Origin of the sequence: Thalassospira sp. MCCC 1A02898 (genome assembly GCF_001618185.1) — a bacterium.
Classification (GTDB): domain Bacteria; phylum Pseudomonadota; class Alphaproteobacteria; order Rhodospirillales; family Thalassospiraceae; genus Thalassospira; species Thalassospira tepidiphila.
Genome location: NZ_LPXK01000011.1, coordinates 517,665 through 748,350, shown reverse-complemented (window position 1 = coordinate 748,350; position 230,686 = coordinate 517,665). Strand labels below are relative to the sequence as shown.

Sequence of the window (230,686 nt, the reverse complement as noted above, 5' to 3'; positions counted from 1 at the left end):
GCCGCCGCCGGGGTACCCGAAACCTTTTTCACGGTCTGGCACAACGTCTTTGACAAAGCTGATCTGAAGGCGGGCGAGACATTTCTGGTGCATGGTGGCACATCGGGGATTGGGACCACCGCCATCCAGCTTGCCAAGGCATTTGGTGCCAAAGTCATTGCCACCGCCGGATCAGACGAAAAATGTCAGGCCTGCCGTGACCTTGGCGCGGATGTCGCGATCAACTACAAGACCCAGGACTTTGTCGAAGAGGTCAAAGCCGCAACCGATGGCAAAGGCGCAGATGTTATTCTGGATATGGTCGCAGGCGACTATGTCAGCCGGAATTTCAAGGCAGCTGCCTTTGAAGCGCGCATTCTGATCATCGCCTTTTTGCGCGGACCCAAGGCGGAAACCAACTTTACCCCGCTGTTGCTCAAACGTCTGACGCTGATGGGATCAACCCTGCGTGCGCAGCCGGTTGCCAACAAAGGTGCAATTGCTACTTCGTTGCGCGAAAAAGTCTGGCCGCTTCTGGAATCCGGTCAAGCTGCGCCCGTAATTTACAAGACCTTCCCTCTTGAACAGGCATCGGAGGCACATGCCACATTGAAGGGTGGCGCACACATCGGAAAAGTGATACTGGAAGTCGACTGATCGCGTATGGACGAAGGTCTGATAAGTTTTATCTGACCGATCCAAGGCAACATTGCTATGCTTGCGGTCCTGAAAGAAATATTCTTTTCAGAACACCGCAACAGATTGTTGCATTTACCCGCACATTGATCGAAAAGAACGCAATGGCGGATCCGATGATGCGCAGCAACCCCCGCGGTTGACCTTGCTGCATTGCCGGACCACCTAAAGAGATTATATTCTGGGGCAGACATTCCCGCGCTTTTTGGGCCTTATACCCATCGCCGGTCTCCAGAGAGAAAGAAGGAAACAGGAGGAAATATGGCACAGCCCCTCATGCCCAAAGCAACCGCCGTATGGCTTATCGACAATACCGGCTTGTCGTTCCGGCAGATTGCTGCCTTTACCGAACTCCATGAGCTTGAAATTCAGGCCATCGCAGACGGTGACGTCGGCCAGGGTATCGTTGGCCTCGATCCGGTTGCCAATGGTCAGCTGACCAAAGAAGAAATCGCGCGTTGCGAAAAAGACCCGCGCGAATTCCTGAAAATGGCGAAATCCGACCTGCCGCGCCCGCGCGCGCAGTCGAAGGGTGCACGCTATACCCCGGTTTCCAAACGTCAGGATCGCCCGAATGCGATTGCATGGCTTCTCAAACACCATCCGGAACTTTCCGATGCGCAGGTTTGCAAGCTGATCGGCACCACCAAGGACACCATTGGCAAGATCCGTGATCGTTCGCACTGGAACTCGGCCAACCTGACGCCGCGCAACCCGGTCACCATGGGCCTTTGCACCGAGCTTGACCTTGAAAAACAGGTCGTGATTGCCCGTTCGAAGAACCCGGAAAAGATCGCCAAGGATGTCGAGCCGGATCCGCTGCCCGAAGAACTGCAGATCAATCCGGAACCGGATTATCCCGGCAAGAAAAAGGACGAGAAGAAAGACGAGCCGAAAACTTCCGATTACATGGAAGCGGCCGAAAACCTCTTCAAATCCTGATCGAATTTCAAAGGCCGCCCACCGGGCGGCCTTTTTCGTTGGGGTTTAAGCCCTGCTTGCGTAAGGTTTGTTTCACAGTAATGCAGCGAAACGGTAACGCAACCGACATGGTGGCGACATACCATTCGGCTGCTTTTCAAATGAACAACACCAAAGACACGTTTCCATGCAAAAACGCCCAACCGAACGCCAGGCAGGCATTGTCGAACTTGTCCGTGCTGATGGCTTTCGCACCATCGAACAACTTGCAGAACGCTTTGAAGTCACCCCGCAAACCATTCGGCGCGACGTGAATGCGCTGTGCGATGAGGGCTTGCTCCGCCGTCGCCACGGCGGTGTTGAACCCGCCCTTGAGCATGAAAACATCGCCTATCGGGCGCGCAAGGTCCTGAATGTCAATGACAAGCGCAAGATCGCGGCCCTGGTGGCGCGCGAAATTCCCAACGGGGCGTCGCTGTTCTTTTCGATTGGCACCACCCCGGAACTTGTCGCCAATGCGTTGTTGCAACATCGCGACCTTCGGATTTTCACCAATAACCTCAATGTCGCCTATGTCGCTGCCACCAATGACAGCTTTGAGGTGACCCTGATTGGCGGCCGCCTGCGCAATCGTGACCGGGATGTCCTTGGTCCTGAGGTCGAGGCGTTCTTTAACAGCTACAAGGTTGATTACGGCATCTTTGGCGTTGGCGGGATTGATCCGGATGGCAGCCTGCTTGATTTCGATGAACAGGAAGTCCGCGCCCGATCTGCCATCCTGAAAAATGCCCGGAAATCCTATCTGGTTGCCGATCACACAAAGTTTGGACGCAACGCCGTTGTCCGCGGCGGTTCCATCCGCGATGTCAGCGCGTTCTTCACCGATTGCCCGCCGCCGGATCATATCGCCGAAATGATCACGACGGCTGGTGTGGCGCTTCACGCGCCGGAGCCGGATGCGGATTTTCCAACCTTCTTCATTTCTGAGGAAGACTGACCGGTTTACCGATCAGTTTTGCGCCTGTCAGCGGCTGCTTTCAGGCTATTGCAGACGGCCTGTAGTCCCGGTGTGAGAGTCTTGTCGCGACGCATGATGAGAGCAAGTTCGCGCACGAGTGGCGGTGACAACGGGCGGGTCTTGATGGGAAACTGGGTTCGATCTGGTCTTGCACCCATTTCAGGCAGGATCGTCGCACCGATGCCTGCCCCGACAAGTTCCCTGATCGCCTCCACACTGCCAAGCTCCATCACCGAACGACCATTAACCCCGGATTTGCGCAACCAATCATCGACCAATGTGCGCGTCAATCCACCGCGTTCATAAAGCACCAATGGCATCGCTTCCAGATCGACAGGGCGAATAACATCCCCGACATCGGCATCTGCGTGAAAGATTGCGACAAACGGATCGGTCATGATCGGCGTTACCGAAAGGCTCCGCCCACTGCATGGCATGGTCACAAGGCCGATATCGAGCTTGTTATCCTCAATCGCACGAACGATATCGCCAGCATTGCCAGTACGAACCATGATTTCGAGTTTTGGGAAGCTGCGTTGAAGCCTTTCCAGAATTGCCGGCAGGAAATAGATACAGGCTGTTGCCCCGGTTCCGATCCGCACGCGACCGGCTGCACCACTTGAAAATCCTGCCACGGCATCCTCGGCCGCGCGCACAGATGCATCAATGTCGCTGATATGGGCCAAAAGGGCCAAGCCCGCCGGTGTGGCTTCGGCACGTTTGCCAACGCGTTCAATCAATTTGACACCCATGCGGGTTTCAAGCTGCCGCACCTGTTGGCTGATGGCAGGCTGACTGAGATTAAGCTTATCGGCTGCGGCCGAAAAACTTCCCAGTGCGACAACATCGGCAAAGGCATGAAGCTGATCAAGGTTAAGTGCACGCATACCAAATTTTTCCTTATGCTGTGCATAATTTATCAAAGCTAAACTTATGCTGCATTTAGGCGTAATGTCAGCTCAAACATCATCATGCCGGATAAAAAACATGCCTTCGAACGCCGCGACTAAAGACGTTGCCCCAGCCCTGTCACCAAACATCACCATCCGCGACGCCGGACTTGAAGACATCCCGGCCATCACGGCAATTTATCGCCACCATGTTCTGCATGGCACGGCATCGTTTGAGGAAACGGCACCTGACGACGCCGAAATTTCCAATCGGTTCGCCGCCATTCGCGATAAAGGCCTGCCCTATCTTGTTGCGGTCCGCAGCAATACTATTGTGGGTTATTGTTACGCTGGCACCTATCGACCGCGCACGGCCTATCGCCATTCGGTCGAAAATTCGATCTATGTGGCCCATGACTGCGTCGGAAAAGGGGTTGGCAGCCTTCTGATGGCGGCTCTGATTAAACGGTGTGAAGAGGGCCCGTGGCGCCAAATGGTTGCCGTGATCGGGGATAGTGCGAACAAGGCATCGATCAGCCTGCATCAACGCCACGGCTTTGAAATGGTCGGTACGTTTAAAAAGGTCGGCTACAAGTTTGACCGCTGGCTTGATTCGGTCCTGATGCAACGGCCGCTTGGCGACGATAGCCCGATCATTCCCAAAACTTGATCCTAAAAAAGCACCCGCTTTTGAAAGCAAAAGCGGGTGCAAGGATGCTCCGTTAAGTTGGGAGCGGGAGTTTGCATCTGTGATGGACGGGTCTATCTATTTTGCATAACCGATTTCTTTGAGGACCTCGGCGATTTCGGGAAGGATTGCCGGATCATCAATTGTTGCCGGGGTGTTATAGCTTTCACCATCGGCGATAGAACGCATGGTCTTGCGCAGGATCTTGCCCGATCGGGTCTTGGGCAGGCGTTCGACCACAGTCGCCTTCTTGAATGCCGCCACCGGGCCAATCTGATCGCGGACCATGGCAACGACCTCGGCCAAGATCGCGTCATGCGGGCGGGTGACCCCGGACTTCAACACGATAAAGCCCAGCGGCAATTGCCCCTTAAGATCATCATGCACACCAATGACCGCGCATTCGGCAACATCGGGATGGCTTGAAAGGACTTCTTCCATCCCCCCGGTCGACAGGCGATGCCCGGCAACGTTGATGATGTCGTCAGTGCGCGACATGACGTAGATGTAGCCATCTTCGTCAATAAAGCCGGCATCCCCCGTGGCATAAAAGCCCGGGAATTCTTCAAGATAGGATGACTTGAACCGGTCATCATTCTGCCAAAGGGTCGGAAGCGTCCCCGGTGGCAGCGGCAATTTGGCGGCAAGCGCGCCGATCTGACCGCGTTCAAGCGGCTTTCCGGCCTCGTCCAGAACCTGCACATCCCAACCACAAGCCGCCACCGTTGGCGAGCCATACTTGATCGGAAGCAATTCAATACCGCGCGGATTGGCACAGATCGACCAGCCGGTTTCAGTCTGCCACCAGTGGTCAATCACCGGCACGCCAAGGCTGTTTTCCGCCCATTGCAGGGTATCGGGATCAGAACGTTCACCCGCCAGATACAGCGCCTTTAGGCTGCCAAGGTCGTAATTGGCCATATGGGCAGCCTTGGGATCATCGCGTTTGATCGCACGGAACGCAGTTGGTGCGGTAAACAGCACCTTGACCTTGTGCTGGGAAATGACCCGCCAGAACGCACCGGCATCCGGCGTTCCGACCGGTTTGCCTTCATACATGACCGTCGTGCACCCGGCCAGAAGCGGCGCGTAAACGATATAGGAATGGCCAACCACCCAGCCAACGTCGGACGCCGCCCAGTAAACGTCACCGGCATCAACATCATAGATGTTCTTCATCGACCAGTTGAGGGCCACCATATGCCCGCCATTGTCTCGGACAACGCCCTTGGGCTGACCGGTCGTGCCGGACGTGTAAAGGATATAAAGCGGATCGGTGGCATCAACCGGGACACAGTCAGACGGTGCGGCCTTGGCACATTCGACTTCCCAGTCGTAATCACGGCCATCCATCAGCAAAGCATCGCTTTGCGGCCGCTGGAACAGAATGACGCTTTCGGGTTTGTGATCCGCCATGGCGATGGCTTTATCGAGCAGCGGTTTGTATTCAATGACGCGCGATCCTTCGATGCCGCAGCTTGCGGTCAGGATCAGTTTTGGTTTGGCGTCATTGATACGGGTCGCCAGTTCGTTGGATGCAAAACCGCCAAAGACAACAGAATGGATCGCGCCGATCCGCGCACAGGCCAGCATCGCCATCGCCGCCTGGGGGATCATCGGCATATAGATGATCACCCGATCGCCCTTGGTCACCCCGCGCGCATGCAGTGCCCCGGCAAGGCGGGCGACGTCGTCGCGCAGATGAGAATAGGTAAATGTCTGAACCGTGTTAGTGACCGGGCTGTCATAAATCAGGGCCGCCTGATCACCCCGGCCATTTTCAATGTGACGATCCAGTGCGTTATAGCAGGTATTGACCTTGCCACCGACAAACCAGCGGTAAAACGGCGCGTTACTGTCATCAAGAACGCGATCCCATTTCTTGTACCAGGAAATGTTTTCAGCAGCTTCTGCCCAAAAGCCTTCCTTGTCGGCGATCGAACGTTCGTAGATTTCCTGATAGCGACCGGTCATTGGTGAAATACCCTCCCGCGGCGTTTGGTCTGGCGTCGAATTCGGACGCATGCGGAGCCATAAGCTCGTAAATCGGCATCATAATACCGATTTAATTCGCACATACCCCTTAGACATTGGTAGCGCCCTGTAATCCTTGGTTTCTGCGGATTACAATTACTCAAAACAGACACGCGATTGATCCCCTCAGTCAGGGGTTTCGTATCTGTTTGCAGCGATATGATGAATGTGGGAAGTTGCCCGTGATTTTGAAGTGCAGACATAAAGTTGCCGCCTCAAGCGTGGGCGTTAAGATGAGGCGGCAAAAGCAAGAGTTAGGAAATCTTTGAGGTCGTCAAACCGTTCGCATGGGGGATCGCGTGTTCTTGATCACGCGTTTGGCCATGCCACAACGGCTAATGGGTTATTCGGTTTATCTCGTCCTTGATTTCAAGCTTGCGGCGTTTAATGTCTGCAACAACGGAATCGTTGGGCGCCGGGCGGCGCGTCTCGAGGTGGAGTTCCTGCTCTAGTGCAGCATGTTTGGCAGTTAGAGCTTCGATATGGCTTTGAACGCTCATTCGCCTACTCCTTATATCTGACATTGCCCACAACAAGATGGTATTAATTTCGTAACATGATTTCCAGTGTTTCGATCAGAAACGTGAACAAGAACACAGCCCGGCAAGGATTGGCATGACGCAAAAAGATCGACTTATCATTGGCATAACCGGCGCATCGGGTGTGATTTACGGCATACGTTTTTTACAGTTGCTGAAAAATACGCCAATCGAGACTCATCTGGTTCTTTCCAAAGCAGCCGAGCGCACCATCGCCTATGAGACCGATTTTAAAATTCGCGAAATCAAGGAGATGGCTGACGTTGTCCATGACAATGCCGACATCGGTGCATCGATTGCATCCGGTTCTTTTCGCGCCCGCGGTATGATCATTGCCCCCTGTTCGATGAAGTCTCTGGCCGAGGTCGCAAGCGGAGTCGCAGATAATCTGATCGCGCGTGCCGCCGATGTGATCCTTAAAGAGCGTAAGCGTCTTGTCCTGATGGCGCGCGAAACACCGCTTCATGCCGGCCATATCCGCAACATGGCGCTGGCAACGGAAAACGGCGCGATCATTGCCCCGCCGGTCCCGGCATTCTATGCCCGGCCGCAATCCCTTGATGAAATGGTGACACAAAGCTGCGGACGCATTCTTGATCTGTTTGAGATTGATCTGCCCGAAACCGCCCGCTGGGGCGATACCGAGGCCGCCAACCCAATCCCGGTCACCGGCAAACCGAAAACACGCGCATAGAATAACCGGGCGTTAGGCGATCCCCATCATCCGGGTCAGGTCGCCAAGCGCCTTGTCACAGGCCTGCTGATCCAACGCAAACCGGTTGGGGGACAAATAGGCGTGGGCGGCGGCTATCCGATCATCACTCGGCACGGTTTCCACCGCGTCGCACAGAATGTGCTGCTCAATCCGTTCGGCCTGCAATTCGTCTGATTTGACCTTCTGGCGCAGTTCCTGTGCACTGATGCGCGGATCATCGCGCAGGTGTCGCCGTGTCTGGCGCAGTGGCTTGATCACGTTTTCGCGCCAGTCGCGTACAGATGCCTCAAGTGCTGAAATGCTTAGTGGTGCCAATCCCTTCTGGCCCAGAAAGAACATGAAAAGCAGCATGTTCACATCAAGGTCACAGCGTTCCTGAAGATCAAGGCACAGCTTGGCGACGCCATCGCGACCGTACATCGCGACCGTAAAGGCCCAGACTTCTTCCTGATCCATTCCCAACCTGCTGTGTTTTTATTGGATATCAAACGGTTTTGGCCGTTCTGGCGACTTTCGGCGGATGCCCCATATAGGCACCGAGCCCCTTGGCGGTCGAGACCATCGTGCCTTGGGTATCCACAAGCCGCGGGCCGACAATAACATCTTCCATCGCAACATCGACGACTTTGCGTTGCTGCCAAGCGCAGACACGATCAAATTTCTTTTCTGCGATCAAATCCACCGCATGCACCCCAAAGGCCGATGCAATCACACGGTCACGCGGCGATGGTGTGCCACCGCGCTGAACATGCCCCAACACGGTCACTCGGGTTTCGCAGCCGGTTCGCGCGCCAAGCTCATCGGCGAGCCAATGGCCGATGCCGCCATAACGGACTTTCTGGCCGTCATCGCCAAGGGTTACCGCCGATCCATCATCACGTTTGACCGCCTCGGCAACGATCACCAGCGCATGGTTGCGGCCGCTTTTGCGGATATTGAGGCAATGCTGGCTAAGCTCATCAAGATCATAATCCATTTCCGGGATCAGGATGACATCCGCCCCGCCCGCAACCCCGGCAAACAGGGCGATATGCCCGGCATCTCGGCCCATGACCTCAAGGATCATGATCCGTTCATGGGATGCCGCGGTTGGCTGCAAACGATCAAGGGCGTCTGTTGCGACATTCACCGCCGTGGTAAAGCCAATGGAATATTCCGTCTGGGCAAGGTCGTTATCAACCGTCTTGGGAATACCTACCAGATTGATCCCGCCCATCTTGGCCAAACGATGCAGGATCGCCATGCTGCCATCGCCACCAATGCCAATCAGCGCATCAAGGCCAAGCTTGTGATAGCCTTCAATAACTTCGCTCGATCGGTCGGCGAAGCTGCCATCAGGCATCGGATAATGGAACGGATCGCCCTTGTTCACAGTGCCAAGGATCGTACCGCCAAGGCGCAGCAACCCGTCACTATTGACCTGATCATTAAGGTCAATGGCCTGGGGCGGGTCCTGCATCAGGCCATGGGTTCCCTGACGAATACCGACAACATCCCAGCCATAGCCAAGAACCGCACGGCGGACCACTGCAAGAATAACCGCGTTCAATCCGGCACAATCACCGCCACTGGTCAAAACTCCGATGCGCATTTGTTTCCTTCCCGATCGTGGCAAATTTGTTTTACAGGGTGGTACAAATCATATGGGTTGCCAACATGATATCTGGTATTATCACTGTCCCCTCGCATTGGTTATTAAGCTGGATCAAAAATGGACGAAATCAATCAGATCGAGATTGAAAAGAGACTTCTTTCGCTCCGCGAGGAACACCGTGATCTGGACGTCGCCATCGAACAAATGGTTCAGGCCCCCCATCATGATCAACTGCGTCTTGGCCGCATGAAAAAGCGCAAATTAGCCCTAAAGGACGAAATCCTTTATATCGAGTCGCAGCTGGTCCCAGACATTATCGCCTGATTTGCGATTGGCCACGTCAAAATCTGCCTGATGTAAAATGGGAAGTAATCAGATGCCCTGCGGAATGCGATCCAGCCGGGCCAGATACATTTCCTTGTGCGCACGCAATGCCGCATCTGTCGCCTTCAGGGCCGAGGCCGGCGTATCGCCGCTTTGGGCGTGATAAAGGCCGAATACCGGCACAACCGGGATCGGTTTGCCCTTGTGAGTATAGGGATGTTGATCAAGCCATCTTGTGATGGCGTCAACGCGTTGCCAGACATCTTCCTCGTCAACATTGTACATCAGGGCCGCAAAGTCATTGCAGCCAAGATATCCCAGATGATGCGGCGCCATGATGAAGTCGGCCATGATGCGTCGGACATAGTTAAACAGGCCGTCTTTGCAGTCCTGCCCGTGAAGTTGCAGGATATCGTCAAGATTGGCCAATTCGCACATCAACACCATGCGGCTTGTCCGATCCGCACCAACCAGTGACATTTCGTTTTCAAGGATCTGCATGAAGGCCGGTCGGCTGATTGCGCCGGTAAAGGGATCGCGGCCCTCATTGCGGGCCAAATGAGCCTGGCGTTGCTTCAGTTCATTGAGATTTTCGGTCAGACCATTGATGCGCACCATCAGGCGACCAATTGCCTGTTCTACCGCAGGTGTAACCTGCTGATCCGGAATACCCAGAACGTTGGCGATATCGGGGGTGTGATAGGGTGTCTTGTCGACCGGATCGGGTATGTCGTCGGTGTCGATATCAACCTGATGGTCCTGATTTGGCGCACGTCGACGGCCCGCATCCTTGCCATATGCAAGAATCCCGTAAGGGCTTGATGGATATCGTCCATCCCCGCCCCCCATAGAGGGTGTCATTGATCCTGGTCTTGTGACTTTCATGTCTGACCTTCGCGTGCTACCTGCACAGTTATATAAGGCAATGGTAAATAATAGATCAAAAACGCAATTAATTCACCAAGATTTTCAATTCTGAGTGACATTGGTCGCGATTTGCCATTACTTCATGAATTTCTTAATAAGGTCAACATCATATACAAGGCTTTTCCCGATAAGACAATCCCGCAAGCAAGCTTGCATGATAGAACTTGCTGCATATAATGCGGGCCTTCATGAAACCGCCCGAAACGGAGCCGCCACTATGAGCGATCAAACCCCGGTCATCGGCATTATCATGGGAAGCCAGTCAGACTGGGAAACCATGAAAAATGCGGCAGATGTCCTTGATGCGTTGAACGTCGCGTACGAGACCAAGATCGTCTCCGCCCATCGCACGCCTGATCGCCTGTATGACTACGCCAAAACGGCAAAGTCGCGCGGCCTTAAGGTCATTATCGCCGGTGCTGGCGGGGCGGCCCACCTTCCGGGCATGGCAGCGGCCATGACCCCGCTTCCGGTTTTGGGTGTTCCGGTTCAAAGCCGCACGCTTAAGGGCCTTGATAGCCTGCTTTCCATCGTTCAGATGCCGGGCGGCGTTCCGGTTGGAACCCTTGCCATTGGTTCTGCCGGTGCCAAGAATGCTGGCCTGATGGCGGCCGAAATCATGGCGCTTATGGATGATGGCCTTGCAGCCCGCCTTGATGACTGGCGCGCAGCCCAGACCGCATCGGTCGCAGACGAGCCGGTCGACCCGGCACCCTGATATCCTGATCTGAAAAAGGCGCCCCCGACGGGGCGCGTTTTTGTTTGATTGCACCAGATTTGACGATTGCCCGACAGGTGGGCGAGTTTTGATCGAGGAATACATGACGGATTTCGACACGCGCATCATCGCCCCGGGCAGCACCATCGGCATTATGGGCAACGGCCAGCTTGGCCGCATGGCTGCTTTCTGTGCGGCGGAGCTTGGCTATAAGGTCCATGTGTTTGGCCCGGGTGCCGATAGCCCGACCGAACAGGTCTGCGCCAAGGCGACCGTTGCCGATTACAGCGACCTTGATGCGCTCCGCGCCTTTGCCGCGGACGTCGATGTCGTGACGTTTGAATTTGAAAACGTCCCACATGACAGTGTCAAACTGCTGGCCGATCTTGTGCCGGTCCGTCCGGGCTGGAAATGCCTGCATATTTCGCAAAACCGCCTGCGCGAAAAGACCTTCTGCAATGATCATGGTATTGGCACCGCACCGTTTGAGGCGGTTCGATCCCTCGCCGATCTTGAAGCCGCCGTTGCCAAGCTTGGCCGTCCATCGGTTCTGAAAACCACCGAACTTGGCTATGACGGCAAGGGACAGGTCAAGATTGCCGCTGATACCGACCTTGCCGAAGCCTGGTCTGAAATGGGCGGGGCCGAGGCCATCCTTGAAGGCTTCATCTCGTTCGAGCGCGAGATTTCCGTGATTGTTGCCCGTGGCGTAAAAGGCGACACCGCCTGTTTCTGCCCGGTTGAGAACGTGCATACCAATCACATCCTTGATGTCACCGTTGCCCCGGCTGAAATCGCAGACGATCTTTCGAAAAAGGCCGAAGACATCGCAATCAAGCTGGTCAGTGCGATGGAATTTGTCGGGCTTCTGGCGGTTGAAATGTTTGTCACCTCTGATGGCGACATTCTGGTCAATGAAGTTGCACCGCGCCCGCACAATTCAGGTCACTGGACGATTGATGCCTGCATTACCAGTCAGTTCGAACAGTTCATCCGGGCTGTTTGCGGCCTGCCGCTGGGCGATCCGGCCCATCATTCCAAGGCCCGCATGAAGAACCTTTTGGGTGATGACATCAATGACTGGCAGGCAATTTTGACCGAGCCAAATGCCAAACTGCACCTTTACGGCAAGACCGAAGCAAAGCCCGGCCGCAAGATGGGCCATGTGACCTGGGTTCTGCCGAAATAAGGCAAACTTGACCACCGACCAAAACAACAAAAAGCCCCGGATACCACACGTGTCCGGGGCTTTTTCGTATATGATTCATAACGTTACACAAAACATCACTCGACTGGCATTTTATGCCCAGTCGATTGGCATCCGGTTTGCTGTTGAAGGCGCAGGAAACTCTTTACGGATGACATGTGATGAAAAAACTTCTGATCATTCTTTCACTGACCCTTGGCCTGATCGCTGTCGAAAGCCGCACGAACCAAGCCACGGCCACACCGGGGGCCGCGGGCTTCCCGGATGTGATCGAAGGCGACAAGCTGCGCTTTGGCAATCTGATTGTCGAACTGTTTGGCATTCGCGCGCCAAAACCCGGCATGATCTGCCGGGCCGGATCGGTCGAATTCCAGTGTGGTGCGGCGGCTGCCCAGGCACTTGATCGGATCATTGAAAACTATGCGATCAAATGTCAGCAGGTCTCGGACGTTCAACTGTTCCCGATGCTGACCGAATGCCAGATGGGTCAGGTCGATCTGAACCGTCTGATCCTGCGCGCCGGTTGGGCAATGGTCGATATGGTCAGCTGCGACACCCATCCGAGCTGCAGCACCTATTTGCGCGATCAGCAGTTCGCCAAGGACAACAAAAAGGGCATCTGGATGGGCACCCCGCCCTCCGAACTGGTCGCGCTTGCAGCCAAGCCGGCAAAATATGACCTTCAGGAAACCGATGACACCAACGCTCTTAAAACCCTGATTGAGGATGAGCTTGAACCACAGCGCCCGGAAAATCCGATCGAGATTGATCTGGCGTCTGAAATGGAAGAAGCCAACAAACCTGACATGACGCTTCTAAGCTTCCTGACCAATACGTTCTGATCAGGCCGCATCACAGCACCCGCAAAAGTTTCCTTCCCTCAAAACTCAAAACGCCACCGGCACAATGCACGGTGGCGTTTTTGTTTTCATCGGGTTTTTTGACGGCCTTTGTATCAGCCACCAAACTGGCGGCGCATCCGGCCCGGTGTTGGCATGCAGCGCGCAATCTTTGCCCCCATCTTGAAGGGTGCTGCGGCAAACTTGCCGGCCTTGCCAATCTTGGCGGTAATTTTCGGGATCTGCATGACATTGCCAATCCGGCGATCCAGAAATGCCCAGCTATCGGCATGGCCTTCGGACGTGTCATCCAGCCAATAGGCAAGCGTTGATCCATAAACACCAGCCAGCAACATGCGCTTGGTGTACCAGTTATGATCGGTCGAGGTGTCACCAGCTGCAACCCACATCGCATCCACCGTACCATGGGTCAGTTTCAGACCAAGGGCGGCATTTTGCGGCAGGGTCATGAAGGCAAGGGCGGCCCGAACAGTGTCCTTTTGCCCCTCGACCAGCTCAAGGCGGGTCTTGACTGCGGTCGCGATGCGGTCACGAATTTTCAGGTTCTCAAGGCCCTTTTCATCAAGGGCGGCGATCATCTTGCGGTCTGTCATCTCGACATACGTAACGATGGCCTGACGAATGCCATTGGGAAGCAAACGGTCTACCTCGCCCGGTGCAAGGTCAAGGTCTTCTGCCCCGGCATGAAGTGCCTGTTTGGTCCAGCCATCGAACGGCACATGTTCAAGGGCTGCCTCGACCAGTGCTTCGCGCTGGGCTTGCAGACGGGTCATGCTTTCAGTAACAGACATTCAGGCCTCCTCGTCATCAGATCCGGCGTCGGTCGCAACCGACTGCCTAAAGGTAGTCTCGGGCGGGTTTTCGCGCAATTCCTCGTTAAAACCAAGCAACGACATATCTTCCATACGTTCGGGATACATCACCCCGATCAAATGATCATATTCGTGCTGAACCACGCGGGCATGGAAACCACCGGCGGTGGTTTCCACAGCTTCGCCCTTCTCATTTAACCCGCGGTAACGGATTTTGTTCCATCGCGGCACCACACCCTGAAGGCCCGGGATCGACAAACATCCTTCCCAGCCATCAACGATTTCATCGCCAATCGGCTCGATTTCCGGGTTGATCAGAACACTTAAGGGCACCTCGCCATCGTCGGGATCGTCGCTTTTGCGAAGGGCTGGCACGTAATAGACCATGATCGCCACGGACTGAAACACCTGCGGTGCCGCAAGGCCAACGCCCCCGGCATCCTTCATGGTGTCCTTCATATCAGCAATCAGGCGCTGAATTTCGGGATCAAGCGGGTCTTCGACACGGTCTGCAACGCGGCGCAGAACCGGGTGGCCCATCCGGGCAATTTTAAGGATCGACATGGCCCTATATCCAACCAAAAACGACCGGCTGTAAAGTCCTAATGCCCTGCCCCTAGTGTCCCGCAAAGACCAGAGTCTGGATCGGCCAGATCAATGCCTGCACGCGCAACAGGATGGCATGCACGGCACCCACTGTTTGCACCATATGCAAAAACAGCCACCGCCCCGTTCCGATATCAGGATCTTCAAGCTGATCATGGGTGTTGGTATAGGCATTGGCGACACATTTACTGCCAAGCGGCACATCACGGATCGTTTCCGGATAAAGCGGCACCATCTTGGCAAGGAAGGTGCCCGGCCTTGCGCGATCAGTGATATCAAGCAACTGGTCCGTTGGCCGGAATTGGCCGGCGGCAATCACCGGCTGCACGTCGGTTACCACCATCGGGATGATTTCAAACGGCAATGAGGCACAGGTGACCTCGGTAATCACACCGGGCTTGACCACCTGTGTTGCGATTTGTGCAAAGCCCGCCTGATAGATCGTCTCGCCATCCTTTTCCGGGATCAGGATTCCCGCCGGACGCAGGACCGGACTGACATAATCACCAACTTGCAGGGCAAATTGCTGGATCTTTCCGGCCACACCGGCACGTACCACGGTTTTGGAAAGCTCCGCCTCTGCCGACCTTAGTGCCGCTTGTGCATTTGCAAGCTGTGCCGGAAGCAGGCTTTGAAGCTTGGTTTCAATCACCGTCATGCTGGCAAGCGCGGCGTTCAGCCCGCCTTGCCGGGTTGTCAGGGAAACTTCCAGGCGTTCGACCTCACGCCGTGATACCGCGTTGTTCCCGCGCGACAAAAGATCGGCTTTGACTTCAAGCTCGTCGCGCACCTGATTATAGGCACCGCGGGCCTGTTCAACATTGCCCTCGGCGACGGCAAGGTCGGCACGGGTGACATCCATCTGGGCGCGGATTTCGGCAATGCGCTGCTCGGCCATGGCGACGGCTTCGCGTTCGACCCGGTTATCAATGCGAAACAGCGGATCACCGCCCGCGACGACCTGATCATTATCGACATAAATCTCGACCACGCGCCCGCCCTTTTCCGGCAGGATCGTCACGGTTCTGAAAAATGACGACACATTCATGGTCGATGGATGGAAATAGAAAATCGTCGCAATAAGCGTGATCGTCAGGATCGCACAGCCAACAATGCCATAGCGCAGCTCATACCAAACGGAAAACAGGGTGATTTCCTTGCCGATCCGTTTGCCCTGCTTGTAACGGCGAAACAGGTAATCGGGCAGGATGGTGAACAGCGAACACAAAAGAAGCTCAAACATCTTTGGCATTCTCCTGCGTCGTTACTGGCTCTGACGCAACGGGCGAGTCGTCGACAACAGCCCCCCTGTTGCGCGCCATTGCCTTTACAGACTGCGCAATCGACTGCAGCGGGCTATAGAAATCCGGCACCTGCACCACCGCAATCACAAGGGCAGCCAACCAGAACAGGTTGTTATGGGTAAACAATGCCAGAAGGGTCAGGATACTGATCAGCTGAATTTGCGTATGGTTGGCGTGATGGGCCATGCGTTCGGGCAGTGCATGCAGGCTAAGATAAAGCGCCCCTGCACCGAACACCGCCAGCACCACGAACCAGACAACAATGGTGAATAAAACATCTGTTTCACCGGGGGCAGTGACAAAAAACGGCGCATGTGCAATCGCCGTTTCGCGCAAACCACCTACCATTTCCCATCCTCCGAGCTGTTTGCATATCCCGCCCGGAAACCCGGGGAAACCAGATCATCTACCCGATCAGGGTCAGGCAATAGATGTTGTTATCTCAAAGCATTATAGCAACCCTTGATGTATTTTTACCATGCGGTTATCGCCGCATGGTTTCACGACAGCCAAACCGGAAAACCCGGTAATTGCCCAAAGGGTTCGCCAAAACGCGCCCAATAAACGCCCAAGGCGAATATCCCCTTCCCTCTTTTCTTTTTGCCCGATTTGCACTATATACAGCCCACGGTCAGTTTGACCGTAAATCCAACCGGGGGGCATTCCGCACTCCGGGTGTTTTTGTTTTTTTGAAAGGAGCGTGGTTTCCGTGCAGGTAATCGTTCGCGACAACAATGTCGATCAGGCTCTGAAAGCGCTTAAGAAAAAGATGCAGCGCGAGGGCATTTTCCGTGAGATGAAACTCCGTCGCCACTTTGAAAAGCCGTCGGAGAAGAAAGCTCGCGAAGGGGCGGAAGCAATCCGTCGTGCCCGCAAGCTGGAGCGTAAGCGCATCGAGCGCGAAGGCTTCTAGTCTTTTTCACTTTCGGGGTATCTCGAACGTGACTGTACGATCGAATTTAGTTCGCTAAATTCGGACCCGTGCGCCAAGCCCGCCTCGGAGCAATCCGGGCGGGTTTGGTTTTTCTGGGCCATGGCCGCAATCATGACCACAGTCATGGCCTGATCAAGAATTGATCAAGCGGCCTTGCAGATCGAGTTGCCACCATCGGCCATCATGGCCGAGCCGGTAACAAAGCTTGAATGATCAGATGCCAGAAACAATGCCGCCTTGGCAATTTCGTCTGGCGCGGCGATCCGGCCGAGCGCATGGAACTTTTCCACCATTGCCCGTGCTTCCGGATCATTGGCAAAGCTTGCCGCCATCGGGGTATCAGTCCCACCCGGCAACAAGGCATTTACCCGCACATTGGCGCTGCCATATTCCACGGCCAGACATTGCGCCATCCCGATCAGGCCCATTTTACTTGCCGCATAGGCCGTCATACCCGGCAGGCCAATGGTATGTCCAACAAAGGTAGAAGTAAAAATAACCGATCCGCCGCCGCGTTTGGCAATTGCGGGCATCTGGTATTTCGCCCCGAACATGGCAGATGTCAGGTTGGTTCGAATGGTTTTCTCCCACTCCCCAACATCAATATCACTCAGCGCACCGGGTGATCCGAGGGTTCCGGCATTGTTGAACCCCACATCAAGCCCACCATATTCATCAATCGCTGCATCAACCAATGCCTTGGCAAACGCCTCGTCGCAGACATCCCCGGCAAGGGCAAATGCCTTGCCGCCTGCCCCATTGATTTCCGTCACAACCTGATCAAGTCGGTCTTCCGAGCGTGCCGCGAGCACAAGCTTTGCCCCTTCCCGGGCAAACAGTTTGGCCGATGCAGCGCCGATCCCGGAACTTGCACCGGTGATGATAACAACCTTGTCTTCAAGCAACATGATCTATCCAATCCATCTGGCACCGGTTCAGTTGACTGAGCGGTGCGGTTAACGATGGCAAAAGGATATGGGGCAGAGCCCAGTGTTGCTCGCCGGTTTCGGACCTCACGTTCGTGTCGCGCAGAAACCCGGATGTATCAGTTTCCCGATACCCACGCCCGGATGTCATCCATCATCGTCGGCTCATAGCCAATCGGGTCTGGCATCGGCTCAGACCGGACAATGATGCCCGACTGGGTACGATAAACGGTATAAAAGGTATCTTGGCTGATATCGGTAAAGGTCGAACTGCCATATTCGGCATCGACCAGAAAATTCCATTCCGCCAGATAGTTCATCAGATCAAGCGCATCGCCCTGCCCCAGATCATAGGCCATCTTTGGCTTGGTGTTTTCATCATTGATATCGCGGTAACGGCCTTCAAAGCGCACCAGCTTATAGCGCGCATCCATGCCCATCACATTGGCCCAGGGTTTCAGCTTGATGAACTCGGCATCAATCCGCCACTGATCACCATAAATCTCAAAGATGCCGACATCCCCACCTTCGCCCGCCGCCAGATGCGCCTCGAACAAATCCTCCTCAAGCGGTTCGAAATACATTTTGGCAATCGGCTCCTCGGCCGTCAGCCGGACATAGGTCAGGATCGTCAGCCCCATGGACGCGACCAACGCCACGGACAGCACGACCACCAAAAACAGAGAAACCCTTACCAACCGAAACATGCGACCTTCCGAACCAAGATTGACGGCAACATCCAGTACAATCCGCTAGGAACAACTAAGAATAACGTAACCTTTCACTTTTTCTATTATTCTAATACAATCGAATAGGGATTAATTTTCGAAGGTTCAAGTTGCTGATGAATTGGGTTGGTATCGTCGTCTCCGGCGACAAAGTTATTCTTGTTCACGCAGATGTTGGCGGCAAAGAAGGGCCAATTTCCATTGTGGCCGATCAAATTTTTAAATTGCAAACTGGACCAAGACCCCCCGCCTATCCAATCGTATTTCAGCAGATATGTAAGTACCTTAGCGATAATAAAATCGAAAAGGTAGTTATCAAAGCTTCTGCAACCAGCAAGAGTACTACAGTCGCCCATCTACATGCGGCCGAACTGCGAGGTATCGTTATAAACGCCGCCGCGATCAGTTGTGGCGACGTTGTTCTTCGCGCGAAAGGAGTAATAAGTAAAACATTCGGAGATAGAAAAGCCGATGAATACATAAAAGATCATGACTTCTGGGATGACAAATTGATCGGAAAAAATCTGCGCGTAGGAAGTCGAGAAGCAGCGTTGTTGCTCTTAGCTGAAAGAGACAAGCTATGAACTTCAAATCAAATTTGGTTTTAGGTGACTACCTTGGCTCGGGGCACTTCGGCGCAGTATACAAATGCCAAGATGAATTGCATGGCGAAGTAGCTGCAAAGATAATGAGTCAAAAGAGGGACGAAACAGAAGAGGAATGGGAGCTTCGAAAGAAGGCACTGCTATCGGAAGCCCAAAACCTCAAAAAAGCAACCGACCACAACGTCGTACCCGTCCACTACATAGTATATAAGGATAAACAAGAGGTCACAGTTGATGGAGAACAACTAGATCAGGTTTCAACAGAAACACCAGACGGTAACAGCCTAGCAGATAGCGTGTTATTCGTCATGAAACTCTGCGAAGGCGGCTCTCTGCAGGAAGTGTACGAGTTCGGCCCCAGCAACATTGAATTCACTAGAAAGGTCGCTACCGAAATAACACTTGGCCTTCAAGCGCTGCATGCAAGAGGCATGATTCACCGAGATATCAAACCAGGGAACATCCTTATTGATGATGATGGTTCAGCTAAACTTGCTGACTTTGGGCTCGTCACCGATGAATTGATATACGGCTATGCTGACAGGGCAGGATACTGGGATCATTTGGCTTATGAACTCTTCAAGGGTTCTGGAACCAGTGTAAAAACAGACATTTGGGCACTCGGAATGACTCTCTACCGACTGCTGCATGGTGAGAAGTGGTACACCGCCTTACCACGTCCTGCCGTTTCAGTACCAAAAGGGGGGTTTTCAAACACTCTCACTTGGTTACCCCACGTCCCACAAAGATGGCGTCGAGTAATTAAAAAGATGCTCAATGACGATCCTGACTCTAGGTACCAATCCACACATCAAGTACTTCACGCTTTTGCAGATCTCCCAACCAGCCCATGCTTCAACTGCACAGTTGAAGACAATTTTATATCTTGGGAACGAAAAGCAAATTCACGGATAATCGAAGTCACATGGGAGCAAATAAGCTCTCGAAAACACCATTGGACTGCCGTTTCGAAGCCAGCAAACGGCCAAGGGCGACTACGCACTCTCGGAGGGTCTGAGGGAGTTGTTTGTAAAACTCAAGCTCTTTCAGGGCTACAGGAGTTCTTTAGAGCCCAGAAATAGGTTCAACGCAAGAGTCTAGAATCCACCAGATACTTCCCGACTACATCGAATTCCTGAATTGGCCTCAACGAAAGCTTTTCAGAGGCCCTCTTCCTTCGTAATTGAGAACATTTCGGGCAGTACGATTGGGTACCGACAACGCCGGTCTTTGGCTGCCAACGCAAGCCACAATACCTGCATTTGCAGGAGAGTATATGTTTTGAGAACATCCCAATCTCCTCCTGTTCCTAAGGAGAACATACCTGGAACAAATGGTGACTTCAACTGTTTTCCATTTATGCGTGAGTTACGCACAAATCTTCCAACCAAAACTTACCCTAAATAGCATTTGCGATCCGACACCCGCCCAAACGAGACACATTATTATAAGTTATTCAATTTTCATTCTCTCTATGAGATCGAATAGGACAGGAATCCAGAACAAAAAGGCGGCCCCATCGGAGCCGCCTTTTGTCTTTTCAAACCGGATGGTTTGATCAGTTGTCGAGATGCATGACGATTTCTTCGCACATCTTTTTGGCATCACCGAACAGCATCATGGTGTTGTCCTTGAAGAACAGCTCGTTCTGGATGCCAGCGTAACCGGCTGACATGCCGCGTTTGACGAACAGGACCGTTTTGGCCTTTTCGACTTCAAGGATCGGCATGCCGAAGATCGGGCTGGCCGGGTCGGTTTTGGCTGCCGGGTTGGTGATATCGTTTGCACCAATCACGAAGGCAACGTCAGCCGATCCGAAATCACGGTTGATTTCTTCCATTTCCAGCACGTCGTCATAGGGCACGCTGGCCTCGGCCAGAAGCACGTTCATGTGACCCGGCATACGTCCGGCCACCGGATGGATGGCATAACGGACTTTGACACCCTCGGCTTTAAGGATATCAGCCATTTCACGCAGCGCATGCTGTGCCTGTGCGACGGCCATGCCATAGCCCGGCACGATAATGACGCTCGATGCATTCTTCATGATGAAGGATGCATCATCGGCCGATCCGGATTTGACCGACCGATCACCATCACCGCCAGCACCGGCGGCTGCTTCGCCCTCTGCGCCAAAGCCACCAAAGATGACATTGAAGATCGAGCGGTTCATGCCCTTGCACATGATGTAGGACAGGATCGCACCCGACGCACCGACAAGCGCCCCGGTAATGATCAGCGCACTGTTCTGAAGCGTAAAGCCGATGCCACATGCCGCCCAACCCGAATACGAGTTCAGCATGGAAACAACGACCGGCATGTCTGCGCCGCCAATCGGAATGATCAGCGTAACACCCAGAACTAGGGCCAGTGCCACAAGGATCCAGAATGCCGTATGGCTTTCAGTCACCACCAGAATGACGCCAAAGACAACAATGGCAATCCCGATGGCAAGGTTAAGCATATGCTGCCCCTTGAACCGGACAGGCGTGCCTGAAACGATGCCCTGCAACTTACCAAACGCAATCAAGGAGCCGGTAAAGGTAATCGCACCAATCGCAACACCAAGCCCCATTTCAATCAGGCTGGCCGCACCGATATTGCCCGCCGTTCCGATGCCATAGGCACCCGGCGAATAAAGGGCGGCACCGGCGACAAACACCGCCGCCAGACCGACCAGCGAGTGGAAGGCCGCAACAAGCTGTGGCAGGGCGGTCATCTGGATCTTGAGCGCGATGACGGTACCGATAGCACCACCGATCAGAATACCGACGATGATGGTTGTGTATGACAGCACGGCCGGGCTTGCCAGCGTGGTAAAGATGGCGATCGCCATACCCACCATGCCAAGGATGTTCCCGGTTCGGGCCGATTCAGGTGACGAAAGTCCGCGCAACGAAAGAATGAAGCAGACCGAGGCCACCAGATACAGGAAAGCCGATAGGTTTTCCGACATTGTGTGTTCCCCCTACTTCTTTTTCTTGAACATATGCAGCATGCGCTGGGCGACGATGAAGCCACCAAAAATGTTGACCGAGGCCAACACCACCGCAATGAAGCCCATCATCTTGGAGAAGTTCATCTCCACCGGGCCTGCTGCCAGAAGCGCACCGACGATAATCACCGACGAAATGGCGTTGGTCACAGCCATCAGGGGTGAATGAAGGGCCGGGGTAACTTTCCACACGACGTAATAGCCAACAAAGCAGGCCAAGACGAATACGGTCAGGCCAAGGACCGTCGGGCTAACGCCTGATCCCTGTACCGCAACCGCGGCCGTGCCTGCGGCATCGGACGCACCACTTGCCAGACTGTCGGCAAGCTTTGCGGCCTTTTCCGCAAGGCCAAGGGCGGCATCGCGGAGTTCATTTGCATTCTGGGCTACGGATTGATCAGCCATTTGCGACCTCCTCCCCGCCGAATTTCGGATGAACGACCTTTCCATCATGGGTCAGGCGCGTCTCGGCGATGATCTGGTCCTCGCCATTAAACGACAGCGTGCCTTTGTCCTTATCGACAGAAAGGGTGATGAAGTTCAAAAGGTTCTTGGCATACATCGCCGTTGCATCGGTTGCGACGGAACTGGTGATGTTGGCAGGACCAATCAGCTTGACGCCATTATCGGTCATCACCGTTTCACCAAGTTTCACACCGGCAACGTTGCCACCACGTTCAGCCGCCAGATCAATAATGACCGAACCTGGCTTCATGCCCGCCACCATATCGGCGGTGACGATTTCCGGTGCCGGACGGCCCGGAATAAGCGCCGTGGTAATGACGATGTCGGTTTTGGTCAGAACCTCTTTAAGCTTTTCAGCCTGTTTCTTTTTGTAGTCGTCTGACATTTCCTTGGCATAGCCGCCGGAAGTTTCGGCATCAGATGCCGTGTCGTCTTCGACTTCAATAAAGGTCCCGCCAAGCGATTGAACCTGTTCCTTGACCGCCGGGCGCACATCAAATGCCGATACAACAGCACCAAGGCGCTTGGCGGTTGCAATCGCCTGAAGGCCGGCAACACCGGCCCCGACCACGACAACGCGTGCAGGTGCAAGTGTGCCCGCCGCCGTCATCATCATCGGATAGATGCGGCCAAATTCATGGGCGGCATCCAGAACGGCGCGATAGCCCGCCAGGTTGGATTGCGAGGACAGCACATCCATCGACTGTGCGCGTGAAATACGCGGCATCAGTTCCATCGAATAGCCATCAACACCGGCCTTTGCCATCGCCTCGATCAGGTCCTTGCGGTCATATGGCTCAAGCAGGGCCACAACGGCGGCCCCCTTTTTATAGGCGGTTAATTCGTTGGTTTTGCCGTCAATGACAGGTGGGCGCACCTTGAAGATGACATCGGCATCCTTCACGGTGGTTTTCATTGTTTTGGCAATGGTTGCACCAGCATCGACAAAGCGATCATCCGGTATGGCGGCGTCTATTCCGGCGCCAGCCTCGATTGCAACGTCAAACCCCAGAGCCTTAAGCTTCTTAACGGTCTCTGGCGTGACGGCAACGCGCTTTTCCCCGGGCCATATTTCCTTTGGAACGGCCAGTTTCATCGCGTTTGACCTCCTTCCCTAAATGATTGGTCAGTTTGACAATCCGTCTTCATTCAAAGCAACCGGTTCCAGAACGTCATGTCGCGTTCCTTTTGGACCGATCACCGGGCAACCCTTGTCCAGTTCAAATCATCCGGGCCAGCACACCTACACCTGAAGCGGCCCGAAAAAGAAAAAGGCGGTTCTTCAGCAATCGCAGAAGAAACCGCCCACTTTCCCACCACGCATTACAAGGCAAAAAACCTTGCTGACATATCAGGTCCCACCCGCCATTGGTGCTCAGGACAAACAATCAATGACGCCCTGCATGTCTGCGTTGAAAGCAAGATGCGATTTCTGATCGGCAACCACAATCCGAAAAACCGACAAAAAAGCAATTTAACTTTAAATCAGTTAATACATCGAAAAATCCATTATGTGCGGAAATTCGCACATTTCATTTCCATTATGGAACAGGTCCTGATCCGGATCGTCACACAATAGAACGTTGATTTTTGGCAGTTTCCCCTGTTTTCGCCTCACGTTGTAAGTGAATATTATCTTACAAATAAACGCCCAAGTCTTCATTTATTCCCAAATGGGCACGCAATAGGGAACGTTGCAAACGCAAAAAGGTTCGCAAAAATATTCTCGATTTTTGGGAAACCAAACCGGATCAGACATCAAAAATCGGATTTTCCATCGCGCAATTTGCCCAAACGGGCGCTCGACTCTGCATTGAAAACCCGACTCGCTTGGCGGGCCGGATACGTTGGTGAATGCGCCTTGCGCGCCTTATTGGTCGGGGCGCTCCAAACCGATCTGGGTCAGTGCATCTTTTTGACGGGCTTCAAGTTTTGCCAAGTCAAAATCGCCGACAAGATCGTTAAACAGGCGATACCAGTTCACCTCTGCATCAAGACGCAGGAAAACCGCGCCAAGCCCGACCGCCGCACGGTCAACCAGAACGAATTCGCGGGGTGGTTTGACGCCGCCAACACGGCGCAGTTCCTGATGCACCTTGCCCGCGACCTCCGCGCCATAGGCGACAGAGTTGGTTTCGCCCATCTTGCGTTCACGGTCATCGAGGATCGGGCCGTACACGAAACTAGCCCAGATATTCAGCACATCAATCAGTTCACGTGATGGATTTTCAAAGCCCCAGCTTTCATAGGCTGAAACAGCCTTTTCTTCGTCCTCGTCACGAAGGGCTTCATAAAGTGTAATCACGGCTCTTACGAAGTCGGGCTTGAAAATACGGATACAGCCGAAATCCAGAAGATTGACCGAAAGGTCATCCCGCAGGGTGTAATTGCCCAGATGCGGATCGCCATGGATCACGCCGTAACGATAAAACGGCACATACCAGGCGCGAAACATATTAAGTGCCACCTGATTGCGTGCATCCTGATCGGGATCGCTTTCAAGGAAGTGTTTGAACTTCTGCCCGGTTTGCCAGGTCATGGTCAAAAGCCGCTTGGTGGTCAGTTCGTCAACCGGTTCAGGCACATGAACACAATCTACGTCGGCCAGCATATGGCGATATAGCCTCATATGCTTGGCTTCACGCTCATAGTCGAGTTCTTCACGCAGGCGGGCGGTCAGTTCTTCCTGAATGTTTTGCGCATCAATCGCGCTGTCATAGCGTTTATATATCGCAAAGGCTGCGCGCAGCTGCTTAAGGTCGGCCTCAACCGTTGCCGACATATCCGGGTATTGCAGCTTGCACGCCACATCGCGCCCATCGGGCAGTGTTGCCTTGTGTACCTGCCCAAGTGACGCGGCCGCCACGGCATCGTGGCTGAATTCTGTGAACTTCGATTGCCATCCCGCCCCCAGTTCGCTTCGCATGCGGCGTTTGACAAACAGCCAGCCCATGCTGGGTGCATCCGCCTGAAGTTCGGCCAGGGCCTGGGTATATTCCTTGGGCAGGGCATCGGGGATGGTGGACAGGATCTGCGCGACCTTCATCAACGGGCCCTTAAGCCCACCAAGGGCCGAGGTCAGTTCGGCGGCGTATTTGGCGTGATCAATCTCGCCGCCGAACATTTTCCCGGTGGCAAGGCGCGCGGCCAGCTTGCTGGCCGATGCGCCCACCCGTGCATAACGACGAACCCGCCCGCCAAACCTGTTTTCCTCGTTCGCGGCGGTATAATCATCGTCGTTATCACTCATATCAGGAAAGCTCCTCCAGCTCGTCGATCATGCGTTTGATCATATTAAGGCCCCGCTGCCAGAAGGCCGGGTCCGATGCATCAAGTCCGAACGGTGCCAGAAGTTCCTTGTGCCGTTTGGTGCCCCCGGCCTTCAGCATATCAAGATACTTCTGCTGGAAGCCGTCTTCGGCACCCTGATAAACGTCATAAAGCGAGTTCACCAGGCAATCGCCAAAGGCATAGGCATAAACATAGAACGGCGAATGGATGAAGTGCGGAATATAAGACCAGTAGTACTTGTATTCGTCTTCATAACGGATGGCATCGCCCAGGCTTTCATGCTGTACGGCAATCCAGATCTCGCAGATCTCATCGACGGTCAATTCACCTTCGCGGCGCTTTTCATGGACGCGCTTTTCAAATTCAAAGAACGCGATCTGACGCACGACGGTGTTGAGCATATCCTCAACCTTACCGGCCAGCATGATGCGTTTCATCTTCGGATCGCTTTCCGAACGCAGCATCGACTGGAAGGTAAGCATTTCACCAAACACCGATGCAGTCTCCGCAAGCGTCAGCGGCGTATCAGACAGGAAATAGCCCTGCTCTGCCGCCAGCACCTGATGCACACCATGGCCAAGCTCATGGGCCAACGTCATCACATCGCGGGTTTTGCCGTGATAGTTCAGCAAAAGGTAAGGATGGGCTGAGGGCACGGTCGGATGGGCAAAGGCACCCGATGACTTGCCCGCACGCGGCGGCACATCGATCCACGGATTGTCAAAGAATTTCTGACCGACTTCTGCCAGTTCCGGCGAGAATTCGCCGTAAGCTTTGAGCACGGTCGAACGCGCGGTGTCCCAATCGATCTGACGATCATCATCATCAGGCAGCGGCGCGTTGCGATCCCAGTAATCAAGCTGATCGACACCGAACCATTTCGCTTTCAGGCGGTAATAACGGTGCGACAGATCGGCATGGCTGTTTTTAACGGCGGTATTGAGCGCATCGACAACCTCGTCCTCGACCTGATTGGACAGGTTGCGCGACGATACCGGGGTTGGGAATTTGCGCAGGCGATCATCAATTTCCTTGTCCTTGGCAAGGGTATTGGTGATGTGCGCCAGAAGCTTGATGTTCTTGCCCAGAACGTCGCCAATTGATTTCGCGGCTTTCTTGCGATCTTCGACCTTGTTTGATGACAGCATGTTGGCGGCATCCGACATGGTCAGTTCTTCGCCATCAATCGGGAAGCGGAGCTCCGCCATGGTCTGATCAAACAGGCGCACCCATGCGGCTGATCCGGCAACGCGGCGTTCATGCAGGACCTGCTCGACCTCGTCGGACAGCTGATGCGGGCGGAAGGCACGGTTTTCATCCAACCATGGGCGATAACGACGAAGCGCTTCGCTTTGTTCGTATTTCGCATCAAGCGATGCTTCTTCGATCCGGTTAATCTCAAGACCAAAGAACAGCGACAGGCTGGAAATGCCGGTCATTTCTTCCTGAACGAACTGATAGAACTGGCCAATGGCCGCGTCCGAGCTATCGTCGGCATATTTAAGTTGGGCGAACGAGCCGATCTTGCCGCAAATCTCGCTGATGGCTTCGTATTCGACAATGGCGGCTGCCAGTTCATCGCCCGACAGGTCATTGAGTTTGCCCTGATAGCTTTTCTGGAACGCCTGAGAGCGGCTTTTGGCATCATCAAGATCGCGCCGAATATTCGGGTCTTTCAGATCGTTATAGAGATCGGTCAGATCCCAGGTCGGCAAATTCTTGTTGATCGCGTTCATTTGTCCTCCAGACAGTCTCTTTGATCATCCTGACCCGATATATAGCCTGTCAAAGCCATAGCACCAGACCTGTTGACAGATACGGTTTCAAATTGCTGGCTCGATCATATCGTTCCTTGCACCATCGACAACCGCAAAGCCATATCCAGCCCAAACAAACTGCAATTTGCAGTACACTTGCAACGGAACAAGGCATTGAAACGCACGTTGCTGTGATATCGGTGACAATTCGGACTTTAAAATATCATTTTCAGGCTGCGCAATTGTGCAATCCCTGATAACAAATTCATCTTGGAACGTTCGTTTATTCCAATCTGCGCGGCCGTTGTGCAGGTATAAGGTTTATTGCAACGTCCCCATCAGGGCAGCGCAAAGATTGCCCGTTCCCGGGATCAAAAAGTGAGGCAAGGAAACGTCATGACGAGTTTGCAGGATTATGCCGACTGGCAAAACTTGCCGACCATGTTTTTCGACAAGGCGAAGAAACATGGCGATACGCCGTTTCTTTGGACCAAGGACCCCGAGGGCAAGGAATTTGTCCCCACCACCTGGCAAGAGGCGGCCGATCAGGTCCGCGCACTTGCTCGTGCCCTTTATGACATTGGCGTGCGTCCCGGTGACCGGGTCTTGCTGGTTTCGGAAAACCGCACCGAATGGGGCATAGCCGACCTTGCCATCATGTGCGTTGGCGCAATGACCGTTCCGGCCTACACCACCAATACCGAGCGCGACCATCTGCACGCGATCGAAGACAGTGGTGCGGCGATTGCCATTATCTCGACCAAGAAACTCGCCCAGCCCTTCCTGCACGCCGCCCTTGATAGCGGGCGCTGCCGCCATGCGATCATGATGGAAGAATGGGGCCAAAGCTTTGTTGGTGATATCACCATTTCACGCTGGGACGATCTGATTGCCAAGGGGCGCGGCCTGACCCATGACGTTGATGCCTGGATTTCAACGATCAAACGCGATGATCTGGCCTGTCTGATTTATACCTCCGGCACGGGTGGCTCGCCAAAGGGTGTGATGCTAAGTCACGGGGCGATCTTGTCGAACTGCATGGGGGCGTTTGACATCATCGAAACCCTTGGCATTGATGAAGAAATCTTCCTGTCCTTCCTGCCGCTGTCGCATTCCTATGAACATACTGCGGGGCTTTATTTCCCGATCAGTATTGATGCCCAGATATATTATGCCGAGGGACTTGATAAACTGGCGGCCAACCTGGCCGAAGTCCGCCCGACCATCATGACAGCCGTGCCGCGCCTGTATGAAATGCTTTATCAGCGCATGAGCCGCATGGTCGAAAAGGAAGGCGGCATTAAGCAAAAGCTGTTTAACCTGACCCTGCGTCTGGGACGCAAGAATTACGAAGGCGAACGGCTTAACCTGCTTGAAAAGCTTCAGAACCTTGCCTGCGAACTGCTTCTGCGTCGCAAGCTGCGCCAGCGCTTTGGCGGTCGGATCAAGGCCATGGTATCGGGCGGCGGGCCGCTGAATTATGAACTGGGTGTTCTGTTCGTGTCTTGCGGCATTCGCATTCTTCAGGGCTATGGCCAGACCGAATTTGCCCCGGTGGTTTCGTGCAACCGTGCTGAAAACAACAAACTGCGAACAGTCGGCCCGCCGATGGTCGGCGCGGAAGTCAAAATCGCCGAAGATGGTGAAATCCTGCTGCGCGGCGAAAGCATGATGAAAGGCTACTGGAACCTGCCCGACGTAACAGCTGCCGCCATCATTGATGGCTGGCTCCATACCGGTGACATCGGCAAGTTCGATGAACAGGGCAGCCTGATGATCACTGATCGCAAGAAGGATATCATTGTCAATTCCGGTGGCGACAATATCTCGCCCCAGCGGATCGAAGGCCTGATGACGCTCGAGACCGAGATTTCACAAGCCATGGTCTATGGCGATGACAAACCCTATCTGGTGGCGGTTGTCTGGCCGGACGAAGACTTCATGCGCGAATTTGCCCGCGATAATGGACTATCCAATGATATTGAAGTGCTCGGCAAAGACGAAGAATTCCGCAAAGTCATCCGCACTGCGATTGATCACGTCAATCAACGCCTGTCGACCATTGAAAAGGTACGCAGCTTCATGTTTGCCGAAGCAGCCTTTACCATCGACAACGAAATGCTGACGCCGTCGATGAAGATCCGTCGCCACAAAATTCGCGAAGCCTATGCCAAGCAGCTTGATGGCCTTTATCAGCGTAAACGCAGCGGCCAATAAAAAGTCAAACCACTGACCAGATTGACGATGACCCGCCCCAAAGAAATCAAACAAACCCTTACCCTGGTCCGGGGTCTTCCCGGATCAGGTAAATCGACCCTTGCCAAGAATCTCTGTCAGGCGACTGGTGCTGTTCATCTGGAAGCCGACATGTTCATGGTCGACCATGAAGGGTTTTACGAGTTTGACGGCACCCGCCTGTCGCAAACCCACGCCCGCTGCGAAGCCGAATGCCATAACGCCCTGTCGGAGGGATATGACGTTGTTGTGTCCAATACGTTCACCCGTTTCTGGGAAATGAAGGCCTATATCGACATGGCCGAAAAGCACGACATTCTGTTGCAAATTGTCGAATGCCATGGCCGTTTCGGCAGTATCCATATGGTGCCCGACGAAACCCTTGCCGACATGCGCGATCGCTGGGAACCGTTGCCGGAAAAATACCGCTAGGGCCACGCCCCTAGTTTACGGTTGAGAAGACCTTTTTGAGAATATCGGTGGTCCAACGCGTCGGGTCGCTTCGGATATCAGCTTCCTGCACGGCGATATAATGGAATAAACCATCCATCGCCTTGGCGGTTGCGTGATCGGTCAGCGATGCCTTTAGATCCGGCACAAACGGTAGCTGGTCATATTGTCCAAGCATCTGATCATACAGCGATAACGCACCGGTGTCAGACAGAGCATCGGTGATCACTGGCCGCAGACGCCCTTCGATATCAGTGCCCGATACGCGTCGCAGATACTGGGTCGCGGCATCATGCGGCCCCTGCAAAATGCCCTTGGCATCCGCGACCGTCATCTGGCGCACCGCATTAACCAGAATATCGCCGGCATCCTGCATGGTCTGTTCGGCCGCACGGTTCATGCGCAGTTCGATTTCATCGGCATAGCTGCCAAGTCCGGCCACGCTTAACAATTTCTGCGCGGTCTGAACTTCGTCGGGCAAAGGAATATGTGCAACCGGATCGGCGTTAAAACCGTCAACCGCGCCAAGTTGGTCGGTGACCAGTTCAACACCCATATCAAGCGCCTGTTTCAGCCCTTGCTCGACCGTGTCGGATGAAAGCGCGGAAACGCCAGAACCGCTGCTTGACGCACTTCCCGACCCCGATGAATTCATCGCATCGCCAAGGGCCTCTTTGGCCTTGTCAAAGAACGACTGGGCATTTGCGGGAACGATTGCACCGGCAGCCATAACACCCATGACAAGTGCCACAGCACCGGTTTTAAAAAGGAAATTGGAATTGCGTTTGCGCATCTGCGGCCCTGCGGTTTTTGATTGTTGTGTATAAGCAAACAAGACAATGGCCAAAAAACATGGCCCGAAAAAGACAAAACCCCGGTTAACGAACCGGGGTTTTGCATGTGAGGTATCAGGCGACCTTATTCAACAACCTCGACCTTTTTACCATTGAGCAAAAGGTCATTGGCCTCGGTCGAGACCGGAACAGTGTCACCATCCTTGATCCCGCCTTCGAGGATCTGCATCGCCAGCGGGTTCTGCAGATAACGCTGGATCACGCGTTTGAGCGGACGGGCGCCATAAACCGGGTCATAACCTTTTTCAGCCAACCAGTCCTTGGCAGCATCATCAAGTTTCAGGGTGATCTTGCGATCAACCAGCAACTTATCAAGGCGACCAAGCTGGATATCGACAATCTTGCTCATCTGATCGCGATGCAAACGATGGAACAGGATGGTTTCATCCAGACGGTTGAGGAATTCCGGACGGAACGATGCCCGAACAATTTCCATGACCTGGGCCCGGACTTCGCCGCTGTCGTGACCCGGTTCCTGATTGGCAAGGATTTCCCCGCCCAGGTTCGAGGTCAGAATAATCAGCGTGTTGCGGAAATCCACAACCCGGCCCTGTCCATCGGTCAGGCGACCTTCGTCAAGAACCTGCAGAAGGACGTTAAACACATCGGGATGTGCCTTTTCGACCTCGTCAAACAGGACAACCTGATACGGACGACGACGCACCGCCTCGGTCAGGGAACCGCCTTCCTCATAGCCGACATAGCCCGGAGGCGCACCGATCAGGCGGGCCACCGCATGCTTTTCCATGAATTCGGACATATCAATCCGCACCATGGCCTGTTCATCATCAAACAGGAACTGGGCAAGCGCCTTGGTCAGCTCGGTCTTACCGACACCCGTAGGACCAAGGAACAGGAACGAACCGATAGGTCGGTTTGGATCCTGCAACCCAGCACGCGCACGGCGCACCGCGTTCGAGATTGATCGAACGGCATCATCCTGACCGACAACCCGTTTGCGCAGCGTGTCTTCCATTTCAAGAAGCTTTTCACGCTCACCCTCGAGCATCTTGTCGACCGGAATACCGGTCCAGCGCGAAACCACGGACGCGATGTGCTTTTCGGTAACCGCTTCTTCCTTGATGCCACGCGACGGATCGTTTTCCGCCTTTTCAAGCAGTGCCTGAAGGGCCGGGATTTCTTCGTATTGAAGCTGTCCGGCGCGATCAAGCTTGCCATCGCGCATCGCACGTTCAAGTTCACCACGTGCCTGGTCAAGCTGTTCCTTGATGTGGGTCGATGCGGCAAGTTCTTTCTTCTGGGCTTCCCACTTCGCGGTCAGCTCAGCCGATTTGCCTTCCAGCTCGGCCAGTTCCTTTTCCAGACGGCCAAGACGGTCCTTGGATGCACTATCCTGCTCTTTCTTGAGCGCTTCACGCTCGATCTTGAGCTGGATGATCCGGCGATCCAGTTCGTCGATTTCCTCTGGCTTGGAGTCAAGCTCCATGCGCAGACGCGACGATGCTTCGTCCATCAAATCGATTGCCTTGTCAGGCAGGAACCGATCCGTGATGTAACGGTTCGAAAGCGTTGCGGCTGCGACCAGTGCGGCATCGGCAATACGAACCCCGTGATGAAGCTCGTACTTGTCCTTGATCCCGCGCAGGATCGATACCGTGTCGGAAACCGACGGCTCGCTGACAAATACCGGCTGGAAACGACGGGCAAGGGCCGCGTCCTTTTCGATATGCTTTCGGTATTCATCAAGCGTCGTCGCACCCACACAGTGCAGCTCGCCACGGGCCAAAGCCGGTTTCAAAAGGTTCGATGCATCCATCGATCCTTCGGCCTTACCAGCCCCGACAAGCGTATGCAGTTCGTCGATAAACAGGACGACCTGACCAGCCTCTGATTCAATCTCGCTCAGGACCGCTTTCAGGCGTTCTTCAAATTCACCACGGAATTTCGCACCGGCAATCAACGCACCAAGGTCAAGCGACAGAAGTTTCTTGTCCTTAAGCGTTTCGGGAACGTCACCCTTGACGATACGCAGTGCCAGACCTTCGGCAATTGCGGTTTTACCAACCCCGGGCTCACCAATCAGAACCGGATTGTTCTTGGTCCGGCGTGACAGAACCTGCACCGCACGACGGATTTCCTCGTCACGGCCAATGACCGGATCAAGTTTACCTTCGCGCGCCGCCTCGGTCAGGTCACGGGCATATTTCTTAAGCGCGTCATACTGGTTTTCGGCACCCGCACTATCGGCCGTGCGGCCCTTGCGGATGTCATTGATCGCACCGTTCAGCGCCTGTGCCGTAACACCGGCATCGGCCAGTACCTTGCCCGCGGTTGACTTCGGATCAAGTGCAATAGTCAAAAGCAACCGTTCAGCCGTGACAAAGCTGTCACCGGCCTTCTTGGCGACTTCCTGTGCCTGATCGATCAGGCGGGCAAATTCAGATGAAAGATAAATCTGACCATTGCCGCCGGAAACCTTTGGCAATTTCGCCAGTTCCTGCGCGCACCGTTCCTGGGCAAGCTTGGGCTTGCCGCCGGATGCCTTGATCAGATTGGCTGCCAGACCTTCTTCGTCATCAAGCAGCACCTTAAGCAGATGAATCGGGACAAATTGCTGATGGTTTTCACGCAACGCAAGCGATTGCGCTGACTGCAGAAAACCTTTTGACCGATCCGTAAAGTTTTCAAATTCCATTCCTGTCACTCCTTGAGCCAACAGTATTCAAACGATGTGGACCTTCTTGGAAGCGTCCACGGCATTGGTGTCATTACCGAATTCTAAAATTATAGATTATTTCGACAGCGACAACATTGATATGTCTCAGTCTAGCGTGTTTGCAACCATATACCCCTACAAAAGTTGCAAGAATTATTTGTGCACCGCAGCACAACTTTCTGTCATTATTCTAGATATCATATGATGATACTGAACTAATGACATTGCTAGCCAGTCCCTTCGGGGTTGCCCTTGGCAAAACAACGTTCTAACGTCGCCCGAATAGACAAACCGGACATGCCATTCGTCCCGTTTTTCCGGCATGCCAAAGCGCCATACAGGAATAGTGATCATGACGATCGAACTCAAAGCCATCAAAAGATACCCGGTCAAGGGAATGCGCGGTGTTGACCTTAAACAGGCAAAAATCAGCGCACACCACATGATTACCGATGATCGTCGCTTTGTGATTGCCACCCAATCATCTGTCGGACAGGAAGGTGTTCACGAATGGGCCCGCAAAAGCAACTTCCTGCAATTGGTCAACACGCCCAAGTTGGCTGAAATCGGCACCGAATATGACGACGCCACCTGCACCCTGACCATCCTTCGAAATGGCCGCGCCATCTGCAAAGGCAAGCTGGACGATAGCATGGGCCGCACCGTGGTTGAGGATTTCCTCAAGGCGTTTTTGAAAAACGAGATCGCCGGCACGCCCAAGATCTATTCAGTTCCCGATACGAATTTCGGCGATATGAAAGAACCCTACATATCGCTGCTGAACCTGGCATCGATCCGTGATTTCGGTTCCCGCATTGTCCAAAGCGAAATCGATCCGATGCGTTTTCGCGGCAACCTGTTGATCGACGGGCTGGAGCCGTGGAAAGAACTTGAATGGAACGAAGACAAGATCATCAAGATCAATGATGTCTCGTTCCGCGTCGTGCATCCGATCACGCGCTGCAAGGCAACAAGCGTTAATCCCGACACGGCAATTTCCGATATCAATGTGCCACTGATGCTGCGCAAAGGCGTAAACCACCTTTATATGGGGATTTACATCGAAGCGCTTGAAGACGGCATGATCACACCGGGTGACAAGCTGACCGTGACCGTCGCCTAACGGCCGTTATCAGTTGCCGGAATTGAATGTCGGGGCGTGTACGGCGATGCCCTTGAACATCTCGTCATGATACCAATCAATGCGGTGCGCACGAATGGGCGGGCATCCCTTGCGGAACAATATCTGTTCTTCCTTGGGGAAGCGCGCCACTTCGGCTGATCGCAGGATGGGCTGATTATCCTGAGAGCGTAAATGCACCGGGCGGCTGGTATCCTTGCCACCACCGGTGTCATCAAATTTCGACATTGCCGTCAGGCCCGAAACCCAATCCAGGTTAAACGCCCCTTCCTGGCTCAGAACCGAAATAGCGTCCACCCGGCCGACGACATTTTCCCAGTTCAGGCAAACATCCATCAGGCCACTCACACCTGAGAACCCCGGCCAGACAATCATGCCCTCACCGTATCCACCGCCCAGAAGGCGCTCGAACAAGGGCATCCGGCCAACATTTTCAATCCCATCCAACAAGACCAGGAATTCCGGATCGCCCGACTTCCAGCCACGCTGATTAAGCAGGTTCATCATGCCTGTCAGCATCACGCGGCTAAAGGATGGCTGAACTTCCGGGTTATCACCGCCAAGCTGACCAACGATAAAGATCGAAACCGGGCCACTGGTGATGTCTTCAAGTGTGAAGCTGCTTTTGCTGACCAGACGTGCGATTTGCGGATTGTCGAATTCTTCGGTGGCGGCACGGCAGGCCTCGATGATCTTCATCCGCTGATCTTCGGTCATATCAAGGATATTCAGCGCGACCTCGGATATGCGGCCATCCGCAGACTCAATCCCCATCAGTTCTTCAAGGGTTTTGTAGAACCGGTGCGATGGCATAGTCAGGTTGCGGCGTACCTCGGCAAGGTTGCGGTCTTCCTTGGCACTGCGCTGGATCGTGTAAACGATAAAGCCCTGCAACAACGTCCGTGCAATACGGACTTCCTGTTCATCGAGTTCCTTGACAAATACCGGCGCCAAGAGCGTATCGGCGATAAAGCCGGTATCCGTGATCATTCCTTCACCCTGCTGTCGGATGAAATCGAACGGGTTGAACTGTTGGGTTTCGACACCGGTTTGTTTGTGCGGGTCAATGACAATCAGTCTTTGTCCGAGCTTGGTACGGCGATCATGAATGGCGCGAAAGATGCTGCCATGGCGCTCATAAACAAACAGATTGCCGGTGTGCAAAAGCGCGTTTGGCTCTGCCGAGGCGCGATAAAATTCTTCGGGTTTGGTTGAAAAGGTAATGACGCGCTTAAGGCCCTTGGCCCCGATCAGGCGCTTGTCATCCCCCCAACGCCCCAGAACAAAGGACGGATTGCTTTCAAGCAGCTTGCGACCGTTAAGGTCTTCAAGAGTGGCCCACGCCCCCTCGCCACGACCACCACCCCCTTTTCCGCCCAGTTTCTTCTTTTGCGATTTGGACGATGATGATGGCTTCAATCGGTTCAGGATGATGACAACCAGCGGAATGAACATCGGGACGATAAAACAGACAGCCCCCAACAGGGCCAACTCATAATCACCATTAAACAGCCCAAGGGCGATAACCATACCGCCAAGAGCCCACAGCAAAACCATGACGACCCGAAATAAGCCAGTCCCCATCTATCACTCCCCACGAATGCGCCTGCACCGTGAAAAGATGCCGGTTCTTTTATCCCGATCTTGCTTCCACGGTTTTATTGATGATTTGTCCCAGCACCCGTGCGAAAAATAATCGAAGGTTGCACGGGATGTTCAATTATATGCTTATACAGTTTTATGCCCCTTAAAGCACTGAGTCTTTGGGGGAATGCGCGGTTTTTGCAGATGATCCAAACGACAACACCCCTGCAAGCGACGGGCTTGCAGGGGTGTTTGTCATGTTGAAAGACCGCCTTGTGTCAGATCAGGCCGAAACCGGCTCGGATCCTTCGTCAGAGGTGGCACCTTCTTCGTCATCGCGACCTGCTGCGCGGCTACGACCGCGGCGGGCGGTCGGATGGCGACCACGGGTACGTGCGGTACCGCTTGCGGCACGGCGCGGTTTCTTTTCACCGTCTTCGCCCTGCTCGGCAGTGTCGGTTCTATCGGCACTTGCCGGTGCATCATCACCAGATGCTTCTGCCGGTGCGCTTTCCTCTGCGCTGGCGTCATCATCTGATTTCCGCGGGCGACCACGGCCCGGACCACGTGCATCCGAACGACGCGCACGCGGGGCGCGTTTCGGACGGCCACCATCATCATCCGACGTTTCAGCAGAAGTGTTTTCTGCCTCTACCGGGGTGTTGTCATCGCCATTGTTTGACGCAGATTCTGCGTTTTCGTTGGCGTCACCCTGTTGATCATCGTTCTGATTTGACTGGCCATCACTGCGGTCGTCACGGCCACGATTGTTGCGCTGACGATTGTTGTCACCACCACGTTCCTCACGGCGCTGGTTTTCCCATTCCTGGGCAGCCTGAAGGATGCGGTGGTAATGTTCCGCGTGCTGATAGAAGTTTTCCGCAAGAACCGGATCGTCGGTGCAATCCTTCGCAAGGGAAATGTATTTTTCATAGACCTGTTGGGCGTTACCGCGTACGCGGCCGTCCGGTCCATTACTGTCAAAATTCTGAAATTTTGGATTTACTGGACGTTTATTCGACTGTTGCCGTCCGCGCGGACGTTTATTGTTATTTCTCATATCAACATGACTTTGGTGTTGAAGGACAATCCGGTAGCATCATCGGCTCCGGAACCACTCCGTCTGAAAAACATATTTCCCGCTAAACAGCGCCGATCACGGCATTATTTTTACAAACCTGCCGGGAACCTTGAAAGGAACGGAGATTGTCGACTGTTTACAGGGGAACACGGCGCTTTCATAAGCGCGTTGGGCACCCGGCCCGTTCGATTCAACCTATATGGCTTGATCGGTTATTCCAACTGTTTTTTTCACTCGCCTGCGCTTTTTTTACATCACAGGTGCGGAAATATCAGATTACGCAACGTCCGACGGAACAACGGGTTTTCTTTGCCGCAACGCAGCGGACAATTCCGCCAAGGTCTTCGCGATACTCCACCCCGACAAAACCGGCCTCGACCAGCATCTGGCCGACATCGTTTTCCTGCCCGCGACCGATTTCAAAGATGACGAAACCGCCGGGCTTTGCCAGATCAAACGCGACACGCGACAAAACGCGATAGGCCGCCAAGCCATCCCCCTCATCGGTCAGGGCAAGACGGGGGTCAAACTTTTGCACCTCCGGCGACAGGGTCATCATCTCGTCGGCTGTAATGTAGGGCGGGTTTGACATCACAAGGTCAAATCCCTCTGCCCGGTCTTTTTCATCAAGGTCACTGTCCCAATCCGAGACGCGGAATTCGACGCTGTCATCAAGCTCAAGCAGCTTGGCATTTTCGCGCGCACAGGCCACCGCCCCCGCGCTTAGATCAAGTCCGATACCCGTCGCGCCCGGCAGATCGCCAATCGCAGACAACAACAAACACCCCGTCCCGGTGCCGAAATCAACAATCCGCGGCGCATCGGCATCCTCAAGGAAATCAATCGCCCACTCGACAAGTGTTTCACTGTCCGGGCGGGGCTCAAGCGTTTCGGGTGACAGCTTGAAGGTATGGCGCCAGAAATCACGTTCGCCCAAGATACGACCGACCGGTTCATGCCCGACGCGGCGGGAAATCATGCCCCGAAAGGTTTCCGCCTTGTCTTCAGGCACGATATCTTCGGGCCATGCACTGATCCTTCCCCCATCAACACCGGCGGCGCGCGCCAGAAGAATACGCGCATCCATCCGCGCGTTTTCAATACCGGCATCGGTTAAGGCCGTGACGGCCTCAGCCATCAGGCTGCCAAGGGTCGATGGGGTGTCAGAAGACATGATCAGCTTTCAATTTCGGCAAGCTTCTGGGCCTGCTCTTCGGCGATCAGGGCATCAATCATTTCATCAACCGCCGGACCACCGGCAATGAAATCATCCAGGCGATAAAGTGTGAGGTTAATACGATGATCGGACACGCGCCCTTGCGGGAAGTTATAGGTGCGAATGCGTTCCGAACGGTCGCCTGAACCGACCTGTGATTTACGGTCGGCCGCACGCTCGCTGTCCTTGCTTTCGCGTTCCTGATCATAAAGACGCGACATTAGCATCTTCATGGCTTTTTCTTTGTTCTTGTGCTGCGACTTTGCTTCCTGGCTGGCGGCAACCACACCGGTCGGAATATGGGTAATACGCACGGCACTGTCGGTGGTATTAACGTGCTGACCACCCGCGCCCTGCGATCGATAGGTATCAATACGCAGATCCTTCGGATCGATCTTGATATCGACTTCTTCGGCCTCTGGCAGCACGGCCACGGTCGCAGCCGATGTATGAATACGCCCGCCACCTTCGGTCACCGGCACGCGCTGCACGCGGTGCACGCCACTTTCAAATTTCAGGCGGGCAAACACATCGGTACCCGATACGTTGACGATGACTTCCTTGAACCCGCCAAGGTCGTTTTCGCTGGCATCCATCTGCTCGAACTTCCAGCCGCGCCCTTCGGCATAACGCTGATACATGCGATACAAATCGGCGGCAAACAGGGCGGCTTCTTCCCCGCCGGTGCCGGCGCGAATTTCAAGGATGGCGTTCTTGGTGTCGGCTGTATCTTTCGGGATCAGCATCAGTTTCATCTGACGCTCTGCCTCGGGCAGCTTATCCTGAATGTCGTATTTTTCGGCCTCGGCCATTTCGCGCATATCGCGATCGCTTTGCGGATCGGCCAGGATTTCCTCGGCTTCTTCCAGATCGTTCAGAAGCTTTTTATACGCCTCGATCGCCTCGACCACCGGGGCCAATTCTGCATGTTCGCGCGACAGCTTGGAAAAGCCGTCCCCATCAAGCTCTCCGCTTGAAAGAAGCGAATTGAGTTCGTCGAACCGGCGCGTAACGCCTTCGAGTTTCCCAAGGTCCAAACTCACTCTTTATTCTCCTGTTCAGGGTCGCTTGGCGCGTCATCGCGACCAAGCGGCTTGTCTTCAAGTTCAAACAGGCGCGACAACAGTTTCTGGGCCTTGACCCATTCCACGGTGCCCGCACCGTCTGTTGTCGTCGCCAAATCTTTCAATGCCTGTGTCGGCGTATGCAAAAGGCGATTGATCAAAAGCCTTGTCGCCTTCTCCGCGTCCCCATGACTTTCAGCCAGCGCATCTGCGCGCACCGCTTCAAACCGTTTGCGCAGATCGGCAATTGCCGGCACGGCTGCGCGCTGCGCACGGTCGCGCACAAAGTTATCAATTTCCGCTTCGATCAACGCCCAGGCTTGATCAGCCTTTTCTTCGCGGCCGCCGCGCCCTTCGGCGGCGATCTTTTCCAGATCTTCGATCCGGTAAAAGAAAACCTCGTCAATCTCATCAACTTGCGGGTCAATATCCCCCGGCACGGCCGTATCGATCATCAGAACCGGGCGGAACCGACGACGTTTAACCGCCGCCATCGCACGATCCTTGTCGATCATGTAACGCCGCGATCCACCTGCGGTCAGAACAAGGTCCGCCTCGGCCAGAAGCCGGTCCAGATCATCGATTTCCGACCAGTGGCAATCCAGCCTGCGCGCCACCAGACGCGCACGGGCGGCCAAGCGATCTGTCACCAGAATGCGTCCGATGCCCCGTTCCGCCAGCGATGCGGCGATCAGTTCCCCCATGTCACCAGCCCCCGCCAAAAGCAGGGTACAGTCGCCAAGATCGCCATGCAGGTCGCGCGCAACCGATTGCGCGGCGGCAGCAATTGATACAGCCCCCTGCCCGATCCCGGTTTGGTTGCGGACCTTTTTGGCAATGGCATAGGCCGTCTGATAGACCAGCTCCAACTCGCGCCCGACCAGATCATGCTTGCGCGCGATCCGGTGGGCATCCTTGACCTGACCAAATACTTCGGGCTCGCCGATCACCAGACTGTCGAGTGACGCCGCAACAGCAAACATATGGCGAAGCGCATCCCGGCCAGACCGGATGTAAAGTTCGGTCGCAAGCTGATCACGATCCAGATCCGCCCACAGCGACATCAGATCAATCAGGCGTTCACGCCCGCGTTCGGCCTCGGACGCCAAAAGATGCACTTCGGTACGATTGCAGGTCGAAACGACAACCGCCTGGCCGAGACGGGCCTGTTCAATGGCAGCCAAAAACTGTGGCAGACGCGCTTCTTCGATGAAAAGACGGTCGCGGGTATCCTCGCTTGAGCGCCGATGATTGGTGCCGATCACCATCAGGCGATCCAGCGGCCAATCCCCGGCATCCTCATGCGAAATCGCGTCCGTCACACCATTCTCACTTTTTGCCGATCACATCAGCCAGTTGATCAAGCGCCACTTCCTGCTGCTCGCCACTGTCAAGGTCGCGCAACTGGGCCACACCCTTGGCAAGTTCGTCATCCCCAAGGATAACGGCCTTGCAGGCATTGGCCTTGTCCGCACGCTTCATGCGCTTTTTCATGTTGCCGGAATAGCCAAGCTCGACCGCGACACCCGCTTCGCGCAGGGTCTGGGCAAGGGTGCGACATTTGGCCTCGGCAGCGTCCCCCATCGGGATCAGTGCCACGGGACGTGCACCCGCCGGGGCTTCGCCCACCATCAGCGCCAGACGTTCGACACCCGCGGCCCAGCCAACGCCGGCCGTCTGCGGACCACCCATGGTCGAAATCAGCCCGTCATACCGGCCACCGGCCATGACAGTACCCTGTGCACCAAGGGTGTTGGTGGTGAACTCGAAACAGGTGTGGCAGTAATAATCAAGACCACGCACCAGACGCGGGTTCAGTTCATAATTGATGCCGATATCGCCAAGCCCCTCGGTCAGGCCCTTGAAGAATTCCTTGGAATGCGCGTTGAGGTATTCGGCAAACAACGGCGCATTGGCCACCAGTTCACGATCCCCTTCGTCCTTGGAATCCAGAATACGCAACGGGTTCTTTTCAAGGCGCGACCGGCTGTCTTCCGACAGCTTGTCAAAATGGCCCTTGAAGTAATCAACCAGCACATCGCGATACGCCGCACGGCTTTCCGGGTCACCAAGGGTGTTAAGCTCAAGTGTGATGCTGTCCCAAAGACCAAGGGCCTTTAGGATATGCGCGCCATAGCCGATCATTTCGATATCGCCGGCAACCTGTTCGACGCCAAGCAGCTCGGCACCGATCTGGTGGAACTGGCGCTGACGGCCTTTCTGCGGGCGTTCATAACGGAACATCGGGCCATAATAGCTGACCTTGACCGGTGACATCTGCTGCATGCCATTGGAAATATAGGCACGCGCAATACCCGCCGTTCCCTCGGGACGAAGGGTAATCTGTTCGCCACCGCGATCTTCAAAGGTGTACATTTCCTTGGTCACGACGTCGGACGTATCGCCAAGGGTGCGCGCAAACACCTCGGTAAATTCGAAGATCGGTGTGGTCATGCGATGGTAGCCATACAACTCGCCGATTTCGCGTGCGGTATTCGCGATGTAATCCTGCAGACGGTTCTGTTCCGGCAGAAGGTCGTGCGTGCCACGGACGGGTTGAAGCGATGCCACTTTGGGTCTCCGATCTAACTTGAATTCCAGATATTTGCCCGAAACATCAATCGGCGCAAACACATGCGAACATGAAAATAGCTTTCCGCCGGTGTGGCGGAAAGCCAAAAATACTCAATAAAGCTTTGCTATTCCGCTGCGGTTTTCTTGGCGGCTTCTTCGGCTTCGATCTTGGCGGCACGTTCTTCGACCAGTTCAACGATATGGTCGACCATCTTTTCCGTGCTGATATTGTGATCCGGGCGGCCGGAAATATACATCTTGTGGTTCCCACCACCGCCACCGGTAAGCCCGATATCGGTTTCACGCGCTTCGCCCGGTCCATTGACAATACAGCCAATGATCGACAGCGAAATCGGGGTCGAGATATGGGCAAGGCGCTTTTCAAGCTCTGCCACGGTCTCAACCACGTTAAAGCCCTGACGCGCACAAGACGGGCAGGAAATGATTTGAACGCCACGGGTCCGCAGACCCAGCGATTTCAGGATATCAAAACCAACATGGATTTCCTCAACCGGATCGGCAGATAGCGACACGCGCAAGGTGTCACCAATACCGGCCCACAGGAGGTTGCCCATGCCAATCGATGATTTCACCGTGCCACCGCGCAGACCACCGGCCTCGGTGATGCCAAGGTGCAGCGGATAGTCACATGCCTCGGCCAGGCCGTAATAGGCGGCAACCGCCAGGAACACGTCCGATGCCTTGACCGAGATTTTAAATTCGCGGAAATCCTGATCTTCAAGGATTTTGGCGTGATTCAACGCACTTTCGACCATCGCCTCGGGGCATGGTTCGCCGTAACGTTCCAGCAGTTCCTTTTCAAGCGACCCGGCATTCACACCGATACGCATCGAACAGCCATGATCCTTGGCGGCCTTCACAACTTCACGCACACGTTCGGTCGACCCGATATTGCCCGGGTTGATGCGCAGGCACGCGGCGCCAGCCTCGGCGGCCTCGATCGCGCGTTTGTAATGGAAATGGATGTCGGCCACGATCGGGACATGCACCTGTTTGATGATGTCTTTCAGGGCGGCGGTTGATTCCCGATCCGGGCAGGACACACGAACGATATCCGCACCTGCCTCTTCCAGTCGATGGATCTGCGCAACGGTCGCGTTCACATCGGTGGTCAGGGTGTTGGTCATCGACTGCACCGAGATCGGTGCATCCCCGCCAACTTCCACGTCACCGACACGGATTTTGCGGCTTTGACGGCGTTCAATATCGCGATATGGGCGGACGCTCATTTCCGGTTCCAAAATGTTTTCGATGTCTTGGGGGTGTATATAGCTTATCAAACGCGGTTTAGAAACCGTTGGCTAACAGATTTTCCGCCAGATTTCGCATAGCTGTCACGAAAAAGGCGACCCGTTCGGATCGCCTTTCGCATTTTGTCTGTTTTCATCGCCCGCAGGCGTTGGCCAAACCTATTGAACGGTTGGTTCTTCTGCCTGGGTCAGATCACCAACATCAAGCGAGAAGTCCGAAATCACCGCGCCATATTCCCCGACCGGCTGGGCTTCGGAACCATCGATGCTATAGGTCAGCGCACCAGCATTGCCGACTTCAAGTTTCAAACCGTCACGATTCGGAACCATATAGGTATCACCGGCTGTCAGCATCCGGGTCAGCAGAACATTGCCATCTGCCTCGCGGATACGAACCCAGCTGGTTTCCACCGCCGAAATGGTAACCCGGCTATCAACATTGACCGCGCCAAATACGCGTGCGCCACCGGCCTCGTCAACTTCTGGTGCCGCGGGAACCGATGCAACTTCCGCTGCCGGTGCTGCCGGCGTTTCTGCGGCTGGTGCCTCTGCGACTTCGGCTTCAACCGGTGCCTGTTCTGTGGTGGTTACCACTTCGTTGGCAACGGGTGCAGCTTCCTGCGCCGGGGCTTCGGCAACTTCCTCGGTAACGACAGGTGCTTCTGCCGGTTCTTCGGTTGCTTCTGCGACTTCGGCTACGGGTTCAGATTCGGGTTCTGCGACCGGGGCCTCGGAAACGATGGTTTTTTCAACCTGTGCTTCCGTGTTACCGGCACTTTCCGGTGCAGAGGCAACAGGTGCCCCCTGATCGGCAACGATTGGTGCAGGCGTTGTGATTTCTGCCTCGGCGGCCTGTGCATCTGCGGCGTTTTCAAGATTACGCGGCGCTGAATCCTGGCTTGCCGTTGTCGAGTAGCTTGCAAGTCGCTCTGGCAATGGATCAACCAGATCGGCAATTGTTTTGCCCTGGCTCGACAGGTAGTACCATCCACCATAAGCACCAAGACCAAGCATAACCGCGATCAGCAATACCGCCCCACCGGGTACACGGCTTTCCTGCACGGGTTTTGGGAAGGACAGTTCACTACGCACGGCCGGCGCATTGCTTTCTGCGCGGAAGCGACGTGCGATCTCTGCACCGTCCAGTCCAAGATGTTCGGCATATGCCTTCACGAAGCCAAGGCCATAAGGACCATTCGGCAATGCCGCATAGTCGCTGCTTTCAATGGCTTCGATGTAAATTTTGCGAATACGAAGCATGCGGCAAACGTCTTCGACTGTTTGCCCCAAACCAACACGGGTCGCCTTCAAAAGGCTCCCGACCTCGGTATAACCACCGATCTGGTCTTTATGTTCGTCCATCACACTGTCATTTGCAGACGAATCCCCGGACAAAGGCCTGAAACGAAGGCGTTCTCGGGTTTCGTCATCCAAATGATCTTCCTTTCGCTTTTTGATCGCCAACTGCGCACCCCCACGTTACGATCTAGCAATAAAACTAGCAGATATCCCCACCAAAAGCGATTGTTTTTAAAGTTTTACACCGTGATCTATTGCGAAAGCCTTAAGACGCGAACGCAATGATCTGGTCGGATTATCCATTATCGTCAGAATATAACTCTCGACTTCAGACTTACACATGCTTCTGACCATTTCCTTGACCGGACCAACAGAGGCAGGCGCCATCGACAAGCGTTTAATTCCCAAACCGATAAGGGCCATCGCCTCAAGCGGACGTCCCGCCATTTCACCACAGATGGTCAGGCGAACGTCCTTTTGATCGCACAATGTCACCAACTGGCGCATGAATGCGAACACACTTGGCGACAGCGTGTCATACCGGCCCTCGATCCTTGGATTGCCGCGGTCAGCAGCAAACATGAACTGCAACAGATCATTCGTCCCAACCGAGAGGAAATCAACCCGTTGCAGCAAGGCCGGAGCCTGCCAGATCAGGGCGGGGACTTCAAGCATGGCTCCGACTTCGACCTTGCGCGGGATAAATCCGCGTACGGCTTCACGTTTGAGCTGCTCGTCAAGAACCGCCTTTGCCTGATCAAATTCAGCAACTTCGGCGATCATCGGGAACATGACATAAAGATCGCGGTCATGCCCGGCCCGGATCAGTGCGCGCAACTGATGCACAAGCACCGCCGGACGATCCAGTGTGATCCGGATCGATCGCCAGCCCATCGCCGGATTCTCTTCTGTCATATCCTCCCAATAGGGCAGCAATTTGTCACCGCCCACATCAAGAGTTCTGAAAACCACCGGTCGGCCTTCGGCCTGTTCAAAAATACGATCATAAAGCCGGGTCTGATCGGTAATGTCGGGCATGGCGGATCGCACCATGAACGGAATTTCCGTCCGATACAGGCCAATCCCGTCCGCCCCGCTTTCAATCACATGCGGAACATCAATCAAAAGCCCGGCATTCACATTAAGTGAAATCTCCGCCCCGTCGGTCGTTTCCGCCGGAAGGTCACGCATCTGGGCGTAAAGCGCTTTTCGCTCTGCCCGGGCGCGCAACGCGCCGTCAATCACCGCACGGACATCTTCGCTTGGCCGAACGAAAAGCTGGCTGTTATCGGAATCGACAATCAGCGGATCACCGGCCTCAACCTTATCAAGCACACCTTTGACCCCACCCAGAACCGGGATATCAAGTGCGCGCGCAACGATTGCGACGTGCGAGGTGTGCGACCCTTCTTCAAGGGCAAGACCACGCAGACGGGTATGATCATAATCAAGAAGTTCGGCCGGGCCGATATTGCGCGCCACCAGAATGATATCATCGGGCAGATCGCCAAAGGCCGGGGATTGATACTGCCCCGAAAGATGCTGCAACAACCGGTTGGCCAGATCTTCAAGATCGTGCAACCGTTCGCGCAAATAGGGGTCGGTCACCTGCGCCATGCGCGCACGGGTATCGTCATGCACCTTCTGAACCGCGGCCTCGGCCGTAAGGCCGGTATGCACCGCCTCGGTAATGCGGTTAAGCCAGCCGGTATCCTGGGCAATCATCCGATAGGCTTCAAGGATATCACCCGGATCATCGCCTTCATCCATGCCGTTGATGCCTGAAACAGCTTCAAGCATCTTATCAAGGTGGTTCTGAAGGCCGTGCATGGCTTCGCGCAGGCGGGTCAGTTCTTCTTCCGGGTCATCAGAAACCATGCGGTCAATGACGATGCGCGGTTCGTGCAAAACGGCGATGCCCTTGCCGATCCCCGGTGCCAGACGCGCCCCGCCCAGACGCAGCGGCAACAACGCAATACCGTCCGCCGGGATCAGTTCCTCCCGGCTGACAAGTTCGCCACCGGCGACCATTTCGGCCAGCACCATGGCGACGTTTTCAAGCGCTTCCTGTTCGTCCTCGGAATACAGGCGCTCGGTCCGGTTCTGCACGGCAAGAACACCGATGATACGGCCCCCGCGCAGGATCGGCACACCGATCATCGAATGATAGATTTCCTCGCCGGTTTCCGGACGATAGGCAAAGTTCGGATGGCCTTGCGCGTCCTTAAGGTTAAGCGGACGCGCATGGGCGGCGACAAAACCGACAATCCCCTCGCCCACGCGAAGGCGGGTCAAGTGAACCGCTTCCTTGGACAGACCACAGGTCGCAAACAGTTCCAGCACTTCGCCCGCGCGCATCACATAGACCGAGCACACCTCTGCCACCATATCAGCAGCAATGATGGTCACAATCTGTCCGAGGCGTTCTTCAGCAGTCCCCGGTCCAGCCATGACGTCGCGCACACGCTTTAGAAGGCGTCGCGGACCTGTGACTGCGGCGGACGGAATGCTCATTTGACTTAGCTGTCTCTCTTAACCAGGGATTGAACGGCCTGTTCGACCAACTCTTCGAGGATTTCGGAAACCGGTTGTTCTTTCTTTACCATACCAACCGACTGTCCTGCCATAACCGATCCGCTTTCGACGTCACCATCGATCACTGCACGGCGCAGGGCACCGGCCCAGAAATGTTCAATTTCAAGCTGTGCAGCGCCTTGGTCAAGCTCGCCTGCGCGGAACTTTTCAATCACGGCACGCTGGGTATTGCGGAATTCTTCCGTGCCCTTGTTGGCAAGCGCACGTACCGGAATGACCGGGAAACGATCATCAAGCTGCACGGTGGTTACCGCGTCGCGCGCACTTGCGCGGATAAAGGCCTTTTTGAAATCGGGATGGGCAATGCATTCCTCGGCACACACAAGGCGCGTGCCGATCTGGACACCGGATGCGCCCTGTTCAAGCAAACCGGTGATCGCTTCACCGCGGCCAATCCCCCCGGCGCAGAAAACAGGAATATCGGAAACTTCCGGCAGGATTTCCTGCGCCAGAACCGTCAGCGATACCGGGCCAACGTGGCCACCCGCTTCGCTGCCCTCGATCACCAGCGCATCAGCACCCGAGCGGATCAGCTTTTTGGCCAGAACCAGTGCCGGGGCAAAGCAGATGACCTTGGCAAATTCCTTTGCCTGCTTGATCGAATTTGATGACGGCAGGCCACCTGCCAGAACCACATGCCCAACACTGTGTTCACGGCACACTTCAATCAGTTCATTGAGCTGCGGGTGCATGGTGATCAGGTTGACGCCAAACGGCTTGCTGGTCATTTCCTTGGTGGCGGCGATTTCAGCCGACAACAGATCCGGGGTCATCGACCCGCAGGCAATCACACCAAAACCACCCGCATTGGAGACCGCCGAAACAAGGTGACGCTCTGAAACCCAGGACATGGCGCCGGCCATAATGGCGTAGTCGGTGCCAAGGAATTCCTTGCCCGATGCCCACAGGTTTTCCAGGCGCGCCCGTGCGGCGTCAATTTTCGGATCACTCATATTCTCTGTACCCCAAAGCAGAAACGCAGGAGACCAGTGGTCTCCTGCCATTTCATTACAAAGGCTGAAACACACTGCTCCAGCTAGTATGTATTATTACAGGTAATTTAACAGCGGCTTAATCGCCAAACTGTTGAACTTACTCGGCATCCAGACCGTATGCCGTGTGCAATGCACGAACGGCAAGTTCGGTATATTCCTCGGCGATCAGAACACTGACCTTGATTTCCGAGGTCGAGATGACCTGAATGTTGATGCCCTTTTCCGCAAGCGTTTCAAACATCTTGCGCGCGACACCGACATGGGAACGCATACCCACACCAATGATCGACACCTTGGTCACATCAGAGGTGCTGAGCAGTTCCTGATAGGCAATCTTGTCTTTGTTCTTTTCGATCACCTGAAGCGCACGCTGGAATTCACCCCGCGGAACGGTAAAGGTCATGTCCGTGCTTTTGCCGTCTTCTGAGACGTTCTGCACGATCATGTCGACATTGATATTGGCATCAGCCAGCGGGCTGAAGATTGAAGCGGCAATACCCGGCTTGTCCGCAACTTTCACCAAGGTGATCTTGGCTTCATCACGGCTATAGGCAATTCCGCTGACGACTTCCTGTTCCACGATCTCGTCCTCGTCTACAACAAGTGTTCCTTCTGCATCACTAAAGGTGGAGCGGACCTGCACCCGGACGCGATGGTTCATTGCCATCTCGACTGAACGGGTTTGCAGAACCTTTGCACCAAGGGATGCGAGTTCCAGCATTTCTTCGTAGGTAATCTTTTCGATCTTGCGCGCCTTGGGCACAATGCGCGGATCGGTGGTGTAAACACCATCGACATCGGTATAGATGTCGCAACGATCTGCGTTAAGTGCCGCGGCAAGGGCCACTGCCGACGTATCCGAACCACCACGCCCAAGGGTGGTGATGCGGTTATCGGGTGCGATCCCCTGGAAACCGGCCACGCAAACGACTTCGCCGCCATTCATGCGCTTATCAAGCTCGGTGGTGTCGATTTCCTTGATGCGGGCCTTGGCATGTGCGCCGTCGGTCTTGATCGGGATCTGCCAGCCAAGCCAGGAACGTGCAGGCACATCCATGCTTTGCAGCGCCATCGCCAGCAAACCGACAGTCACCTGTTCACCCGACGATACGATCACGTCATATTCACGTGCATCATACATCGGCGAAACTTCCTGCGCCCAGCCAACCAGTTCGTTGGTTTTGCCCGACATGGCGGACACGACAACAGCAACCTGATTGCCGGCATCGACCTCGGATTTCACCCGGCGCGCGACATTCTTGATTTTCTCGACATCGGCGACCGAAGTGCCGCCAAATTTCATGACAATACGGGCCATGAAGTATCCCCGCTATGCTCGCCGTCCATCGGCTGTCCGAACGTGACGGCATGTGATCCGGTCCCGGCCCGGGCAAGCATGCCGAATTTGCGGCGCTTCCCCTGATCCAAGCGGCGTAATCAATACTGCCATAATCCCCGCGAAACAAGCGTCAAGGATGCCGATAAATTGCGTGAGAGCAATTTTTTTGACCTGAAAATGTCCCAAACCGTCCGAATGCGGCAAATTGGGTCGCATATCATGCGAAAATTACCCAATAACCCTGATGATATGCATCATCTGAACATGGCTGCCTTGCTTTGAATTTCTGCCAGATCGCTGCCATCGCACCGTCATTTGACAGGTGAGTATTGCCTTGCTGTGCGCGCACGCGTAAACAGGGCGTCATACAGCAACGTTGTTTTACGCCTTCGGAGCCACACCATGTCGGACGCATCCGCCCCCACCAGCCGCACAGCCAATGCCGATGAAATCGCACGTTTTTCTGCGATGTCTGAAAAATGGTGGGATCCAAATGGCGTGATGAAACCGCTGCACAAATTTAATCCGGTGCGCCTGCAAATCCTGCGCGACAATATCTGTGCGCATCTTGGCCGCGATCCGGAAACAATAGAGCCGCTTAAAGGCATCGAAATCATCGATATTGGCTGTGGGGCTGGATTATTGTCCGAGCCGCTTGCGCGCATGGGCGCAAAAATGACCTCGATTGACGCCTCAGAAAGCAATATCGAAGTCGCCAAAATCCATGCGGCACAATCCGGTCTTGAAATCGACTATCGCTGCGCAACACCGGAAATGCTGGCCGATGAGGGCAAGCAGTTTGATATCGTTTTGAACATGGAAGTCATCGAACATGTCGATGACCCGCAATTCTTCACGCAGGCTTGTGCATCGGTGCTCAAACCGGGTGGCTTGATGTTTGTTGCCACACTGAACCGCACGATCAAGTCACTGGCACTGGCCAAAATCGGCGCGGAATACGTTCTGCGCTGGCTGCCTGCGGGCACCCATGACTGGCGCAAGTTTGTCAAACCATCGGAAATGTCGGGCTATCTGCGTGGTGCCGGTCTGGACCTTCAAGATATCACCGGGGTGGCTTACAACCCGTTCAACGACACATGGTCGCCCGCCCCGCGTGATCTTGATGTGAATTATATGGTGATTGCCCGAAAGCCTGACTGATCTTCTTGGATCGCGTCAGTTCTTTTTGGTTCCGTCATCCCAGGGCAACGCCATGACATCGATGCCCTCATCGACCAGTTCAGCGGTTTCCTTAAGCGACGCCTGACCATAGATGCCGCGCTTTTCGGTTTCGCCGTAATGGATTTTGCGGGCTTCTTCGGCAAACTTGTTGCCGACATTTTCGCAATTGCTTTCGACCTGTTTGCGAATTTCGGCAATTGCGGCCTGGGTCGCTTCGGCGATTGCCTTTTGCTGTTGTTTTTCAGCAGCGACTTCTTTTTGGCGTGACGTGCGCAAACGCGGCGCCATCAGGGCCTTGCCAACATTTGACGTTCCACACACCGGGCAGGACAAATCCCCGCTGGCGGCCTGCGCGTCATATGTTGCGCCGTCCTTGAACCAACCCTCGAATTCGTGATCATGTTCGCATTTAAGCTGAAATAGAATCATGATGGTACGTGTATAAGCCAAACCAGTAGCAAAACGATAACACTATCAGATACAGATCATATGGCGCGCATCGGCGGGGATCGCCAGCCTGCGGGCGCCACACTCAATAACCAAGATTTACAAAAATGTCATCCCAATTGCCATCAAGCTGGGTCACACAGCACTGTCCCACGCCACACCCTGCCCGCAATCGCGCGCTTGATCTTGCCTGCGGCAAGGGACGACACAGCTTCTGGCTGGCGGATCAGGGTTGGCAGGTGACGGCAATTGATCGCGACCTTTCGCAAACCGATATCGATACGAACCCTGCAATCAACTGGATCGAAGCGGATCTTGAAACGGGTCAGTGGCTGTTGGGCGATCAACAGTTCGATCTGATCATTGTTGCCAATTACCTGCATCGGCCGCTGTTTGAATATCTGCGCAACGCCGTCCGACCGGGCGGCATCCTGATCTATGAAACCTTCATGGTCGGGAACGAGGCATATGGCCGTCCGCGATCACCGGATTTCCTGCTGCGCACCTATGAACTGGCAGACACATTTGCCGACTGGACGATCACAGCCCAGCAACAAGGCCCGATCAGAGCGAAACCGGGTGATGAAATTACAGCGATAAAACAATCTATTGTGGCGCAGAAGCCTGAATAAGGCGGATCAGCTGGACGGCATGTCTGATTGAAACAAATCCGTAACATACTGTTTTTGCAAAAAGAAACACAACTTTCACAATTAAAATGTGTCGTTTCTGGCATCTTCCCTGCTGCTGTTTCAGGCATAGGCGTTAAGAGAGAAAAGCCATGAACGATAAATACGAAATCATCGAAGATAGCGACGATATCCCGTCCAACCCGACCAACAATCCGTGCATCGACGATCTGATCAATGCACGCTTTTCCCGCCGCGGCTTTTTCAAAGGCCTGATGGCGACGTCGGCTGTTGTGGGCGCAGGCATTGCGACCAGAGGCGTTGCCAAGGCGCAGTCGCCATCCACCCTGACCTTCAAATCCATCCCGCAGAAAATCACCGAAACCCATGCTGTTGCTGATGGCTATGACGCAAGTGTGCTGATCCGTTGGGGCGACAAGGTTGTCGCCGATGCACCGGCATTCGTTCCGGGTCAGGTTGATGCCAACGCGCAGAACAAGCAGTTTGGTTATAACTGCGACTATGTCGGCTATATGCCGCTTCCGGTTGGTTCGCAGAATTCCGACCATGGTCTGCTGTGCGTCAGCCACGAATACACCAATGCCGAATTGATGTGGTCAGGCCTTAAGGATGCCATGGATGCATCCGAAGAACAGGCACTGCATGAAATTGCGGCCCACGGTCATTCGGTCATCGAAGTCAAGAAAACCGGTGGCAAATGGCAGGTTGTTGACGGGTCCGATTATGCCCGCCGCATTTCCCCAATCGACACCGAAATGCAGATTACCGGCCCGGCTGCTGGTCATGACCGCCTTAAAACCAATACCGATCCGACCGGCACCCGTGTTATCGGGACGCTGAACAACTGTGCGGGTGGCAAAACCCCGTGGGGTACGGTTCTGATCGCCGAAGAAAACTTCAACGGTTACTTTGGCGGCGATATCGCCAAAACCAGCGAAGAACGCAACTACAAGCGTCTGGGCATCAGCCAGGACAGCTGGTACTCGTGGGTTAAATATTTCGACCGCTTCAATGTTGAAAAAGACCCGAACGAGCCGAACAAATTTGGCTGGATGGTTGAAATCGATCCGTACGATCCGACCTCGATGCCGAAAAAGCGCACCGCCCTTGGCCGCTTCAAGCACGAAGGTGCGACCGTCATCATCAACAAGGACAACTCCGTTGTTGCCTATTCCGGTGATGATCAGCGTTTTGACTATCTCTACAAATTCATTGCGGCAAACAAATACAATCCGAATGATCGCGCCGCGAACATGGACCTTCTGGAAAACGGCACGCTGTTTGTCGCCCAGTTCCACGAAGATGGCAGCCTTGACTGGATGCCGCTGATCTTTGGCGAAGGCCCGCTGACCGCTGAAAACGACTTCCACAGCCAGGCTGATGTTCTGATCGAAGCCCGTCGTGCGGCCGACCTTCTGGGCGCAACCCAGATGGACCGCCCGGAAGACGTCGAACCGAACCCGGTCAACGGCAAGGTCTATGTCATGCTGACCAACAACTCCAAGCGCAAGGAAGGCAACGCAGCAAACCCGCGTGCGGCCAACCCGCATGGTCACGTGCTGGAACTCACCCCTCCGGGTGGTCGCGGCAAGGATGCCGATCACACCGCTTCGCGCTTTACCTGGGACATCATGATTGCTGCTGGTAACCCGGCGGTTGCCGATGACAAGGCGGTTTACCATCCGGCGGCAGAATCTTGGGTTTCCTGCCCGGACAACATGGCAATCGACCATCGTGGTCGTCTGTGGATTTCAACTGACGGCGCACCGAAGTCCGACATTCCTGATGGCATGCATGCCACCGATGTCGATGGCCCTGGCCGTGCGCTGACCAAATTCTTCTTTGCATGCCCGGTTGGTGCAGAAATGTGCGGTCCGGAATTCACCCCGGATGGAAAGACGCTGTTCCTTGCTGTTCAGCACCCGGCAGACGGTTCGTCCTATGACGCGCCAAGCACCCGTTGGCCAGACTTCCAGGCAGCAATGCCGCCGCGTCCGTCGGTCGTGGCTGTGACCAAAAATGACGGCGGTGAAATCGCAGGCTAATCCCCTGCGTCACTGTCCTGAAATGCAAAACGCACCGGCCAGTTTGCCGGTGCGTTTTTGTTTGTCTGCGTGTCACCCATATTACTTGATCGGGGCTGCCATATCATAGGTGCCGTCATTATCTGAAATTGCCATCCAGCTTTTGTCCGACGCTGACTTGCTTTCAAGATCGGTCCAGTTGCCTTTGGCGGCACTGATATTGCCTGAAATATCCTCGTTCCAGAAACCAACCACGGCCGGCGTGATGTTCAGATAAAGTTTCCCGTCGACAATCCGCCACAGGTTCGGGTTGGCCGGCACTTTGCCGCCCTTTACAACCCCGTATGCACAATGCCCATCAAAGGCCGGCGCGTATTTCGCCGGATCGGCCAAAAACATGTCGCGGTTTTCCTCGGACGCAAATGCCCAGGTCGCACCATTATATTCAGCCGTAATGTCGGCCCGGCCCGGAACGGCATGGGGCTGCATCATGCCAACATCTTTTTGCGGCAAATTGAAATAGGCCACCGCGTCATAGCCGCTGATCGCAAAGCCGGTTTCATCGACATATTGCTCGCCCGCAAAGGCGGCACCCGACAGGCCAAAAACAAATACCGTACCGATCAAAAACTTTTTGAACATCATCCCTGTTCCTCCGTTTGAAAATCCCTGATGAACCGAGTTTGCCCGGGAATAGCTTCAAAGCGAAATGACGTTGCGACACTGTTTCGTGAGATCGCGTGAGCCTGTGAAAAACCGCTCAACGCTTCCTATATCAATCAATGAGAATTACCCCTTGACCTCAACTATAGTTGAGGAATTACCAAGAAGGGAAACCGGAAAACAGACATCCCAAAAAAGGACAAGCCATGACTGCTGCATTTCTCGAACACGTGAATTTTACGGTCGCCGATCCGGCGAAAACCGCCCGGAACCTGCATAACTGGTTTGGCTGGCACACCCGCTGGCATGGGGAAGCCATCTATGGCGGGCTGTCCTATCATGTTGGCAATGACACAAGTTATGTCGCGATCTATGCCCTTGGCACGCCAAAGGACGGCCAGGATAACTCCTATGCCACAATTGGTGGGCTGAACCATATCGGGATTGTCGTCGATGACCTTGATGCGACCGAGGCAAAGATAAAGGCCGACGGCATCGAAACCTTCAACCACGCCGATTACGAACCCGGCCGCCGGTTCTATTTCCGGGATGAAAACGACATTGAATTCGAAGTGGTCAGTTACGCCTGACCACTTCGATCAAGACCCGACTAACAGGATTTATATTCCCGATCATTGCCAAGCGATGGCACCATCCGGCGAATTTCATCAACCCGCGTCAGATCAATCTCGGCGGTGATGAAACCCGGATCGGTGCCGCCATCGGCCAGAACCTGCCCCCACGGATCAATGATCAGGGAATGACCAAATGTCTGGCGGTCGCCCGGATGATCACCGCACTGGGCCGCCGCAATCACAAAGCATCCGTTTTCAATCGCACGCGCCTTCAAAAGCGTATGCCAGTGCGCCTGCCCGGTGGTGCGGGTGAAGGCCGCCGGGATGCTGAGGATCTTTGCCCCCGCCTTGGCGTAATCGCGAAACAGATGCGGGAACCGCACGTCATAACAGATCGTTATCCCGACCTTGCCAAATTCTGTTTCGGCCAGTCGGGCCGCATTGCCGGGACGGAATGTTTTGCTTTCGCGGTAACTTTCGCCATTCGCCAGATCGACGTCAAACATGTGGATCTTGTCATAGGACGTGATGACCTTGCCATCCAGACCAATCACGAAACACCGGTTCGCAACGCGATCTTCATCCGGCACTTTGACATGCAGCGATCCGACAATCAGGGTCGATCTCAGTTCTTCGGCCAGGTCGCAAAAGAAAACCAAACCGGGATGCTCATCTTCGGGAAAGGCAGCGGCGCGGACATTTTCGCCGCCAAACGACATCATCGACACGTTTTCAGGAAAGGCGATCAATCTGGCCCCCGCCGCATGGGCATCGCGGGCATAGGTTGCCGCCCGCGCAAGGTTATCAGACATCACATCGCGCGAATTGACCTGCACGCAGGCCGCAATGAAACGGGTCATGACGCAGTCTCCTTTTTATCATTATCCGTCTTCATGATGCGTCTCATGCCAGCCTGCCGCAATAGACAATTGGGATAGCGCAGCCGCGAACAAGGCCCGCAAAAAGCCCTGCGCTTTGGGGCACACATTGCGCATTTCCGCATCAACAACCGACATCACGCACATCCCAAATTCAGTCTTTTCATCCTCAAAATTAGTGTATACAGTATTCCGTACACCTAACGAGGATCGAAGATGGAACCTCTTTCCGGCCGAAAAAGTCTGACTGACGAAGTGCATGACCGTTTGGTTGATGCCTTGTGTTCCGGTGCTCTCCCTCCCGGGACACCTTTGCGTCAGGAAGCTATTGCCGAGGAACTCAATGTCTCGCGGCAACCAGTGTTGCAAGCTCTGGGGTTGCTGCGTCGTGACGGACTGGTCGAACCGATGGGACGGCGCGGATATCGCGTTGCGCCTGTCGACAGCGACCTTGTCCGTCACGTTTATGACCTGAGAGAAGCATTTGACGGGCTTGCTGCTCGTCTTGCTGCTGAAACCAAGGCACCGGATCGGGAATCGGCTTTGCGGGCTGCCATTATACAGGGACACCACGCTCTGGGCAGCGGCGACACCGCAAACCTTGTTGCAGCCGACGTCGCATTCCATCAAACGATCTACCGTTTGTCGGGTAACCCCCTGTTGCCCGAAGCATCAGCCGCAGTCTGGCTCCAGATCAGACGCGTGATGCATGCCTACCTGCAGATCGGGTACCCCCGTGATCCGATCTGGACGGAACATCAGGCCATCGCCGATGCAATCTGTGTCGGCGATGGTCCTCTTGCCGAAAAACTGGCGCGCGATCATGGGCGCAATGCACGTGATCGCCTGATTTCCCGAATGGAAAAGCCAAGCTGACCTTCCCCCCGCTGCCACCAACAGCCCGCCTTTTCCGAGCCCTTCGCACCACCAATCCCCATCGACTTCAAAAAATCTGCCAATGCCCCGTCCGCGTCGCCAAAGGCAGAACCATATAAGAACGACAAGTTTCCTGTCTGGGAGGAACGCCAATGAACCTTGATATAAAGCTCCGCAAACGGGCCGATGAAGGCAATCCCGTCCGGGTTGGCATTATCGGTGCTGGCAAGTTCGGATCGATGTTTTTAAGTCAGGCCGGCCATCATCCGGGCTATCACGTTCTGGGTATTGCCGATCTTAGCATTGATCGTACCAAGGCCGCCCTGCGCCGTGTCGGATGGTCCGATGACCAGTTTGCGGCAAAGGACGCTGCATCGGCCTATCGCGACGGCACCACATGGCTGACCGAGGATGCAGATGCCCTGATTGCCGCCGACGGGCTTGAAGTCATCATTGATGCCACCGGAAGCCCCGCGGCCGGTATACGCTTTGCGCTTAAGGCCATCGAACACGGCCGTCACATCGTCATGGTCAATGTCGAGGCCGATGTGCTTGCAGGCCCCCTGCTTGCCAAACGGGCGGAGGCCGCCGGACTTGTCTATTCCATGGCCTATGGCGATCAACCGGCGTTGATTTCGGAAATGGTCGATTGGGCCCGCGCGATTGGCCTGCCGGTAACGTGTGCTGGCAAGGGCACCAAATATCTTCCGATCTATCACCATGTCACGCCCGATGATGTCTGGCATCACTATGGCCTGACACCCGAACAGGCACAGGCGGGCGGCATGAACCCGCAAATTTTCAACAGCTTCCTGGACGGCACCAAATCGGCCATCGAAATGGCGGCCGTGTCCAATGCCTGTGATCTTGTGCCACAGGATTGCGGATTGCAGTTCCCGGCCTGTGGCGTGGATGATTTACCCCGACTGCTTTGTCCGCGCGAAAGTGGCGGCATACTGGATCGCAAAGGCACGGTCGAGGTGGTTTCAAGTCTTGAACGTGACACCCGTCCGGTGTTTCGCGATCTGCGCTGGGGCGTTTATGTGACCTTTGAGGCCCCCAGCGAATATGTCGCGCGCTGCTTTAACGAATATGGCCTCCTGACCGACCCAAGTGGTCAATATTCGACCATGTACAAACCCTATCACCTCATCGGGTTGGAACTTGGCATTTCGGTGGCCTCCGCCGCCCTACGGGGTGAAGCCACCGGCACATCGCGCGCATGGTCGGGTGATGCGGTCGCCACCGCCAAGCGTGATCTTAAACCCGGTGAAATGCTGGATGGCGAGGGTGGATATACGGTTTACGGCAAACTGATGCCTGCCCTGACGTCAAAGTCGCGTAATGCCCTTCCGATCGGGCTTGCGCACCATTTGAAAATCAAGCGCCCCGTCGCCATGGATCAGACGCTTACCTGGGATGATCTCGAATTCGATGCCAAGGACCCGGCAATTGCCTTCCGCAAGGAAATGGAAGCCACATTCGGCTAAGATTGCAATCATCAGACAAATAAAAACCCCGGCCAAACTGGCCGGGGTTTTGTATGACAATTGCCGTTAATCAGCCAATTGGCGATCAGGCAGACAGCTTGGCTTCGAGCTTGTCAGCAGCTTCCAGCGCCATCAGCTCGTCACAGCCGCCAATATGTTCGTCATTGATGAAGATCTGCGGCACGGTATGACGACCATTGGCACGGTCCATCATTTCCTTTTTGCGACGCGGTTCCATCATCACATCGATCAGCTGGTATTTCGCACCCTTTTCCTCAAGCAGCTTACGCGCACGCTTGCAATACGGGCACCATTCGGTGGCATAGACTTCAACTTTTGCCATGAGGCAGTCATCCTTTCTTTGGCAACCGATCATCGCGAATGCCCCGGATTATCGGGTCCACTGCGTCTGATACGGTGCGGAATTTCAGTCAGATGACGGCTATATAACAGAAATCTTGCAGCGCGTCATCGCACGACACGTGCAACCGTGATCACAGATACGTGCATAACGCCTGATTGCTTTAACGCCCGAACACAGGCATTGGCCGTCGCCCCGGTTGTCAGAACATCGTCAACCAACACCACCCGCGCCCCGGCAAGATTGCGTTTCTGAGCGCGCGCTTCATCGACAACAAATGCCCCGCCAACTTCGCGTTTGCGTGAAGACGGCCCAAGCCCGCCAAGGCTTCTTGTATTGCGCTGACGGGCCAAAACCAGTCCATCCCAAGGCACGCCTGTCATCTGCGAAAGCTTTGCTGCCAAAAGGCCCGACTGGTTATAGCGCCGTTTCAAAAGCCGTCTTCGATGCAACGGCACCGGCACGATCAGATCGGCCTGATCCCAGATCCCCCTGCCCGCCTGATAAACCCAGCGCGCAAGAAGTGGTGTCAGGTCGCCGCGATCCGCATGTTTGAACCGCAACAGGTATTCACGGCTGTGATCATCATACACCAGCGCCGCCCGTGCCTGATCAAAGGCCGGTTTCTTTTGCAGGCAATTGCCACACAAAATCTGTCCGCTTTCATCAGGATCACCGCCGATGTTACCGCTATCATCAAGTTCGAACGGATAGCCGCAACAGGCACATTGCGGGGCCGTGATAAACCTTAACCCCGCCCAACACGCGGCACAGACCGCATGGGTCGTATCGGTCACATCGCCACAGCCCCCGCAACGCGGTGGTAAAATGGCGTTAACGCCCATGGTTGCGACGGTGCGGACCCATTCGATCATCTGCGATGCTATCCACGATCACCTTAAGGAACCGGCAGCATAACACACGCGGTGATTGAGTTAGCCAAAATCAAATAACGGATTTTTCCGCAAGGTATCCGCCGCCAGATCAATAAACGCCCGGACCTTTGCCGGGGCGTGGCGGCCCTCGGGATGGACCAGATGAATTGGCACAGGATCGGGATCATATTCGTCAAGCACGGCCACCAACCGCCCATCCGCAAGATAGGGGGCCGCCTGATAGGACAGCATGCGCACAATCCCCCAACCATCAAGGGCTGCATTGCGCGCCGCCTCAATCGAATTGGTTTGCCATCTGGCATCCGGGGAAAAGCCGATCTTGCGCCCACCATCCGGGGATCTGAATTGCCAATCAAGCCGCGCAGACGACCCGGTGGTGGCAATGATGCGATGCGCGGCAAGCTCAGACGGGTGTTGCGGCGTTCCGTATTTCTGAAAATACGCTGGTGAAGCGCAAAGGATCTGGCTGACCTGCCCGACCCGCACGGCCGTTAATGATGAGTCGGCCAGATCACCAATGCGCACGGCAAGATCGATGCCTTCCTCGACAATATTGACGATGCGATCAAACAGCAGCAGCCGTGCGTGCATGTCGGGATATTCATCCAGATATGCGCCAACAATCGGGGCGACATGCATCTGTCCGAACTGAACCGGGGCAGTGATGGTCAACATCCCGCTTGGCTTGGCATAGGCCCCACCGGCGGCGGCCTCGACCTCTTTCAGATCGGCCAGCAACCTTTTGCAGTCTGCATAATACCGTGCACCGGCCTCTGTCACCGTGACCGACCGGGTCGTCCGAGTTAAAAGACGTGCGCCTGTCACATCCTCCAGATAGGCGACCGCGCGGGTGACCGCAGGTGGACTTTGACGCAACGCGCGGGCAGCAGCGGCAAAGCTGCGCGCCTCGACCACATGCACAAACACATTCATTGCTTCGAAACGGTCCATCTTGCACCCCGTGATTATTCCACTTATCGGAATACTAAATTTCCAATAAACGGAATTCCATCATTAAATAGAAATAATCACAATATCCTCCGTTTTCGCCCCATGCGAACCAGTAACTCGGAGGATTTTTTATGAAATTGCATTATTTCGCGCTATCGGGACACGCCCATCGCGCCCACCTTTTCCTTAGCCTGCTTGGCATTGATCACGAGCTGGTTCATGTCGACATGGTCAATGGTGAACACAAGTCCTCGGAATTCCTTGAACTGAACCCGTTCGGGCAGGTTCCCGTGCTTGAAGATGGCGATGTTGTTATCGCGGATTCCATCGCAATCATGGTCTATGCCGCCAAAAAGATCGGTGCGACCAGCTGGCTCCCCGAAGATGCAGCCGATCTGGCACAGGTTCAGCGATGGCTTTCGGTTGCAGCGGGTGAAATTGCCTACGGCCCGTGTGCGGCACGTCTGTTGACGTTGTTTGGCGCCAAGTTTGATGCAAACGATGTTATTGCCCGTGCGCATGGCGTTCTGAAACTGATCGATGATCGCCTGTCAAACCGCGACTGGATTGCGCTTGATCATCCGACCGCCGCCGATATCGCGCTTTACAGCTATATCGCCAACGCCCCCGAAGGCAATGTCGCGCTTGATCCCTACACGCATGTCCTTGCATGGCTGAAACGTATTGAAGCACTGCCGGGCTTTGTCCCGTTTGAAACGTCGTCGGTCGGTCTTCGGGCGGCTTCGTGATGATATGGGCCGGTCGTTGATCCCTGCGCGTAGCGCGCAAGAACTTCAAGCGCACCGGCCCCACCGGATTTGCCACGCCTCGATACCGTCTTACCAACGGACAGGAGCACGAGATGAACACGGCCAACACCGCAACACCCACGCCAGTGATGCCCCCAAAAGACCGTGAGGCCTGGCACCAAGGTGAAATCGAGATGCAGGAACGGGTCGGTGTTCGCCAACAAATGGCGGATGTCGGAAAACGTGTTCTGCGTGATCACCTGATCGATCAACATCGCCAGTTTTATCCGCAACTGCCCTTTGCCGTGTTCGGAACTGTCGACGAGAACGATGATGTCTGGGCGACCTTGCGCGCCAATCATCCCGGATTCCTGTCGGCATCTGATCCCTATCACCTGTCCGTCAATTTGCCGCGCGACGCCGATGACCCCGCCGATGCCGGGATGGGCGACGGCAACCCGATTGGTATGATCGGCATCGAATTGCATACGCGCCGCCGCAACCGACTAAATGGACGCATTACCGCACAGACCGATACGAAATTTGACATTCGGGTTGGACACAGTTTTGGCAACTGCCCGCAATATATTCGTCTGCGCGATTTCGAATTTGTCCGCGACCCGATGTCTGCACCGACATCCAAACCCGAAACATCCGGCGAACTTGATGACCGGGCGCGAAACCTGATTGCACAGGCCGATACCTTTTTCGTTGCGACCTATGTTGATCGTGACGGCGGGCATCGCGAAGTTGATGCATCCCATCGTGGTGGCAAACCGGGCTTTGTTCATGTTGATGCCGATGGCACGCTGACAATTCCTGACTTCGCCGGAAACCAGTTTTTCAATACGCTGGGCAATATCCTGTGCAATCCCAAGGCGGGGCTTGTCTTTACCGATTTTGCGACCGGTGATGTCTTGCAAATTACCGGTGATGCAGAAGTCATCACCGAAGGCCCGGAAATTAGTGCTTTCAAGGGTGCCGAACGGCTGTGGCGTGTTTTCCCGCGCAAAACAGTCTGGCGGGCATCGGCATTGCCAATCCGCTGGCGCCCGCAGGAAGAAGGCATGTCCCCCAATAGCCTTCTGACCGGGGACTGGGAAAGTGCGGAGAAGAAGCTCGCCGCGATGAGCGCCGCACAACAATGGCGTTCGTTCAAAGTGGCGCGGATTACAGAAGAAAACCATCTGATCAAATCCTTCCACCTCGAACCGGCTGATCAGGGTGGCTTGGTGTCATTCAACCCCGGTCAGCATTTGCCAATCCGGGTGAACGTGGCGGGCCATGCCAAACCGTTGATCCGAACCTATACACTTTCCAGCGCACCGTCAGATGCGCACTATCGCATCAGTGTCAAACGCGAAGGCTTGGTATCCGGCCATCTTCATGAAAACCTGAATGTTGGCGATACCCTTGAGGCACGCGCCCCTGCTGGTGATTTTTCCCTGCTGCCGGATATCAAACGGCCGATGGTTTTAATGGCAGGCGGAATTGGCATCACGCCCATGATGTCGATGATGCGCCTTGCGGTTTACGAGGGATTGCGCACACGCAATTTCCGCCAGATCTGGCTGTTTTATGCAGCACGGAGCATTGCTGACCGTGCCTTTGATGCGGAAATTGTCGAACTGGTCAAAGCCGCCCAGGGCAACATCCGGATCATCCGGGTTCTTGGTGATCCCGATGGCGCGACACCGCGCAAGGATTACGAAGCATCGGGCCATATTGACATGAACGTGTTGCGGGCCGTTTTGCCGTTTGACGATTTTGACTTCTACCTGTGCGGCCCGCCGCCCTTCATGCAAGGCCTTTATGACGGGCTGCGCGGGCTGAACATCGCCGACAAGCGCATTCACGCAGAGGCATTTGGCCCCGCGTCATTAACCCGCAGCCGGGATAGCGATGACGACGTTCCCGAATTGCCCCGCGCAAGCAGCAAGCCCACCAAGGTCGTATTTGCCCAATCAAACCGGTCGGCCGTGTGGCAACCGGATGCAAACAAGATGTTGCTTGAACTGGCCGAGGATGCCGGTCTCACGCCAGAGGCAAGTTGTCGGGGTGGGAATTGCGGCACATGTCGCACCAAAATCACCCAGGGCAGGGTTACCTATAAAAACCGGCCCAGCGCAAAAGTCGGCCCGGACGAAGCGTTGATCTGTTGCGCTGTCCCTGCCGAACCGGAAGATGGCGAACCAACGCCACTGGTTCTGTCGATATAGGCTGAATGGATTTCAGGTTCTTCGATTGCAAGGGCGGGATCAAAGCTCTATCTAGATCGTAACTTTTACAACGATTTTAGCCGGAGCTTCCCGCCCCATGGCCGATCCGATCACCGTCTTTGATCGAGACATCCTGAAACTGCGCCGCGACCGGGCGGCGACCAAGGCACAGGATTATAATTTCCTGTTTGCTGAAACGGCCGAACGCCTTGCCGATCGCCTTGATGATACCACGCGCACATTTCCGCTGGCGGTCGATCTTGGCTGTCACAGCGGAGAGTTGGGCCAGATCATTGGCCCGCGCGGCGGCATCGAAACGCTGTATCAGTCCGATATTTCGCGGGGCTATGCCACGGTCGCACAGGCCAATAACGGCAAAGGCACGCTGGTCGCGGATGAGGAATTCCTGCCCTTTGCCGAAGGATCGCTTGATCTGATCCTGTCCAACTTGTCACTTCATTGGGTCAATGACCTGCCCGGTATGTTGCTTCAGGCCCGTCGCGCCCTGAAACCCGACGGGTTATTTCTGGCTTGCCTGCTCGGCGGTGAGACGCTCAAGGACTTGCGCGAAGCCCTGATGACGGCGGAGGCGGAGGAAGAAGGCGGCGTGTCCCCGCGTGTATCGCCCTTTGTCGATGTGAAGGATGCCGGGGCACTTTTACAGCGCAGTGGCTTTGCCCTGCCGGTGGTCGATGCCGATGATATCTATATCGATTATCCGGACGCGCTGAAACTGATGCGCGATCTTTCGGGAATGGGTGAAAGCAACCTGATTGCCAAACGATCGAAGAAATTCACCAAACGCAGCACGCTTGCGCGGGCGGCAGCGATTTATCACGAACGCCATGCCCGCCCTGATGGCCGCATCCATGCCAAGTTTCAGGTGATCTATCTGACCGCCTGGGCACCCGATGAAAGCCAGCCCAAACCGCTGCGCCGTGGAACGGGTCAGGTCAGTCTGGTTGATTTCCTCGGTGATGACGCGAAAAAGCAATAAAGCTGGATCAAGCCGGGATCACTTCCAGGCTAAGACCATCTCGCGGATTTTGGTCGCCTTTTCGAAGTGATCAAGTTCGTGGGTTTTGATCCACCAGGTGGCGGCCTCCATCAGTGTTTCCGGGTTATCATTGCGATTGGCAAAGAAAGCATAGAATGACAGGCCGACTTCCGGCCCCTTTTGCGCGATTCTCCGATCGCAAACGGCAATGATTTTATCGCGCAGGCTTTGACGCATGATGGCTCCGTGAAAGGGTTGTGGCTGCAAGGGGTTGATGTATGACCTGTTTGCCGCGAAATTGGCAGTCTGATAACGCCCATCACATGACAGTTTCTGTCAGGATAGAATTCCCGAAAGGTCGACATGCAACTTCCCCACCCCCTGATCCACGGTAAGCTGATCAAACGGTACAAACGGTTTCTCGCCGATGTCGAACTTGATAATGGCGAAATGATCACGGCCCATTGTGCCAATCCGGGCGGGATGATCGGGCTGAAGGAGCCGGGGATTGATGTCTGGCTGTCGCAATCAGACAATCCGAAACGCAAACTGAAATATAGTTGGGAGCTTTGCCAGATCGGCGATGCGTGGGTCGGCATCAATACCGCGCACCCGAATGCCATTGTCGAGGAAGCGATCCTTGCCGGGAAAATTCCCGAACTGGCGGGCTATGAAAGCCTCAAGCGCGAGGTCAAATACGGCAAAAATTCGCGGATCGACATATTGCTGTCTGATCCAAAGCGCGGTCTTTGTTATGTCGAGGTCAAGAACGTCCATCTTAAACGTGACCAGGATGTTCCGGGCCTTGCAGAATTCCCCGATGCCGTCACCGCACGCGGGGCAAAGCATCTGGATGAAATGGCCGATATGGTTGCAGAAGGTCATCGGGCGGTGATGTTTTATCTGATCCAGCGCACCGATTGTGACCGCTTTACCTTGGCCACCGACATTGACCCGCATTACGGTGAACGGTTCAAGGCTGCGCGTGCCAACGGGGTTGAGGCGATTGCCTATGATTGTTCGATTGATACGAGTGCGGTGACGGTGCGCGACACATTACCGATCACCGGCTTATAAGCATCAAACCCCGCGCATATCAGCCAATCCTTGCCAATTCTGGCCGGTGGCTTTATGTCATTGGGCTATAAAACAAATAGACATCTAGCCGAGTTTAAGGAGATTTTCGGGTGGCGAACGGAACAGTTAAAATTCACGGCCCCGAAGCATTTGAAGGCATGCGCGCCGCTGGCAAGCTGGCAGCAGAAGTGCTTGATATGATTACCCCGCATGTGGTTCCGGGTGTCACCACGGGTGAACTGGATCGCCTGTGTGATGAATATATCCGCGATCACAATGCGATCTCGGCCTGCCTTGGCTATCGCGGTTTTCCGAAATCGACCTGTACCTCAATCAACCATGTGGTCTGCCATGGTATTCCAGGCGACAAGAAACTCGCCAATGGCGACATCATGAATATCGATGTCACCGTCATCCTTGATGGCTGGTATGGCGATACATCGCGCATGTATATTGCAGGCACGCCCAAAGTCATGGCGCAGCGTCTTGTCGATGTTACCTATGAAGCGCTTTGGCGTGGGATCAATGCCGTCAAACCGGGGGCAACCCTTGGCGATATCGGCCATGCCATTCAGTCCTATGCCGAAAGCGAACGTTTTTCGGTGGTGCGTGATTTCTGCGGTCACGGGCTTGGGCAGGTGTTCCATGATGCGCCAAATATCCTGCATTACGGCAAGCCGGGCGAAGGTCTGGTGCTTGAGCCCGGCATGATCTTTACGATTGAGCCGATGATCAACCAGGGAACCTATGCGTGTAAAATTTTGCCCGATGGCTGGACAGCCGTGACGCGAGACCGCAAACTGTCTGCACAGTTTGAACATTCACTCGGCGTGACGGATGACGGGTTTGAAATCTTTACCCGATCCCCGGCCGGCCTGGAAAAGCCGCCCTACGATCTCAGCAAAGCTGCCGAGTAACGGGCACCTAACAAGGGGAAGCAGATTTGAGCGAAAAACAGGATCGCAAAGCTGCTTCCACTCCTGCCCATCAGACCTCATCAGAAATTGATGATGGCACGCGGGTCTTTTTCGATCAGGCCCGGACAGTGCATGTATCGGGCACGCTTGGCGCATCCGGCACCGACGCAGCGGACGCCGAAAAATCCAAATCCGCAAAACCCCATTATCACGGCCATCGCCAACGGCTGCGGGATCGGTTTATCAAGGGGGGTGCCACCGCCCTTGCCGATTACGAGTTGCTTGAACTGATGCTGTGCATGGCCATGCCGCGGGGCGACGTCAAACCGCTGGCGAAATCCCTGATCGCGCAATTTGGCAGCTTTGCCAATGTTCTGGCCGCCCGCCCCGAAGACCTTAAAACCGCAAAGGGACTTGGCGAAGCCGGAATTGCCGCCATCAAGATTGCCGAGGCAAGTGCCCTGCATCTGTCACGCGAACGGGCGATGGAATTGCCGGTCATCGCCAGCTGGGAACAGCTGATTGATTATTGCCGGGCCCGGATCGGGCACCTTAAGAACGAGGAGCTGCATCTGCTGTTTCTCGATCGCAAGAACCGGCTGATTGCCGATGAATGCCATCAACGCGGCACCGTCGATCACACCCCGGTTTACCCGCGCGAAGTCATCAAGCGCGCACTTGAACTGCATGCCTCCGCGCTCATTCTGGTGCACAACCATCCAAGCGGCGATGCCACCCCGTCAAAGGGTGACATCGACATGACCCGCAAGATCGTTGATGCGGCCAAGGCGATGGAGATCACCGTGCATGATCACATCATCATCAGCCGGGCGGGATATAATTCATTCAAGACGCTGGGCCTGATTTAACCCGGCTTCTGGTCAGAAGTTATAGACCAGCACCAGACCGGCACTGAGCACATAGTCCTCATCAATGATCGGACTGTCGGTATATTCATCAAGCAGGAATTTAACGTCAGTGGTCCCGACGACGGCAAAACTTTCGGTCACCGGATAGGTCACACTGAAATCAAGATGCGGGATAAAGGTGGCGTCGGGGGCATAGAAGCCACGATCACTGCGAACTTCATTGCGACGTACGCCAACATTGTAATCGACCAGCTCTTCGCTTTGCCAGGTCACACCACCGCCGACATTGAAGCTGAATTTTTCGTATTCGGTCGGCAGATAATAGGCAACATCCACCTCATGCCCGCCATAGGCATCATTGAGATCGGTCTGATAGCTTGCCTGAAGCTCCCCGTGCCAGAGACGCAAAGATCCGCCGATACCGGCTTCGTATGCCATATCGCGTTCTTCAAGCCCGTTGAGATAGCTTGAGTCACCCGGATCAAATGGCTCCATCCGAAGGCCACCAATGACCGAGATGCTGGCAAAATCATTCATCCAGACTTTGGCATCAATGCCGTCAATACCGATATGAAGGCGTTCGGCATCATAGGCCAATACCGGAAGCGCATCCAAATCGGTACTATCAGCCCCGCGATAGGGATTGCTGCTGATCTGGCCGAAGGCACCGATCTGCCAATTGCCGCCAAGCCAGGGTTTAAGTGCATCTTCGGTCTGCGGATTTACCTGTTCGCGGATGATTTCCCTTTGTCCAGGCGTTGCAGTCTGGGCGTGTGCGCTGCTGGCAAACATGATGATGATGGCTGCCGTACAGATGCCAAGTCCGCCCAGCACCATTGCGTCCCCTAAACGACGAGAACAAAAATGCGATACCATAATGTCTAAACATCCCAATTGTGTTGTTGATGTCGCGACATTGCCCGAGCGTGCGAAGGAAGGCGTCCGGCTTTATAGCCTTGTACTTACAATCCGTGCCAAACAGGTACGAATGCGCATTCATACGCCTTAACTATTTGATTTTGAAAAATTTTTCTGACGATAGATACTTGGTGTATGGCCGGTGATTTTCTTGAAAGCCTGATTGAAGGTCGATTTCGAATTGAAGCCGACCTCGGTTGCGATATCGAGGATCGTGCGATTTGGTTCCTCGATCAGCAGGCGAGAAGCCTCATCAACCCGGACTTCGTTAACGAAATCAAAGAAGCTTTTACCCAGATGCTGGTTCAAGACAAAGGAAAGCTGATTGGGCGTTGCCCCGACAGCAGAAGCCAGTTTGGGCATCGTAAGCAAGGGATCAAGCATCACATCGCGGTCTGCGACGATCCTTGCAAGGCGGGTGCGAATACGGTCGATACCGGGGTCATCAACAATTGCACGCAACATCGGGGTCTGTTGGGCGTCGGTCCCTTGGCCGGTTTCCTGACGTTCAGGCAGATTGTCCTGGGCGCCGTCTTCGGTTTCCGCTTGCACAAAGATCGCCGGGTTCTGCGCGATAACCTGACACATGCGGAAGAAAACAACCACAAACCCCACCTTGACACCAAGCGACAGCCATTCCGCGTGAAAGACAAACAGATCCAGCAAATTGGTCAGGGTGAAGACGGTAAACAGCACCGTCATCCCGACAAGAAGCTCGATAATCCAGCGACGCATTCGTTCACTGTCGGCCTGGAGCTGCCAATCAGCTTGTCGCAAATAACGCCGCGCGAGCCGCCATATCCCCGTCATGTAACCGACAAAGGACACGCAAAACAGGATGACAATCGCCAGGAGAACCAAATTGGCAAGCCCTTGCGATGAAAACGCGATCTGCAATCCGACATCACGCACATGATCCTGATTGGCGACCATCCGCGTACTTTTTAGGTAAACCATAAGCCCGATCGCTGCGGTCACCGGGATTAATACCAGAAAATGCCGGTAGGGCCGGGAAACCGGACTGCCGGAAACTTCCCGGAAATACAAATATATCGACGGGATAAAGGCAAAAAAGAATGGCGCAAAAACCGGCACAAGATACAGGTTCACAATCGGGCTGATGAACGGGTCGAACGTATCGTCGATAAAACTCATACCGACCGAAAATCCGAACACCATGAGCCAGCGATTGGCGCGAAAAGAACGCTTTCCTTCGTCCATCAACAGGACAATCAGGAAAATCGCCTGCGATACGCCAAGAACCGAAACGATCAGAAAAAGAATGTCGAATGTTTCAATCATTCCTGCGCCTTCAGTGGCGGTTTCTGTTGGTGGGATATGCTTGGCCGAGCAGAACGCAAGGGCGGCAACGAACTCTAGGGAAATACGCGACTATCAGGCACGCTGCAACCAAGACTTACTTGAAGGGACTCAGCAACATGGGTGCAGGCACTTCGATCTGACCAACCCGATTTGCGCAATATCGCCTTGATCGCACTGTTCTTCACGCACTTATTTCCACCCATCTTCTTGGTAGGTTCCGGGCGTTCGTAAAATCGCGATCAGATCGCCACCAGGCCTGCAAAAGAGTTCCCTTTCAAATATCAGCTGTTGTCAAATCCGCCCTGTGACCGCCATATGGGCCGGGTTTCTTGCGATTCGGTCGCATCTTGCAATGTGCGAGGCGGTCGAATGTGAAAGTCGCCAGCGCAGACCACCACTTTTGCGCGATCATCCACCGAAACCATACCGTCCTGGCGGTTTTCGGACGATTGGTATTAAGAATGCCAAACACCGTAATAAATTCGACATAAACCGTAATGTGCACAACAATTAACGATTGAAAACGTTTTCCTGCGCAAACATTAATCTATCTGCCCCGTTGTGTAGAATCTGCCTTGCAGTAAGCGCATACCCGGATCAGTATTTTCACGTACGTACTTTCTGGGAGGTACGTAACGAAAAATCAAAATGACAAGGGAGACATTTTAGATGTCAGACAACGCGATGACTGCAAAAGGTCTCGTGAACGGGTTGCTAAAATCCTCACGTGCTTTTGTGTTGGGTACCGCCTTGATTGCCGGTTCGATGACGATGCTGTCGACCAGCCAGGCGCAGGCCGAGAAGATCCTGCGAATTGGTAACGACGGCGAACCGCAGTCAATGGATCCACATTTCATCTCTACCATTCAGACCAGCCGTATCTCCGATGATATGTCGCTGGGTCTTCTGACATATGGCCCGGATGGCCAACCGGTTCCCGGTGCGGCCGAAAGCTGGACCGTTTCCGAAGACGGGATGACTTACACCTTCAAGATCCGCGACCATAACTGGTCGGATGGCACCCCGGTTACGGCACAGGACTTTATCGCCGGCTGGGAACGTCTTCTTGATCCGGCACTGGGTGCGGAATACGCATCCCTGCTTTACATCATCGAAGGTGCCGAGGAAGTTAACACTGGCAAGGATGGCGCGAAACTCGCAGCCAAGGCCATTGATGACCATACCCTTGAAGTCAAACTGACCGCACCTGCCCCCTACTTCCTAGCACAGCTGACCCACCAGACCGCTTTCGCCATTCCGCGTCATGTCGTTGAAAAATACGGCAAGGATTGGGTAAAGCCGGAAAATATCGTTGTGAACGGTGCCTACAAACTTGTCGAATGGGTCCCAAACGTTCACACCAAACTGGTCAAGAACGAAGAATTCTATGACGCTGCAAACGTTCCGATCGACGAGGTGATCTATTACACCTACGAAGATCGCACGGCGATGCAGAACCGTTTCCGTGCCGAAGAACTGGACGTTGCGCGCGACATCGCATCCGAACAGATTTCCTGGCTGCGTGACAATTTGGCCGACAGCCTGCGCATCGCGCCCTATGCCGGCATCTATTACTACGCCGTGCGTAGCGACAAAGAGAAATTCCAGGATCCGAACGTCCGCAAGGCACTGTCGCTTGCGATCAACCGCGAAGCAATCACCGACGCGGTTCTGAAAACCGGCGAACTTCCGGCTTATTCCTTTGTTCCGCCGGGAACCGGTAACTATACCGAGCCTGCATATGTTTCCTGGAAAGACCTTTCGTATGGTGACAAGGTCGCTGAAGCCAAGAAACTGATGGAAGCAGCCGGTTATACCGCTGAAAACCCGCTTAAATTCACGCTGCGTTACAACACATCTGAAAACCACAAACGCATCGCGATTGCGGTTCAGAACATGTGGAAACAGATCGGCGTCGATGCAGAGCTGTTTAACACCGAAGGTAAAATCCACTATGCCGACCTGAAGGTTGGTGACTTTGAAGTCGCCCGTGCCGGCTGGATTGCCGATTACAACGATGCCCAGAACTTCCTGTTCCTCGGTGAAGAGCGCACCGGTCCGCTGAACTATGCAGCGTTTGATAACCCGCGCTACAACGAATTGATGCTGGCTGCCGAGAATGAAGGCGACCTGAAAAAGCGTGCCGAACTGATGCATAGCGCAGAAGCCATCATGATGGAGGCACAGCCCTACATCCCGATTTACTACTATGTCTCGAAACAGCTGGTCTCACCAAAGATCAAGGGCTGGATCGACAACGCCCCGGATCGTCACCTGACCCGCTGGCTCGACATCGCCGAGTAAATCCTGCCTTCGTGTCGCAGGCTGTGTGGTGTTCCTCCCGCCCGCAGCCTGTGACCACCCCGACGGGGATGAGAGAAAATGTTATCTTACGCCATTCGGCGCCTGCTGATCGCGATCCCGACATTGTTCATCGTGATCACAGTCGCATTCTTCATGATGCGTATCGCACCGGGCGGGCCGTTCGATCAGGAACGCGCATTACCGCCGGAAATCGAAAAGAACATCAAGGCTGCCTATGACCTTGATAAGCCGCTGGTCGAACAATACGCGATCTATATCGGCAAGCTTTTCCAGGGCGATTTCGGACCATCAATTAAAATCCGCGACTTTTCCGTTGCCGAACTGATCATGGCAGGCGCCCCTGCCTCGATGCAGCTGGGCTTGAGTGCGATTGCCATTGCGCTTGTGTTTGGCGTCGCGTTTGGCACCTATGCCGCCATTCGACAAAACAGCGCGGTTGATTTCGTTGTCATGGGTGTTGCGATGATTGGCATCGCCATTCCGAACTTTGTCATGGCGCCGTTATTGTCGCTGGTATTTGGGCTTTATCTGTCGATCCTGCCGACCGCTGGCTGGGGAGACGGGGAACTTGAATATAAAATCCTTCCGATCATCGCACTTGCCCTACCCCAGATTGCCTATATCGCACGTCTGACACGTGGGTCGATGGTCGAAGTTCTGCATTCGAATTACATCCGAACCGCACGCGCCAAGGGCCTTCGCGAGACGCTTGTCGTCAATCGCCACGCCATCAAGGGCGCACTGTTACCGGTTGTTTCCTATCTTGGTCCGGCAACGGCGGCCGTCATGACCGGCTCGGTCGTAATCGAAAGCATCTTTGGCGTGCCCGGTATCGGCACCTATTTCATCAAGGCAGCACTGAACCGCGACTACCCGCTCGTGATGGGGGTGGTGATTGTCTATGCGGTGATGATCATTCTGCTGAACTTCCTGGTCGATATGATTTACGGCCTTCTTGATCCCAAACTGAAGTCACGCTGATAATGAACAAATCTGAAAAAACAGCTCTGCTGCAATCAGCCGGCGCGGCCGAAGAGATCGAAGGTCGCAGCCTGTGGCGCGATGCCCGTATCCGGTTATTCCGCAACAAGGCGGCTGTCGGCTCCATGATCATTCTGGGCATTATTACGTTACTCGCGATCTTTGCCCCGCTTCTAAGCCCGTATGCCTATGACCAGATCGACTGGGGCTATATCCAGGAAGGTCCGAACTGGGAAAACGGCCATATCTTTGGCACCGATGGCAATGGCCGCGATCTGTTTATCCGGGTGCTTTATGGCGCGCGGGTATCGCTTGCGGTCGGGCTTCTCGCCACCACGGTTTCGCTGATCATCGGCGTTACCTATGGCGCAGTTGCCGGATATTTTGGCGGTAAGATCGACAGCATCATGATGCGGTTTGTCGATGTGCTTTATTCCCTGCCCTTCATGTTCTTTGTCATCATGTTGATGGTGGTATTTGGCCGAAACATCTTCCTGATCTTTGTCGCCCTTGGCGCGGTTGAATGGTTGACCATGGCACGTATTGTCCGCGGTCAGACATTGTCGCTACGTCGGCGCGAATTTATCGAAGCGGCCCACGCAACGGGTGTTTCGAACTTCAAGATCATTTTCCGCCACATCATTCCCAACGTGCTGGGCCCAGTCATTGTCTATATGACGCTGACCATTCCGCAAGTCATCCTGACCGAAAGCTTCCTGTCCTTCCTTGGACTGGGCGTACAGGAGCCGCTGACAAGTTGGGGCGTTCTGATTTCCGAAGGGGCCAAGGTGATCGAGGCATCGACATGGATGCTGATCTATCCGGCTGTGTTCCTGGCACTCACCCTGTTCTGTTTTAACTTCATCGGTGACGGTCTGCGCGATGCGCTTGATCCGAAAGACAGGTAAGGGAGGGCAAGGAAAAACCATGACCACAAATCATATTCTGACTGTCGAAAACCTGACCACGCGCTTTCAGACCCCGGATGGCGAGGTCGAGGCCGTCAATAACGTCAATTTCCATATCGATCCGGGCGAAACGCTTGGTGTTGTCGGGGAGTCCGGATCCGGCAAGACACAGATTTTCCTGTCACTGATGGGATTGCTTGCCAAAAATGGTGCATCCACCGGGTCTGTCCGATACAAGGACACGGAAATCCTCAATCTGAAGCCCCGCGAATTGAACAAAATTCGCGGTGTGTCGATGTCGATGATCTTTCAGGATCCGATGACATCACTGAACCCGTTTCTGAAAATCTCCCGGCAGATGACGGAAGTTCTGGTCGAACATCGTGGCATGTCTGAAAGCGATGCCTTGGCGCGCGCAATCACCATGCTTGATCGTGTCGGAATTCCCGGCGCGGCCCAGCGCGTTCACATGTATCCGCATGAGTTTTCAGGGGGCATGCGCCAGCGCGTCATGATCGCCATGGCACTATTATGTGACCCGGAAGTTCTGATTGCCGATGAACCGACCACCGCCCTTGATGTGACGGTGCAGGCACAGATCCTTGATCTATTGCGCGATCTGCAAACGGACTTCAACACAGCCACCGTCATGATCACCCATGATCTGGGCGTGGTGGCCGGTCTTTGTGACCGGGTGATGGTGATGTATGGCGGGCGTGTTGTCGAAACCGGATCGGTTCGCGACATCTATTACGACAGTCATCATCCCTATACCGAAGGCCTTTTGAAATCGATGCCCCGGATTGATCGCGCCGATGAGGAAAGCCTGTTTGCCATTCCCGGCCAACCGCCCAACTTGCAGAACCTTCCAAAAGGCTGCGCCTATCAGGAACGTTGCGAATATGTGTTTGATCGCTGCTGTGCGGAACGCCCGCTTCTGAGGGAATTTGGCAATGGCCGGGCCAGCGCCTGTTTCCGGGAGGATGACAAATGAGCGTGATGAACAAATCCGCTAAAAAAGACGCTTCGCCAATCCTGTCGGTCCGCGATCTCAAGGTTCATTTCCCGATCCCGTCCAAGGGGTTGTTTTCCCCTGACCGGCAACTCAAGGCCGTGGATGGCGTCAATTTCGATCTTTATCCCGGCGAGACACTTGGTGTTGTCGGGGAGTCCGGCTGTGGCAAATCCACGCTTGGCCGTGCGATCCTGCAATTGATCCCGCCAACCGATGGTCAGGTTGCCTGGCTTGGCAAGAACATTGTCGGCGCCCCACATCGTGACATGCAGCCATTGCGCCGGGACCTGCAGATCATTTTTCAGGATCCGTTGGCCAGCCTGAACCCGCGCATGAAGATTGGCGAAATCATTGCAGAACCGCTGGTCACCCATAAGCCGGAACTCGGCAAGGAAGAGATCAAGGCACGGGTCAAACGCATGATGGCGCGCGTTGGCCTGTTGCCGCAAATGATCAACCGGTATCCGCATGAGTTTTCCGGTGGTCAGTGCCAGCGCATCGGCATTGCACGCGCGATGATCCTGGAACCCAAACTGATTGTCTGTGACGAACCCGTTTCGGCGCTTGATGTTTCCATTCAGGCCCAGATCGTCAATCTGTTGCAGGAATTGCAGCGTGAATTTGACTTGTCGCTGATTTTCATCAGCCACGACCTGTCGATTGTGCGCCACATCTGTCACCGCATCATGGTGCTCTATCTTGGCAATGTCGCCGAACTTGCGGACCGTGACAGCATCTATGCCGCACCACGACACCCCTATACCAAGGCCCTGATTTCCGCCGTTCCAATCCCCGATCCCGAGATCGAACGCAACAAGGAACGCATTGTTCTGACTGGTGATTTGCCAAGCCCGCTGTCTCCGCCATCAGGATGCGTGTTCCGGACCCGCTGCCCGTTTGCCAAGGATAAATGCGCACAGGAACCACCGGTACTGGAACGCGTTTCCGAAACTCAGGAAGTCGCCTGTCACTTCCATGACAGCATCTAAGTAAGAAGCCCTCATAAAATTGCACCCTGAACTTGCCGGACCGTCCTTGTGACGGTCCTTTTTTTGATCCGTGTGCGGAAAGCTGTCTAGTCAGGATTGGAGACGATGAACTGTGCGATATCGACTTCGTCGCGCTGGTCTTCACGCAAATACTTGCGCCCGTAATCCTGATAGGTACCGCTTGTCAGGAAAAGCTCGAACAAGTCGCTGTCGATCTGCCCCTTGTCACGCATATCGGCCAGGATCGAGATACATTCAGATAATGTCTTCGGCCGTTTATAGGGGCGATCCACCGCTGTTAGCGCCTCAAAGACATCGGCGATCACCATGACCTTTTCGAGGATGCCCATATCATCGCCCGTCAGACCACGCGGATACCCGGACCCGTCCATTTTTTCGTGATGATTTCCGGCAATATCGGGAATACGTTGGAGTTCCTTGGGATATGGCAGCTGGGCAAGCATATCCTGGGTAATGACAACATGATCGTTGATCACCTGACGTTCTTCCGATGTCAGGGTGCCGTGCGGGATCGACAGGTTATAAAGTTCGCCCCGGTTAAAACCATTATAGATGTCGGTTTCGCGATCCATCAGAAGCTTTTCAGTGCCGGTTGCGCGCAGCTCAGCGAGTTTCGCATCATCAAGGCGCTGTTGTTCCGACCAGGACAAGCCGATGGTGCGATCAAAATACCGCGTCCATTCCTGCTCTGCGATGTCATGCAGGGCAAAGATGGTGTCGGTATCAAGTTCGGTATCACCAATATTGGCATCCGCCACCATGGCAAACTGGGTTTCAAGTTCGGTCACCCGGCGGGCAAAATCGGCCTCGCACTGAAGTGCGTCCTCGCCATCAAGCTTGCGTTTAAGCATCTCGATTTCGGCGTCACGACGCAGGACTTCAAAGCGCGTTCGGACTTCGTGAATACGGTTATGGATGGTTTCAAGCTTGGTGGCTTTTTCCATGACATGATCAGGGGTGACGATCTTGCCGCAATCATGAAGCCAGGCCGACAGGTCAAGCTCGTACCATTCCATATCAGTCAGATAGAAATTGGAAAATGTGCCATCCCGGTCATCCACAGCCGCCTGCGCCAGCATGCGGGCTATGATCGGCACCCGCGAACAGTGGCCTGCGGTGTGCGGCGATTTGGCATCAATCGCCTGACCCAGCACACGGACGAAACTTTCCATCAGGTCGCGCTGTGCCACCAGCAACCGGCTGTTTTCAATGGCAACCGCCGCCTGACTTGCGAGCGCATTGATGATTGGTTCAATCGCGGGATCAAAGGAAATCACATTGCCCGCATCGTCCCGCGCATTGATCAGCTGCAATACGCCGATCACAACGCCGCTGGTGTTTTTAAGCGGAACGGTCAGGAAGGATTTCGACCGATACCCAGTTTTGGCATCAAATGCCCGGGTGCCGGTAAAATCAAATCCCTCGGCACTATAGGCGTCATCAATATTGATCGCCTTGCCCGTCAGCGCGACATAGGTCGCGATATTGGCGTAGTTCGGGCGGCCTTCGTCGTCATAAAGTGGCAAGGGTGGGAATGGTTTCTCGGTTTCGCGGCCCGAGACAAAGAACGTCTCAAGCGTATCATTGACCATGATCCGGAAATGAAGTTCGCTTTCGTCCTGATTGACGACATAAAGCGATCCGCCATCGGCGTTGGTGAAGTTGCGCGCGGCCATCAGGATTTTCTGGTTAAGCTCTTCGCGCCCCTGCTGTGCCGACAGGGCGATACCCAGTTCAACCAGTTCCGCCAGATAGTTTGCGTCTGTATTGCGGACCTGTGTCACATCTTTCTGATGATTGTTGGCCCCGTCGCGTTCACGCGCCATAAAAATTCTGCCCACTTCGCATTCGGATTAACCGCGTCGTCGAAGATACATCCTGCCTGCTTACAGGATATATTCTCAATAAGTTGCTATTTTTCTAACATTAGGGTCAGGAAAGACCAATTTGGTTCGAATGGTCGCTGAGATTTGTGCGGATACGCGAAGCGAAACCGCCGAAAGATCTGCATCTTTCAAGGTTTTGCGACAAAGTAGGCCGTGCAAATCTCAGCGATCCGGAGGACAGAGTTTATATTTGCGATCTCCCGCGTCAAACCCCTTGCGCGGGATGCCAACCCGCTCGGCGGGCTTTTCCTTGGATTTCACAAATATAAACTCTGCCATTCCAATCAAATTGGTCTTTCTTGACCCTAAACAAGTTTCTCGGTGGTAAAATCACCTCACAATCCTGCCATACCCGTCTGCAGGGTTGCCAATTTGCCCGGAATGGACTATCCGACCCCGTGAAAGCGTGCCGGCGCCGTGATCGTGCAATCAACTACGCATTCCGATCATCGAGATCTATTTCCGGCACCCAACCATCTTGCCCGGAGGCGACCGCATGATCCCCCGTTATTCCCGTCCGCAGATGACATCCATCTGGGAACCGGCGAACAAGTTCCGTATCTGGTTCGAAATCGAAGCCCACGCTGCTGACAAACTGGCTGAACTGGGTGTTATCCCGGCTGAGTCGGCCAAGCTTGTCTGGGAAAAAGGCGACAAGCCTTATACCCAGGATCGCATCGACCGCATTGATGCCGTCGAAGCCGAAGTCAAACACGATGTGATCGCGTTTCTGACCGAACTGGCCGAACAGGTTGGCGAAGAAGCCCGTTTCGTTCATCAGGGCATGACCAGCTCGGACGTTCTTGATACCTGCTTTAACGTGCAGCTTGCCCAGGCAACCGACATCCTGCTTGAAGATATGGACAAGCTTTTGGCAGCGCTTAAAAAGCGCGCCTATGAAACCAAAGATGTCCCTTGCATGGGTCGTTCGCACGGCATCCACGCAGAGCCGGTGACCTTTGGTCTGAAGCTTGCGACCTTCTATGCGGAATTCAAACGTAACCGTGATCGCCTTGTTGCCGCACGTGAGGAAATCGCGACCTGCGCAATTTCCGGCGCGGTTGGCACATTCGCCAATATCGATCCGAGTGTTGAAGAACACGTTGCCGCCAAGCTTGGCCTGAAACCGGAACCGGTTTCGACCCAGGTGATCCCGCGCGACCGTCATGCCGCCTATTTCGCAGCCCTTGGTGTGATTGCATCGTCGATCGAACATCTGGCAACCGAAATCCGTCACCTGCAGCGTACCGAAGTTCGCGAAGTTGAGGAATTCTTCTCCAAGGGGCAGAAAGGCTCCTCGGCGATGCCGCACAAGCGTAACCCGGTTCTGACCGAAAACCTGACTGGCCTTGCCCGTCTGGTGCGTTCAATGGCGATCCCGGCAATGGAAAACGTTGCCCTGTGGCACGAGCGCGACATTTCGCACAGCTCGGTCGAACGTAACATCGGCCCGGATGCGACCGTCACACTCGACTTCGCCCTGATGCGTCTGACCAACGTTGTTGAAAACCTTGTTGTCTATCCGGAACGCATGGACGAGATCCTGAACCAGATGGGTGGTCTGGTCTTCTCGCAGCGTGTTCTGCTGACCTTGACCCAATATGGCGTTTCGCGCGAAGATTCGTATCGCATCGTTCAGCGTAACGCGATGAAGGTCTGGAACCGCGAAGGCGATCTTTTGTCGCTTCTGAAAACCGACGAAGACGTTACCAACCGCATTCCGATGGACAAGCTCGAAGCGCTGTTTGACCTTGGCTACCACACCAAGCATGTCGACACGATCTTTGCCCGTGTCTTTGCGGACTAAGCAAAATACCAAAGCCTGCTTCAAAGCCCCGGCCCTATGGCCGGGGCTTTTTCGTTGTAACGTGCGGCAATACCGGCCTTTGACATTGCGCATCATTGATGCTGAGCTATATCGAACACAGCCAACACATCAAAAAATGTCAATTACAGGAAAGGCATAGCAATGAAACTGAGCATCAAAGGATGGGAAGACGGTGCGCCGATCCCGGCCAAGTTCGCGTTCGGTAAAATTCCGGCAGAGGGCCGGTTTGAAACATCGGACAATATCAGTCCCGCCATTTCCTGGAGCGACATTCCCGAAGGCACCAAATCCTTCGCCCTGATCTGCCATGACCCGGATGTCCCGTCATCGGGCGAGGACGTCAATATCGAAGGCAAGGAAGTCCCGGCAAGCCTGCCGCGTGTTGATTTCTACCACTGGGTTCTGGTCAATATCCCGGCCAGCATCACCAAGCTTGAAGAAGGTGTCGCGTCCAATGGTGTCACGCCAAAGGGCAAGATGCCCGGTACCAAGCCATATGGCACGGCGGGCCTGAACAACTATACCGACTGGTTTGCGGGCGATACCGATATGGGCGGTGATTACGGCGACTATGACGGCCCCTGCCCGCCATGGAATGATTCGATCATTCACCACTATCATTTCACGGTCTATGCGCTTGATACCGACAAGATCGACCTGCCAGAACCCTTTACCGGCCCGGATGCGCTTGCCGCGATCGAGGGCCATGTCCTTGGCAAGGCAAGCTACATGGGCACCTACACCATGAACCGCGATCTGTAATCCGCGCCGTACTGCTTTAGGCTCAGGACCTGTTAATTTGGTTTGAATGGTTCACCGTATTTGTGCGGATACGCGGAGCAAAACCGCAGGAAGATTTACATCTTTCAAGGCTTTGCGACAAAGTAGCCCGTGTAAATACGGTTAATCCGAAGGACAGAGGTTATATTTGCAAACTCCTGCGTCAAATCCCTTGGCCGGGATACCAGCCCGCCCTTCGGGCTTTTCCTTGGATTTCACAAATATAACCTCTGCCATTCAAATCAAATTAACAGGTCCTGAGCCTAACAACCCCGGTCGAAATCTTTCGGCCGGGGTTTGTTATTTGATGCCAAGGTCGCTGGCTTCTGCCAACAGCCAGTCGCGGAATTCCCTGACCGGTGCACGCAGATCACGGTTCTTGGGCCAAACCAGATAATAGCCTGACGGCACTTTGACGACCTGATCCGGAAACAGGTGGATCAGCTTGCCTTCCGAAATGTCTTCTTCGGCCAGAAGCGGGTTGGCCAGAACGACGCCCTGCCCATGAATTGCCGCCTCAATCGCCATGGATGTTTGATCAATTTCCACGCGCTTTATTGCGCGAATGTCGGGCGCCGTCAGGGTTGAAAACCGGCCCAGCCATTCTTCCCACCAGGGATGCAGGATATCATTCAGCAGCGTCGCCTGCGCAAGGTCATCGGGGCGATCCAGTCCCAACCTGTCGCGATAGGACGGTGCGCAAAAGGCCGCCGCCTGCCCCTGATACAGCAAGATGGTTTCGAGACCTTCATCGGCGCCATCGAAATAGCGCACCGCCAGATCGACCGGATCATGATCAAAATCCAAAAGCACCGACGATGATCCGACATGAAGCGAGGTTTCAGGATGGGCGATCAGAAAACGCGACATCCGTTTGGAGAACCATTTTGCCGCGAAGCTTGGCGGCATAACGAACCGCACCGCATGATTTGACTGGTCGCGCAATTGATGGCTGGCATCGCGGATCTGCTGCAAGGCCGGGGCAATGCGTGCAGCATAAGCCAGACCATCCGCCGTCGGCGTGATCTGACGGACCGTGCGCGTGAACAGTTCAACGCCAAGCCAGTCTTCAAGCTTGCGGATTTGCTGCCCCACCGCACCGGGCGTGACATTCAATTCATCCGCCGCCAGCGCAAAGCCTTTCAGGCGCATCGATGCCTCGAACGCTGGCAGTGATTTAAGCGGTGGATATGATCCCATAATGCAGTTTTTCTATTTCATTATCCAGATAGTATGATTTGTGAAAAATACCGGGAATTTAGACAATGGGCCATGATTTTTCCAAACTGGTCCGCCACCATGAAAAACAAAGCCTATATCGTGTTCGGGTTTTTGGCCCTTGCCTGGGGCATGACGTTTCTGTTTAACAAAAGCGCCAGCACCCTGATCACCCCGACACAGATTGCCGCCGTTCGCGTGTTTATGGGGTTCCTGCCGGTTTTTGCCGCAGCCCTGATCGGGCGAAAACTTAAATGGCGGCATTTGCGCTTTACCCACCATTTTATCGTGATGTCTGTTCTGGCTGGCAGTCTTTACTATTTCAGCTTTGCCAAGGGCATTCAGCTTTTGCCATCCAGCCTTGCCGGAATGCTGAGCGGTGCCATTCCAATGATTTCCTTTATCACCGCGGCGGCCTTTTTACGCGATGAGCCTGTCAATCGTCGCTCGCTTCTTGGATTGGGGGTTGGCTTTATCGGGGTCGCGATGATTGCGCGGCCCTGGGACGCAAGCGTTTCGGCAAGCGATCTTGCCGGGGTTGGCTATATCGGACTTGGGTCCCTCTGCGTTGGCCTGTCCTTTGTCTATGCCCGCCGGTTCCTGAGCCCGCTTGGTATTTCGCCCCTTGCGCTTTGCACCTATCAATTGGGCGTTGCCGCGCTGACATTGCTGGTTACCACCGACTTTGACGGCGCCAGCGCGATCTTCGACAATGGCTGGATCGCCCTTGGCCTGTTCTTTGGGCTTGGCCTGTTTGGCACCGGCTTTGCGTATTTGTGCTATTACTTCGTTGTTGAAACTCTTGGTGCGGTCAAAGCAGCAAGCGTGACCTATATCCCGCCGATTATCGCCGTTCTGACCGGCTCGCTGATTTTGGGGGAAAGCGTTCAACTGCTTGATCTGATTGCACTGGTGGCAATTCTGACCGGGGTTGTCGTGATGCAATCGGGACGCACCCCACCGCTGCAACGCTGCCTGCCAAATCTGCCACCACAGCAAAGCTGATAAATCAGTCCCCCGCACACATCACGTGTGCAGGGGACCTTCAAAAGCTTGTTAGCCCGCCGCGGCACGGACGAATGCATTGATCAATGGGTGGTCTTCACCACGCAGTGCGGCACGTTCGGGCTGAAACGCGGTTCCAATAAAGAACGGATGACCGCGAAGCTCAACCGCGCGCGGATCCCGATCCTGATCCCAGGCCACAATCCGAAGATCGCGCCCATCAAGCAGATGGGCATATTCCGGGTTAAACCCGAATGAGCAGCGATAGGTTTCTGTCAAATGCGCGGTGCCACAGACATCGCGAATTAGACTGTTTTCCAAAAGGTCGATCCCACCATCCTGATCAATCAACGCACAGCTAAGCGGCGCGATCAGGGGCAATGAAGCATCCGGGTCGATTTCCGCATTTGCCGCATCAGCAAGACCAAGAACATTACGGGCATATTCCAGGATCGCGTGCTGATACCCGCCACAGGTTCCCAGAAAAGCAATCTGGTTTTCACGGGCACGCCGAATGGCAGCAAGCGCACCGTCAAAGCTTTGATACGGGCTGGCAGGCACGCACCAGATCCCGTTGTAACCATCAAGGATTTTGGCATCTGGGCAATCAATGTCGGATGTCGCGACCCAGTCAAATGTGACAGTGATACCAAGATTTTCGGCTGCCAAGTCCAGGGCCTTCGGGATGGCCTGATGGGCGGTGACGTTCGGGTTGTAATCGCCGACAAGTGCGATGGTGACGGTCATATCTATTTCCTCGTTTAGTTTTCAATGACGAGGGAGAAAAGCCGGTTCAGGCAACAAAAAACGGCCCGTGAAATCACGAGCCGGGATTTGAGCGCCAAACTGAGCTGCCTTTGTCGAACCTACTACAAAGTTCCGGACCGCGCCATATCTTCAAGAGCCATTTTCACGGCCTGCGCACGGTTCGAGACGTTCAGTTTGCGATAGATGTTTTTTAGATGGTACTTCACGGTGATTTCGCGCAGATCAAGGTGACGGGCAATGTCCTTATTCGGACGTCCTTCTGACAGCAGTGCAAGAACTTCACGTTCACGCGGTGTCAGACGGCCAAAATCACCCTCGCTGCCAAAGCCACCGCCAAGGCGACCTTCGCCATCACCCCCACCTGACATGTTGTCATTCATGTCGTTCAGAATTGACGACGGCAGGTATTTGTCACCAGCAAGAACCAGCTGCACAGCATTTGCCAAGGCCTGCCCACGCAGGGTCTTGGGAATAAAGCCATGCGCGCCGGCCTCAAGCGCCTTGCGGACATCTTCACTTCGATATGCGCCAGAAAGCAGAACTACAAAGGTCGAATCTGCCACCTTCTCCAAGGTGCGCTTCAAACCTTCAAGTCCATTCATCCCCGGCATGCGCAGATCAAGCAGCACCAGATCGAATGTATTATTGGCTGCTATCAGCTCGAGTGCGGGGTCCAATGCCCCTGCTTCGGCCACTTCACAGTCATCGAAATACTGTTGGAACAGTAGCGAGATTGCCTCACGAACAAGATCGTGATCGTCCGCCAAAAGGATACGCAATGCTGTCGCCTTTCATCTACCTAATCGGCTCCTTCACCTACCTGCGAAGGATACCACACCAAAAGGTTGCACCTACTCAATTTTTCGGTCTGGGGAGCTCAGGATACGTAAGGCTGCACATATTAGCAAACGAGAAGTTTTCCAAGCAGATGCACTAGCGCACAATCACGACAGTACTTCTGCACGCGCAACCGGACGTAGTTCTTCGAGCTTTACATTCAATGCAGAGGCTGTGACGTCGATATTTTTGCGTCCAAAATCGGCCAGCAACAGGGCAACAACACCGTTTTCACGCGGGTTGGCAACAACCTCGCCAATGATCTTGCGTGTGTAATCCTGACATTCTTCGGGGGACATGCCCATCTGTTCGCCAGCCCACTGGATCAGCATTTTATAAAGATGGGTTTCGACACGAAAATCCTGTTCAAGATCAAAGCTGTATTTTGCTTCAAACCCGCGTTCACGATCATTAAAGCTGCTCATAATCGATTCCTTCTGTAAGCTGGTCACATTGTCATCGGAGCCAAACCGGTCAAGCCATTGTCTGTCATAGCATTTTATATGACAATAAACGACACCGATTTCACCCCGTTGCCTGATACTTTTGAATTTGACAAAGTGCGGTTCCGCACGCTTTGATCTGGCTCATGTGTACAGTCATTATTTTACGCCGCCCCGACCATGACTGGCCGGTGATCATTGGCGCCAATCGCGATGAAATGAATAACCGTCCCTGGAAGGCGCCTGCGCGCCACTGGGAAGACCGCCCTGATGTCATTGCCGGACTTGATGAAACCGCCGGGGGAACCTGGCTTGGTGTCAATGAGGACGGCGTGGTTGCCGCCGTGCTTAACCGCTATGGCACGCTGGGCCCTGCCGATGGTAAACGATCACGCGGCGAGCTGCCGCTTGAGGCACTTGACCATGCCGACGCGATTGACGCCGCGCAGGCCCTTGCCGAACTTGATGGCGATGCCTATCGCCCGTTTAACATGGTGATCGCCGATAACCGCGATGCCTATTGGCTGGCAAATCGCGGCACGGGCAAGATCGAAATCACTGAAATCCCCGAAGGCCTGTCGATTCTGACCGCCCATGATCTGAATGACACGCAAAACAGTGCGCGAACCAAACGCAATCTGCCACGCTTTATCAGTGCCCCGGCCCCGCACCCCGAGGCCGACGACTGGTTTGCCTGGCAGGCGCTTCTGGCTGATACCGGAACAGAGGCCCCGGACCCGGATCATCATGACATCCGTGCCGATGCCATGCTGGTGCGCAGCAATATCGGATTTGAGACCATCTGTTCGTCGCTGATCGGGCTTCCGGCGATTCCCACAAGCGAACATGAACTGCCGAGGCGCCCGGTCTGGCTGTTTGCCGAAGGCCAGCCCGACAAAACACCGTTCCATCCGGTCGACGTCTAACACCAGATGGCGCGGAACGCCGTTTCAGTTCAACAGGTTATCGCAGCAATTCCGCCCCTCTGCGATACAGATGCTGACGGTTGCAAATTTCGATTATCAAGTTTGCATAAATAGAGCTTAAGCGACAATTGAGTTTCTCGCCAAGCACTGCTATACGGAGGGCGCGAATTTCAGGGTGCCTGCTGCGTCGGACGGCGGGCCTAGATGTGAAAGATCCCGCCAATGTCCAGAAAGCAGCCCATCTACGAGGGTAAAGCCAAGGTTCTTTACGAAGGTACGGAGCCCGGAACGATCATTCAGTATTTCAAGGACGACGCCACGGCGTTCAACGCCCAGAAGCGCGGCACCATTGCCGGCAAGGGTGTCCTGAACAACATGATCACCGAATTCGTCATGACCCGTCTGGCAGAAATCGGCATTCCGACTCACTTCATTCGCCGCCTGAACATGCGCGAACAGCTTTGCAAGAAATGCGAAATTGTTCCGATCGAAGTCGTGGTCCGCAACATCGTTGCCGGTTCGATGGCCAAACGTCTTGGCCTCGAAGAAGGCGAACGCCTGCCGCGCCCGATTGTCGAGTTCTATTACAAGGACGACGCGCTGGGCGACCCGCTGGTGTCTGATGAACACATCCTCGCTCTGGGTTGGGCAGGTGCTGAAGAGCTTGAGGAAATTGTCGGCATGACCCTTCGCGTCAATGACTACCTGTGTGGTCTGATGCGCGGCATTGGCCTGAAACTGGTTGATTTCAAGCTTGAGTTCGGCCGCGTCTGGGAAGGCGACTTCCCGCAGTTGGTCCTGGCCGATGAATTCAGCCCGGATAACTGCCGTCTTTGGGATGCGATCACCAACGAAAAGATGGACAAGGACCGCTTCCGCCGCGATCTCGGCGGTGTCGAAGAGGCCTATCAGGAAGTCGCACGCCGTCTTGGTGTCCTCCCTGAGTCCGCCGAAATAGAGCAGCTTAAAAAAGACGAAACCAAATAACACCCCAAGGCCGCGCTCGCGCGGCCTTTTCTTATGGCTGGTCGGCCATGTGTGTCGAACAGCGTTTTGTTTGCAAACAGAACCTCGCGCGAGACCCGCGCATGCGAACTTAAAGGAGCTTCTCGTGAAAGCACGTGTTCATGTCACCCTGAAGAACGGCGTTCTCGACCCGCAGGGCAAAGCCGTTCACCACGCCCTTCAGGGCCTGGGTTTTGATGGCGTCAATGACGTCCGTCAGGGCAAATTCATCGAACTCGAACTGGATGGCACCGATGCCGCCAAGGCCGAAGCCGAGGTCAAGGAAATGTGCGAGAAGCTTCTCGCCAATACCGTGATCGAAGATTACAGCATCGAGCTGGCCTGATCGCCCGTGGCGGGCGGGGTCTTGTCGCGGCAGGGCCTTTGCCTATCGGGATTAAGTAACCGACACTAATCAAGAGACGGTATTTCATGAAATCCGCTGTCATCCTGTTTCCCGGCATCAACCGGGAGAATGACGCCATCGCAGCACTGAAACAGGCCACCGGCACCGAGCCCACCCTGGTCTGGCATGGCGACACCGAGCTGCCAAAGACCGACATCATCATGGTCCCGGGTGGCTTTTCCTATGGCGACTATTTGCGTTGTGGCGCCATGGCTGCCAAGTCGCCGATCATGCGCGCGGTTGCCGAACGTGCCAAACAGGGTGTGACCACCATTGGCGTGTGCAACGGCTTCCAGATCCTGACCGAAGCAGGCCTTCTGCCCGGTGCACTGATGCGCAATGCCAGCCTGAAATTCATCTGCAAGAACACGCATCTGAAAGTCGAAAACGCCGAGACGCGCTTTACCAATCTTTATGGCGCGGGCGAGATTGTCGAATATCCGGTCGCCCATCACGACGGCAACTATTTTGCCGACAGCGACACGCTTGACCGCCTTGAAGGCGAAGGTCGCGTTGTTCTGCGTTACTGCGATGTGGATGGCAAAGTGGATCCGGCGACCAACCTCAATGGTTCCCAGCGCAATATTGCCGGCATCATCAACGAGGCGGGCAACGTCCTTGGCATGATGCCCCACCCCGAGAACGCAATCGATCCGCTGCATGGTGGCACCGATGGCCGCAATCTGTTCAAAAGCATGGTGGAGGCAGCATCGTGAGCTCCAACGATTTCAACAGCACCCCGATCACGCCGGAACTGGTCAAGGAACACGGCCTGAACGAAGAAGAATACAAACTCGTTCTCGAAATCATGGGCCGCGAACCCAACATCAACGAGCTTGGCATTTTCTCGGTCATGTGGTCTGAGCACTGCTCCTACAAGTCTTCGAAAAAATGGCTAAAAACACTTCCGACCAAGGCCGACTGGGTCATTCAGGGTCCGGGCGAAAACGCCGGGGTCATTGACATTGGTGATGGTCAGGCCGCCGTCTTCAAGATGGAAAGCCACAACCACCCGTCCTTTATCGAACCCTATCAGGGGGCGGCAACCGGTGTCGGCGGTATCATGCGTGACGTGTTCACCATGGGTGCACGTCCGGTCGCGAACCTCAATGCCCTTCGCTTTGGCGAGCCCGATCATCCGAAAACCCGCCACCTTCTGAGCGGTGTGGTCGAAGGCATCGGCGGTTATGGCAACTGCATGGGCGTTCCGACCATCGGTGGCGAAACCAACTTCCACGCGTCTTACAACGGCAACATCCTGGTCAATGCGATGACCGTGGGTCTGGCCGATACCGATAACATCTTCTATTCAGCCGCGGCTGGTATCGGGAACCCGGTTGTTTATGTCGGGTCAAAAACCGGCCGTGATGGCATCCATGGCGCGACCATGGCATCGGCCGAGTTCGATGATGACAGCGAAGAAAAGCGTCCTACCGTTCAGGTCGGTGACCCGTTCACCGAAAAGCTCCTGCTGGAAGCCTGCCTTGAACTGATGGCAACCGACATGATTGTCGCCATTCAGGATATGGGGGCAGCTGGTCTGACCTCGTCCTCGTTCGAAATGGCATCCAAGGGCGGCGTTGGTGTTGAACTGTGGCTTGATAAAGTTCCGATGCGCGAAGAAGGCATGACGCCCTACGAGCTGATGCTTTCAGAGTCGCAGGAACGCATGCTGATGGTTCTGAAACCCGGTTGCGAAGATGCCGCCAAGGCGATCTTTGACAAATGGGAACTCGACTTTGCCGTTATCGGTACGCTCACCGATACCAAGCGGATGGTTCTGAAATGGCATGGTGAAGTTGCCGGTGATCTGCCGATTGATCCGCTGGCCGAAGCATCGCCGGAATATGATCGTCCGTGGGAACCGACGCCGAAACAGGATCGCATTGATCCCAACAGCATTTCGGCCAAGGTCAGCCATGTTGACGCGCTGAAAACCCTGATCGCATCGCCCGACCTCGCGTCGCGTCGCTGGATCTGGGAACAGTATGATCATCTGGTCCGTGGCAACACGATTGTCCGTCCGGGCGGTGATGCCGGCGTTGTCCGCGTCGAAGGTACGAACAAGGGCCTTGCCGCGACCACCGACTGCACCCCGCGCTATGTCATGGCCGATCCGGTCGAAGGCGGCAAACAGGCTGTTGCCGAAGCATACCGTAACCTGGTTGCAACCGGCGCCAAGCCGCTTGCCATCACGGATAACATGAACTTCGGCAACCCGGAACGCCCGCGCATCATGGGTCAGTTCGTCGGGGCCTGCCAGGGCATCGGCGAAGCCTGCATCGCGCTGGACTTCCCGGTCGTGTCGGGCAACGTGTCGCTTTACAACGAAACCAATGGCGTTGGCATCATGCCGACCCCGGCCATTGGCGGCGTTGGCCTGATTTCTGATCTCGGTCACCATGCAACGATTGGCATCAAACGCGATGATAGCGCGCTGATCATGATTGGTGCGGCCACCGGAGAACTGGGGCAGTCGCTGTATCTCAAGACCATCGAAGGTCGCGAAGAAGGTGCTCCGCCGCCGGTCGATCTGGGGGCTGAAAAGCGTGCCGGTACGCTGGTGCGTGAACTGATCGAACTGGGTCTGGTGCGCACCTGCCACGATATCGCCGATGGCGGTCTTTTGGTCACCGTTGCCGAGATGTGCCTTGCGGGCAATATCGGTGCCGACCTACATCTGCCGGAAGCAGGCAGCGAAATCGCATGGCTGTTTGGCGAAGATCAGGGCCGCTACGTGATCGCAACCCGCGATCCGGACAAGGTTCTGAACGCGGCAGGCAGTGCGAATGTCGCAGCCGTGATTATCGGTCAGGCGGGCGGTGATGCGGTCGTCATTGATGGCGGCGACAAAGTATCGCTTTCCGAACTGCGCGAGCTTAATGAAGGCTGGATGCCATCCTTCATGGCCGAAGCCGTTTAATCAGGCCGCAGGCAAAACCAACAAAAAACCCCGCCGGAGCAATCTGGCGGGGTTTTGTGATTTTGGCTTGGCAGCTACCAAACTCCGTTGTCGGATCAGATGAATAGCCCCATATGAGCTTGCAGGGGCTGCGACGAGGGTAAGATGCAAGGTCACTGCAAGGTCATTCTTTGGGCTTTTATGTTCTGCGTTCTTCTGGGCGTTGTCGCAGTCTTGCCTGTAAGTCAAGCGCAGGCCCTGACCATCTATGTTGATGAGGCCAATCCACCCTTCATGTATCGCGCTGAAGAACATGCTGCGGGCATCTACCCTGATATCGTGCGCGCAATCTCTGCCCGCGCTGGTCTCAATGTTGAAATCGTCCCCGTGCCGTGGCGTCGCGCACTGTTTCATCTGGATAATGGCGATGGTGCTGTTGCCGGAATATACAAAAACCTCGAGCGTCAGAAGAAGTATGCGTACAGCGAGCCGATTCACCGCGAAGGTTTGATGATCTATCGGCTCAAAGGCGAATTTGACCGTGAAACCAAAATCGAAGACCTGTCAGGCATGAATGTCGGCGTTATTCGCGGATGGAGTTACGGTGACGCGTTCGATAGCGCCCGTACGTCCGGCCTGTTCGAAACATCCGAAGCCGCCGGAGACGACCAGAACTTCGCGATGCTGGTGAATAATCGCGTTGATGCGGTGATTGCGGTGCGCGAAGCAGGAGATATCTGGATCAGGAAACTCAAGCTCCAGAGCCAAGTTGTTCGCGCCAAAACCGCCCTGCATGAAAACCAGACCTTCATCGCCTTTAACAGACGGTCAACCGACATCTCGGCATTGGCCCTGATCAATAAGGCCATCGCGGAACTCGTTGAGGATGGCACAATCGAAACCATCATTTCCAATGCCGTCGACCATGCAATCGGATCAGCTTTTCACTGATTTCTCACACGACCTAAAGTGCCAATGCCAGTTGCTTCAGGGCATGGCTTGTATCGTCATCAGCAGGCAACAAGGTCTCGATCGCAAGTTCGGACAGGGTCACATCGACCGGTGTGCCAAATAACGTCGTCGTCGTGATAAATCGCAAAACACCCGCTTCTGTTTTCAGAATCAGTGGCACGATCAAACCATTGATTGCGTCCTTTTCAGTTCCGTCAACTCCCACCGCATCCATTGCCTGTCCATGATGGTCGGGTAATCGATAGTGCTTTGCTTCGTCATACAGTCCAATCAATTCCGGGTCCGCGGTGACGTCAATCTGACGCCGCAAACGATCCAGCAAATGATCCCGCCACTGCACGAAATTCACCACCCGTGCTGCCAATCCGTTCGGGTGCAGACTAAGTCGCAATAGATTGACCGGGGGTTGCAAAAGGTTCAGGTCAATCCCGACCAGTATCAGTGGCACAATCCGGTTTGCTGCCACCATGTTCCAATGTCGATCCATCGCCAGCGCCGGAAAAGGTTCATGGGCCGACAATATCTGATCAACTGCCTTGCGAATGCCCAGAGCCCCCTCGCCCTCAAAATCATGCTGGGCATAGATCGGGGCAAAGCCGGCTGAAACCAGCAAACCGTTGCGTTCGCGCAGCGGGACATCAAGACATTCGGCGAGATGCAGGATCATCTCGCGGCTTGGTCGGGACCGACCGGTTTCAAGGAAACTGAGATGGCGGGTTGAAATGTCCGCATTGGCCGCAAGATCAAGCTGGCTGAGCCTGCGTTGCTTCCGCCAGCTTTTCAGCGTCATTCCAAACGAATCGTGGGGCATTGATACAATTTCCTCTGTGACCGCAAAGACAGCCTATCACCAAAGAAAAGGATTAAACATTACCTCCGAAGTAATCGTATTCATTCCCTGCTCACGGCAAGCTTGCGACATCACCACAACCCGAAAGGATTGGACAATGTCTGCACCCTCGACTGTGAACTTTTTGAAGACTGTACTGACTGTTGATGCTTTGACCTGCCTTGGCTTTGGCATTTTGCTCACCACCGGTGCAAAGTTTCTTGCCGGGTGGCTTGGATTGCCGGTTGGCCTTCTGTTTTATGCCGGGCTGATTCTGTTTCCCTGTGCGGCGCTGATGATCATCACCGGGCGTCAAAAGCTGCCGAGCGCCGGTTTGGTCTGGCTGATTATCGTGGGAAATTTTGGCTGGGCGGTTGCCAGCATCGGTATACTCGTCCTGCCATCCATCGCACCTACCATGCTTGGATACGCATTCCTAATTGCTCAGGCCATCGCGGTCTGTGGACTTGCTGTGTTTGAGTACCACTTGCTGGGTCATGCCAAGCGTGTTGCAACGGCTTGATTGCCGTTAAGTGCGACCAATAAAAAGGCCGCAACGAATGCGGCCTTTTTTGTATGACTATTTAAAGCTGATCTTGGGAAACAAGCCCTTTTTCTTCGGCGCTTCGGCCGGGCCAACGCGCTCTTCGATGGCGGCGGCGATCTTCTCGGCAATCAGGCCGTAGGCCTTGCTATGTTCGCCTTCGGGTTCTGTCTGGACAATCGGTTTGCCTTCGTCTGCGCCGAGGCGGATCTTAAGGTCCAGCGGGATTTCACCCAGGAACGGCACGCCCAGTTCATCCGCCGCCTTGTGCGCCCCGCCATGATCAAAGATGTGATCGACATGGCCGCATTCCGGACATTTGTAATAGGACATGTTTTCGATCAGCCCGAACACCGGCACATTGACCTTGCGGAACATATTCAGCCCCTTGCGCGCATCCAGAAGGGCGATGTCCTGCGGGGTTGAAACAATCACGGCCCCGGTCACCGGCACGCGTTGCGCCATCGAAAGCTGAATGTCGCCCGTGCCCGGTGGCATATCAACCACCAGCACATCAAGATCGCCCCAGTCGGTATCGCGCAGAAGCTGTTCCAGCGCGCCCATCGCCATCGGGCCACGCCAGATCACCGGTTGTTCTTCTTCGATCATGAAGCCGATCGACATGATACGCATGCCAAAGGCCGATGGCGGGATCATTTTGCCCTGATGTTCTTTGGACGGCACCGGCTTGGCATCGCGAAGGCCCATCATGCGCGGCAGGCTCGGCCCATAGATATCGGCATCCAGCAGGCCGACCTTGAGCCCCTTGGCCACCAGCGACAATGCAAGGTTGACCGAGGTGGTGGATTTCCCCACCCCGCCCTTGCCGGACGCCACGGTGACGATGCTGCGCACCGTTGGCAATTCCAGCGGCATCTGACCACCACCCTGCGGGCGCTGACCCGGTTGTGCGGGGCGGCTTGGCTGTGATGGCTGCGACGGCTGTGTGCTTTGCTGAGCGGCGGCCTTGGGACGCTCTGCCGTAAGCGCCACACGGGCAGTTGTGACCCCGTTCACAGCAGCCACCGCTTTTTCTGCTGCTTGGCGCAAATCTTCGAGGGCGGGGCCGCGTTCGGGGTCAACGGCGATCATAACATTGACAGTTTCATCATGAATATCAATACCTTGCACCATGCCCTTGGCTGTGATTGATTGGCCGTCGACTGGGTCGATTACGCTATCGAGCGCGGCAGTAATCTGTTCACGGTTGAGGGAAGTCATATTGCGGTCTCCAAATTTCGGCTTAAGTCCGTGGTCACACAGAACTTGCAGGCGCGTATCATTGTTTTGCAAGGCAACCTGTCATATAAGGCCTAAGGGCATGCTCCGTCCAACAAGATTTCGTGAGTTTGCATTTGGCTACAATCTGTTGCAGTACCAACCGGCGTATCACAGGTTGGGTACAAAACTGGTGAGAAAAAAGTCTGATTTTCCCGGCATGTCCGGGGTCTATCAGGGAATTTGATCTTGTTGGACGGAGCATGCATTGGGGGCCTACCCCAAGCTCGGTAAACAAAGATAAACACCGAACGGCAAGAAGAGGAAGAAACTCGATGCCTTGGAATAATCAAGGGGGCGGTGGCCCCTGGGGCGGCGGCGGAAACAAAGGTGGCGGCCAGAACCCGTGGGGACAGCGTCCTTCCGGTGGTGGCGGCGGCGGAAACACGCCCCCCGACTTTGATGAAATGATTCGTAAAGGCCAGGAACGTCTTAAGCGGCTGTTCCCCGGTGGTGGCGGATACAAGGGCTTTGTCCTGATCGGTATCGCTGTAATCGGGTTGTGGCTTTTGACCGGTTTCTACCGTGTCCAGCCGGGCGAACAGGGTGTAACGCTTCTGTTCGGTAAATGGGTTGGCACCACGGGTCCGGGTCTGAACTACTTCCTTCCGGCCCCGATTGGCGAGGTCATCAAGCCGAACGTCGAACGGACCAACCAGATCGAGGTTGGCTATCGCGGCGCAGGCACGGTGACATCCAACGGTTCGCGTGATGTGCCCGAAGAAAGCCTGATGCTGACCGGTGACCAGAACATCATCGACATTGATTATGTTGTTCAGTGGCGTATCAGCGATGCAGGTTCCTACCTGTTTAACGTGCGTGATCCTGAAAACACCATCAAACTGGCATCTGAAAGTGCGATCCGTGAGGTCATCGGTAAAACCGACCTTGAAGAAGCACTGACTGTTGGCCGTGTCCGGGTTGAAGAACAAACCCGTACCCTGCTTCAGGAAATCATGGACGGTTATGAGTCCGGTATTTTCATTGCCGAAGTGAAAATGCAGAAAGTGGACCCGCCGCGCGACGTTATCGATGCCTTTAACGATGTGCAGCGTGCCCGTCAGGACCGTGATCGTTCCCAGAACGAAGCACTGGCTTATCGTAACGACATCATCCCGCGTGCAAAGGGTGAAGCAGAACGTCAGGTCCTGCAGGCCCGTGCATACAAGGATCGTGTCACCAAGGAAGCAGAGGGTGAAGCAGAACGCTTTATCTCCATCTACGATTCCTTCCTGACGGCCAAGGATGTGACGACCCGTCGTCTGTATCTGGAAACCATGCAGGAGGTCTTGAGCAAGTCTGACAAGATCATCATGGAACAGAACGGTGCAGGTAACGGCGTTGTCCCGTATCTTCCGCTTCCGGAAGTTCAGAAACGTGCGAATGCAGGAGGCAACAACTAATGGCAAGTCCTAAACTTATTGCCGCTGGCGTCGTCCTGGTTATTGCTGCTGTTGTTGGTTCGATGTGCGTGTTTACCGTACGTCAGGATCAGCAGGCACTCGTTCTTCAGTTTGGTAATCCGGTCCATGCGGTTTCCGAACCGGGTCTGCATTTCAAACTGCCGATCCAGAACGTTGAATATTACGAGCGTCGTATTCTGGAACTTGATCCGCCGGTTCAGCAGGTTCTTCTGTCTGACCAGAAGCGTGTCAATGTTGACAGCTTTGCACGTTGGAAAATCATTGATCCGTTGATCTTCCGTCAGCGTGCAACCAACTCTGCCAACTTTGTGCAGCTGTTTGGTCAGCGTCTGAACTCGGTCATCCGTGGTGAGTTGGCACAGGCCCCGCTTGTGACGCTTCTCTCGGACAACCGCGCGCAGATCATGGAGAAAATCCAGTCGACCCTGATCAAACCGGCAGAAGAGTTCGGTGTCGAACTGATTGACGTCCGTATCGGTCGTACCGACCTTCCGCAGGAAACTTCGCAGGCGGTATATAACCGTATGCGTTCTTCGCGTATTGCCGAAGCCGCACAGCTTCGCGCAGAAGGTGAAGAGCTCAAGGCGAAGATCCAGGCAGAAGCTGATCGTGAACGTATCGGCATCATCGCCGAAGCCAACCGTCAGGCCGAAGTCCTGCGTGGTGAAGGCGATGGGCAGCGGAACGTCATTCTGGGTAAAGCGTATGGCAAGGACACGGAATTCTTTGAATTCTATCGTTCGCTCGAAGCCTACAAAATTGCGCTTGATAACGGCTCGACCATGGTGCTTTCACCAGACAGCGAGTTTTTCCAGTACTTTAATAAGTCTGGCCCAGCGACAAGCCGCTAGACAAAACATAAGGGCGACCTGCATATTGGGCTGGTCGCCCTTTTTGTTTTTATAAATTCGATTTGTCGGGCGACCGTCTGACAGATCACAAAGAAACGCCGGAACGTCCCTGATCATGAAGGAACTTGCAACAGCCATACTTCTGGCCATCGCGTTGGAAGGTATGCTTTACACGCTGTTTCCCGGCGGCCTGAAAAGGGTGATGGAGCTTGTTCAGGAAATTCCTGAATCGCAGTTGCGCATTGGCGGATTGATCGCCGCTGTCATTGCCATTGGCGGAATATGGGCAGTACGAACCTGGCTTTAGCAAACGGGCGCAAGGATCAGGGAAACCGCCAGACAAAGGCCACGCGCCACAAGTTTGTGCTCACAATTCCTTGATTTTTCCAAGTACCGCCCAATTTCTGCCAAAGTCGGGGTTAATTTGAGTACTTAAGCGACGGGTGAAATACAGTCCCGCCGCGCGCTGCACAAAGAGAATGACAAATACCGTGAACGCGGCAACGAACAGGATCAGACACATGCTAGACGCATTATACAACCCGGTGCGGACGAAAGTCACCGCAGCACTGGTGATTGTTCTCCTTGGCGTGACCAGTGTTTCGCAGATCGCGAATGCCCGCCCCGCTCCTGAGAGTTTCGCAGACTTGGCCGAAAAGCTTCTGCCGACTGTTGTAAACATTTCCACAAGCCAGATGGTCGCCGAACGACAGGGACCGGACTTCCAGTTCCCTCCCGGCTCGCCATTTGAAGACCTTTTCCGTGATTTTATGGACCGCAACGGTCAGGGTGGCCAGGGCGGACCGGCTCCGCAACGCCGCCGTGCGACCGCGCTTGGTTCAGGCTTTATCATCTCGGCTGATGGTTACATTGTGACCAACAACCACGTGATTGACGGTGCCGATGAAATCACCGTGCGCCTGCATGATGGCGACACGCTTGATGCCGAACTGATCGGACGTGACCCGAAAACCGACGTCGCCCTGCTTAAGGTCGAACCGAAAGAAGACCTGCCCTTCGTCAAATGGGGCGATTCTGACAGTGCACGTATCGGTGACTGGGCCATGGCAATCGGTAACCCGTTCGGCCTTGGCGGCACGGTAACCGCCGGGATTATTTCCGCACGTAACCGCGACATCAACCAGGGCCCGTATGATGACTTCATTCAGACGGATGCCTCGATCAACCGTGGTAACTCTGGCGGTCCGCTGTTTAACCTTGATGGTGACGTGATCGGCATTAACAGCGCGATCTATTCGCCTTCGGGTGGTTCGGTCGGTATCGGCTTTGCCATTCCGGCAGGCATCGCACAAAGCGTTGTCGAACAGCTTAAGGAATATGGCCGTACCCGTCGTGGCTGGTTGGGTGTTCACATCCAGACCGTGACCGAAGACATCGCGGACTCGGTTGGTCTTGATGAGGCAACCGGTGCCATGGTTGCCGGCGTTTCCGAAGATGGCCCGGCCCAGGAAGCCGGCATCAAACAGGGTGATGTCATCCTGACCTTTGATGGCAAAACGGTTGAGTCGATGCGTCGTCTGCCGCGCATTGTCGCAGAAACCAAGATCGGCAAGGAGGTCGATGTTGTAATCTGGCGCGATGGCGAAAAGCAGACCGTCCAGGTCGAGCTTGGCGAACTTGAGGAAGAAGTCGTCGCGACAAGCGCAGACAGCTCCGAGGAAGAGCAAGCACCCGTTGTTGCAGAGGCCAGCATCGATGAACTTGGCGTCAAGATCGCCAATGTCGATGAAAGCCTGCGCCAGCGTCACAACCTTGCCGAGGGCACCGAAGGTGTGATCATCACCGAAGTTTCCGGCGATAGCTATGCCGCCGAAAAGGGTGTTCGCCCGGGTGACATCATCATCGAGGCGTCGCACAGCTCGGTTGATTCGGTCGACGACGTCGTCGATGCGGTCAAGGCCGCCGTTGACGATGGCAAACGCACTATCCTGATGTTGATTGAAACATCGGCTGGCCCGCGTTACTTCGGCCTGACGATCTCGACCGAGGAATAAGCCATCCGGCTTAAGTCGATATCAAAAAAGGGCGGCCTGATCATCAGGCCGCCCTTTTTGTTTGAACCGTTCGTACCTTACGAAACGAAGTCCGACTTCGCGTAGCCTTGAAGATACAAAAGTGCGGTCAGGTCACCGTGATTGATGCAAATGCGCGCCTGTTCCTGAACCGATGGTTTGGCGTGGAAGGCAACGCCGGTCCCGGCAAGCGAGATCATCTGAAGATCATTCGCACCATCGCCAACCGCAATCGCATCATCAACCGTGATGCCTTGCTGGGCGGACAGGGTTTCAAGCGCATCGACCTTGGCCTGACGATCCAGAACCGGTTTCTGAACCTTGCCGGTCAGTTTGCCATCCTTTTCAATCAGGACATTCGCCTGATCGTAATCAAAGCCAAGCTCGGCGCGAACTGCACCGGTAAAGAAATCAAACCCACCTGATACCAGGGCAACAAAGCCGCCATTGGCCTTCATGGTCGCGACCAGTTGCCTTGCCCCGCCTGTATATTCGACCGTTTTCCAGGCCTCTTTCAGCATCTCGGTCGACATGCCTTCAAGAAGACCGACACGTTCATCAAGGGCGGCTTCGAAATCAAGTTCACCATTCATCGCACGTGCGGTGATCGCCGCCACCCGATCCTTGACCCCGGCAAACTCGGCCAGTTCATCAAGGGTTTCACCGGTAACAATCGTGCTGTCCATATCGGCAATCAAAAGCTTCTTGCGACGTGTGGCGACCTTCTGGGTGATCGCATCCACCGGAAGCTCTGCCTCGGAAAGCGTCGTGTCAGCTACATCAAGCGGGATCCCGTCAAAAGTCAGATCGCACGCCTCACCCTCGGCAAGCCAGGTCACATCCCCGACAAGTGCGCCTGCCCCGGTCAACGCGATTGCCGCGTTATCAATCACGGCCTTGGTCAGCGCATTCGAATTCGGGGCGGCAATCAGGGTAAGAACCAATTTCATGGTCAACGGGCTCCTTGGCGGGAAAGGCATAAAACATCGTTGTCGCCTTTATCCGAATTGCGCCGGACTGTGGCAAGAGAACTTTCGCATCCCATGTTGCGGGGACGCATTATTTGCCGTGAAATTGCGTCGTAAATTCCTATGCCTGTCGCGCCGAACCCAATAGACTGGCCGACCTTTGAACACGTTACCCTGAAGGCACCCTGATGTCGGCCATCCAAGCCAGCAGTTCTTTTGCCCCTGTCCTGATCGTCGCTGGCCCGACGGCCAGTGGGAAGTCGGCACTCGCCCTTGATCTGGCGGAGACCTTTGACGGCGTAGTGATCAATGCCGATAGCATGCAGGTCTATAAGGAACTGCGTGTGCTGTCTGCGCGCCCCGATGACAGTGAAATCGCACGTGCGCCGCATCGACTTTATGGGGTGTTGTCCGGACGAGAAGCCTGCTCGGCCGGTAAATGGCGTGAAATGGCAATGGCCGAGATTGCCGACTGTCATGCCAGTGGCAAACTTCCGATCATCACGGGGGGTACGGGCATGTATCTCAATGCCCTGACCGAGGGGATCGCGCCGATCCCCGATATCCCGGCGCGGATTCGCGATCAGGTCACAAACGAGCTTGAAGAACTTGGCCACGCGGCGTTTTTTGCCAAACTCACGGCGCAGGATCCTGAAACCGCTGCCAACCTTGATGGCAGCAATACCCAGCGGCTGATTCGCGCCGCCGAGGTTTTTGTCCATACCGGCCGCGGATTGGCAAGCTGGCACAAGGAGCCGGTGATCACGCCGCCCGGGAACATGAAATTCAAGAAACTTTGTTACATGCCGCCGCGCGACATTCTGTATGACCGTTGCAACCGGCGTTTTGATCTGATGATCGAACAGGGTGCCATTGACGAGGTCAAAGGCCTGCTTGCCTTGGAATTGCCTGAAACAGCGCCGGTTATGAAGGCTGTTGGCGTGCGCGAGATCGCAGCTTACCTTTCCGGGGAGATTGATCTGGCCACCGCCAAAGAGAAATCACAGCGCGAAACCAGACGCTATGCAAAGCGACAATTAACCTGGTTCAGGCACCAAATGTTAGCCAAGGAAATCATCGACGCGCAATATTCGGAAAGTTTGGCAGCAAAAATGCGTCATGATGTTAACCAATTTCTGTTGACCACGCCAAAGTGAGGCGATAGGTTGGCCCTTCCCCCGCCGAAATGGCGGAAAACCGCCGTTTAGGCGGATTTTTCAACTCCAATTCGAGGATAATTGGATCATGTTTCAATCACGCGGTTATCACGCGACACGTTGTTGTCGCTAAGTAAAGAGGCTCGAAAATCATGGCAGAACGTATTTTAAGCGGTTCGGAAGTAGTGTTGCAGGCCCTTGCTGATCAGGGTGTGGAAGTCGTGTTCGGCTATCCTGGCGGCGCTGTCCTACCGCTATATGACGAGATATTTAAACAGAACCGGATTCGTCACGTTCTCGTGCGCCATGAGCAGGCTGCTGTCCACGCTGCTGAAGGTTACGCCCGCTCGACCGGCAAGGTCGGCGTTGTGCTGGTGACCTCGGGACCGGGTGCGACAAACGCCGTTACGGGCCTTACCGACGCGTTGATGGATTCCATTCCAGTTGTCTGCCTGACAGGTCAGGTCCCGACTCATCTGATCGGGAATGATGCCTTCCAGGAAGCCGATACCACCGGCATTACCCGCCCGTGCACCAAGCATAACTATCTGGTGAAAAATCCGGATCGTCTGGCGCGCACGATGCACGAAGCCTTCCACGTCGCCTCAAGCGGCCGTCCGGGTCCGGTCGTTATCGACCTTCCCAAGGACATTCTGGTTGGCAAGGCACCGTATCTGGAACCGGCACAGGTTCAGCACCGCACCTATAACCCGGTGGTCAAGGGCGAACGCAGCCAGATCGAAGAAGCCATGGAAATGCTGGCATCGGCGAAAAAGCCGATCCTGTATTGCGGCGGCGGCGTCATCAATTCCGGCATGCAGGCCTGCAAGCTTCTGACCGAGTTCACCCGCATGACCGGTGCGCCGATCACGCTGACCCTGATGGGGCTGGGTGCTTATCCGGCGTCCGACAAGCAGTATCTTGGCATGCTCGGCATGCACGGCACCTACGAAGCAAACATGTCGATGCATGATTGCGATGTCATGGTCGCCATCGGTGCACGTTTCGATGACCGTGTCACCGGCAACCTCGATTTCTTTGCGCCGAACTCGCAGAAAATCCAGGTCGACATTGATCAGAGCTCGATCAACAAGAACGTTCCGGTCGATATCGGGATCGTTGGCGATGTTGGCCATGTTCTTGAAGACATGATCAAGATCTGGAAAGCCAAGCAGTACAAGATCGAAGCCAACGCACTTGATGGCTGGTGGAAAGAAATTGAAGGCTGGCGCAGCAAACACTGCCTGTCCTACAAACAGCCGACCGACGTTATCAAGCCGCAGCACGTTATCCGCCGTGTTCATGCGCTCACCCGTGATCGCAAGACCTATATCACTACCGACGTTGGCCAGCACCAGATGTGGGCAGCCCAGCATTTCGGGTTCGAACATCCGTATGAATGGATGACGTCCGGTGGTCTGGGCACCATGGGCTATGGCATGCCCGCCGCTCTTGGCGTTCAGGTCGCCCACCCGGATGCGACGGTTGTGTGCTTCACCGGTGATGCGTCGATCATGATGAACATTCAGGAATGCGCGACGATGACGCAGTATCGTCTGCCGATCAAAACCGTGATCCTGAACAACCGTTATATGGGCATGGTCCGCCAGTGGCAGCAGCTTCTGCACGGGTCGCGCTATTCCGAAAGCTATAGCGAAACCCTGCCCGACTTCGTCAAACTGTCCGAAGCCTTTGGCTTCACCGGCATGACCTGCAATAACCCGGCTGATCTTGATGATGCCATCAAGAAGATGCTGGAAATTGATGGTCCGGTGATTTTGGACGTCGCTGTCGATGACAAGGAAAACTGCTATCCGATGATTCCGTCGGGCAAGCCGCATAATGAAATGCTGCTTGGGCAGGAAACCAACGGCGACGAAGCCATTGATTCCGACGAAGGGATGGTTCTGGTCTGATCCGCACAAACAATCTGTGCGAATTGATCCCATCACATCAAAATGAAAAGGCCGGCGCGGGCGGCACGTTCTGCCCCGACCGAGCCCTAGCGGAGCGAAACCGTGAAAGAAACCGAAATTTCGAAACACACCATATCCGTTCTGGTGGATAACGAGTCCGGCGTTCTGGCCCGTGTAATCGGGCTGTTCTCCGGTCGTGGCTATAACATTGAAAGCCTGACCGTTGCCGAAGTCGACGCCGACGCCCACCAGTCGCGTATCACCGTGGTTACCTCGGGCACCCCGATGGTGATCGAACAGATCAAGGCACAGCTTTCGCGTCTTGTTCCGGTACACAAGGTCAGTGACCTGACCCTTGCCGGACCAAGTGTCGAGCGCGAGCTTGCCCTGGTCAAAGTGATCGCAACGGGTGAAAAACGTGTGGAATCCCTGCGCATTGCCGACATCTTCAAGGCACGCGCAGTGGATGCGACCAACAATTCCTTCGTGTATGAAATCATCGGCAGTCCTGAAAAAATCGACGCCTTCATCAAATTGATGGAGCCGCTTGGGCTTTCGGAAATTTCGCGTACCGGTGTGGCAGCGATTTCGCGCGGCACACTGACGATGTGAGTTTGCCCTGCCCGGTGATCCGCATCGGGTACGGCATTGGGGCCTGCCCCATAATAATTATTACCATCCGCCACGCATGAAAATCAGCGTGGTCCAACGTCCAGAGGTATCGAAAGATGCGTGTTTATTACGACCGCGATGCAGATGTTAATCTGATCAAATCCAAAAAAGTTGCCATCATTGGTTACGGTTCGCAGGGCCACGCCCATGCGCTGAACCTCCATGATTCCGGCGTTAAGGAAGTTGTTGTTGGTCTTCGTGAAGGCTCAAGCTCCCGCAAGAAAGCCGAAGCTGCCGGTCTGAAAACCATGACCCCGGCCGAAGCTGCTGCTTGGGCAGACGTTGTCATGATGCTGACCCCGGATGAGCATCAGGCGGCGATCTATGCTGATGAGCTGCGCGACAACCTGAAACAGGGTGCTGCCCTTCTGTTCGCACATGGTCTGAACGTCCATTTCGGCCTGATCGAGCCGCGCGCTGATCTTGACGTCATGATGATCGCACCGAAGGGCCCGGGCCACACGGTTCGTTCCGAATACAAGCGTGGCGGCGGTGTTCCGTGCCTCGTAGCTATTGAACAGAACGCATCTGGCAACGCGCTTGAAGTTGCACTGTCCTATGCATCGGCAATCGGTGGCGGTCGTTCGGGCGTGATCGAAACCACCTTCCGTGAAGAGTGCGAAACCGACCTGTTCGGCGAACAGGCTGTTCTTTGCGGCGGCCTGACCCAGCTGATCAAATACGGCTTCGAAACCCTGACCGAAGCTGGCTATGCGCCGGAAATGGCATATTTCGAGTGCCTGCACGAAGTTAAGCTGATCGTTGACCTGATGTATGAAGGCGGTATGGCCAACATGCGTTACTCGATCTCCAACACCGCAGAATACGGCGACTATGTCACCGGCCCGCGCGTGATCGATCCGTCTGTCAAAGAACGCATGAAAGAAGTTCTTACCGACATTCAGGAAGGCAAGTTCGTCCGTGACTTCGTTCAGGAAATGCATTGTGGTCAGCCGATGTTCAAGGCAACCCGTCGTCTGCATGCTGAACATGAAATCGAAGAAGTTGGTACCAAACTGCGCGCCATGATGCCGTGGATTGCTGCAAACCAGCTCGTCGACAAAGAAAAGAACTAAGCACAGCTTAGATCCTTTTTTGCGCAAACGGCCGTCCCGATGGGGCGGCCGTTTTGCTTTGGGCATTTCGGGTTTCGCTTATCCGCCGTGTTTCATCTGTTTGACCGGAAAGCGCAATTCGGTCGCAGCCCAGATCACAACACACAAGACCGACACCCCCGCCCCAAGAACCACCACAGCAGGCCAGCCGCCCATGCCATAGGCAATGGCCGAACTGGCGGAGCCACAGGCACCCCCAAGGAAATAACTGGCCATATAGCCCGTGGTCAGACGGCTGCGGGCCTCGGGGTTCAGGCGATAAACCTCGCTTTGATTGGAAATATGCGCGCCCTGAATGCCCAGATCGATCAGCACCACACCAAGCGCAAAGGCAATCAATGACCATTGCCCCAAATACAGCAGCCCCCAGCTTGAGACGGTGGTCATCAGGAAGGCACCGGTGCTGAGCCGCGCCCAACCCCTGTCGGCGAGCTTTCCGGCAATGCGGGCCGCCAGGATACCGATTGCGCCAATCAGGCCATAAAGCCCGATCACCGCTTCGGACATGCCATATTGGCGCACCAGCATGAAGGCCATCGAGGTCCAGAAAATCCCGAACACAGCATATTGCAATCCGCCAATCAGACTGCGGCGGCGCAAAACCGGTTCATCACGAAACAGATGCAGGATCGAAAGATACAGCGTGCGGTAACTGGTATGCGAGGTTGGCGGGACATGCGGAATGATCCGGTAACAGGCCACCGCATAAATCGCCATCAGGACAGAGGCGGCAATAAACACCGACCGCCATCCGGCAAGCTCCGCCATGATGCCCGAAAATGTCCGGGCCAGAAGAATGCCCAGCAACAGGCCACTCATCACCGCCCCCACCGCAGACCCGCGTTTGTCATCCGTCGCCAGGTGGGCAGCGAGTGGCACAAGGATTTGCGCAGTCACACAGGTAATCCCGACCGAAATACTAAACACCACCAGCATCAAAAATGACGGTGCCAGCCCCATCGCCAGCAACCCGACCGCGGTCAGGGCCGAGGTCACGGTCAGCAATTTGCGCCGTTCATGATGATCACCAAGCGGCACCACGGCAATCAACCCGGTCAGATAGCCAAGCTGCGCCACCGTCACCAGAAAACCGGCACTGGTTTCACTCAGCCCATATTCACGGGCCAGCAGTTCCAGCAATGGCTGAACATAATAAAGACTGGCAACGGACAGGCCGCTTCCGACCGCCATAAAGATCAGGAGGCCGGTGGTCAGGGTGGGCTTGGAATGCATTCTCAGATGGGCCTTGAACGGGTTGGTGGTGGGTTTACGATAGCCGCCAAATCAGAGACTTACAATGCAGTGCCTGACACAGGTGCCATGCCGCGATGGCATCGACGGATTCCGTCACGCACAGCAGCCATTCGCAAAACACCCTGCTTTGCGCTGGATTTCAAAGGCCGATCTGTTTAATTCTGGCCTTTAAAACTTTAAACCAGATATGAGCATATCGGAATGTCGGACTATATTGATATCGCCCCCGAGGTCGCAGAGGCCTTTGCCGCAGGCAAGCCTGTTGTTGCCCTTGAATCAACCATCATTTCCCATGGCATGCCCTATCCGCAGAACCTGGAAACCGCGCGTGCGGTTGAACAGGACGTGCGTGATAACGGTGCGATCCCGGCCACCATCGCCGTGATTGGCGGTCGTTGCAAAATCGGGCTTTCACCCGAGGAACTGGAATATTTCGCCAAGGGGACCGACATTCTTAAACTGTCGCGCCGTGATATCCCCTATTGCCTTGCCAAGAAACGTGACGGCGCCACCACCGTATCGGCAACCATGATCCTGGCAGAAAAGGCCGGCATTCGCGTCTTTGCCACCGGCGGTATTGGCGGGGTGCATCGTGATCTTGCCGGTAATTTCGATGTGTCGGCCGATTTGACCGAACTTGGCAAAACCAGTGTTGCGGTTGTCTGCGCCGGGGCCAAGGCGATCCTTGATATCCCCAAAACGCTAGAACATCTTGAAACGCTTGGCGTGCCGGTTATTGCCTATGGCACCGATGAATTCCCGGCATTCTATTCGGTCGAAAGCGGTCAGAAGGCGCCGCTGCGCCTTGATACCCCCGAAGAACTTGCAGCTTTCCTGAATTCTAAATGGGAATTCGGCCTTGAAGGTGGCGCCGTCATTGGCAACCCACCAGAAGCCGACAAGGCATTGGCCCGCGAAGCCATCGAAGGGGCAATTGAAGATGCCCTGATCGAGGCCAAGGAAAAAGGCATTCAGGGGCGCGATGTGACCCCGTTCCTTCTGGCCCGCGTGACCGAGTTGACCAAGGGCAAAAGCCTTGAAGCCAACATCGCCCTTGTGCGCAACAATGCCCGCCTTGGTGCGAAAATTGCCGCTGCCATGGCCGACTGATCGGCAAAGGGCATCCCTTAAAGACCAAAAGAAACAGGCTGGCACATCTGCCAGCCTGTTTTGCGTTCAACTGCGTTGATACCCTTTGCCCTCGAACCCGGGCTTGATGCGCGCATCGTCCACTGGCGCACCCCAGGTCGTTGTACAGGGCAGGACACCGGCCCAGACAGACCAGTCGTAGTCTTCGTCGTCATCGACCGGGTCGCCGGCACGGACCTTTGCCGAAACCTGGTCCAGATCAAAGCCCAGGAACATGGTCGCCTTGAGTTCCTGTTTGTTGGGATGACGGATGTGTTCCCACCGCCCCGGTTCGAGTTTTTCGGTAAACAGCCGGGAATGTTCCATCTTTTCGGCGTCTTCACTCACCACCGTTCCTTTGCCGTAAATAACGACCGACCGGTAATTGGCCGAATGGTGAAACGCCGAACGCGCCATCACCAGACCATCAAGATGCGTGATGCACAGACAGGCTTCTGCCCCGTCTGCGATCGCGGCCAGAATGCGGTTCTTTGACGCGCCATGGATGTAGATCCGCTCCCCCACCCGCCAATGGGCGGTCGGGATCATGGCGGGGCGCCCATTGACCACGGTTCCGACATGACAAATCAGCGCATCATCAATAATGCCATGCACCTGATCGCGGTCATAACTGGCGCGATTGGGGCCCCGGACAACTTTGGTGTGGGGATGGATTTCGTATTGATCGGACATGGCGGAACCTTTTTGTCAAAAAATCAGGCGTCGAATTTGGCCCGATCATGGATCAAATTGGACTTTTCAAAAGGTCCATTATAATAAAAGTGACAGAGCCAATTTTCACCGGGGTCGCGATGGTGCGCAGTGATTACAGCTGGATTTATCCAAGCCAGTCGGACAATACCGCCGATGATGGCGGCACCACCGCCTATCGCCGTCTGTATCACGGGATCAGATCGGCCATTCTGGATGGCCGGTTGCATCCGGGCGAACGCCTTCCGGCCAGTCGGGATTTGGCCAAATCACTTGGTATTTCGCGCAACACGGTGGTGACCAGTTTCGATCTGCTGACCTCGGAAGGCTATCTTGAAACCCGGGTCGGCGCCGGAAGCTTTGTCGCCAGCACCCTGCCTGACCGGGATATGCAAACAGGCGACCCCAGTCCCGGCAAGGCATCCGAGGCCGCAAATGATCGCCCGATGCGGCTTAGTCAAAGTGCCACGCGCATGCTGACCTATCAGCGACGCTTTCCGCGCTTTCGCATTGCCCGCCCGTTTAACCCGACGACACCCGATCTTGACGGTTTTCCCTTCGATCTTTGGGCGCGATTGTTGCGCCGGTCGTGGCGGGCGCCTGATATTGATCTGACCATCCCTGATGATCCGCTTGGATTGCCGCTGCTGCGTTCTGAAATTGCCAAATGGCTTCGGCAATCGCGCGGGGTGAATTGCAATGCCGATCAGGTGATGATTGTTTCGGGCGCGCAGCAGGCGCTTGACCTTGCCGCACGTGCCCTTGTCGATCCCGGTGATATTATCGCGACCGAGGATCCGGGGTATGAGGGCATTCGGGGCGTGCTGGCGGCAAGTGGCGCTGTGGTTCAACCGATTACGGTTGATGAGGATGGGCTCGACATCGAAGGCCTTGCGCAAACGCCCTCCCCGGCCCGGATTGTGGTCACCACGCCATCGCGGAACTATCCGTTGGGCACAACGCTTTCGCTTGCCCGGCGGCTCGCCCTTTTGCAGTGGGCGCAGGATAATGATGCCTGGATTGTCGAAGATGACTATGACAGCGAGTATCGCTATGACGGGCCGCCGCTGTCATCCCTGCAGGGCTTGGATACCGACAATCGGGTGATTTATGTCGGCACGTTTTCACGCGTACTGTTCCCCGGCATCCGGCTTGGCTACCTTGTGTTGCCACCGGCACTGGTTCCGGCCTTTCGCGGTATTCGCGGTTTTGCCGATGGCGTTCCGGCACCGACAACACAGGCCGCCCTTGGTGCCTTTTTCGCCGAGGGGCATTTTGGCAGCCACGTCCGAAAAATGCGCCTGCGCTATGGCGAACGGCGTTCGCACCTTAAAAACCTGATCACGGCGGATGCATCCGATATTCTGTCGGTGATGCCTTCGGACGGGGGATTACATCTTTGCGCCCGTTTGATCGGCGATCAGGACGACATAGAAATGCAGGAAGCCTTGGTAAAGGCGGACCTTGATTGTCGTGCATTGTCTTCGTATTTCCACGATCCCCGGTCAAAAAGTGGGCCGGAACCCGTGCGTGGTCTTGTGCTTGGTTTCGCCGGATGGAAAAAAGATGTGCTTTCGGAAAGTTTCAGTGAACTGGTCAGAACCATCAGACGTAAGTCTTGATGTACCCCGAGCCAGAGAGAGCGGCACGACTTCCCTCTAGATGCTGTCACAGTCGTGACGCTCTCTCCCCTCCGGCTTACAATCCCCCCGAAATGCATCAAAAAACGCAGGAAGACAGATGACCGAACGCCCGATCGCCGTGATGTGGTTTCGAAACGACCTGCGACTGGCGGACAATCCGGCCCTTTTGGCAACCGTCAAATGGGCCAAGGAAAATGACGGTGCTGTCCTTCCGGTTTTTATTCTGGATGACGTGATTTCACATCAGTTGGGTGGCGCGACGAAATGGTGGCTTGAAAAAAGCCTGACGGCGCTAAACCGCGATATCGCCGGTCTTGGCGACACAAAGTCTGATCGCGCCCTTCGCCTGTTTAAAGGGAATGCAAAAACCGTTCTGGAAACCCTTGCCGATGACAAACCGGTCAAGGCGGTGTTTTGGAACCGGCTTTATGACAAGCCGTCGACCAAGCGCGATACAGATATCAAGGCTGCCCTTCAGGGCCACGGCCTGACCTGCGAAAGCCACAAGGCCAATCTTTTGTTTGAACCGTGGGACGTCAAAACCGGGTCAGGCACCGATTTCAAGGTCTATAGCCCGTTCTGGCGCGCCTGTCAGAAGCTCCCCGCCCCGCGCGAACCAAAGTCCGCCCCAGAAAGCCTTGCGTTATTCAAGGGCGAGGTTGATGGACAAATCAACATTACCGACTTTGACCTGTCGCCAAAGCCAGTGAATTGGGCCGGCGGCCTTGAGGAACGTTTCACCCCCGGCGAACAGGGCGCGAAAGACCAGCTGTTTGACTTTATTGACGATCGTCTTACAGATTATGCTGATCTGCGCGATCGCCCCGACCGCCGGGTAACGTCGGAACTCTCGCCGCATTTGCGCTTTGGCGAAATCAGCCCCTATCAGGTCTGGCATGCCGCCAACCACTATTCCGATGCCAATCCGGGCAAGGGCAAGACCGCCTCGAAATTCATCGCCGAGCTTGGCTGGCGGGAATTCGCCCATCACATCCTGTATCATGCAACCGATCTGCGATCTGTCCCGCTTCAGGGCCAGTTCAAGCATTTCCCGTGGTCAGAGGATACAAAAGGCCTTCGCGCCTGGCAAAAGGGCCAGACTGGCTTTCCGATTGTCGATGCCGGCATGCGCGAACTTTGGCATACGGGCTATATGCATAACCGGGTTCGGATGATTGTGGGTTCGATCCTGGTAAAGCACCTTTTGATCCATTGGCGCGATGGCTTGGCGTGGTTTGACGACACGCTGGTTGATGCCTGCCCGGCCAACAACCCGTTTTCATGGCAATGGATCGGCGGCTGCGGGGCCGATGCCGCCCCCTATTTCCGCATTTTCAATCCGGTGCTTCAGGGCGAAAAGTTTGATCCCAAGGGCGACTATGTCCGTCAATGGGTCCCGGAACTGCGCGACATGCCCGAACAATATATCCACAAACCTTGGGAGGCCTCTCCGCTTATCCTCAAGGCCGCTGACGTGACGCTGGGCAAGACCTACCCCGAACCCTTAATTGGGCTGAAAGAAGGCCGTGAGCGGGCTCTAAGCGCCTATCAGGATATGAAACAGGCTGCTGCGTGAGCATGCTCCGATCACGGTTCCATTTTTAGATACCAGATCAGGTTTTCAACGCTGTTTGGCTTTAACGGGCCGTCGGAGCATATCGCAGTATCAATCAACGTGTCGAAACCTTGATACCCATCAAGGTCTAATACAGCCAAGCCAAAGGAGCAGCGCTGGTGGTTTACACCGTCGCCAAAGGCAACCATTCCTTCGGCACCATTTGGATGAGAAACTTTCTTCACAAGCTTTTTATGCTTAATCAGAACTGCAGTATTTCTTTCAAAGTTCTTCCTTGAAACAGCAAGGCGTTCCGCCCCTGCTGGAATACCTGCATCCCAGAACCCGATACGGACATACCCCCATCCATTATCCAGTATCCATTTTTGGGCAAACTCGGCGTCCTTATAGATGCCTGTGCGTTCAATTTCGCTCACAGACGTCACTGTTCTGCCGGATGCCTCTGCAATATTCAACTGCGTGGCCCGACTTACAATCTGATCGTCAGGAGCCACAGGCGCTTCAAACGTAAAGAATAATGCCAGTATCGGGCGGATAACCAACCGAAACACATTCTCGAAGAATTCCCAATCAAGGAATAATCCGGGAAACCTCATTTCCAAAATATCTTCTGATCGATAAAATCGTGCATGGCGTCTTCGATCCCCTCAAGACGATGATCGGCACGTGCGCCGAACCAGCCCGATATCAGACCGACTGCAATCATCCCGTCCTTTGAAAGCTGCGGTGCGAGTGCCATCAAGCGCGCCTCTGCAACGGCGGCGTCCTGAAGCTGGCCGAGGATTTCCTGCATCGTCGTCAATTTGGTCCGGAACTTCTTGACCTTTTTCGAACCGTAAATGGCCCCAAAGAACTCCGTCCCATAGCGCATCTGTTTGACATCAAGACGAAGCGCATGAAGTTGTGGCGTTGTCAGACCCGCAACGTGATCACCGCGTTTGGTGACCCGTTTATAGGCTTGCTCCAGAAGCGGTTCGGCCATTTCCGACACAGGTGCGGCCATCGCCTTCATTTGCGCGGCAGTTGCACCTGATGCCCAACGCGAATAGCTTGCCCACGCGCCAAGCAGCAAAAGCAACTGCCCGTATTCCGGTTGATCGAGCATATGCCGTGCGTTGGCAAGGGCTGCTTCGCGTTGCTTTTCGGCGGCCTTGCGCAGCTCCGCCACACCAGCGTGATCCGGGAAGCGGTCCTCGATCATCGGAAGCGTCTCGGTCAGGAACACATCCCAATCGCGCAGGCCATCAAGCCCCTTGCTGCACAGCTTCAACAATCGGCGCAGCAACACGGCCTCGCCCGCAGGCAGGTTTTTCTTAAACAGGTTCAGGGCAACGCGCAGGCGGCGCATGCCAACCCGCATCTGATGGCACCCTTCGATATCAAGGTCCTGACGCACACAGACTTCGTTACTCAGGATCATGCGAAGCCCCTGCGCGATCACGGCACGAAACGCGGTTTCCGCCGACATATCCGGGGTAAGCTGTACTGCGGCGGCACGATAGGCACCCGGCCCATTGCCAAGATACAGGTCGCGTCCGCGCGACGCCTTGGAGCGCATGCTCAGTAACAGCGGTACGGTGCGTTGCAGCTCAAGTGCAAGGTCAAACAGGGCTGCCGGATGGCCTTCCTTGAGCTCGAACTCAACCTCGGAGATCGGCACTTCCTTCGCGCCAGATCGGACAACACCCTGATCAATGGCAAGCTCAATCACCGCATCACGATAGGTCAGGTCCACCGCCCCGCGTTTAAGGTCGCTTTCGAAAATGCGGTCGATCTTCTTTTTCTTCACAAACTTCTTCAGAAGCTTTTTGACGTCCTTGTCGGTAAACCGGTCAAGATCAAGAACACCTTCTTCAAGCTCGACCGTCCATTCATTGCGTTCGGGAAGCGCCTCCCGCAGGCCGTTGGTCGCCTTGATGGTCTGCTCCCAACCAGTCGCGCCCTTCTTGCGCAGACGAACCGCCAGGCCCTTTTCAGCCAGCGAGAGTTTCGGCGTGTCGTGATAGATGGAGACAAGGTGCGTGGTCACCAGACGACGACCTTCCTTGACCTCGCGCAGGACCGGCGCGTTTTTAAGACGCGCGACATGTTTCGGATCGATGCGAAGTTTGAGTTCGATCTCGATCTGCTTCTCGGCCATCTGGTTCCCCTAAGCGAGTTATTGTCACAGCGCGACGTCGCGCTGTTCCGCCACCAAGTAGTAACCAATTTTATGTTTCAGCGGGTTGAAACAAGAAGCGGGAATGATGGTAGCGGAATGTAAGATTTTCGCAACAAAAGGCAGAAACGCCCGCAAAATCAAGCCTTAAAAGACCGATCAGCATTTTGCACAACCCTCTGTTTTCATTTGAAAACAAATAGGGGCAATCAGGTTCATTTGATACAGATTGCTTGCACATACCTTGCGCATTCACCCCTGACACAGGCCCCATCAAGTCGTTGATGCAAGGGCGATTCTGAATGGTTGCACCGTCATATATTGATAACAGTTTCGCACCGTTTGCGAATTGCGTTTTGTCAGTTACAGTCTGTTCAAATTCAATCTGCCAGAGGGCGAAGATGCTTAGCCGTAGCCACACTTTCAAGACCGCCCTGATCATCGGGATTGCCATGCTGATCGGTGGCTGCAAAACAACAACCACCGCAACCGCCCCTGAAATCAGCTATGACGCATGGCAGACCAAACAATCGGCATCGACCGTGCCCTACAGCACCAATACGATGGTCAAAATCAATTTGAACTGGTCGCGCATCGGGCCGTTTTCGCGCTATGACACCTGGGTTCGGGCCAATGCCTTTGGCGGGATGTTTGATGTTTATGGCGCGCAGACTTGCCTTGGCAAATTTGTCCGCGATGATCGACTGGCCCCTGCTCATGGCTGGTGGGAACTGATTTGCCAGGATGACAGCTACGCTGCTGGGAAATTCCAGCTGACCCAACAGGGAAACATTCTGGGCATCGGCAATGCGATCAATGGCGAAAAGGTCGGCTTTGACCTGCCCATTCCGAATTAAATCGACCGGAAAATGAGATGAAAAACAAAAAACCCGGCCAGAAGGCCGGGCTTTTTTGGCTACCGAAAGATGGTGCCCAGGGGCGGACTCGAACCACCGACACGCGGATTTTCAGTCCACTGCTCTACCAACTGAGCTACCTGGGCAAATCCGACTTTCGTCTCCGTTTCCGGAGTGTTCCCTGCGGAACGAGCGGGGTTATACAAACTCCTTTGGGGCTTGTCCAGCCTCAAATCGCATTTTTTTTGCGATCACGCGTCGGATTAAAATTCTTCTTCATCTTCAAGGTCTTCGAGATACTCGGGCGGCTCGGCGGCGGGGATGGCGTAGCTTTCATTCATCCATTTGCCAAGGTCGAGATCCGCACAGCGTTTGGAGCAAAACGGCGTGTATTTTTCATCAGCCGGTTTGCCGCAAACCACGCAGTCGGAGCTGGCTGTTTTCGTTATCTTTTTTTCATTCATGGTGGTTTTTCTCCAACCGATAGGCATCGTCTTCAAGGGTCGGGTCCGCGACAATTTTCGGCGCACCCCCAAATGCATTTGTCAGGATCTGGATCGCATCCGCCTGATCCGCAAGTGCCTTCGCCACACTTGGGGCTACGGATAGTTTAACCATCCCCGCTACCCCGTTTCGGCTCTCGGCAACAACGGCGCGCACAACGGCATTGAGTGCAGCATCACGCAAAAGAGGGGCGCGTTCCTGTTTGGCAAACAGCATGGCACGAAGCGATTCGCCCGCCCGCTGGCGACTGAATTCATAAAGTCCCAATCGCGTAAAGCCACCGATCTGAACCGCACCATCAAGCTCGCTGCCAAAGGCATCACGGATTGCGGTATCGAACTTGTCGCGCCCTGACCGTGATTTCATGCGAAGCGGATCAATCACCACAAGACCACCGATGTTGCGCAGGCGGATTTGATGCACGATTTCGGATGCCGCCCGAAGGTTGACTTCGACCGCGCGGCTTTCGCTATCACGCCCGGCATCTGCCCCGGCGCCATTGACATCAATGGCACAAAGCGCGGTTGCCGGGTCAATCGAAATCCAGCCTCCGCCGTCCAGTTCAACGCGCGGCACCAAAGCAGCGGCAATTTCTTCTTCGATATCCTGACCATTTAACAGCAGTCGACTGCCGACATGACGCGCAAGATTGTCATCCGACTTGCCAAGCATCGTCAGCAAGCCACGCAACCGCACGAATTCGTTTGTACCATCGACAACGCATTGCCCACCCGCCATCAGATGCCGTTCGATCACCTGATCGGTTTCTGATTGCGCCTTGCTGACCAGTTGCGGCTTCGATGCCTCGGACAGGGCCTTTTCGGCTTTTTGCAATTGTGATTTCAGAAGTTTGTATTCGGCAGTAATGGCATCACGCGCCCAGTCGAGTGCGACGGAACGCAGCATGATGCCGTCCTGACCGGCCTGAAGAGAGCTTAGCAATTCATGCAGTTCGGTACGCCGGTCCCCGTCCTTAAGCTTGCGCGGCAATTCAATATGGTTGGCCCCCGGTCGCAGGATCATGCCAACACCTTCAATCGCGATCCGGCCGGTAAGCTTCACCCCCTTGTCGTCAAAACCAAGGCGGGAGATCTGCACCAGAACCCACTGCCCTTCATGCAACGGGCCGTTGTAGCGATCAAACGGCAAAAGCCCGTCAGGCAGCCCATCGAGCGCCACCATGGCGGCGGCCATTTCGGGCATCATTTTGGAAACACGGCCAAGATGGATATCAAATCTTGCGGAACCGCCGCGATCAATCCACAAACGGGTCAGGCGGTCATTTTCGATCAGGGCCACCCTGCGCTCAAGCGCAACGGCATCAATCAGCAGGCGGGAGTTATGGGTGCCGCCAACTGCCATGATCAAACCTCTTTGGGGTGATAGCCAAGACCGCGCAAAAGACCGTCCACCTCGCACAGCGACAGCCCGACAACGTTGGAATACGATCCCGAGATCGCCTTCACAAAGGTCGCGGCAAAGCCCTGAATGGCGTATGCCCCCGCCTTGCCCTGCCATTCGTCATGGGCAAGATAGCGCTTCAGGTCATCGGAACCAAGGGTTCGGAATTTTACCTGTGTCTCGATCACGCGCGATCGTTCGGTCCCGTCCGGTGCAATTACACACATGCCACCATAAACACGATGGCGACGCCCGGAAAGCAGTTCAAGAAACTTGCGTGCCTCGGCGGCGTCTTCGGCCTTGCCCAGGGCACGCCTGCCACAGGCAACAACCGTATCCGCTGCAAGCACAAAGGCCCCGCCATTGGATTTGGCAACAAAACGCGCCTTTTCCTCGGCAAGGCGCAGCGCCAGCCGACGCGGACTTTCATCGCGCATGGGTGTTTCATCGATATCTGCGGGAACGACCTGATCTGGCACAATTCCGATCTGCGCAAGCAGCTCAAGACGGCGCGGCGATGCAGATGCCAATATCAGTTTCGACAAGATGTGGCTCCCGGATATCCGTCCCAGACCATTCCGACCAAAAATGTGACGAATGCTCACATTTCGATGCAGGCAGCAAAATGCACCCTGACGGCAAGGGTAAACGCCCCGCCAGACAAGGTCAATTTGCGCTTGGTCGTGGTTTCAGATTACTTGAAACGGAAGGTAATACGACCTTTGGTCAGGTCATAAGGGGTCATTTCGACGCTGACACGGTCACCTGCGAGAACGCGGATACGGTTCTTGCGCATTTTGCCCGAGGTGTGGGCAAGGATTTCGTGGTCATTGTCCAGCTTCACGCGAAACATCGCATTGGGCAGAAGTTCAACGACAGTGCCCTGAAACTCGATAACGTCTTCTTTAGCCATGTGACTCCTAGCTTTCGTATTGCAATATCAAAATACCGGTGGGCGGCAAACTGCTCTGAACCGGGCAAAAGGTCAAGTCCTTTCACGTGTCAGGCGTGGCGTTACAGCACTGCGTTAAACGAATGGCGACGTATCTGTGCTGCCAAACTGGGCGGAATAAGGATTGCGCGAAAAGAACCGGCTCAGCCCTTTTCGAATGCCGGTATGCGCCCTAAGATGCGGCTATCTTTCCGGCCTTTCATGAAAGCCTCCGCATGACCAATCCTCATACCATTGAAATACGCCTTGCAGAACGCGATGACGCACCGGCACTCCATGCCATGATTTGCGAAATCGGCAAGGCAACAGGATGTGCAGATAAAATCGCAAGCACGCCCGAAGATCTGGCGCGGGATGGCTTTGGCAAAGACCGTGCGTTTGACGCACTGATTGCGATTGCCGATGAAACGCCGGTGGCCATGTGCCTGTTTTTCCCAAGCTATTCAACATTTCGCGGACGTCCCGGACTTTATATTCAGGATCTTTATGTCGCGCCAAGCCATCGTGGTGGCGGCTTTGCCAAACGTCTGGTGGCTGCGGTCGCCAAACATGCCCGTGCACACGGGAAATCCTATATCCGGTTGTCGGTCGATGCGGAAAACATGATCGGCCAACGGTTTTACGAAAAGCTTGGTATGCGCCATGCCGAGGATGAGAAGATCTACGTGCTTGATGGTGCTGCGTTCGCAGCCCTCAGCAACGCGGACTGAGCCACGCAATTACATGGTGGGCGCAGGACCGACAGGGAAGCGATCAAGGATGCGTTTCTTGATCTGGTCGCGCACCTGTCGGTAGGCCTCAAGGCGGATTTCACGCGACCCTTCGACGATTGTCGCATCAAAGGTATTCCAGAATTCCACGTCACACGCCATGGTGCGGGTCATTTCGACCGCACGGTGCTGGGCCTCGGGTGACATCGTGATGATCAGATCAAAGAAGCCGTCTTCAAGCTGATCAAAGGTTTTGGAATTGTATGAGGAAATATCAAGACCGATTTCCTCCATCACGGCAACGGCAAAGCCATCGAGCTCACCGGCACGCACCCCGCAACTTTCAACATAGATGCGGGTTCCGTGATAGTGACGCATCAAGGCAGCAGCCATCACCGAACGCACGGCATTATAGCTGCAGGCAAAAAGAACCGAGCCGGGGAGTTCTTCTGCCACCGTGCCTTAACCCCGGATGTGAAGGACACAAATCAACGTAAACAGGCGACGCGCGGTATTTTCATCGATCGTCACCTTGTCGGCCAGAAGCTCTCGCAATTGTTCGGAGCCTTCGTTGTGAAGACCACGTCTGGCCATATCGATGGTTTCGATCTGGGCGGCACTGGCCTTTTTGATGGCGTCGTAATAGCTTTCGCAGATCATGAAATAGTCTTTGACGATCCGGCGGAACGGCGACAGCGGCACGGGAATGGTCGTCAGGTTCTCGGTATCATCGTCGCCGCGCACATCCATATAGATGCGGTTTTCCTCGATGCGCATATGCACCGAATACGGACCTTCGAAACCGCCAGCCGGTTCGAAATGGTTTTCTTCCAGAAGGTCATAGATCGCCACCGCCTGCTCATGCTCGACCTCAGGACGGCGTCTTACCTTGTATTTCTCGTCAAGATAGATACCGGCAATACACTGGTTTTCTGCCATGGCTCTCTCGCTCCGGTCCCTTCACACGCTGCATTGCAACAGCTTACATCTGGTTTGAACGGATCGCTACCGAAAGTCCATGTGCCTGCAGACCTTCGCTTTCTGCAAGGGCGATTGCCGCCGGGCCGATTTTTGCCAGACTTTCGGGCGTGCACTTAATCAGCGACGAACGCTTGATGAAGTCCAAAACCCCAAGGCCGGACGAGAAACGCGCCGAGCGGGCCGTCGGCAGGACATGGTTCGGGCCAGCAACATAATCGCCGATGGCCTCAGGGGTATAACGGCCCAGGAAAATCGCACCGGCATGGTGAATGTCTTCTGCCAGTCCGTCCGGGTCGTCGACCGCCAATTCAAGATGTTCCGGTGCGATCCGATCCACAAGGGCCGGAGCCTGCGACAGATTTTCGACCAAAACAATTGCACCAAAGTCGCGCCAGCTTGCCCCGGCGATTTCTGCACGCGGCAGTTTTTCAAGATGCTTATCGATTGCGACCTGCACGTGATCGGCAAATTCCGCGTCGTCAGTGATCAGGATCGATTGCGCGACCGGGTCATGTTCGGCCTGCGACAGCAAGTCTGCTGCCACCCAGCTTGGGTCATTGCTGCCATCGGCGACCACCAGAATTTCCGACGGCCCGGCAATCATATCAATGCCGACCTGACCAAAGACACGGCGTTTGGCCGCGGCAACAAACGCATTGCCCGGACCGACGATCTTGTCGACAGGCGCAATCGTTTCGGTGCCATAGGCAAGGGCTGCAATCGCCTGCGCCCCGCCAATGCGGTAAATCTCGTCAACGCCAGCAATTCGGGCTGCAGCCAGAACCAGCGGGTTCATTTTATTGTCCGGGGTCGGCACCACCATGACAAGGCGCTCCACACCGGCAACCTTGGCCGGAATGGCATTCATCAGAACCGATGAAGGATAAGATGCCAGACCGCCGGGAACATAAAGCCCGGCTGCTGACACCGCGCGCCAGCGCCAGCCAAGCTCAACACCGCTTTCATCGGTATAGCGTTCATCGGCCGGCATCTGCTTTTCGTGGTAGGCACGAATGCGCTTTGCCGCCAATTCCAGCGATTTGAGAAGGTCTGCGTCAATGTCGGCAACCGCTTCATCGACCTCGGCCGCGCTCACCGCCATGCCGGATGCGTCGATACCAAGGCGATCAAAGCGGTTGGTGTAGTCACAAACGGCTTCGTCACCGCGATTGCGGACATCGGCGATAATATCGGCAACAGCCGCATCAACATCGGCATCCGATTCGCGTTTCATGCCCAGAAGCTTGACGAAATCTTCTTCGAAGCTGGCGTCAGTAATCGAAAGCTTAAGCGGCATTGAGCACCTCGGAGAAACGGTCGATCCAGGGCTGGATATCGGTCGGGCGGGTTTTCAGCGCAGCACGGTTGACGATCAGGCGCGACGTCACATCGGCAACATGTTCGATTTCACGCAGGCCATTGGCCTTAAGCGTGTTGCCGGTCGAGACAAGGTCGACGATACGGCGGCACAGACCAAGTGTTGGTGCCAGTTCCATCGCGCCGTTCAGCTTGATGCATTCAGCCTGCACGCCCCGTTTGGCAAAATGCGTACGGGTGATGTTGGGATATTTGGTCGCGACCCGGACATGCGACCAGCGTGACGGATCATCGCCTTCGATCATTTCTTCCGGTTCGGCAACGGCGATCCGGCAATGCCCGATATTAAGATCCAGCGGCGCATAGATATCCGGATAGTCAAATTCCATCAGGACGTCATTGCCGCAGACACCGATATGGGCCGCGCCAAAGGCGACAAAGGTTGCAACATCAAAGCTGCGCACACGGATGATATCGATATGCGGATGGTTGGTGGCGAAACGAAGCGCACGGGATTTCGGGTCATCAAATGCCGCTTCCGGTTCGATCCCTGCGGATCGTACCAGTGGCATCACCTCGTCAAGAATGCGCCCCTTTGGCAGGGCAAGCACCAGCTTTTCGTCACTCATCAATCAGTCGCCTTACGCGTTTTCAGTTATCCGGAAGCCTTATATCAGGCCGGAACCCGGACACGTTCGATCTGCGCCCCGCAGGAGCTCAGTTTTTCTTCAAGCCGCTCATAACCGCGGTCCAGATGGTAGACACGGTTAATAACCGTCTCGCCCTCGGCTGCCAAGCCTGCAAGCACCATCGAGACCGAGGCACGCAGATCGGTTGCCATAACTTCGGCCCCCGAAAGCTTCGCACTGCCGCGGACAATCGCCGAACGGCCATGCACGTTAACATCAGCGCCCATGCGGCTGAGTTCCGGCACGTGCATGAAACGGTTTTCGAAAATGGTTTCGGTGATCATGGACGCACCATTGGCCACCGACATCAGCGCCATGAACTGGGCCTGCATGTCGGTCGGGAAGCCCGGATAGGGTTCGGTCATCACGTCAACACCCTTAAGCGTCGCACGGTTACCGCGCACCTTAAGGCCATCTTCGGTTTCTTCAACCTCGACCCCGGCGGCGCGCATCGCATCAACAAGGCTGTCGATCAGTTCCATACGGGTTCCAGTCAGCTCAATCTCGCCGCCGGTTATGGCCGCTGCAATTGCATAGGTCCCGGTTTCGATACGATCTGGCACAACCGAATAGTCCGCACCATGCAGGCGAGGCTTTCCCGTGACTTTGAGGGTATCGGTTCCGATGCCCTCGATCTCGGCCCCCATGGCAACAAGGCAATGCGCAAGATCGGATACTTCCGGCTCACGCGCGGCATTCGCAATGGTGACAACACCGTCGGCCAGCGATGCGGCCATCAGCGTGTTTTCCGTCGCGCCCACCGAAACCTGCGGGAACAGGACATGTCCGCCTTTCAGGCCGTCGGGTGCGCGGGCTTCGATGTAGCCCTCGGTCAGGTGGATCTCCGCGCCCATCGCTTCCAGCGCCTTAAGATGCAGATCAACCGGACGGTTACCAATCGCGCACCCGCCAGGAAGCGACACACGGGCAACACCACAGCGCGCGACAATCGGACCAAGTACCAGGACAGATGCACGCATCTTGCGCACCAGATCATAGGGTGCCGTGGTCGAGGTGATTTCCTTGGCCGTCATTTCAAGAACGCGACCGGTATGGCCACCATTGGGCGCATGCCCGTTCAGATGCAACGCGACACCATGCTGTGCCAGAAGATTGGCCATCGATGTGATATCTGCCAGATGCGGCAGGTTCGAAAGGGTCAGCGTTTCATCTGTCAGAAGGCTTGCAGCCATCAACGGCAAAGCCGCGTTTTTGGCACCGCCGATTGCAATTTTGCCCTGCAGCCGGCGACCACCGGAAATCTTGATCTTGTCCATTCAGTCCTCTTTGTACTGCGCGCGATGGCGCAGCGAACGCGTGTCTTGGCGTATCACCACCAGATTGTTGCCACCCCTTTATCACAGGCGCGGCAATGTGACACCTTTTTGGCCCATATATTTCCCTGCGCGATCCGCATAGGAGGTATCGCATTCACTTTCCGCCTTAAGGAAAATGAACTGACACGCCCCTTCATTGGCATAAATGCGCGCCGGAAGCGGTGTGGTGTTGGAAAATTCAAGGGTCACATGCCCTTCCCATTCGGGTTCAAGCGGCGTGACATTGACGATTATGCCGCACCGGGCATAGGTCGATTTCCCTAGACAGATCACCAGTGTGTCTCGCGGGATACGGAAATACTCCACCGTGCGCGCGAGCGCGAAACTGTTGGGCGGGATCACGCACACATCGGTCTGTCGGTTAACGAACCCGTCATCGGAAAATTCCTTGGGATCGACGATGGCCGAGTCGACATTGGTGAAAATCTTGAACTCATCAGCGACGCGTGCGTCATAGCCGTACGAGCTGACACCATAGGAAATCACACCATCGCGTTTGAAACCGTCGACAAACGGTTCGATCATGCCTTTTTCCTGCGCCATCTGGCGTATCCAGTGATCCGGTCTTACCGACATAGTGCCACCCCTGTTTTTGCGAAAATCCCAACCACGTTCAGCACCCACGGTTTTACCCGCCCGCTGGCCTCAAGATCAACCAAACGATGCATGCGGCCATCAAAGGGAAGGTGAAAAATGACGCGCGTGATCAGTCCTCAGGTTTTTCGTCTGTAGCCGGACCTTGTGGATCGCTTTTGCGTGAGCGTTGCTGTTGCTTGCGCTTGGCCAGATTGGCACGCAGGGCTTCGGCTTCGCGTTTCAAGCGTTCCTCGTTTACGGCCGGACGCATGTCAGATTTTTTTGCAGTCATGGTGCAATCAAAGTTCCGTCAGATTTATGCGGGTTTGAGCGATTGGCCTGTTATAAAACAGCGCGCGAAAAATTACAGCCGATCTTGACGAAAACAGGGCGAAAAGGCCTGCGACGGGAACAATCGAAAAACTTCGCATAATTCAGGCTTGACCAATTACAGATACGTGGCCTATAACCCGCCCGCACCGCAAGGGCTCATGCTGCTGTAGCTCAGGGGTAGAGCACTCCCTTGGTAAGGGAGAGGCCGGGAGTTCAAATCTCCCCAGCAGCACCATTGCCCACCGGTCAGCCTGTTTATCGGGCTGCTGTAGCTCAGGGGTAGAGCACTCCCTTGGTAAGGGAGAGGCCGGGAGTTCAAATCTCCCCAGCAGCACCATTTTCCAAGTACATTCAAAAATAACGTTGGCAAGCCCGCATGAAAGTGATGCGAGCTGCCATGATGTTGATTTTTCTGTGTCTTGAGGCAAGTCGCGCGCTCTAGCCGTAGAAAGCGCGATACCACTCAACAAAATTGCCGATACCGGTTTCAATCGAGGTAGCTGGCTTGAAACCGACGGCATCAGTCAGCGCATCGACATCGGCATAGGTTGCCGGAACGTCGCCATCCTGCATCGGCAGCATGTTTTTCTCAGCCGTTTTGCCAAGCGCCTTTTCGATCGTTTCGATCATATACATCAGCTCGACCGGGTTGTTATTGCCGATATTAAACACCCGATAGGGTGCCGAACTGGTTGCAGGATCGGGCTTGGCCGAGTTCCAGTCCGGGTTCGGTTGGGCAACAGTCGAGATGCAGCGATACACACCTTCGACAATGTCATCAATATAGGTAAAATCGCGACGCATCTTGCCTTCGTTAAAGACGTTGATCGGTCGCCCTTCGAGGATCGCCTTGGTAAACAGGAACAGCGCCATGTCCGGGCGTCCCCAAGGACCATAGACGGTAAAGAAACGCAGACCGGTCGTCGGCAGACGATAAAGATGGCTATAGGTATGGGCCATCAGCTCGTTGGCCTTTTTTGACGCGGCATACAGGCTGATCGGGTGATCAACATTGTGATGGACGGAAAACGGCATTTCCGTATTCATGCCGTAAACCGAACTGCTTGATGCGTAGACCAGATGCTTCACATTGTTGTGGCGGCATCCTTCGAGAATGTTGGTAAAGCCAACAAGGTTGGCATCAATATAGGCATGCGGGTTTTCAATCGAGTAACGCACGCCAGCCTGGGCGGCCAGATTGACCACATAGGTCGGCTTTTCAGTAGCGAACAGATCAGCAATGCCTTCGCGGTTTTCGAGATCCATTCTGACAAACTTGTAACCCGGCTTGCCTTCCAACCGTGCGAGACGTGCCTCTTTGAGGTTGACGTCATAATAGTCATTGACGTTATCAAGTCCGACAACAGTGGCCCCCTGTTCCAGCAGTTTCAGGCAAAGATGGGAACCGATAAAACCGGCGGCACCCGTGACAAGTACCTTTTCATTGGCCGGAATGATGAAGTCGGACATGCGCGTTGGAATTCCTGATTGAAGTACAGCATGAAGCGCGCCAGGCGCCGGTTGGAAATTCGGGATTTTTGATACCAGCAAGGGTACGGATGCGCAAGCCATCAACCGTGACAATGCGCCTCAAGAGCCTTACACCAAAGGCCGTTTATTGCGAGCCGAGACTCCCGGTCATTTTTCTGCTATGGTGTCTTTTCGTATAGGTTTCGTCTTAAGATTACGAGCGACGTAAAGACAGATGATTTCAGCTGGTCAAACCATAGCCAACCCGAATGGGGGCGGTTTGGGCGTTATCCTGAATGTTCGGGAAATCGCGCAAACTGCTGATGGGCGTGTTTTGGCCGAGTATGAGGCCATTGAAGTCCAGCGTCAGGGCGGAAATGCGTCATCTGTTTCGCCATATGCCATTGCTGGCACCGGCTCGGACGGTGCACGCACGCGGATTGTTGATCCACGCACCCTGACCGAGGCACAAGCAGTTGCTGGCGGTGTCAGCCGCGCGGAATACCGCGAGGCACGCGAAACCAATTCGGAAAACGGCAACACCGCAAATGGTGCTTCATCCAATCAGGATCTCGACCCGGCGGAAGAAGCTGTCGTCAATCAGTTGCGCGCCCGAGATTCAGCTGTGCGCCAAGAGGAAAAGGCCCATGCCGCTGCTGCCGGGCCTTATGGCTCTGCGCCGCAATACACATATCAGATTGGTCCGGACGGCAACGCTTATGCCATTGGTGGTCACGTTGATGTAAGCGTATCACTGTCTGGCAGTGCGGAAGATCGTGATCGTGCGCTGGCCACCTTGCAAAATGCAGCACTGGCACCAAACGCACCATCAGGTGCCGATATGGCAGCCTTCCGTCAGGCAAGCCTGCAAAGAGCAACCAGTGATGGTATTGATATAAACAATACTACCAAAGAATCCGCACTTAACGAGGCAATGTCTAAAAACGGCGCGCATCAGAATATATCAATTTCTGTGTAACTTTTCCTATCGCGGTTCCTGCTGACCCCCTGATATACTATTCGATGCGCGATGAAATACTTATCCTTGAGTTCGGATACCTATTCACTTGGATAGATGCTACTATCAAAAACTATCCTGCCGTTTGACAGGGACACCGTTTTGTTGAATGCTGCGCTCGCGTCCGGGGGGGACGCTTGGATTGAAAATATCAGAATCGCGCGAAACCATATTATTGCAATTGTGGATCGCGTTTCCGAGGTCGCTGTCCCAATTTATTTCAGTGAGCTTTGGACAAGAACAGGTACGGCATAAAAATGAACATCCTGCTAGCAGACGATCACGATCTCGTCAGAGACGGGATCACTTCCTTCCTAAAACTCGCAGCGCCGGAAGTTGAAGTCGCGCAGGCGAAAGACTTCGCAGAAGCACTTGCCGTCGTTGACGGAGAAACCAACGTCGAACTGACCATCCTCGATCTGAACATGCCTGGCATGAATGGATTGTCCGGTCTGACCGTCATGCGCCAGAAACATCCTGAAATTCCGGTGGTTATTCTTTCAGGCTCGGTTAAACGCAGCGACGTTCTGAACGCACTGGAACACGGTGCGTCGGGATATCTGCCCAAGACGCTGTCAGGTAAATCCCTGATCAACGCCCTGCGTCTGATTCTGTCCGGCGAAAAATACATTCCGTCAGCATTGCTCGAAGACGATGGCACCCAGATGCGCCCGGGTGAGATCGACCTTGATGGCCTTGCACCAGACAACCCCTTGCGGCAGTTGACCAACCGCGAGCGCGAAGTGCTGGGTCTTCTGACCAAGGGCCTTTCCAACAAGGAAATCGCCAAACAGCTAACCGTTCGCGAAATTACCGTGAAGGTCCATTTGACCGGTATTTTCAAGAAGCTCGGTGCTGCCAACCGTACACAAGCGGTGAAGATTGCCATGCAATTGGGCTGGGAAGCCTGATCGCTGCCAAATCCAGGCAAACAAATCAGAAAAAGCCCGGCACAATGCCGGGCTTTTTCTTCATCAATTTAAATCATGAGTCCTCTGGCAGCCAAAAGTCTCTTGCGGATGCCTGCGGGGCAAACTTAAGCCGCGAACACTTCACAAAGCTCATCAAGTGTTGCCAGAAGTTCCTTCAAGTTCAGCGGCTTTGACATCACCGTCACCGGTGCATCTGGTCCGTCTTCATCCTCAACCGGTCGGTCAGCGTCGCCCGGGTGCCCGGTCATAACAATTACCGGCAGTGCGGGATTGCGTTCCCGAAGTTCCTTGACCAAGGCGTTGCCATCCATATGTGGCATGCGAATGTCGGTAATCAGGATGTCAGGCTGCACAACACCCGCAATCGCCAACGCATCTTCACCGTTACTTGCGGCGGAAACGTTAAAGCCCTGTGCTTCAAGATATCCTGAGATGATTTCCATGGCATCCACTTCGTCATCGACGACAAGCACGCGAATTTTGCCGCGTGCTGCGGCATTCGGCGGCACCTTGGTCAGCCAGCCGTCCTCCTGACCAGCGTCGGAATGATGATCCACCTTCGTGGTATCGGCATCCGCAAGCGGCAGAGTGATTTCAAAGCAGGCCCCGTCACCCTCATTTCGCACATCAATTCGGCCGCCCATGGCCTCGACAATGCCAAAACTGACCGACAGCCCAAGTCCGGTTCCCTTGCCAACATCCTTGGTCGTAAAGAACGGATGAAACAGCAAGTCAATGGCGGCTTCCGGAACACCCCCGCCATTGTCGTTGACAGCCAGTTTCAATGACTTCCGCGCTTCGTCAACCATTGCGCTGACACGGATCAAACCTCCGATACTGCCGGCGTCATCGCCGCTTTCGTTGATGGCATCGCGCGCGTTGCTCAGCATATTGACCAGAACCTGTTCCAACTGAACCTGTCGGCCATTGACGAAGCAGCGCTGCCGGGGGGCCACGACATCAATTGCAATACCCGACAACCGGCAGTCATGTTCGACCATGTCCACAGCACGCTCAACGGCTTTCATGACATCGAACGGCGCAAAATCATCGTCGTCCGGACGGCTATATATCTGAAGATGCTTGATGATTTCGGACATGCGCTCTGTCTGGGAACTGATGAGCGCCAGTCTTTCGCGCTGAAAGGCCGGTTTCACGGCATCCAGATCATATTGCAAGGCGCAGGTATCTGCGGCCATCCGGATGACGTTTAGCGGCTGATTCATTTCGTGGGCAACGGATGCTGCCATTTCGCCAAGCGTTGCCAGTTTGGACGTTTGAACCAGTTGACGTTCAACTTTGCGTTTGTCCGTAACATCTTCTGCCAGCATCAGCATGGCCGGTGCCCCCTCGTGGGTAAAGGCAATGGCCGAGACTTCCAGCTCGACATTTTCGCCTTCCGGGCGTTGGCAGATGATTGTGAAATCCGCACGCCCCGGATACCCGTTTCGATAGCGCGAAATATATTCTTCAAGCGTTTCGCGGCTTGAAGGATGCACCATTTCCATGAAGGATCGCCCGACGAGTTTATCACTGTCGCGCGCGCCCAAAATGCTGACGCCCTGCTGGTTCATATAGACGATCTCTTCACCACTCAGGACAGAGATCAGTTCTGGTGCCAGCTCGACCAGTTTGCGATAACGCTCTTCACTTTCCTTGAGCGCGCGTTCGGCGCGCGACCGTTCAATCGCATACCTGATGGAACGCCGGATTGTACGGCCATCAGGAAATTCCTTGGTTAGATAGTCCTCGGCCCCATGCTGAAGGGCTTCGAACGCAAGTTCCTCGTCCTTGTGGCCGGTCAGAACAACGACAGGCGCGGCATTGGCACAACTACGCACACGGCTGATGGTTTGCACGCCAGACGAGTCCGGCAAGGTCAGATCCAGCAAAACAACATCAAACAGTGCCTCTGGCCCGTCACCATTTAGCACCGCCATCGCGGACGCAAGATCGCTTCGATGCTCGATATCAAACGGCTCACCGGTTTCTTCCAGCAGGGTACGCACAAGAAACGCATCACCGGGATTATCTTCGACAAGAAGAATTCGGAACCGTTGTTCAGGCATCACGTTCATTTCCAGCTTTCAAAGAAACGGAGTTTCGTGCCGCATCGCACGGATCGAAAACCCGTTGAGTCTGCATGGTTTTGCGGGTGCTAGCAATCCTGAACATCAACAAGCAGACGTCCCTGCACCTGCCCTTTGAGGATCTTCTCCCCCCATGGCAGAATATCGGACAGTGCAACTTTCGTTGTTGCAGATTGCAGTTGATCCTTCGGCAATTCGCGCGCCAGGCGCTGCCACGCACGCACGCGTGTCTCATAGGGGCACATGACCGAATCAATCCCGATCAGTTTCACACCACGCAGCAGGAACGGGATAACAGTTCCGGGCAAATCCGGACCACCGGCAAGACCGCAGGCGGCAACAACACCATGATATTTCATCTCTGAAAGAACGTGGGCAAGCGTCGTGCTACCGACACTGTCGATTGCCCCCACCCATCGTTCGGTCAGAAGAGGTTTGCTTGTATCGGTCAGTTCATTGCGATCAATGATGGTACTGGCGCCGAGATCACGAAGATACTGATGCGTTTCGGCCCGTCCCGTCGACGCGGCAACCCGATAGCCAAGCGCAGAAAGTATTGAAACAGCAACAGAACCAACGCCCCCAGCGGCCCCGGTCACAAGGACTTCGCCATCCTGTTTTGTCGACACACCCTGATCTTCCAGTGCAATGACTGCCAGCATTGCGGTGAAGCCCGCCGTGCCGATTGCCATTGCCTGCGATGCATCAATTCCGGCGGGCAACGGAACGAGCCAATCGGCCTTCACCCGTGCAAGCTGGGCATACCCGCCCCAATGGGCTTCACCAACCCGCCAGCCGGTCAGCACAACTTCATCGCCAGGCTTATACCGATCATCGGTTGATGAAACGACTTCACCGGAAAAATCAACGCCGGGCACATGGGGATAGGTGCGCACAAGCCGTCCTAATCCGTTCAGGACCATGCCGTCCTTATAATTGAGAGTTGACCATTTGACCCGAACCAGCACTTCTCCTGCGGGCAGGTCATCTGTCGTCAGGTTCTTGAATTCTGCTGTGACGCTTTTTTCTTTCTGGTCCAGGACCAGTGCGCGAAATTTTTCAGCCATGGGATCCTCCCGATCTGTTCGGATGATCGATCAAGAGTATGGTGCCCACCACCGTGCGTCAAACACGCAAGTCACATCCGACAAGACGGATTGATCAATCAGCCGCGGGAATGCTTGCAGGTTCAAGCGAGGTATCCGTACCCCCCACTACCGCAACAGCGATGACCACAATCGCCAGAATACCGAGATAGACAAACAAGCGACGCGACCCGGGCTGTTTTTGTAAGTCGTCTTGGATGACTTCGCGTTGCACATCTTCAGGCAGGTTTCGATAGGACAGCCATCCCAACAAAGGCACGATCACAAGATCATCCAACCAGCCAATCCCGACCAAAATATCGGGCAGGAAATCAACAGGACTGACCAGATAGACCAGACCAGTCAGCAAAAGAAGCTTGGATTTCAGCGCCACATCTTTACGCATCAAAGTGCGTAACAGGTTGGGTACGATCATCCAGACCGAAGCTTTCTTCAAAGGCAGTTACCCGCTTCAACGATGCAGTGGTGTGACATACGCAGAGTAAGCAATCCGCATTGCGCGCGCAAACTTTTCACGCTGCTCAGCACTGGTCGCCTGCTCTGTCACATCAACCCCAATTGATCCACAATCAATCGTACATTTGGCATAGACAGTGGTCGGGAGCTTGAATTCATATGTCGCTCCCAGTGTCGCACTTTCTTTCAAGGGCAGCGCCTTAATCGATTTCGCGTGTAAATCACTCGGCGGTACAGTCATCCATGCCAGCAACAATGCAAAACCAAGAACCGCCAACATCGCCAGTTTATCAAGATACAGCATCACTCATGTCCCAACAGCATATCTGTTAATTGTTATTTGCAATTAAGAAATGCCGGAGCGAGTGCTTTGTTCCCGCAAAAGTTAAGACGTCTTAACTTTTTTGAAAACTGGCGAGTGTTTCGAAAACGTCCGGGCAAGGTGCATGCCCGAGAACATTCGCCTGATGCCAAAGCGCATAGAACAGCAAATGCCAACACGCCGCACCTTCACGTTTGCCCGGAGTGTTGAAAAGTTTTTCCACCCTGTCCGCATCTGCGATCTCGATAATGCCTGCCTGCCGGGCGACCAGCGGCCCCAACTCCTTGCCACGCGCTGCAATCCATTCTGAAACCGGAACCGTGAAGCCGCGCTTCTTGGCAAACGGCTTTGCCATCGGCAAACAGCGTTCCAGCCAACTGCGCAACAGGAACTTGCTAACGCCCTTTCTGACCTTGAGGCGGTCGGGAAGTTGGTAGGCGAACTCGGCGACAACCGGATCAAGAAACGGTGTGCGCCCCTCCAGACCATGCGCCATCAGCATTCGATCAAGCTTGAGCAACAAATCATTGGGCAACCAGTCGGCGCAGTCCACGGCCTGAGCAATCGCCAGACGCGACCGTTTCCCCCGGCTTTCACGACTTTCCGACGCTGCAATGCCATCACGCCACCCCTCCAGCACACCGGGCCGCAAGACATCAATCTTGTCAAACGTCCCCTTGGAGCGCATCACACGACCGCCGAGCAAAAAGGGGCGCATGACCGAGCGGTACCGACCATAGCCACCAAACAGCTCGTCACCGCCCTCGCCCGACAGCACAACCTTGAAATCGCGCGCGGCTTCCTTGGCAAGCTTATAGGTTGGAAGAATGGCATAATCCGCTGCCGGATCATCCATTCGCGCGGCCACCTCTGGCAATAGCGTCCAGAAGTCATTTTCGGAAAACATCACTTCGATATGGTTGGCGTTGCAGGCCTTGGCGACCTCTCGCGCGAGTTCGCGTTCATCATGCACACTGCTGGCTTCAAACGCCGCAGTATAGGCCGTTACCGGTCTCTCATTAAGCCGGTGCATCATACCAAGCAAGGACGCACTATCGACCCCGCCCGACAGGAACATGGCATAATCGACATCAGATCTTTGATGCAGTCGAACCGACTCCTCGAACACCCGGTCCCACTCATAAAGCGCACTTTCCAGATTATTCCCGGTCGCACCTGCATCACTGAGAACCTGACGACGCCGGCGCTCGACTATCCGTCCGTTTTTCAAAACGATGGTTTCACCGGGCTGCAGTCTTTTGATCCCATCAAGGATCATGTCCGATCCAGTGGTGAATTGCACCTGAAGCAACTCGGACCGGGCATCCTCGCGTACTTCCCGACCAACAAGTCCGGCAGCGACCAATGCCTGCGCTTCGGACGCGAATGCGAAATATTCAGGGGTTTCAACGTAGTAGACCTGCTTGATACCAAACGGGTCGCGACACAGAACGACCTGATTGTCGACCACATCATGAATGGCAACGGCATACATGCCACGCAGCTGATCAAACCCGCCAATACCATCGCGCACGAATTTGCGAAGTGCAGTCTCGCTGTCGGAATGGGTTTTGAAGCCCTCTTCACCCAGATTTTTTCTAAGCTCGAGATAATTGTAAATCTCACCGTTGGCGATCAAAGCACTACCATTTTCGTGGTAAAGCGGCTGGTCACCAGTATTGAGATCGATAATTGCCAAGCGTGTCTGGATGAAACCGACGGGGCCTTTGACATAGCGACCGTCACCATCTGGTCCGCGATGCCCCAATGCATCACGCAAACGATCAAGGATTTCAGGATCAAGGGATTGCTTGTCCTTGGCGATATAACCGGCAATTCCGCACATTAAGGTGCAACCTCGTCAAAGAAAGCCATATATCGAGCGACCACGACATCCTCGGTAAAGTTGGCATCAAAAGCCGCACGCCCATTTGCCGACAATGTGTCTGAAAGCGCCTTATCGTCAAGGACTGCGCGTAAATCAGACGCCAACGCAGAAACATCTTCAAGCGGAGACAGCAATCCGCTCTCGCCCGCTTTGATCAATTGCATTGGTCCCTGACTGGCCTGTGCGACAACCGGTTTGCCATGAGCCCATGCCTCAATCACCATATTGCCGAGCGGTTCATGTCGCGAAGAGGCGCAAAAGACATCACAGGTCGCAAAGAGATTGGCCACGTCGCGACGCCATCCCAAAAACCGGACACGATCCGCCACACCACATTCGCCAGACAGTTTCAGCAGTCCGTCCTTGAGATCGCCTGCGCCTGCGATCCAGAGATAGGCGCCGGGGACATCAACCAAGGCCCTGATCAATGTATCGAAGCCCTTGTTTTCGTGAAGGCGGCCCAGCCCAAGAATTAGCGGTGCGTCGTTTGGAGTGTTGAATTCCAACCGGTCAAGCTGTGTGCCTGGTTTTGCGTCTACAAAGTTCGGTAGATAATGGGTCCGCTCAGCAGGCCACCCTTCACGCACCAGATAGTCACAAATATCGCGCGTGTTGCCAATCAGATGATCGCAATCACTGAAGTTCTTGAGCTTGTAATAACCGCCAAGCCGGGCAACCTTGGTGAAATTGCCTGACGGCGTCATCCGGCTGGCACGGTTCATCCAGCTCAGAACGATCTTTGGCTTGTGCTTTTTGATCTGCTGGCGCAACGCCCACGGAGTTCGCAAATCAAAACGTCCGCCAAAAGGCAGTTCATCAAATGAAACACCATTTTCGGCGAGAACGGTGTTCCGGCCTTCATTCGGCCTCAAAATACAATGTTGATCGATGCCGGCTCGCTGAAAACCGCAGGCAAGACGCACAAAGAACTCCTCCGCGCCGCCAAATGGGCTTCCGGCCATGGTTTGCAGCAGCATGGTCATTGGCAGTTCTCCGATGCGCCTCTCTTACTCGTCGTCATAGCGCGCCTTGAGATAGGACACCATCGGGAACAAAGCTGCCAGCAACGCGATCAAAAAGCCTAACCCACCTTCCTTATATCCCTTGCGCGACACAAAACAGCGCCAAAAGCGCGATATAATTCGGCGGAAGTTGTGAGCAAAACTGCCAATCTTTCCGGTGGCGCGTAGATCGGCAGCGCGCGCAGAGGTATAACTGTCAAATCGACGGATCATGTCTGAGATGTTGCGATCAACAAAATGAACCAACGCACCATCAAGTCGGGGGCCTTTTTTACCGGTCAGCTCAAACGAGGGATGAACCCGCTCGTCCCCCCAGTTCTTGCACCCCTTGCGATAAAGTCGCCAAACAGCAGACGTCCCAAAGGATGCCCCCCAACCGTACCGCACAAGGCGCTTCCCGACATAATTGTCGACCGGGATCAAATATGAGTCGAACTTGTCCGAAAGAACCGCTTCAGGAATGGCCGCTGCCAGCTCTGCATTTATATGCTCGTCGGCATCAAGTTCGAATATCCAGTCACCACTTGCTTCGGTTATTGCGCGGTTGCGACGGTCGCCTTCAATGTCCCAGCTACCGACGACAGTTTTGACCCCAAAGCCCTTGGCGATGTCTTCGGTTTTGTCAGTACATTTATCGCAAATTACGACGATCTCGTCTGCAAAAGTCACTTTTTCAAGGCAGGAAGGAAGTCTTTCCTCCTCGTTATGAGCACAGATCACGACTGAAATACGCGGTTTTTTATCACTCATCGCCGATTTCCTGATTGCGATAGTCTTTAACCAATTGAATTGCCGCCGCGACAACTTTGGCAACCGGCAAGGTTTCCATCAAATTTTCTTTCGATAGGTAACTTTCACGGTTGGCCATGATTTTATCGAATGACCATTCCGTGCGCACCGCCCGTCCCCATTTCGAGCAAGGGCCATAATGTTCCTCACGCGACGGGCCAAAAAGCCCGAGTGTCGGTCGCGTAGAGGCAGCTGCCATGTGCATAAGGCCGGAGTCATTGCCGACATACAGATCGGCTTTTTTCAGACAGGCCATCACAGTCAAAAGATGCTCTGTTCCAAATATTTCTACGCGTCTATCGGACGGAATACTCTCAATAACGGGAGAAGACGCATCACGTTCACTTGGCGCCCCGACCAGAAGCACACGCGCATTCTCAAGCACAGCACCGGGCTTGGTCAGTTCGGCAATTGTTTCTTCAAACCGTTCGGGATGCCAAGTCTTACCAATCCAGTTCGCAGATGGCCCAACAGCCAGCAACGGCTTGCCATCCTCAGGAATGAGCTCTTTCGCGCGCGCCTCATCCTCAGGACGGGTCCAGAGAACTGGTAACGGTGCAGGTTCAACACCAATCAATTTTCCGAGCTGTTCAACACGGTGCAAATCATCGTCATTACCAGGCAACACCACCCGAGTCTTGCCCGGCAACACATAAGCCGTTGCACTACCGCGCAGATCGACGATGATGTCCCACCAGTTCAGGACAACCGATTTCCAGAGTTTCCACCAATGGCCGCCGCGTTTTTGCTTTGGCATTTTGATGATGCGTTCAAGGTTCGGGACAGCTTCGAAGATCGGTGCAGCAACCGGGCCGCAGGCCACTGTCACGCGGATGCCGGGGTAGGTTTCGACATAGTGGCGCAAAACCGATGTCGAAAGCACCGCATCACCGAGGCGATTTGAGGTAATGAACAGCAGGCGCACGGATTACAGTTTCTCCAACTCGCCAGCGACATGGATCCATTCGCGGCGATCATTGCGTGCGGCTTCGGACTGGCTGGCAAAGAAGGACCGGTCGGTCAGAAGCTGAGACGTGATGTTTCCAAATGCGGCCTCGTCCGGAACGATGTAGCCCGTCTTGCCATCCTCAACCCGGCTTTTGGCAATCCCGCCATAGGACACAACAGGCGTTGCAGCCCCCAGCGCATCGACAATCCACTGCCCGACATGATCCGAGCCGTACTTACCGTGGTGCAAAAACGCACGGGCATTGGCAACGGTTTCGGCCATGTCGGCCTCTGGTTTCGGATGATGGACCCGAACCCCTTTGTCGATGGCGGATCGCACCATATCAAGCAGGTCGTCCGACACGCTGTCATTCTCGCCTGCCATGGCGCTAAACAGGTCATAGGCATAGACTTCGAGGATCGCGTTTGGCGCCTTGGGCGCGACATAGGTTTCCCAGATGCGAATGATCTGGGCGATCCCGGTCGAACTGTTGGCAACCGTTACAGCCAGTTCGTCGCGCGATTCAAACGCCCAGTGCATGTTCGATGCCATGACAAAGGATGTTGTCGCACCCGGTTTGACCACGATCGGCTTTTTGGCAAGGTCGGCATCAAAGGCCTTTGCCTGCGCATCATCAGTAAAGATGACCTGAACTTTCTTTTCCTGCAGAACCAGACGCACATCATCGGCATTCAGTCGTGCGGGATCGCCATCGAACCAAAGCGCGACAGTCGCCCCCTCGGGCACCGAAGCGTGGCTCAGCAATGCCGGATCACGCCAGACAATTACGGTATTGACCGCATCGCCGCCAAAGGGCGGCAGTTCGGCATCAAGTTGTCGCCAGGCAACGCCGTGCATGTCCTTGTCAATGCCGCCATTGCGGCGCGCTTCGACCTTGTGACCACGGGCAACAAGGGACTCAGCCAAGGCAATGAAAGCGCGCTGGCATGTTCCGAGCGGACGGGCTTCGCGATCCTTGGGATCAAAGCCGATGGAGTGATCAAGCATCAAGATTTTCATAAGTTTGGTTCTATCCGTTCGACGGCGTTTTATGAAGGGTTTTCTTATAGCTTACCCACCCTGCCTCCGCACAGACAGGTCTTGCGAAATTTGTGTGATTGCCCCACATTTCGCCCAAACAATTCCGATTTACCGGAGCCATAAATATCATGAGTGAGACTTTTTACGCCCTTTTGCCGGATCGCGCCGTGATCCGTGTCAGCGGCCCGGACCGGGTCAGCTTTCTGCAAGGGCTGGTATCAAACAATATCGAAACCATTTCGGCCGAGAAATCCGGCTATGGCGCGCTCTTAACGCCGCAGGGCAAGTTTCTTTTTGATTTCTTTGTCTATCATCAGGATGAAGACAGCCTGCTGATTGAATGCGAGCGCGGCGAGAATGGCGAGCGTGCGGCCGAACTGTTCAAAAAGCTTCGCATGTATAAACTCCGCGCCAAGGCAGAACTGACAGATGTCACCGACAGCTACGACGTCATTGCCGTATTTGGCAAGGATGCGCTTTCCGCCCTGTCGCTGGATGCAACACCCGGTGCGACCGCACATATGGCCGATGGCATCAAGGCGGTTGATCCGCGCCTGAGCGCGATGGGCGCGCGTGTTCTTCTGCCGAAAAATGCGCTGACCGAAATGGCCGCAATTGGTGCCGAGGAACGCGATATCGAAACCTACCACGAAATGCGCGTTTCGCTTGGCATTCCCAATGGCAGCGAAGAACTGGAAATCGAGAAATCCATCCTGCTTGAGAATGGCTTTGAAGAGCTTGGCGGTGTTGATTTCAAAAAGGGCTGCTATATGGGTCAGGAGCTTACCGCCCGGACCAAATATCGCGGTCTTGTCCGCAAACGCCTGTTGCCCATCAAAATTGACGGCCCGGCGCCGGATGCCGGCACGCCGATCATGAATGGCGACAAGGAAGCCGGGATCATTCGATCTGTCCATGGTGACCATGGGCTGGCAATGATCCGGCTTGAGCGGGTTGAGGGCGATTCTGAGCTCAGCGCAGGCGACGCAAAGATTACGGTTTCTGTTCCCGATTGGGTTCAGTTGCCGGAAAACGCAGCCTGACCTCGGCGCCCAAAAGTCATATTTACATCTAAGACGGGTCCCGCCTTGCGGGGCCCGCTTTCGTTAAAACCTGTTGCAACGCCGCAAAAGCCCCTATGTTAAAAGAAAAGCAAAATCGGGAACTGCGATGAAACTGTGGAACAGGGTCCTTTCTGCCCAGGGCTTGATGGCTGCGCTTTGCGCGCTTGCCATGATGCCTGCTATGGCCGTGGCACAGCAAGCTGCACCGGGCCTAAGTGACGTGCCTGTTTCCGACATGTCGATTGCCGAGGCCGAAAAGGAAATGGCCACAATCACCGAGGCCTATAACCGCAAGGGTCATCAGATCAAACAGATGGCGCTTGGTACGCTGCTTCGATTTTATCCGCAGAAGATCGTGCCGTGTGGCGCGATTGTCACCAATGTTCGCGACTGTCTGGACAATCACTGGCCTGATCTTAAAGACTATCCAGGCCACTTTCTTGGACCGAATGAGAAACCGGCACTGAGACCCACAATCGAACAGGCCCGCATGACCGAGGAAAATTACCTCGATGCGGTTGAACGGCTGAACATGTTGCTGCGTGCCGTGCGCTATGAAAGTACGCTTGCGCCCGAAGAACGTTATCGTCCGCAACTTGATGCCGTGATTACCCATCTGACTGAAATGCGCGAGGCGGAATATCACAACCGCCTTCTTTACGAGAAGCTTTTCAAGATTGGCGGCATCATCTTGCTGCTTCTAGGCCTATCAGTCGGCGCAATGCTGGTGATGAAACACCTTGCCCAGCGCAACGATCCGTCATCACCATCAGGCAAAAAATAACGGCAACGGGATACCCGTTGCCGTCTTTGTCTTCATTCGCAAATCGAGTTCAATTGCGGCGATTACTTGCCAAGCACTGCCTGGGCAGCGGCAAGGCGCGCAATCGGCACGCGGTACGGGGAACATGACACGTAATCAAGTCCCTGTGCCTCGCAAAACGCGATGGATGCCGGGTCGCCACCATGTTCACCACAAATGCCAAGCTTGATGTCGCCACGGGTCGCACGACCGCGTTCGGCGGCAATGCTGACAAGTTCGCCAACCCCTTCCTGATCGAGCGATACGAACGGATCACCGGCAAAGATATCCTTGGAGATATAAGTATCAAGGAAGCGCGATGCGTCATCACGTGACAGACCAAAGGTGGTCTGGGTGAGGTCGTTGGTGCCAAAGCTGAAGAACTCGGCTTCTTCGGCGATTTCACCCGCCCGCAGTGCTGCACGCGGCAATTCGATCATGGTGCCAACCAGATATTTCAGCTTGGCCCCTTTCTCGTCTTCGACTTGGGCGGCAACCTTGATGATCGCGGCTTTGAGGATTTCGAGTTCCTTCTTGCCGACAATCAGCGGGATCATGATTTCCGGAATGACCGGATCGCCACCATCCTTGGAAACCTCGATCGCGGCTTCGAAAATGGCGCGGGCCTGCATTTCATAGATTTCCGGATAGCTGATGCCCAAACGGCACCCGCGATGGCCCAGCATCGGGTTGGCTTCGGCCAGATCAAGCAAGCGGCGCTTGACGATGGCTTCTGACACACCGGCGGCCTTGGCCACGTCAGCGATTTCAGCATCGCCATGCGGCAAGAATTCATGAAGCGGCGGATCGAGCAAACGAATGGTAACCGGCAGTCCCTTCATGATGCGGAACAGGTCAATAAAGTCCTGACGCTGATAGGGAAGAAGCTTTGCCAGTGCGGCACGGCGGCCCTTCTCGGTTTCGGCCAGGATCATTTCGCGCATCGAGACAATGCGTTCCGGATCAAAGAACATGTGTTCTGTACGGCAAAGACCAATGCCCTCTGCCCCGAAACCACGTGCGGTTTCGGCTTCTTCCGGGGTTTCGGCGTTGGTGCGGATTTTAAGGCGACGCAAGGCATCGGCCCATTCCATCAGTTGCGAGAAATCACCCGAAAGATCGGGCTTCAGGGTCGCAACTTCACCCAGCATGACTTCACCCGTGGCGCCATCAAGAGTGATGACGTCCCCTTCTTTCAGGGTCACACCGCCTGACATCATGGTTTTGTTGGCATAGTCGATCTTAACCGCACCTGCACCACAAACGCATGGCGTACCCATGCCACGCGCAACCACGGCTGCGTGACTGGTCATGCCACCGCGTGATGTCAGAATACCCTGGGCGGCATGCATGCCGGCGATATCTTCGGGGCTGGTTTCAATACGCACCAGTACAACCTTGCGGCCTTTGCCCGCCCATTCTTCGGCGGCCTCGGCAGAAAAGACGATCTGGCCCGATGCCGCCCCCGGCGACGCCGGAAGGCCCATGCCAACGACCTTGCGATCTGCTTCAGGGTCAAGGGTCGGGTGCAGCAGCTGATCAAGCTGTGCGGGATCGACGCGTCTGATCGCATCTTCCTGGGAAATCACACCATCTCGGCACATTTCAACCGCGATCCGCAATGCGGCCTTTGCCGTACGTTTGCCCGCACGGGTCTGGAGCATGTAAAGCTTACCAGACTCAACGGTGAATTCCATGTCCTGCATGTCGCGGTAATGGGATTCAAGTTTTTCGCGGATATCGCAAAGCTCCTTGAAGACGACCGGCATGGCGGCTTCCATCGAAATCAGGTCCGAACCGGATTCCTGTTTTTCAATTTCGGTCAGCGGGGCCGGTGTACGAATACCGGCAACCACATCTTCGCCCTGCGCATTAATCAGGTACTCGCCATAGAACCGGTCTTCGCCGGTCGACGGGTTGCGCGAGAAGCAAACGCCAGTAGCGCAGTCATCGCCCATATTGCCAAAGACCATCGCCTGCACGTTGACCGCCGTACCCCAGCTGGCCGGGATATTATGCAAGCGGCGATAGGTATTGGCGCGCGCGTTCATCCAGCTGCCAAACACGGCACCGATGGCGCCCCACAGCTGTTCGCGCGGATCTTGCGGGAAAGGTTCACCCAGTTCGGTTTTGACTTTTTTCTTGAATGCCTCGACGACTTCGGCCCAGTCGTCTGCACCCATATCGGTATCAAGGCTGACACCCTTGTCTTCCTTGACGGTCTCAAGGATGTCTTCGAAGTGATAGTGATCAACGCCCAGCACGACGTCGCCATACATCTGAATGAAACGGCGGTAGCTGTCATAGGCAAACCGACGGTCGCCTGACACTGTTGCCAAACCTTCGACCGTCTCGTCATTGAGGCCGAGGTTAAGCACTGTGTCCATCATGCCGGGCATTGATGCGCGCGCGCCGGAACGGACGGAAACTAAAAGCGGGTCCTTGGCATCGCCAAACTTGCGACCAACAACTTTTTCGACAGATGCCAGTGCGGTTTCGACCTCGGCATTCAGACCATCGGGATAGGCACGGTCATTGTCATAAAATGCCGTGCAGACTTCGGTTGTAATGGTAAAGCCGGGCGGGACAGGAAGTCCGAGATTGCACATCTCGGCAAGGTTGGCCCCCTTGCCGCCCAGAAGTTCACGCATATCCGAACGGCCCTCGGCGCTACCGCCACCGAAACCGTAAACCCATTTGGTCATCTTGCCTTTTCCTCATCTGGTCGAGGCCCCGATGAGCCTCCCCGGATGGGGAAAGCCCCGCAACCTTGACCTGTTTTATGATTCGATTTTCGAGAAGTCGGCAATATCGTGCAGCGCTGTGCGAATTTGTGCCAACAGCTTCAAGCGGTTGGCACGTTCGTCAGCATTGTCGCTATTGACCGTAACCTTTTCGAAGAATGCATCGACCGGTTCACGCAACCGCGCAAATTCGGTCATTGCCGCGGCATAGTCCTCGTCACGCAGAAGTGGCAAGGCCTTGTGCCGGACATCAATGAGCGCCTCATACAGCTTGCGTTCTTCTTCCAGGCTCAGAAGATCGGCGGAAACGTCCGCTTTATAGGACATATCGTCCTTTTTCTCTTCAATGCGCAGGATGTTTGACGCACGCTTGTATCCGGCCATCAGGTTGACGCCGCTTTCGCCAGAGACAAAATCGGAAAGCGCTTCAACACGGGCCAACAGGCGGACAAGATCGTCCTCGCCATCCAGTGCAAACACGGCCGACACCAGATCATGGCGCACACCCTGTTCACGCAGATGGACTCTCAGGCGGTCTGCAAAGAAGGCCAGAAGGTCTTCAACCGCCTCGTCACGACGAATGGTTGCCGGGTACTGGGAAACCGCGAATGCAAACAGACGCCGCAGCGGCAAACGCAATCCGTTTTCCAGAACCAGACGAATGACACCCAGTGCCGCACGACGCAAGGCAAACGGGTCTTTTGAACCGGTCGGCTTTTCATCAATCGCAAAGAACCCGGCAAGGGTATCAAGTTTCTCAGCCAAGGCGAGTGCGACCGAAACCGGTGCCGTCGGGCACATGTCCGACGGGCCGGCCGGTGCATAATGCTCGGCAATGGCGTTGGCGACTTCCGGGGCTTCGCCGTCATTTTCGGCGTAGTATTTCCCCATCAGTCCTTGCAGTTCGGTGAATTCAAACACCATCTGCGACACCAGATCGGCCTTGCCGATTTCTGCTGCTCGGTCGGCCAGCTTGACATCACAGCCCGGAATTTCCGCAGATACTTCACGCGCAAGACCGCGCAGGCGCAAGACGCGCTCTGCCAGCGAACCAAGCTTGGCGTGGAAGACGATGTTATCAAGTTTCGGCAGACGCGATTGCAGCGTCACTTTCCGATCCTGATCCCAGAAGAACTTGGCATCATGCAGACGTGCGCGCAAAACACGCTCGTTCCCGGCGATGATTTTGGCGTTGTTGTCTGCGGTGATCATGTTTGAAACCGTGATGAAGCGCGCGGCAAGCTTGCCAGCCTTGTCTTCGACCACGAAGTATTTCTGATGTTCACGCATGGAGGTTTCAAGAACCTCGCGCGGGATATCCATGAACTGGTCATCAACCTTGCCCATAACCGGGACCGGCCATTCAACCAGACCACAGACTTCTTCCAGAAGACCATTGTCTTCCAGAAGTTCAAAGCCCTCGGAAGCGGCAAGTTTCTTGGCACCCTCAAGGATGACCTGCTTGCGCTCTTCACGGTCAAGCATGACCTTGGCTGCGCGCAGCTTTTCCTTGTACTCGGCGGAGTTCGATACGCTGAATTCAGCCGGAGCCAGGAAACGATGGCCACGGGTGGTATCGCCTGCGGTGACCGGACCATAACTGACCGGAATGATCTTGCCATCAAACAGGCACAGAATACGGTCAAGCTGACGCACCCAACGGATTTTCTGGTCTGCCCAGCGCATGGATTTCGGCCAGGGCAGTTTGTTCATCGCATCTTCGATGATGTCCTTGATGACCTCGGACGCAGCACGGCCTTTCTGTTCGACAATGGCAAACAGGAAGACGCCCTTGGGCGTTTCACGCTTTTCGCACTGATCAAGGGTGACACCATTGCCCGCAAGGAAGCCATTGATGGCCTTTTCGGGGGCATCAGCACGCGGACCACGGCGTTCTTCGCGCAGGTCTGGCTGTTTTTCCGGCAGACCATCGACAATCAGGGTCAGGCGACGCGGGGTCACCAGTGCTTCGACCTTATCAAACCCAAGGTCGGCGGCCTTAAGACCATCGGTGACCAGTTTGGTCAGGTCTTCGGCTGCACGTGCCTGCATGCGGGCCGGGATTTCTTCGGAGAACAGTTCAAGAAGTAATTCGGCCATGACTTATGCCTCCTCATTCAGATGGCCGCGCGACCGCAGCCACGCCTCGCAGCAGGATTTCGACATGTCACGAACACGGCCGATATAGGCCGCACGTTCGGTCACGGAAATCACGCCGCGCGCATCAAGGAGGTTAAACAGATGTGATGCCTTCATGGCCTGCTCATAGGCCGGCAGGGCCAGACCGCGTTCGATATTCACCGCACATTCGGCCTGCGCATCCTTGAAGTGCTGGAACAGCATTTCAGTGTTTGCGACTTCAAAGTTATAGGTCGACTGTTCTTTTTCATTCTGAAGGAACACGTCGCCATAGGTCACGCCTGCGCCGTTGTAATCAAGGTCGTAGACGTTTTCGACGCCCTGAATGTACATCGCCAGACGTTCCAGACCATAGGTCAGCTCGACCGGGACCGGGTTACATTCAAAACCACCGACCTGCTGGAAATAGGTGAACTGGGTGACTTCCATACCGTCAAGCCACACTTCCCAGCCAAGGCCCCATGCGCCCAGTGTCGGGCTTTCCCAGTCATCCTCGACAAAGCGGATGTCGTGGGCCATCGGGTCAATGCCCAGATGTTTCAGCGAGCCAAGATAAAGGTCCTGTGAATTGGCCGGTGACGGCTTCATCAGCACCTGGAACTGGTAATAGTGCTGCAGACGGTTCGGGTTCTCGCCGTAACGACCATCGGTTGGGCGACGGGACGGCTGCACATAGGCTGCATTCCAGGTTTCCGGACCAAGCGCGCGCAGGGTTGTCGCGGTGTGGAAGGTACCGGCACCGACTTCCAAGTCATAAGGCTGCAGGATGACACATCCCTGATCGGCCCAATAGCTTTGCAGTCGAAGAATGATTTCCTGGAATGAAGGGGGACGTTGCGACCCGTCGAGCGCCATGGCGCGAACTCTCTGTTACTGTTGTGCGTAAATTTAAGGCGGCAAGCTACCGCCCTGCCCCCGCGCGGTCAAGAAGGCAAAAGCCCTGAGACGCGCTGAATTTGCAACCCTTGTATCCCGCCCTTCGCGATCATGCCGCATTGCAGCAACATTGATCATCGATTATGGGGAAAAATCCAAGACAAATTCACGCGGATTGCCCCAAAGTCGAATGCCGCACAGGCGCTTTGATCAGAACCCGGCTTTTATCGCTGAAACGGCTTAACCATCGCAGCGATGCGCATTGCCTTCGGCATGGTAAACGCCGCAATGCGGGCATTTTTCCAGTTCATGGGCAATCGGCCTGGTTTGCTTTTTCTTTTCCTGGCCGGTTTGCTTGGGCTGTTCGTTGCTTGAAACCTGTTTGCCGCGATTAAACAGCTTGAAGCCTTGCCAGACGACAACGATGATCAGCGCGGTGAAGAGGATTTTCGAAAAACTCAGCATATCAGGTCCCAAAGCACGGATTTATCTGCGACATCTGTAGCAGGCATGTCGTTCTTATATTGAAGTTTGACCGAATTAGAAACCGGGCAATGCCATAGGGCTGCGCAAAAGGGTATCGGTTTGCGGCAAATAGGCCCCGCCTTCATCATGCAAAACGATCCCGCGCCGCATGGTTAATGGCGACGCAACGCCCTTACGCGCCGAGACAATCACACGCAAGGGCGCCTCGGCATCCACTTTGCTCCAGATCGGATAAACCGTCATGTCACCGGCCCGTCCATGCAACAGACCAATGATCCGGTCCAAATGATCGGCGCGGTGTACTAGCGTAATCCGTCCCTTTTGCCGCACCATCTTAAGACAAAAGGCAATCCAGTCCTTAAGGTTTGCAGTGCCTTCCTGATGGGCCTTGGCGCGGCTTTCATTGCTGGGTCGCGTGCCCCCGGCATAATAGGGCGGGTTAGAAATGACCTGATCAAAGCTTTCCGCCATCAGCGGCAGGCGACCATCATTGATATCGCCATGGATGGGCGTCACACGCCCCGCCAGATCATTTTCCATCACGTTGCGGCAAAACAGCGCATACAGATCGTCTTGCAGCTCTACACCAGTCACCTTCGCCGTTTCCAGACGGCGGGCAACGCAAAGCCCGGCCGTACCGACAGCCGCCCCGACATCGAGGATATTTTCATCACGACGGGAATTGATCGAAACCGATGCCGCCAGCAACACAGCATCCACCGCTGCCCGATAGCCGTCGACCGGCTGCTTGAGCACCACCGATCCGCCAAGAAGAAAATCATGGCTGATGCGTTCTTCGGGGAAGTCGGGCACTTCAATGCGTGTGGCTGCATTCACCATCGATTGTCCTGATCTGATTGACCTGTTACTCGGACGTCATCGCGTCCGACGCATCACGCTTTGCGTTATGCGCATCCAGTTCGCGTCTGGCAACATCAAGAACGTATTTCGCACGACTTTCCGCATCACCATCCACCATCAGACGCCGTGGCAAGGCACCGATGGACCCCTCGATAATACTGGCGTGATAGTCAAAGATATGGCTGTCGATGCCCTCATCGGCCAAAACAGCCTGTGCCCAGCTCAGTTCGATGGGATCGTTACTGCGAAAAAGTTCGATCATCTGCATTTTCCTTCAAACTGTGATCTGGTCTTGCATACGTTCTGAAATAAGAAGAAATCCAAAAAACGATAATATCTCTATAATGTAGGCGTTTGTGGCGATGGTTTTCAAAACACTCTGCAAGAAACCCTGAATTATCTGTGGTTCAAGCTTGATCTGAACCGCATTTGTCCACTTGACCACAACAGCTTGGCCTATCTATGTTGAGGCCGCCTGCTGTTATTTGCAATCTTCGCCCACGCAGGCAGCGAAGATGCCATTTGAGAAGTCGGAATACAGCGTGACCAATACCGCACCGCAGCCAAAGACTCAGCCGAGCCTTGATTCACTGGTCAACCTCGTTGATGGCGACATGAAGCGCGTCAATCAGGTGATCATCGACAACATGCACAGCGAAGTCGCCCTGATTCCGCAATTGGCCACCCATCTTGTCGCGGCGGGCGGCAAACGCATGCGCCCGATGCTGACACTGGCATCAGCACGGCTTTGCGGGTATGGCGATGGACCGCACGCTGTGAACCTTGCGGCCTGCGTTGAATTCATTCATACCGCGACCCTTCTGCACGATGACGTGGTCGATGAAAGCCAGCTGCGCCGTGGCCAGGCATCGGCAAATGCCCTGTTTGGCAACGAGGCCAGCGTTCTGGTCGGTGATTTCCTGTTTGCGCGCGCCTTTGTCGTGATGGTCAAAACCGGGTCGCTGCGCGTTCTTGATATTCTGGCACAAGCATCTGCCGTCATTGCCGAGGGCGAAGTTCTTCAACTTTCGACCGCCAATGACATGGGCACCTCCGAAGAGGCCTATCTCGAAGTGATCACCGCCAAGACCGCAGCCCTGTTTGGCGCGGCATCCCAGATTGGTGCGGTGATTGCCGAACGTTCGGCCGAGGATGAAGAAGCCCTTCGCCTGTATGGCATTTACCTTGGCACCGCCTTCCAGCTGATTGACGATGTTCTGGATTATTCCGCCCATCAGGCAACCCTTGGCAAAACCGTTGGCGATGATTTCCGCGACGGCAAGGTGACACTGCCGGTGATCATTGCCTATGCCAATGGCGATGAAGACGAAAAGGCCTTCTGGCGTCGTTGCATGGAAGATCAGGACTTCCAGGATGGCGATCTGGATCGTGCGCAAACGCTGATCCGCAAGTATGATGCACTCGATGCATCAATGGATCGCGCCCGCGAATTCGGCGAAAAGGCGATTGCCACCCTGTCCCGCTTTGACGATGGCGCGATCAAGGATGCAATGGTCGAGGCAGTCGAGTTCTGCATTTCGCGCCCATACTAATCGATATTCCCGTTGCGCATGCCGGGGTCACACCCGGACGGCGCAAAAATATCTTGCGTCGCCTGCGATAAACCATTATCACCCGGCTTCGCAGAATGACGGAGCGTAGCTCAGCCTGGTAGAGCACTGTCTTCGGGAGGCAGGGGTCGGAGGTTCGAATCCTCTCGCTCCGACCATCATTCAAAGGCCCTGAAACGTTTATGCGTTTCAGGGCCTTTTGCGTTGCAAGTTCAGTTTCTATTCGAAATGCGGCAAGGCAACGCCAATGACATTCAGGCGCAAGCTTGAAAGGACTCCGACCTCGATCTGGCGGACCTGGACCGATGGTACGGAGCCTGCGGCAAAGACTGGCGTCGGTGAGTCGCTATAGGTCACCATGCCATGCGCCGGAAGCAACGGGAACCCTGTTTCAGGATCTCGCGGCCCGGAATAATAGGCAGGGCCGCTCCGAATGGAATGCCAGTTGTCCCCATCCGCATTCAAACGAGGACCATGCACTGCCTGCCCGGGTACAGCACCGCCATTTAATCCGCCATCCGGCCTTGGATAGCCCGTTACCGGATCCCTCGGCCCGCGGTAGGACGGGTAATCCACGAAGCCCGGCAAGAATCCGGGGACATTTACAGGATCCGGCGTCGGGACGTTGCCGGCATTTGTGACCGATGCCAGTTGCGGTATCAACTGGGCTGGCATGCTTGGCATGGGGTAACCTGTATTCGGGTCACGCGGACCGCGATAACCTGGATAGGCCTGATATCCCGGCAGCAACTTCGGTTCGACATACGGTTTGGGTGTCGGGACCGGATTGGTTGCAAGGGATGGACTACGTTGCGGTGTAATAACAGGCATCGGGTACCCGGTTGCCGGGTCACGTGGCCCCTTGAAGTCCGGATAGTCAATAAAGCCCGGCAAAAGATCTGGTGCCTGAACGGTCTGGGCTGTTGGAACCGGATTTTGGACCTGTCCCGGGATTTTTTGCGTCCCAAGCTGTGGCACTGGATACCCCGTGCTCGGATCGCGTATCCCGGTATAGTCGGGATAATCGACATAGCCAGGCAAAAGCGATGGCGCTTGAACCGTTTGCGGGGTTGGGGCGACAACCACTGCAAGACTTGGAATTTTCATATCCGGCATCACTGGCATGGGATAACCGGTGTTGGGATCACGTTTTCCGGTGTAGTCCGGGTAGTCGATATATCCCGGAAGCATGGTTGGTACCTGAACCGTTTGTGCAGTCGGGACCGGGTATTGAACTTGCGTCGGAATCAACTGAACCGGGACGGATGGTGTCGGATAGCCCGTAACCGGGTCACGCGGCCCGACATAGTGTGGATAATCTATATAGCCGGGCAATATTGGGGGTTCGGTCACGGATGCGATCTGTGGCGGCACAGGAACGTTTGCAAGACCTGGGACCTTCTGGGTCGGCATCGGTGGAACCGGATAGTTTTGGCCAGAGATTGACGCCCCCACCAGTTTAGGCGGCTTTGCCCCCTTGGAGGTCTTGCTGGCCGACGCCACGACCCGGTTCGCCTTCTTTTTGGTCATCCGTACTTTGGGCTTAAGCGTATGGCGTGTCGGTGTAACCGGCTGTGTCACCGTTTGAACCGGTTGCGTTGTGGTGACGACAGGCATCACCGGTGTGGAAATCAGATTGTTCGTCGAAGACCCAGACGGACATGCATGGTTATGACAATATCCATATGCATTCCCGTTGGGGCGGGCCTGCACATCAAAAGCAACAACCGTAACCCCCATCAGCAGGGCATATTTTAGCGCGGCCTTGTAGTTGATTGTGATCATCTTCGGGCCTCTTCCTAAAACTGTATCACGGCTTGCAGCCAGAAACGGACCGGCGAGCTTCTGTAATCTGCCTGATTGCCAAGCGATTTTTTCTCTTCGCTTTCGGTCAGCTGGTAGCCAAGCGACGCATTCAAAAAGCTGCTGTCTGATACCTGCAGGTTTGCCAAGACCCCGATACTGGCCAAACTATTACGGTGATTATCGACCCCGGAAATATCGGTATGGTCTTGCTGGCTAAGTGAATAGTCCACAAAGGCACCGACCTGCGCCGCGCCCGGTAACAGATCCTGATCCAGGTCATAGCGTATATCGCTGTTTACAACGAAACACTGGTCTGCACTGACTTCTCCAACAGCGTAGCCCCGGTTGCTGTCAGGCCCACCAATACTGCAACGCATCAGCCCGTCGAGGTTTTGGGTTGAGACCTGCAACTTGCCTTCGACATAGCCGTTAAAGCGATTCCCGAATTCCTGCAGCCGACTGGCATGAAGCTCGGCGACGCCAAACCCGCCCTCGGTTTTGCCAAAATCGGTTCCTTCGGTGATATCAACGTGGCCGGCAAAAAAATGCGCCGCAAAGGATGTAACACCTGACAGATCGGCATGATCACCATGGAAGGTCATTTCTGCGACATCGACATTACGCTCGTAATCATCATAGTCGTCATATTCGTCTGCCATGACAGAACGGTTGAGGCTTGCCGTGACACTGACCGTGGTATCGCGCAACAACATCAACGGATAATAAGCACGCACTCCGAAAACAGTGCCCCAGCCATGTTCGTTGCTGGTGTTGTATTCGTCGCGCATTGCATAATCCATGTAACTTGCAAGCGCCCCGATCTTCCAACCAGCCGATCCAAGCGGCACATCACCGTCAACACCGACATATCTTTGGGCTGATCCGGACGTGGAGAATGTCAGCGACAGAGCCTCATGCCCACCAAACACATTTTCGCTGCGACCGAATGCCGTTGCACGGTGGATGCCGGTGCCATAGAAGCCGGAATTGTCATAGCTCAGAAGCGCTGTCAGGGGTTCTGTCTGATAGATATCGACGCCAAGACGCCCTGTCCCGACCTCTGTCCCGGGGAAAATACGGCTTTCAACATGGACACCGGGCAGGTCTTCAACAATGCGCAAGGCGCGCTCGTATTCGTGACGCTCGATTGGCGATCCTTCGGTGATTTCGCGGGTCAGAATTCGTTTGATATAGTCAATCGACACAGTGTCGTTGCTGTAATCATCAAGAACAATGCCATCCTTATCAAGATACCCTTCAAGCACCCAGAATGCGACGCGCCCGTCCACGATTTCCTGGGGAGGAACAACCACCTGTGCCGCAAGAAAACCGCGTTGATGGTAGACATCACTAACTGCCAAGGCCGCATCTGACAGATCAGCCGCCGTCAATGGGCGTTTCAGAAACGCTTCAATGACCTGTTGAAGCTCGCTGTTTTCAACATTGTCATTGCCATAAAACAGCACTTCGTTGATGACGATGGTTTCAGGTCCGACACCCGGTATCGAACCAAGCTGCTGGAACCTTTTTAATTCTTCAGCCTTGCGGGCGTTCACCACGTCCATGGTTGGCGTGGTTAGACGGGGTGCGAAATACCCTCTAAGAAGTTCGCCGGAATTTACACCTGTTGTTGTCGGGCTTTGCTGAGCAAGTGCTACAGATGAATAACCGGTTGTCAGCAACAAGGTAGATGCGACACTGGCTGCAACAAACTTCATCGCCCTGCCCGCACAGGCCTGCATCGCCAGCTTCGTGTGTATCATCTAGCACCCCAAGTACCCCAACCACCGAGAAAGTATAACTAATATACCTTAACGTATAGAATCCAAGTCTTGCACACCTTTTTTAGGTGTCACGAAACCGGATTTTATTTGTACGAAAATTTTGCCGGGCCGGACGCAAAAATTGCTGATTTATGCTTGATCCAAGCCAAAAGAAGGGATAAACCTCCGCCCACTGACGGAGCGTAGCTCAGCCTGGTAGAGCACTGTCTTCGGGAGGCAGGGGTCGGAGGTTCGAATCCTCTCGCTCCGACCATCAGTCGGGCGGTCTTTCATTGAAAGGCCGCCCGTTTTCGTTTTCAAACGATTTCTTCCCCTGTGTTACGTCGAAATGACGCCATCTGTTGCATTTGCAATATCGCAAGACAGCATCGTTCGCCTGAATTGCAGCAACAATCACCCGGACATGCCCCTGGCGTCACACAGAATCCCGATCACGAATCCCCCCACAATAATTAGGGTGATAAAACCAAAATCCCCTAAGCCGCGACGATCATGCAGCTTTTTGACGCGGAATTTTCAAACGGCATGAATGTACGCCAAATGCGCATTCCCGTGCTGAATTCCTGCTTTCCACGCCAGACACGAAGTTTTCTTTTCGCACTGCAAAAGGATATTTTCTTTCGCAAACGGTGAAACAAACTTGCTCATCCTTGCGAAATACGCTTATGCTTCGCCCTGCAACATAAAAATCGGGGAGAATACCACCCAATAATAAAAGCAAAAGGTGGTGGTCGGCCTCACGTGGTATTACCAATTTCGGACTTCTTAGGGAGGAAGACGAATGACTTTTTCTAAAATGCTTAAATCCGCAACTTGTGCGGCCGTTCTTGCTGCGGTCGCGGTTGCGGCAGTACCTTCTGATGCGGATGCCCAGGATCGCGTTCGCTGGAAAATGGGCTCGACCTATCCGGGCAGCCTGACCCAGCTTGGTACGCTTGGCAAACGCGTCGACGAGAAGATCGACCAAGTTTCTGGCGGCAATATCAACATCAAATTCTATGAGCCGGGTGCACTTGTGCCGGCACTGGAAGTTTTCGATGCGGTTTCGACCGGCTCGATTGATGCGGCCTTCTCCACCCCGGGTTACTGGGCAGGTAAGGTTCCGGCCCTTCAGCTTTTCGGTGCCGTTCCGTTCGGCCCGCAGGCAGGTGAATATCTGGCATGGGTCAAATTTGGCGGCGGCCAGGAAATTTTTGACAAGCTTTATGCCGAACATGGCATCAAATCGCTGTTCTGCGGCCTGATCGCACCGGAAGCATCTGGTTGGTTCTCCAAGGAGATCAATTCGCCGGAAGACCTCAAGGGTCTGAAAATGCGCTTCTTCGGTCTTGGCGCGAAAGTGATGGAAAAACTTGGTGTGTCCACCCAGCTTCTGGCCGGTGGCGACATCTATCCGGCACTTGAACTTGGCACGATTGACGCGACCGAGTTCTCCATGCCGGCGATTGACTTGAAACTCGGCTTCCACCAGGTCGCGAAGTACTACTACTTCCCGGGCTGGCATCAGCAGTCGACCCTGTTCGATCTGATGATGAACAAGGAAAAATGGGATGCGCTTTCCGATACCCAGCGTGCCCAGATCGAGTCTGTCTGTAACGACAACCTTGCATATGGCTTTGCAGAAGGTGAAGCGATCCAGTTCGACGCCCTGAAAGAACTTCAGGAAAAAGGCGTGAACATCAAGAAATGGTCGCCGGAAATGCTTGATGCCATGCGTGGTGCCTGGGAAGAAGTCGCAGCCGAGCTTTCAGCTGAAGATGCGAACTTCAAAATGGCTTATGAAAGCCTCCAGAGCTTCCGCGAAAACTACAAGATCTGGAAAGACATCGGTTATCTCGATTAATCCAACAGGTCTGAACGACTGTTAAGTCAGTCGACAAAAACAAGTCTCGGCAAGGCCGGGTGCTCCGTGCCCCGGCCTTGACCGCGATAAGAAGACCCGGGAGACCTTCTATGGAAGCGCTACTGAAATTTAGTGACATCATTGATGCCATCGTGACCCGTGTGGGAAAGTGGGCAAGCCTGCTTGCGATACCATTGATGATTGTCATCCTGTACGACGTGATCCAACGTAAATTCGGCGGTCAGGGATCCATCAAGCTCCAGGAGCTTGAATGGCACCTGCATACCGGCCTGTTTATGCTGTGCTTTGGCTTCGCCTATATTCGCGATGCACATGTTCGTATTGAACTTATCCGCGACAACCTTCGCCCCCGTACCCGCGCGATTGTCGAGATGATCGGCGGCATCATTTGCGTGCTGCCATTCTGTGCTTTGGTGCTGTATTTCGGGTTTGATTTTGTCGCCCGTTCGTTTGAAAGCGGCGAAGTATCGGCTTCAACGACGGGTCTGACCCATCGCTGGATCATCAAATCAACCATTCCCATCGGCTTTGGCCTTCTCGCCATGGCGGGGCTTTCGATCTTCCTGAAATGCTTCGTCTATGTCTTTGGCCCGACCAACCTGCATAAGCGCGCAGGATACTATGTCGGGACCCACCATCTTGAAGAACTTGGCACTGCCAAGATCAAAGACTGAGCGGAACGGGGATAATTCCAAATGGATAACTTCTATATCGAAGACTGGTTTCCGCTGTTCATGTTTGCCTCGCTCGGCATTCTTGTCTTCACGGGACTTCCGGTTGCTTTCGTCATTTCCGGCATCGGGATCGGCTTTGGCTTCCTGGGCATGGCCTATGACGTTTTCTCGTTTATTGAATTTTTCAATATCGTTTCACGTATCTGGGGCGGCATCTCCGAAAACATGGTGATGGTTGCCGTGCCGATGTTTATTTACATGGGCACGATGCTTGAAAAAAGTGGTGTTGCAGAAGATCTTCTGGAATGCCTCAACATGCTGCTGCGCAAAGTGCCGGGTGGTCTTGCGCTTTCGGTGACTCTTATGGGTACCATCATGGCGGCAACAACCGGCATTATTGGCGCATCCGTTGTGATGATGACCTTGCTGGCGCTGCCGGTGATGATGCGTCGTAATTATGATCCGTCACTGGCCACCGGGACGATTGCGGCATCGGGGACGCTGGGCATTCTGATCCCGCCATCGATCATGCTGGTTCTGATGTCCGACCTTCTGTCGGTATCGGTTGGCAACCTGTTCCTGGCGGCGATCCTTCCGGGTCTGATCCTGGCGGGTCTCTATACCGTCTACATCTTTGTGCGCTGTCAGTTAAATCCGTCGCTTGCCCCGCCGCTTCCCGAAGGCGAAGCCATCCATGGCAAGGATCTGGCGATGATGGTGGTGCGCAGCTTCGTGCCGCCAGTGTTCCTGATCGTCCTTGTTCTGGGCTCGATCTTTGCCGGTTTTGCCACCCCGACCGAGGCCGCAGGCGTTGGCGCGGTTGGTGCGACCTTCCTTGCACTGGTCAAGGGTCGCCTTAAATGGCCGGTCCTTAAGGATGTCTGCGAACGGTCTGCACTGACCGGCGCGATGCTGTTCTTCCTGTTTGCCGGCGCGACGGTGTTTTCCTATGTGTTCCGTTCGCTGGGCGGTGATGATCTGGTGATTGACCTTGTTGAAGGTGCCGGACTGGGATCGTGGGGCATCTTGCTTTTGCTGATGCTGATCGTCTTTATCCTCGGCTTCTTCTTTGACTGGGTCGAGATCACCCTGATTGTTCTGCCGATCTTTGCACCGGTCATTGCCCAGCTTGATTTTGGGCATCACCTTGATATCGGCGGCCTTGAAGCCACCGAGGCACAGGTTCTGACCTGGTTTGCGGTCCTTGTGGCGGTGAACCTGCAAACAAGCTTCTTAACGCCACCGTTTGGGTTTGCCCTATTCTATCTCAAGGGTGTGGCGCCGAAATCCATCACCATCCAGCAGATCTACAAAGGCATCATTCCCTTCGTACTTCTGCAGGTTCTGGGTCTTATCCTCGTGATGTACTTCCCGGAACTGGCCCTGTGGATGCCCAATACGCTGCTTGAATAGCGTGGCGTTTGGATAAGAACTGACAAAGGGCGCTGTCGGCAAGACAGCGCCCTTTTTGTTTGGGCAACGAAGGCCCAAAAGAAAACCGCCCGGATTACACATCGGGCGGTTTTGACTTCAAGATCATCGTGCTGACAGGCGAGATCAGTGATGCAATGCCCGTTCACCCGGAAGCTGCAACATACGGCCCATCAGATAATCGACGTCATCGGAATCGAACTCGACCCCAAGATCACCGTACTGGGTCAGAACCCGTTCGATCATCCTGCGGGAATAGCGTTCCTTGTCATGTTCTTCACCGTCAAAGGAAGTTTCGCGGGCAACTTCAATCGCCGCACGAACACCGGGGAAGAAATGTTCTGGCATGCCTGCCTTGTTATAGATCGCTTCAAGGCCGAACGGACCACTGTCATGAATAAGAATACGGGTATTGATCAACGAGACACCCGCACGTTTCGCCAATGCGGCCTCGAAAAAGGATACATCGCCCATGCAAAGTGCGCGCAGGATCAGACCGCTGGTCAGACGCTTGTTGTTATAAAGATGTTCGACAAGAAGTTCGACATCGCGTTCTTCAACCCCGTCACCAAGGAGCCCGATGGTCGCGCTTTCCTGCGACTGGGTCATGACGGCGTTAACGATCCCCTCGGGGATGTGACCGCGCGAAATCAGTTGCGAGCGCATCCCTTCGGACACCAGTGTCACCATGCGTTCGGCAATCGTGATCGGCAGATGATTGCGTTCGATCATCGGTTTCTGGATGCGTTCATTGTCGCCGAAATCATCAACGACCTTTTGCAGGGAAACCTCGCTGATTTCGGCACCCTGGTTTGACATCAGGTCGACCATCACGTCTTCATGGCCGATATCGACCAGCGTTGCCGAAACGACTTCGGAAACATATGACCGCGAAGCGATCGCACGCTGCTTTTCGACACTATCGGCATTGTCACCGATGATGTCGACAAGGTCGTCGTCATTGAGAACTTCGGAAAATTCAAGAACCGGAAGCGCAACCTCGTCCACATCGCGGGCCAGCGTCGCGGCAACGTCGTGGGGCACCAAAGGCGTCTGGGCGAGGTTCTTGGCAAGGGCCTTGCGCACGCGGACTTCCGCGTCACGGATCATCAGACGGAAAATATCTTCGGCCAGAACACGTTCGCTGTCAGTCAGGGTCTCGGTCGTGAATTCACGACTGATCTTGTCGGCCGTGTCCGCGCGATTTTCCCCTGACGGGTCCTGAACCAGCTTGCTCAGATCTTCTTTGGTGATACGTGGCAATAGATATCTCCTGGCACGCTTCTCATATGGCTGCCAAATTTCTGCGCAACATTATACTTCTGGCAGGAATTCGACAAACATATTTTCCTTAGTTGGGGCACAAGGTCCTGATTTTCAACCATCCTGTTGATCAATTGTCGAACCGGGACATTCCGCGTCCCTGATGGATTTCATCAAACCTTCTGCCACAATGGCGAAAACACACTATTTCAGTCTTAAGCCTTACACCAGCAATCAGAAGCATCTGAAATCTGGCAAATTTCGACAGCTCAGTCGAAAAATTGACTAAACTCAAATTTTTCACCATCACACTATGATAGATCTGGTTACCAGTTTTTGAAGATCAAGCGATCTTGTACTTGTTCGACGCATAACAATATCCCGCGTTGACCTTGCGTTTACCCACAGATGCGCCAAAAAGTGGTGCATTGTCCCGATCACCGGGAACATCGAACTAAGAGAGAGGCTCAATAATGACGTTTTCGCGCAAACTGGTTCTCGTTGCCAGCTCCATCGCCTTCCTGTCTGCCGCCCCTGCGATTGCTGGTGATGCGGAGAAAGGTGAAAAACTTTTCAAGCGCTGCGCTGCTTGCCACAGCCTTGATGCTGGTGTGAACAAGGTCGGCCCAAGCCTTGCGGGTTCGTTCGGTCGTGAATGCGGCACGGTTGAAGGTTTCAAATACGGCAAGGGTTATCTTGCTGCCTGCGAAAAAGGCTTTGTCATCGACGAGGCGTTCCTTAACGACTACCTCAAGGACCCGTCGGCCAAGCTCAGTGAAATCGCGGGCTCCAAGGAACGTTCCAAAATGGCGTTCAAACTCAACAAAGATGAAGATGTTGCCGACATCATCGAGTTCCTGAAAGCTCAATAACACTTTCACGATCTCGCAATACGAAATGGCCGGAGCAAACTGCCCCGGCCATTTTTGCTATTTGCGATCTCTTTACAATCTCTGGCAATGCGTCCTGGGTATTCCAGATGCCTGTTGCACAGGTACGCTATGCCGCCTCGCGCCGACGCAGAAGTTCTTCGCCGACCGCACGCATCTGCTCCACCGTTGCGACATCCAGGGTCGCGGTGACTTCAAGATCACGATCTTCATAGACGTCACGGTCCGGGTGTTTTTGCGCCCAGTCTGCAACGGCCTGATCGCGTTCGCGGATCAGTTGTTCAATCTGTGGCCGGAAAAGCACCATCATGCCCGACACCCACCGATTGACCGGCCAAGACGGCTGGGCATGGTCGATGACAAAACCATCAAGCATGCCGATAACGTCTTCGGCGTCATACCAGACTTCGCCGGTGACCCACCGATTGGTGGTAAACAATCGCTGGCAAAAGCCGAACTCATCCATCGAGAACGCGATCAGGTGCGAAAGCGCATCGTTCGGTCCCTCGGGATAAGCGAACCCTTCGATCTGTTTGGGTTTGCAGCCATCGGGCATCCCGCGCGGACGCATGAATGTATGGAAATGTCCGTGCTCGTCCCAGTCCCGGCGTTCTTCTTTGGGATGGGCATGATAATAGAACTGCGCATGTGACTGGCGATCATAGACATCGCCTTCGGGGTAGTGGTTCCATTCATAGAACGTCCCCGATCCCTTGATCAGTTCACCGACGATGTTATCGCCCGTCGCCGTCAAAACGCGGTGACATTCCATAACATCGCGTCCCGCGGCCAACATCTTTTCAAGCTGATCTGTCGGGATAGACGCCAAATCGAGTTTGTCTTCAGTCATTTCTTTACCAACATCGTTGCGATCCACCCGTTATTCCTTTTGCACAGAATAAGGCGGTTTGCGACCGATCACGCCAATAAACCCCTTTCAACAGTTAGTGATTTGATGGCGGTTTGCAACAATCGTCTCGGGCGATCAGTGATCGCGCATCACCCGAAAACCAATCAGGATGTGCTTGAGATATTCCGGGCGGGCGTGACGGGCGGCCGGGCGACAAACCCCGCACCCGCGATCATCCCATGATCCGCCCTTAACTGTGCGATAGCCTGGCTGAGAAGACGAAGACGTCCATTCAAACACCTGCCCGACACCGTCAAGCACACCATATGGCCCGGCCTCGAACTGGCCGACAGGCATGGTATCAAACGGTCCGCTATCAGCACTGTTCAGGCGGCTTGCATCAAAAATATTTCCCCAAGGGTAAAACGTACCATCCGGGCCGCGCGTCGCCTTTTCCCAATAAAGCTCGTCGGGCAAGTGCCAGCTTTCACCCGTCTTCTCGCTCAGCCAACGGGTATAGGCGTTGGCATCCTGCCACGACACCAGAACGACCGGATGATTGCCACGCCCGCGCGGGGGACGACCATCATTCCAAAGGAACGGCACGATGGTGTCATAGTTATAAATCAGCCCCTGACGTTCCCAGTCTTCCTGACTGATCGTTGGTGCGGGATGGCCGGTTTCTTCGACGAAAACCGCATACTGGTCATTGGTTACCGGTGTTTTGCCGATATCATAGCCCAAAAGATGAACGCGCCATTTATCGGCTTCGAGATCATACCAACGGTTACGGCGGCTGATGTCATGGCCATAGACCTGCTCGTCAATCTGATAGGCATATTGCCGTTCGACTGAATCGGATCCCTGCCAGAACCAGCCAGACGGAATGTCGACCGTCTCGGGAATTCCATTACCTGCCGCCTCTGCGTTTCCCGCAAGGCCAACAACGCACGCAACAGCGCAGAACTTCCAGATTTCTGCGATACGATCCCCGACTATCATACAAACTTCCGTCCTGATGGGCGGTGCGGCTCACGCTTTATTCAAACGAAACCCCAACTTAAGCCCCCTTTATAACTGACCCCAAGATGCTGAACTTTTGCCGCACTTTCAATCGGTTTGACAGTTTTTAACCGGTATTTGTGACATGCATTTTATCTAATGGGCTTCTAATCAATTGTAGGCAAACACCTTTTTGAACACGACGGTCTCACACAACAGTGAAACCATGTGACGCCGCTTCGGTGAAGAATTGGATCATAGTGCGCTTACCGATGGGCGATGGAACGCCCCGGATTGAACTTACCGGATCTTCAGAGAGGCACGACATGACCAAGAAATCCATGACTTTCGCACAAAAGGCACTCGTCCCGGCGATGGCAATCGGCACCAGCCTTGCCATGGCAACACCTATGGCGATGGCGACCCCGCTTCCGGCACCGACCGCCGAAGTGGCAAGCTGCGCACCGTGCAGCCCGTGTGCAGCCAATCCTTGTGCCGCAAACCCCTGTGCTGCGAACCCTTGCGCTGCGAACCCGTGTGCCGCCAAAAAAGTGGTTAACCCGTGCAGCCCGTGCGCGGCAAACCCGTGCGCAGCTAATCCATGTGCTGCGAAAAACCCGTGTGCGGCCAATCCATGTGCTGCGAACCCGTGCGCAGCAAAGTGATGATTTGATCCGTCCCAACGGCAACGGGGGCGATGCAGTTGCATCGCCCCCGTTTTCTATTCAAGCAGAAAGGCCGTCAAAGCCTACTCGCGAACGACCATGACCGAACAATCGGCATGGCGCACAACGCGCGCAGCATTCGGCCCCAGAAGGTAATCCTTCAGTTCCGGGCGGTGGGATCCGATCACGATCAGGTCGCAATTGGTTTTCTTCGCTATCTGAAGGATGACCTCGTAAACCGTTCCCTGGCCCACGATGTGCTGCACCTTGATGTCTGAGGGAATATGTTCAGCCACAAATTGGTGCAGACGTTCGTTATAGGCTTCAAGAACCTTGGTTTCGTAGCCCTTCGGGAAGAATTGGCCAACCATCGACATTCCAACCGTGGGCACCACGGTCAGAACATGAAGGCGCGCGCCAAAGCTTTGCGCCTGCTTGATCGCAACCGGTACGGCCTTCTTCCAGGAAGACTCATGATCAAGATCTACTGTGACCAGAATATCCTTGTACATGTTCAATCTCCCAGTCAGGCCGTACCAAGCGCGTCTTCACTGCGCTTGCGTCGGCGTTGAAGAACAATGATCCCACCCAGCAACAGGAAGGCCGGGATAAAGAAGACTTCCTTGGCCGGACGATCAGCCTCGACCTTTACCGCGGTGATTTCAAAGTCGAAATCAAGACCGGCTTTCTCAGCCGGACCAGCAAAGACCAGATCGTCGATATAGATACGACCATCTTCATTCCGGATACCGATACCGGCGTGATAAAGGCGATCCTCACCCGCACCTGCCGGACCAAGCGGCAGCATCACGGATTTGGAAACCTCATCCCCTTCTATGCTGATGCCTTCGACATCCAGAAGGATGTTGGATTCAGGCGGCATGTTGGCGGCATCTTCGACAATGGTTGTCGCCGGCAGGTTTTCATATGGCGGCGCAATCATGTCGAGCCAGAAACCCGGACGGAACAAGGTGAACGCTATCAACAGCAGTGCCGCACTTTCCCACAGCTTGGACCGGGCAAAGAAATACCCCTGCGTTGCTGCAGCAAAGACCAGCATGGCGATCGTCGAAACAATGATCACCATCACCACATCCAGCGGATGATCCAGACCGATCATCAGAAGTTGCGTGTTAAACAGGAACAGGAACGGCAGAACAGCTGTGCGCATCGAATAGAAGAACGCAACCAGACCCGTCTTCATCGGATCAGCCCCCGATACCGCGGCGGCGGCAAAGGATGCCAAACCGACCGGCGGGGTCACATCAGCCATGATGCCGAAATAGAAGACGAACAGGTGAACAGCGATCAACGGCACGATCAGTCCGTTTGCCGCGCCAAGTTCGACAATCACCGGTGCCATCAGGCTCGAAACCACGATGTAGTTCGCCGTGGTCGGAAGCCCCATGCCAAGGATCAGGCTGATCACCGCGGTAAAGATCAGGATCAGCATCAGATTGCCGCCCGAAATCAGTTCGACGAATTCAACCATCACCTGACCGATACCGGTCAGTGACACCGTGCCAACGATGATACCCGCAGCGGCCGTTGCCACCCCGATACCGATCATGTTGCGGGCACCGGTGGCAAAACCGTCAATCACGTCGATCAAGCCAAGCTTAAGATCGTTGGAAACATTACGGCTTTTGCGGAAGATGCCCTTGGCAGCATGCTGGGTCAGCATGATGAAGATCATCAGAACCGTTGCCCAGAAGGCGGACAAGCCCGGTGATTTCAATTCAATCATCAGGAACCAGACCAGAACCACAACCGGCAGCAGATAATGCAAACCAGCCTTGGCGGTTTCACCCAAAGGTGGCAATTCGACCACCGGCTGGTTGGGATCATCCATTTCAAGGTCGGGATATCTTGCCGCGTAATAAAGCCCTGCCAGATAAATCGCAGCGCACTCGAGCGCGACAATCCAACCAACGGCATCACCAAATAGCTGCTTCTGGAAGACAATGGCGTAATAAACCAGCCCCGAAAGCACAACGAGTGACAGAACAAACAGAAGCGATCTGATCAGCGTCTGACCAAGGGTCGAGGTCACCCGTTTCGGCAGGCCCTTCATGTTCGCCTTAAGCGCCTCAAGGTGAACAATGTAAATCAGCGCGATATAGGAAATCGTTGCGGGCAGGAAGGCATGCTTGATGACTTCCGGGTACGGAATGCCGACATATTCCACCATCAGGAAGGCCGCAGCCCCCATCACAGGCGGCATGATCTGACCATTGACCGAGGATGCGACTTCCACCGCACCGGCCTTCTCGCCCGAGAAACCAACGCGCTTCATCAGCGGAATGGTAAAGGTACCGGTCGTCACAACGTTGGCAATCGAGGAGCCTGAAATAAGCCCCGTCATCGCCGATGACAAAACAGCGGCCTTTGCCGGGCCACCACGCATGTGACCGAGGGCGGCAAACGCCACCTTGATGAAATAGTTGCCGGCACCCGCCTTATCGAGAAGCGATCCAAACAGGACAAACAGGAACACAAAGCTGGTTGATACGCCAAGCGCGATACCAAACACGCCTTCGGTCGTGATCCACTGATGCGACATCGCCTTGGAGAAGCTCGCCCCACTCCATTGCAGAACGTCGGGCACCCACGGCGCATTGCCAAAGAAGACATATGCCAGGAACACCATCGCAACGATCATCAGGGGCGGGCCGAGTGCGCGACGGGTTGCCTCAAGCAACATGACAAGGCCAACGCCAGCCGCAACAAGGTCGCCCGTCGTCGGAAGCCCGGGACGATCCGAGATTTCACGATAGAAAATGTAAATATAGGCCGCGCAAAACGCGCCAACCGCCGCCAGCACCCAATCCATGATCGGGATATAACTGCGCGGCGAATTCTTGAAGGCCGGATAGGCCATGAAGGCCAGGAAAATTGCAAAAGCGAGATGGATCGACCGTGCCTCGGTCGAGTTCAAAACGCCGAAATTAAAGATAAATGGCAATGGCGAGGCCAGCCAAAGCTGGAACAGTGACCATGCAACCGCAAGCCACAGCAATATTTTCGCCGTCAAACCACTTGGCTGACGGGCCCCTGTATCATTTTCCGCAATCAGGTCCTGCAGCCCCTGATCGACGGACACATTTTCCGTATTCTTGTCGTCAGTCATCACAAACTCCCGGTCACTACGAAAGCCATTTGAACTGGGGGTCCAGAAACAAAAAGCCTCCGTCGACACACACCCGGTCCCCTACGGAGTACTCCAACACCTAAATAACGGTGTTCATTTTATTCAATTTTTGTGAGCAAACCCGTCGGGCGCAAAAGAAAAACGGAGGGCGATAAAACGCCCTCCGTCCCAAGCCTGATTACATCAGGCCAGCTTCTTTGTAGTACTGAGCTGCGCCGTCATGCAGCGGAGCCGACAGGCCGTCCTTGATCATTTCTTCTTTTTTCAGGACTTCAAATGCCGGATGCAGCTTTTTGAAGTCGTCGAAGTTTTCAAAGACTGCTTTGACAACGTTGTAGACGATGTCGGCATCGGTGTTGGTCGAGGACACAAAGGTCGCACCGACACCAAAGGTCACAACATCATCCGGGTTACCACGATACATGCCACCCGGGATGGTGGCAGCACGGTAGTAGGGGTTGTCAGCGATCAGCTTTTCAATTTCCGGGCCAGCAACTTCAACCAGAACCGAATCACAGGCAGTAGTTGCTTCCTGGATCGAACCGGACGGGTGACCAACGGTGTAGATCATCGCGTCGATCTTGTTGTCGCAAAGCGCCTGGGACTGCTCAGCCGGCTTCAGTTCGGATGCCAGGGAGAAGTCATCAAGAGTCCAGCCTTTGGCAGCAAGAACGATGTCCATGGTGCCGCGCTGACCGGAACCCGGGTTACCGATGTTCACGCGCTTGCCTTTGAGGTCGTCAAAGGTCTTGATGCCGGCATCTGCACGGGCAACAACGGTGAACGGCTCCGGATGGACGGAGAATACAGCGCGCAGGTCTTCGAACGGACCCTGGTCTTCGAATTTCGAAGTACCGTTATAGGCATGGTACTGCCAGTCAGACTGGGCAACACCCATGTCCAGCTCGCCGGTACGAATGGTGTTGATGTTGTAGACCGAACCACCCGTGGATTCGACCGAGCAACGAATGCCGTGCTCTTTGCGATCCTTGTTCACCAGACGGCAGATCGCGCCACCGGTCGGATAGTACACACCAGTCACACCACCGGTACCGATGGTGATGAAACGGTTTTCCTGTGCCGAGGCCTGACCGGCAAACAGCGAGGCGCCAGCAATCGCAGCGACTGCACCCGCTACAGCGATAAGTTTTTTCATTAGGATTCGCTCCCTTTTTACACCCTATTATCAGGCATTCAAATGTTCGACATCGAACAACTGAATCAAACGGAAACATCAGAAAAATCAGATGTTTCGACGATGGGGATTATAGTGTCCGACTTGGCGGAATAAAACCCTATAACCCCGAAACCTCCTGAGGAAATTCAGTATTTGTGCGTATTGTCCGGTTCTTTTTGCCCCTCCTACCACATGGGTTGCATAATCTGGCGGGCCTGTTCACCTGTCGCGATCTTCCGCCCCATCAGGATCGAACCATCATGTGCCTGGGCAATAAGATCAGCATTGTTCGAAGCAGGCGATCCGTCAACCCTAAGGTGATTATTTTCAAATCCGATACGCGCATGCCCACCCAGTCCAGCACCCGTCAGAATGCAGGCGTTTTCATAAGGCCCAAATGCACACAGCATCCATTCCGAGACATACGAACTGGCCCCGATAAATGGCAAAAGTTCGAAGGGTTGCGACACCTGCCCTGCGGTGTAGCGCCCCAGCACGAACAAGACTGGAAATTTGTCGCCAGGCAGAACGCCGATTTCAACAAGCTGATTGAAGCGCGAAATATCTTCGGGCGCATACAAGATCAGTTGCGGCGCGATTTTGGCTTCGCGCATAAATTCGAAAAACGATTTGAGCGCATTGAGGTCCGCATCGACGGGTGCAATTTCACGTACAGCGATTGATACCGCTTCTGGCAGCAGGTTTCTGATCATTTCCATCTGCTGCTGGGCTGTGTAGATGCCAACCGCCTCGGTCGTGACCTGCAACAGCATATCGTCCCCAACCGATGATCTGACCTCGGCCAGCATTTCGCGATAACGACCAACATCCAAACTGTGTTTCTGATCCTCATCGCGGACATGCAGATGCATCATCGATGCACCGGCGGCCTTGCATTCCAAAGCCGTCCTTGCGACTTCGGCTGGTGTGATCGGAATGTTTGGCAAATCCGCCTTTGTCTTGCGCGCACCATTTGGGGCGGAGGCAATCAGAAACGGTTTGTCACCATATCCCATCACGCCAGTCCCTCGGCCTTAAAGACGTCATCAAGCGCACCGGAAAACAGATCGACGATCTTGGCGACATCGTTTTCATCAATGATGAAGGCCGGGGCAAACAACACATGGTCACCGCGAACGCCATCAATAGTGCCCCCCATCGGATAGGCCATCAGACCGCGTGCAAAGGCCGCCTTCTTGATCTTGGCATTGATTTTAAGGACCGGGTCAAACGGGTCCTTGGTTTCACGGTCCGCGACAAGCTCCACCCCGCGAAACAGGCCGCGTCCGCGGATATCACCAACAAACGGATGCTGGCCCAGTTTTGCCTCAAGTGCCGCGACAAGGTTTTCCCCCTGTTTGACGACATTGGCCAAAAGGTTGCGTTCCTTGATGGCGCGTTGGGTCGCAAGTGCAGCCGCACAGGCGGTTGCATGCCCCTGATACGTGTGACCGTGCTGGAAGAAACCCGATCCATTGGCAATCGCATCGTTGATTTTCTTTGACACAAGCACCGCACCAATCGGCTGGTAACCTGCACCCAGTCCCTTGGCGATGGTTTGCAGATCGCCAGAAATGCCTTCCTGCTCAATCGCGTGCAGGGTGCCGGTGCGGCCCATGCCGCACATGACCTCATCAAGGATCAGCAACACACCATATTGGTCGCAAATATCGCGCACGCGTTTGAAGTAACCTGGCACTGGCGCCAGCGCACCGGCCGTTGCCCCGACAACCGGCTCGGCGACAAATGCCGCCACGCTTTCCGCCCCAAGCTCAAGGATCGCGGTTTCCAGTTCATTGGCAACGCGCAGGCCATAAGCCTCTGGTGTTTCGTCATCACGCTGGTCACGATACTGATAAACAGGTGCGATGTGACTTGCGGTGATCAGAAGCGGTTCGAACTGTTTGCGCCGCCACATATTGCCACCAACCGACAACGCGCCAAGTGTATTGCCGTGATAGGATTGGCGACGGGCGATAACGTATTTACGGTCCGGCTGCCCGATTTCCAGAAAGTACTGGCGCGCCATTTTAAGCGCTGCTTCGGTGGCCTCCGACCCGCCAGACACAAAATAGACCTTGTCGATGCCTTCGGGTGCCGATGCGACCAGTTCATCGGCGAGTTCTTCCATCGCGTCGGATGAAAAGAACCCGGAATGAGCATAGGCGATCTGATCAATCTGCGCATGCATGGCAGCACGGACATCCGGATCGGAATGCCCAAGGCATGACACGGCCGCCCCACCGCAAGCATCAAGATAACTCTTCCCGTTCTGGTCAAAAATATAGATCCCCTCGCCCCTGACGGCGCGCGGCGGAATGGATGTGCTCGTGCGGTGCAGAACACGGGTTCCGGCATTCGGGGCCGGGACAGAGGATTGGGCAGAGTTTGACGCGTTGGTCATGATCGAGCGTTCCGTAAAGTGCCTAGTCTTCGAGATATGTGTCAAAGACAGCGAGTTGTTCTTCTGCAGCGGCAATCCGTTGCAAGGCCTTGGGGCCGCCCCGCGCGACCAGCAGGGCAACAAGTGCCTGCATCACGGAAAGGGCGGCGGTAAAACTTTGGAAAAACGACTGCGAGGTGTCACGCACCACAAGTTTACTGTGGGCATCCATCGCAATCGGTGAAACATCAGAGTCTGTTACGGCGATGACCGGGCAATGCTGGGACCGGGCAAACTCAACTGCACGCACCGTATCGCGGATATAGGGTTTTGCCCCGACAGCAATCATGATGTCACGTCGCCCGATACCGCGCAGTTCATCGCCAAAGGTACCGGAATGGCCATCAACCAAGACGCCATTGTCGCAAAACAGCCGATAGGCATAAGCAAACTGGAACGCGGCCGGATATGCCGCCCCCCGACCGACGATGAAGACCTGACGGGCGTTTTCGATCGCCTCGCAGGTCGCAATCATGCGTGACACAAGATCCGGCGCGTAAGCGTCGCTGATATTGTCGATTTCGGTGCGACAAATGCTTTCAAGAAGATGCTGGTCCCGGTCGACATCGTTATCAGTCTTTTGCGTTTCGCGCGCGCGGCGGGCGTAGCTTGCGGGCTGATCAAGCAACCGGCTTTGATAATGATCCCGGAAATCCTGCCAGGTTTCGACGCCAATCGCAGTCATCAGACGGGTGATTGTGCTCGGCGGGACATCTGCGGCACCGGCCAGTGCCCGCATGGAACGCAGGGCGACATCATTTGGATGATCCAGGATATAGCGCGCGGCCTTTTGCATTTGCGGACTAAGCTTTGCGTAGTCCGAAATCAGCTTTTCACGCAGATCAGTTTGCAAACCCATCACCCGAATATCCATGCCCTGTCAGGAAGACCAAGATTACGCCACAGGCTGCCGCAACACACAACACATGTTTCAAAAATAACGACATACGAAACATATGTTTCGCATCTCTGTTTCATCTTTGGGACCGGGACATTCGGTGTGACGCCTAAAAAACATGGACTTATTAGAAAAAACTGTAAAAATAACTGGACTCACAAATGAAACCCTTGCGTTTCATACGGTAAATTCAAATGTGCCCTTTGGTGGAAACCGGGGCGCCGAATCGGTCGATGTCCAATGGAAACGAAGATCATCGAGGCCCTTAATCAGGCACAGACAGGCATTGCGCTGTTTGATGCAGACGAACGGATTGTCTTTGCCAATCCGGCGTGGGAACAATTGATCTCCGGAATTGCCGAGGAAGACCTGATCTTCAATGAGACCGAACTTGCCGATGGCGGCATGATTTCGGTGTGCTTCGTCAAGCCGCAAGTCCCACAGTCCGAACGTCTTGAAACGGCCAGCTCTGCCAATGATGCCAAAATCGGCACCGTCATCATTGCCGATGACAGCGAAAGCAACCGCATGGTGGCACGCCGCATTCTGCAGGCCGAGGGATATGGCATTGTCGAGGCCAGCAACGGCCAGACGGTGCTAAACATGCTCAAGCGTGGGGTGAATGCCGACCTGATCCTGATGGATGTCGAAATGCCTGATATGGACGGGCTGCACACCACCCGCCGCATCCGCCATATGAGCGGGCCGGTTTCGCGCACGCCGATCATTGCACTGTCCGCCCATCAGTCGCGTGACTGGAATGTCATTGCCCGCCAGTCGGGTGTTGATGATTTCATCAACAAACCTATTCAGCGGCAAAAACTGATCAAAACCATGCAGGAACTGATCACCCGGCGCAGCGGCACCACAGGCGATCCGAACGCAGCCCAAAAACGCAGCAAGGGGGCACGGATCGGTCGTCCGTACCGTCCGGAATCCCTGACCAGTCCGGTTCTTGATGTGCGTATTCTGGAACAACTTTACACCGATGCCGGGGACGAAGGTGCGGGATGCGGTATTGAGATTTTCATCAATGAAACGGAATCCCGTCTGGTCAAGATCGACAAGGCTCTGTCAGAGGATGACATGACCACGGTGCGCAACGAAGTTCATGCGCTTAAAAGTACGTCCGGTACCTTTGGACTGCGCCAGCTTTCCGAACTTTGCGAAACCACCCAATCCGTCTTCGAAGACAATGATCCGGATGAAGACCGCCTGCTGTCACTCTCGCGCCAAGTGGTACAACTGGCCCCGACGGCCCTGACTGCACTCAATCTGTATCGCAGATCACGCAGTATCAGCAGCGCACCCCATATCTGATCCATCCAGTTCAAGCCAGATTTGCCAGACCATCAGCGCCCAGATACTAAGCGCCATATCCAGATCTTTGCCCGAAACGGCGCGCTTCCAATATGCCGTCTTGTGATCGTGCGTAATCGCGACATCAGCAAAGATCGCCTCAAGAATTCGGTTCTCATCCCCCCACAGATATCGGGCAACACCCAACAGCCACGTTGCTACAGGCGGATTAAATCCGATCTTGTGGTTTTGAACATGCCCCGCTGGCAGGTAGGGGGTAATGGCTCTGCGCCACAGGGATTTTGGACCATGTTTCAGGTGTTGCTTCGCGGTAACTGACGCCGCGATGCGCACAACATCATGCCCCAAAAGCGGTAAGCGATATTCAAGCCCATGCGCCATCCCGCAACGATCCGACATCAAAAGCTGGTTGTCCGGAAGCGTCACATCGCGATCAAAATCCATCATCGCGTCTGTCAGGCTGCCGCGCAAATCAGGATGCTGCGCAATTCTGGCGTCGCATTCGGGTATCACACACCGGTTGTTCCAAACGGCAAAGGCATGATTGCGCGCCCCTGAACCGCCAGCAAGAAAGCGATGGATTTCCCGTCGACTGCCCGCGCCATACATCTTTGCCGTCAGTCGCCGCAAAGGTCTTGGCACATGGTGCCAATATGTCTCGTAAAGCTGTGCGGCCCGATATCGTGGATAACCACCAAACAGCTCATCCCCACCATCACCTGACAGACATACTTTGACATCTGCGCTCACCGCTTTTGCAAGGCATCGCATCAGGACAATCGACGCATTGGCAAAGGGCCCGCCGACACTTTTCAAGGCCGCCACAAGCTCCTGATAGATGTCGTCTGGCTGCGTCGGGGCTGCAACGACATGTAGTTCTTGCCCGAGATGCCGACAGAGTTTTTGCGCAGCTTCCGTTTCATCAAGGGCCGGATCATCAAACCCCATCACGAATGCCTTGGGCGCAGTCTGCCCGCGTTCGCGCGCAATATCGCACGCCAATGCCGAGACGCCCGCACTATCCAGCCCCCCCGAAACCAGACATCCCACTTCGCAATCCGCATCCATCGCATCGGCAACCGATTGACGGACAGCAGACAATAGGTCGCCCGCCGTCGGCATCTGCCCGGCCTTGTCGGCCCGATATGCCGGGCACGTGATGTGGCCTGTAGAAACCTCGCCCGCCTGCCAGCGCATGAGCATACCGGGCGGAAGAAGTTTTATGGCCTCTTTCCCGGTGTTCGTTGCAGGCACAAACAGATGGGCAAGATATGTAGGCTTGATGCCCTGATCACGTACAAGCGGGGCAATTACAGAAAACGCAGATATCTCTGACGCAAAGGCAATATGACCGCCTGGACGGCTCAAAACATAGAGCGGTTTAATCCCCAGCGGATCACGCGCCAGCCACAGACAGGATCGCGCCACATCCCACAAGGCAAGCGCATATTGCCCCGACAAGGTTTGGAGCACCTGTGCAGGATCACTTCCCCGCCGGATTGCGTCGGACATCAATTGCAGAACAAGTTCCGCATCATTCCGGGTTTCGAATGTCAGGCCGTCGCGGGTTGCCGCCTGCATCCTCGGCCGATGTCCCGCGATATAACCGTTGAAAACCAGAACAAATCGCCCGTCCGTGCTCACAAGTGGCTGGTTAGCCTGCCCCGTCAGATCGGTGGTGGCAAGGCGTACGCAGCCAAGGGCGATCTTTCTATTTGGGTCTAACCAGACACCCGAGCCGTCCGGCCCCCGATGGGCAAGACGTTGGAGCATCGCATCGACGGCACGGTGATCGTCTGGTTGGGTTGAGCCCGCAATGCCACACATGGATGCCCTGCTTAATTCTGGTCGCTGAGGCTTTCAGGATCGGACGGTTCAACTTCGCCCGCGCCCCCTGCCAACCGTTTTTGCAGGTCGCGCAGGACAAACAGCCGCAAGGCACTCGACAAGTTGCCTTCGCGGTCGGTATCAATTTCGACAACCAGTTCAGCCAATGTCATGGCGCGACGCTGTGCAATACCGACCAGTTCTTCCCAGAAGGCATCTTCAAGCGAAAAACTCGTCCGGTGACCGGCAATTGTCACTGATCTTTTACGAACGGCATCTTCCATCGGTGTTTAAATCTTTAATTCCGGCGCAAAAACGACCATGATTTCAAAAGCTTTCCGCTATGATAGGCCATCGACATGAAATTCATACATCTTTCCGACCTTCATATTCTGGCGCGAAATGATGTGTCGCGCCTGCCCGATGCGGCCGCGACGCTCCGCAAGGTCATTGACGAGGTGAACACCTATCACAGCGACGCGGAAATCTGCATCATCACCGGCGACATCACCCACCGCGGCACACCGGAACAGTATGAAAATGCTGTCGATATTTTATCTGATCTTGCCATTCCCTATCTGATCATTCCGGGCAATCACGATATCCGCGAAGCATTTTGTGATGCCTTTCCGACAACCGAAACCGACACCCACGGCTTTGTCAATTTCGGGCAAACCTTCAACGGTGTGCGTTTTGTCATGATGGACAGCATCGTTCCCGGCCACCATCACGGCACGCTTTGTGCGCAACGCCTTGACTGGCTGCGCGATGAATTGACGGCATACAGGGACACGCCGACCTTCCTGTTCATGCATCATCCGCCGATGGCAATGGGCCTGCCGTTTATGGATACCATTCGCCTTGATGCCGAAGACGCACTTGGCGAAATCGTATCAAGCAACACGCAGATCAAACATCTGTTCTTTGGCCATCTGCATCGCCCGGCGACAGGTACCTGGCTGGGCGTGCCGTTTGTTTTGGGCAACAGCACCCAGTCGGGCGAGCCACTTGATTTCCGCCATGAGAAAGAAGAAGAGCTTCAGGATCCCAATCCGCTAGGGCCGGGCTATGGCATTGCCTTTGCCGATGCCAAGGGCGGGCTTCGTTATCACTTCAATTTCGTGAAGTTCGATATGCAATTGTGATCAGGCGGCGTGACTGGCCTGATCCCATTCCGCCAGAACCACCGGATCGCTTTCGATTTTGGCGTGAATGTCCTTGAGGCTGGCAAACTCAGCAGCACTCATCAATTGCGACAGCGCCCAGACCGCACTGGCACGGATCAATGCACTTTCATCTGACAGCAGATTTTCAATGCGCGGGATCAGGCGCGGTGCCTTGCTATTGCCTGCCGCAATCAGAACATTGCGCAGGAACTTCGCCCGCCCAATGCGCTTGATCGGCGATCCGGTAAAGAACGCGCGAAATCCTGCGTCATCCAGATCAAGGAAATCCGCCAATCTTGGTGCCGTCAGTTCGACGCGCGGAATAAAGGCCAGTTCTTCGGTCCGGCTGGCAAACTTGTTCCACGGGCACACGGCCAGACAATCATCACAGCCATAAATGCGATTGCCCATGGGTTTGCGAAATTCCAGCGGGATCGGCCCGTCATGCTCGATCGTCAGATACGAAATGCATTTACGCGCATCAAGCTTATAGGGGGCTGGAAAGGCATCGGTCGGACAGGCCGACAGGCATTTGGCGCACGACCCGCAATGATCGATTTCCGGTTCCGCTTCCGGCAGGTCAAGGGTCGTAAAAATCTCGCCCAGAAACAGCCAACTGCCAAATTCCCGCGACACAAGATTGGTGTGCTTTCCCTGCCACCCGATCCCGGATGCCTGCCCCAACGGCTTTTCCAGAACCGGCGCGGTATCGACGAAAACCTTGACCTGTTCCACCCCGCCCGACTGTTCAACAACCCAGCGTGCCAACTGCTTAAGGCGCTTTTTGATCAGGTCGTGATAATCCTTGTTCTTGGCATAAACCGAAATCATCGCCCTGTCGGGGTGATCCAGCAGTGCCATCGGGTTTTCTGCCGGACCATAATTACTGCCAAGGACAATCACTGATTTGACATCGGGCCACAGCATTTCCGGATCGCGCCGACGCGGCAGGCGTTCAGGATCATTCATCCACGCCATAGAACCGTATTCACCACCCGCGACAAATTCATCAAGACGTTGCTGATTGCGCGCATCAATCTTTGGACGCGCCACACCACAGACATCAAAGCCGATTTCACGGGCTTTGGCCTGAAGCATTTCAAACGTGATGTTTTGGCGCGTTTTCGTCGTCATGGCACGGGTCGGGCTTGTCTTGTTTCGCGGCCTCTCTCTGCTGCCTTATATAATCATCCGCCCAAAACGCAAAAGGCCGCAGCAAAAAGCTGCGGCCTTGTCGAACCCAGTCTGGCAGGAATTACCAGTTATAGGTCAAATTAGCGATCACACGTCTTCCATCACCGATGTAGCAGCGATATTGCGAGCAATTGGTAATGTACTGATCGTCAAACAGGTTTGTCGCATTCACACCCAAAGCCCAGTTCGGATCGATTTGGTAGTTCAGCGAAGCATCAAAGAGTGCGAAGGAATCTGCACGATAGAGATTTGCTTCATCACTGTAATAACCGCCATTGTATCTCACACCAGAGCCGATACTCAGCCCATTAAGAGCCCCTTGATCAAAGCTGTATTTCGCCCAAAGAGATGCCATGTGCTTTGGCGCATAAGGCGCATAGTTGCCACTATTTCCCTTTTCGCTCTCGGTAATTTCGGCCTTTGTAAACGCATATGAAGCGACCAAATCAAGTGCATCGGTTGCAGCAACCTTTGCTTCGAGCTCAAGCCCACGCGAACGCACTTCTTCACTCTGAACGTAAGCCAAAGCCGCACTATCGTATGTCACAACGTTGGTTTTGGTGAGCTGGAAGAGCGACGCAGTGAACAACGCATCCATCTGAGCAGGCTGGTATTTCAAGCCCAACTCATACTGATCAGACTCTTCAGGATCGAATGTCTGGCCGTTGACATCAACATTGTTGTTGATGTTAAAGCCCTGAGAATAGCTGACATATGGTACCAAACCGTTCTCGAACTCGTAACTTATCGCGGCTTGGCCCGTAAACGCATCCTCTGTGTTTTCGGACACTACGCCCGTCTGATTGTATTCCATCTTCCGGTACGCGTTTGAATACCGACCGCCAAGACTTACGAGCCAATGATCATTCAACCGCATTTGATCTTGGGCATAAAAACCATATTCAATGTTGGTTTGGTCAAAGTCATACTCGCTCTTGAACGTACCCGTGAAGGCGTTTGTGCCCGCATATACCGGATTGGAGATATTCAGACTTGAAACCGTATAATCCTCTCCGCCATAGCGGAGCTCGTTGATTTCATATTCACCATCGACCCCCATCAAGATCGTGTGTTCGACTTCGCCGACTTCCAAGTCCGCTTGGACTTGGTTATCAACGACCACACCGCGAACCTCATTGTCTGTATAGTTTACATAGCGATCAATATTGTTGCCATTGCGCCGCCAACCAAACACGCCGCCGGCTTCTACATCAAGGCTGGAGTAGCGGGTTTTCTGGCGTACTTGCCACGTATCGTTGATCCGGTGATCAAGCTCAATGCCTGCGGTAAATTGGTCGTTATTGTAATACTCGAAGCCAGGCTCACCTGGCATGAACCCAACATTGTTGCCTTGGGCATCAACAAAGACGTAGTTCCCACCGCGTTCATCACGGGTATAGTCCGTCATGATGGTAAGCTTGGTGTCGTCATTTGGCTGCAACAGGAAGGACGGCGCGATATACAAGCGATCCTTGTCAACTTCATCACCATTGGCCAAGTCATATTCATAGTTCCCATGACTTGCCAAACCAACCAACCGGAACATGGCCGATTGGTCTTCAATCATTGCACCACCGATATCAAATGCTCCGGAGACGTGATTCCAGTCACCGTATTCCAGCCTAACTTCCTGTTTTTGATCAGGGTGCGGGCGCTTGGTTGTGCTGTTAACGATCCCGCCGACATTGGCCTGACCATACAATGTGTTGCTTGATCCCTTCAGAATATCAACACGTTCCAGTCCATACGCTTCAGCAGCATAAAGCGCCTGGTTCCCGCCAGAGACACGCAGACCATCACGAAACTCCCCTGTTTCGTAGTTCGTAAATCCCCGCATGTAGAAGCTGTCGTAACCGCGGGGATCCTTACCATAGGCCTCACCGAAAACACCGGCGGTATAGCGTGTCGCTTCAAACAGCGTTGCAGCACCACGGTCTGTCATTTCATCGCGGGTTACAACGGAAATGGATTGGGGGGCCTCGACAATAGATGTCCCTGTTTTGGTGGCGGTATTGGTGGTTGTCGCAATATAACCCTCAACCGGTGAGGTAGGGTCAGCCACCAGGGCGGATGCTTGCACGTGGATCGTATCCAGTACCCCTTCGCCATTGGCAGACAGCTTTTCGATGGTCACTGTACCACCATCTGTGTAACGCCATGTGTATCCAGAACCACGTAGTAATGTCGTGAGTGCTGCGTCGACAGGCATTTCCCCCTGAAGTTCTGACGCTTCAAGGCCACCAAGCCCTTCTGACGGGAAGAACAGTTTGAGGTTGGCCTGATCCGCCAGACTGGTCAGGGCGCGGTCAAGGCTTTGGGCCGGGATATCAACTGTGACCATGCTCGACTGGGCAACTTCGACACCACTGGCCGTATCGGTCGCAATATTGCTGGCTTCTGCCTGCCATGGGCTTAGCAGGGCCGAGCCGGAAATGAGTGTGGTTGCAACAAGCCTGCGCATCCAAAGACTGCGCGCTCCCCCATGACAACGATCAAACGACGCACCGAAAGTCGTTTTCGTCATCGCATTTACTGAATTCATCATAAGGCCTTCTGGTTAGATTCCCCCATTGCGAATGATATTCAGAACCGAAATCATTCGCGTTTGACCTTAAGACGATCTCACCCAACGTGACTTGCACCAGATTTTTCAATTTTTTTGAAAATTGCCGGGAAACCGGGACTTTGCGGTTAGTAGATTACCGTCAGGAGCGGCAACTCAAGGACGTGCGCACCGGTAGTTTGTTCGATGGATTGCAGTAAATCATCAAGTCGGGCGATCTCAAATACCCCGGTGACTTTCATATCGCGCAGCCCATCACGTGCGACAACAATCCTTTCGGAGGTATGACGCTGGGCTTCGGCAATCACCGTACCCAGTGGCTGGCTGTTAAAGATCAGCTTGCCGCGCTGCCAACTGCCATAAGTTGCGATATCCACATCTGCGTTGATTTCCGGCGCCTGCCCGCTTTGATAGGCCGCTTGCTCCCCCGCGGACAGGCGAAGAGCCGGACCCGTGCCATTGCGGACTTCAACAATGCCTTCCTGCACAGTGACTTTGGTGCAGTCATTCTCGATGCGAACGCCATATACCGTGCCAACGGCCATGGCTTCGCCATCGAGGGCCGCAACGATAAAGGGATGATCGGCATCCTTTGCCACATCAAAGATGACCTCACCGGACATCAGATTAACGCGCCGAACATCACCGGAAAAATCAATCGAGAAGGCCGATGCCGTATTCATATGCGCAACAGAGCCATCGGGCAGTTCGATGCTCTGATACTGCCCCGTCTCGGTGACATAATCGGCATGATAGCGCGCCCATAAGTCGCCGACTTCAAGACCTGCAATCATAAGCATCAGCATCGCCGCAAAACCAGCGAATACGGATACAACCGGCCGACGGCGGATAAAGCCGCGCGACCGTGCCTGCGCCAATGGTTTCTTGGCTATAGCTGGTGCAATCGATGCACTTTGAGGATCAACCATATCGCGCCAATTAGCGTGCTGAGCCGTTTCGGTTTCGCCAAGTGCACCAAGCAGCCCTTCGGCATCGCGGGCAGCACATTCATGCGCCAAACTTTGGGCGCGCCAGATATCGAATTCATGAAACTCGGACGACGTGGCATCCCCGGAATGCAGACGCACCAGACGTTCGATGGCCTGATCGCTGAGCGCAATCATGTCATCGTCGTAGCCCTGCAGCACTGTGGCTTGGTCTGTGCTTATACCGGACGCCAAAACCTGTATCCCCGAATATCCATTGCGGCCACGCCTGAGACGCCGCCCCTGTTCATTAGACGAATAACCGCGATCAATTCCGCAACAAAATTTATCATTATTTTCTGTCCTCCGCCAAAAGGGCGTCACGGCAATGCTTTAGGGCACGCGCGATATATTTCGCGACCATGCTGTTCGACACACCCAGCCGATCAGCAATTTCACTATGTGACAGCCCATCAACACGAAACAGCAAAAGTGCCCGGCGCGGCTTATCCGGCAGTTCGGAAAGCGCATGATCAAGGATGTTAATCTGTTCGCGGGACAGGAAAATCTTTTCCGGCCCCGGCTGCGGATCATGAATTTCTGATTGCGCTTGATCCGTTTCCACATGTGCGGATATACGCCGTTCGCGGCGAATACGATCTATCGCAAGGTTCCCCGCCACGCGATAGATGTAGGCGCGCGGATTATCAATGGTTTCATCAAGCTCGGACGTTCCCGCAAGCCGGACATAGGTATCCTGCACAACATCGGCAGCACGTTCGGAATCCCCGTTCATCTTTCGGGTCAGAAACCGCAAAAGCTGTTCATAGTTTTCCTGAAAACTTGCAATCAAGATTGATGCGCTGCTGCGCGCCATTTGATGTCCGACCATTGGTTGCCAAGAGGCAGGCTAATGCCTGATGGCAATCGAATAACAGCTATCTCAGATCATGACAATGAGAATAATTCGCAAAAATGAACCCTATCTGAACCTTCAGTGACAGCCAAAAAAAAAGACTGCCGAGAGATACCGTACGGTCTTTTCAGTAGATTTATGAATGCCTTGCCGCCTGTCTTGGCGCTTAACCCCGCCCGCGATATGGGGCCACGCCCTGTTCGGGGATCCAGACACCTTCGGGTGCCGGGCCGGTCTGGTAGAACACGTCAATCGGAATGCCGCCGCGCGGATACCAGTATCCGCCGATACGCAGCCACTTCGGATCAAGGGTTTCGACAATCCGCTTGCCGACCTTGATCGTGCAATCTTCGTGGAACGATCCATGGTTGCGGAATGAGGTCAGGAAAAGCTTCAGCGACTTGCTTTCGACCAGCCAGTCACCGGGCACATAATCGATCACCAGATGGGCAAAGTCCGGCTGGCCGGTGATCGGGCAAAGCGATGTGAATTCCGGTGCGACAAACCGCACACAGTAATCGGTTCCGGCCTGCGGGTTTTGTACCCGTTCCAGAACCGCTTCGTCTGGCGATGCGGGCTGCTTAGTGTCGCCGCCCAGCATGGTCAGGTTGTCGTATATGGTTTGATCAGCCATGGTTTAGTCCTCGATAATCGGCACGGGATCGATATCCCCGCCTTCCTGTCCGGCATGGAAATCGCGCGCGAAGGCGTCCATGCGGCCTTCGGCAATCGCTTCGCGCATGCCACGCATCAAGTCCTGATAATAAGCAAGGTTATGCCAGGTTAGCAGAACCGCACCCAAAATCTCGCCGGCCTTGATCAGGTGATGCAAATAGGCACGCGAATATTTGGTACATGCCGGGCAACCACATTGATCATCCAGCGGACGATCATCATCACGATGACGACCGTTCTTAAGGTTCAGCGTCCCGCGATGGGTAAAGGCCTGTGCGTTGCGTCCGGACCGGGTCGGCAGCACGCAGTCAAACTGGTCAATGCCGCGCATCACTGCGCCGACAAGATCGGACGGCTTGCCAACCCCCATCAAATAGCGCGGCTTGTTGGTCGGCAGCATATCAACGCAGAAATCAAGCGTATCAAACATGATCTGCTGGCCTTCGCCAACTGCAAGTCCCCCAACCGAATGGCCCGGAAGATCAAGTTCTGCGAGCTTTTCGGAGCTTTCGCGACGCAGGCTCTCAAAAACGCTGCCCTGCTGAATACCATAAAGCGCATAGCCTTCGCGGTTAACAAACGCATCCTTGGACCGTTTTGCCCAGCGCATCGACATCTGCATGCTTTCACGCGCCTGCTGTTCGGTGGCCGGGAACGGTGTGCATTCATCGAACGCCATAGTGATGGTCGATCCCAGCAGATGCTGGATCTCCATCGAGCGTTCCGGCGTCAGGTTGAACTTGCGACCATCGATGTGGCTTTTGAAGGTGACGCCTTCTTCGGTGATCTTGCGCAGTTTTGCCAGCGACATCACCTGATACCCGCCGCTATCGGTCAGGATCGGTTTGTCCCAGTTCATGAATTTGTGCAGGCCACCCAAACGTGCGATGCGTTCGGCACCCGGACGCAGCATCAGGTGGTACGTATTGCCCAAAAGGATCTGCGCACCGGTATCAGCCACGTTTTCGGGCAGCATGCCCTTAACCGTGGCGGCCGTTCCCACCGGCATGAAAGTTGGCGTATCAATGACGCCGTGGGCGGTGTGAATGCGCCCCAACCGGGCCTTGCCATCCTGAGCAAGCAATTCATAGCGAAATTCGGTCATCGGTTTTTATGTCCGTGCATCAATTTTGTTGGCGCATTCAAGCAGGCTGCAATCGCCATAGGAATAAAAACGGTATTCGTTTTCGATGGCGTGGTTATAGGCCGCCTTCATCCGTTCAAACCCGGCAAAGGCCGACACCAGCATAAACAGGGTCGAACGCGGCAGGTGGAAGTTGGTCAGAAGCATATCCACTGCGCGGAATTTATAGCCCGGCGTGATAAAGATGTCGGTCTCTGCCTCGAACGGTTCAACCACCCCGTCTTCGCGGGCCGCACTTTCCAGCAAACGCAGCGACGTGGTCCCCACCGCAACCACACGCCCGCCATTAGCACGGGTTTCATTGATCAGATCGGCGATTTCCTTGCTGATCGATCCCCATTCGGCATGCATTTTGTGATCATCAGTATCATCGACCTTGACCGGCAGGAACGTGCCCGCCCCGACATGAAGCGTAATCGTGCGGCGATTGATCCCGCGCGCATCCAGATTGGCCAGAAGTTCCGGGGTAAAATGCAAACCCGCCGTCGGGGCTGCCACAGCACCATCCTTTTGCGCAAAGATCGTCTGATAATCGGATTTGTCCTGATCATCACCGCCCGCCTCGCGACGGATATAGGGCGGCAGCGGCATCACGCCGTATTTCTCGAGGGCCGCAATCAGGTCTGCACCGGATTTGTTAAAGCGCAGGGTAACTTCGCCGCCGTCCTTCTTGGCAAGGACCTCAGCTTCGAATTCGTCATTGACCTTGAAGATTTCCCCGATGCGCAGCTTCTTGGCCGGCTTCGCAAATGCCACCCAGGTGCCAAGGCCTTCCTGTTTATGCAGGGTAACCTCAACCTTGGCATCGCCACGTTTGCCAAACAGGCGGGCCGGGATCACGCGCGTATCATTGGATATCAGCAGATCACCGGGACGCAAAATATCTGGCAATTCGCGCACGATACGGTCCTGCATTCCTTCGCCTGACAAATCAAGCATACGGGCGGCATCACGCGGGTTGGCCGGATGCTCGGCAATGCGTTCGCGCGGCAATTCAAAATCGAACAGATCGACTTTCATGGATCAGGGAAATTCCGCTCAATTAAAAAACAAATGAAGGGGCGTGTTATGCGCCCCTTCAGAAGAAATCACAAGGCCACGGACGGCATATCTGATAAGCCCAGGCCTTGCATCAAACCGATATCAGCCGCGGGCCGGTTCCGCATCGTTGCGCGGTGTAATCACCGTCATCAAAAGACGGAACGGAGCCAGACAGGTCAGCGCCATGATCATCTTGGCTGCGAAATCACCCATCGCCCACGTATCCCACGGAAGACCCGTACCGGCAAACGCGATCGAGAAGAACAAGGCGGTATCAACCGCCGACCCGATGCCGGAAGACACCAGCGGTGCTTTCCACCAGCTTGCCCGGCGCAGTTTGTCAAACACGGTCACATCAAGCATCTGGGCAATCAGAAAAGCTGAACCCGATGCGATGGCAATACGCGTATCCGCAACGATCAGCGACAGAATAACCGCCAGCGCAAAACCGGCCAGCACAACAACCCGTGCCGCCGCCGCACCGCGGGCACGGTTGGTCAGGTCGGTAACAAGGAAAGCGACCGGATAGGTAAAGGCACCATAGGTCAGCCAGTCCGCCAGAACGCCGGGCAGCGGGTATTCGACCAGAATGTTCGATGCGACAACGGTCACCGCCATGGCGAGGACACCGAAAATGATCGCTTTCATCTGTTAGCCCTTCTCATCAAATGAACCCACGCATAACAAATCTCGCGGCCCACCATACTGGGCGACGATCACGAACGGATTCTGTGTAACTTTGGTGCGGCTGTTTACGCGCAGACCAAGGCCCGGTCAAGGAAAAACGGCGATCAGGAAAACCTGATCGCCGCTGCAGATCGCTGCAAGTCGCCCCGGGGAAAATGGGGCGCCGCGCCGCGAAACCATATTCGTTTTAAGTTACAGCATGATGCCGCGAATGGTGAAGAATAACAGGGCGCCGAGGAAGGCACCGGCCGGAACCGTCACCACCCAGGCGGTTGCAATCGTCACCGCATAACGACGACGCACCAGAAGGCGCTTGCGCATTTTCTTCTCGGCCTTTTCGGCTTCACTCGGATCAATCTGACGAAGCGCTTCGATATGTTCGTCGCCCTGTTCGTTTTCCGGACGATCCACCAACATAGGCGATGCGACCTTACGACGGCGATGCGACAGGCTTTCACGCAGGAAGCCAACCCCGAACACAGCACCAACCGCAATGTGGGTCGAACTCACCGGAAGACCCAGTGCAGATGCGAAAATCACCGTAAGGGCCGCCGACAATGCCACGGTATAGGCACGGATCGGATCAAGCTTGGTGATCTTTGAGCCAACCGTCTTGATCAGTTTCGGACCAAACAGGATCAGACCGGCAGAAATACCAAGCGCGCCAATGACCATCACCCAGATCGGGATCGGGGCCGAGGTCACAATCTGACCGCTATCAACACCGGAAACAATGGCGGCCAGTGGACCAATCGCGTTGGCAACATCGTTCGAGCCATGCGCAAAGGACAGCAAGGCTGCTGAGACGACAAGCGGGATGCGAAACAGCGATGCGATTTCCTTGCGACGGCCGGTCATGCTGGCCGAGGCACGGAAGACGGCCTTGCGGACCGGGATCACGGTCAGGAAGAACGCGGCAACACCAATGGCGATCACAACCGGTGTTTCGGCCTTCCAGATTTTCTTCACACCCTTCATCATCAGATACATCGTGAAGGCCGAGACCATGACACCGACCAAGATCGGAACCCACTTGCGCGCAGCAGTCACGCGGTCTTCGGTGTAAAGAATGCGGAATTTGATAAAGGCCAGGAACCCGGCAGCAATCAAACCACCCAGAACAGGCGAGATCACCCAACTTGCGGCGATTGTGCCCATGGTCGGCCAGTTCACCGCCCCAATGCCAACGGCGGCCATACCAGCCCCCATGACACCACCAACAATCGAATGCGTGGTTGAGACCGGCGCGCCAAACCAGGTGGCTAGGTTCAGCCAAAGGGCCGCAGCCAGAAGGGCTGCCATCATCGCCCAGACAAAGGTTTGGGCATCGGGCATTTGGGTCGGATCAATAATGCCGTTCTTGATCGTGCCGACAACATCGCCACCGGCAATGATCGCACCGGCGGCCTCGAATATGGCCGCAATCAAAAGGGCGCCAACCATGGTCAGCGCCTTGGAACCCACCGCCGGACCAACATTGTTGGCAACGTCGTTGGCCCCGATATTCAGCGCCATATAGCCACCGATAACGGCGGCGGCGATCAGGAAGCCACTTTGCGGCAGTCCGCCCATGTGAAAGGCGACAAACGCACTACAGGCAAGCAGGAAGACAAGTGCCAGACCAAGCTTCGCACTGATCGATGCTGTTTCACCCAGCCCCGCATCCATGCGTTTTTGCCACTTGAGATCCTTATCCAGAGCAGTTTTCTTTACCGACATAATCAACCGTTACCATCAAAGGGAATCGACGGGCGGATCATGTCGAAGCCGGACCTCTTTGTTAAGGTTTTTTTGCTGTTTTATGACGACCTTCGGATAAGTCTTTGAGGATAAAGAAAAACGGCCCCAAAAAACGGGGCCGTTTTCCAACATTTTCAAGGGATTTGATATCAGCGACCGAACTGGTTCAAAAGCCCCTTAAGCAGGCCTTTGGCCGCATCTTCGGCAGAGCCGCCACCAGAACCACCGGTTCCCGATGAATCGTTGCTTGATCCGCTGCCACCCAGTGCCTTGTCGATCAGGTTGTCGAGAACCCGAACGGCAACCTTGTCCATGCGTCCGGTGATGACCGGGTCATCGATCTTGCCTTTGGCATAGACGCTGAACGGCGGCAATTCTTCGATCTTTTCAGAGAAATCGAAATCAGCCTGCGTATCCATCACCCAGCGCGGCAAATCAAGGGTCGCATCCGCATCCGCTGTACCGACCCGCGACAGTGCTTCGACACGTGTGGTTTTGGCAATGCCGTTGGTGATGGTCATGTCCGCTTCAAGTGATTGCATTAGATCGTTGTTGCCAACACCTTCAACCACCATGGCCTGCGGACCCTGACGAAGCAGTGCTTCGATATTCAGGCGCGGATCCGGCGACCGTTTATCGGCATTACTGAACCGCACATTGTTCAGAACCAGATTGGCCGTACCGTTCAGGGCCGATACCAGACGGCGCGATGTATTGCCCTGCGCATTGGCATCAAATGTCAGTCCCAGTCCGCCAAGGATGGTGTCACTTGCCACCCGGATTGGCACGAGGCTTTCGATCCGCGCACTGTCCAAACGACCGGCAAGGGCCAGTTTGGGCACATCGGTGTTGCGCGCATCAAAGGTGCCGTTAATCGCAAGGTCCCCCTGCCCCAGAAGCCCGGTAAAGCTCGGAATGCTGAGAAGCCCGTTAACCAACGTTGCCTTCAGGTCCGGATTGATCAGGCTATAGGTATCGAAATCGAGCTGATCCAGGGCAACCGCAATATCAGCATCAATCGAACGAAGGGCCGAAACATCAATCACGGTGTCATCCCACGGCGTGCCGTCGCGGGCATCAACGCGGGTAACCATCGTGGCTTTCGGCAGATTGAATGCCGCCTTGCGCGGGCCGCTGCCCATACCAGGCATAAGGCTTGCGCGCTTTTCTGCTGGCAGGAACGGATCCACCACAAGCTTGCCACCCGATAGTGCGACAGAAAGCTTGGGCTGTGCCTGTGAACCATCAAAGCGCACTGTGCCCGACGTTTCAAATGCGCCGAGGATAAGCTTCAGCCCATCGAGCGCGACATTCTGCGCATTGCCCTTCACCGTGCCGGAAACTGCCAATCGGCCAAGATTGCCCGATGGCGTGTAGGTTGGTGCCAAAAGCTCCAGCGCACGGTTTAGGCTGGATGCCTGAACGGCAAGTTTGCCATCAATGCCCGGATTACTGCCAAGCATCTCTGAAACAATACCATCAAGCGCAACCTGCAACAGCGGGTTGGACACATCAAGCGCAACCGTCGGTCCGGTGATCGGACCATTCAGATCCAGATTTGCCTGAACACTCTTGTAACTGCTTGCCGGTGCCGGAAGGGTAATACCCGTCAGCTTTGCCAGCGGCTCCAGCGTTTTGGCCGTGATACGCACGGACAGGTTATCGAATGCCGGCACATCAGCCGAACCGTTGAATGCGCCCTTTGCACTGGCGGCAAGGCCTGCTGCATCGGCAACCGCAAAATTGGTCAGGGTAATATTCGGACCATTGAGGCTGCCATCAATTGAAATGCCACGTACCGACACGCCAGAAGAGATGATCTCATCAGCGGCCAGTCGGTAATTGGCGGCCATACCTTCAAGGGGTGCCAGCGCATCCTTGATGATCTTGACCATATCCTGCTTGGCAGAAGACGCATTGCCCGCATCCGATGAAGATGATGCAGCACCGGTCGATGTATTGCCGCCCGCCTCAGAAGTCGTAGAGACGGAAACGTCCGCATCCGGCGCAGCTGCGACATATTGATCCAGATTGATCCGGTCGAGCTTCAGACCAATGCCCAAGGCAGGCAGGCCCGATCCGCCGAGATTGGCAACAACAGCCCCGCGAATGGCGGTGTCATCGACACGAAGATCAAGATCGGAAATATTGAGTTGTTCGGATGTACCCTTGATCCCGCCGGTCAAGGAGAACCGGCGAAGACGATCAGCACGAATGCCGTCGACATCAACACCCAACCAACGCATGACCGCACGAATGTTTTCGGATGCCACTTCATAGCTAAGTGCTGCACTCAAGTCCGGCGTATTACCCGAAATGCTGCCAAAGACAGATACATCTGTCCCGCCGGGAAGACCGGCAGAAACTTCGTTCAGCGTGATCTTGCTATTGGCGATTGCCGCATTGATCCGCGCATTATGGACCGGCGTCTGGTTATAGATCAGGGTTTCGACTTCAAAATCGATCGACGCCTTCAGATCCGCCGGGATCGCCGGTGCATTGGCAGCACCGTTTTTCTTGACCGAGCTTTGCGACGGGATCGATTGTGCGCCACCTGCCGCGTCGCTTGATGCTTCCGGCGCGCTGTTGGCGTCACTGGACGCAGGCGATGCGCCTGTATTGCCCATATCGGCCAGAACAAGGATGCTATCAAGATCAAGCTGATTGAAGCGAAGCGCAACATCGGCATTGAGGCTTGGTTCCTGATCAATGGCAATCGCGCCAGACCCACGGGTTTCACCAAACCGGATCGAAAGATCATTGAGCGTCACCGATTTGGCATTGGCCGTGATGTGCCCGCCAAGATCAAGCGGCTTGGCCGCGATATCGGGAATGTCGGCATCGTCGCCGGCAATCCGGAGTGCGGCTTCACGCAGGTCATCAAAATTGCCATCAATCTCGCCGTCGAAACCGGGATTATCCGTTGAAAGATCGACACGCCCGGCGACGGTGACACCACCATCGACCTCATCAATGCCCAGTTTCAGACTGACCGGGAACGGTGCAGTCTGGCTGATCTGCCCGACATTCATCGCAAATGTCAGCGGAATACCGCGATAGAAAACATACCCTTCACCCTCCATCGGGCCATTCAGGGTCTCTGCCGATATACCAAGGGTAAGGCCTTCAATTCGTTCTTCGGAGCCCGGCGCGCGATAGATGATGGTCGCGTTTTCAATTTCCAGACGGTCGACCTGAATAGTGCTGGCGAAATCACTGTCGGTGCTCTCAGCGGCATCAGTCGTACCCTCAGCACTCTCGGTTGGTGCCGGGGTGCTTTCAGCCCCCGTACCCGGCGTGCTGATTGTTCCCGCGTCCGGGCCGGAACGTGCGGCCTGTGCGGGATCAAATACCAGATTGTTCGAACCATCTTCAAAGGTCTCAATCGCGATCACCGGATTGATCAGGCTGACTTCGGTCACCTGCACATTGCCGGTCAAAAGCGGCATCAGCGCAACGGAAACCCGGACCTCGTCAATCGACACCATTTCGGCATCCTGTGCGCCCGGTACATTGCCAAGGCTGACATCCGTTGCCGACAGGGATGGTGACGGGATCAGCGACATCGACAGATCGCCCGCAAGATCAAGCTCACGTCCGGTCGCCTCGCGAACAGCCTGACTGACCTCGGCCTTATAGCCATTCCAGTCAATCAATGACGGAATGATCAGCAACGCGGCGACAAGAACCACGAGAAGTGCACCAATTGCGACAAGGATTTTTTTCAACAGTCAGGCTCCGCTAGATCGCATGGTCGCCCCGCCCAAAAAGGCCGCGACCCACAAAGGTTTGATTTCTTGTTCGAAAGCATAAGGCTCGTGATGACTCTCGCAACAGAAAATGGCCAAAGATTATAGCTAATTTCAGGCAAGCTTGATCCATCCGTAACGCCGGGATCGTGCGATGAGTTCCATCGGCACCATCTTCATGTGTGTCAAAGCAGGGCTTTGATCAAGCATCGGGCAGATATTGCACTGTTTTGAAACATTAAAAATAGAACCGGAATACCCGGAAAGAAAACCTTTAACGCCATTTACGAATTTACCAAACGGCGAAATACGTAGTTTAAAATCAATTGGATGGTGGAAATCGGCCTCCGAAATGATACATTTTATAAAACAGAAAAAGAATTCAATCCTGACTTTCATTCCACCCGGATGATCGTTGTACGCAATCGCGACAGGGAGGATTAAAATGACCGATACAATAATCGAAACGCCGGATAAAGCGGTCGACGCCGGTCAACGCGGAATCGTTGTACGCACCATCACCACCGACCAATCAGGCGCCTGGCTGCAAGCGGGCTGGCGTGATTTCAAACGAACCCCGGCCATCGGCCTGACCTATGGGGCGTTTTGCACCATTGCCGGTTGGCTGATCGTGCTCAGCATTTTCCGTTCTGGCGAACCTTATCTGACCTTGCCGCTTGCGGCGGGCTTTATGCTGTTGGCACCTGTGCTTGCGGTTGGACTTTATGAAACCAGTCGCCGGCTTGAGATGGGCGAAAACGTTACCCTGTGGCACAGCCTGAATGGTTTTCGCCGCAATCCCGGCCAAATCGGCGCCATCGGTGTTTTGCTGATGTTGTTCTTTTTGGCGTGGACGCGCATTGCGATGTTGCTTTTTGCGCTGTTTTACAACGGCACCATGCCATCGCTTGATGTGCTGGTCTGGCAAACCTTCTTCTCGCGCGATGCAATCACCTTCCTGATTACTGGCGGTTTATTGGGTGGGGTGTTGGCGGTGATTGCCTTTGCGGTATCGGTGGTATCGATCCCGCTTCTGGTTGATCGCGATGTCGATGTGATTACCGCTGTCATCATCAGTGTTTCGGCGTTTCGCAAAAACTGGAAGGTTCTGATTGGATGGGGGGCCGTGATTGCCATCCTGTCTGCTTGCGGGATGGTCGTATTCCTGTTCGGGCTTGCCATCACGATGCCGCTTCTGGGCTTTTCAAGCTGGCATGCCTATCGCGGGATCATCGATGAAAGTCAGGCCGATGTCGCCCGCCTGCGCCGTCAGGTTCCGTAAGCATCTCTCTGCTAACTGATCTGTAAACGCCGCCCCTGGAACGGGCGGCGTTTTTTGTTGCGCAAATTTTTTGCGCAGCACCGATGCATGCACGGGAACAAATATCGCGACCAGCAGTTTAAGCTTTGTGGCGATTGACCTGCGTATAAGGCAGCGAGATATCGATCACGCATCCGCAAACTTCACTGGCGTCGTTGCCATAAATTGTCCAAGATCAGTCGGCAACAGATCAGCATCTGGCAACCATCTGCATTTACGAGTTATTTTTGATCATGCATCAAGCCCGTGCACCCCGCCACGTTATCGCCGTTTCCGCATCCCTGTTCGCGCTGCTTGCGGGCACCCAAGGGGCTTTTGCGCAAACCAATACGGCCGATGGCCCGCAATCGACCCGGACCCCGGATGACAAATGGGGTGTGTCGCTGTCGGTTGAAAACGATCTGTTCACGCCGACAAACAGTGATCAGCATTACACCAACGGTGTGCGGCTTGCGTTTATCTCGCCCGAAGACGACGCCCCGGCGAGCTTTCTGAACGTTGCCAAAAAAGTCCCGTTCTTCGCATCCGAAGGACGCATTCGCACCAGCTATTCGCTGGGCCAGACCATGTATACGCCCGACGACATCACGGTTGCTGAAAATCAGCCCAATGACCGCCCATGGGCCGGGATGCTGTATGGCACGGCGGGGCTGTTATCTGATACCGGCCTGCAGAAAAATGGGACGGATAGTAATTATTCGCGCATTGATACGCTGGAACTGACCCTTGGCGTGGTTGGTCCGGCATCGCTTGCCGATGAAACGCAATCCTTTGTCCACAAGTTGATCGATAGCCCCCACCCCGAAGGCTGGGACAATCAGATCAAGAACGAACCGATCATTGGCCTGACCTATGAACGGAAATATCGTGGCTGGTTCGAAGCCGATCTGTTGGGTGTTGAATTCGACGCCACCCCGCACGGGGCCGTGACGCTGGGTAATGCCTTTACCAATGCGGAACTGGGCACGATGTTCCGGATGGGCTTTGACCTGCCGGCCGATTACGGCCCGCCGCGCATCCGCCCCAGCCTGCCGGGATCGGATTTCTTTGTCCCTGACACCGATGGCTTCCCGCTAAGCGGTTATGTCTTTGCCGGTTTTGCCGGGCGCTATGTCGCGCGTGACATCACCCTTGATGGCAACACCTTTGCCGACAGTGCATCGGTCGATAAGGAACCATGGGTTGGCGATTTGCAGATCGGTCTTGCCGTGATCATCGGCCAGGCGCGCCTGACCTACACCCATGTTTATCGCACCCCGGAATTCACCGCCCAAAGCGGTGCGGACCAGTTCGGGTCGCTTTCGCTTTCCTTCCGGTTCTGATCCGAAAACAAAAACGGGGCCAAATGGCCCCGTTTTCAATGAGATAACCCTATTGGTCTGATGATATCAAAGACCGGGGATCAGCTTACCCGGATTCATCAGACCTTTGGGATCAAGGGCGTTTTTGATCGCCCGCATGACGGCAATGGTATCTTCGCCATGCTCGGTCACCATGAAATCAAGCTTGCCATAGCCAATGCCATGTTCGCCGGTGCAGGTGCCGCCAAGTTTAAGCGCCCGTTCGACCATGCGTTTGTGCAGGCGGTTGGCTTCTTCCATCTGGGCCGGATCTTCGGGATCAAGCAGGATCAGGGTATGGAAGTTGCCATCGCCGACATGACCGATGATCGTGCAGGTCAGCGGGCTGGCATCACAATCAGCACGGGTTTCGGAAATCGCCTCGGCCAGTTTGGAAATCGGAACGCAGACGTCGGTCGGCATGCCGGCCTTGCCCGGTTCAAGCTGAAGCGACGCGTAATAGGCCTTGTGGCGCGCGGCCCAAAGCTTGTTGCGGTCTTCCTGGCGGGTGGCCCACTGGAATTCCTCGGCACCGAATTCCTCGGCAACCGATTGGACGAATTCTGCCTGTTCCTTCACCCCGGCTTCGGTGCCATGGAATTCGAAGAACAGGGTCGGGGCTTCCTTGTGGTCCAGCTTGGAATAGTTATTCACTGCACGGACCTGCAACGGATCAAGGAACTCGATACGGGCGACAGGAATGCCAGCCTGGATGGTCAGGATGACGGTATTAACCGCATCTTCCACCGTCGGAAAGGCACAGACAGCAGCCGACATCGCCTCTGGGATACCATAAAGCTTCAGTCCGATTTCGGTAATGACACCCAGCGTCCCTTCGGAACCAACGAACAGACGAGTCAGGTCATAACCCGCCGATGATTTACGCGCGCGGTTGGCCGTTTTGATGATTTTGCCATCCGGGGTCACGACCGTCAGGCTAAGGACGTTTTCACGCATCGTGCCATAACGCACGGCATTGGTACCCGATGCACGGGTCGCGGTCATCCCGCCGATGGAGGCATTGGCCCCCGGATCAATCGGGAAGAATAACCCGGTATCGCGCAGATGGTCATTCAGCTGTTCACGGGTCACACCGGCCTGAACGCGGCAATCAAGATCCTCGTTATTAACTTCAAGGATGTTGTTCATCTGCGAAACGTCAATACAGATACCACCGCGAAGCGCCGCGACATGCCCTTCAAGCGACGATCCGGTACCAAACGGCACAATCGGCACTTCGTGGGCAGCACAGAGTTTAACCACCTCGGCCACTTCCTCGGTCGAGTGGGCAAAGACCACCGCATCGGGTGGCGATGCTTCATGCCAGCTTTCGTCCTTGCCGTGTTGTTCAAGCACGGATGCAGCCGTTGAAAGCCGATCGCCAAGCATTTCGCGCAACGCGTTGATCAGACTTTCCGGGGTTTCGATACGTTCATACTGACGAACTGACATGATTTTACTCTTTCGGCCTGTGTGGTCCTGATGGCGGCTGTCGCTTCCCGGTGCGCCTCAAATCTTTGGGGAAGACAGCACCGGACAGAAATTTGGCAAACACCCTACGCCGAGATGCCCGAAATTGGTATTACCTTTTACCCAAACCTTGCAAAAAATTCTCGCGGTCGGGATCTGCAAAGAATGCAGAGATATCGCGCAAGCCCAAGTTCTGGCGATATCTCCACCTGTTTTTGACACCATGAAATGGCATCGGAATATGCCGGGCCCGGCGCCCTAGCCCTTGTTGCGATCCTGTGGCAGGGCGGCGGCAATGCGATCCGCCAGACGCGCGAATGGCAGACTTTGCAGCCAGACCGTCCCCGGTCCTTCCAGGGTCGTGACGAACAGGCCTTCACCGCCAAACAGCGCATTGGTGAACCCGCCGACAAACTTGATCGAATAATCAACCGATGGCGTCATCGCGACCAACGCACCGGTATCCACCCGAAGCGTCTGGCCCGGCTTAAGGTCCTTGCGAATAATCGTGCCGCCCGCATGCATGAAGGCCAGGCCATCGCCGCTCAGACGTTGAAGGATAAAGCCCTCCCCGCCGAAAAGACCTGCGCCGAGTTTTTTGGAAAAGGCGATATCAATATCAATACCAGATGCCGCACAGAGAAACGCATCCTTCTGACAGATAATCTCGCCACCATGTTCACCCAGATCAAGCGGCACCACCTTGCCCGGATAGGGGGCGGCAAAGGCAACATGCCCCTTGCCCGATCCTTCATGGACAAAACTTGTGATAAAGAACCCCTCGCCCGTCAGCATGCGCTTGAAGCCGGAAAACAGCCCGCCACCGGTGCCGGTCTGCATGGCGATGCCATCGCTCATATACATCATGGCGCCGGCTTCTGCCCGGACGCCCTCGCCCGGATCGAGTTCGATTTCAACCAGCTGCATCTCTTCGCCATGGATCGTATAATCGATCACGTCTGCCATCTGGGCGTCTCCTGTTTTTCTGAATTAACCGTGCTTTACGGCCAAGTTTGGAACCTCGCGGTTTCAATCGCAAGAAAAAGGGGCGAAAACACGACAAGCGCACCCAAACCCAGCGAAGACCATCAATTTTGCAGAACTATACGTGAGACTGAAACACCATCGTCAAGATGTTGAAGCGAAAGCATTTTGTTAAGAGGTTTCGTATAGTCCTAATAATACCATGATAGGGTCAGGACCTGCTAATTTGGTTGGAATGGTCGTGCAGATTTGTTCGGATACGCGGAGCCAAGCCGCCGAAAGATATAAATCTTTCAAGGCTTTGCGACAAAGTAGGCCGCGCAAATCTGAGCGATCCGGAGGACAGAGCTTATATTTGCGAACTCCCGCGTCAAATCCCTTGCGCGGGATGCCGACCCGCTCGGCGGGAGTTTCCTTGGATTTCACAAATATAAGCTCTGCCATTCCAATCAAATTAGTAGATCCTGACCCTAAATGTATATTACGGCGATCAGGGCAACTGATCGGTCTCGGACAAAGGCGCTTGCGATGGTCTTGCTTAGGAAATTTGACTGGATCACTCAGGACGAGGTGATGAAGGCGTCGCTTGATAAGTGGCAGCGTGTCGTCGATCTGATGACGCAGCTTCTTGGTGCCACGGCCGGATATGTTGTCGAATATAACGACAAGATCGGCTTCCGCGCAGCCCTGACAAGCAAGAACCCGGAAAATCCGTTTCCCGAAGTTTCGGGAAAACCGCAATCGCTTGACGCCAATTTGTATTGCCGTCGGGTGGTCGCCACAAAGTCAGCCTTTTACGAACCCGACGCCAGCAACAAGCCCGAATGGGCTGACAACCCCGAAGTCGTCGAAGAAGGCTATATATCCTATTTCGGGGTGCCGCTTTTGTGGCCAAACGGCCTGGTCTTCGGGACACTTTGCGTGTTTGACACCAAGGCCACACACTATGAAAACCCGTTGCAGGAATTGATGGAGGTCTTCCGCGACCTGATCGAAGCCGATTTGCGCCTGTATGAGCAATACGAAATCATGCGCAACCTTTCGATGACCGATCCGCTGACCGGCATGAACAACCGCGCCGGGTTTGAGATGCTGGCCCATCAGAAAATCCGCATCGCCAAACGCTATCACCACAATATCGGGATCATCTTTATCGATCTTGATGACATGAAACACTGGAACGATGATTACGGCCATGCCGCCGGGGATGCCGCCCTTCGCGCAGTCGGCAAGGCCATCACGGACAGCATCCGCGAGGTTGATATTTGCGGGCGCATTGGCGGGGATGAATTCGCCGTTCTGGGTTATGTGCGCAATCGCGGCGATTTGACGACGATTGTGACCCGGGTGCGCAACGCCCTTGATCACGTCAAACTTACTGTGCCGACCGCGAAATCCCCGATCCGCGAAACACCGCAAATCAGTTCCGGCGCGTCGGTCTTCTTCGAGCCGCTTGATAAAAGCCTTGAGGATATGATGGCGATTGCCGATCTCGAGATGTATCGCGACAAAAAAAGCCGCCGCAAATAATCACCCACCAACGCTTGGCCCAACCACTGCCTGTCCATATCCGAACTGTCATCCCCACCCTTGAGGGCAGTGTGTCATTAACCTCCCGGTATTGTTTTTGAGTGAAACTGATCTCAAAGGGGCAGACCCGAAAGAACAATGACTTAGAGCGCACGACATGCAAATACGCAAAGGCACCGCAGACGACCTGCCTGAAATACGTGCGATTTCCGAACGCACGATAGAGCTCGGCTGTCTGGTCGAAGACCTTGATGAGACAACCAGCATCCATGCCCGCAGTGTGATAGAAATGGCGGTTGATGCCTTTTCCTCCAGTGTGCAGTCTGACAATCACTCGGTCTATGTCGCCGCCCGCGACGATAATCTTCTGGGCTATGTCATTGCCATCCATGATGCCCCTGAAATCCGCTGGATCGTTGTCGATCCCGCAGCCCAAGGCACTGGTGCGGGCAAGGCATTGATGATTGCCGCCCTTGATGCCCTGGCCGAACGCGGTGTGCGCAGCAATGTGCGCCTGACCGTTCCGGCGGCCAATGAACGCGCCAAGGCGTTTTACCGCAAATTCGGCTTTATGGTCACAGGCCCGATCAATGACCAGAAAGTGCCGATGATTGAAATGCAGCGCGCCGCTTGACAAATGCGCGCAATCGGACAATTTTTCGTCCGAACCTTAATCGGAGATTTTATGTCAGAGTCCCGGCACAGCCGCTGATCGCGGTTTGACAGCCTAGCGTCTTTCCTGCTTCCAGACCGCTGATCAGCAGATCGGACCGCCTGCCCGACCTTAAACCGGGTGCGCGTGACCGGTACTGTTGTGCCCGTCCCGATCGAAAACCGTTTTCCCAACTGGTTTTCGGACTCTGACCGATGAATATTTCAAAGAATGAACAGCGCGTGCTGCATGCACTCGCACAAGGCGGCCTGATCAAAGTGATCAAGGACGACAAAAACCATGTTCTTGAAGCAGATTGCATCACCCGCGACGGCTGGTTTCTGACCGCCTGTACGCTTGATGTCTTCAAGAAGCTGCGCAAACGCCGACTGATCCGATCACAAGGCGGCGGACCTTACCGCATTACCCGTGAAGGATTGCTCGCAGTGCGCGCAGAACTATGTCAACGCTAACAGCAAAGCCCGGCTGCCAAAGCAGCCGGGCATAGTCTGTGAGGACCCCACCAATCCCCCTTCCCAAGCCGCAGCAATCTTCAATTGAATCAACCAACAGTTGCCACACCAACAAATAAGCTATTATGTTAGAAGCAAATAATACTTGTTAATGAGAGTGCTGCAAACATGGTGTTGCGATGCGGTTTAAACTGGTTTCCACACAGTGTTACACGTTATGTCGAACGCTATACCACCAGCACAAATGTTTCATTAGTTGATACAGACCAAGGCCTAGGTTTCCTTAAAGGGCCGTCCCCAGCAGGGTATCAAGCACTTGCATGCGAACTACTTGGCACAGAGTTAGCAGGGTGGATTGGACTTCCCACGTTCGATTTCAGCACTATTAATGTCGATAGAAATTTAGTGCCGGACAACATTGAAAATGATTTTGAAAGCCGTTTTTTCACTGGCTACATAAGCAAGAATGAGAGAGATCTAGTTACTTGGGACGGCCATTCCGAAATACTAGAAATTACAAAAAATCGGGAATGCATTTCGGGACTTGTTGTCTTTGACACATGGATTATGAACTTCGACCGCTGCGGCCCTGACCCAAACATTCACGAGATCAATCTCGACAACTACGCTTTTGTGCCTGCAGGCAGAGGCAAGTACAAAATCCTGGCAATTGACCATACCCATATTTTAACAGAAGGAGACCTATGGGTAGACATATTTGATCCTGATTTTGCAATTACTGACGACATCTATGGACTTCCAGAAGCATTTAAACCATATGTCAACCATAGATCAGCTAAGCCATTCTTGGAAAAACTCAGGAATATTGACGCAGAGGAAATATCTGAGATAGTCAGATCAATTCCCTCCGAATGGGGGAATACAGGGGCATTAACTGAAAAGTTAACCGAGTGCCTTTGCAACCGCGCGAAACATGTTGTCGAAAATTTACCTGAAAAAATCTTTGACGACGCAGATCTCTTTGATTGGAAGGAGGGTTAGACAATGAGCCAGTATTCAGCTTACTACTCAATTTTGCAGTACTGCCCTCATCCTGAGAGGTTTGAGGCGATAAATGTCGGCGTTGTCCTTCGTCCCCAAGACTCAGGACAAGAAGTAAAGGTACGCGTGGTTAGTGCGGGAAAGCGCGTTGAACAAGTTTTTGGCAATATAGTTGAAAACAGTTTCCTATTTGCACTGAACAGCTTCTGCAACCGTGTGCGAGACGAACTTAGCAAACCTGCTTTCAAAGATAGTTTTTCTGAATTTGCAAATAAGAGAGCTAACCAGTTCAGGGTAACGCCGCTGAAGCCTGTGTATGTAAGCAATCTGGAAGATGAAGCAGACCTACTGTTTGATAAGTTGGTTGGTGAACCAGTCAAACATCAGAGAAAACCTGCTGCAAAAAGCAAATTGAAGAAGATCTTCCACTTGAAAGGTGTGCTTCCACTTCTTGATCAAAAGCCGGAAGTTGTAGTTTTGCCTGAGTATGATTTGAAGATTAAGGCGGCATTTGGCTATCAGAACGGTTCGTACAATCTCATTGACGCAGTTAACATGACGGATCGGGACAGTGCAAAAGTTCTCAAAGAAGCAGGAGAGCGAGCCTTAGAAGGCTCTCTTTTGTTCAAACACTTCGCACACCGACAAAACGACAGAGAAAAGAAAAAGCTGATTGTGGTTGCCGACTTTGGCAGCCATCCATTTAAGCTTTTTCAGGACGTGCGCGATATCCTTAAGAATGATGGTACAAAACTGTACCGAATGGATGAAATTGACGGCTTGATTGATAACATTTCCGCAAATAAGCACGTCCACTAAAATCTACTTTAATTCACATGACGATCAGGAAGACCATCTATTGCGCGGCCTTCTCACCCGCAATCGCCTGAGCCCGTTTATAGGGGCCAAACGGGATTTCCTTGGGATCGAAGGTTTCAGCGGATGCACGTTCCCAACGGGAATGCCATTCATGGAGTTCCGGAAGTTCGGTATCTTGCAACAGGAAGCCTTCGGGCAGGTAGGGATAGGCTTCGTTGCCATCAACAAACTCGTTGTCTTTCTGACGCACCATGAAGTGATAGGGCATGAAGTTGCGCGGATCAGTCAAACCGGCCGCACCGGTGATTTCCGCTAGGGCATGCATGGTGTTTTTATGGAAGCGTGCGACACGTTCGCTTTTGTCGCCCGGATCAAGGGCGCGTTGGCGGATTTTATCCTGTGTTGCGATCCCGACCGGGCAGCAGTTGGTATGGCAGCTTTGGGCCTGAATACAGCCCAAGGCAAACATGAAACCGCGTGCGGCATTGCACCAGTCTGCGCCCAACGCCAGCGTTCGGGCAATATCGAAGGCCGAGACGATCTTGCCGGCTGCACCAATTTTGATCTGATCGCGGACACCAGCCCCACGCAGCGCATTATGGACAAAGGTCAGGCCTTCTTGCATCGGCATGCCAACCCGGTTGGCAAATTCTACCGGCGCGGCACCAGTGCCACCTTCCTTACCATCCACGACGATGAAGTCCGGGGTGATGCCGGTTTTCAGCATCGCCTTGATGATCGACATGAATTCGCGGCGGTGCCCGATGCAAAGCTTGAACCCGACCGGCTTGCCACCCGAAAGATCACGTAACCGGCCAATGAATTCCATCAGGCCAATCGGGGTTGAGAAAACACTGTGTGCGGCGGGCGACACGCAATCCTGCCCCATCGGGATGCCACGGGCCTCGGCAATTTCGGCGGTGATTTTGGCCGATGGCAACATGCCGCCATGGCCGGGCTTTGCACCCTGACTAAGCTTTACCTCGATCATTTTGACCTGCGGGTCGGCGGCGGTTATGGCAAATTTTTCCTCGGAAAAACTGCCATCTTCGTTGCGCGCCCCGAAATAACCCGACGCTACCTGATAGATCAGATCGCCACCCCCTTCGCGGTGATAACGTGAAATGCTGCCTTCGCCGGTATCATGCGCAAAGCCGCCCTTTTTGGCACCCTTGTTGAGCGCCAGGATTGCGTTGCCCGACAACGCACCAAAGCTCATGGCAGAGATATTATACAGGCTGCAATCATAGGGCTGCTTGCAATGCGGGCCGCCAACGCGCACCCGAAAATCGGTATCGGTGATGTGCTTGGGCGCGACGGAATGGGTAATCCATGAATAGCCGGATTTATAGACTTCTTCGATCGTGCCGAACGGGCGTTTGTCTTCGACACCCTTGGCGCGCTGATAGACAAGACCGCGTGCCTGACGGCTGAACGGGATTTCATCCTGATCGCTTTCAAGCAGATATTGGCGGATTTCCGGACGGAAGCTTTCGAGGATGAAGCGGATATGCGCACTGATCGGGTAGTTACGCAGGATGGAATGCTTGTTCTGATAAAGGTCGTGAATACCAACCAGCACCAGCAACCCGAAAATGACCGCAGGCACCCAGAACCAGACATCAACGGCCGTCGCCAAGATCACAGAGGCCAAAGCCAAAACCACAACACCCGTCATCACGAAGTAGCGCTGGTTCAAAATGAAGAATTTCACGGTGCTCTCTTCCTGTCCTGTTCAGGCCGATCTGATCCACGAAAAGCCGCCTTGTGCGGGGAGGCATCTGACCCTTCGTATCCGAGATAGCAGCAACATCCATGATCATCGTTGATTTGATCACGGGCCTCAATGGCAATGTCGTTGATTTCAGGGTCTAAACCCTAATTGCCCCCCATTTGATCTGAATGTGGGAACGTTTGAACCAACATCAAGAAAAAGCCGCCTTGCAACAGGGAAGCAAGGCGGCTTTGGGGACCGGAAACAAACAGGTGTTTAAGGGGGGAACACGTTCCCGGTCCGCAACATCTGGTAATGCAGGGGCCGATCAGGCCTTGCCGTAGCCCCCGCCACCCGGGGTTTCGATAACAAAGACATCGCCCCGATGCATTTCCGCACCATCGGTGCCCTTAAGCTCGATCACGGTACCATCGATGCGTTCGACAGCGTTCCGACCAAGCTGACCGGGCTCCCCGCCCGCACAGGCCTGAACCGGCACGCGACGGTGGTTGGACAGGATCGATGCGGTCATGTCTTCAAGGAAGCGCACACGACGGATCGCACCATCGCCACCCTTGTGTTTGCCTTTACCACCTGATCCTTTGCGGATTTCAAAGCTTTCGAGCAGGACCGGGAAGCGCCATTCAAGCACTTCCGGATCGGTCAGGCGCGAGTTGGTCATATGCGAATGAACAGCCGCCGTACCATCAAAGTCGGGACCGGCACCGGTACCGCCGCAGATGGTTTCGTAATACTGGTGCGTATCATTGCCCCAGGTGAAGTTGTTCATCGTGCCCTGACCACCAGACAGCACGCCAAGGGCGGCATAAAGCGTATCGGTGACATGCATGCTGGTTTCAACGTTACCGGCAACAACGGCGGCCGGATAACGCGGGTTAAGCATCGATCCTTCGGGCACGATCAGATTGACCGGCTTCAGGCACCCGGCATTGAGCGGAATGTCATCATCAACAAGCGTTCTGAAGACATAAAGCACAGCTGCACGGGTCACCGCCGACGGGGCATTGAAGTTGTTATCAAGCTGATCGGACGTGCCGGTGAAATCAACCGTCGCCGAACGGGTTGCCTTATCGATGGTGACCTTGACGCGGACAACCGCGCCATTGTCCATTTCATAGGCGTATTCGCCGTCTTTCAGGACATCAATCACACGACGCACGCTTTCTTCGGCGTTGTCCTGAACGTGCTGCATATAGGCATGCACGACATCAAGGCCAAAGTGATCGACCATCTTGCGCAGTTCCTGCACACCCTTTTCGTTGGCCGCGATCTGTGCACGCAGATCGGCGATGTTTTGATAGGGGTTACGTGCCGGATATTTCGCACCTTCAAGAAGGTCGGTCAGGCCTTTTTCATCGAACGTGCCCTGATCAACCAGTTTGAAGTTGTTGATCAGAACGCCTTCTTCTTCAAGGACGCGCGAGTTTGGCGCCATGGAGCCCGGCGTGATACCGCCGACATCGGCATGGTGACCACGTGATGCGACATAGAACAGCACTTCCTTGCCGTCATCGCCAAACACCGGGGTGATCAGCGTGATGTCAGGCAGGTGCGTACCGCCGTTATACGGGTCATTGAGCATATAAACATCGCCCGGCTTCATTTTGCCGTCGTTGTTTTTGATCACGGCCTGAACCGATTCACCCATCGAGCCAAGGTGGACGGGCATATGCGGGGCGTTGGCGATCAGAAGGCCTTCCTGATCAAACACCGCACATGAGAAGTCCAGACGTTCCTTGATGTTGACCGAGTATGAGGTGTTGGCAAGCGTCACACCCATCTGCTCGGCAATGTTCATGAACAGGTTGTTGAACACTTCAAGCATCACCGGATCGGCCTGGGTGCCAATCGCCTCTGAACGTTTCATCGGCACGACACGGTTCAGGATCAGATGATCAAGGCCATTCACCTTGGCTTCCCAGCCCGGATCGATCACGGTGGTGCCAACCGGCTCGACAATCACGGCCGGGCCGCGCACCGTCGCACCGGGTTTCAGGTTTTCACGTTTGTAGAACGGGGTCTGTTCGGTTTTGCCATCAAAGACGACCGGACGGGTCGCAAGCGGCTTGAGCATGACTTCCGCACCATCAAGCTCAGCCGACGACGCCGGAAGGCTTTGGGTTTCGCCAATCGCTTCAACCGCGACGGCCTCAACCACCAGCGGCTTTCCGGTCATGACAAAGCCGTAGCGCTGTTTATGCTGTTCTTCGAACTGGGCTGTGATGGCATCAACATCGCCGAAATCAACAATCAGCGGGGTGTCAGTACCGTCATAACGCAGATGCAGGCGTTTCAGCAGGCTGATCTTGTCATCCGAAATGCCCTGTTCTTTCAGTTCTGCCAAGGCATCAACCGCCAAGGCATCAAGCTGCTTATCGAGATCTGCAAGGCCTTCGGCGGCAAGTTTACCTTCGACCGCCTGTTCACGCATCGCACGGATATCGGCAAGGCCCATGCCATAGGCCGACAGAACACCGGCGAACGGATGGACAAAGACCTTGGTCATACCAAGGGTATCGGCAACCTGACAGGCGTGCTGACCACCGGCACCGCCAAAGCATTGCAGGATATAGTCGCTGACGTCATAGCCGCGCTGGACCGAGATTTGCTTGATGGCGTTTGCCATGTTTTCGACGGCAATGCGCAGGAAGCCTTCGGCGACTTCTTCGGGGGTGCGGATCTGGCCGGTGTTCTTTTCGATGTCAGCGGCCATTTCCTCAAAGCCCTTGCGCACGGCATCGGCATTAAGTGGCTCGTCCCCTTCGGGGCCAAAGACATTCGGGAAGAAGTCCGGCTGGACCTTGCCCAGCATGACGTTGATGTCAGTCACCGCCAGCGGACCACCACGACGATAGGCCGCAGGCCCCGGGTTGGCACCGGCACTGTCTGGACCAACACGGAAACGCGCACCATCGAAATGCAGGATCGAACCGCCACCGGCCGCAACCGTGTGGATTTTCATCATCGGCGCACGCATGCGCACACCGGCAACCTGGGTTTCGAAATCACGTTCGTATTCGCCGTCATAGTGCGAAACGTCGGTCGATGTGCCGCCCATATCGAAACCGATGACCTGTTTGAAGCCATCCATTTCTGCCGTACGGACCATGCCAACCACACCGCCCGCCGGACCGGACAGGATCGCATCCTTGCCCTGGAACTTGACCGCATCGGTCAAACCGCCATTGGACTGCATGAACATCAATTTCACACCGCCCAGTTCGGAGGCGACCTGATCAACATAACGACGCAGGATCGGCGACAGATAGGCATCAACCACCGTGGTATCGCCGCGCGATACCAGCTTCATCAGCGGGCTGACCTGATGGCTGACGGACACCTGGGTAAAGCCGATGTCACGGGCAACCTTTTCGGCGGCCAGTTCATGCGCGGTATAGCGATAACCATGCATAAACACGATGGCGCAGGCACGAATGCCGCTGTCATAGACTTTCTGCAAGTCGGCCCGAAGGGTATCGAGGTCCATCCCTTCGAGTTCATGACCCTGCGCGTCAAAACGGCCAGCGGTTTCGATCACGGTTTCATAAAGCGTTTCGGGCAGAATGATGTTGCGATCAAACAGGCGTGGGCGGTTCTGATAGGCCAAACGCAGCGCATCGCGGAAGCCCTTGTTAGTGACCAGGACCGTGCGGTCGCCTTTGCGTTCAAGCAGGGCGTTGGTCGCAACCGTGGTGCCCATTTTGACGGCTTCGATTTTCTCGGCCGGGATTTTCTCGCCATCGGCAACTTCAAGCAGTTCGCGGATGCCCTGAATGGCGGCGTCCTTATACCGTTCGGGGTTTTCCGACAGCAGTTTGTGGGTGACAAGCGCGCCATTGGGTTTGCGGGCAACGATATCGGTAAATGTGCCGCCGCGATCGATCCAGAACTGCCATTTCGGCTGTCCGGTGGTCTGCGAGGCGGGCGAATTTTGGTCGAGCGGGGCCATGATGCTCACTCCTTCAGGCATCTGTAGTCAGAAAATTCGAGTATTTTGGTCAGTTCAAATCATGAACTGTTAGCCACTCATTTGCGTTGGCAGCCAGGTGACGATCCCCGGAAATACGGTGATCAAAAGGGCGGCAAACAACAGCAGGAAGAAGAATGGCAAGGCAGCAACTGCAATCTTGAACAGGTTCTTGCCTGTCAGGCCTTGCAGAACGAAAAGGTTAAAGCCGACCGGTGGTGTGATCTGTGACATTTCGACCACCAGCACGACATAGATGCCGAACCACAACAGGTCGATGCCAGCGGCCTGCACCATCGGCAGGATCACAGAGGTTGTCAGAACCACCACTGAAATACCGTCAAGGAAACATCCCAGAACGATAAAGAAGATCGTCAGCGCACCGAGCAGCGCATAGGGCGACAGCTCCATCTGGGCGATCCATGCAGCGAGTTCACGCGGCACACCGGTAAAGCCCATGGCAACAGTCAATACCGCGGCACCTGCAAGGATAAAGCAGATCATGCAGGACGTCCGGGTGGCACCCATGATGCCATCAAGCAGGCTTTCCTTGGAAAGCGACCCGCTTAGGGCTGAGAGGATCAACGCACCGACCACACCGAATGCCGCGGCCTCTGTCGGGGTTGCCACCCCGCCATAGATCGAGCCGATGACAGCCGCAATCAGAACGATGACCGGGATCAGACGGCCGGATGCGCGGATTTTTTCAGCAAACGGAATGCTGGGGGCCGCTTCGGGCATCTTGTCCTTGTTGATCGTGGCCCAGATGCCAACGAAGCTCATGAACATGATGATCAGCATCACACCGGGGATCACGCCGGCAATGAAAAGACGGGCAATCGAAAGTTCGGCCGAAACACCATAAACAATCAGGATGATCGACGGCGGGATCAGAAGCCCCAGCGTACCGGACCCGGCAAGGGTTCCGAGGATCAGGCTGTCGGCATAGCCCTGTTTACGAAGTTCGGGGATCGACATGCGCCCGATGGTGGCCGCCGTTGCCGCCGACGACCCCGACACCGCGGCAAAGATACCGCAGCCGAGAATATTCACATGCAACAACCGACCCGGAAGTTTGTTCAGCCACGGTGCAAGCCCGGTGAACATGTCTTCGGACAGGCGGGACCGGAAAAGGATTTCACCCATCCAGATAAACAGCGGCAGCGGTGCCAGTGACCAGGTCGCAAGGCTTGACCATGCGGTTGTCGCGATGATCGGACCGGTTTGCGCACTGGTGAAAACATCAATGGCAAAGACGCCAATGGCAAAAAGTGCAAGTGCAACCCACAGACCAGCGCCCAGAAACAGGAACAGCAGGCCCATCAGGATAAGACCGATTTGAAGTACGTCCATGACCGCCCCCTACTCGTTCAGTTCGTTCGCTTCGCCGCCGACAAAAGCGGGTTCACGGCCAGCCAGAAGATCAACAAATGCTTCGAGCAGAGCGATGGTAAAGACAACCAGTCCAAAGGCCATGGCGGTTTGCGGGATCCACAACGGGAAGGCCAGAACGCCGGGCGAGGTATCGCCATACGAAAAGCTTTCCTCGGCCAGAACCGCCATCCACCAGGCGAAGTAACCGGCAAGATAAATCGCAGCCAACAGCGTGATCGCTTCCATTGTCCGACGGACGCGGCCTTTGAGGTGCGAAAGGACGATCATGACCCGGATATGTGTGCCAGCGCGCAGCGCCGGACCAAGGGCAAGGAACGTACCGGCAGCAAGCGAGAACCCGGCCAGTTCATTGGCATCGTGAACGGCGATCCCGACAAGACGCCCCAAGGACTGGGCGAGGATCAGCAGCGCAATGATTACCAGGAACGCGGCCGCCAAAACGGCACTGAATTTGAATAAATAATCTAGCAGTCTGCGCACAGCAGTCCCCCTTTCCGCCAACGATTATCCCCAAAGCGACGTATCGTACCTAACGGACAGTAACATTAAAATGTGCGGATTGTCCGGGACCGAACGGAGGACGACAGCCGTCCGGCCCCGACAATTGGCAAGAACTGGTGCTTAGTTCTTGAACGCGTCGATGATGGCCTGGCCTTCATCTCCGGTTTTTTCCAGCCAACCAGCGACCATTTTGTCACCAGCTGCTGCCAGACCGTCTTTGAGTTCTGCACTCGGTGCAGCAACGTTCATGCCGTTTTCAGAGAGAATTTTCTTTTTCTCTTCGGCTTCTGCCATGCTCATTTCCCAGCCGCGGGTTTCGGCTTTGGCAGCAGCTTCAAGAACAGCAGCCTGAACGTCAGCAGACAGGCCATCGAATGCGCTTTCGCTTACGATAACCATGTTTTTCGGAAGCCATGCCTGAACGTCATAGAAGTTCGAAACAAAGTCCCATGCCTTGGAGTTGGCACCGGTCGACGGCGACGTGATCATCGCTTCGACAATGCCGGTTGCAAAGGCGGTCGGGATTTCCGGAACTTCAACCTGGGTCGCGACCATGCCGGTCAGCGATGCCAGTTCGGACGTGGTGGCGTTATAGGCGCGGAACTTGACACCATCGAGGTCAGCAACGCTGTTGACTTCGTTCGCGGTGTAAAGGCCCTGTGCCGGCCACGGAACAGCATAAAGAACTTTAAGACCGTCTTTTGCGAGGGCGGCTTCGATGCCTTGGCGCGATACTTCCCAAAGTTTCTTGGCGTCTTCATAAGACGTCGCAAGGAACGGGATCGCGTCAACAGTGTAGATCGGGTTTTCGTTGGCCAGCAGCGAAATCAGGGTTTCGCCGATCGGCACCAGGCCGCGCTGAACCGAACGTTTGATATCAGCATGCTTGAACAGCGAACCACCGGAATGAACGGTGATGCTCAGCTCACCGCCAGATGCTTCATTCACATCCTTGGCAAATTCAATGATGTTCTGGGTGTGGAAAGTCGCGTCAGGATACGGGGTTGCCATGTCCCAGGTTTCTTCAGCGGATGCAAAGCCGGCTGACATGGTGATCGCTGCGACTGCGACAGTCGAAAGTGCTTTTTTCAACATTTTTCAAGTCTCCCTGTGTGTGATGCAAGCCGATACACGTTATCGCGTATCGAGACTCCAAAGTAGCCTCCCGACACATTGATCACATTTTGCCGACAAATTGTCAACTTTAATTCATAGCAGATATGCACAATCCGGGAAACAACACCGTAGAACCCCGCCTGCGTGAACCCGCAAAAACCGACCATTCGTCTGAAATTTTTGTTGTTATTGTTGCCTGCCGGGGGCATTCAACTAGCGATCAAGCAAATAACAAGTGGGGAAAATCCAATGTCTGATCTTTCGGGGAAGTCTGTCTGGATTACAGGTGCCGGTAGCGGCATCGGTGAGGCAATTGCCAAATCTCTGGCGGCTGGCGGGGCACACGTTGCCCTTTCGGCGCGGCGCGAAGAGACACTTCGACAAGTTGCAGATGACATTGTGGCAAGCGGGGGAAAAGTTGAAATTTACACGCTCGACATCAGTGACAGCGACAAGGTTTTTGAAACGGTCGCGAAAATCAAAAGCGCGATGGGCAAAATTGATGTGCTGATCAACTGCGCTGGCGTGAACACCCCGAAACGGCATTGGCGCGATCTTGATATCAAAGACTGGCAGCGTATCGTCGCTGTCAATCTGAACGGTGTCGCCAACACCGTTTGCGCGACCCTGCCCTTGATGCGCGATCAGCAAGACGGACTTATCATCAATATTGCGTCCTGGGCCGCAAAGCATGAATTCCCGGTCGCAGGTCCTGCCTATATTGCCTCCAAGCGCGGTGTCGTGGAGTTGTCCCACAGCATCAATCAGGAAGAACTGCACAACAACATCCGCTGTTGCTGCATTTCACCGGGCGAGGTTGCCACCCCGATCCTTCAGCAACGCCCGGTACCGATACAACAGGAAGAACTTGATCGTCTTTTAAAGCCAAGCGATCTTGCAGAAATCGTGACTTATGTCGTTGGGGCACCCATGCGGGTCTGCTTCAACGAGATCGTGATGTCCCCGACCTACAACCGCACCCTGTTACCTATTCAGCCCTAGGTGTTGCTCCCAGACATCGGGGATGCGAGGGACAAGCCTTAACGCCGGTATCAGCAGCGCGAGTTACATCGCGCTTGCTGCACGTGATGCCTGGTCATAGACACCGGAAATCGCGCGAAGGGTCTTGGCGACATCCCCGACCTCCTCGCTATTGACGCCAAGCCGCTGGAAAGTCTCAATCAGGCAATCCTCGCGGACCTGGCGGTATTTTTCGCACATTTCGCGGCCGTCCTTGGTGGTCGCGTAATGTACTTCCTTGCCGCGTTTGACACCCTCGACCAGTCCGAGTTTGCGGAGCTTTTTAAGGGAATAGTTCACAAGATGGCTGTCCTCGACATTCAGGACAAAGCACACTTCAGACAGGCTTTTTTCCCGCTCACGGGAATTGACATTGTGCAGCACCAGAATATCGAGAACCGACACATCGGGCATACCCGCCGCACGCATGCACCGCACCATCCAGCGGTTAAATGCGTTGCCTGACAGGATCAACGCAAATTCAAGTTCCGACAGTTCGGCTGCGCGTTCCGAGACAAGATGTGACGATGAGACGATACGTGTTTTATCAGCCATCCGACGTTCCCTGTAATGCAGTATTCCCGGTCACCAACATAGGTTCCGACCAGGTTCATTGGAAGTTTGTCGGCATTTTATCGCGATAAAGGCGACAAGGTAAAGCCCCTGCCGCCTTATACTTATCGGCAATTCACCGTTAAAGTGTGCGCATCCGTTCGAGAAAACCATCAATCTGCGACCGCAAATCACCGCTTTGTTGACCAAGGTTATTGGCCGAAACGTTGACGTTGCCGGCGGCTTCGTTGGTTTCATTGACAGCTGCAGATACCCCTTGCATGGCAGCCGAGATTTCCTCTGTCCCGGCGGCGGCCTGCTCCACGTTCTGCGAAATCTCGCTGGTGGCAACAGTTTGCTGTTCAACCGCAGCCGCCACCGCAGCTGCGCGTTCGCTGATGTCTGAGATCATTTTGACAATCTCGTCGATTGCATCGACGGCAAGGCTTGTCGCCTGCTGGATATCGTTGATCTGGGATGTGATTTCCTCGGTTGCCTTGCCCGTCTGATTGGCAAGGTTTTTCACCTCGCTCGCGACGACGGCAAAGCCCTTGCCAGCATCCCCCGCCCTGGCGGCCTCAATCGTTGCATTAAGCGCCAGCAAGTTGGTTTGTTCGGCAATATCATTGATCAGGCTGATGACTTCGCCGATTTTGATCGCAGAATCATTAAGCCCCTGAATATTGTCATTGGTATTGCGCGCCCGCTCGGTTGCGGACTGTGCCATGGTTGACGTTTCAGTGACCTGACCGGAAATCTCGTTGATAGAAGCCGAAAGTTCGGTTGCGGCCGTGGCAACCAGCTGCACATTCGAAGAAGCCTCTTCCGCACCGGAAGACACCGCCATCGACTGGTTGGTCGCTGTTTCAGCACTGTTACGCAATACGTTCGACACCTGATGGAGTTGCTCCACCGCTATTCCGACATCGGCCATGACGGCAACCACCGCCTGATCGAATTCCTGAATATAGCGCTCCTGCGTCTCCATGCGTTTGCGGCGTTTTTCGTCTTCGGCCTTTTGCGCCGCTTCAAGCTTGATGCGTTCGATACCGTTTTCACGGAAGACCAGAACCGCACGCCCCATCTCGCCAATTTCGTCAGCCCGCTTCACTTCGTTGATGTCCACATCAAAGTCGTTTTCAGCCAATCGGGTCATTTTGTTGGTTAGACCGCTGATCGCGCTGACAATGGCACGCGCCAACAAGAACGAAAGCCCCATCAACGCCAGAACACCGATTGAATACATGATGACCGAAACCGTCAGACTGGTTTCTGCAATGCTGTCAGCTCTTTGCTTTTGGGTCTGTGCGATTGCCCCAATCGACTGACTGAGTTCATTAAGGATCGGCTCTGCCTCGGCATAATAGTCGGACAAAAAGCCGAGCTCTGCTTCGCGTTGCAGGATCTTTTCAGACAGCGCCTTGAAATCGGCGACATATGACTTCATCAAATCGGTGATTTTATCCTGCTCGTCGGCGGGAATGTTTGAGGCGGCCAATGCCGGTCCGAACTCGGCAAGGCGGTCATCGATCCGACCGACATACTTTGGATCAAGGCGTGCCAGAAAGTCCTTCTCGTGGCGGCGCATCATCAACATGATTACCGTAAGGTTGTCGGCATTATATTTCTTGAGCGCCTCTTCGACATTGTGCACCGAGGAACGTAACCGTCCCAGAAGCCCTTCTTCCTCGTTCAACCCGATTTCTCGCTGCAAACCGACAACCACCGAAAACTTGGCGTCATAGTTGGCAAAGGCCGTCACGATTTCCTGAAGCTGTGCATCAAAGGCGTTCAGTTCCGGTGCCTGTTCAAGCTGCTCGAGGCCTGCATTGACGTCTTGGACGACACTGGCATGCTCGGAAACATATTTTTCGTCCATGCGCAGCAGGAAATCCTTTTCCCGCCGACGTGCATTCAGAAATTCACGCGAAACAGCATCAGCAACCAGTTTGTTTTCCAGCGCACTTTCGGCGACCTCTTCGGCGGCCCGTCTTTGTTGCTCGGCAATGAATTGCACGGCACCAACAACAATAAAGATCAAAAGTGCCACCCCGCCGATCAGCGATATTTGATAGAGAAGTCTCATTCGGGAAAGAAAATTCATCTTGGCCCCCAAGAAGTTGCCCCGCCTTTGCCACAGCTTCTCGCCCGCTGGCATCAGCGCAGGTTTCTATTCAACAACGAAATGAAGACACCTATCGCGCCCGCCAGATCAAATCGGGGGAACCTTGCCCCATATGTCGGGAAACCATTTCGGCCTCTAAGCCTTGGCAAGACATAATTGATGCTTGCCCGGTGTCTGTCTCTTACTCAACTGAATCACATTTGGTGTGAGGCACAACAAAACAAGAGGAAAGATTGCTCTTTCCTCTTGTTCCAGTTGCAGACGTGAAATGATGCTTGTTGCAGGCGGCCTATGAAATCGAGCGCATCCTTGCAAGGAAGTTATCGATACGTTCACTCAGACCATCACTTTGACGGCCCAGGTTATCGGCCGAACCACGCACATCATCGGCAGCCTCGGTGGTTTCTGCCACCGCCGACGAAACCCCCTGCATCGCGTTTGAGATTTCGGTGGTTGCCGATGCGGCCTGTTCGACATTCTGGGAGATCTCGCTGGTCGCAACGGTCTGTTGTTCGACGGCGGCCGCCACCGCAGATGCCCGCTCGCTGATATCCTTGATCATCTGAACGATGCTATCAATCGCGTCGACGGCCGACTGTGTGGCCTGCTGGATATCATTGATCTGGCTTGAAATGTCCTCGGTCGCCTTGGCGGTCTGATTGGCAAGGTTTTTCACCTCGCTTGCGACCACGGCAAAGCCCTTGCCGGCATCACCGGCACGGGCGGCTTCGATCGTGGCGTTCAGGGCCAGAAGGTTGGTTTGTTCGGCGATATCGCTGATCAGATTGATGACTTCGCCAATGCGGACTGCAGCCGCATTCAGGCCCTGGATGTCATCGTTGGTTGTCTGGGCACGATCACTGGCCGTCGCGGCCATCTTCGACGTATCGCTGATCTGCCCCGCGATCTCGTGGATAGAGGCCGAAAGCTCCGTCGCCGCCGTTGCAACAAGTTGCACGTTTGACGATGCTTCTTCACTGCCCGCAGAAACAGTTGTCGACTGTTCATTGGCTGTGGCTGCACTGTTGCGCAGAACTTCGGAGACGGAATGCAGCTGTTGAACGGCAGTCCCCACTTCGCTCATCATTGCGACGACATCATCGTCAAATTCGCGAATGTGCTGTTCCTGCGCCTCGATGCGCTGGCGCTGCTTTTCGTCAAGTTCGCGTTGCTGGGCTTCAAGCTTTTGCCGCTCCAGACCGTTTTCGCGGAAGACAACCACAGACCGGCCCATTTCGCCGATTTCATCCTTGCGATCAGCCTCATCCAGTTTGACGTCAAAGTCGTTCTTGGCCAACCGGGCCATCTTGTCGGTCAACCCGGTGATGGCCCGCACGATGGCACGCGCAAGAACCATCGACATCAGGATCATGATGATCGCACCGGCAATAAAGATCGCAAAGGTAACCTGAACCCCGCTATGAGCGATTTGTTCGGCACGTTGTTGCATGTTTTCGGCAACTGTCCGGACTTCATTGCCCAATGTTTCGAGAACAGGCTCGACCGCAGCGTAATATGCGCTGAGGCGTTCCAGGGATTCTTCACGTTCAAGAACAGCATCGGCAAGGGTTTTGAAATCCGCCAAATATGAATCCATCAGCTTGCCAAGCTGCTGTTTCTTTTCATCCTGAATGCTGCCGGCGCGCTCAAGTGCAGCCGAGAACTGCTTGGAAGTTGCTTCGACACTTTCGACATAGGCCGGATCCAGACGTGCAAGAAAATCCTTTTCATCGCGGCGCATCTGCAAAACCGCAATCGAGAGGTCCTTGGTGCCACTCAGTCCCAGCATCGCTTCAAGCTTGGCCACTTCTGCCAAAGCAGTTTCGACTTCAGACGCCGCACTGCGCATTTCGCCAAGCAATCCCGAACTCTCGTCCAGACCAACCTTGCGCTGCAGTTCAACGACAGTGGCGAATTCCGACACATAATTATCGACGGCTGTCTGAACCTGCTCGACCTGCTCAAGAAGACCACCAAGTTCTTCACGCCCGGAAAGCTCTTCCAGACCGGCCCGGATTTGCGCGGCGGCTTCGGCGTGGGCAGTGACATATTCCTCGCTTCGTCGAATAACAAAATCTTTTTCGTGGCGACGCGCATCGAGGAACGCACGCGAGACAATGCTTACCGTCTGGGAATCCTCACTCGCAGCCTTGGCGATCAATTGCGCTGACTGGCGCTGTTGATCGGCAACGAATTGCGTGATCCCGACAATGGCGAAAATCACCAGAGCAACGATGCTCAGCAGCGAGATCTGGTAAACCAGCTTCATTCGCGACAAGAAAGACATGCTTCCACCCTCATTTTCCGGTTCTTGGTTTTATATTTTGTTTTTCAGAACCATAAAACATTCTACCATCAGTAGATATATAAAGACTAAAGTATAGACTAATTACTAATTCCCTCTACCTTTGGCGAAAATTCCCGGAAATTAGGTCATTTCTTTTCATCATCTGCGCACTATGTTTGTGCTTTGCGCGGGTATTGGTACCGATTAATAACCTATCCATTCAGCCAATCAGACCGCGCCGGATTACAACAAACAGGATGAAGATCACCCATGAGCATCTGGGGCAAAATTATTGGCGGAACTGCAGGCTTTGCCCTGGGCGGACCATTGGGTGCAATTCTCGGCGCGGCGGCCGGTCATGTCGTTGACAAGATCAAAAGCAATGCACGCGGGCCGCAAATTGGCGGGCATGATCCCCGGCAGATCGCCTTTGCAACCGGTGTGGTCGTCCTGGCCGCCAAAATGGCCAAGGTTGACGGCCATGTCAGCCGCGATGAAGTCAACGCCTTCAAACGCGTGTTCCATATCCCGCCGGGCGAAGAAAAGAATGTCGGCCGCATCTTTGACATGGCGCGATCATCGTCAGACGGGTTTGAGGTCTATGCCCATCAGATAGCCACCATGTTTCGCGGTGAACGTGCCATCCTTGAAGGTGTGCTTGAGGCGCTTTATCAAATAGCCATGGCCGACGGGGAACTGCACCCGGCCGAACAGGAGTACCTTAAAAAGGTCGCTCATATTTTTGGCTTTGCCGAAGTCGACTTTGAACGGGTTCATCATGCCTTCACCGCGTCAGACGGCCCGGATCCCTATGAGCAACTTGGCCTGACGCGTGAGGCCAGTGACGATGACCTGAAATCGGCCCATCGGAAATTGTCGCGCGAAAACCATCCCGATACGCTGATGGCCAAGGGCATGCCGCCGGAATTCATTGAACAGGCCAACGAGAAGATGGCGCGGATCAATGCGGCCTGGGATCAAATCCGCAAAGAGCGTGGCATCCGCTAGCGCGTTCGATCTTCTCGATTATCTCTGGCAAGGTTGATTTCCCTTGCAACGGTGCCCGATTTGCTGTTTGCAGGGGGCCGGTCACTGTGACCCTGTTTTGTTTTCAAACTTGTCGGTTTTTCCATGGCGCCACCGCTGATCAATATTAATGACATTCACCTGACCTTTGGCGGGAATGATCTGTTTTCTGATGTGTCATTTGCCATTGGCGACCGCGACCGCCTGTGCCTTGTCGGGCGCAATGGCGGCGGCAAATCGACTCTTTTGAAAATCATCGCCGGTGAAATCGAACCCGATGGCGGCGAACGCTTTGTTCAGCCAGGCTGCAAGGTGGCCTACCTTAATCAGGAACCGAAATTCGACGGCTATGACACGGTCGAGGATTTTGTGCTTTCGGCCCTTGATGACCATGAACAGGATTATGCCTATCGATCCGACATGTTGCTGGCATCGGTTGACATTGATCCGAAGTCGGACCCAAAACAGCTTTCGGGTGGTGAAGGCCGCCGGGCCGCGATCGCGCGTGCGCTGATTGCCGATCCGCAAGTTCTGTTACTTGATGAGCCGACCAACCACCTTGATCTGCCGACGATTGAATGGCTTGAAGGCGAAATCAAGAATTTCCGCGGTGCTGTTGTGGTGATCTCGCACGACCGTGCATTCCTCAATGCCGTATCGAATGGTGTGCTGTGGCTTGATCGCGGTGTGATGCATCAGGGTTCGATCAACTTTTCCCAGTTTGAGGAATGGTCCGAGGAAATCTATCGCAAGGAAGCCGAGGAACGCGCAAAGCTTGATAAACTGATTGCACAGGAAACAGTCTGGTCGGTGCAGGGTATTTCAGCCCGCCGCAAACGGAACCAGGGCCGTCTGCGCCGTCTTTATGACATGCGCGCCCAGCGTTCCCAACAGGTTGACCGCATCGGCAACGTGTCGCTTGCGGCCGACGCCGGTGAGACATCCGGCAAGGTCGTGATCGAAGCGACCGATATTGCCAAATCATTTGGCGACCGTCAGATCATCGCTGATTTCTCGACCCGTATTTTACGTGGCGACAAGGTTGGCATTATCGGCCCGAACGGGGCCGGTAAAACCACGCTTTTGAAAATGCTGACCGGTCAGATCGAACCTGACAGCGGCACGATCAAGATCGGCACCAACCTTAATCCAAGCTATTTCGATCAGAAACGCGCCGCCCTTGATGACAGCAAGACCCTTTGGGATACGCTGTGTGATGTTGGTGGCGATCAGGTCATGGTGCGCGGCAATCCGCGCCATGTGGTCAGCTATCTGCGTGACTTCCTGTTTGATGAAAAACAGGCGCGAAGCCCGGTTGGCGCGCTTTCAGGTGGTGAACGCAATCGGCTGTTGCTGGCGAAACAATTGGCCAAGCCGACCAACCTTCTGATCATGGATGAGCCGACCAACGATCTGGATATGGATACACTGGATCTGCTTCAGGAAATGCTGAGCGACTATGAAGGCACGCTTCTTCTGGTCAGCCACGATCGTGACTTCCTGGATCGCGTTGTGACATCATCTATCGTCATGGAAGGCGATGGGACTGCAATCGAGTATGCCGGTGGCTATTCCGATTACATCGCCCAACGCAGACTTTCGCGCGCCGAGGCCGCCAAGGAAGAAAAGGCCGCTGCCAAACAGGTCAAGAAGGCCGCACAGGCATCGGCACCAAAATCCAAGCCCACAGGCAAGCTGAGCTATAAGGATCAGCGCGAATACGACAATCTGCCTGCTGCGATGGCCAAACTGGAAGCGGAAATCGCAACCCTTGAGGATGCGCTTTCTGACAGCAGCCTGTTCACCAAAGACCCGAGAGGTTTCCAGAAAAAGGTGGATCGACTGGATGCTGCGCGCTCAGAACTTGAAGCATCCGAGGAACGCTGGCTGGAACTTGAAATGCTGCGCGAGGAACTTGGTCAGGGCTGACCAAGCTTAAGCGAATTTCAAGACAGTTTAGGCATGAGTTGAAAACAACTCATTTGTGCTTTGGGCTGAAACATCGGATCAAGGAATAGAACCCGTCTAAAAAACTTGGGCGGGTGTGCGTATCTATCTGATATTCTTGGGGTCATTATTGCCCCTTATTGCCGAAAGGCCCCGCCATGCCGATCAAAGCCGTAATTATGGCCTTTTCCGTCGCCGTCATTTGGGGCGTGAACATGTTGACCGTCAAAGGGGCGGTTGGTGAAATCCCGCCCTTCATCCTGACGGCAATGCGTTTTGCGGCTGTGGCAATCCTGTTGATCCCGTTTACACAAGTTCCACGCGGACGTTTTGGCAAGCTGGCCCTGATTTCGGTGACCTTTGGCGGTCTTCATTTCGGGGTTCTGTTCTATGCCCTTTCAATGATTGATGCCGGACCTGTCGCCATCATAATTCTGTTGGGCGTGCCGTTTTCGTCGATGCTTGCGACCTATTTCTTTAATGACCGGCTGGGCTGGAAACGGCTTTCGGGTATGGCGCTGGCCTTTATCGGTGTCACCATCATGTTCTGGGACCCGACCATGACCGAACTGCAATTACCACTACTACTCGTGGTGTTTGCATCCTTCATGTGGGCCGTTGCCAATGTCATGATCAAGAAGCTTGGCGACATTGATACCTTCCAACTGAATGGCTGGATGGCGCTGATGGCGGCCCCGCAACTGCTGATCATGTCCCTGATCTTTGAGCCGAACGGGTTTGAAGCGGTGATGAACGCGAGTTGGGTGGCCTATGCAAACCTTGCCTTTACGGTCGTGATGTCATCGATTGTGGCCTATGGCTTCTGGTATCATTTGCTGAAGACGCAGGATGTGAACGTTGTTGTGCCCTGGACCCTGTTGGCACCGGTGATCAGTGTCATGGGTTCGTTCCTTGTGTTTGACGAGCCGTTTTCGCTGCTTAAAATCATTGGTGGCACAGTCGTTCTGTGCGGTGTGGCGGTCATCATGCTGCGCAAGCCGGTTCAACGCAAAGCACAGGGAATGGATTGATCCGCATGGGGGAAAAGATCACCAGAACGCGATCAGCGGGAAACATCATTTCCCACCCTTCCCCCAATTCCGGTGATCGTCCGGAAGGATGCCCGATTGATATTCTGGTCCTGCATTACACCGGCATGCAATCGGGTGCCGACGCACTTGAACGCCTGTGTGATCGGGAAAGTTCTGTCTCAAGCCATTACCTGATCGAGGAAGATGGCCGTATCTTTCAGCTGGTTGATGAAGACAAACGTGCATGGCATGCGGGGCTTGGCATTTGGCAAGGCTGCCAAGACGTGAATTCCCACTCCATCGGGATCGAGATCGTCAATCCGGGACATGAATATGGCTATCGCCCGTTTCCGGAAATCCAGATCAAATCCGTCATAGATCTGACGCAAGACATCCTTGTCCGTCACGACATCCCCGCCAGCCGTATCATCGCCCATTCCGATATGGCCCCGGACCGCAAGGAAGATCCGGGTGAACTGTTCCCGTGGCAGCAACTGGCAGAAAACGGCATCGGTTTATGGCCCGGATGCCATGGCGTTGCTGAAATCAGTTCCGGCATTTCCGGCACAGCTCCCAGCCCGGATGAGTTTTATCGCCTGCTTGAGGCAATAGGTTATGGTCCGGCTGACAGCGACGAAGAGAGAGCCAAACGCACCATCGCGTTCCAACGTCATTGGCGGCAAAACGACATTTCAGGCAATGTCGATAACGAATGCATTGCCATCGCCAAGTTGCTTGCCAGCGCGATCATCCGCTAGGCATCCCTGCCCGCACTGCTTTTCCTTGACGCCATCCTTGATGTGACCTACATCCCGATCACCAGATGGCCGGATGGCTGCCCTGATTGTTCGCAATCGGGGAGGAAAGTCCGGGCTCCACGGAAACACGGTGCCAGATAACGTCTGGCGGGGGCGACCCTAGGGAAAGTGCCACAGAGAGTATACCGCCGGATCGCGCAAGCCATCCGGTAAGGGTGAAAGGGTGCGGTAAGAGCGCACCGGTCCTTCAGCAATGCGGGACGCATGGTAAACCCCACCGGGAGCAAAACCTAATAGGAATGGTCGGCCGGATGCTTCGGCATTGTCGGCAGGTGAGTTTTCGCACCACCATTCGGGTTGGTTGCAGGAGGCGTTCGGCGACGGACGTCCCAGATGAATAGTCATCCAGTGCGGTTCGCCGCATGGACAGAACCCGGCTTACAGGCCATCTGGTATTATCATTTCAGACAGAAAAAAGGCGATGACAGTTTCCCGTCATCGCCCGGATCAAATGCGTTCAAACCATGAACAGCAGATCAGCCACGCTCGGCAATGGATTGTGCGAAATACTTGTCTACTTCTTCCTGCGTGCTTTCGGGAATATCGGACGCTGTCTGATCCTTGATCATCTTGCCCAAGGTCGGAAGCGTCTTGCGTTCGATCCGGGTTTCCGGATCCCACAGCTTGGAACGCATCAGCGCCTTTGCGCAATGCAGGAAGGCTTCCTCGACCGTGATCTTGATCGCGGTAATCGGTACCTTGGGCGTATCGGCAAACAGCCCCAACAAAGCCGGGTCGGTGCTGATTTCAGCAACACCGTTGATGCGCAGCGTTTCGTTCACGCCCGGCACAAAAAACAGCATCCCGACTTTCGGGTTGTCGACAATGTTTGACAGGGTATCAACCCGGTTGTTGCCCGGACGATCAGGCATAACCAGTGTTTTGTCATCAACAACCTTGATGAAACCCGGGCCATCACCACGCGGGCTGACATCTGCGTTGCCATTGGTATCTGACGAGGAAATCACCGCAAAGGGCGCAAGCGATATGAAGTGCTTGCAGTGCGGATCAAGCGCCGGCAAACATTTGCTGACAGCAAGTCCAAGCGGCTCTCCGTAAATGGCACGGAGCTTTTCCTGAGTATCGATTTTGGTCATTGCAGATTACCTTTGGCGAGAAACGAGGGCAGAAACTGCTTTAGTTGCGAACGCAAGTCAATTGCCGATTAACCCGCAATAATTTCCGCGACTGTTTTCACTGCTGCAAACTCGCCATTCAGGCTGGCAAGCGCAACATCATGAACCATCTGGGCCGGGAAAACCCGCCCGTCTGGCAAACTGCGATCAAAGGTCGCACAGGCATCCGCCACAATGGTGGCATCAAATCCAAGATTGGCCGCCATGCGGGTGGTTGTGTTCACGCAATGATCCGTGGTTATCCCGCACAGAACCAGTTTTGAAATACCGCGCGCGCGAAGATCTGCCTCAAGGTCCGTGCCGATCAGGGCAGAATTGACGTTCTTGCCATAGACCGGCTCATCATCCTTGGGCGCAAAACCCGGCTTGAAAGCGTTACCGGGATGATCGGGATACAGGCGCGATTGCGGCTCTGTCGAGTTGTGCTTGGCGTGAAACACAGGCCAACCTTTGGCGCGCCAGTGTGCTAACAGTTTTTCGCCGTTGGCTTCGGCGTCGGGATTGTTGCGATTACCCCAATATTCAGGGTCATCAAATCCCTTCTGCCAATCAATCAGGATCAGGGCGGATTTGCTCATTTGTGGGGCTCCGAGATGAATAAAAAGGTACCGGCTGAAGCCGTGCAAATAAGCTAAGAACAATCTGTCGTAAATGACATTTGCCCCAATAATCTTGCCATCAGAGCATAATACTCATTCAACAGAACCAGCACTCACATCCTGCTTTAACTCAGGTGCACCGTCATTTCTTGACGAGGCGAAAATCAGATAAATCATGATCAGAAAATTTATCCCGGGAAGCATAAACACACCGTAAGGCAGCTTTTTGCCGTGACCAGCATCACGCGCTCGTCGAACCACCTCGCGGGCATAGAATGTAGCCGGAACGACAAAGCCCAAAACTGCTATTAAGCCCTTTGATAAGCTTTCCTCGACCAATTGAATCGCATAGTCGATAACGAGTGGCACAATAACAATCACCACCAGCGTCCATACGCTAAATGGCAGTCGCTTGGTCACCTTTCCACTGTTCTCTTTGGCAATCATCAACCAAGGAACAGAAAGCAACGCAATCAGAACCAGCAGATCAGCAAGCGCAGACAAGAGATGGTCACCTGAAAATGAGTTTGTATAGATATTCGTCAGGCCAGAATAAGACAAACAATCCGAGATTGTCATAAAACATTGCCTACAACCATCCTTTGCGCTTGAAATAAAGCAGCGGCAGGACGGCCGACAGCACCATCAGGCCGATTGCGACCGGATAGCCGAACTCCCACCCCAGTTCCGGCATGAATTCGAAATTCATGCCATAGATGCTGGCAATCAGGGTCGGTGGCAAAAAGGCAGCCGCGGCAACCGAGAAGATCTTGATGATGTTGTTTTGTTCTAGGCTGATCATGCCAAGCGTCGCATCCAGCAGGAAGGTCACCTTGTTGGCGATGAAATTGGCGTGCTCGGTGATCGAGACAATATCGCGCGACAGGATCTTGAGCCGCGCCTTGGCATCCTTTTTAAGCCGCGCCTGAGTTGAGAGGAACAATCCCAAGCGATGCAGGTTCAAAAGGCTGTCCTTGGCCTTGCCCGACAGGTTGCCGGTACGCCCGATCTGACGCAGGGTTTCGCGATGATCCGCATCCGAGCTCTTCTCATCCGGGCTGATAAAGACTTGATTGGACAGGCCTTCAAGATCGGTCGCTGTTTGCTCCATCAGGTCGGCAAGTCGATCAACAATCTGTTCAAGCAGACCAAACAGAACGGCCTCGGCGCTATTGGCAAGCGACGGGCTGCGCTTAACACGCCGGATGAAGGTCTTAAACGGCACTGGATCGGCATAACGCACAGTAATCAAGGTCTTCTTGACCAGAATAAATGTCACCGCCGTGGTTTGCGGTGCATCAGTGGTTGCCTTGGTCAGAACCGAAACCGTCATGAACAACGCACCGTCTTCGTCATACAAGCGCGATGACAGTTCGATTTCCTGCATTTCTTCGCGCGTCGGTATTTCAATGCCAAAGCGTTCTTCAATCTCGTGAATTTCTTCAGGCGTCGGGGCATGCAAATCGACCCAAACAGGAAGGCGCTCGGCCTTGGCAGCAGCCGGTTTGGCGCCAGATTGCTCAGAAGACGTGTTTGCGGCCTCGGTTGCCTGCCCACCGTCACCAACTGCGCTATCAGAAGCAGCCGGACTGGCGGTATTGCCGCTGTCGGTGTTTGCGCGCACCGGGGCAAAGAATTCGTTGGTGTCCATGAGCCTCTCCGTCTCTTCCGGCTTGCCGATGGTTACGGATGCCAGTTTATTGAATACTTGTCATGTGATGAATGCGTTTCCAAGCAACGCAGCCCTAGAATGGCAAAACCGTCTGGAAAGAAAACGGATCAATATCCGCTGCCGCTCCGCGCTTCTCATCATAGGTCGCATGCACCTGCGCCATGAATTCTTCCTTGCTGATCATCTTGTCACCATCGGCATCAAATTCCGGAAACAGCAATTCAAGTCGGCGGCTTTCGGTGCGCAACCTTTGTCGATTGGCATCCGAAGAACCCGGCAATTTTTCAACCGCGGCAAATTCGCGCGCCACCAAAACATTATCGCCCGTGATATCGCGCCGCCTGAACATCCAGCTGGCATAGGCGGCAGCCTCATCCGCGCTGATACGACCATCCTGGTCGATATCAACCGGGTGGTATTGTTCGCGATAAACTTTGACCTGTTCTGGAATGCCCGATGGAGCGACGCCAGCGCCACCATTTTGCTGGGCAAGCGCCTTGGCAATTGCCTCGTTCAGTCCGGGGATGTTGGACACACCATCGCCTGTCATACCGGGAACACCTGCACCTGCACCTGTACCGGAACCATCCCCATTCAGGCCATTCAGCCCCGAAAGCCCGCCCAGTCCAAACTGAGACATAAGTTCCGGATTGTTTTGCAGCTGCTGCATGATCAAGGGCAGTAATTCACGCATCTGCGGCGAAGAAACTTCGGGCGAATTTGATCCGCCACCGGCCGGGTCAAGACTAAGCCCCTGTGCCGTGGCCACACCACCCGTGACCGGGTTTACCCCGGGAACCAACGCGGCCCAGGAAAATGCACAACCCATTAATAGAATGGCAGCTTTTATCCGCAACAATCGCTTCCTTCGTTTCACTGACGCTGCCCTGCGCCAGAAGACCACACCCCATTCGGGGGTATTTTCATTCGTGATGGCCGATCAAAACCATCAGAGATCATTTTGACATTTTGCAGGAGTTTGCCCGCGCATCAAACCCGATTGGCCATCAAATCGCAAATTGTCTTCGACAACCCCATTCAAATCCAATTCTTAAACGGGTCCATCTAAACCCAAATTCCGGTTTTTCGATGGTCTTCCCATGGGTCCCCATGGAACCGAATTGGGATCTTATGGGCAGAAGATGGATCGCCGCTGGTTTTCCCGCATTTTTGGCCGATTTCAGCCTTTCTGCATATACCGCGGAAACCCTCGGGAAGTGCCAAAACGTCATAATTCAGCCCATCAAATCCCATTGACCCCCATCAATTCCCATGGTACCCCATAAAGAGGCACAAATTCAGTGCCATGCGGGGCATATCGATTTCAGACACACCACAGTCGCAAGACAGCCCATCAGGGCCAGTGTTCTGAGATCGGTTTTTTGATCAGGGGAATGGCGAAGTGCTGTTCACAGGGACGCACATTCACAAGCTGGACCGGAAGGGACGCGTATCCGTCCCCAAACGGTTCCGTGCGGCCCTCGATACCGAAGAATTCGCCGGCATCTACCTGTATCAATCCCACAAGGAAAGCGCGCTTGAAGGCTGTAGCCACAGCCACATGGAGCGCATTGCCGCATCGCTTGATGAACTCGACATGTTTTCTGACGAGGCCGACGATCTGGCAGACACCATCCTTGGCTCCTCGCATATGCTTCCTTACGACGGCGAAGGCCGCATCATTCTGCCCGCAGAACTGATCGAGTTCGCCCGCATCGAAGATCAGGTCGCCTTTGTCGGCCGTGGTCGCACCTTCCGCCTGTGGAACCCTGACATCTTCAAGCCCCTGCAAGAAGCCAGCCGGACCCGCACGCTTAACCGTGGTGCGACATTGAAGCTCAAACCGATGAGTGAACTCCCCAAAGGTGCACGTCCCGGCACCGTAACGGAGGAGGACGCATCATGAGCCGCAACGATCTAAGCTTTGCTACCGAAGATCGTCCGCACAAGCCGGTCCTGCTCCGCGAGGTCCTAGAAGCCCTTGCACCGCGTGACGGCGAGATCATGGTTGACGGTACATTTGGCGCAGGCGGTTACTCCCGCGCCATTCTTGACTCTGCCAACTGCGAACTTTACGGCATCGACCGCGACCCGACCGCTGTTGCCACCGGCAAAAAGCTTGAAGCCGAATATGACGGCCGCTTCCACATGGTCGAGGGTTGCTTTGGCGATATGGCCAAACTTCTCCCGGCGGCAGGTGCGCAGCAGGTCGATGGTATCGTTCTTGATATCGGCGTTTCGTCGATGCAGCTTGATCAGGCCGATCGCGGATTTTCGTTCCGCGAAGACGGCCCGCTTGATATGCGCATGTCGATGTCCGGCCCGACGGCGGCCGATTTCGTCAACACCGCCGAAGAAGAAGACATCGCCAACGTCGTTTACCGCTATGGCGAGGAACGCGCATCGCGCAAAGTCGCGCGCAAGATTATCGAAATGCGCGCAGAGGAACCCTTTACCACCACATCCCAGCTTGCCCGTGCGGTGCGTTCTGTTGTGCGTAAATCCAAGGACGGCATTGATCCCGCCACGCGGACGTTCCAGGCGCTGCGCATTTATGTGAATGACGAACTTGGCGAACTTGAACGCGCCATGGATGCCGCCGAAACGTTGCTTAAACCAGGTGGCCGTCTGGTGGTTGTGACTTTCCACTCGCTCGAAGACCGGCAAGTCAAAACATTCATGAAGGAACGCTCCGGCGATCCAAACAAGATGTCGCGTCGCCTGCCCGGCGAACCGGAAGTTGCCATTCCGACTTTCACGACCATCACACGCAAGGCCGTCACCGGTCAGAAAGATGAAATTCGCGCCAACCCGCGCGCACGTTCGGCAAAGCTGCGCGCTGTTGCGCGCAACGATCAACCGGCCACATCGCAGGGAGGTCGCAAATGACCCGTGCGGTAACCATCATTGGCCTTGTTCTGACCATCCTGATCGGCACCGGCACCTATTGGGTCAGCCATCAGGTCGAACGTCTTGAAAAACGTTACGCGGATATTCAGTCCGACATTCTGGCCGAACAGGAAAGCATCCATGTTCTTCAGGCCGAATGGAGTTATCTGAACAATCCGGAACGGATCGAACGCCTGTCCAAGCAGTATCTGAGCCTTGCCCAGATTGACGTACTTCAGATGGCAAGCATTGATGACCTGCCCGAAGACGCCGATTTACATCAGTATCGCATCAACAAGTTCGGCGAGGCGGTTGCCTTCATGCCCGTCCCGCGCGCCCGTCCAGGTGATCTGATGTATGACGAGGCGGCTGATACCATGATCATTGATGCCCCGTCCGTCGCAACCGAAACGGGGGGTGCACAATGAGCCTGACCCGTTTTTCATACTGGCTGCGCGGCGACCGTCCGGAACTAGGCCCGGATCAGCGCGAACGTCTTGCGCTTGAAACCGCGCGCAACCGTATCTTTATCACCGGCGCGATGTTCATCATCGGTTTTTGCTGGATCACCTATGGCCTGATTGATGCATCGGTTCTGCGTCAGGGCAATGAACCGGCTGTCGCATCGGGAACCGATACCCGTGAACTCAAGACCGAGCGCGCTGATATCGTTGATCGCAACGGCATGTTGCTTGCGACCGATCTTCCGACCAATTCGCTTTATGCCGATGCCCGTGTCGTCAAGGACCCGGTTGAGTCCGCCGACCTCTTGTTGACCGTATTGCCTGATCTGGACCGCGATTCACTGATCCGTCATCTGAGCTCGCGCAAGGCATTCGTCTGGCTGCGCCGCAACCTGACGCCGGAACAGCAATATGACGTCAATTCGCTTGGCATTCCGGGATTGAATTTCCAGCGTGAAGAACGCCGCGTTTATCCGCATGGGCGTCTTCTGTCACATGTTCTGGGCTTCACCGACATCGACAATAACGGCATCGCCGGGGCTGAGCGCGAATTTGACAACGAATTGCGCATCAATAACGGCCCACTGGAACTTTCGCTTGATACCCGCGTGCAATACGCGCTTGCCGAAGAAGTCGAAAACGCGATGGAAACCTACAGCGCGGTTGGGGCGGCAGGCCTTGTGATGGATGTCTATACCGGCGAAGTCGTTGCGATGACATCGCTTCCGAACTTTGACCCCCATCGCCCGGGCCAGGCACCAGCCGATGCACGCTTTAACCGATCCACGCTTGGCGTTTACGAAATGGGTTCGGTGTTCAAGCTGTTTAACACGGCCATCGCCCTTGAAACCGGCACATCGACGCTGAACTCGGTCTATGACGCGACTGAACCGCTGGCAATTGGCGGGTTCCGCATTCGTGACTATCACGGCGAGAACCGCTGGCTGACCCTGCCGGAAATCCTTGTTCACAGCTCGAACATCGGATCAGCCCGCATGGCAATGGCCTTTGGCGGCGAGACCCAGCAAAAATACCTTAAAAAGCTTGGCATGCTCGACAAACCGCAAATCGAGCTTCCTGAAGTTGGTGGACCACTTGTGCCCAATCCGTGGCGCGACATCAACACCATGACGATTTCGTTCGGTCATGGTCTGGCCGTGACCCCGCTTCAGGTTGTCAGTGGCATTTCCACCCTTGTGAACGGTGGTATTCGCCGCCCTGCGACCATCCTCAAACAGGACGGTGCACCGGCAGGCGAACGTGTATTTTCCCAGAAAACGTCGGAACTGCTGCGTCGCCTGATGCGACTGGTCGTAACCGACGGTTCTGGCAAGAACGCCGAAGTGGCGGGTTACTTCCTTGGCGGGAAGACCGGGACTTCGGAAAAACTCGTGAACGGGCGCTATGTCAAGAACGCCCGCATGTCGACCTTTGTCGCCGCCTTCCCGATGCAGGACCCGAAATATGTGGTTCTGGTGACGTTGGACGAGCCCAAAGGCACTAAAGAAACTTATGGATTTGCCACAGCAGGTTGGGTGTCCGCCCCTGCGGTTGGCAAGGTTGTGACACGTATTGCTCCCCTTTTGGGCATTGAACCGGCGAATGCGAAGGCGCCGGAGATTGAGCAAGCGCTGCAGATCGAACTTCGCAAAGGGGAACGCAAACTTGCGTCTTTCTGAGCTCATGGCAGGTGATCAAGCGGCATTGAAACATGCCGAAGGACAGGACCCGGATATCACGGGCCTGACAGCAGACTCACGCACCGTGAAGGATGGCTATATGTTTGCCGCCCTGTCCGGTGCACGTGATGACGGTTCCAAGTATATCGCCGATGCGATCAAGCTTGGTGCCGCGGCCATCCTTGCAAAGGATGGAACGCCAAGACCGGCAGCCCCCACGGTTCCGCTGATCCCGGTGGAAAACCCGCGCAAACGTTATGCCCAGCTTGCCGCCCGTTTCTATGGCAAGCAGCCGGCAAACATCGCGGCGATCACCGGCACCAACGGCAAAACATCCACGGCGATCTTTACCGAGCAGCTCTGGACAATCCTCGGCAACATGTCGGGATCGATCGGAACGCTTGGCATTCGGGCCGCTGGGGCAAAGATCCCCGGTTCACTGACGACGCCCGATCCGGTTGCCCTGCATCAAAGCCTTGATGAAATGTGCGGCATTGGCGTTACCCATGTCGCGATGGAGGCAAGCTCGCACGGGCTTGACCAATACCGCCTGGATGGCGTGAAGGTCACCGTTGCCGCCTTTACCAACCTGTCGCGTGATCATCTTGATTATCACGGCACGTTCGAAAAATATTTCGCCGCCAAGGCCCGGCTGTTCTCCGACCTTCTGGTTGCCGATGGCACGGCTGTGCTGAATGCCGATGTTGAACAGTTCGATTTTCTGAAAAAACTCTGTGCCAAGCGCGGTGTGAATGTCCTGTCCTATGGCGAGAACGCCGATGACATCAAACTGATCAAGGCAACACCGGACAGCACCGGCACCAAGCTCCGCCTGATGGCAAACAAGGGCGAATACAACATCCACCTGCCGCTGATGGGAAGTTTCCAGGTGATGAACGCACTGGCAGCCCTTTCCATCGTGGTGGCATCGGGTGCCGACCTTGATCAGGCGGTTCTGGCCCTTGAAAAACTTGAAGGTGTCCGTGGACGTCTGGAACTGGTTGGCAAGACAAGCTTCGGCGCACCGGTATTTGTTGATTACGCCCACACGCCAGATGCCCTTGAAACCGTGATCAAGGCGGTTCGTCCGCATTGCAAAGGCCGCATCGTTTGTGTATTCGGGGCCGGTGGAGACCGTGATACCGGCAAACGCCCGTTGATGGGGCAGGTTGCGCACGATTTTGCCGATATTGCCATCATCACCGATGACAATCCGCGCAGCGAGGACCCGGCAACCATTCGTGCTGCCATCAAGGCAAAGTGCGAAGGTGCTGTCGAGATCGGGGATCGCGCCGAGGCCATCAAACGCGGCATTGGCATCCTGCAGCGTAACGATGTCCTTATTATTGCCGGAAAAGGCCATGAAAGAGGCCAAGTTGTCGGCGATACGGTTCTTCCATTCGATGATGCATCTGTCGCCCGCAGCATCCTTGCAGGTGGCAACTGAACATAAATACCGTTACGGCGCTTTGGCCGTGATGGCCTGACCGGAAAGAAAGTGACGTTATGACGAAGGCTGTTTTATGGACGGCAAAGGATGCCGAAACCGCAACCGGTGGCAAAACCACCGGAGACTGGACGGTAGCCGGCATTTCAATCGACAGCCGCAAAGTCAGCGAAGGCGATCTTTTCATCGCCCTGAAAGGCCCGAATTTCGACGGTCACAAATTCGCCCAGACAGCCCTTGATGCCGGTGCACATGCCGTCATGGTCTCGGATGCCAAAGGCATCACCGATACCGACAAGGTTCTTCTGGTTGATGACACGATGGCAGCCCTTGAGCGCCTTGGTCTTGCCGGTCGCGCCCGCAGTAAAGCCAAAATCGTCGCCATCACCGGCAGTGTTGGCAAAACCGGCACCAAGGAAGCACTTAAATACGTGCTGTCCCAGCAGGGAAAAACCCATGCCAGCCCGGCCAGCTTCAACAATCATTGGGGCGTGCCGATTACTCTGGCAACCCTGCCTGCTGATGCCGACTTTGGCGTTTTTGAAATCGGCATGAACCATCCGGGCGAAATCAGCAAGCTTGTCAAAATGGTCAAGCCAAGTGTTGCCGTGATCACAACCGTGGTCGGCGCACACACTGAATTCTTCAAGGACGAAGCCGAAATTGCCATGGCAAAGGCCGAGATTTTTGATGGCCTTGATCAGGATGGCACGGTCATTCTGAACCGTGACAACATGCATTACTTCGCCCTTGCCCGCCGTGCAAAGGAACTTGGCCTTGGCAACGTCAAATGCTTTGGCACCGATGCCATGGCGAACTACCGCCTGTTTGAAGCCAACATCGTCACCGATGGCAGTGCCGTCCGCGCACGCGTTGGTGGACGCGACCTTGAATATTTCATCGGCTGCCCCGGTGAACACTGGGTTCTGAACTCCCTTGCGGTGCTCGGATGTGTTGACGCGATTGGTGCGGACCCTGTACGTGCCGCGCAGGATCTGGCGGATGTTACGCCGCCTGCCGGTCGCGGTGAAACACACACGGTCAAGCTGCCATCCGGCGATGGTACCTTTACCCTGATTGATGATGCCTATAACGCCAACCCGACCTCGATGATGGCGGGGATCAAGGTCCTGTCACAGACCAAACCGGGTGACGGCGGACGCAAGATTGCCGTTCTGGGCGAGATGCGCGAACTCGGCGATATCGCACCCAAAATGCATGCCGATTTGCATCAACCGCTGACCGCACTTGAAATTGATCGGGTTTATTCGGTCGGGCCGATGATGGCTGAACTCGACAAAACTTTACCTTCCGAACGTAATGCTGGTCATTTTGATACTGCCGAGGACGCAATTGAGCCGATTAAGGCCGATTTGCGCGATGGCGACGTGGTTTTGGTCAAAGGATCGCTTGGCATTTACGTTTCGAAAATTGTATCGGCCTTAAAATCCTGTGGCGTGGTGGAATAACCCACAACCGCAACAGGATAAGTCGCAAAAGGAACGACCAGAGCAATGCTCTATAATCTGCTTTATCAATTTGCTGATCAGATGCCGGTGCTGAACCTGTTTCGGTATATCACCTTCCGTACGGGTGGTGCGATCATCACGTCGCTTGTGCTTGCCTTTGTCATCGGCCCGCACCTGATCAACTGGTTGCGTTCCAAACAAAGCGAAGGCCAGCCGATCCGCGAAGACGGTCCTGAAAGCCACCTTTTGACCAAAAAAGGCACGCCAACCATGGGCGGGCTTTTGCTGTTGCTATCGACCTCAATCGCCACTCTGTTGTGGGCCGATTTGACCAACCCTTATGTCTGGGCGGTTTTGCTGGTTACGATCGGCTATGGCTTCCTTGGTTTCCTTGACGACTTCCTGAAAGTTTCCAAGCGCAACACCAAAGGCCTTCCGGGAAAGCTCAAGCTTCTTGGGCAGTTTTCCATCGCAGCCCTTGCCGCATGGTGGATTTCGTATAACACCGCCGATCCGCTTTCGACCGCACTTGCCTTCCCGTTCTTCAAGAATTTCCTGCTGGATCTGGGCTGGTTCTTTGTCCCGTTTGCCATGTTTGTCATGGTCGGTGCTTCGAACTCGGTGAACCTGACGGATGGCCTTGATGGTCTGGCGATTGTGCCGGTAATGATTGCCGCGGCCAGCTTTGCGCTGATTACCTATCTGATCGGTAACGTTCAGTTCGCAGAATACCTGCAGGTCCACTACGTTGCCGGATCTGGTGAATTGACAATTTTCCTTGGCGCACTGGTTGGTGCCGGCCTTGGTTTCCTTTGGTACAACGCGCCGCCTGCGATGGTGTTTATGGGGGATACCGGGTCCCTCGCACTTGGTGGTGCTTTGGGTGCGGTTTCGGTTGTCACCAAGCACGAACTGGTTCTGGCGATCATTGGCGGCCTGTTTGTTCTGGAAACCCTGTCGGTGATCATTCAGGTCGGGTCCTACAAACTGACCGGCAAGCGGGTATTCCGCATGGCGCCGCTTCATCACCATTTCGAGAAAAAGGGCTGGCAGGAACCGACCATCGTGATCCGGTTCTGGATCATTGCCGTGATCCTTGCCCTGGTTGGACTTGCAACCCTGAAACTTCGTTAAGGACATACTGAATTGATTGATCTTTCACATCTGCGCGGCAAAACCATCGCGGTTCTGGGTCTTGGGAAATCCGGACTTGCCAGTGTGAAGGCATTGATCAATGCAGGTGCCGTCGTCTGGGCGTGGGATGACAACGCATCTTCGCGTGAACAGCTTGAACCGCTTGGGCTTGCCCCGATCAATCCGGCGGAATGTGACTGGACAGAACCCGACATGCTGGTCATCAGCCCGGGTATTCCATCCACCTTCCCGACCCCGCATCCGGCGGCCGAAAAGACGCGCCGTGCGGGCAAACCGATCATTTGCGACGTCGAGTTGCTTTGTGTGGCGCAGCCTGATGTGCCCACACTTGCCATCACCGGCACCAACGGCAAATCAACGACCACCGCACTGACTGCCCACATTATCGGGCAGGCCGGGATCAAAACGCAGGCGGGCGGCAACCTTGGCAATGCAGCCCTTGGGCTTGAACCCTCCACCGCCGATGATTGTCTGGTGCTTGAGCTGTCATCCTATCAGCTTGAACTACTGGAACATGCGGCCTTTGATGCCTGCGCGCTTTTGAACATCACGCCGGATCATCTGGATCGCCATGGCGGACTGGATGGCTATATCGGCGCCAAGCACCTGATCTTTGCCCGTGCAAAGGGTCCGAAATGGGCGATCATTTCCATTGATGACGAGCCTTGTGCGAAAATGGCGGTTGAACTGGCCCGTGAAGGCGGTCGTCACATCATCGAGGTTTCGGTCAAACAACCAGTCGATCACGGCATCTATGTTGATGCGGATGGCTGGCTGATTGATGACATGACCGGTGCGCAAACCCGTATTCTGGACCTTGCGACCGTCACCCACATGCCCGGACGCCATAACTGGCAAAACATCGCCTTTGCCTATGGGCTATGCCGTGCACGCGGTGTGGATGCCACCCGGATCATTGACGGGATCATGTCCTTCCCGGGTCTTGCACATCGACAGGAATTGCTCGGCACAATTGATGGCGTGGTGTTTGTCAATGACAGCAAGGCCACCAATGCCGAGGCATCGGCAAAGGCGCTTTCGGCCTATCGCAACATCTACTGGATTGCCGGTGGCAAACCCAAGGAAGGCGGGATTGAGGGATTGCAGGAATTCTATCCCCACATCAAGAAGGCCTATTTGATTGGTGCTGCGACCAACGAATTTGCCGAAACCCTTGGTGATGACCTGCCATGGGAGAAATGCGAAACCCTTGATGTCGCAACCAAAATGGCCTTTGCCGATGCCAAGGCCAGCGGTAATGACAAACCGGTGGTGATGCTCACCCCGGCCTGTGCATCCTTTGATCAGTTCAAAAGCTTTGAGGCGCGCGGCGAAGCCTTCCGCGATCTGTACAATGCATTGGCGGGTGGTGAATTGACCAGGAAGGCAAACGCATGAAGTCCCTGTTTGGTCATAACACGAATATCGCCTTTTCGCGTGCCGATACCTCGGTTCTGGGGATCTGGTGGTGGACGGTTGATCGCTGGTTACTGGCGGCCATTATCCTTCTGATGGGGATTGGCGCGCTTCTGGTGATGTCGGCAAGTCCGCCGGTTGCCGATCGCATCAATGTTGACAGTTTCCACTTTGTCACCCGCCAGTTCGTTTTCCTTGGCATGGCGACAGTCTGCATGTTTGCCATTTCGCTGTTGCCGGTGAAATGGGTGCGACGTTTGGCGTCCTTCATGTTTCTGGGTGTGCTCTTTTTGCTGATCATCACCCCGTTCATCGGATCAGACATCAAGGGCGCAGTACGCTGGATCAACGTTGCCGGGATTAACCTGCAACCGTCCGAATTCCTCAAACCGGCCTTTGCAGTTGTCATTGCCTGGATGTTTGCCGAAGGGCGTTTGAACCCGAACTTCCCGGGCTATATCGTTTCAAGCCTGATGCTGGCTGTTTGCATCTTCCTTCTGATGATCCAGCCAGACTTTGGTCAGACCGTTGTTATTACCTCGATCTGGTCGGTGCAAATCTTCCTTGCCGGACTTCCGATCATTCTGGTGTTCTGTCTTGGGCTTGGCGCAGTTGGACTGGCAGTGACGGCCTATCTGATCTTGCCGCATGTTCAGTCGCGTGTGGACCGCTTCCTTGATCCGGCATCCGGTGACAGCTATCAGATTGAACGATCCATGGAAGCCTTCATGAGTGGCGGCATAATGGGCCGTGGCCCGGGTGAAGGTTGGGTCAAGAACTCCATCCCCGATGCCCATTCCGACTTCATCTTCGCCGTTGCGGGCGAGGAATTCGGTCTTCTGTTCTGCGTGCTGGTTGTCGGTGTGTTTACCTTCATCATCATGCGCGGTCTTTCGCGCCTAATGGGGGAACGCAACCTTTTCGTGGTTCTGGCCGTCACCGGCATTCTGGTTCAGTTCGGATTGCAGGCTGTGATCAACATGGCATCGACCCTGCAGCTGGTCCCGCCAAAGGGCATGACGTTGCCGTTTGTTTCCTATGGCGGTTCCGCCACGATCGGGATTGCGATTGGCATGGGCTTTGTTCTGGCGCTGACGCGAAAACGGCCCGGCGAATAATCGCCATCACCCCTTTAAAACTTTCTGCATCAAAACGACAAATTCAGGTGTTATTCGACGCCCGGTTTGAAGGGATATTAACCTTTGTCGGGTTCTGATGGGGGTAACTGTCGGGGACCCTCCCCGCACTGCCGTCGTTTTAGATGTGGACAAGATGACTGACTTCGCTAACCCAGAATTTTCTGCCGTCGAGACACCGCTCGCAGGTCATGTGATCGCCGTAACATCCGGTGGCACTGGCGGGCATATGTTTCCGGCTGTTGCCTTGTCCAAATCGCTTGTGCGTCGTGGTGCAAAGGTCCTGTTTTTCACCGATGCCCGTGCCGCACGCTATACCGAGGGCGTTGAAGGCGTCGAAACCGTCATCCTGCCGGCCGGCGGCATTGCCGGCAAAGGCATCAAGGGCCGCCTGACCGGTGCCGCCCGGCTCGGCCTTGGCACACTTAAGGCCCGCAAACGGATCAAAAATACCAAACCCGCGGCCGTGATCGGTTTTGGTGGTTATGCCTCTATCGCAGCGACCATGTCGGCCAAGTGGCTCGGCATTCCCTATGCCATTCATGAACAAAACGCGGTTTTGGGCCGTGCTAACCGTCTGGTTGCCAGCAACGCACAGCGCATTGCGACATCCTTTGCCAAGGTCACGATGATTGCATCAAGTGACGAGGCCAAAGTGATCTGGACGGGCAATCCGGTCCGTGCCGAGGTCGCAGCCCTTACCGCGACCGAATACGACGCCCCGACCAGCGATGGTCCGATCCGCCTTCTAATCACGGGCGGATCACAGGGTGCACGCATCCTGTCCGAAGTTCTGCCAACCGCGCTGGTAAACCTGCCAGAAGCCATCCGCAAACGCCTGATCGTTACCCAGCAGGCGCGCGAAGAAGATATCGATACCGTGCGCAAGACCTATGACGGATCGCAGATTGACGTGACGCTGGCATCCTTCATCAATGATATCCCCGAACGCCTGCGCGATTGCCATCTGGTGATTGCCCGTTCAGGGGCGTCAACCGTGGCGGAATTGACGGCGGCCGGCCGCCCGGGTTTTCTCGTACCCCTGCCCCATGCCATTGATGATCATCAGCGTTACAATGCCCAGCAGATCGAAGACGCGGGTGGTGCATGGCTGATGCCACAAGAACGTTTTAGCAGCGAGGCCGTCACAGATCGCCTGGCAAAACTTTTAACCAATCCCGCGGCGCTTACCCGGGCGGCAAAAGCCGCCAAAAGCAGCGGGCGTGCCAATGCCGCGGAGCGATTGGCTGACATGGTGCTTGATATGCTGGGCCTGAACCCGGCCGGAAGCCCGGATAACAAAAACATGACGCAAGACCGAGGAGACTCTCAATGAACACCCTGCCGCTCAACATCGGCACCATCCACTTTGTCGGTATTGGTGGCATCGGCATGTCCGGTATTGCCGAAATCCTCAATAACCTCGGCTATTCCGTTCAGGGGTCGGACATTTCAGACAATGCCAATGTGCAGCGCCTGCGCGCCCTTGGCATCAAGGTCTTTGTCGGCCACAAGGAAGAAAACGTCGAAGATGCCAAGGTTGTTGTGATTTCAACCGCCGTCAAGCCGACCAACCCGGAAGTCGTTGCCGCGCGCGCCGCGATGATCCCGGTCGTGCGTCGTGCTGAAATGCTGGCAGAATTGATGCGCCTTAAGGCCGCCATTGCGATTGGCGGCACGCACGGCAAAACCACGACCACTTCGCTGGTTGCGACCATGCTGGATGCGGCCGGCCTTGATCCGACCGTGATCAATGGCGGGATCATTAATTCATACGGCACCAATGCGCGTTTGGGCGAAGGCGACTGGATGGTGGTTGAGGCCGATGAGTCTGATGGTACCTTTGTCAAAGTGCCGTCGACGATCTCGGTCGTAACCAACATTGACCCGGAACATCTGGATCACTGGAAAGATTTCGATCAGCTGCGCGAAGCCTTCAAGA

At 54.7% G+C, this 230,686-nt stretch carries 208 protein-coding genes, 5 tRNA genes, 1 other RNA gene and 1 pseudogene (2 of these 215 only partly in view); 95 read left to right on the top strand and 120 right to left on the bottom strand.

The window, feature by feature from the left end; all coding sequences use genetic code 11:
* The 3 genes from AUQ41_RS14405 to AUQ41_RS14395 form a co-directional block, all read left to right on the top strand.
* Positions 1-636, top strand: partial view of an NAD(P)H-quinone oxidoreductase gene (locus AUQ41_RS14405; protein WP_232308402.1) — the 3' portion only. 372 nt of this gene lie to the left of the window's left edge; 636 of the gene's 1,008 nt are visible here — the last part of the coding sequence; the start codon falls outside the window, past its left edge; its stop codon occupies positions 634-636.
* Positions 637-936: 300 nt separating this feature from the next.
* Positions 937-1,617: a DUF1013 domain-containing protein gene (locus AUQ41_RS14400; protein ID WP_008891656.1), complete on the top strand. Its 681-nt coding sequence runs from the start codon at positions 937-939 to the stop codon at positions 1,615-1,617.
* A gap of 166 nt (positions 1,618-1,783) precedes the next feature.
* A complete protein-coding gene (locus tag AUQ41_RS14395) occupies positions 1,784-2,593 on the top strand; it encodes a DeoR/GlpR family DNA-binding transcription regulator (protein WP_063088986.1) in 810 nt (269 codons plus the stop codon).
* Between the two features lie 5 nt (positions 2,594-2,598).
* Here the strand turns inward: AUQ41_RS14395 and AUQ41_RS14390 are convergent, their stop codons facing one another.
* Both AUQ41_RS14390 and AUQ41_RS21360 read right to left on the bottom strand, forming a co-directional pair.
* Positions 2,599-3,249 (bottom strand): LysR family transcriptional regulator substrate-binding protein, encoded by a 651-nt coding sequence (locus AUQ41_RS14390; RefSeq protein WP_369813535.1) that lies wholly within the window; start codon positions 3,247-3,249, stop codon positions 2,599-2,601.
* Between the two features lie 72 nt (positions 3,250-3,321).
* A pseudogene (locus tag AUQ41_RS21360) lies at positions 3,322-3,501 on the bottom strand (LysR family transcriptional regulator); the annotation flags it as partial.
* A 100-nt stretch (positions 3,502-3,601) separates the two neighbouring features.
* On the opposite strand from AUQ41_RS21360, the gene AUQ41_RS14385 reads away from it, so the two are divergent.
* Complete coding sequence (locus AUQ41_RS14385) at positions 3,602-4,174, top strand: GNAT family N-acetyltransferase (protein WP_063088984.1); 573 nt, start codon at positions 3,602-3,604, stop codon at positions 4,172-4,174.
* Positions 4,175-4,270: 96 nt separating this feature from the next.
* Here the strand turns inward: AUQ41_RS14385 and AUQ41_RS14380 are convergent, their stop codons facing one another.
* Both AUQ41_RS14380 and AUQ41_RS20570 read right to left on the bottom strand, forming a co-directional pair.
* Positions 4,271-6,166 carry a propionyl-CoA synthetase gene (locus tag AUQ41_RS14380; RefSeq protein WP_063088983.1) on the bottom strand — a complete coding sequence of 632 codons (1,896 nt, stop codon included), beginning with the start codon at positions 6,164-6,166 and terminating at the stop codon, positions 4,271-4,273.
* 395 nt (positions 6,167-6,561) lie between these two features.
* A complete protein-coding gene (locus tag AUQ41_RS20570; RefSeq protein ID WP_008891661.1) occupies positions 6,562-6,726 on the bottom strand; it encodes a YdcH family protein in 165 nt (54 codons plus the stop codon).
* Between the two features lie 115 nt (positions 6,727-6,841).
* Here AUQ41_RS20570 and AUQ41_RS14375 point away from each other — a divergent pair, with 115 nt between their 5' ends.
* Positions 6,842-7,459, top strand: a complete 618-nt coding sequence (locus tag AUQ41_RS14375; RefSeq protein WP_063088982.1) for a UbiX family flavin prenyltransferase — start codon at positions 6,842-6,844, stop codon at positions 7,457-7,459.
* A 12-nt stretch (positions 7,460-7,471) separates the two neighbouring features.
* On the opposite strand, the gene AUQ41_RS14370 is transcribed toward AUQ41_RS14375, so the two are convergent.
* Positions 7,472-7,936 (bottom strand): TIGR02444 family protein, encoded by a 465-nt coding sequence (locus AUQ41_RS14370; RefSeq protein ID WP_063088981.1) that lies wholly within the window; start codon positions 7,934-7,936, stop codon positions 7,472-7,474.
* A 28-nt stretch (positions 7,937-7,964) separates the two neighbouring features.
* A complete protein-coding gene (locus AUQ41_RS14365) occupies positions 7,965-9,071 on the bottom strand; it encodes an ATP-dependent 6-phosphofructokinase (RefSeq protein WP_063088980.1) in 1,107 nt (368 codons plus the stop codon).
* A 120-nt stretch (positions 9,072-9,191) separates the two neighbouring features.
* On the opposite strand from AUQ41_RS14365, the gene AUQ41_RS14360 reads away from it, so the two are divergent.
* Positions 9,192-9,398 (top strand): YdcH family protein, encoded by a 207-nt coding sequence (locus tag AUQ41_RS14360; RefSeq protein ID WP_008891665.1) that lies wholly within the window; start codon positions 9,192-9,194, stop codon positions 9,396-9,398.
* A gap of 48 nt (positions 9,399-9,446) precedes the next feature.
* Here the strand turns inward: AUQ41_RS14360 and AUQ41_RS14355 are convergent, their stop codons facing one another.
* Complete coding sequence (locus AUQ41_RS14355; protein ID WP_232308401.1) at positions 9,447-10,259, bottom strand: diguanylate cyclase domain-containing protein; 813 nt, start codon at positions 10,257-10,259, stop codon at positions 9,447-9,449.
* A gap of 283 nt (positions 10,260-10,542) precedes the next feature.
* Here AUQ41_RS14355 and purE point away from each other — a divergent pair, with 283 nt between their 5' ends.
* From purE to AUQ41_RS14340, 3 genes are all read left to right on the top strand, one after another.
* On the top strand, positions 10,543-11,043 hold the full coding sequence (gene purE, locus AUQ41_RS14350; protein WP_008891667.1) for a 5-(carboxyamino)imidazole ribonucleotide mutase: 501 nt from the start codon (positions 10,543-10,545) through the stop codon (positions 11,041-11,043).
* Positions 11,044-11,146: 103 nt separating this feature from the next.
* Complete coding sequence (locus tag AUQ41_RS14345; RefSeq protein ID WP_063089044.1) at positions 11,147-12,232, top strand: 5-(carboxyamino)imidazole ribonucleotide synthase; 1,086 nt, start codon at positions 11,147-11,149, stop codon at positions 12,230-12,232.
* 179 nt (positions 12,233-12,411) lie between these two features.
* Positions 12,412-13,092, top strand: a complete 681-nt coding sequence (locus AUQ41_RS14340; protein ID WP_063088978.1) for a thermonuclease family protein — start codon at positions 12,412-12,414, stop codon at positions 13,090-13,092.
* A 113-nt stretch (positions 13,093-13,205) separates the two neighbouring features.
* On the opposite strand, the gene AUQ41_RS14335 is transcribed toward AUQ41_RS14340, so the two are convergent.
* Genes AUQ41_RS14335 through AUQ41_RS14320 form a run of 4 tightly spaced genes read right to left on the bottom strand, consistent with a single transcriptional unit; the run spans position 13,206 to position 16,180 of the window.
* Positions 13,206-13,901 (bottom strand): COQ9 family protein, encoded by a 696-nt coding sequence (locus AUQ41_RS14335; protein WP_063088977.1) that lies wholly within the window; start codon positions 13,899-13,901, stop codon positions 13,206-13,208.
* On the bottom strand, positions 13,902-14,486 hold the full coding sequence (def, locus tag AUQ41_RS14330) for a peptide deformylase (RefSeq protein WP_063088976.1): 585 nt from the start codon (positions 14,484-14,486) through the stop codon (positions 13,902-13,904). It abuts the gene before it with no gap.
* A gap of 52 nt (positions 14,487-14,538) precedes the next feature.
* Positions 14,539-15,771 carry an HlyD family secretion protein gene (locus AUQ41_RS14325; protein WP_063088975.1) on the bottom strand — a complete coding sequence of 411 codons (1,233 nt, stop codon included), beginning with the start codon at positions 15,769-15,771 and terminating at the stop codon, positions 14,539-14,541.
* Complete coding sequence (locus AUQ41_RS14320) at positions 15,764-16,180, bottom strand: hypothetical protein (RefSeq protein ID WP_063088974.1); 417 nt, start codon at positions 16,178-16,180, stop codon at positions 15,764-15,766. Before AUQ41_RS14320 ends, AUQ41_RS14325 begins: the two co-directional genes overlap by 8 nt.
* Before the next feature lie 361 nt (positions 16,181-16,541).
* Here AUQ41_RS14320 and rpsU point away from each other — a divergent pair, with 361 nt between their 5' ends.
* Positions 16,542-16,745: a 30S ribosomal protein S21 gene (rpsU, locus tag AUQ41_RS14310; protein ID WP_008891676.1), complete on the top strand. Its 204-nt coding sequence runs from the start codon at positions 16,542-16,544 to the stop codon at positions 16,743-16,745.
* A 164-nt stretch (positions 16,746-16,909) separates the two neighbouring features.
* Here the strand turns inward: rpsU and AUQ41_RS14305 are convergent, their stop codons facing one another.
* Positions 16,910-17,674: an SDR family oxidoreductase gene (locus AUQ41_RS14305; protein ID WP_143588778.1), complete on the bottom strand. Its 765-nt coding sequence runs from the start codon at positions 17,672-17,674 to the stop codon at positions 16,910-16,912.
* A 137-nt stretch (positions 17,675-17,811) separates the two neighbouring features.
* Positions 17,812-18,399: a hypothetical protein gene (locus AUQ41_RS14300; protein WP_063088971.1), complete on the bottom strand. Its 588-nt coding sequence runs from the start codon at positions 18,397-18,399 to the stop codon at positions 17,812-17,814.
* 137 nt (positions 18,400-18,536) lie between these two features.
* On the opposite strand from AUQ41_RS14300, the gene AUQ41_RS14295 reads away from it, so the two are divergent.
* Together AUQ41_RS14295 and AUQ41_RS14290 are read left to right on the top strand one after the other, a co-directional pair.
* Positions 18,537-19,004 (top strand): hypothetical protein, encoded by a 468-nt coding sequence (locus AUQ41_RS14295; RefSeq protein WP_063088970.1) that lies wholly within the window; start codon positions 18,537-18,539, stop codon positions 19,002-19,004.
* On the top strand, positions 19,001-20,107 hold the full coding sequence (locus AUQ41_RS14290; RefSeq protein ID WP_063088969.1) for a serine/threonine-protein kinase: 1,107 nt from the start codon (positions 19,001-19,003) through the stop codon (positions 20,105-20,107). Before AUQ41_RS14295 ends, AUQ41_RS14290 begins: the two co-directional genes overlap by 4 nt.
* 476 nt (positions 20,108-20,583) lie before the next feature.
* Here the strand turns inward: AUQ41_RS14290 and AUQ41_RS14285 are convergent, their stop codons facing one another.
* Genes AUQ41_RS14285 through AUQ41_RS14275 form a run of 3 tightly spaced genes read right to left on the bottom strand, consistent with a single transcriptional unit; the run spans position 20,584 to position 23,581 of the window.
* A complete protein-coding gene (locus AUQ41_RS14285) occupies positions 20,584-21,981 on the bottom strand; it encodes an NAD(P)(+) transhydrogenase (Re/Si-specific) subunit beta (protein ID WP_063088968.1) in 1,398 nt (465 codons plus the stop codon).
* Positions 21,982-21,993: 12 nt separating this feature from the next.
* Positions 21,994-22,425, bottom strand: coding sequence for an NAD(P) transhydrogenase subunit alpha (locus AUQ41_RS14280; RefSeq protein ID WP_008891680.1), 432 nt, complete (start codon positions 22,423-22,425; stop codon positions 21,994-21,996).
* Positions 22,418-23,581 (bottom strand): Re/Si-specific NAD(P)(+) transhydrogenase subunit alpha, encoded by a 1,164-nt coding sequence (locus AUQ41_RS14275; RefSeq protein ID WP_008891681.1) that lies wholly within the window; start codon positions 23,579-23,581, stop codon positions 22,418-22,420. Before AUQ41_RS14275 ends, AUQ41_RS14280 begins: the two co-directional genes overlap by 8 nt.
* 78 nt (positions 23,582-23,659) lie before the next feature.
* Between AUQ41_RS14275 and AUQ41_RS14270 the strand changes: the two genes are divergently transcribed.
* On the top strand, positions 23,660-24,064 hold the full coding sequence (locus AUQ41_RS14270; RefSeq protein ID WP_063088967.1) for a hypothetical protein: 405 nt from the start codon (positions 23,660-23,662) through the stop codon (positions 24,062-24,064).
* Positions 24,065-24,355: 291 nt separating this feature from the next.
* Here AUQ41_RS14270 and AUQ41_RS14265 read toward each other — a convergent pair whose 3' ends face one another.
* Positions 24,356-25,735: an AarF/ABC1/UbiB kinase family protein gene (locus AUQ41_RS14265; RefSeq protein WP_063088966.1), complete on the bottom strand. Its 1,380-nt coding sequence runs from the start codon at positions 25,733-25,735 to the stop codon at positions 24,356-24,358.
* 1 nt (position 25,736) lies between these two features.
* A complete protein-coding gene (locus tag AUQ41_RS14260) occupies positions 25,737-27,512 on the bottom strand; it encodes a M3 family oligoendopeptidase (protein ID WP_063088965.1) in 1,776 nt (591 codons plus the stop codon).
* A gap of 417 nt (positions 27,513-27,929) precedes the next feature.
* On the opposite strand from AUQ41_RS14260, the gene AUQ41_RS14255 reads away from it, so the two are divergent.
* Entirely contained in the window at positions 27,930-29,750 is a 1,821-nt protein-coding gene (locus tag AUQ41_RS14255) for a long-chain fatty acid--CoA ligase (protein ID WP_063088964.1), read from the top strand.
* Between the two features lie 27 nt (positions 29,751-29,777).
* Complete coding sequence (locus AUQ41_RS14250; RefSeq protein WP_008891685.1) at positions 29,778-30,200, top strand: ATP-binding protein; 423 nt, start codon at positions 29,778-29,780, stop codon at positions 30,198-30,200.
* Between the two features lie 10 nt (positions 30,201-30,210).
* Here the strand turns inward: AUQ41_RS14250 and AUQ41_RS14245 are convergent, their stop codons facing one another.
* Positions 30,211-31,011, bottom strand: coding sequence for a DUF4197 domain-containing protein (locus AUQ41_RS14245; RefSeq protein WP_232308400.1), 801 nt, complete (start codon positions 31,009-31,011; stop codon positions 30,211-30,213).
* 125 nt (positions 31,012-31,136) lie between these two features.
* Positions 31,137-33,728 carry an ATP-dependent chaperone ClpB gene (gene clpB, locus AUQ41_RS14240; protein WP_008891687.1) on the bottom strand — a complete coding sequence of 864 codons (2,592 nt, stop codon included), beginning with the start codon at positions 33,726-33,728 and terminating at the stop codon, positions 31,137-31,139.
* Positions 33,729-34,101: 373 nt separating this feature from the next.
* Between clpB and AUQ41_RS14235 the strand changes: the two genes are divergently transcribed.
* Positions 34,102-34,872, top strand: coding sequence for an MOSC domain-containing protein (locus AUQ41_RS14235; protein WP_063088962.1), 771 nt, complete (start codon positions 34,102-34,104; stop codon positions 34,870-34,872).
* A 9-nt stretch (positions 34,873-34,881) separates the two neighbouring features.
* Here the strand turns inward: AUQ41_RS14235 and AUQ41_RS14230 are convergent, their stop codons facing one another.
* From AUQ41_RS14230 to AUQ41_RS14180, 11 genes are all read right to left on the bottom strand, one after another.
* Positions 34,882-36,474 (bottom strand): type IV secretory system conjugative DNA transfer family protein, encoded by a 1,593-nt coding sequence (locus tag AUQ41_RS14230; RefSeq protein ID WP_063088961.1) that lies wholly within the window; start codon positions 36,472-36,474, stop codon positions 34,882-34,884.
* 283 nt (positions 36,475-36,757) lie between these two features.
* Positions 36,758-37,534, bottom strand: a complete 777-nt coding sequence (locus AUQ41_RS14225) for a DUF4167 domain-containing protein (RefSeq protein ID WP_063088960.1) — start codon at positions 37,532-37,534, stop codon at positions 36,758-36,760.
* A 292-nt stretch (positions 37,535-37,826) separates the two neighbouring features.
* Positions 37,827-38,729: a peptide chain release factor N(5)-glutamine methyltransferase gene (gene prmC / locus AUQ41_RS14220; protein WP_063088959.1), complete on the bottom strand. Its 903-nt coding sequence runs from the start codon at positions 38,727-38,729 to the stop codon at positions 37,827-37,829.
* A 2-nt stretch (positions 38,730-38,731) separates the two neighbouring features.
* Complete coding sequence (prfA, locus tag AUQ41_RS14215) at positions 38,732-39,814, bottom strand: peptide chain release factor 1 (protein WP_008891692.1); 1,083 nt, start codon at positions 39,812-39,814, stop codon at positions 38,732-38,734.
* Positions 39,811-41,157 (bottom strand): glutamyl-tRNA reductase, encoded by a 1,347-nt coding sequence (hemA, locus tag AUQ41_RS14210; RefSeq protein ID WP_063088958.1) that lies wholly within the window; start codon positions 41,155-41,157, stop codon positions 39,811-39,813. Before hemA ends, prfA begins: the two co-directional genes overlap by 4 nt.
* Before the next feature lie 7 nt (positions 41,158-41,164).
* Positions 41,165-42,406, bottom strand: coding sequence for a histidine--tRNA ligase (gene hisS / locus AUQ41_RS14205; protein WP_063089043.1), 1,242 nt, complete (start codon positions 42,404-42,406; stop codon positions 41,165-41,167).
* Between the two features lie 128 nt (positions 42,407-42,534).
* Complete coding sequence (gene ispG, locus AUQ41_RS14200) at positions 42,535-43,659, bottom strand: flavodoxin-dependent (E)-4-hydroxy-3-methylbut-2-enyl-diphosphate synthase (protein WP_063088957.1); 1,125 nt, start codon at positions 43,657-43,659, stop codon at positions 42,535-42,537.
* Between the two features lie 180 nt (positions 43,660-43,839).
* Positions 43,840-45,042 (bottom strand): helix-turn-helix domain-containing protein, encoded by a 1,203-nt coding sequence (locus AUQ41_RS14195; RefSeq protein WP_232308399.1) that lies wholly within the window; start codon positions 45,040-45,042, stop codon positions 43,840-43,842.
* A 168-nt stretch (positions 45,043-45,210) separates the two neighbouring features.
* Positions 45,211-47,493: a phosphoenolpyruvate--protein phosphotransferase gene (gene ptsP, locus AUQ41_RS14190; protein ID WP_008891697.1), complete on the bottom strand. Its 2,283-nt coding sequence runs from the start codon at positions 47,491-47,493 to the stop codon at positions 45,211-45,213.
* A gap of 5 nt (positions 47,494-47,498) precedes the next feature.
* A complete protein-coding gene (locus AUQ41_RS14185; protein ID WP_008891698.1) occupies positions 47,499-48,527 on the bottom strand; it encodes a nitronate monooxygenase family protein in 1,029 nt (342 codons plus the stop codon).
* A 139-nt stretch (positions 48,528-48,666) separates the two neighbouring features.
* Entirely contained in the window at positions 48,667-49,887 is a 1,221-nt protein-coding gene (locus AUQ41_RS14180; RefSeq protein WP_008891699.1) for an aspartate kinase, read from the bottom strand.
* Positions 49,888-50,310: 423 nt separating this feature from the next.
* On the opposite strand from AUQ41_RS14180, the gene ubiG reads away from it, so the two are divergent.
* Positions 50,311-51,069: a bifunctional 2-polyprenyl-6-hydroxyphenol methylase/3-demethylubiquinol 3-O-methyltransferase UbiG gene (ubiG, locus tag AUQ41_RS14175; protein WP_063088955.1), complete on the top strand. Its 759-nt coding sequence runs from the start codon at positions 50,311-50,313 to the stop codon at positions 51,067-51,069.
* 15 nt (positions 51,070-51,084) lie between these two features.
* Here ubiG and AUQ41_RS14170 read toward each other — a convergent pair whose 3' ends face one another.
* Positions 51,085-51,519 (bottom strand): DUF1178 family protein, encoded by a 435-nt coding sequence (locus AUQ41_RS14170; protein WP_063088954.1) that lies wholly within the window; start codon positions 51,517-51,519, stop codon positions 51,085-51,087.
* Between the two features lie 125 nt (positions 51,520-51,644).
* On the opposite strand from AUQ41_RS14170, the gene AUQ41_RS14165 reads away from it, so the two are divergent.
* Both AUQ41_RS14165 and AUQ41_RS14160 read left to right on the top strand, forming a co-directional pair.
* Positions 51,645-52,169 carry a bifunctional 2-polyprenyl-6-hydroxyphenol methylase/3-demethylubiquinol 3-O-methyltransferase UbiG gene (locus tag AUQ41_RS14165; RefSeq protein WP_063088953.1) on the top strand — a complete coding sequence of 175 codons (525 nt, stop codon included), beginning with the start codon at positions 51,645-51,647 and terminating at the stop codon, positions 52,167-52,169.
* A gap of 149 nt (positions 52,170-52,318) precedes the next feature.
* Complete coding sequence (locus tag AUQ41_RS14160) at positions 52,319-54,232, top strand: PhoX family phosphatase (protein WP_008891703.1); 1,914 nt, start codon at positions 52,319-52,321, stop codon at positions 54,230-54,232.
* Positions 54,233-54,313: 81 nt separating this feature from the next.
* Here the strand turns inward: AUQ41_RS14160 and AUQ41_RS14155 are convergent, their stop codons facing one another.
* Positions 54,314-54,856 carry a YHS domain-containing (seleno)protein gene (locus AUQ41_RS14155; RefSeq protein WP_063088952.1) on the bottom strand — a complete coding sequence of 181 codons (543 nt, stop codon included), beginning with the start codon at positions 54,854-54,856 and terminating at the stop codon, positions 54,314-54,316.
* Positions 54,857-55,080: 224 nt separating this feature from the next.
* Here AUQ41_RS14155 and AUQ41_RS14150 point away from each other — a divergent pair, with 224 nt between their 5' ends.
* Entirely contained in the window at positions 55,081-55,464 is a 384-nt protein-coding gene (locus AUQ41_RS14150) for a VOC family protein (RefSeq protein ID WP_063088951.1), read from the top strand.
* Positions 55,465-55,484: 20 nt separating this feature from the next.
* Here the strand turns inward: AUQ41_RS14150 and AUQ41_RS14145 are convergent, their stop codons facing one another.
* Together AUQ41_RS14145 and AUQ41_RS21290 are read right to left on the bottom strand one after the other, a co-directional pair.
* On the bottom strand, positions 55,485-56,309 hold the full coding sequence (locus AUQ41_RS14145) for a carbon-nitrogen hydrolase family protein (RefSeq protein WP_063088950.1): 825 nt from the start codon (positions 56,307-56,309) through the stop codon (positions 55,485-55,487).
* Between the two features lie 21 nt (positions 56,310-56,330).
* Positions 56,331-56,465, bottom strand: coding sequence for a hypothetical protein (locus AUQ41_RS21290; RefSeq protein ID WP_255356201.1), 135 nt, complete (start codon positions 56,463-56,465; stop codon positions 56,331-56,333).
* Positions 56,466-56,543: 78 nt separating this feature from the next.
* On the opposite strand from AUQ41_RS21290, the gene AUQ41_RS14140 reads away from it, so the two are divergent.
* Both AUQ41_RS14140 and AUQ41_RS14135 read left to right on the top strand, forming a co-directional pair.
* A complete protein-coding gene (locus AUQ41_RS14140) occupies positions 56,544-57,203 on the top strand; it encodes a GntR family transcriptional regulator (RefSeq protein WP_008891707.1) in 660 nt (219 codons plus the stop codon).
* Between the two features lie 152 nt (positions 57,204-57,355).
* Positions 57,356-58,693: an NAD(P)H-dependent oxidoreductase gene (locus tag AUQ41_RS14135; RefSeq protein ID WP_063088949.1), complete on the top strand. Its 1,338-nt coding sequence runs from the start codon at positions 57,356-57,358 to the stop codon at positions 58,691-58,693.
* 85 nt (positions 58,694-58,778) lie between these two features.
* Here AUQ41_RS14135 and grxC read toward each other — a convergent pair whose 3' ends face one another.
* The 3 genes from grxC to AUQ41_RS14120 form a co-directional block, all read right to left on the bottom strand.
* Positions 58,779-59,036, bottom strand: coding sequence for a glutaredoxin 3 (gene grxC / locus AUQ41_RS14130; RefSeq protein WP_008891709.1), 258 nt, complete (start codon positions 59,034-59,036; stop codon positions 58,779-58,781).
* Between the two features lie 125 nt (positions 59,037-59,161).
* Positions 59,162-59,929 carry a ComF family protein gene (locus AUQ41_RS14125; protein WP_063088948.1) on the bottom strand — a complete coding sequence of 256 codons (768 nt, stop codon included), beginning with the start codon at positions 59,927-59,929 and terminating at the stop codon, positions 59,162-59,164.
* Between the two features lie 60 nt (positions 59,930-59,989).
* Positions 59,990-60,901: a LysR substrate-binding domain-containing protein gene (locus AUQ41_RS14120; protein WP_063088947.1), complete on the bottom strand. Its 912-nt coding sequence runs from the start codon at positions 60,899-60,901 to the stop codon at positions 59,990-59,992.
* A gap of 131 nt (positions 60,902-61,032) precedes the next feature.
* Between AUQ41_RS14120 and AUQ41_RS14115 the strand changes: the two genes are divergently transcribed.
* The 3 genes from AUQ41_RS14115 to AUQ41_RS14105 all read left to right on the top strand — a co-directional run bounded on the left by AUQ41_RS14115 (position 61,033) and on the right by AUQ41_RS14105 (position 64,866).
* Complete coding sequence (locus AUQ41_RS14115) at positions 61,033-61,650, top strand: glutathione S-transferase family protein (protein WP_063088946.1); 618 nt, start codon at positions 61,033-61,035, stop codon at positions 61,648-61,650.
* Between the two features lie 113 nt (positions 61,651-61,763).
* Positions 61,764-63,869, top strand: a complete 2,106-nt coding sequence (locus AUQ41_RS14110) for a pyridoxamine 5'-phosphate oxidase family protein (protein WP_063088945.1) — start codon at positions 61,764-61,766, stop codon at positions 63,867-63,869.
* A 97-nt stretch (positions 63,870-63,966) separates the two neighbouring features.
* Positions 63,967-64,866 carry a methyltransferase domain-containing protein gene (locus AUQ41_RS14105; RefSeq protein ID WP_063088944.1) on the top strand — a complete coding sequence of 300 codons (900 nt, stop codon included), beginning with the start codon at positions 63,967-63,969 and terminating at the stop codon, positions 64,864-64,866.
* Between the two features lie 18 nt (positions 64,867-64,884).
* Here AUQ41_RS14105 and AUQ41_RS14100 read toward each other — a convergent pair whose 3' ends face one another.
* Positions 64,885-65,103: a DUF6500 family protein gene (locus AUQ41_RS14100; RefSeq protein WP_063088943.1), complete on the bottom strand. Its 219-nt coding sequence runs from the start codon at positions 65,101-65,103 to the stop codon at positions 64,885-64,887.
* 126 nt (positions 65,104-65,229) lie between these two features.
* Here AUQ41_RS14100 and sfsA point away from each other — a divergent pair, with 126 nt between their 5' ends.
* The 3 genes from sfsA to radC all read left to right on the top strand — a co-directional run bounded on the left by sfsA (position 65,230) and on the right by radC (position 67,729).
* Positions 65,230-65,943, top strand: coding sequence for a DNA/RNA nuclease SfsA (gene sfsA / locus AUQ41_RS14095; protein ID WP_063088942.1), 714 nt, complete (start codon positions 65,230-65,232; stop codon positions 65,941-65,943).
* A 110-nt stretch (positions 65,944-66,053) separates the two neighbouring features.
* Positions 66,054-66,860 carry a type I methionyl aminopeptidase gene (gene map / locus AUQ41_RS14090; protein ID WP_063088941.1) on the top strand — a complete coding sequence of 269 codons (807 nt, stop codon included), beginning with the start codon at positions 66,054-66,056 and terminating at the stop codon, positions 66,858-66,860.
* 26 nt (positions 66,861-66,886) lie between these two features.
* Positions 66,887-67,729, top strand: a complete 843-nt coding sequence (gene radC, locus AUQ41_RS14085) for a DNA repair protein RadC (protein ID WP_198155638.1) — start codon at positions 66,887-66,889, stop codon at positions 67,727-67,729.
* Between the two features lie 12 nt (positions 67,730-67,741).
* On the opposite strand, the gene AUQ41_RS14080 is transcribed toward radC, so the two are convergent.
* Positions 67,742-68,566 carry a MipA/OmpV family protein gene (locus AUQ41_RS14080; protein ID WP_063088940.1) on the bottom strand — a complete coding sequence of 275 codons (825 nt, stop codon included), beginning with the start codon at positions 68,564-68,566 and terminating at the stop codon, positions 67,742-67,744.
* A 168-nt stretch (positions 68,567-68,734) separates the two neighbouring features.
* Positions 68,735-69,949 carry a helix-turn-helix domain-containing protein gene (locus tag AUQ41_RS14075; RefSeq protein WP_063088939.1) on the bottom strand — a complete coding sequence of 405 codons (1,215 nt, stop codon included), beginning with the start codon at positions 69,947-69,949 and terminating at the stop codon, positions 68,735-68,737.
* Between the two features lie 690 nt (positions 69,950-70,639).
* On the opposite strand from AUQ41_RS14075, the gene AUQ41_RS14070 reads away from it, so the two are divergent.
* The 5 genes from AUQ41_RS14070 to AUQ41_RS14050 all read left to right on the top strand — a co-directional run bounded on the left by AUQ41_RS14070 (position 70,640) and on the right by AUQ41_RS14050 (position 76,188).
* Positions 70,640-72,274, top strand: a complete 1,635-nt coding sequence (locus AUQ41_RS14070) for a peptide ABC transporter substrate-binding protein (RefSeq protein ID WP_063088938.1) — start codon at positions 70,640-70,642, stop codon at positions 72,272-72,274.
* A gap of 78 nt (positions 72,275-72,352) precedes the next feature.
* Positions 72,353-73,276, top strand: coding sequence for an oligopeptide ABC transporter permease OppB (gene oppB / locus AUQ41_RS14065; protein WP_063088937.1), 924 nt, complete (start codon positions 72,353-72,355; stop codon positions 73,274-73,276).
* 2 nt (positions 73,277-73,278) lie between these two features.
* Positions 73,279-74,184 (top strand): oligopeptide ABC transporter permease OppC, encoded by a 906-nt coding sequence (gene oppC / locus AUQ41_RS14060; RefSeq protein ID WP_120224564.1) that lies wholly within the window; start codon positions 73,279-73,281, stop codon positions 74,182-74,184.
* Positions 74,185-74,203: 19 nt separating this feature from the next.
* Positions 74,204-75,178 carry an ABC transporter ATP-binding protein gene (locus tag AUQ41_RS14055; protein ID WP_063088936.1) on the top strand — a complete coding sequence of 325 codons (975 nt, stop codon included), beginning with the start codon at positions 74,204-74,206 and terminating at the stop codon, positions 75,176-75,178.
* Positions 75,175-76,188 carry an ABC transporter ATP-binding protein gene (locus AUQ41_RS14050; protein ID WP_281491871.1) on the top strand — a complete coding sequence of 338 codons (1,014 nt, stop codon included), beginning with the start codon at positions 75,175-75,177 and terminating at the stop codon, positions 76,186-76,188. The genes AUQ41_RS14055 and AUQ41_RS14050 overlap by 4 nt, the downstream gene beginning before the upstream one ends.
* Before the next feature lie 86 nt (positions 76,189-76,274).
* Here AUQ41_RS14050 and AUQ41_RS14045 read toward each other — a convergent pair whose 3' ends face one another.
* A complete protein-coding gene (locus AUQ41_RS14045; RefSeq protein ID WP_063088935.1) occupies positions 76,275-78,035 on the bottom strand; it encodes an HD family phosphohydrolase in 1,761 nt (586 codons plus the stop codon).
* A 556-nt stretch (positions 78,036-78,591) separates the two neighbouring features.
* Between AUQ41_RS14045 and purB the strand changes: the two genes are divergently transcribed.
* On the top strand, positions 78,592-79,902 hold the full coding sequence (purB, locus tag AUQ41_RS14040) for an adenylosuccinate lyase (protein WP_063088934.1): 1,311 nt from the start codon (positions 78,592-78,594) through the stop codon (positions 79,900-79,902).
* 162 nt (positions 79,903-80,064) lie between these two features.
* A complete protein-coding gene (locus AUQ41_RS14035) occupies positions 80,065-80,685 on the top strand; it encodes a YbhB/YbcL family Raf kinase inhibitor-like protein (protein WP_063088933.1) in 621 nt (206 codons plus the stop codon).
* A gap of 318 nt (positions 80,686-81,003) precedes the next feature.
* Here AUQ41_RS14035 and AUQ41_RS14030 read toward each other — a convergent pair whose 3' ends face one another.
* Positions 81,004-81,903 carry a LysR substrate-binding domain-containing protein gene (locus AUQ41_RS14030; protein ID WP_063088932.1) on the bottom strand — a complete coding sequence of 300 codons (900 nt, stop codon included), beginning with the start codon at positions 81,901-81,903 and terminating at the stop codon, positions 81,004-81,006.
* A 99-nt stretch (positions 81,904-82,002) separates the two neighbouring features.
* Here AUQ41_RS14030 and AUQ41_RS14025 point away from each other — a divergent pair, with 99 nt between their 5' ends.
* On the top strand, positions 82,003-82,926 hold the full coding sequence (locus AUQ41_RS14025; RefSeq protein WP_063089039.1) for a DMT family transporter: 924 nt from the start codon (positions 82,003-82,005) through the stop codon (positions 82,924-82,926).
* Between the two features lie 51 nt (positions 82,927-82,977).
* On the opposite strand, the gene AUQ41_RS14020 is transcribed toward AUQ41_RS14025, so the two are convergent.
* The 3 genes from AUQ41_RS14020 to AUQ41_RS14010 all read right to left on the bottom strand — a co-directional run bounded on the left by AUQ41_RS14020 (position 82,978) and on the right by AUQ41_RS14010 (position 84,956).
* The gene (locus tag AUQ41_RS14020; RefSeq protein WP_063088931.1) at positions 82,978-83,673 is read right to left on the bottom strand and encodes a CTP synthase; all 696 of its coding nucleotides are present in this window, start codon (positions 83,671-83,673) and stop codon (positions 82,978-82,980) included.
* A 122-nt stretch (positions 83,674-83,795) separates the two neighbouring features.
* Entirely contained in the window at positions 83,796-84,473 is a 678-nt protein-coding gene (locus tag AUQ41_RS14015) for a response regulator transcription factor (RefSeq protein ID WP_063088930.1), read from the bottom strand.
* A gap of 165 nt (positions 84,474-84,638) precedes the next feature.
* Positions 84,639-84,956: a DUF1476 domain-containing protein gene (locus AUQ41_RS14010; protein ID WP_008891728.1), complete on the bottom strand. Its 318-nt coding sequence runs from the start codon at positions 84,954-84,956 to the stop codon at positions 84,639-84,641.
* Between the two features lie 164 nt (positions 84,957-85,120).
* Between AUQ41_RS14010 and AUQ41_RS14005 the strand changes: the two genes are divergently transcribed.
* The 6 genes from AUQ41_RS14005 to AUQ41_RS13980 all read left to right on the top strand — a co-directional run bounded on the left by AUQ41_RS14005 (position 85,121) and on the right by AUQ41_RS13980 (position 91,164).
* The gene (locus AUQ41_RS14005; protein WP_063088929.1) at positions 85,121-85,900 is read left to right on the top strand and encodes an NRDE family protein; all 780 of its coding nucleotides are present in this window, start codon (positions 85,121-85,123) and stop codon (positions 85,898-85,900) included.
* Between the two features lie 222 nt (positions 85,901-86,122).
* Positions 86,123-86,887, top strand: a complete 765-nt coding sequence (gene purC, locus AUQ41_RS14000; RefSeq protein WP_008891730.1) for a phosphoribosylaminoimidazolesuccinocarboxamide synthase — start codon at positions 86,123-86,125, stop codon at positions 86,885-86,887.
* A 124-nt stretch (positions 86,888-87,011) separates the two neighbouring features.
* A complete protein-coding gene (gene purS, locus AUQ41_RS13995) occupies positions 87,012-87,251 on the top strand; it encodes a phosphoribosylformylglycinamidine synthase subunit PurS (protein WP_008891731.1) in 240 nt (79 codons plus the stop codon).
* A gap of 86 nt (positions 87,252-87,337) precedes the next feature.
* A complete protein-coding gene (gene purQ / locus AUQ41_RS13990; protein WP_063088928.1) occupies positions 87,338-88,027 on the top strand; it encodes a phosphoribosylformylglycinamidine synthase subunit PurQ in 690 nt (229 codons plus the stop codon).
* Positions 88,024-90,234: a phosphoribosylformylglycinamidine synthase subunit PurL gene (purL, locus tag AUQ41_RS13985; RefSeq protein ID WP_063088927.1), complete on the top strand. Its 2,211-nt coding sequence runs from the start codon at positions 88,024-88,026 to the stop codon at positions 90,232-90,234. Before purQ ends, purL begins: the two co-directional genes overlap by 4 nt.
* Positions 90,235-90,378: 144 nt before the next feature.
* On the top strand, positions 90,379-91,164 hold the full coding sequence (locus AUQ41_RS13980) for an ABC transporter substrate-binding protein (RefSeq protein WP_063088926.1): 786 nt from the start codon (positions 90,379-90,381) through the stop codon (positions 91,162-91,164).
* A gap of 13 nt (positions 91,165-91,177) precedes the next feature.
* Here AUQ41_RS13980 and AUQ41_RS13975 read toward each other — a convergent pair whose 3' ends face one another.
* The gene (locus tag AUQ41_RS13975; RefSeq protein WP_063088925.1) at positions 91,178-91,996 is read right to left on the bottom strand and encodes a helix-turn-helix domain-containing protein; all 819 of its coding nucleotides are present in this window, start codon (positions 91,994-91,996) and stop codon (positions 91,178-91,180) included.
* Between the two features lie 136 nt (positions 91,997-92,132).
* On the opposite strand from AUQ41_RS13975, the gene AUQ41_RS13970 reads away from it, so the two are divergent.
* Positions 92,133-92,537 carry a hypothetical protein gene (locus AUQ41_RS13970; protein ID WP_063088924.1) on the top strand — a complete coding sequence of 135 codons (405 nt, stop codon included), beginning with the start codon at positions 92,133-92,135 and terminating at the stop codon, positions 92,535-92,537.
* A gap of 57 nt (positions 92,538-92,594) precedes the next feature.
* On the opposite strand, the gene AUQ41_RS13965 is transcribed toward AUQ41_RS13970, so the two are convergent.
* Positions 92,595-93,779 (bottom strand): Mrp/NBP35 family ATP-binding protein, encoded by a 1,185-nt coding sequence (locus AUQ41_RS13965; RefSeq protein WP_063089038.1) that lies wholly within the window; start codon positions 93,777-93,779, stop codon positions 92,595-92,597.
* Positions 93,780-94,111: 332 nt separating this feature from the next.
* On the opposite strand from AUQ41_RS13965, the gene hflK reads away from it, so the two are divergent.
* The 4 genes from hflK (at position 94,112) to AUQ41_RS13945 (ending at position 98,126) form a co-directional block, all read left to right on the top strand.
* The gene (hflK, locus tag AUQ41_RS13960) at positions 94,112-95,239 is read left to right on the top strand and encodes an FtsH protease activity modulator HflK (protein ID WP_008891735.1); all 1,128 of its coding nucleotides are present in this window, start codon (positions 94,112-94,114) and stop codon (positions 95,237-95,239) included.
* Entirely contained in the window at positions 95,239-96,111 is an 873-nt protein-coding gene (gene hflC, locus AUQ41_RS13955; protein WP_008891736.1) for a protease modulator HflC, read from the top strand. Before hflK ends, hflC begins: the two co-directional genes overlap by 1 nt.
* A gap of 115 nt (positions 96,112-96,226) precedes the next feature.
* Entirely contained in the window at positions 96,227-96,418 is a 192-nt protein-coding gene (locus tag AUQ41_RS13950; RefSeq protein WP_062956136.1) for a DUF2065 domain-containing protein, read from the top strand.
* A 214-nt stretch (positions 96,419-96,632) separates the two neighbouring features.
* Positions 96,633-98,126 (top strand): DegQ family serine endoprotease, encoded by a 1,494-nt coding sequence (locus AUQ41_RS13945; RefSeq protein WP_063088923.1) that lies wholly within the window; start codon positions 96,633-96,635, stop codon positions 98,124-98,126.
* Between the two features lie 77 nt (positions 98,127-98,203).
* Here AUQ41_RS13945 and serB read toward each other — a convergent pair whose 3' ends face one another.
* Complete coding sequence (serB, locus tag AUQ41_RS13940; protein ID WP_063088922.1) at positions 98,204-99,094, bottom strand: phosphoserine phosphatase SerB; 891 nt, start codon at positions 99,092-99,094, stop codon at positions 98,204-98,206.
* 206 nt (positions 99,095-99,300) lie between these two features.
* Between serB and miaA the strand changes: the two genes are divergently transcribed.
* The 4 genes from miaA (at position 99,301) to ilvC (ending at position 103,933) form a co-directional block, all read left to right on the top strand.
* Positions 99,301-100,269, top strand: coding sequence for a tRNA (adenosine(37)-N6)-dimethylallyltransferase MiaA (gene miaA / locus AUQ41_RS13935; protein WP_063088921.1), 969 nt, complete (start codon positions 99,301-99,303; stop codon positions 100,267-100,269).
* Between the two features lie 152 nt (positions 100,270-100,421).
* Entirely contained in the window at positions 100,422-102,185 is a 1,764-nt protein-coding gene (locus tag AUQ41_RS13930) for an acetolactate synthase 3 large subunit (RefSeq protein ID WP_063088920.1), read from the top strand.
* Between the two features lie 102 nt (positions 102,186-102,287).
* Positions 102,288-102,797: an acetolactate synthase small subunit gene (gene ilvN, locus AUQ41_RS13925; protein ID WP_008891745.1), complete on the top strand. Its 510-nt coding sequence runs from the start codon at positions 102,288-102,290 to the stop codon at positions 102,795-102,797.
* A gap of 116 nt (positions 102,798-102,913) precedes the next feature.
* Complete coding sequence (gene ilvC / locus AUQ41_RS13920; protein WP_008891746.1) at positions 102,914-103,933, top strand: ketol-acid reductoisomerase; 1,020 nt, start codon at positions 102,914-102,916, stop codon at positions 103,931-103,933.
* Between the two features lie 78 nt (positions 103,934-104,011).
* Here the strand turns inward: ilvC and AUQ41_RS13915 are convergent, their stop codons facing one another.
* Positions 104,012-105,205 carry an MFS transporter gene (locus tag AUQ41_RS13915; RefSeq protein ID WP_063088919.1) on the bottom strand — a complete coding sequence of 398 codons (1,194 nt, stop codon included), beginning with the start codon at positions 105,203-105,205 and terminating at the stop codon, positions 104,012-104,014.
* A 222-nt stretch (positions 105,206-105,427) separates the two neighbouring features.
* On the opposite strand from AUQ41_RS13915, the gene AUQ41_RS13910 reads away from it, so the two are divergent.
* Positions 105,428-106,336 (top strand): pseudouridine-5'-phosphate glycosidase, encoded by a 909-nt coding sequence (locus tag AUQ41_RS13910; protein WP_063088918.1) that lies wholly within the window; start codon positions 105,428-105,430, stop codon positions 106,334-106,336.
* Between the two features lie 66 nt (positions 106,337-106,402).
* Here the strand turns inward: AUQ41_RS13910 and AUQ41_RS13905 are convergent, their stop codons facing one another.
* On the bottom strand, positions 106,403-107,047 hold the full coding sequence (locus tag AUQ41_RS13905) for a pyridoxamine 5'-phosphate oxidase family protein (RefSeq protein ID WP_063088917.1): 645 nt from the start codon (positions 107,045-107,047) through the stop codon (positions 106,403-106,405).
* Between the two features lie 89 nt (positions 107,048-107,136).
* Here AUQ41_RS13905 and AUQ41_RS13900 point away from each other — a divergent pair, with 89 nt between their 5' ends.
* Positions 107,137-108,687 (top strand): PLP-dependent aminotransferase family protein, encoded by a 1,551-nt coding sequence (locus AUQ41_RS13900; RefSeq protein ID WP_232308397.1) that lies wholly within the window; start codon positions 107,137-107,139, stop codon positions 108,685-108,687.
* Between the two features lie 118 nt (positions 108,688-108,805).
* Positions 108,806-110,284, top strand: a complete 1,479-nt coding sequence (locus AUQ41_RS13895) for a deoxyribodipyrimidine photo-lyase (RefSeq protein ID WP_063088915.1) — start codon at positions 108,806-108,808, stop codon at positions 110,282-110,284.
* Between the two features lie 11 nt (positions 110,285-110,295).
* Here the strand turns inward: AUQ41_RS13895 and AUQ41_RS13890 are convergent, their stop codons facing one another.
* Together AUQ41_RS13890 and AUQ41_RS13885 are read right to left on the bottom strand one after the other, a co-directional pair.
* On the bottom strand, positions 110,296-110,880 hold the full coding sequence (locus AUQ41_RS13890) for a hypothetical protein (RefSeq protein ID WP_063088914.1): 585 nt from the start codon (positions 110,878-110,880) through the stop codon (positions 110,296-110,298).
* Positions 110,877-112,424, bottom strand: a complete 1,548-nt coding sequence (locus tag AUQ41_RS13885) for a CYTH and CHAD domain-containing protein (protein ID WP_063088913.1) — start codon at positions 112,422-112,424, stop codon at positions 110,877-110,879. Before AUQ41_RS13885 ends, AUQ41_RS13890 begins: the two co-directional genes overlap by 4 nt.
* 419 nt (positions 112,425-112,843) lie before the next feature.
* Between AUQ41_RS13885 and AUQ41_RS13880 the strand changes: the two genes are divergently transcribed.
* Positions 112,844-113,299: a hypothetical protein gene (locus AUQ41_RS13880; RefSeq protein ID WP_063088912.1), complete on the top strand. Its 456-nt coding sequence runs from the start codon at positions 112,844-112,846 to the stop codon at positions 113,297-113,299.
* A 70-nt stretch (positions 113,300-113,369) separates the two neighbouring features.
* Here AUQ41_RS13880 and AUQ41_RS13875 read toward each other — a convergent pair.
* From AUQ41_RS13875 to infA, 5 genes are all read right to left on the bottom strand, one after another.
* Positions 113,370-113,445 (bottom strand) — tRNA-Phe (locus AUQ41_RS13875).
* A 117-nt stretch (positions 113,446-113,562) separates the two neighbouring features.
* Positions 113,563-113,763, bottom strand: coding sequence for a DNA gyrase inhibitor YacG (locus AUQ41_RS13870; protein ID WP_008891756.1), 201 nt, complete (start codon positions 113,761-113,763; stop codon positions 113,563-113,565).
* Entirely contained in the window at positions 113,756-115,165 is a 1,410-nt protein-coding gene (locus AUQ41_RS13865; protein ID WP_063088911.1) for a ribonuclease E/G, read from the bottom strand. Before AUQ41_RS13865 ends, AUQ41_RS13870 begins: the two co-directional genes overlap by 8 nt.
* Positions 115,166-115,167: 2 nt before the next feature.
* Complete coding sequence (locus AUQ41_RS13860; RefSeq protein ID WP_063088910.1) at positions 115,168-115,749, bottom strand: nucleoside triphosphate pyrophosphatase; 582 nt, start codon at positions 115,747-115,749, stop codon at positions 115,168-115,170.
* Between the two features lie 149 nt (positions 115,750-115,898).
* Positions 115,899-116,117, bottom strand: a complete 219-nt coding sequence (gene infA, locus AUQ41_RS13855; protein WP_007092059.1) for a translation initiation factor IF-1 — start codon at positions 116,115-116,117, stop codon at positions 115,899-115,901.
* A gap of 254 nt (positions 116,118-116,371) precedes the next feature.
* On the opposite strand from infA, the gene AUQ41_RS13850 reads away from it, so the two are divergent.
* Positions 116,372-116,866, top strand: a complete 495-nt coding sequence (locus tag AUQ41_RS13850) for a GNAT family N-acetyltransferase (protein ID WP_063088909.1) — start codon at positions 116,372-116,374, stop codon at positions 116,864-116,866.
* Between the two features lie 9 nt (positions 116,867-116,875).
* Here the strand turns inward: AUQ41_RS13850 and AUQ41_RS13845 are convergent, their stop codons facing one another.
* The 7 genes from AUQ41_RS13845 to AUQ41_RS20745 form a co-directional block, all read right to left on the bottom strand.
* A complete protein-coding gene (locus AUQ41_RS13845) occupies positions 116,876-117,322 on the bottom strand; it encodes an arsenate reductase ArsC (RefSeq protein ID WP_008891760.1) in 447 nt (148 codons plus the stop codon).
* Positions 117,323-117,328: 6 nt separating this feature from the next.
* Positions 117,329-117,805, bottom strand: coding sequence for a UPF0262 family protein (locus AUQ41_RS13840; protein WP_008891761.1), 477 nt, complete (start codon positions 117,803-117,805; stop codon positions 117,329-117,331).
* Between the two features lie 43 nt (positions 117,806-117,848).
* A complete protein-coding gene (gene hisD / locus AUQ41_RS13835; protein ID WP_063088908.1) occupies positions 117,849-119,144 on the bottom strand; it encodes a histidinol dehydrogenase in 1,296 nt (431 codons plus the stop codon).
* Positions 119,134-119,793 (bottom strand): ATP phosphoribosyltransferase, encoded by a 660-nt coding sequence (gene hisG, locus AUQ41_RS13830; protein WP_008891763.1) that lies wholly within the window; start codon positions 119,791-119,793, stop codon positions 119,134-119,136. Before hisG ends, hisD begins: the two co-directional genes overlap by 11 nt.
* Before the next feature lie 44 nt (positions 119,794-119,837).
* Entirely contained in the window at positions 119,838-121,130 is a 1,293-nt protein-coding gene (murA, locus tag AUQ41_RS13825) for a UDP-N-acetylglucosamine 1-carboxyvinyltransferase (RefSeq protein WP_063088907.1), read from the bottom strand.
* 81 nt (positions 121,131-121,211) lie between these two features.
* Complete coding sequence (gene dcd / locus AUQ41_RS13820; RefSeq protein WP_062956196.1) at positions 121,212-121,766, bottom strand: dCTP deaminase; 555 nt, start codon at positions 121,764-121,766, stop codon at positions 121,212-121,214.
* A gap of 130 nt (positions 121,767-121,896) precedes the next feature.
* A complete protein-coding gene (locus tag AUQ41_RS20745; protein ID WP_157092649.1) occupies positions 121,897-122,058 on the bottom strand; it encodes a hypothetical protein in 162 nt (53 codons plus the stop codon).
* A gap of 201 nt (positions 122,059-122,259) precedes the next feature.
* On the opposite strand from AUQ41_RS20745, the gene AUQ41_RS13815 reads away from it, so the two are divergent.
* A tRNA-Thr gene (locus AUQ41_RS13815) sits at positions 122,260-122,334 on the top strand.
* Between the two features lie 27 nt (positions 122,335-122,361).
* Positions 122,362-122,436: transfer RNA gene (locus AUQ41_RS13810), tRNA-Thr, on the top strand.
* 101 nt (positions 122,437-122,537) lie between these two features.
* On the opposite strand, the gene AUQ41_RS13805 is transcribed toward AUQ41_RS13810, so the two are convergent.
* Positions 122,538-123,569 (bottom strand): NAD-dependent epimerase, encoded by a 1,032-nt coding sequence (locus tag AUQ41_RS13805; RefSeq protein WP_063088906.1) that lies wholly within the window; start codon positions 123,567-123,569, stop codon positions 122,538-122,540.
* Positions 123,570-123,804: 235 nt separating this feature from the next.
* Here AUQ41_RS13805 and AUQ41_RS13800 point away from each other — a divergent pair, with 235 nt between their 5' ends.
* Positions 123,805-124,548, top strand: a complete 744-nt coding sequence (locus tag AUQ41_RS13800) for a putative metalloprotease CJM1_0395 family protein (protein WP_063088905.1) — start codon at positions 123,805-123,807, stop codon at positions 124,546-124,548.
* Positions 124,549-124,844: 296 nt separating this feature from the next.
* Positions 124,845-125,498, top strand: coding sequence for a response regulator transcription factor (locus tag AUQ41_RS13790; RefSeq protein ID WP_008891795.1), 654 nt, complete (start codon positions 124,845-124,847; stop codon positions 125,496-125,498).
* A gap of 125 nt (positions 125,499-125,623) precedes the next feature.
* On the opposite strand, the gene AUQ41_RS13785 is transcribed toward AUQ41_RS13790, so the two are convergent.
* The 9 genes from AUQ41_RS13785 to AUQ41_RS13745 form a co-directional block, all read right to left on the bottom strand.
* Positions 125,624-127,588 (bottom strand): response regulator, encoded by a 1,965-nt coding sequence (locus tag AUQ41_RS13785; RefSeq protein WP_063089037.1) that lies wholly within the window; start codon positions 127,586-127,588, stop codon positions 125,624-125,626.
* Positions 127,589-127,677: 89 nt separating this feature from the next.
* A complete protein-coding gene (locus tag AUQ41_RS13780; RefSeq protein ID WP_063088903.1) occupies positions 127,678-128,676 on the bottom strand; it encodes an MDR family oxidoreductase in 999 nt (332 codons plus the stop codon).
* Between the two features lie 94 nt (positions 128,677-128,770).
* On the bottom strand, positions 128,771-129,151 hold the full coding sequence (locus AUQ41_RS13775; RefSeq protein ID WP_232308396.1) for a YkvA family protein: 381 nt from the start codon (positions 129,149-129,151) through the stop codon (positions 128,771-128,773).
* A gap of 15 nt (positions 129,152-129,166) precedes the next feature.
* A complete protein-coding gene (locus AUQ41_RS13770; protein WP_063088901.1) occupies positions 129,167-129,475 on the bottom strand; it encodes a hypothetical protein in 309 nt (102 codons plus the stop codon).
* Between the two features lie 91 nt (positions 129,476-129,566).
* Positions 129,567-131,339, bottom strand: coding sequence for an asparagine synthase (glutamine-hydrolyzing) (gene asnB / locus AUQ41_RS13765; protein WP_063088900.1), 1,773 nt, complete (start codon positions 131,337-131,339; stop codon positions 129,567-129,569).
* Positions 131,339-132,364, bottom strand: coding sequence for a glycosyltransferase (locus tag AUQ41_RS13760; protein ID WP_063088899.1), 1,026 nt, complete (start codon positions 132,362-132,364; stop codon positions 131,339-131,341). The genes asnB (AUQ41_RS13765) and AUQ41_RS13760 overlap by 1 nt, the downstream gene beginning before the upstream one ends.
* 24 nt (positions 132,365-132,388) lie before the next feature.
* Positions 132,389-133,153, bottom strand: coding sequence for a glycosyltransferase family 2 protein (locus AUQ41_RS13755; RefSeq protein WP_063088898.1), 765 nt, complete (start codon positions 133,151-133,153; stop codon positions 132,389-132,391).
* On the bottom strand, positions 133,146-134,117 hold the full coding sequence (locus AUQ41_RS13750) for a glycosyltransferase family 9 protein (protein ID WP_063088897.1): 972 nt from the start codon (positions 134,115-134,117) through the stop codon (positions 133,146-133,148). The genes AUQ41_RS13755 and AUQ41_RS13750 overlap by 8 nt, the downstream gene beginning before the upstream one ends.
* Positions 134,118-134,120: 3 nt before the next feature.
* Positions 134,121-135,161, bottom strand: a complete 1,041-nt coding sequence (locus tag AUQ41_RS13745) for a glycosyltransferase (RefSeq protein ID WP_063088896.1) — start codon at positions 135,159-135,161, stop codon at positions 134,121-134,123.
* A gap of 149 nt (positions 135,162-135,310) precedes the next feature.
* Here AUQ41_RS13745 and AUQ41_RS13740 point away from each other — a divergent pair, with 149 nt between their 5' ends.
* Both AUQ41_RS13740 and AUQ41_RS13735 read left to right on the top strand, forming a co-directional pair.
* Positions 135,311-136,225 (top strand): folate-binding protein YgfZ, encoded by a 915-nt coding sequence (locus tag AUQ41_RS13740; protein WP_063088895.1) that lies wholly within the window; start codon positions 135,311-135,313, stop codon positions 136,223-136,225.
* 127 nt (positions 136,226-136,352) lie between these two features.
* Entirely contained in the window at positions 136,353-137,030 is a 678-nt protein-coding gene (locus AUQ41_RS13735; protein WP_063088894.1) for a hypothetical protein, read from the top strand.
* Positions 137,031-137,092: 62 nt separating this feature from the next.
* Here the strand turns inward: AUQ41_RS13735 and ppdK are convergent, their stop codons facing one another.
* From ppdK to AUQ41_RS13705, 6 genes are all read right to left on the bottom strand, one after another.
* Positions 137,093-139,753 carry a pyruvate, phosphate dikinase gene (gene ppdK / locus AUQ41_RS13730; protein WP_063088893.1) on the bottom strand — a complete coding sequence of 887 codons (2,661 nt, stop codon included), beginning with the start codon at positions 139,751-139,753 and terminating at the stop codon, positions 137,093-137,095.
* Between the two features lie 75 nt (positions 139,754-139,828).
* Positions 139,829-141,892 (bottom strand): glycine--tRNA ligase subunit beta, encoded by a 2,064-nt coding sequence (gene glyS / locus AUQ41_RS13725; RefSeq protein WP_063088892.1) that lies wholly within the window; start codon positions 141,890-141,892, stop codon positions 139,829-139,831.
* A gap of 3 nt (positions 141,893-141,895) precedes the next feature.
* Positions 141,896-142,786, bottom strand: a complete 891-nt coding sequence (locus AUQ41_RS13720; RefSeq protein WP_008891808.1) for a glycine--tRNA ligase subunit alpha — start codon at positions 142,784-142,786, stop codon at positions 141,896-141,898.
* A 261-nt stretch (positions 142,787-143,047) separates the two neighbouring features.
* Positions 143,048-143,272, bottom strand: coding sequence for a hypothetical protein (locus tag AUQ41_RS13715; protein WP_063088891.1), 225 nt, complete (start codon positions 143,270-143,272; stop codon positions 143,048-143,050).
* A gap of 75 nt (positions 143,273-143,347) precedes the next feature.
* Positions 143,348-144,133: a tRNA1(Val) (adenine(37)-N6)-methyltransferase gene (locus tag AUQ41_RS13710; RefSeq protein ID WP_063088890.1), complete on the bottom strand. Its 786-nt coding sequence runs from the start codon at positions 144,131-144,133 to the stop codon at positions 143,348-143,350.
* Positions 144,134-144,158: 25 nt separating this feature from the next.
* Positions 144,159-144,416 (bottom strand): DUF2007 domain-containing protein, encoded by a 258-nt coding sequence (locus AUQ41_RS13705; protein WP_063088889.1) that lies wholly within the window; start codon positions 144,414-144,416, stop codon positions 144,159-144,161.
* Positions 144,417-144,669: 253 nt separating this feature from the next.
* Between AUQ41_RS13705 and AUQ41_RS13700 the strand changes: the two genes are divergently transcribed.
* Together AUQ41_RS13700 and AUQ41_RS13695 are read left to right on the top strand one after the other, a co-directional pair.
* A complete protein-coding gene (locus AUQ41_RS13700; RefSeq protein ID WP_143588781.1) occupies positions 144,670-145,707 on the top strand; it encodes a polyprenyl synthetase family protein in 1,038 nt (345 codons plus the stop codon).
* 99 nt (positions 145,708-145,806) lie between these two features.
* A tRNA-Pro gene (locus AUQ41_RS13695) sits at positions 145,807-145,883 on the top strand.
* A 61-nt stretch (positions 145,884-145,944) separates the two neighbouring features.
* Here the strand turns inward: AUQ41_RS13695 and AUQ41_RS13690 are convergent.
* A complete protein-coding gene (locus AUQ41_RS13690; RefSeq protein ID WP_063088888.1) occupies positions 145,945-147,510 on the bottom strand; it encodes a hypothetical protein in 1,566 nt (521 codons plus the stop codon).
* 14 nt (positions 147,511-147,524) lie between these two features.
* Positions 147,525-149,294: a ShlB/FhaC/HecB family hemolysin secretion/activation protein gene (locus AUQ41_RS13685; protein ID WP_083952952.1), complete on the bottom strand. Its 1,770-nt coding sequence runs from the start codon at positions 149,292-149,294 to the stop codon at positions 147,525-147,527.
* A 197-nt stretch (positions 149,295-149,491) separates the two neighbouring features.
* On the opposite strand from AUQ41_RS13685, the gene AUQ41_RS13680 reads away from it, so the two are divergent.
* The 4 genes from AUQ41_RS13680 to AUQ41_RS13665 all read left to right on the top strand — a co-directional run bounded on the left by AUQ41_RS13680 (position 149,492) and on the right by AUQ41_RS13665 (position 153,266).
* A tRNA-Pro gene (locus AUQ41_RS13680) sits at positions 149,492-149,568 on the top strand.
* A gap of 528 nt (positions 149,569-150,096) precedes the next feature.
* Positions 150,097-151,158 carry a TRAP transporter substrate-binding protein gene (locus AUQ41_RS13675; protein WP_174713873.1) on the top strand — a complete coding sequence of 354 codons (1,062 nt, stop codon included), beginning with the start codon at positions 150,097-150,099 and terminating at the stop codon, positions 151,156-151,158.
* A 110-nt stretch (positions 151,159-151,268) separates the two neighbouring features.
* Positions 151,269-151,853: a TRAP transporter small permease subunit gene (locus AUQ41_RS13670; RefSeq protein ID WP_008889658.1), complete on the top strand. Its 585-nt coding sequence runs from the start codon at positions 151,269-151,271 to the stop codon at positions 151,851-151,853.
* Between the two features lie 21 nt (positions 151,854-151,874).
* The gene (locus AUQ41_RS13665; RefSeq protein WP_063088886.1) at positions 151,875-153,266 is read left to right on the top strand and encodes a TRAP transporter large permease subunit; all 1,392 of its coding nucleotides are present in this window, start codon (positions 151,875-151,877) and stop codon (positions 153,264-153,266) included.
* Positions 153,267-153,410: 144 nt separating this feature from the next.
* Here the strand turns inward: AUQ41_RS13665 and AUQ41_RS13660 are convergent, their stop codons facing one another.
* On the bottom strand, positions 153,411-154,547 hold the full coding sequence (locus AUQ41_RS13660; RefSeq protein ID WP_063088885.1) for a DUF2336 domain-containing protein: 1,137 nt from the start codon (positions 154,545-154,547) through the stop codon (positions 153,411-153,413).
* A 473-nt stretch (positions 154,548-155,020) separates the two neighbouring features.
* Between AUQ41_RS13660 and AUQ41_RS13655 the strand changes: the two genes are divergently transcribed.
* Positions 155,021-155,419 (top strand): c-type cytochrome, encoded by a 399-nt coding sequence (locus AUQ41_RS13655; protein WP_063088884.1) that lies wholly within the window; start codon positions 155,021-155,023, stop codon positions 155,417-155,419.
* A 127-nt stretch (positions 155,420-155,546) separates the two neighbouring features.
* Here AUQ41_RS13655 and AUQ41_RS13650 read toward each other — a convergent pair whose 3' ends face one another.
* From AUQ41_RS13650 to AUQ41_RS13610, 9 genes are all read right to left on the bottom strand, one after another.
* Positions 155,547-156,314 carry a hypothetical protein gene (locus AUQ41_RS13650; RefSeq protein WP_083952658.1) on the bottom strand — a complete coding sequence of 256 codons (768 nt, stop codon included), beginning with the start codon at positions 156,312-156,314 and terminating at the stop codon, positions 155,547-155,549.
* A 108-nt stretch (positions 156,315-156,422) separates the two neighbouring features.
* The gene (locus AUQ41_RS13645; RefSeq protein WP_063088883.1) at positions 156,423-157,289 is read right to left on the bottom strand and encodes an SUMF1/EgtB/PvdO family nonheme iron enzyme; all 867 of its coding nucleotides are present in this window, start codon (positions 157,287-157,289) and stop codon (positions 156,423-156,425) included.
* 208 nt (positions 157,290-157,497) lie between these two features.
* On the bottom strand, positions 157,498-157,998 hold the full coding sequence (locus tag AUQ41_RS20740; protein WP_063088882.1) for a hypothetical protein: 501 nt from the start codon (positions 157,996-157,998) through the stop codon (positions 157,498-157,500).
* A gap of 39 nt (positions 157,999-158,037) precedes the next feature.
* On the bottom strand, positions 158,038-158,466 hold the full coding sequence (locus AUQ41_RS13635) for a universal stress protein (RefSeq protein ID WP_063088881.1): 429 nt from the start codon (positions 158,464-158,466) through the stop codon (positions 158,038-158,040).
* A gap of 14 nt (positions 158,467-158,480) precedes the next feature.
* On the bottom strand, positions 158,481-161,084 hold the full coding sequence (locus AUQ41_RS13630; protein WP_063088880.1) for a TRAP transporter permease: 2,604 nt from the start codon (positions 161,082-161,084) through the stop codon (positions 158,481-158,483).
* A 199-nt stretch (positions 161,085-161,283) separates the two neighbouring features.
* Positions 161,284-162,261 (bottom strand): TAXI family TRAP transporter solute-binding subunit, encoded by a 978-nt coding sequence (locus AUQ41_RS13625; protein WP_008889649.1) that lies wholly within the window; start codon positions 162,259-162,261, stop codon positions 161,284-161,286.
* Positions 162,262-162,467: 206 nt separating this feature from the next.
* Positions 162,468-163,298 (bottom strand): 3-keto-5-aminohexanoate cleavage protein, encoded by an 831-nt coding sequence (locus AUQ41_RS13620; RefSeq protein WP_063088879.1) that lies wholly within the window; start codon positions 163,296-163,298, stop codon positions 162,468-162,470.
* Complete coding sequence (locus tag AUQ41_RS13615) at positions 163,298-164,686, bottom strand: aspartate aminotransferase family protein (protein ID WP_063088878.1); 1,389 nt, start codon at positions 164,684-164,686, stop codon at positions 163,298-163,300. The genes AUQ41_RS13620 and AUQ41_RS13615 overlap by 1 nt, the downstream gene beginning before the upstream one ends.
* 22 nt (positions 164,687-164,708) lie before the next feature.
* The gene (locus AUQ41_RS13610) at positions 164,709-165,584 is read right to left on the bottom strand and encodes a MurR/RpiR family transcriptional regulator (protein ID WP_063089034.1); all 876 of its coding nucleotides are present in this window, start codon (positions 165,582-165,584) and stop codon (positions 164,709-164,711) included.
* Between the two features lie 279 nt (positions 165,585-165,863).
* On the opposite strand from AUQ41_RS13610, the gene AUQ41_RS13605 reads away from it, so the two are divergent.
* Entirely contained in the window at positions 165,864-166,943 is a 1,080-nt protein-coding gene (locus tag AUQ41_RS13605) for a response regulator (RefSeq protein WP_063088877.1), read from the top strand.
* Here AUQ41_RS13605 and asnB (AUQ41_RS13600) read toward each other — a convergent pair.
* Together asnB (AUQ41_RS13600) and AUQ41_RS13595 are read right to left on the bottom strand one after the other, a co-directional pair.
* Complete coding sequence (gene asnB / locus AUQ41_RS13600) at positions 166,911-168,770, bottom strand: asparagine synthase (glutamine-hydrolyzing) (RefSeq protein ID WP_063088876.1); 1,860 nt, start codon at positions 168,768-168,770, stop codon at positions 166,911-166,913. The two genes, AUQ41_RS13605 and asnB (AUQ41_RS13600), sit on opposite strands and share 33 nt — an antisense overlap.
* 11 nt (positions 168,771-168,781) lie before the next feature.
* A complete protein-coding gene (locus AUQ41_RS13595; RefSeq protein WP_063088875.1) occupies positions 168,782-169,054 on the bottom strand; it encodes a ribbon-helix-helix domain-containing protein in 273 nt (90 codons plus the stop codon).
* 75 nt (positions 169,055-169,129) lie between these two features.
* On the opposite strand from AUQ41_RS13595, the gene AUQ41_RS13590 reads away from it, so the two are divergent.
* Complete coding sequence (locus AUQ41_RS13590; RefSeq protein WP_063088874.1) at positions 169,130-169,915, top strand: phosphodiesterase; 786 nt, start codon at positions 169,130-169,132, stop codon at positions 169,913-169,915.
* Here AUQ41_RS13590 and queG read toward each other — a convergent pair whose 3' ends face one another.
* The 10 genes from queG to AUQ41_RS13540 form a co-directional block, all read right to left on the bottom strand.
* Positions 169,916-171,070 carry a tRNA epoxyqueuosine(34) reductase QueG gene (gene queG, locus AUQ41_RS13585; protein WP_063088873.1) on the bottom strand — a complete coding sequence of 385 codons (1,155 nt, stop codon included), beginning with the start codon at positions 171,068-171,070 and terminating at the stop codon, positions 169,916-169,918.
* A gap of 121 nt (positions 171,071-171,191) precedes the next feature.
* Positions 171,192-173,675: a TonB-dependent siderophore receptor gene (locus AUQ41_RS13580; protein WP_063088872.1), complete on the bottom strand. Its 2,484-nt coding sequence runs from the start codon at positions 173,673-173,675 to the stop codon at positions 171,192-171,194.
* Between the two features lie 146 nt (positions 173,676-173,821).
* Complete coding sequence (locus tag AUQ41_RS13575; RefSeq protein ID WP_143588656.1) at positions 173,822-174,874, bottom strand: FecR domain-containing protein; 1,053 nt, start codon at positions 174,872-174,874, stop codon at positions 173,822-173,824.
* 97 nt (positions 174,875-174,971) lie between these two features.
* Positions 174,972-175,496 carry an RNA polymerase sigma factor gene (locus AUQ41_RS13570; protein ID WP_063089033.1) on the bottom strand — a complete coding sequence of 175 codons (525 nt, stop codon included), beginning with the start codon at positions 175,494-175,496 and terminating at the stop codon, positions 174,972-174,974.
* A gap of 205 nt (positions 175,497-175,701) precedes the next feature.
* Positions 175,702-176,169: a preQ(1) synthase gene (gene queF / locus AUQ41_RS13565; protein WP_008889637.1), complete on the bottom strand. Its 468-nt coding sequence runs from the start codon at positions 176,167-176,169 to the stop codon at positions 175,702-175,704.
* A 3-nt stretch (positions 176,170-176,172) separates the two neighbouring features.
* Positions 176,173-177,315 carry a tRNA guanosine(34) transglycosylase Tgt gene (gene tgt, locus AUQ41_RS13560; protein WP_063088870.1) on the bottom strand — a complete coding sequence of 381 codons (1,143 nt, stop codon included), beginning with the start codon at positions 177,313-177,315 and terminating at the stop codon, positions 176,173-176,175.
* Between the two features lie 6 nt (positions 177,316-177,321).
* The gene (queA, locus tag AUQ41_RS13555) at positions 177,322-178,374 is read right to left on the bottom strand and encodes a tRNA preQ1(34) S-adenosylmethionine ribosyltransferase-isomerase QueA (protein ID WP_063088869.1); all 1,053 of its coding nucleotides are present in this window, start codon (positions 178,372-178,374) and stop codon (positions 177,322-177,324) included.
* A 123-nt stretch (positions 178,375-178,497) separates the two neighbouring features.
* Complete coding sequence (locus AUQ41_RS13550) at positions 178,498-179,043, bottom strand: VUT family protein (RefSeq protein ID WP_063088868.1); 546 nt, start codon at positions 179,041-179,043, stop codon at positions 178,498-178,500.
* Between the two features lie 231 nt (positions 179,044-179,274).
* On the bottom strand, positions 179,275-180,801 hold the full coding sequence (locus AUQ41_RS13545; protein ID WP_063088867.1) for an inorganic phosphate transporter: 1,527 nt from the start codon (positions 180,799-180,801) through the stop codon (positions 179,275-179,277).
* 170 nt (positions 180,802-180,971) lie between these two features.
* A complete protein-coding gene (locus AUQ41_RS13540) occupies positions 180,972-184,550 on the bottom strand; it encodes an AsmA family protein (protein ID WP_063088866.1) in 3,579 nt (1,192 codons plus the stop codon).
* A 466-nt stretch (positions 184,551-185,016) separates the two neighbouring features.
* Here AUQ41_RS13540 and AUQ41_RS13530 point away from each other — a divergent pair, with 466 nt between their 5' ends.
* Both AUQ41_RS13530 and AUQ41_RS13525 read left to right on the top strand, forming a co-directional pair.
* On the top strand, positions 185,017-185,853 hold the full coding sequence (locus AUQ41_RS13530) for a DUF2189 domain-containing protein (RefSeq protein WP_008889630.1): 837 nt from the start codon (positions 185,017-185,019) through the stop codon (positions 185,851-185,853).
* 272 nt (positions 185,854-186,125) lie between these two features.
* Positions 186,126-187,214 carry a lipid A deacylase LpxR family protein gene (locus AUQ41_RS13525; protein WP_063089032.1) on the top strand — a complete coding sequence of 363 codons (1,089 nt, stop codon included), beginning with the start codon at positions 186,126-186,128 and terminating at the stop codon, positions 187,212-187,214.
* Positions 187,215-187,280: 66 nt separating this feature from the next.
* Here the strand turns inward: AUQ41_RS13525 and AUQ41_RS13520 are convergent, their stop codons facing one another.
* Positions 187,281-188,684: an FAD-linked oxidase C-terminal domain-containing protein gene (locus tag AUQ41_RS13520; protein WP_008889628.1), complete on the bottom strand. Its 1,404-nt coding sequence runs from the start codon at positions 188,682-188,684 to the stop codon at positions 187,281-187,283.
* Between the two features lie 276 nt (positions 188,685-188,960).
* A complete protein-coding gene (locus AUQ41_RS13515) occupies positions 188,961-189,668 on the bottom strand; it encodes a TIGR00266 family protein (protein ID WP_063088864.1) in 708 nt (235 codons plus the stop codon).
* Between the two features lie 546 nt (positions 189,669-190,214).
* On the opposite strand from AUQ41_RS13515, the gene AUQ41_RS13505 reads away from it, so the two are divergent.
* The 5 genes from AUQ41_RS13505 (at position 190,215) to AUQ41_RS13485 (ending at position 194,162) form a co-directional block, all read left to right on the top strand.
* Positions 190,215-191,216, top strand: a complete 1,002-nt coding sequence (locus tag AUQ41_RS13505) for a sensor domain-containing diguanylate cyclase (RefSeq protein WP_232308395.1) — start codon at positions 190,215-190,217, stop codon at positions 191,214-191,216.
* A gap of 157 nt (positions 191,217-191,373) precedes the next feature.
* A complete protein-coding gene (locus AUQ41_RS13500) occupies positions 191,374-191,850 on the top strand; it encodes a GNAT family N-acetyltransferase (protein WP_063088861.1) in 477 nt (158 codons plus the stop codon).
* A 233-nt stretch (positions 191,851-192,083) separates the two neighbouring features.
* Entirely contained in the window at positions 192,084-192,341 is a 258-nt protein-coding gene (locus AUQ41_RS13495) for a YjhX family toxin (protein WP_063088860.1), read from the top strand.
* A 168-nt stretch (positions 192,342-192,509) separates the two neighbouring features.
* Positions 192,510-193,343, top strand: a complete 834-nt coding sequence (locus AUQ41_RS13490; protein ID WP_083952659.1) for a HipA family kinase — start codon at positions 192,510-192,512, stop codon at positions 193,341-193,343.
* A gap of 3 nt (positions 193,344-193,346) precedes the next feature.
* Positions 193,347-194,162 (top strand): DUF3037 domain-containing protein, encoded by an 816-nt coding sequence (locus AUQ41_RS13485; protein WP_063088858.1) that lies wholly within the window; start codon positions 193,347-193,349, stop codon positions 194,160-194,162.
* 37 nt (positions 194,163-194,199) lie between these two features.
* Here AUQ41_RS13485 and AUQ41_RS13480 read toward each other — a convergent pair whose 3' ends face one another.
* The 5 genes from AUQ41_RS13480 to AUQ41_RS13460 all read right to left on the bottom strand — a co-directional run bounded on the left by AUQ41_RS13480 (position 194,200) and on the right by AUQ41_RS13460 (position 202,855).
* Positions 194,200-195,876: an FMN-binding glutamate synthase family protein gene (locus AUQ41_RS13480; RefSeq protein ID WP_143588657.1), complete on the bottom strand. Its 1,677-nt coding sequence runs from the start codon at positions 195,874-195,876 to the stop codon at positions 194,200-194,202.
* Positions 195,877-196,204: 328 nt separating this feature from the next.
* A complete protein-coding gene (locus AUQ41_RS13475) occupies positions 196,205-199,846 on the bottom strand; it encodes a hydantoinase B/oxoprolinase family protein (protein WP_063088857.1) in 3,642 nt (1,213 codons plus the stop codon).
* A 69-nt stretch (positions 199,847-199,915) separates the two neighbouring features.
* Positions 199,916-201,217 (bottom strand): TRAP transporter large permease, encoded by a 1,302-nt coding sequence (locus AUQ41_RS13470; protein ID WP_008889618.1) that lies wholly within the window; start codon positions 201,215-201,217, stop codon positions 199,916-199,918.
* Positions 201,218-201,226: 9 nt separating this feature from the next.
* Complete coding sequence (locus AUQ41_RS13465; protein WP_063088856.1) at positions 201,227-201,739, bottom strand: TRAP transporter small permease; 513 nt, start codon at positions 201,737-201,739, stop codon at positions 201,227-201,229.
* Positions 201,740-201,880: 141 nt separating this feature from the next.
* On the bottom strand, positions 201,881-202,855 hold the full coding sequence (locus AUQ41_RS13460; protein ID WP_063088855.1) for a TRAP transporter substrate-binding protein: 975 nt from the start codon (positions 202,853-202,855) through the stop codon (positions 201,881-201,883).
* Between the two features lie 270 nt (positions 202,856-203,125).
* On the opposite strand from AUQ41_RS13460, the gene AUQ41_RS13455 reads away from it, so the two are divergent.
* Complete coding sequence (locus AUQ41_RS13455) at positions 203,126-203,878, top strand: SDR family oxidoreductase (protein WP_063088854.1); 753 nt, start codon at positions 203,126-203,128, stop codon at positions 203,876-203,878.
* Between the two features lie 63 nt (positions 203,879-203,941).
* On the opposite strand, the gene AUQ41_RS13450 is transcribed toward AUQ41_RS13455, so the two are convergent.
* The 3 genes from AUQ41_RS13450 to AUQ41_RS13440 all read right to left on the bottom strand — a co-directional run bounded on the left by AUQ41_RS13450 (position 203,942) and on the right by AUQ41_RS13440 (position 208,860).
* On the bottom strand, positions 203,942-204,451 hold the full coding sequence (locus AUQ41_RS13450; protein ID WP_063088853.1) for a winged helix DNA-binding protein: 510 nt from the start codon (positions 204,449-204,451) through the stop codon (positions 203,942-203,944).
* 139 nt (positions 204,452-204,590) lie between these two features.
* A complete protein-coding gene (locus AUQ41_RS13445) occupies positions 204,591-206,552 on the bottom strand; it encodes a methyl-accepting chemotaxis protein (protein WP_232308394.1) in 1,962 nt (653 codons plus the stop codon).
* A 310-nt stretch (positions 206,553-206,862) separates the two neighbouring features.
* Positions 206,863-208,860, bottom strand: coding sequence for a methyl-accepting chemotaxis protein (locus AUQ41_RS13440; RefSeq protein ID WP_083952661.1), 1,998 nt, complete (start codon positions 208,858-208,860; stop codon positions 206,863-206,865).
* A gap of 270 nt (positions 208,861-209,130) precedes the next feature.
* Between AUQ41_RS13440 and AUQ41_RS13435 the strand changes: the two genes are divergently transcribed.
* From AUQ41_RS13435 to rnpB, 5 genes are all read left to right on the top strand, one after another.
* Entirely contained in the window at positions 209,131-209,868 is a 738-nt protein-coding gene (locus tag AUQ41_RS13435) for a TerB family tellurite resistance protein (RefSeq protein WP_063088850.1), read from the top strand.
* 123 nt (positions 209,869-209,991) lie between these two features.
* Positions 209,992-211,815, top strand: coding sequence for a ribosomal protection-like ABC-F family protein (gene abc-f / locus AUQ41_RS13430; protein ID WP_063088849.1), 1,824 nt, complete (start codon positions 209,992-209,994; stop codon positions 211,813-211,815).
* 176 nt (positions 211,816-211,991) lie between these two features.
* Positions 211,992-212,864: a DMT family transporter gene (locus AUQ41_RS13425; RefSeq protein WP_008889609.1), complete on the top strand. Its 873-nt coding sequence runs from the start codon at positions 211,992-211,994 to the stop codon at positions 212,862-212,864.
* Positions 212,865-212,869: 5 nt separating this feature from the next.
* Positions 212,870-213,622 carry an N-acetylmuramoyl-L-alanine amidase gene (locus AUQ41_RS13420; protein ID WP_063089030.1) on the top strand — a complete coding sequence of 251 codons (753 nt, stop codon included), beginning with the start codon at positions 212,870-212,872 and terminating at the stop codon, positions 213,620-213,622.
* A gap of 61 nt (positions 213,623-213,683) precedes the next feature.
* An RNA gene (gene rnpB, locus AUQ41_RS13415) (RNase P RNA component class A) lies at positions 213,684-214,079 on the top strand.
* 79 nt (positions 214,080-214,158) lie between these two features.
* Here rnpB and AUQ41_RS13410 read toward each other — a convergent pair.
* The 5 genes from AUQ41_RS13410 to AUQ41_RS13390 all read right to left on the bottom strand — a co-directional run bounded on the left by AUQ41_RS13410 (position 214,159) and on the right by AUQ41_RS13390 (position 217,891).
* Complete coding sequence (locus AUQ41_RS13410; RefSeq protein ID WP_063088848.1) at positions 214,159-214,779, bottom strand: pyridoxamine 5'-phosphate oxidase family protein; 621 nt, start codon at positions 214,777-214,779, stop codon at positions 214,159-214,161.
* Positions 214,780-214,847: 68 nt separating this feature from the next.
* Positions 214,848-215,396: a cysteine hydrolase family protein gene (locus tag AUQ41_RS13405; RefSeq protein WP_063088847.1), complete on the bottom strand. Its 549-nt coding sequence runs from the start codon at positions 215,394-215,396 to the stop codon at positions 214,848-214,850.
* 114 nt (positions 215,397-215,510) lie between these two features.
* Positions 215,511-215,996, bottom strand: coding sequence for a hypothetical protein (locus AUQ41_RS13400; RefSeq protein ID WP_063088846.1), 486 nt, complete (start codon positions 215,994-215,996; stop codon positions 215,511-215,513).
* A 10-nt stretch (positions 215,997-216,006) separates the two neighbouring features.
* Complete coding sequence (corA, locus tag AUQ41_RS13395; protein ID WP_063088845.1) at positions 216,007-217,068, bottom strand: magnesium/cobalt transporter CorA; 1,062 nt, start codon at positions 217,066-217,068, stop codon at positions 216,007-216,009.
* Between the two features lie 94 nt (positions 217,069-217,162).
* Positions 217,163-217,891: an EF-hand domain-containing protein gene (locus AUQ41_RS13390; protein WP_232308392.1), complete on the bottom strand. Its 729-nt coding sequence runs from the start codon at positions 217,889-217,891 to the stop codon at positions 217,163-217,165.
* Positions 217,892-218,491: 600 nt separating this feature from the next.
* Between AUQ41_RS13390 and AUQ41_RS13385 the strand changes: the two genes are divergently transcribed.
* The 11 genes from AUQ41_RS13385 to murC all read left to right on the top strand — a co-directional run.
* Positions 218,492-218,995 carry a division/cell wall cluster transcriptional repressor MraZ gene (locus AUQ41_RS13385; RefSeq protein ID WP_063088843.1) on the top strand — a complete coding sequence of 168 codons (504 nt, stop codon included), beginning with the start codon at positions 218,492-218,494 and terminating at the stop codon, positions 218,993-218,995.
* Positions 218,992-219,978: a 16S rRNA (cytosine(1402)-N(4))-methyltransferase RsmH gene (gene rsmH, locus AUQ41_RS13380; protein ID WP_063088842.1), complete on the top strand. Its 987-nt coding sequence runs from the start codon at positions 218,992-218,994 to the stop codon at positions 219,976-219,978. Before AUQ41_RS13385 ends, rsmH begins: the two co-directional genes overlap by 4 nt.
* Positions 219,975-220,406 (top strand): hypothetical protein, encoded by a 432-nt coding sequence (locus AUQ41_RS13375; RefSeq protein ID WP_063088841.1) that lies wholly within the window; start codon positions 219,975-219,977, stop codon positions 220,404-220,406. The genes rsmH and AUQ41_RS13375 overlap by 4 nt, the downstream gene beginning before the upstream one ends.
* Positions 220,403-222,121, top strand: coding sequence for a penicillin-binding protein 2 (locus tag AUQ41_RS13370; RefSeq protein ID WP_008889600.1), 1,719 nt, complete (start codon positions 220,403-220,405; stop codon positions 222,119-222,121). Before AUQ41_RS13375 ends, AUQ41_RS13370 begins: the two co-directional genes overlap by 4 nt.
* Complete coding sequence (locus tag AUQ41_RS13365) at positions 222,108-223,568, top strand: UDP-N-acetylmuramoyl-L-alanyl-D-glutamate--2,6-diaminopimelate ligase (protein ID WP_063088840.1); 1,461 nt, start codon at positions 222,108-222,110, stop codon at positions 223,566-223,568. The genes AUQ41_RS13370 and AUQ41_RS13365 overlap by 14 nt, the downstream gene beginning before the upstream one ends.
* A gap of 59 nt (positions 223,569-223,627) precedes the next feature.
* Positions 223,628-225,037 (top strand): UDP-N-acetylmuramoyl-tripeptide--D-alanyl-D-alanine ligase, encoded by a 1,410-nt coding sequence (murF, locus tag AUQ41_RS13360; protein WP_063088839.1) that lies wholly within the window; start codon positions 223,628-223,630, stop codon positions 225,035-225,037.
* 45 nt (positions 225,038-225,082) lie between these two features.
* Positions 225,083-226,171, top strand: a complete 1,089-nt coding sequence (gene mraY / locus AUQ41_RS13355; protein WP_063088838.1) for a phospho-N-acetylmuramoyl-pentapeptide-transferase — start codon at positions 225,083-225,085, stop codon at positions 226,169-226,171.
* A gap of 12 nt (positions 226,172-226,183) precedes the next feature.
* Positions 226,184-227,590, top strand: a complete 1,407-nt coding sequence (murD, locus tag AUQ41_RS13350) for a UDP-N-acetylmuramoyl-L-alanine--D-glutamate ligase (RefSeq protein ID WP_063088837.1) — start codon at positions 226,184-226,186, stop codon at positions 227,588-227,590.
* Positions 227,587-228,726: a putative lipid II flippase FtsW gene (ftsW, locus tag AUQ41_RS13345; protein ID WP_008889595.1), complete on the top strand. Its 1,140-nt coding sequence runs from the start codon at positions 227,587-227,589 to the stop codon at positions 228,724-228,726. The genes murD and ftsW overlap by 4 nt, the downstream gene beginning before the upstream one ends.
* Before the next feature lie 154 nt (positions 228,727-228,880).
* Positions 228,881-230,080: an undecaprenyldiphospho-muramoylpentapeptide beta-N-acetylglucosaminyltransferase gene (murG, locus tag AUQ41_RS13340; protein ID WP_063089029.1), complete on the top strand. Its 1,200-nt coding sequence runs from the start codon at positions 228,881-228,883 to the stop codon at positions 230,078-230,080.
* Positions 230,077-230,686 carry the beginning of a UDP-N-acetylmuramate--L-alanine ligase gene (gene murC / locus AUQ41_RS13335; protein ID WP_063088836.1) on the top strand. The gene runs 800 nt beyond the window's last position, so the window shows 610 of its 1,410 coding nt (coding positions 1-610); the start codon lies at positions 230,077-230,079; its stop codon lies beyond the right edge, outside the window. Before murG ends, murC begins: the two co-directional genes overlap by 4 nt.

Coding starts and splice junctions, on each gene's coding strand:
- tgt (WP_063088870.1), bottom strand. CDS start 177,315: ATGACCGAATTTCGCTATGAATTGCTTGCTCAGGATGGCAAGGCCCGG.
- grxC (WP_008891709.1), bottom strand. CDS start 59,036: ATGGCAAAAGTTGAAGTCTATGCCACCGAATGGTGCCCGTATTGCAAG.
- AUQ41_RS14385 (WP_063088984.1), top strand. CDS start 3,602: ATGCCTTCGAACGCCGCGACTAAAGACGTTGCCCCAGCCCTGTCACCA.
- AUQ41_RS14125 (WP_063088948.1), bottom strand. CDS start 59,929: ATGATCGAATGGGTCCGCACCGTCGCAACCATGGGCGTTAACGCCATT.
- AUQ41_RS13700 (WP_143588781.1), top strand. CDS start 144,670: ATGCCATTTGAGAAGTCGGAATACAGCGTGACCAATACCGCACCGCAG.
- AUQ41_RS14155 (WP_063088952.1), bottom strand. CDS start 54,856: ATGATGTTCAAAAAGTTTTTGATCGGTACGGTATTTGTTTTTGGCCTG.
- oppB (WP_063088937.1), top strand. CDS start 72,353: ATGTTATCTTACGCCATTCGGCGCCTGCTGATCGCGATCCCGACATTG.
- purB (WP_063088934.1), top strand. CDS start 78,592: ATGATCCCCCGTTATTCCCGTCCGCAGATGACATCCATCTGGGAACCG.
- AUQ41_RS14045 (WP_063088935.1), bottom strand. CDS start 78,035: ATGGCGCGTGAACGCGACGGGGCCAACAATCATCAGAAAGATGTGACA.
- infA (WP_007092059.1), bottom strand. CDS start 116,117: ATGGCTAAAGAAGACGTTATCGAGTTTCAGGGCACTGTCGTTGAACTT.
- AUQ41_RS14235 (WP_063088962.1), top strand. CDS start 34,102: ATGACGATCGAACTCAAAGCCATCAAAAGATACCCGGTCAAGGGAATG.
- AUQ41_RS13595 (WP_063088875.1), bottom strand. CDS start 169,054: ATGGAAGATGCCGTTCGTAAAAGATCAGTGACAATTGCCGGTCACCGG.
- AUQ41_RS13800 (WP_063088905.1), top strand. CDS start 123,805: ATGATTTCAGCTGGTCAAACCATAGCCAACCCGAATGGGGGCGGTTTG.
- AUQ41_RS13890 (WP_063088914.1), bottom strand. CDS start 110,880: ATGAGGTTTCCCGGATTATTCCTTGATTGGGAATTCTTCGAGAATGTG.
- AUQ41_RS13760 (WP_063088899.1), bottom strand. CDS start 132,364: ATGACCATGCTGCTGCAAACCATGGCCGGAAGCCCATTTGGCGGCGCG.
- queG (WP_063088873.1), bottom strand. CDS start 171,070: ATGACGACGAAAACGCGCCAAAACATCACGTTTGAAATGCTTCAGGCC.
- AUQ41_RS14295 (WP_063088970.1), top strand. CDS start 18,537: ATGAATTGGGTTGGTATCGTCGTCTCCGGCGACAAAGTTATTCTTGTT.
- AUQ41_RS21290 (WP_255356201.1), bottom strand. CDS start 56,465: ATGTCGGTTGTTGATGCGGAAATGCGCAATGTGTGCCCCAAAGCGCAG.
- AUQ41_RS13485 (WP_063088858.1), top strand. CDS start 193,347: ATGAGCCAGTATTCAGCTTACTACTCAATTTTGCAGTACTGCCCTCAT.
- AUQ41_RS13490 (WP_083952659.1), top strand. CDS start 192,510: ATGGTGTTGCGATGCGGTTTAAACTGGTTTCCACACAGTGTTACACGT.
- AUQ41_RS13975 (WP_063088925.1), bottom strand. CDS start 91,996: ATGCCCCACGATTCGTTTGGAATGACGCTGAAAAGCTGGCGGAAGCAA.
- AUQ41_RS13790 (WP_008891795.1), top strand. CDS start 124,845: ATGAACATCCTGCTAGCAGACGATCACGATCTCGTCAGAGACGGGATC.
- AUQ41_RS13665 (WP_063088886.1), top strand. CDS start 151,875: ATGGATAACTTCTATATCGAAGACTGGTTTCCGCTGTTCATGTTTGCC.
- hisD (WP_063088908.1), bottom strand. CDS start 119,144: ATGCCGCTTAAGCTTTCGATTACTGACGCCAGCTTCGAAGAAGATTTC.
- AUQ41_RS14325 (WP_063088975.1), bottom strand. CDS start 15,771: ATGTTTGAGCTTCTTTTGTGTTCGCTGTTCACCATCCTGCCCGATTAC.
- murF (WP_063088839.1), top strand. CDS start 223,628: ATGACGAAGGCTGTTTTATGGACGGCAAAGGATGCCGAAACCGCAACC.
- AUQ41_RS14250 (WP_008891685.1), top strand. CDS start 29,778: ATGACCCGCCCCAAAGAAATCAAACAAACCCTTACCCTGGTCCGGGGT.
- AUQ41_RS13710 (WP_063088890.1), bottom strand. CDS start 144,133: ATGGTGAATGCAGCCACACGCATTGAAGTGCCCGACTTCCCCGAAGAA.
- AUQ41_RS14030 (WP_063088932.1), bottom strand. CDS start 81,903: ATGGGATCATATCCACCGCTTAAATCACTGCCAGCGTTCGAGGCATCG.
- queF (WP_008889637.1), bottom strand. CDS start 176,169: ATGGCTGATCAAACCATATACGACAACCTGACCATGCTGGGCGGCGAC.
- AUQ41_RS13655 (WP_063088884.1), top strand. CDS start 155,021: ATGACGTTTTCGCGCAAACTGGTTCTCGTTGCCAGCTCCATCGCCTTC.
- AUQ41_RS13530 (WP_008889630.1), top strand. CDS start 185,017: ATGACCGATACAATAATCGAAACGCCGGATAAAGCGGTCGACGCCGGT.
- oppC (WP_120224564.1), top strand. CDS start 73,279: ATGAACAAATCTGAAAAAACAGCTCTGCTGCAATCAGCCGGCGCGGCC.
- AUQ41_RS14185 (WP_008891698.1), bottom strand. CDS start 48,527: ATGAGTGATCCGAAAATTGACGCCGCACGGGCGCGCCTGGAAAACCTG.
- AUQ41_RS14170 (WP_063088954.1), bottom strand. CDS start 51,519: ATGATTCTATTTCAGCTTAAATGCGAACATGATCACGAATTCGAGGGT.
- AUQ41_RS13895 (WP_063088915.1), top strand. CDS start 108,806: ATGACCGAACGCCCGATCGCCGTGATGTGGTTTCGAAACGACCTGCGA.
- AUQ41_RS13435 (WP_063088850.1), top strand. CDS start 209,131: ATGAGCATCTGGGGCAAAATTATTGGCGGAACTGCAGGCTTTGCCCTG.
- AUQ41_RS14255 (WP_063088964.1), top strand. CDS start 27,930: ATGACGAGTTTGCAGGATTATGCCGACTGGCAAAACTTGCCGACCATG.
- AUQ41_RS13615 (WP_063088878.1), bottom strand. CDS start 164,686: ATGACCAACGCGTCAAACTCTGCCCAATCCTCTGTCCCGGCCCCGAAT.
- AUQ41_RS13685 (WP_083952952.1), bottom strand. CDS start 149,294: ATGATACACACGAAGCTGGCGATGCAGGCCTGTGCGGGCAGGGCGATG.
- AUQ41_RS13370 (WP_008889600.1), top strand. CDS start 220,403: ATGAGCCTGACCCGTTTTTCATACTGGCTGCGCGGCGACCGTCCGGAA.
- AUQ41_RS14345 (WP_063089044.1), top strand. CDS start 11,147: ATGACGGATTTCGACACGCGCATCATCGCCCCGGGCAGCACCATCGGC.
- AUQ41_RS13570 (WP_063089033.1), bottom strand. CDS start 175,496: ATGGCGCGCAGCAGCGCATCAATCTTGATTGCAAGTTTTCAGGAAAAC.
- sfsA (WP_063088942.1), top strand. CDS start 65,230: ATGCAACTTCCCCACCCCCTGATCCACGGTAAGCTGATCAAACGGTAC.
- AUQ41_RS13910 (WP_063088918.1), top strand. CDS start 105,428: ATGTCGGACTATATTGATATCGCCCCCGAGGTCGCAGAGGCCTTTGCC.
- AUQ41_RS14230 (WP_063088961.1), bottom strand. CDS start 36,474: ATGGGGACTGGCTTATTTCGGGTCGTCATGGTTTTGCTGTGGGCTCTT.
- AUQ41_RS14005 (WP_063088929.1), top strand. CDS start 85,121: ATGTGTACAGTCATTATTTTACGCCGCCCCGACCATGACTGGCCGGTG.
- AUQ41_RS14305 (WP_143588778.1), bottom strand. CDS start 17,674: ATGTTGCTTGAAGACAAGGTTGTTATCATCACCGGTGCAAGTTCCGGG.
- hflK (WP_008891735.1), top strand. CDS start 94,112: ATGCCTTGGAATAATCAAGGGGGCGGTGGCCCCTGGGGCGGCGGCGGA.
- AUQ41_RS14285 (WP_063088968.1), bottom strand. CDS start 21,981: ATGTCGGAAAACCTATCGGCTTTCCTGTATCTGGTGGCCTCGGTCTGC.
- AUQ41_RS13505 (WP_232308395.1), top strand. CDS start 190,215: ATGGTCTTGCTTAGGAAATTTGACTGGATCACTCAGGACGAGGTGATG.
- AUQ41_RS14290 (WP_063088969.1), top strand. CDS start 19,001: ATGAACTTCAAATCAAATTTGGTTTTAGGTGACTACCTTGGCTCGGGG.
- AUQ41_RS13720 (WP_008891808.1), bottom strand. CDS start 142,786: ATGGCGCTCGACGGGTCGCAACGTCCCCCTTCATTCCAGGAAATCATT.
- AUQ41_RS13620 (WP_063088879.1), bottom strand. CDS start 163,298: ATGGGATATGGTGACAAACCGTTTCTGATTGCCTCCGCCCCAAATGGT.
- AUQ41_RS14265 (WP_063088966.1), bottom strand. CDS start 25,735: ATGAGTGATAACGACGATGATTATACCGCCGCGAACGAGGAAAACAGG.
- AUQ41_RS14035 (WP_063088933.1), top strand. CDS start 80,065: ATGAAACTGAGCATCAAAGGATGGGAAGACGGTGCGCCGATCCCGGCC.
- AUQ41_RS14275 (WP_008891681.1), bottom strand. CDS start 23,581: ATGAAACTGGCCGTTCCAAAGGAAATATGGCCCGGGGAAAAGCGCGTT.
- AUQ41_RS13945 (WP_063088923.1), top strand. CDS start 96,633: ATGCTAGACGCATTATACAACCCGGTGCGGACGAAAGTCACCGCAGCA.
- AUQ41_RS13470 (WP_008889618.1), bottom strand. CDS start 201,217: ATGGACGTACTTCAAATCGGTCTTATCCTGATGGGCCTGCTGTTCCTG.
- AUQ41_RS13705 (WP_063088889.1), bottom strand. CDS start 144,416: ATGATCGAACTTTTTCGCAGTAACGATCCCATCGAACTGAGCTGGGCA.
- ubiG (WP_063088955.1), top strand. CDS start 50,311: ATGTCGGACGCATCCGCCCCCACCAGCCGCACAGCCAATGCCGATGAA.
- AUQ41_RS13865 (WP_063088911.1), bottom strand. CDS start 115,165: ATGGCAGTTGGCGGCACCCATAACTCCCGCCTGCTGATTGATGCCGTT.
- AUQ41_RS13965 (WP_063089038.1), bottom strand. CDS start 93,779: ATGACTTCCCTCAACCGTGAACAGATTACTGCCGCGCTCGATAGCGTA.
- AUQ41_RS14225 (WP_063088960.1), bottom strand. CDS start 37,534: ATGAGAAATAACAATAAACGTCCGCGCGGACGGCAACAGTCGAATAAA.
- AUQ41_RS13450 (WP_063088853.1), bottom strand. CDS start 204,451: ATGGCTGATAAAACACGTATCGTCTCATCGTCACATCTTGTCTCGGAA.
- AUQ41_RS14050 (WP_281491871.1), top strand. CDS start 75,175: ATGAGCGTGATGAACAAATCCGCTAAAAAAGACGCTTCGCCAATCCTG.
- ispG (WP_063088957.1), bottom strand. CDS start 43,659: ATGAGCGTCCGCCCATATCGCGATATTGAACGCCGTCAAAGCCGCAAA.
- AUQ41_RS14195 (WP_232308399.1), bottom strand. CDS start 45,042: ATGGACGAACATAAAGACCAGATCGGTGGTTATACCGAGGTCGGGAGC.
- AUQ41_RS14115 (WP_063088946.1), top strand. CDS start 61,033: ATGAAATTGCATTATTTCGCGCTATCGGGACACGCCCATCGCGCCCAC.
- AUQ41_RS13400 (WP_063088846.1), bottom strand. CDS start 215,996: ATGACAATCTCGGATTGTTTGTCTTATTCTGGCCTGACGAATATCTAT.
- queA (WP_063088869.1), bottom strand. CDS start 178,374: ATGAAAGTCGATCTGTTCGATTTTGAATTGCCGCGCGAACGCATTGCC.
- hisG (WP_008891763.1), bottom strand. CDS start 119,793: ATGAGTGACGAAAAGCTGGTGCTTGCCCTGCCAAAGGGGCGCATTCTT.
- AUQ41_RS14080 (WP_063088940.1), bottom strand. CDS start 68,566: ATGGTGCTGGGCGGACTTGGCATCTGTACGGCAGCCATCATCATCATG.
- AUQ41_RS13525 (WP_063089032.1), top strand. CDS start 186,126: ATGCATCAAGCCCGTGCACCCCGCCACGTTATCGCCGTTTCCGCATCC.
- murG (WP_063089029.1), top strand. CDS start 228,881: ATGACTGACTTCGCTAACCCAGAATTTTCTGCCGTCGAGACACCGCTC.
- AUQ41_RS13950 (WP_062956136.1), top strand. CDS start 96,227: ATGAAGGAACTTGCAACAGCCATACTTCTGGCCATCGCGTTGGAAGGT.
- AUQ41_RS14145 (WP_063088950.1), bottom strand. CDS start 56,309: ATGACCCGTTTCATTGCGGCCTGCGTGCAGGTCAATTCGCGCGATGTG.
- AUQ41_RS13445 (WP_232308394.1), bottom strand. CDS start 206,552: ATGAATTTTCTTTCCCGAATGAGACTTCTCTATCAAATATCGCTGATC.
- AUQ41_RS14100 (WP_063088943.1), bottom strand. CDS start 65,103: ATGCGTCAAAGCCTGCGCGATAAAATCATTGCCGTTTGCGATCGGAGA.
- AUQ41_RS13880 (WP_063088912.1), top strand. CDS start 112,844: ATGCTTAGCCGTAGCCACACTTTCAAGACCGCCCTGATCATCGGGATT.
- AUQ41_RS13375 (WP_063088841.1), top strand. CDS start 219,975: ATGACCCGTGCGGTAACCATCATTGGCCTTGTTCTGACCATCCTGATC.
- mraY (WP_063088838.1), top strand. CDS start 225,083: ATGCTCTATAATCTGCTTTATCAATTTGCTGATCAGATGCCGGTGCTG.
- AUQ41_RS14370 (WP_063088981.1), bottom strand. CDS start 7,936: ATGGATCAGGAAGAAGTCTGGGCCTTTACGGTCGCGATGTACGGTCGC.
- AUQ41_RS14010 (WP_008891728.1), bottom strand. CDS start 84,956: ATGAGCAGCTTTAATGATCGTGAACGCGGGTTTGAAGCAAAATACAGC.
- AUQ41_RS14300 (WP_063088971.1), bottom strand. CDS start 18,399: ATGTTTCGGTTGGTAAGGGTTTCTCTGTTTTTGGTGGTCGTGCTGTCC.
- asnB (WP_063088876.1), bottom strand. CDS start 168,770: ATGTGTGGCATTGCGGGCTCAACCCAACCAGACGATCACCGTGCCGTC.
- AUQ41_RS13675 (WP_174713873.1), top strand. CDS start 150,097: ATGACTTTTTCTAAAATGCTTAAATCCGCAACTTGTGCGGCCGTTCTT.
- glyS (WP_063088892.1), bottom strand. CDS start 141,892: ATGGCCGAATTACTTCTTGAACTGTTCTCCGAAGAAATCCCGGCCCGC.
- ilvC (WP_008891746.1), top strand. CDS start 102,914: ATGCGTGTTTATTACGACCGCGATGCAGATGTTAATCTGATCAAATCC.
- AUQ41_RS13915 (WP_063088919.1), bottom strand. CDS start 105,205: ATGCATTCCAAGCCCACCCTGACCACCGGCCTCCTGATCTTTATGGCG.
- AUQ41_RS13420 (WP_063089030.1), top strand. CDS start 212,870: ATGGGGGAAAAGATCACCAGAACGCGATCAGCGGGAAACATCATTTCC.
- AUQ41_RS13475 (WP_063088857.1), bottom strand. CDS start 199,846: ATGGCCCCGCTCGACCAAAATTCGCCCGCCTCGCAGACCACCGGACAG.
- AUQ41_RS14245 (WP_232308400.1), bottom strand. CDS start 31,011: ATGCGCAAACGCAATTCCAATTTCCTTTTTAAAACCGGTGCTGTGGCA.
- def (WP_063088976.1), bottom strand. CDS start 14,486: ATGTCGATCCTTAAAATTGCCCGGATGGGCCACCCGGTTCTGCGCCGC.
- AUQ41_RS14380 (WP_063088983.1), bottom strand. CDS start 6,166: ATGACCGGTCGCTATCAGGAAATCTACGAACGTTCGATCGCCGACAAG.
- ppdK (WP_063088893.1), bottom strand. CDS start 139,753: ATGACCAAATGGGTTTACGGTTTCGGTGGCGGTAGCGCCGAGGGCCGT.
- hflC (WP_008891736.1), top strand. CDS start 95,239: ATGGCAAGTCCTAAACTTATTGCCGCTGGCGTCGTCCTGGTTATTGCT.
- AUQ41_RS14120 (WP_063088947.1), bottom strand. CDS start 60,901: ATGGACCGTTTCGAAGCAATGAATGTGTTTGTGCATGTGGTCGAGGCG.
- AUQ41_RS13885 (WP_063088913.1), bottom strand. CDS start 112,424: ATGGCCGAGAAGCAGATCGAGATCGAACTCAAACTTCGCATCGATCCG.
- AUQ41_RS13715 (WP_063088891.1), bottom strand. CDS start 143,272: ATGCTGAGTTTTTCGAAAATCCTCTTCACCGCGCTGATCATCGTTGTC.
- AUQ41_RS14140 (WP_008891707.1), top strand. CDS start 56,544: ATGGAACCTCTTTCCGGCCGAAAAAGTCTGACTGACGAAGTGCATGAC.
- AUQ41_RS13970 (WP_063088924.1), top strand. CDS start 92,133: ATGTCTGCACCCTCGACTGTGAACTTTTTGAAGACTGTACTGACTGTT.
- AUQ41_RS13550 (WP_063088868.1), bottom strand. CDS start 179,043: ATGAAAGCGATCATTTTCGGTGTCCTCGCCATGGCGGTGACCGTTGTC.
- ftsW (WP_008889595.1), top strand. CDS start 227,587: ATGAAGTCCCTGTTTGGTCATAACACGAATATCGCCTTTTCGCGTGCC.
- purE (WP_008891667.1), top strand. CDS start 10,543: ATGAGCGATCAAACCCCGGTCATCGGCATTATCATGGGAAGCCAGTCA.
- AUQ41_RS13740 (WP_063088895.1), top strand. CDS start 135,311: ATGAGTGAGACTTTTTACGCCCTTTTGCCGGATCGCGCCGTGATCCGT.
- AUQ41_RS20570 (WP_008891661.1), bottom strand. CDS start 6,726: ATGAGCGTTCAAAGCCATATCGAAGCTCTAACTGCCAAACATGCTGCA.
- AUQ41_RS13440 (WP_083952661.1), bottom strand. CDS start 208,860: ATGTCTTTCTTGTCGCGAATGAAGCTGGTTTACCAGATCTCGCTGCTG.
- murA (WP_063088907.1), bottom strand. CDS start 121,130: ATGGACAAGATCAAGATTTCCGGTGGTCGCCGGCTGCAGGGCAAAATT.
- AUQ41_RS13805 (WP_063088906.1), bottom strand. CDS start 123,569: ATGTCCGACTTCATCATTCCGGCCAATGAAAAGGTACTTGTCACGGGT.
- AUQ41_RS13500 (WP_063088861.1), top strand. CDS start 191,374: ATGCAAATACGCAAAGGCACCGCAGACGACCTGCCTGAAATACGTGCG.
- AUQ41_RS14110 (WP_063088945.1), top strand. CDS start 61,764: ATGAACACGGCCAACACCGCAACACCCACGCCAGTGATGCCCCCAAAA.
- AUQ41_RS13670 (WP_008889658.1), top strand. CDS start 151,269: ATGGAAGCGCTACTGAAATTTAGTGACATCATTGATGCCATCGTGACC.
- AUQ41_RS13545 (WP_063088867.1), bottom strand. CDS start 180,801: ATGTCGGTAAAGAAAACTGCTCTGGATAAGGATCTCAAGTGGCAAAAA.
- AUQ41_RS13770 (WP_063088901.1), bottom strand. CDS start 129,475: ATGCTGTATCTTGATAAACTGGCGATGTTGGCGGTTCTTGGTTTTGCA.
- AUQ41_RS20745 (WP_157092649.1), bottom strand. CDS start 122,058: ATGACTGCAAAAAAATCTGACATGCGTCCGGCCGTAAACGAGGAACGC.
- AUQ41_RS20740 (WP_063088882.1), bottom strand. CDS start 157,998: ATGCAACTGCATCGCCCCCGTTGCCGTTGGGACGGATCAAATCATCAC.
- AUQ41_RS14135 (WP_063088949.1), top strand. CDS start 57,356: ATGAACCTTGATATAAAGCTCCGCAAACGGGCCGATGAAGGCAATCCC.
- rsmH (WP_063088842.1), top strand. CDS start 218,992: ATGAGCCGCAACGATCTAAGCTTTGCTACCGAAGATCGTCCGCACAAG.
- AUQ41_RS13405 (WP_063088847.1), bottom strand. CDS start 215,396: ATGAGCAAATCCGCCCTGATCCTGATTGATTGGCAGAAGGGATTTGAT.
- AUQ41_RS14395 (WP_063088986.1), top strand. CDS start 1,784: ATGCAAAAACGCCCAACCGAACGCCAGGCAGGCATTGTCGAACTTGTC.
- AUQ41_RS14070 (WP_063088938.1), top strand. CDS start 70,640: ATGTCAGACAACGCGATGACTGCAAAAGGTCTCGTGAACGGGTTGCTA.
- AUQ41_RS14020 (WP_063088931.1), bottom strand. CDS start 83,673: ATGACCGTCACCATCGCACTTGTCGGCGATTACAACCCGAACGTCACC.
- AUQ41_RS13635 (WP_063088881.1), bottom strand. CDS start 158,466: ATGTACAAGGATATTCTGGTCACAGTAGATCTTGATCATGAGTCTTCC.
- purC (WP_008891730.1), top strand. CDS start 86,123: ATGTCCAGAAAGCAGCCCATCTACGAGGGTAAAGCCAAGGTTCTTTAC.
- AUQ41_RS13460 (WP_063088855.1), bottom strand. CDS start 202,855: ATGTTGAAAAAAGCACTTTCGACTGTCGCAGTCGCAGCGATCACCATG.
- AUQ41_RS13625 (WP_008889649.1), bottom strand. CDS start 162,261: ATGAAAAAACTTATCGCTGTAGCGGGTGCAGTCGCTGCGATTGCTGGC.
- AUQ41_RS13850 (WP_063088909.1), top strand. CDS start 116,372: ATGACCAATCCTCATACCATTGAAATACGCCTTGCAGAACGCGATGAC.
- AUQ41_RS14055 (WP_063088936.1), top strand. CDS start 74,204: ATGACCACAAATCATATTCTGACTGTCGAAAACCTGACCACGCGCTTT.
- AUQ41_RS13690 (WP_063088888.1), bottom strand. CDS start 147,510: ATGATCACAATCAACTACAAGGCCGCGCTAAAATATGCCCTGCTGATG.
- AUQ41_RS14025 (WP_063089039.1), top strand. CDS start 82,003: ATGAAAAACAAAGCCTATATCGTGTTCGGGTTTTTGGCCCTTGCCTGG.
- AUQ41_RS13410 (WP_063088848.1), bottom strand. CDS start 214,779: ATGACCAAAATCGATACTCAGGAAAAGCTCCGTGCCATTTACGGAGAG.
- AUQ41_RS14150 (WP_063088951.1), top strand. CDS start 55,081: ATGACTGCTGCATTTCTCGAACACGTGAATTTTACGGTCGCCGATCCG.
- AUQ41_RS13870 (WP_008891756.1), bottom strand. CDS start 113,763: ATGAATGAAAAAAAGATAACGAAAACAGCCAGCTCCGACTGCGTGGTT.
- AUQ41_RS13840 (WP_008891761.1), bottom strand. CDS start 117,805: ATGGCAGAAAACCAGTGTATTGCCGGTATCTATCTTGACGAGAAATAC.
- AUQ41_RS13780 (WP_063088903.1), bottom strand. CDS start 128,676: ATGGCTGAAAAATTTCGCGCACTGGTCCTGGACCAGAAAGAAAAAAGC.
- AUQ41_RS13495 (WP_063088860.1), top strand. CDS start 192,084: ATGAATATTTCAAAGAATGAACAGCGCGTGCTGCATGCACTCGCACAA.
- AUQ41_RS14375 (WP_063088982.1), top strand. CDS start 6,842: ATGACGCAAAAAGATCGACTTATCATTGGCATAACCGGCGCATCGGGT.
- AUQ41_RS14400 (WP_008891656.1), top strand. CDS start 937: ATGGCACAGCCCCTCATGCCCAAAGCAACCGCCGTATGGCTTATCGAC.
- AUQ41_RS13785 (WP_063089037.1), bottom strand. CDS start 127,588: ATGCCTGAACAACGGTTCCGAATTCTTCTTGTCGAAGATAATCCCGGT.
- AUQ41_RS13745 (WP_063088896.1), bottom strand. CDS start 135,161: ATGAAAATCTTGATGCTTGATCACTCCATCGGCTTTGATCCCAAGGAT.
- miaA (WP_063088921.1), top strand. CDS start 99,301: ATGTCGGCCATCCAAGCCAGCAGTTCTTTTGCCCCTGTCCTGATCGTC.
- AUQ41_RS13590 (WP_063088874.1), top strand. CDS start 169,130: ATGAAATTCATACATCTTTCCGACCTTCATATTCTGGCGCGAAATGAT.
- AUQ41_RS13425 (WP_008889609.1), top strand. CDS start 211,992: ATGCCGATCAAAGCCGTAATTATGGCCTTTTCCGTCGCCGTCATTTGG.
- AUQ41_RS14280 (WP_008891680.1), bottom strand. CDS start 22,425: ATGGCTGATCAATCCGTAGCCCAGAATGCAAATGAACTCCGCGATGCC.
- AUQ41_RS13580 (WP_063088872.1), bottom strand. CDS start 173,675: ATGATGAATTCAGTAAATGCGATGACGAAAACGACTTTCGGTGCGTCG.
- ptsP (WP_008891697.1), bottom strand. CDS start 47,493: ATGAGCATTCCGTCCGCCGCAGTCACAGGTCCGCGACGCCTTCTAAAG.
- AUQ41_RS13630 (WP_063088880.1), bottom strand. CDS start 161,084: ATGACTGACGACAAGAATACGGAAAATGTGTCCGTCGATCAGGGGCTG.
- serB (WP_063088922.1), bottom strand. CDS start 99,094: ATGAAATTGGTTCTTACCCTGATTGCCGCCCCGAATTCGAATGCGCTG.
- corA (WP_063088845.1), bottom strand. CDS start 217,068: ATGGACACCAACGAATTCTTTGCCCCGGTGCGCGCAAACACCGACAGC.
- AUQ41_RS14340 (WP_063088978.1), top strand. CDS start 12,412: ATGAAAAAACTTCTGATCATTCTTTCACTGACCCTTGGCCTGATCGCT.
- AUQ41_RS13930 (WP_063088920.1), top strand. CDS start 100,422: ATGGCAGAACGTATTTTAAGCGGTTCGGAAGTAGTGTTGCAGGCCCTT.
- dcd (WP_062956196.1), bottom strand. CDS start 121,766: ATGTCGGTAAGACCGGATCACTGGATACGCCAGATGGCGCAGGAAAAA.
- AUQ41_RS14075 (WP_063088939.1), bottom strand. CDS start 69,949: ATGATTGAAACATTCGACATTCTTTTTCTGATCGTTTCGGTTCTTGGC.
- AUQ41_RS13980 (WP_063088926.1), top strand. CDS start 90,379: ATGCAAGGTCACTGCAAGGTCATTCTTTGGGCTTTTATGTTCTGCGTT.
- clpB (WP_008891687.1), bottom strand. CDS start 33,728: ATGGAATTTGAAAACTTTACGGATCGGTCAAAAGGTTTTCTGCAGTCA.
- AUQ41_RS14105 (WP_063088944.1), top strand. CDS start 63,967: ATGGCCGATCCGATCACCGTCTTTGATCGAGACATCCTGAAACTGCGC.
- AUQ41_RS13515 (WP_063088864.1), bottom strand. CDS start 189,668: ATGGCAGACGTGATCGATTATACGATCCATGGCGAAGAGATGCAGCTG.
- purQ (WP_063088928.1), top strand. CDS start 87,338: ATGAAATCCGCTGTCATCCTGTTTCCCGGCATCAACCGGGAGAATGAC.
- AUQ41_RS13610 (WP_063089034.1), bottom strand. CDS start 165,584: ATGGGTTTGCAAACTGATCTGCGTGAAAAGCTGATTTCGGACTACGCA.
- abc-f (WP_063088849.1), top strand. CDS start 209,992: ATGGCGCCACCGCTGATCAATATTAATGACATTCACCTGACCTTTGGC.
- prmC (WP_063088959.1), bottom strand. CDS start 38,729: ATGTCTTCTGACACCCCATCGACCCTTGGCAGCCTGATGGCTGAGGCC.
- AUQ41_RS13755 (WP_063088898.1), bottom strand. CDS start 133,153: ATGAGTGATAAAAAACCGCGTATTTCAGTCGTGATCTGTGCTCATAAC.
- AUQ41_RS14355 (WP_232308401.1), bottom strand. CDS start 10,259: ATGACACCCTCTATGGGGGGCGGGGATGGACGATATCCATCAAGCCCT.
- AUQ41_RS14260 (WP_063088965.1), bottom strand. CDS start 27,512: ATGAACGCGATCAACAAGAATTTGCCGACCTGGGATCTGACCGATCTC.
- AUQ41_RS13520 (WP_008889628.1), bottom strand. CDS start 188,684: ATGTCAGTTCGTCAGTATGAACGTATCGAAACCCCGGAAAGTCTGATC.
- AUQ41_RS14360 (WP_008891665.1), top strand. CDS start 9,192: ATGGACGAAATCAATCAGATCGAGATTGAAAAGAGACTTCTTTCGCTC.
- AUQ41_RS14180 (WP_008891699.1), bottom strand. CDS start 49,887: ATGGCCCGTATTGTCATGAAATTTGGCGGCACTTCGGTCGCCGATGTC.
- AUQ41_RS13645 (WP_063088883.1), bottom strand. CDS start 157,289: ATGATAGTCGGGGATCGTATCGCAGAAATCTGGAAGTTCTGCGCTGTT.
- AUQ41_RS13735 (WP_063088894.1), top strand. CDS start 136,353: ATGAAACTGTGGAACAGGGTCCTTTCTGCCCAGGGCTTGATGGCTGCG.
- asnB (WP_063088900.1), bottom strand. CDS start 131,339: ATGTGCGGAATTGCCGGTTATATCGCCAAGGACAAGCAATCCCTTGAT.
- AUQ41_RS13455 (WP_063088854.1), top strand. CDS start 203,126: ATGTCTGATCTTTCGGGGAAGTCTGTCTGGATTACAGGTGCCGGTAGC.
- AUQ41_RS14335 (WP_063088977.1), bottom strand. CDS start 13,901: ATGTCTGTTACTGAAAGCATGACCCGTCTGCAAGCCCAGCGCGAAGCA.
- AUQ41_RS14160 (WP_008891703.1), top strand. CDS start 52,319: ATGAACGATAAATACGAAATCATCGAAGATAGCGACGATATCCCGTCC.
- AUQ41_RS14270 (WP_063088967.1), top strand. CDS start 23,660: ATGTCGCGTTCCTTTTGGACCGATCACCGGGCAACCCTTGTCCAGTTC.
- AUQ41_RS14165 (WP_063088953.1), top strand. CDS start 51,645: ATGTCATCCCAATTGCCATCAAGCTGGGTCACACAGCACTGTCCCACG.
- AUQ41_RS14365 (WP_063088980.1), bottom strand. CDS start 9,071: ATGCGCATCGGAGTTTTGACCAGTGGCGGTGATTGTGCCGGATTGAAC.
- AUQ41_RS13905 (WP_063088917.1), bottom strand. CDS start 107,047: ATGTCCGATCAATACGAAATCCATCCCCACACCAAAGTTGTCCGGGGC.
- AUQ41_RS14320 (WP_063088974.1), bottom strand. CDS start 16,180: ATGGTAGGTGGTTTGCGCGAAACGGCGATTGCACATGCGCCGTTTTTT.
- AUQ41_RS13605 (WP_063088877.1), top strand. CDS start 165,864: ATGGAAACGAAGATCATCGAGGCCCTTAATCAGGCACAGACAGGCATT.